Source organism: Pseudoxanthomonas sp. PXM03 (assembly GCF_014852005.1).
Lineage (GTDB): Bacteria > Pseudomonadota > Gammaproteobacteria > Xanthomonadales > Xanthomonadaceae > Pseudoxanthomonas_A.
The window spans coordinates 56,340-262,500 of sequence record NZ_JACVAU010000001.1 but is presented as its reverse complement, the minus strand read 5'-3'; the positions used below and the strand labels follow the sequence as shown (position 1 = coordinate 262,500).

The 206,161-nt window shown below is 67.4% G+C and carries 189 protein-coding genes and 4 pseudogenes (1 of these 193 running past the window's edge); 95 read left to right on the top strand and 98 right to left on the bottom strand.

Going from position 1 to position 206,161, the window contains the following annotated elements; genetic code table 11:
* Positions 1 to 87: 87 nt before the first annotated feature.
* Positions 88 to 1,296: a tyrosine--tRNA ligase gene (gene tyrS, locus IB223_RS01225; RefSeq protein ID WP_192199886.1), complete on the bottom strand. Its 1,209-nt coding sequence runs from the start codon at positions 1,294 to 1,296 to the stop codon at positions 88 to 90.
* A 185-nt stretch (positions 1,297 to 1,481) separates the two neighbouring features.
* On the opposite strand from tyrS, the gene IB223_RS01220 reads away from it, so the two are divergent.
* Both IB223_RS01220 and IB223_RS01215 read left to right on the top strand, forming a co-directional pair.
* Positions 1,482 to 2,936 (top strand): peptidoglycan DD-metalloendopeptidase family protein, encoded by a 1,455-nt coding sequence (locus IB223_RS01220; RefSeq protein WP_192199885.1) that lies wholly within the window; start codon positions 1,482 to 1,484, stop codon positions 2,934 to 2,936.
* 76 nt (positions 2,937 to 3,012) lie between these two features.
* Positions 3,013 to 4,143: an anhydro-N-acetylmuramic acid kinase gene (locus tag IB223_RS01215; RefSeq protein ID WP_192199884.1), complete on the top strand. Its 1,131-nt coding sequence runs from the start codon at positions 3,013 to 3,015 to the stop codon at positions 4,141 to 4,143.
* Here IB223_RS01215 and IB223_RS01210 read toward each other — a convergent pair.
* The 3 genes from IB223_RS01210 to IB223_RS01200 are packed head-to-tail and all read right to left on the bottom strand — an operon-like array spanning position 4,140 to position 6,518.
* The gene (locus IB223_RS01210; RefSeq protein ID WP_192199883.1) at positions 4,140 to 4,367 is read right to left on the bottom strand and encodes a hypothetical protein; all 228 of its coding nucleotides are present in this window, start codon (positions 4,365 to 4,367) and stop codon (positions 4,140 to 4,142) included. The two genes, IB223_RS01215 and IB223_RS01210, sit on opposite strands and share 4 nt — an antisense overlap.
* A 46-nt stretch (positions 4,368 to 4,413) precedes the next feature.
* Entirely contained in the window at positions 4,414 to 5,748 is a 1,335-nt protein-coding gene (locus tag IB223_RS01205) for an MFS transporter (protein WP_343227121.1), read from the bottom strand.
* Positions 5,748 to 6,518 (bottom strand): exodeoxyribonuclease III, encoded by a 771-nt coding sequence (locus tag IB223_RS01200; protein WP_192201191.1) that lies wholly within the window; start codon positions 6,516 to 6,518, stop codon positions 5,748 to 5,750. The genes IB223_RS01205 and IB223_RS01200 overlap by 1 nt, the downstream gene beginning before the upstream one ends.
* 117 nt (positions 6,519 to 6,635) lie before the next feature.
* Between IB223_RS01200 and pyrE the strand changes: the two genes are divergently transcribed.
* Positions 6,636 to 7,307: an orotate phosphoribosyltransferase gene (gene pyrE, locus IB223_RS01195; RefSeq protein WP_192199882.1), complete on the top strand. Its 672-nt coding sequence runs from the start codon at positions 6,636 to 6,638 to the stop codon at positions 7,305 to 7,307.
* Positions 7,308 to 7,324: 17 nt separating this feature from the next.
* The gene (locus tag IB223_RS01190) at positions 7,325 to 8,026 is read left to right on the top strand and encodes a hypothetical protein (protein WP_192199881.1); all 702 of its coding nucleotides are present in this window, start codon (positions 7,325 to 7,327) and stop codon (positions 8,024 to 8,026) included.
* Positions 8,027 to 8,117: 91 nt separating this feature from the next.
* On the opposite strand, the gene IB223_RS01185 is transcribed toward IB223_RS01190, so the two are convergent.
* The 3 genes from IB223_RS01185 to coaBC are packed head-to-tail and all read right to left on the bottom strand — an operon-like array spanning position 8,118 to position 12,153.
* Positions 8,118 to 10,448, bottom strand: a complete 2,331-nt coding sequence (locus IB223_RS01185; protein ID WP_192199880.1) for a phosphomannomutase/phosphoglucomutase — start codon at positions 10,446 to 10,448, stop codon at positions 8,118 to 8,120.
* 14 nt (positions 10,449 to 10,462) lie between these two features.
* Positions 10,463 to 10,927, bottom strand: coding sequence for a dUTP diphosphatase (gene dut / locus IB223_RS01180; RefSeq protein ID WP_192199879.1), 465 nt, complete (start codon positions 10,925 to 10,927; stop codon positions 10,463 to 10,465).
* Positions 10,924 to 12,153, bottom strand: coding sequence for a bifunctional phosphopantothenoylcysteine decarboxylase/phosphopantothenate--cysteine ligase CoaBC (gene coaBC / locus IB223_RS01175; RefSeq protein ID WP_192199878.1), 1,230 nt, complete (start codon positions 12,151 to 12,153; stop codon positions 10,924 to 10,926). Before coaBC ends, dut begins: the two co-directional genes overlap by 4 nt.
* A gap of 96 nt (positions 12,154 to 12,249) precedes the next feature.
* Here coaBC and radC point away from each other — a divergent pair, with 96 nt between their 5' ends.
* The 5 genes from radC (at position 12,250) to IB223_RS01150 (ending at position 16,697) form a co-directional block, all read left to right on the top strand.
* Positions 12,250 to 12,924, top strand: a complete 675-nt coding sequence (gene radC / locus IB223_RS01170; protein ID WP_192199877.1) for a DNA repair protein RadC — start codon at positions 12,250 to 12,252, stop codon at positions 12,922 to 12,924.
* An 87-nt stretch (positions 12,925 to 13,011) separates the two neighbouring features.
* On the top strand, positions 13,012 to 14,700 hold the full coding sequence (gene argS, locus IB223_RS01165; protein ID WP_192199876.1) for an arginine--tRNA ligase: 1,689 nt from the start codon (positions 13,012 to 13,014) through the stop codon (positions 14,698 to 14,700).
* 14 nt (positions 14,701 to 14,714) lie between these two features.
* A complete protein-coding gene (locus tag IB223_RS01160; RefSeq protein WP_192199875.1) occupies positions 14,715 to 15,506 on the top strand; it encodes an SPOR domain-containing protein in 792 nt (263 codons plus the stop codon).
* On the top strand, positions 15,503 to 15,913 hold the full coding sequence (locus IB223_RS01155) for a hypothetical protein (RefSeq protein WP_192199874.1): 411 nt from the start codon (positions 15,503 to 15,505) through the stop codon (positions 15,911 to 15,913). The genes IB223_RS01160 and IB223_RS01155 overlap by 4 nt, the downstream gene beginning before the upstream one ends.
* 34 nt (positions 15,914 to 15,947) lie before the next feature.
* On the top strand, positions 15,948 to 16,697 hold the full coding sequence (locus tag IB223_RS01150; protein ID WP_192199873.1) for an SDR family NAD(P)-dependent oxidoreductase: 750 nt from the start codon (positions 15,948 to 15,950) through the stop codon (positions 16,695 to 16,697).
* A 79-nt stretch (positions 16,698 to 16,776) separates the two neighbouring features.
* Here IB223_RS01150 and speA read toward each other — a convergent pair whose 3' ends face one another.
* The gene (speA, locus tag IB223_RS01145) at positions 16,777 to 18,666 is read right to left on the bottom strand and encodes an arginine decarboxylase (protein ID WP_192199872.1); all 1,890 of its coding nucleotides are present in this window, start codon (positions 18,664 to 18,666) and stop codon (positions 16,777 to 16,779) included.
* Between the two features lie 332 nt (positions 18,667 to 18,998).
* On the opposite strand from speA, the gene speE reads away from it, so the two are divergent.
* Positions 18,999 to 19,856 carry a polyamine aminopropyltransferase gene (gene speE, locus IB223_RS01140; protein ID WP_192199871.1) on the top strand — a complete coding sequence of 286 codons (858 nt, stop codon included), beginning with the start codon at positions 18,999 to 19,001 and terminating at the stop codon, positions 19,854 to 19,856.
* Between the two features lie 66 nt (positions 19,857 to 19,922).
* Here the strand turns inward: speE and IB223_RS01135 are convergent, their stop codons facing one another.
* The gene (locus IB223_RS01135; protein ID WP_192199870.1) at positions 19,923 to 20,381 is read right to left on the bottom strand and encodes a hypothetical protein; all 459 of its coding nucleotides are present in this window, start codon (positions 20,379 to 20,381) and stop codon (positions 19,923 to 19,925) included.
* The gene (locus tag IB223_RS01130) at positions 20,381 to 20,719 is read right to left on the bottom strand and encodes a P-II family nitrogen regulator (protein WP_192199869.1); all 339 of its coding nucleotides are present in this window, start codon (positions 20,717 to 20,719) and stop codon (positions 20,381 to 20,383) included. Before IB223_RS01130 ends, IB223_RS01135 begins: the two co-directional genes overlap by 1 nt.
* Before the next feature lie 187 nt (positions 20,720 to 20,906).
* Between IB223_RS01130 and IB223_RS01125 the strand changes: the two genes are divergently transcribed.
* The 3 genes from IB223_RS01125 (at position 20,907) to IB223_RS01115 (ending at position 24,853) form a co-directional block, all read left to right on the top strand.
* Positions 20,907 to 21,170, top strand: coding sequence for an accessory factor UbiK family protein (locus IB223_RS01125; RefSeq protein ID WP_192199868.1), 264 nt, complete (start codon positions 20,907 to 20,909; stop codon positions 21,168 to 21,170).
* A 10-nt stretch (positions 21,171 to 21,180) separates the two neighbouring features.
* On the top strand, positions 21,181 to 22,686 hold the full coding sequence (locus tag IB223_RS01120) for a YifB family Mg chelatase-like AAA ATPase (RefSeq protein WP_192199867.1): 1,506 nt from the start codon (positions 21,181 to 21,183) through the stop codon (positions 22,684 to 22,686).
* Between the two features lie 106 nt (positions 22,687 to 22,792).
* Complete coding sequence (locus IB223_RS01115) at positions 22,793 to 24,853, top strand: S9 family peptidase (RefSeq protein WP_192199866.1); 2,061 nt, start codon at positions 22,793 to 22,795, stop codon at positions 24,851 to 24,853.
* A gap of 84 nt (positions 24,854 to 24,937) precedes the next feature.
* On the opposite strand, the gene aceA is transcribed toward IB223_RS01115, so the two are convergent.
* Entirely contained in the window at positions 24,938 to 26,272 is a 1,335-nt protein-coding gene (aceA, locus tag IB223_RS01110; RefSeq protein WP_192199865.1) for an isocitrate lyase, read from the bottom strand.
* Between the two features lie 45 nt (positions 26,273 to 26,317).
* Complete coding sequence (gene aceB / locus IB223_RS01105) at positions 26,318 to 27,949, bottom strand: malate synthase A (RefSeq protein WP_192199864.1); 1,632 nt, start codon at positions 27,947 to 27,949, stop codon at positions 26,318 to 26,320.
* A gap of 110 nt (positions 27,950 to 28,059) precedes the next feature.
* Between aceB and IB223_RS01100 the strand changes: the two genes are divergently transcribed.
* The 3 genes from IB223_RS01100 to IB223_RS01090 all read left to right on the top strand — a co-directional run bounded on the left by IB223_RS01100 (position 28,060) and on the right by IB223_RS01090 (position 30,172).
* Positions 28,060 to 29,028: a LysR family transcriptional regulator gene (locus IB223_RS01100; protein ID WP_192199863.1), complete on the top strand. Its 969-nt coding sequence runs from the start codon at positions 28,060 to 28,062 to the stop codon at positions 29,026 to 29,028.
* A gap of 12 nt (positions 29,029 to 29,040) precedes the next feature.
* Positions 29,041 to 29,751: a helix-turn-helix domain-containing protein gene (locus IB223_RS01095; protein ID WP_192199862.1), complete on the top strand. Its 711-nt coding sequence runs from the start codon at positions 29,041 to 29,043 to the stop codon at positions 29,749 to 29,751.
* A gap of 70 nt (positions 29,752 to 29,821) precedes the next feature.
* Positions 29,822 to 30,172: a VOC family protein gene (locus tag IB223_RS01090; protein ID WP_192199861.1), complete on the top strand. Its 351-nt coding sequence runs from the start codon at positions 29,822 to 29,824 to the stop codon at positions 30,170 to 30,172.
* A gap of 1 nt (position 30,173) precedes the next feature.
* Here IB223_RS01090 and IB223_RS01085 read toward each other — a convergent pair whose 3' ends face one another.
* The gene (locus IB223_RS01085) at positions 30,174 to 31,166 is read right to left on the bottom strand and encodes a hypothetical protein (protein ID WP_225590745.1); all 993 of its coding nucleotides are present in this window, start codon (positions 31,164 to 31,166) and stop codon (positions 30,174 to 30,176) included.
* 88 nt (positions 31,167 to 31,254) lie between these two features.
* Positions 31,255 to 31,539 (bottom strand): hypothetical protein, encoded by a 285-nt coding sequence (locus IB223_RS01080; RefSeq protein ID WP_192199859.1) that lies wholly within the window; start codon positions 31,537 to 31,539, stop codon positions 31,255 to 31,257.
* 155 nt (positions 31,540 to 31,694) lie between these two features.
* Here IB223_RS01080 and IB223_RS01075 point away from each other — a divergent pair, with 155 nt between their 5' ends.
* Together IB223_RS01075 and IB223_RS01070 are read left to right on the top strand one after the other, a co-directional pair.
* Positions 31,695 to 32,516, top strand: a complete 822-nt coding sequence (locus IB223_RS01075; protein ID WP_192199858.1) for a CHAD domain-containing protein — start codon at positions 31,695 to 31,697, stop codon at positions 32,514 to 32,516.
* A gap of 236 nt (positions 32,517 to 32,752) precedes the next feature.
* Positions 32,753 to 35,449: an EAL domain-containing protein gene (locus IB223_RS01070; RefSeq protein ID WP_343227120.1), complete on the top strand. Its 2,697-nt coding sequence runs from the start codon at positions 32,753 to 32,755 to the stop codon at positions 35,447 to 35,449.
* A gap of 45 nt (positions 35,450 to 35,494) precedes the next feature.
* Here the strand turns inward: IB223_RS01070 and IB223_RS01065 are convergent, their stop codons facing one another.
* A complete protein-coding gene (locus IB223_RS01065) occupies positions 35,495 to 36,097 on the bottom strand; it encodes an NAD(P)-binding domain-containing protein (protein WP_192199856.1) in 603 nt (200 codons plus the stop codon).
* A gap of 27 nt (positions 36,098 to 36,124) precedes the next feature.
* Complete coding sequence (locus IB223_RS01060; RefSeq protein WP_192199855.1) at positions 36,125 to 36,892, bottom strand: 3-oxoacyl-ACP reductase family protein; 768 nt, start codon at positions 36,890 to 36,892, stop codon at positions 36,125 to 36,127.
* A 116-nt stretch (positions 36,893 to 37,008) separates the two neighbouring features.
* On the opposite strand from IB223_RS01060, the gene IB223_RS01055 reads away from it, so the two are divergent.
* The gene (locus tag IB223_RS01055; RefSeq protein WP_192199854.1) at positions 37,009 to 37,938 is read left to right on the top strand and encodes a LysR family transcriptional regulator; all 930 of its coding nucleotides are present in this window, start codon (positions 37,009 to 37,011) and stop codon (positions 37,936 to 37,938) included.
* 45 nt (positions 37,939 to 37,983) lie between these two features.
* Here IB223_RS01055 and IB223_RS01050 read toward each other — a convergent pair whose 3' ends face one another.
* Positions 37,984 to 39,102, bottom strand: a complete 1,119-nt coding sequence (locus IB223_RS01050) for an alpha/beta hydrolase (protein WP_192199853.1) — start codon at positions 39,100 to 39,102, stop codon at positions 37,984 to 37,986.
* Positions 39,103 to 39,290: 188 nt separating this feature from the next.
* On the opposite strand from IB223_RS01050, the gene IB223_RS01045 reads away from it, so the two are divergent.
* Positions 39,291 to 40,871, top strand: a complete 1,581-nt coding sequence (locus IB223_RS01045) for a hypothetical protein (protein ID WP_192199852.1) — start codon at positions 39,291 to 39,293, stop codon at positions 40,869 to 40,871.
* 27 nt (positions 40,872 to 40,898) lie between these two features.
* Here the strand turns inward: IB223_RS01045 and IB223_RS01040 are convergent, their stop codons facing one another.
* Entirely contained in the window at positions 40,899 to 41,288 is a 390-nt protein-coding gene (locus tag IB223_RS01040; protein WP_192199851.1) for a DUF1801 domain-containing protein, read from the bottom strand.
* A 187-nt stretch (positions 41,289 to 41,475) separates the two neighbouring features.
* On the opposite strand from IB223_RS01040, the gene adhP reads away from it, so the two are divergent.
* On the top strand, positions 41,476 to 42,504 hold the full coding sequence (gene adhP / locus IB223_RS01035; protein WP_192199850.1) for an alcohol dehydrogenase AdhP: 1,029 nt from the start codon (positions 41,476 to 41,478) through the stop codon (positions 42,502 to 42,504).
* Between the two features lie 12 nt (positions 42,505 to 42,516).
* Here adhP and IB223_RS01030 read toward each other — a convergent pair whose 3' ends face one another.
* Positions 42,517 to 42,921: a hypothetical protein gene (locus IB223_RS01030; protein WP_192199849.1), complete on the bottom strand. Its 405-nt coding sequence runs from the start codon at positions 42,919 to 42,921 to the stop codon at positions 42,517 to 42,519.
* 205 nt (positions 42,922 to 43,126) lie between these two features.
* On the opposite strand from IB223_RS01030, the gene IB223_RS01025 reads away from it, so the two are divergent.
* Together IB223_RS01025 and IB223_RS01020 are read left to right on the top strand one after the other, a co-directional pair.
* The gene (locus tag IB223_RS01025) at positions 43,127 to 44,233 is read left to right on the top strand and encodes a histidine kinase (protein ID WP_192199848.1); all 1,107 of its coding nucleotides are present in this window, start codon (positions 43,127 to 43,129) and stop codon (positions 44,231 to 44,233) included.
* Positions 44,230 to 45,009: a LytTR family transcriptional regulator DNA-binding domain-containing protein gene (locus IB223_RS01020; protein WP_192199847.1), complete on the top strand. Its 780-nt coding sequence runs from the start codon at positions 44,230 to 44,232 to the stop codon at positions 45,007 to 45,009. Before IB223_RS01025 ends, IB223_RS01020 begins: the two co-directional genes overlap by 4 nt.
* Here the strand turns inward: IB223_RS01020 and IB223_RS01015 are convergent.
* The 3 genes from IB223_RS01015 to IB223_RS01005 all read right to left on the bottom strand — a co-directional run bounded on the left by IB223_RS01015 (position 44,987) and on the right by IB223_RS01005 (position 47,214).
* The gene (locus IB223_RS01015) at positions 44,987 to 45,238 is read right to left on the bottom strand and encodes a hypothetical protein (RefSeq protein WP_192199846.1); all 252 of its coding nucleotides are present in this window, start codon (positions 45,236 to 45,238) and stop codon (positions 44,987 to 44,989) included. The genes IB223_RS01020 and IB223_RS01015 overlap by 23 nt on opposite strands.
* Before the next feature lie 101 nt (positions 45,239 to 45,339).
* Positions 45,340 to 46,308: a polysaccharide deacetylase family protein gene (locus tag IB223_RS01010; RefSeq protein ID WP_192199845.1), complete on the bottom strand. Its 969-nt coding sequence runs from the start codon at positions 46,306 to 46,308 to the stop codon at positions 45,340 to 45,342.
* Between the two features lie 66 nt (positions 46,309 to 46,374).
* The gene (locus tag IB223_RS01005) at positions 46,375 to 47,214 is read right to left on the bottom strand and encodes an arylamine N-acetyltransferase (protein WP_192199844.1); all 840 of its coding nucleotides are present in this window, start codon (positions 47,212 to 47,214) and stop codon (positions 46,375 to 46,377) included.
* 192 nt (positions 47,215 to 47,406) lie between these two features.
* Here IB223_RS01005 and IB223_RS01000 point away from each other — a divergent pair, with 192 nt between their 5' ends.
* The 4 genes from IB223_RS01000 to IB223_RS00985 all read left to right on the top strand — a co-directional run bounded on the left by IB223_RS01000 (position 47,407) and on the right by IB223_RS00985 (position 50,682).
* Positions 47,407 to 48,432 carry a DUF2272 domain-containing protein gene (locus tag IB223_RS01000; protein WP_192199843.1) on the top strand — a complete coding sequence of 342 codons (1,026 nt, stop codon included), beginning with the start codon at positions 47,407 to 47,409 and terminating at the stop codon, positions 48,430 to 48,432.
* Positions 48,432 to 48,815, top strand: coding sequence for a hypothetical protein (locus IB223_RS00995; protein ID WP_192199842.1), 384 nt, complete (start codon positions 48,432 to 48,434; stop codon positions 48,813 to 48,815). Before IB223_RS01000 ends, IB223_RS00995 begins: the two co-directional genes overlap by 1 nt.
* 263 nt (positions 48,816 to 49,078) lie before the next feature.
* Positions 49,079 to 49,951 (top strand): DUF2167 domain-containing protein, encoded by an 873-nt coding sequence (locus IB223_RS00990; protein WP_192199841.1) that lies wholly within the window; start codon positions 49,079 to 49,081, stop codon positions 49,949 to 49,951.
* Positions 49,948 to 50,682: a hypothetical protein gene (locus tag IB223_RS00985; RefSeq protein WP_192199840.1), complete on the top strand. Its 735-nt coding sequence runs from the start codon at positions 49,948 to 49,950 to the stop codon at positions 50,680 to 50,682. Before IB223_RS00990 ends, IB223_RS00985 begins: the two co-directional genes overlap by 4 nt.
* Here the strand turns inward: IB223_RS00985 and mddA are convergent.
* Positions 50,666 to 51,424 (bottom strand): methanethiol S-methyltransferase, encoded by a 759-nt coding sequence (gene mddA / locus IB223_RS00980; protein WP_192199839.1) that lies wholly within the window; start codon positions 51,422 to 51,424, stop codon positions 50,666 to 50,668. The two genes, IB223_RS00985 and mddA, sit on opposite strands and share 17 nt — an antisense overlap.
* A 188-nt stretch (positions 51,425 to 51,612) precedes the next feature.
* Here mddA and IB223_RS00975 point away from each other — a divergent pair, with 188 nt between their 5' ends.
* Positions 51,613 to 52,665, top strand: a complete 1,053-nt coding sequence (locus IB223_RS00975; RefSeq protein ID WP_305079409.1) for an alpha/beta fold hydrolase — start codon at positions 51,613 to 51,615, stop codon at positions 52,663 to 52,665.
* Between the two features lie 16 nt (positions 52,666 to 52,681).
* Here IB223_RS00975 and IB223_RS00970 read toward each other — a convergent pair whose 3' ends face one another.
* The 3 genes from IB223_RS00970 to IB223_RS00960 form a co-directional block, all read right to left on the bottom strand.
* A complete protein-coding gene (locus IB223_RS00970) occupies positions 52,682 to 53,635 on the bottom strand; it encodes an HPP family protein (protein WP_192199838.1) in 954 nt (317 codons plus the stop codon).
* A gap of 97 nt (positions 53,636 to 53,732) precedes the next feature.
* Positions 53,733 to 54,050, bottom strand: coding sequence for a DUF3817 domain-containing protein (locus IB223_RS00965; protein ID WP_192199837.1), 318 nt, complete (start codon positions 54,048 to 54,050; stop codon positions 53,733 to 53,735).
* A gap of 259 nt (positions 54,051 to 54,309) precedes the next feature.
* The gene (locus IB223_RS00960; protein WP_192199836.1) at positions 54,310 to 54,687 is read right to left on the bottom strand and encodes a hypothetical protein; all 378 of its coding nucleotides are present in this window, start codon (positions 54,685 to 54,687) and stop codon (positions 54,310 to 54,312) included.
* A gap of 164 nt (positions 54,688 to 54,851) precedes the next feature.
* Here IB223_RS00960 and IB223_RS00955 point away from each other — a divergent pair, with 164 nt between their 5' ends.
* Positions 54,852 to 56,873, top strand: coding sequence for a DUF2075 domain-containing protein (locus IB223_RS00955; RefSeq protein WP_192199835.1), 2,022 nt, complete (start codon positions 54,852 to 54,854; stop codon positions 56,871 to 56,873).
* A gap of 254 nt (positions 56,874 to 57,127) precedes the next feature.
* Here IB223_RS00955 and IB223_RS00950 read toward each other — a convergent pair whose 3' ends face one another.
* The 4 genes and pseudogenes from IB223_RS00950 to aceE form a co-directional block, all read right to left on the bottom strand.
* Positions 57,128 to 58,225, bottom strand: coding sequence for a crosslink repair DNA glycosylase YcaQ family protein (locus IB223_RS00950; RefSeq protein ID WP_192199834.1), 1,098 nt, complete (start codon positions 58,223 to 58,225; stop codon positions 57,128 to 57,130).
* A gap of 190 nt (positions 58,226 to 58,415) precedes the next feature.
* Positions 58,416 to 58,694: pseudogene (locus IB223_RS00945) on the bottom strand (addiction module antidote protein); the annotation flags it as partial.
* Position 58,695: 1 nt separating this feature from the next.
* Positions 58,696 to 58,992: a type II toxin-antitoxin system RelE/ParE family toxin gene (locus tag IB223_RS00940; protein ID WP_192199832.1), complete on the bottom strand. Its 297-nt coding sequence runs from the start codon at positions 58,990 to 58,992 to the stop codon at positions 58,696 to 58,698.
* 142 nt (positions 58,993 to 59,134) lie between these two features.
* On the bottom strand, positions 59,135 to 61,828 hold the full coding sequence (gene aceE / locus IB223_RS00935; protein WP_192199831.1) for a pyruvate dehydrogenase (acetyl-transferring), homodimeric type: 2,694 nt from the start codon (positions 61,826 to 61,828) through the stop codon (positions 59,135 to 59,137).
* A gap of 235 nt (positions 61,829 to 62,063) precedes the next feature.
* On the opposite strand from aceE, the gene IB223_RS00930 reads away from it, so the two are divergent.
* The 4 genes from IB223_RS00930 (at position 62,064) to IB223_RS00915 (ending at position 65,382) form a co-directional block, all read left to right on the top strand.
* Positions 62,064 to 64,091: a SpoIIE family protein phosphatase gene (locus IB223_RS00930; protein WP_192199830.1), complete on the top strand. Its 2,028-nt coding sequence runs from the start codon at positions 62,064 to 62,066 to the stop codon at positions 64,089 to 64,091.
* Entirely contained in the window at positions 64,063 to 64,500 is a 438-nt protein-coding gene (locus tag IB223_RS00925) for an ATP-binding protein (protein ID WP_192199829.1), read from the top strand. Before IB223_RS00930 ends, IB223_RS00925 begins: the two co-directional genes overlap by 29 nt.
* Positions 64,497 to 64,886: an STAS domain-containing protein gene (locus IB223_RS00920; protein ID WP_192199828.1), complete on the top strand. Its 390-nt coding sequence runs from the start codon at positions 64,497 to 64,499 to the stop codon at positions 64,884 to 64,886. Before IB223_RS00925 ends, IB223_RS00920 begins: the two co-directional genes overlap by 4 nt.
* A 112-nt stretch (positions 64,887 to 64,998) precedes the next feature.
* Complete coding sequence (locus IB223_RS00915; RefSeq protein WP_192199827.1) at positions 64,999 to 65,382, top strand: STAS domain-containing protein; 384 nt, start codon at positions 64,999 to 65,001, stop codon at positions 65,380 to 65,382.
* A gap of 150 nt (positions 65,383 to 65,532) precedes the next feature.
* On the opposite strand, the gene IB223_RS00910 is transcribed toward IB223_RS00915, so the two are convergent.
* From IB223_RS00910 to IB223_RS00895, 4 genes are all read right to left on the bottom strand, one after another.
* Entirely contained in the window at positions 65,533 to 67,830 is a 2,298-nt protein-coding gene (locus tag IB223_RS00910; protein ID WP_192199826.1) for an NADP-dependent malic enzyme, read from the bottom strand.
* Between the two features lie 115 nt (positions 67,831 to 67,945).
* Positions 67,946 to 69,244, bottom strand: coding sequence for a hypothetical protein (locus tag IB223_RS00905; RefSeq protein WP_192199825.1), 1,299 nt, complete (start codon positions 69,242 to 69,244; stop codon positions 67,946 to 67,948).
* 13 nt (positions 69,245 to 69,257) lie between these two features.
* The gene (locus tag IB223_RS00900; protein ID WP_225590744.1) at positions 69,258 to 72,308 is read right to left on the bottom strand and encodes a TonB-dependent receptor; all 3,051 of its coding nucleotides are present in this window, start codon (positions 72,306 to 72,308) and stop codon (positions 69,258 to 69,260) included.
* A gap of 80 nt (positions 72,309 to 72,388) precedes the next feature.
* Positions 72,389 to 73,744 (bottom strand): dicarboxylate/amino acid:cation symporter, encoded by a 1,356-nt coding sequence (locus IB223_RS00895; protein WP_192199823.1) that lies wholly within the window; start codon positions 73,742 to 73,744, stop codon positions 72,389 to 72,391.
* A 136-nt stretch (positions 73,745 to 73,880) separates the two neighbouring features.
* Between IB223_RS00895 and IB223_RS00890 the strand changes: the two genes are divergently transcribed.
* Together IB223_RS00890 and IB223_RS00885 are read left to right on the top strand one after the other, a co-directional pair.
* Positions 73,881 to 76,523, top strand: coding sequence for a PAS-domain containing protein (locus IB223_RS00890; RefSeq protein ID WP_192201189.1), 2,643 nt, complete (start codon positions 73,881 to 73,883; stop codon positions 76,521 to 76,523).
* Positions 76,524 to 76,545: 22 nt separating this feature from the next.
* The gene (locus IB223_RS00885) at positions 76,546 to 77,460 is read left to right on the top strand and encodes an AEC family transporter (RefSeq protein WP_192199822.1); all 915 of its coding nucleotides are present in this window, start codon (positions 76,546 to 76,548) and stop codon (positions 77,458 to 77,460) included.
* Between the two features lie 3 nt (positions 77,461 to 77,463).
* Here the strand turns inward: IB223_RS00885 and IB223_RS00880 are convergent, their stop codons facing one another.
* Positions 77,464 to 78,108, bottom strand: coding sequence for a response regulator transcription factor (locus IB223_RS00880; RefSeq protein ID WP_192199821.1), 645 nt, complete (start codon positions 78,106 to 78,108; stop codon positions 77,464 to 77,466).
* A gap of 48 nt (positions 78,109 to 78,156) precedes the next feature.
* Complete coding sequence (locus IB223_RS00875; protein ID WP_192199820.1) at positions 78,157 to 79,395, bottom strand: flavohemoglobin expression-modulating QEGLA motif protein; 1,239 nt, start codon at positions 79,393 to 79,395, stop codon at positions 78,157 to 78,159.
* Between the two features lie 101 nt (positions 79,396 to 79,496).
* Between IB223_RS00875 and gltS the strand changes: the two genes are divergently transcribed.
* The gene (gene gltS / locus IB223_RS00870; protein ID WP_192199819.1) at positions 79,497 to 80,699 is read left to right on the top strand and encodes a sodium/glutamate symporter; all 1,203 of its coding nucleotides are present in this window, start codon (positions 79,497 to 79,499) and stop codon (positions 80,697 to 80,699) included.
* A 38-nt stretch (positions 80,700 to 80,737) separates the two neighbouring features.
* Positions 80,738 to 81,025 (top strand): hypothetical protein, encoded by a 288-nt coding sequence (locus IB223_RS00865; protein ID WP_192199818.1) that lies wholly within the window; start codon positions 80,738 to 80,740, stop codon positions 81,023 to 81,025.
* A 34-nt stretch (positions 81,026 to 81,059) separates the two neighbouring features.
* Here IB223_RS00865 and rsgA read toward each other — a convergent pair whose 3' ends face one another.
* Positions 81,060 to 82,184: a ribosome small subunit-dependent GTPase A gene (rsgA, locus tag IB223_RS00860; RefSeq protein WP_192199817.1), complete on the bottom strand. Its 1,125-nt coding sequence runs from the start codon at positions 82,182 to 82,184 to the stop codon at positions 81,060 to 81,062.
* A gap of 103 nt (positions 82,185 to 82,287) precedes the next feature.
* Here rsgA and IB223_RS00855 point away from each other — a divergent pair, with 103 nt between their 5' ends.
* Positions 82,288 to 83,568: a pyridoxal phosphate-dependent aminotransferase gene (locus IB223_RS00855; RefSeq protein WP_192199816.1), complete on the top strand. Its 1,281-nt coding sequence runs from the start codon at positions 82,288 to 82,290 to the stop codon at positions 83,566 to 83,568.
* A gap of 191 nt (positions 83,569 to 83,759) precedes the next feature.
* The gene (locus IB223_RS00850) at positions 83,760 to 84,407 is read left to right on the top strand and encodes an SGNH/GDSL hydrolase family protein (RefSeq protein WP_192199815.1); all 648 of its coding nucleotides are present in this window, start codon (positions 83,760 to 83,762) and stop codon (positions 84,405 to 84,407) included.
* A 512-nt stretch (positions 84,408 to 84,919) separates the two neighbouring features.
* On the opposite strand, the gene IB223_RS00845 is transcribed toward IB223_RS00850, so the two are convergent.
* The gene (locus tag IB223_RS00845; protein ID WP_192199814.1) at positions 84,920 to 85,732 is read right to left on the bottom strand and encodes a polysaccharide deacetylase family protein; all 813 of its coding nucleotides are present in this window, start codon (positions 85,730 to 85,732) and stop codon (positions 84,920 to 84,922) included.
* A gap of 65 nt (positions 85,733 to 85,797) precedes the next feature.
* Between IB223_RS00845 and grxD the strand changes: the two genes are divergently transcribed.
* Positions 85,798 to 86,727 carry a Grx4 family monothiol glutaredoxin gene (grxD, locus tag IB223_RS00840; RefSeq protein ID WP_192199813.1) on the top strand — a complete coding sequence of 310 codons (930 nt, stop codon included), beginning with the start codon at positions 85,798 to 85,800 and terminating at the stop codon, positions 86,725 to 86,727.
* A 172-nt stretch (positions 86,728 to 86,899) separates the two neighbouring features.
* Here the strand turns inward: grxD and IB223_RS00835 are convergent, their stop codons facing one another.
* The 4 genes from IB223_RS00835 to IB223_RS00820 all read right to left on the bottom strand — a co-directional run bounded on the left by IB223_RS00835 (position 86,900) and on the right by IB223_RS00820 (position 89,412).
* Positions 86,900 to 87,439: a DUF924 family protein gene (locus IB223_RS00835; protein ID WP_192199812.1), complete on the bottom strand. Its 540-nt coding sequence runs from the start codon at positions 87,437 to 87,439 to the stop codon at positions 86,900 to 86,902.
* 66 nt (positions 87,440 to 87,505) lie between these two features.
* On the bottom strand, positions 87,506 to 87,874 hold the full coding sequence (locus IB223_RS00830) for a VOC family protein (RefSeq protein ID WP_192199811.1): 369 nt from the start codon (positions 87,872 to 87,874) through the stop codon (positions 87,506 to 87,508).
* A gap of 51 nt (positions 87,875 to 87,925) precedes the next feature.
* Complete coding sequence (locus IB223_RS00825) at positions 87,926 to 88,579, bottom strand: DUF695 domain-containing protein (RefSeq protein WP_192199810.1); 654 nt, start codon at positions 88,577 to 88,579, stop codon at positions 87,926 to 87,928.
* Between the two features lie 56 nt (positions 88,580 to 88,635).
* Entirely contained in the window at positions 88,636 to 89,412 is a 777-nt protein-coding gene (locus IB223_RS00820) for an AMP nucleosidase (protein WP_055937943.1), read from the bottom strand.
* Positions 89,413 to 89,525: 113 nt separating this feature from the next.
* Here IB223_RS00820 and IB223_RS00815 point away from each other — a divergent pair, with 113 nt between their 5' ends.
* Entirely contained in the window at positions 89,526 to 90,947 is a 1,422-nt protein-coding gene (locus tag IB223_RS00815) for an amidohydrolase (protein WP_192199809.1), read from the top strand.
* A 128-nt stretch (positions 90,948 to 91,075) separates the two neighbouring features.
* Positions 91,076 to 92,335 (top strand): amidohydrolase family protein, encoded by a 1,260-nt coding sequence (locus IB223_RS00810; RefSeq protein WP_192199808.1) that lies wholly within the window; start codon positions 91,076 to 91,078, stop codon positions 92,333 to 92,335.
* A gap of 16 nt (positions 92,336 to 92,351) precedes the next feature.
* Here the strand turns inward: IB223_RS00810 and IB223_RS00805 are convergent, their stop codons facing one another.
* Positions 92,352 to 94,034 carry a diguanylate cyclase gene (locus IB223_RS00805; protein ID WP_192199807.1) on the bottom strand — a complete coding sequence of 561 codons (1,683 nt, stop codon included), beginning with the start codon at positions 94,032 to 94,034 and terminating at the stop codon, positions 92,352 to 92,354.
* A 265-nt stretch (positions 94,035 to 94,299) separates the two neighbouring features.
* On the opposite strand from IB223_RS00805, the gene IB223_RS00800 reads away from it, so the two are divergent.
* Genes IB223_RS00800 through IB223_RS00790 form a run of 3 tightly spaced genes read left to right on the top strand, consistent with a single transcriptional unit; the run spans position 94,300 to position 96,373 of the window.
* Positions 94,300 to 95,247, top strand: a complete 948-nt coding sequence (locus IB223_RS00800) for a DegV family protein (RefSeq protein WP_192199806.1) — start codon at positions 94,300 to 94,302, stop codon at positions 95,245 to 95,247.
* Between the two features lie 55 nt (positions 95,248 to 95,302).
* Positions 95,303 to 95,647, top strand: a complete 345-nt coding sequence (locus IB223_RS00795) for a hypothetical protein (RefSeq protein ID WP_192199805.1) — start codon at positions 95,303 to 95,305, stop codon at positions 95,645 to 95,647.
* A gap of 30 nt (positions 95,648 to 95,677) precedes the next feature.
* Entirely contained in the window at positions 95,678 to 96,373 is a 696-nt protein-coding gene (locus IB223_RS00790) for an adenine nucleotide alpha hydrolase (RefSeq protein ID WP_192199804.1), read from the top strand.
* A gap of 139 nt (positions 96,374 to 96,512) precedes the next feature.
* Here IB223_RS00790 and IB223_RS00785 read toward each other — a convergent pair whose 3' ends face one another.
* From IB223_RS00785 to arsH, 5 genes are all read right to left on the bottom strand, one after another.
* Positions 96,513 to 96,848 (bottom strand): putative quinol monooxygenase, encoded by a 336-nt coding sequence (locus tag IB223_RS00785; protein WP_192199803.1) that lies wholly within the window; start codon positions 96,846 to 96,848, stop codon positions 96,513 to 96,515.
* Entirely contained in the window at positions 96,845 to 97,681 is an 837-nt protein-coding gene (fghA, locus tag IB223_RS00780; RefSeq protein WP_192199802.1) for an S-formylglutathione hydrolase, read from the bottom strand. The genes IB223_RS00785 and fghA overlap by 4 nt, the downstream gene beginning before the upstream one ends.
* A gap of 179 nt (positions 97,682 to 97,860) precedes the next feature.
* On the bottom strand, positions 97,861 to 98,970 hold the full coding sequence (locus IB223_RS00775; RefSeq protein WP_192199801.1) for an S-(hydroxymethyl)glutathione dehydrogenase/class III alcohol dehydrogenase: 1,110 nt from the start codon (positions 98,968 to 98,970) through the stop codon (positions 97,861 to 97,863).
* 14 nt (positions 98,971 to 98,984) lie between these two features.
* Entirely contained in the window at positions 98,985 to 99,260 is a 276-nt protein-coding gene (gene frmR, locus IB223_RS00770; RefSeq protein WP_192199800.1) for a formaldehyde-responsive transcriptional repressor FrmR, read from the bottom strand.
* 78 nt (positions 99,261 to 99,338) lie between these two features.
* Positions 99,339 to 100,154: an arsenical resistance protein ArsH gene (gene arsH, locus IB223_RS00765; RefSeq protein ID WP_192199799.1), complete on the bottom strand. Its 816-nt coding sequence runs from the start codon at positions 100,152 to 100,154 to the stop codon at positions 99,339 to 99,341.
* Positions 100,155 to 100,195: 41 nt separating this feature from the next.
* On the opposite strand from arsH, the gene IB223_RS00760 reads away from it, so the two are divergent.
* The 6 genes and pseudogenes from IB223_RS00760 to arsN2 all read left to right on the top strand — a co-directional run bounded on the left by IB223_RS00760 (position 100,196) and on the right by arsN2 (position 104,913).
* Complete coding sequence (locus IB223_RS00760; protein ID WP_192199798.1) at positions 100,196 to 100,531, top strand: winged helix-turn-helix domain-containing protein; 336 nt, start codon at positions 100,196 to 100,198, stop codon at positions 100,529 to 100,531.
* 32 nt (positions 100,532 to 100,563) lie between these two features.
* A pseudogene (gene arsB, locus IB223_RS00755) lies at positions 100,564 to 101,589 on the top strand (ACR3 family arsenite efflux transporter).
* 42 nt (positions 101,590 to 101,631) lie between these two features.
* Positions 101,632 to 102,126, top strand: coding sequence for an arsenate reductase ArsC (locus IB223_RS00750; RefSeq protein ID WP_192199797.1), 495 nt, complete (start codon positions 101,632 to 101,634; stop codon positions 102,124 to 102,126).
* A gap of 44 nt (positions 102,127 to 102,170) precedes the next feature.
* Positions 102,171 to 103,175 carry an ArsJ-associated glyceraldehyde-3-phosphate dehydrogenase gene (locus IB223_RS00745; protein ID WP_192199796.1) on the top strand — a complete coding sequence of 335 codons (1,005 nt, stop codon included), beginning with the start codon at positions 102,171 to 102,173 and terminating at the stop codon, positions 103,173 to 103,175.
* 5 nt (positions 103,176 to 103,180) lie between these two features.
* On the top strand, positions 103,181 to 104,401 hold the full coding sequence (gene arsJ / locus IB223_RS00740; protein WP_192199795.1) for an organoarsenical effux MFS transporter ArsJ: 1,221 nt from the start codon (positions 103,181 to 103,183) through the stop codon (positions 104,399 to 104,401).
* A gap of 80 nt (positions 104,402 to 104,481) precedes the next feature.
* Positions 104,482 to 104,913 (top strand): arsenic resistance N-acetyltransferase ArsN2, encoded by a 432-nt coding sequence (gene arsN2, locus IB223_RS00735; protein ID WP_192199794.1) that lies wholly within the window; start codon positions 104,482 to 104,484, stop codon positions 104,911 to 104,913.
* 38 nt (positions 104,914 to 104,951) lie between these two features.
* On the opposite strand, the gene IB223_RS00730 is transcribed toward arsN2, so the two are convergent.
* Entirely contained in the window at positions 104,952 to 106,316 is a 1,365-nt protein-coding gene (locus IB223_RS00730; protein ID WP_192199793.1) for a glutamate--cysteine ligase, read from the bottom strand.
* Positions 106,317 to 106,485: 169 nt separating this feature from the next.
* On the opposite strand from IB223_RS00730, the gene IB223_RS00725 reads away from it, so the two are divergent.
* The gene (locus IB223_RS00725; protein ID WP_192199792.1) at positions 106,486 to 107,202 is read left to right on the top strand and encodes a VIT family protein; all 717 of its coding nucleotides are present in this window, start codon (positions 106,486 to 106,488) and stop codon (positions 107,200 to 107,202) included.
* Between the two features lie 3 nt (positions 107,203 to 107,205).
* On the opposite strand, the gene yihA is transcribed toward IB223_RS00725, so the two are convergent.
* Positions 107,206 to 107,805 carry a ribosome biogenesis GTP-binding protein YihA/YsxC gene (gene yihA, locus IB223_RS00720; RefSeq protein WP_142123064.1) on the bottom strand — a complete coding sequence of 200 codons (600 nt, stop codon included), beginning with the start codon at positions 107,803 to 107,805 and terminating at the stop codon, positions 107,206 to 107,208.
* A 141-nt stretch (positions 107,806 to 107,946) separates the two neighbouring features.
* Between yihA and IB223_RS00715 the strand changes: the two genes are divergently transcribed.
* From IB223_RS00715 to IB223_RS00700, 4 genes are all read left to right on the top strand, one after another.
* On the top strand, positions 107,947 to 108,729 hold the full coding sequence (locus IB223_RS00715; protein WP_192199791.1) for a c-type cytochrome: 783 nt from the start codon (positions 107,947 to 107,949) through the stop codon (positions 108,727 to 108,729).
* 125 nt (positions 108,730 to 108,854) lie between these two features.
* A complete protein-coding gene (locus IB223_RS00710; protein WP_343227161.1) occupies positions 108,855 to 109,511 on the top strand; it encodes a thiol:disulfide interchange protein DsbA/DsbL in 657 nt (218 codons plus the stop codon).
* Positions 109,512 to 109,607: 96 nt separating this feature from the next.
* Entirely contained in the window at positions 109,608 to 110,435 is an 828-nt protein-coding gene (locus IB223_RS00705; RefSeq protein ID WP_192199789.1) for a thiol:disulfide interchange protein DsbA/DsbL, read from the top strand.
* Between the two features lie 23 nt (positions 110,436 to 110,458).
* Positions 110,459 to 111,229 carry an endonuclease/exonuclease/phosphatase family protein gene (locus IB223_RS00700; RefSeq protein ID WP_192199788.1) on the top strand — a complete coding sequence of 257 codons (771 nt, stop codon included), beginning with the start codon at positions 110,459 to 110,461 and terminating at the stop codon, positions 111,227 to 111,229.
* A gap of 104 nt (positions 111,230 to 111,333) precedes the next feature.
* On the opposite strand, the gene IB223_RS00695 is transcribed toward IB223_RS00700, so the two are convergent.
* Both IB223_RS00695 and IB223_RS00690 read right to left on the bottom strand, forming a co-directional pair.
* On the bottom strand, positions 111,334 to 114,174 hold the full coding sequence (locus tag IB223_RS00695; protein WP_192199787.1) for a TonB-dependent receptor: 2,841 nt from the start codon (positions 114,172 to 114,174) through the stop codon (positions 111,334 to 111,336).
* 214 nt (positions 114,175 to 114,388) lie between these two features.
* Positions 114,389 to 115,186, bottom strand: a complete 798-nt coding sequence (locus IB223_RS00690) for a sulfite exporter TauE/SafE family protein (protein WP_192199786.1) — start codon at positions 115,184 to 115,186, stop codon at positions 114,389 to 114,391.
* Between the two features lie 61 nt (positions 115,187 to 115,247).
* Between IB223_RS00690 and IB223_RS00685 the strand changes: the two genes are divergently transcribed.
* The 3 genes from IB223_RS00685 to IB223_RS00675 all read left to right on the top strand — a co-directional run bounded on the left by IB223_RS00685 (position 115,248) and on the right by IB223_RS00675 (position 119,396).
* Positions 115,248 to 117,209 carry a transglycosylase SLT domain-containing protein gene (locus tag IB223_RS00685; RefSeq protein WP_192199785.1) on the top strand — a complete coding sequence of 654 codons (1,962 nt, stop codon included), beginning with the start codon at positions 115,248 to 115,250 and terminating at the stop codon, positions 117,207 to 117,209.
* 200 nt (positions 117,210 to 117,409) lie between these two features.
* Positions 117,410 to 118,639 carry a multifunctional CCA addition/repair protein gene (locus IB223_RS00680; protein ID WP_192199784.1) on the top strand — a complete coding sequence of 410 codons (1,230 nt, stop codon included), beginning with the start codon at positions 117,410 to 117,412 and terminating at the stop codon, positions 118,637 to 118,639.
* Between the two features lie 91 nt (positions 118,640 to 118,730).
* Positions 118,731 to 119,396 carry a DUF3011 domain-containing protein gene (locus tag IB223_RS00675; RefSeq protein WP_192199783.1) on the top strand — a complete coding sequence of 222 codons (666 nt, stop codon included), beginning with the start codon at positions 118,731 to 118,733 and terminating at the stop codon, positions 119,394 to 119,396.
* 48 nt (positions 119,397 to 119,444) lie between these two features.
* Here the strand turns inward: IB223_RS00675 and IB223_RS00670 are convergent, their stop codons facing one another.
* From IB223_RS00670 to IB223_RS00660, 3 genes are read right to left on the bottom strand one after another with little or no spacing between them, the layout of a single operon-like run.
* A complete protein-coding gene (locus tag IB223_RS00670; protein WP_192199782.1) occupies positions 119,445 to 120,095 on the bottom strand; it encodes an MliC family protein in 651 nt (216 codons plus the stop codon).
* A 59-nt stretch (positions 120,096 to 120,154) separates the two neighbouring features.
* A complete protein-coding gene (locus IB223_RS00665; RefSeq protein WP_192199781.1) occupies positions 120,155 to 121,414 on the bottom strand; it encodes a HAMP domain-containing sensor histidine kinase in 1,260 nt (419 codons plus the stop codon).
* The gene (locus IB223_RS00660) at positions 121,398 to 122,102 is read right to left on the bottom strand and encodes a response regulator transcription factor (RefSeq protein ID WP_192201188.1); all 705 of its coding nucleotides are present in this window, start codon (positions 122,100 to 122,102) and stop codon (positions 121,398 to 121,400) included. Before IB223_RS00660 ends, IB223_RS00665 begins: the two co-directional genes overlap by 17 nt.
* A gap of 136 nt (positions 122,103 to 122,238) precedes the next feature.
* Between IB223_RS00660 and IB223_RS00655 the strand changes: the two genes are divergently transcribed.
* From IB223_RS00655 to IB223_RS00635, 5 genes are all read left to right on the top strand, one after another.
* Positions 122,239 to 123,945, top strand: a complete 1,707-nt coding sequence (locus IB223_RS00655; protein ID WP_192201187.1) for a glycosyltransferase family 39 protein — start codon at positions 122,239 to 122,241, stop codon at positions 123,943 to 123,945.
* Between the two features lie 128 nt (positions 123,946 to 124,073).
* Positions 124,074 to 124,796: a phosphatase PAP2 family protein gene (locus IB223_RS00650; RefSeq protein WP_192199780.1), complete on the top strand. Its 723-nt coding sequence runs from the start codon at positions 124,074 to 124,076 to the stop codon at positions 124,794 to 124,796.
* On the top strand, positions 124,793 to 126,460 hold the full coding sequence (locus IB223_RS00645) for a phosphoethanolamine--lipid A transferase (RefSeq protein ID WP_192199779.1): 1,668 nt from the start codon (positions 124,793 to 124,795) through the stop codon (positions 126,458 to 126,460). Before IB223_RS00650 ends, IB223_RS00645 begins: the two co-directional genes overlap by 4 nt.
* A gap of 22 nt (positions 126,461 to 126,482) precedes the next feature.
* Positions 126,483 to 127,217 carry a glycosyltransferase family 2 protein gene (locus IB223_RS00640; protein ID WP_192199778.1) on the top strand — a complete coding sequence of 245 codons (735 nt, stop codon included), beginning with the start codon at positions 126,483 to 126,485 and terminating at the stop codon, positions 127,215 to 127,217.
* 2 nt (positions 127,218 to 127,219) lie between these two features.
* Positions 127,220 to 127,552, top strand: a complete 333-nt coding sequence (locus IB223_RS00635; RefSeq protein ID WP_192201186.1) for a lipid-A-disaccharide synthase N-terminal domain-containing protein — start codon at positions 127,220 to 127,222, stop codon at positions 127,550 to 127,552.
* Here IB223_RS00635 and IB223_RS00630 read toward each other — a convergent pair whose 3' ends face one another.
* The 6 genes from IB223_RS00630 to IB223_RS00605 all read right to left on the bottom strand — a co-directional run bounded on the left by IB223_RS00630 (position 127,553) and on the right by IB223_RS00605 (position 134,549).
* On the bottom strand, positions 127,553 to 128,632 hold the full coding sequence (locus tag IB223_RS00630) for a PQQ-dependent sugar dehydrogenase (protein ID WP_225590870.1): 1,080 nt from the start codon (positions 128,630 to 128,632) through the stop codon (positions 127,553 to 127,555). It abuts the gene before it with no gap.
* 264 nt (positions 128,633 to 128,896) lie between these two features.
* Positions 128,897 to 129,967 carry a heparan-alpha-glucosaminide N-acetyltransferase domain-containing protein gene (locus IB223_RS00625; protein WP_192199777.1) on the bottom strand — a complete coding sequence of 357 codons (1,071 nt, stop codon included), beginning with the start codon at positions 129,965 to 129,967 and terminating at the stop codon, positions 128,897 to 128,899.
* 10 nt (positions 129,968 to 129,977) lie between these two features.
* Positions 129,978 to 131,123, bottom strand: coding sequence for an N-acetylglucosamine-6-phosphate deacetylase (gene nagA / locus IB223_RS00620; RefSeq protein ID WP_192199776.1), 1,146 nt, complete (start codon positions 131,121 to 131,123; stop codon positions 129,978 to 129,980).
* Positions 131,120 to 132,148: an SIS domain-containing protein gene (locus tag IB223_RS00615; RefSeq protein ID WP_192201184.1), complete on the bottom strand. Its 1,029-nt coding sequence runs from the start codon at positions 132,146 to 132,148 to the stop codon at positions 131,120 to 131,122. The genes nagA and IB223_RS00615 overlap by 4 nt, the downstream gene beginning before the upstream one ends.
* A 5-nt stretch (positions 132,149 to 132,153) precedes the next feature.
* The gene (locus IB223_RS00610) at positions 132,154 to 133,221 is read right to left on the bottom strand and encodes a LacI family DNA-binding transcriptional regulator (RefSeq protein ID WP_192199775.1); all 1,068 of its coding nucleotides are present in this window, start codon (positions 133,219 to 133,221) and stop codon (positions 132,154 to 132,156) included.
* A gap of 11 nt (positions 133,222 to 133,232) precedes the next feature.
* Positions 133,233 to 134,549 (bottom strand): sugar MFS transporter, encoded by a 1,317-nt coding sequence (locus IB223_RS00605; RefSeq protein WP_192199774.1) that lies wholly within the window; start codon positions 134,547 to 134,549, stop codon positions 133,233 to 133,235.
* A 380-nt stretch (positions 134,550 to 134,929) separates the two neighbouring features.
* On the opposite strand from IB223_RS00605, the gene IB223_RS00600 reads away from it, so the two are divergent.
* The 3 genes from IB223_RS00600 to IB223_RS00590 all read left to right on the top strand — a co-directional run bounded on the left by IB223_RS00600 (position 134,930) and on the right by IB223_RS00590 (position 141,277).
* Positions 134,930 to 135,964, top strand: coding sequence for a glucokinase family protein (locus tag IB223_RS00600; RefSeq protein ID WP_343227119.1), 1,035 nt, complete (start codon positions 134,930 to 134,932; stop codon positions 135,962 to 135,964).
* Between the two features lie 145 nt (positions 135,965 to 136,109).
* Entirely contained in the window at positions 136,110 to 138,842 is a 2,733-nt protein-coding gene (locus tag IB223_RS00595) for a TonB-dependent receptor (protein WP_192199773.1), read from the top strand.
* Between the two features lie 98 nt (positions 138,843 to 138,940).
* The gene (locus IB223_RS00590; protein WP_192199772.1) at positions 138,941 to 141,277 is read left to right on the top strand and encodes a family 20 glycosylhydrolase; all 2,337 of its coding nucleotides are present in this window, start codon (positions 138,941 to 138,943) and stop codon (positions 141,275 to 141,277) included.
* 98 nt (positions 141,278 to 141,375) lie between these two features.
* Here the strand turns inward: IB223_RS00590 and IB223_RS00585 are convergent, their stop codons facing one another.
* A complete protein-coding gene (locus IB223_RS00585; RefSeq protein WP_225590869.1) occupies positions 141,376 to 141,705 on the bottom strand; it encodes a VanZ family protein in 330 nt (109 codons plus the stop codon).
* 59 nt (positions 141,706 to 141,764) lie between these two features.
* Positions 141,765 to 142,949 (bottom strand): class I SAM-dependent methyltransferase, encoded by a 1,185-nt coding sequence (locus IB223_RS00580; protein WP_192199770.1) that lies wholly within the window; start codon positions 142,947 to 142,949, stop codon positions 141,765 to 141,767.
* A gap of 119 nt (positions 142,950 to 143,068) precedes the next feature.
* Here IB223_RS00580 and IB223_RS00575 point away from each other — a divergent pair, with 119 nt between their 5' ends.
* Positions 143,069 to 143,899 (top strand): 20S proteasome subunit A/B, encoded by an 831-nt coding sequence (locus tag IB223_RS00575; RefSeq protein WP_192199769.1) that lies wholly within the window; start codon positions 143,069 to 143,071, stop codon positions 143,897 to 143,899.
* Between the two features lie 170 nt (positions 143,900 to 144,069).
* Here the strand turns inward: IB223_RS00575 and IB223_RS00570 are convergent, their stop codons facing one another.
* Both IB223_RS00570 and IB223_RS00565 read right to left on the bottom strand, forming a co-directional pair.
* On the bottom strand, positions 144,070 to 145,011 hold the full coding sequence (locus IB223_RS00570) for an alpha-E domain-containing protein (RefSeq protein WP_192199768.1): 942 nt from the start codon (positions 145,009 to 145,011) through the stop codon (positions 144,070 to 144,072).
* Positions 145,011 to 146,468, bottom strand: coding sequence for a circularly permuted type 2 ATP-grasp protein (locus tag IB223_RS00565; RefSeq protein WP_192199767.1), 1,458 nt, complete (start codon positions 146,466 to 146,468; stop codon positions 145,011 to 145,013). Before IB223_RS00565 ends, IB223_RS00570 begins: the two co-directional genes overlap by 1 nt.
* 184 nt (positions 146,469 to 146,652) lie before the next feature.
* On the opposite strand from IB223_RS00565, the gene IB223_RS00560 reads away from it, so the two are divergent.
* Positions 146,653 to 147,393 carry a pteridine reductase gene (locus IB223_RS00560; protein ID WP_192199766.1) on the top strand — a complete coding sequence of 247 codons (741 nt, stop codon included), beginning with the start codon at positions 146,653 to 146,655 and terminating at the stop codon, positions 147,391 to 147,393.
* On the opposite strand, the gene IB223_RS00555 is transcribed toward IB223_RS00560, so the two are convergent.
* From IB223_RS00555 to tsaD, 4 genes are all read right to left on the bottom strand, one after another.
* A complete protein-coding gene (locus IB223_RS00555) occupies positions 147,334 to 147,858 on the bottom strand; it encodes a hypothetical protein (RefSeq protein WP_192199765.1) in 525 nt (174 codons plus the stop codon). The two genes, IB223_RS00560 and IB223_RS00555, sit on opposite strands and share 60 nt — an antisense overlap.
* Positions 147,855 to 148,346: a 2-amino-4-hydroxy-6-hydroxymethyldihydropteridine diphosphokinase gene (gene folK / locus IB223_RS00550; protein WP_192199764.1), complete on the bottom strand. Its 492-nt coding sequence runs from the start codon at positions 148,344 to 148,346 to the stop codon at positions 147,855 to 147,857. The genes IB223_RS00555 and folK overlap by 4 nt, the downstream gene beginning before the upstream one ends.
* 4 nt (positions 148,347 to 148,350) lie before the next feature.
* Entirely contained in the window at positions 148,351 to 148,710 is a 360-nt protein-coding gene (folB, locus tag IB223_RS00545) for a dihydroneopterin aldolase (protein ID WP_192199763.1), read from the bottom strand.
* A gap of 77 nt (positions 148,711 to 148,787) precedes the next feature.
* Positions 148,788 to 149,825 carry a tRNA (adenosine(37)-N6)-threonylcarbamoyltransferase complex transferase subunit TsaD gene (tsaD, locus tag IB223_RS00540; protein ID WP_192199762.1) on the bottom strand — a complete coding sequence of 346 codons (1,038 nt, stop codon included), beginning with the start codon at positions 149,823 to 149,825 and terminating at the stop codon, positions 148,788 to 148,790.
* A 134-nt stretch (positions 149,826 to 149,959) separates the two neighbouring features.
* Between tsaD and rpsU the strand changes: the two genes are divergently transcribed.
* From rpsU to IB223_RS00520, 4 genes and pseudogenes are all read left to right on the top strand, one after another.
* Positions 149,960 to 150,175 (top strand): 30S ribosomal protein S21, encoded by a 216-nt coding sequence (gene rpsU / locus IB223_RS00535; protein WP_002808376.1) that lies wholly within the window; start codon positions 149,960 to 149,962, stop codon positions 150,173 to 150,175.
* A 109-nt stretch (positions 150,176 to 150,284) separates the two neighbouring features.
* The gene (locus IB223_RS00530; protein WP_192199761.1) at positions 150,285 to 150,731 is read left to right on the top strand and encodes a GatB/YqeY domain-containing protein; all 447 of its coding nucleotides are present in this window, start codon (positions 150,285 to 150,287) and stop codon (positions 150,729 to 150,731) included.
* 59 nt (positions 150,732 to 150,790) lie between these two features.
* Complete coding sequence (locus IB223_RS00525; protein ID WP_192199760.1) at positions 150,791 to 151,285, top strand: GNAT family N-acetyltransferase; 495 nt, start codon at positions 150,791 to 150,793, stop codon at positions 151,283 to 151,285.
* Between the two features lie 85 nt (positions 151,286 to 151,370).
* Positions 151,371 to 152,195, top strand: a pseudogene (locus tag IB223_RS00520) (YihY/virulence factor BrkB family protein); the annotation flags it as partial.
* Positions 152,196 to 152,243: 48 nt separating this feature from the next.
* Here the strand turns inward: IB223_RS00520 and dld are convergent.
* A complete protein-coding gene (gene dld, locus IB223_RS00515) occupies positions 152,244 to 153,944 on the bottom strand; it encodes a D-lactate dehydrogenase (protein WP_192199758.1) in 1,701 nt (566 codons plus the stop codon).
* A 60-nt stretch (positions 153,945 to 154,004) separates the two neighbouring features.
* Here dld and dnaG point away from each other — a divergent pair, with 60 nt between their 5' ends.
* Together dnaG and IB223_RS00505 are read left to right on the top strand one after the other, a co-directional pair.
* On the top strand, positions 154,005 to 155,732 hold the full coding sequence (gene dnaG / locus IB223_RS00510) for a DNA primase (RefSeq protein WP_192199757.1): 1,728 nt from the start codon (positions 154,005 to 154,007) through the stop codon (positions 155,730 to 155,732).
* Between the two features lie 10 nt (positions 155,733 to 155,742).
* The gene (locus IB223_RS00505; RefSeq protein ID WP_192199756.1) at positions 155,743 to 156,234 is read left to right on the top strand and encodes a protein tyrosine phosphatase family protein; all 492 of its coding nucleotides are present in this window, start codon (positions 155,743 to 155,745) and stop codon (positions 156,232 to 156,234) included.
* A 147-nt stretch (positions 156,235 to 156,381) separates the two neighbouring features.
* On the opposite strand, the gene cyoE is transcribed toward IB223_RS00505, so the two are convergent.
* From cyoE to IB223_RS00485, 4 genes are all read right to left on the bottom strand, one after another.
* A complete protein-coding gene (gene cyoE / locus IB223_RS00500) occupies positions 156,382 to 157,320 on the bottom strand; it encodes a heme o synthase (RefSeq protein WP_192199755.1) in 939 nt (312 codons plus the stop codon).
* A 1-nt stretch (position 157,321) separates the two neighbouring features.
* Entirely contained in the window at positions 157,322 to 158,467 is a 1,146-nt protein-coding gene (locus tag IB223_RS00495; protein WP_192199754.1) for a COX15/CtaA family protein, read from the bottom strand.
* 25 nt (positions 158,468 to 158,492) lie between these two features.
* Complete coding sequence (locus tag IB223_RS00490; RefSeq protein ID WP_192199753.1) at positions 158,493 to 159,065, bottom strand: hypothetical protein; 573 nt, start codon at positions 159,063 to 159,065, stop codon at positions 158,493 to 158,495.
* A 239-nt stretch (positions 159,066 to 159,304) separates the two neighbouring features.
* Entirely contained in the window at positions 159,305 to 160,036 is a 732-nt protein-coding gene (locus IB223_RS00485; protein WP_343227118.1) for an SURF1 family protein, read from the bottom strand.
* Positions 160,037 to 160,125: 89 nt separating this feature from the next.
* Between IB223_RS00485 and IB223_RS00480 the strand changes: the two genes are divergently transcribed.
* Positions 160,126 to 160,347: a twin transmembrane helix small protein gene (locus IB223_RS00480; RefSeq protein ID WP_192199751.1), complete on the top strand. Its 222-nt coding sequence runs from the start codon at positions 160,126 to 160,128 to the stop codon at positions 160,345 to 160,347.
* 128 nt (positions 160,348 to 160,475) lie between these two features.
* Here IB223_RS00480 and IB223_RS00475 read toward each other — a convergent pair whose 3' ends face one another.
* The 6 genes from IB223_RS00475 to IB223_RS00455 are packed head-to-tail and all read right to left on the bottom strand — an operon-like array spanning position 160,476 to position 165,200.
* The gene (locus tag IB223_RS00475) at positions 160,476 to 161,354 is read right to left on the bottom strand and encodes a cytochrome c oxidase subunit 3 (protein WP_192199750.1); all 879 of its coding nucleotides are present in this window, start codon (positions 161,352 to 161,354) and stop codon (positions 160,476 to 160,478) included.
* Between the two features lie 28 nt (positions 161,355 to 161,382).
* The gene (locus IB223_RS00470) at positions 161,383 to 161,961 is read right to left on the bottom strand and encodes a cytochrome c oxidase assembly protein (protein WP_192199749.1); all 579 of its coding nucleotides are present in this window, start codon (positions 161,959 to 161,961) and stop codon (positions 161,383 to 161,385) included.
* Positions 161,958 to 162,092 (bottom strand): hypothetical protein, encoded by a 135-nt coding sequence (locus IB223_RS18950; RefSeq protein WP_255431468.1) that lies wholly within the window; start codon positions 162,090 to 162,092, stop codon positions 161,958 to 161,960. The genes IB223_RS00470 and IB223_RS18950 overlap by 4 nt, the downstream gene beginning before the upstream one ends.
* A gap of 19 nt (positions 162,093 to 162,111) precedes the next feature.
* On the bottom strand, positions 162,112 to 163,725 hold the full coding sequence (gene ctaD / locus IB223_RS00465) for a cytochrome c oxidase subunit I (protein WP_192199748.1): 1,614 nt from the start codon (positions 163,723 to 163,725) through the stop codon (positions 162,112 to 162,114).
* Between the two features lie 35 nt (positions 163,726 to 163,760).
* Entirely contained in the window at positions 163,761 to 164,705 is a 945-nt protein-coding gene (gene coxB, locus IB223_RS00460) for a cytochrome c oxidase subunit II (RefSeq protein ID WP_192199747.1), read from the bottom strand.
* A gap of 18 nt (positions 164,706 to 164,723) precedes the next feature.
* Positions 164,724 to 165,200 (bottom strand): DUF2244 domain-containing protein, encoded by a 477-nt coding sequence (locus IB223_RS00455; RefSeq protein WP_192199746.1) that lies wholly within the window; start codon positions 165,198 to 165,200, stop codon positions 164,724 to 164,726.
* A 262-nt stretch (positions 165,201 to 165,462) separates the two neighbouring features.
* On the opposite strand from IB223_RS00455, the gene putA reads away from it, so the two are divergent.
* The 4 genes from putA (at position 165,463) to IB223_RS00435 (ending at position 171,908) form a co-directional block, all read left to right on the top strand.
* Positions 165,463 to 168,678 carry a bifunctional proline dehydrogenase/L-glutamate gamma-semialdehyde dehydrogenase PutA gene (gene putA, locus IB223_RS00450; protein ID WP_192199745.1) on the top strand — a complete coding sequence of 1,072 codons (3,216 nt, stop codon included), beginning with the start codon at positions 165,463 to 165,465 and terminating at the stop codon, positions 168,676 to 168,678.
* A 249-nt stretch (positions 168,679 to 168,927) separates the two neighbouring features.
* A complete protein-coding gene (locus IB223_RS00445; RefSeq protein WP_192199744.1) occupies positions 168,928 to 170,097 on the top strand; it encodes a GGDEF domain-containing protein in 1,170 nt (389 codons plus the stop codon).
* Between the two features lie 58 nt (positions 170,098 to 170,155).
* On the top strand, positions 170,156 to 170,953 hold the full coding sequence (locus tag IB223_RS00440) for a hypothetical protein (protein ID WP_225590742.1): 798 nt from the start codon (positions 170,156 to 170,158) through the stop codon (positions 170,951 to 170,953).
* Positions 170,954 to 170,969: 16 nt separating this feature from the next.
* Complete coding sequence (locus tag IB223_RS00435) at positions 170,970 to 171,908, top strand: SMP-30/gluconolactonase/LRE family protein (RefSeq protein ID WP_192199742.1); 939 nt, start codon at positions 170,970 to 170,972, stop codon at positions 171,906 to 171,908.
* A 72-nt stretch (positions 171,909 to 171,980) separates the two neighbouring features.
* On the opposite strand, the gene IB223_RS00430 is transcribed toward IB223_RS00435, so the two are convergent.
* Positions 171,981 to 173,348 carry an outer membrane protein transport protein gene (locus IB223_RS00430; protein WP_192199741.1) on the bottom strand — a complete coding sequence of 456 codons (1,368 nt, stop codon included), beginning with the start codon at positions 173,346 to 173,348 and terminating at the stop codon, positions 171,981 to 171,983.
* Between the two features lie 225 nt (positions 173,349 to 173,573).
* Here IB223_RS00430 and IB223_RS00425 point away from each other — a divergent pair, with 225 nt between their 5' ends.
* Both IB223_RS00425 and IB223_RS00420 read left to right on the top strand, forming a co-directional pair.
* Positions 173,574 to 174,266 carry a rhomboid family intramembrane serine protease gene (locus IB223_RS00425; RefSeq protein ID WP_192199740.1) on the top strand — a complete coding sequence of 231 codons (693 nt, stop codon included), beginning with the start codon at positions 173,574 to 173,576 and terminating at the stop codon, positions 174,264 to 174,266.
* Between the two features lie 86 nt (positions 174,267 to 174,352).
* Positions 174,353 to 174,673: a DUF1820 family protein gene (locus tag IB223_RS00420; RefSeq protein WP_192199739.1), complete on the top strand. Its 321-nt coding sequence runs from the start codon at positions 174,353 to 174,355 to the stop codon at positions 174,671 to 174,673.
* Here IB223_RS00420 and IB223_RS00415 read toward each other — a convergent pair.
* From IB223_RS00415 to gpmI, 3 genes and pseudogenes are all read right to left on the bottom strand, one after another.
* Positions 174,567 to 176,111 (bottom strand): annotated as a pseudogene (locus tag IB223_RS00415) (S41 family peptidase). The gene IB223_RS00420 and the pseudogene IB223_RS00415 overlap by 107 nt on opposite strands.
* A gap of 116 nt (positions 176,112 to 176,227) precedes the next feature.
* Positions 176,228 to 177,484 (bottom strand): peptidoglycan DD-metalloendopeptidase family protein, encoded by a 1,257-nt coding sequence (locus tag IB223_RS00410; RefSeq protein WP_192199737.1) that lies wholly within the window; start codon positions 177,482 to 177,484, stop codon positions 176,228 to 176,230.
* Positions 177,484 to 179,031, bottom strand: a complete 1,548-nt coding sequence (gpmI, locus tag IB223_RS00405; RefSeq protein ID WP_192201182.1) for a 2,3-bisphosphoglycerate-independent phosphoglycerate mutase — start codon at positions 179,029 to 179,031, stop codon at positions 177,484 to 177,486. Before gpmI ends, IB223_RS00410 begins: the two co-directional genes overlap by 1 nt.
* Before the next feature lie 166 nt (positions 179,032 to 179,197).
* Here gpmI and IB223_RS00400 point away from each other — a divergent pair, with 166 nt between their 5' ends.
* From IB223_RS00400 to IB223_RS00390, 3 genes are all read left to right on the top strand, one after another.
* Positions 179,198 to 179,860, top strand: a complete 663-nt coding sequence (locus tag IB223_RS00400; protein WP_192199736.1) for a hypothetical protein — start codon at positions 179,198 to 179,200, stop codon at positions 179,858 to 179,860.
* Positions 179,861 to 179,942: 82 nt separating this feature from the next.
* Positions 179,943 to 181,646 (top strand): M28 family metallopeptidase, encoded by a 1,704-nt coding sequence (locus IB223_RS00395; protein ID WP_192199735.1) that lies wholly within the window; start codon positions 179,943 to 179,945, stop codon positions 181,644 to 181,646.
* 303 nt (positions 181,647 to 181,949) lie between these two features.
* Positions 181,950 to 182,342: an MAPEG family protein gene (locus tag IB223_RS00390; protein WP_192199734.1), complete on the top strand. Its 393-nt coding sequence runs from the start codon at positions 181,950 to 181,952 to the stop codon at positions 182,340 to 182,342.
* 160 nt (positions 182,343 to 182,502) lie between these two features.
* On the opposite strand, the gene IB223_RS00385 is transcribed toward IB223_RS00390, so the two are convergent.
* Positions 182,503 to 183,231 carry a pseudouridine synthase gene (locus tag IB223_RS00385; protein WP_192199733.1) on the bottom strand — a complete coding sequence of 243 codons (729 nt, stop codon included), beginning with the start codon at positions 183,229 to 183,231 and terminating at the stop codon, positions 182,503 to 182,505.
* An 82-nt stretch (positions 183,232 to 183,313) separates the two neighbouring features.
* Here IB223_RS00385 and IB223_RS00380 point away from each other — a divergent pair, with 82 nt between their 5' ends.
* A complete protein-coding gene (locus IB223_RS00380) occupies positions 183,314 to 186,097 on the top strand; it encodes a pitrilysin family protein (RefSeq protein WP_192199732.1) in 2,784 nt (927 codons plus the stop codon).
* A 789-nt stretch (positions 186,098 to 186,886) separates the two neighbouring features.
* On the opposite strand, the gene IB223_RS00375 is transcribed toward IB223_RS00380, so the two are convergent.
* Positions 186,887 to 187,726, bottom strand: a complete 840-nt coding sequence (locus IB223_RS00375; protein ID WP_225590741.1) for an endonuclease/exonuclease/phosphatase family protein — start codon at positions 187,724 to 187,726, stop codon at positions 186,887 to 186,889.
* A 129-nt stretch (positions 187,727 to 187,855) separates the two neighbouring features.
* Here IB223_RS00375 and IB223_RS00370 point away from each other — a divergent pair, with 129 nt between their 5' ends.
* The gene (locus IB223_RS00370; RefSeq protein WP_192199730.1) at positions 187,856 to 188,224 is read left to right on the top strand and encodes a hypothetical protein; all 369 of its coding nucleotides are present in this window, start codon (positions 187,856 to 187,858) and stop codon (positions 188,222 to 188,224) included.
* Positions 188,225 to 188,245: 21 nt separating this feature from the next.
* Here IB223_RS00370 and IB223_RS00365 read toward each other — a convergent pair whose 3' ends face one another.
* Positions 188,246 to 188,812: a type 1 glutamine amidotransferase domain-containing protein gene (locus IB223_RS00365; RefSeq protein ID WP_192199729.1), complete on the bottom strand. Its 567-nt coding sequence runs from the start codon at positions 188,810 to 188,812 to the stop codon at positions 188,246 to 188,248.
* Between the two features lie 134 nt (positions 188,813 to 188,946).
* On the opposite strand from IB223_RS00365, the gene IB223_RS00360 reads away from it, so the two are divergent.
* Positions 188,947 to 189,345 (top strand): hypothetical protein, encoded by a 399-nt coding sequence (locus IB223_RS00360; RefSeq protein WP_192199728.1) that lies wholly within the window; start codon positions 188,947 to 188,949, stop codon positions 189,343 to 189,345.
* 3 nt (positions 189,346 to 189,348) lie between these two features.
* On the opposite strand, the gene IB223_RS00355 is transcribed toward IB223_RS00360, so the two are convergent.
* The 6 genes from IB223_RS00355 to oleC form a co-directional block, all read right to left on the bottom strand.
* The gene (locus tag IB223_RS00355; protein WP_192199727.1) at positions 189,349 to 189,642 is read right to left on the bottom strand and encodes a hypothetical protein; all 294 of its coding nucleotides are present in this window, start codon (positions 189,640 to 189,642) and stop codon (positions 189,349 to 189,351) included.
* A gap of 25 nt (positions 189,643 to 189,667) precedes the next feature.
* Positions 189,668 to 191,320: a ubiquinone biosynthesis regulatory protein kinase UbiB gene (ubiB, locus tag IB223_RS00350; RefSeq protein WP_192199726.1), complete on the bottom strand. Its 1,653-nt coding sequence runs from the start codon at positions 191,318 to 191,320 to the stop codon at positions 189,668 to 189,670.
* Positions 191,317 to 191,958: an SCP2 sterol-binding domain-containing protein gene (locus IB223_RS00345; RefSeq protein WP_192199725.1), complete on the bottom strand. Its 642-nt coding sequence runs from the start codon at positions 191,956 to 191,958 to the stop codon at positions 191,317 to 191,319. Before IB223_RS00345 ends, ubiB begins: the two co-directional genes overlap by 4 nt.
* A 117-nt stretch (positions 191,959 to 192,075) precedes the next feature.
* Positions 192,076 to 192,234 carry a DUF1328 domain-containing protein gene (locus IB223_RS00340; RefSeq protein ID WP_082563134.1) on the bottom strand — a complete coding sequence of 53 codons (159 nt, stop codon included), beginning with the start codon at positions 192,232 to 192,234 and terminating at the stop codon, positions 192,076 to 192,078.
* A 285-nt stretch (positions 192,235 to 192,519) separates the two neighbouring features.
* Entirely contained in the window at positions 192,520 to 193,521 is a 1,002-nt protein-coding gene (oleD, locus tag IB223_RS00335; protein WP_192199724.1) for a 2-alkyl-3-oxoalkanoate reductase, read from the bottom strand.
* Positions 193,518 to 195,161, bottom strand: a complete 1,644-nt coding sequence (oleC, locus tag IB223_RS00330) for an olefin beta-lactone synthetase (protein WP_192199723.1) — start codon at positions 195,159 to 195,161, stop codon at positions 193,518 to 193,520. Before oleC ends, oleD begins: the two co-directional genes overlap by 4 nt.
* A 93-nt stretch (positions 195,162 to 195,254) precedes the next feature.
* Between oleC and IB223_RS00325 the strand changes: the two genes are divergently transcribed.
* Positions 195,255 to 195,635 (top strand): YkgJ family cysteine cluster protein, encoded by a 381-nt coding sequence (locus tag IB223_RS00325; protein WP_192199722.1) that lies wholly within the window; start codon positions 195,255 to 195,257, stop codon positions 195,633 to 195,635.
* A 199-nt stretch (positions 195,636 to 195,834) separates the two neighbouring features.
* On the opposite strand, the gene IB223_RS00320 is transcribed toward IB223_RS00325, so the two are convergent.
* From IB223_RS00320 to IB223_RS00305, 4 genes are all read right to left on the bottom strand, one after another.
* Positions 195,835 to 196,725, bottom strand: a complete 891-nt coding sequence (locus tag IB223_RS00320) for an alpha/beta fold hydrolase (protein WP_192199721.1) — start codon at positions 196,723 to 196,725, stop codon at positions 195,835 to 195,837.
* A gap of 67 nt (positions 196,726 to 196,792) precedes the next feature.
* The gene (locus IB223_RS00315) at positions 196,793 to 197,809 is read right to left on the bottom strand and encodes a 3-oxoacyl-ACP synthase III (RefSeq protein WP_142122995.1); all 1,017 of its coding nucleotides are present in this window, start codon (positions 197,807 to 197,809) and stop codon (positions 196,793 to 196,795) included.
* 124 nt (positions 197,810 to 197,933) lie between these two features.
* Positions 197,934 to 198,251: a DUF4156 domain-containing protein gene (locus IB223_RS00310; RefSeq protein ID WP_192199720.1), complete on the bottom strand. Its 318-nt coding sequence runs from the start codon at positions 198,249 to 198,251 to the stop codon at positions 197,934 to 197,936.
* Positions 198,252 to 198,357: 106 nt separating this feature from the next.
* Positions 198,358 to 201,219: a pitrilysin family protein gene (locus tag IB223_RS00305; protein ID WP_192199719.1), complete on the bottom strand. Its 2,862-nt coding sequence runs from the start codon at positions 201,217 to 201,219 to the stop codon at positions 198,358 to 198,360.
* Between the two features lie 145 nt (positions 201,220 to 201,364).
* Here IB223_RS00305 and IB223_RS00300 point away from each other — a divergent pair, with 145 nt between their 5' ends.
* The 6 genes from IB223_RS00300 (at position 201,365) to IB223_RS00275 (ending at position 205,439) form a co-directional block, all read left to right on the top strand.
* On the top strand, positions 201,365 to 202,069 hold the full coding sequence (locus IB223_RS00300; protein WP_192199718.1) for an SDR family oxidoreductase: 705 nt from the start codon (positions 201,365 to 201,367) through the stop codon (positions 202,067 to 202,069).
* 400 nt (positions 202,070 to 202,469) lie between these two features.
* Positions 202,470 to 202,847 (top strand): hypothetical protein, encoded by a 378-nt coding sequence (locus tag IB223_RS00295; protein ID WP_192199717.1) that lies wholly within the window; start codon positions 202,470 to 202,472, stop codon positions 202,845 to 202,847.
* 113 nt (positions 202,848 to 202,960) lie between these two features.
* Positions 202,961 to 203,440 carry a tRNA (uridine(34)/cytosine(34)/5-carboxymethylaminomethyluridine(34)-2'-O)-methyltransferase TrmL gene (gene trmL / locus IB223_RS00290; RefSeq protein WP_192199716.1) on the top strand — a complete coding sequence of 160 codons (480 nt, stop codon included), beginning with the start codon at positions 202,961 to 202,963 and terminating at the stop codon, positions 203,438 to 203,440.
* Between the two features lie 19 nt (positions 203,441 to 203,459).
* A complete protein-coding gene (locus IB223_RS00285; protein WP_192199715.1) occupies positions 203,460 to 204,329 on the top strand; it encodes an AraC family transcriptional regulator in 870 nt (289 codons plus the stop codon).
* Positions 204,330 to 204,403: 74 nt separating this feature from the next.
* Positions 204,404 to 204,553, top strand: a complete 150-nt coding sequence (locus IB223_RS00280; protein WP_192199714.1) for a hypothetical protein — start codon at positions 204,404 to 204,406, stop codon at positions 204,551 to 204,553.
* Entirely contained in the window at positions 204,540 to 205,439 is a 900-nt protein-coding gene (locus tag IB223_RS00275; protein WP_192199713.1) for a nuclear transport factor 2 family protein, read from the top strand. The genes IB223_RS00280 and IB223_RS00275 overlap by 14 nt, the downstream gene beginning before the upstream one ends.
* Before the next feature lie 18 nt (positions 205,440 to 205,457).
* On the opposite strand, the gene IB223_RS00270 is transcribed toward IB223_RS00275, so the two are convergent.
* A protein-coding gene (locus IB223_RS00270; RefSeq protein ID WP_192199712.1) for an FAD-dependent oxidoreductase crosses the window boundary here: on the bottom strand, positions 205,458 to 206,161 show its 3' portion. Its footprint extends 562 nt past the window's final position; the window shows 704 of its 1,266 coding nt (coding positions 563-1,266); its start codon lies off the right edge, out of view — the gene reads right to left on this strand; it ends in the stop codon at positions 205,458 to 205,460.

Genomic DNA, 206,161 nt, shown 5'->3' with positions numbered 1-206,161 from the left:
GGGTTCAACTGGCTTTGGGAAGGGGGTGCGCAGAAATTTTCACGCCCCGTGTACCTCTCTTCCATCAGAGCATCCTGACAGGCCGGCTCAACCCACCACCAGGCGGATCCGAGCGAAGTTGCGCTTGCCCACCTGCAATACGCCTTCGAAGCCGGGCGCCAGCTGCAGCGCAGCGTCCTCGACGACTTCGCCTTCCACCTTGACCGCGCGCTCCTTGAGCTTGCGGTTGGCCTCCGAATTGCTGGGCGTGATGCCGGCAGCGGTAAGCAGCGCAGCAATGCGGATGCCTTCTGCCGGCACCACGACGTCCTTGAGCTCCAGCAGTGACGTATCGCCCTGGCCGGTGACGACGGCATGCCAACCTGCAATCGCCTTTTCGGCTTCGCTGGCATCATGGAAGCGGGTGGCCAGCTCACGCGCAAGGCGCAGTTTCACGTCGCGCGGGTTGAGCTCGCCGCCAGCAACGGAATTCTTAAATGCGAGCGCTTCGGTCGCTCCGATCTCGAAGCTCAGCAGCTCGATCCAGCGCCACATCAGGTCGTCGCCGATCTTCATGGTCTTGGTGACGATATCGATGGCCGGCTCGCTGACGCCAATGTAGTTGCCCAGCGACTTGGACATCTTGTTGACGCCATCCAGGCCCTCCAGCAGCGGCATGGTCAGCACGATCTGCGGCGCCTGGCCGTGATGCTCCTGAAGCCCACGCCCCATCAGCAGGTTGAACTTCTGGTCGGTGCCCCCGAGCTCGACATCCGCCTGCAGGGCTACCGAGTCGTAGCCCTGGACCAACGGATACAGGAATTCATGGATGGCGATGGACTGCTGAGCGGCGTAGCGCTTGGCGAAATCGTCGCGCTCCAGCATGCGGGCCACGGTGTGCTGGCCCGCCAGGCGGATCATGTCGGCCGCGCCCATCTTGCCGAACCACTCGGAATTGAAGCGGACCTCGGTCCTCTCCCGATCCAGCACCTTGAACACCTGGTCCTCGTAAGTGCGCGCGTTGGCGAGCACGTCCTCGCGGCTGAGGGGCTTGCGGGTGATGTTCTTGCCGGACGGGTCGCCGATCATCCCGGTGAAGTCACCGATCAGGAAGATCACCTGGTGCCCCAGGTCCTGGAACTGGCGCATCTTGTTCAGCAGGACGGTGTGGCCGAGGTGCAGGTCGGGCGCCGTGGGGTCGAAACCCGCCTTCACGCGCAGGGGCCGCCCCAGCTTCAGGCGGGCTTCCAGGTCTTCGGGCTTGAGGATTTCGTCGGCACCACGGCCGATCACGGCAAGAGCTTCTGCAAGGGACACGGGGAACAGTTCCAGTAGGGGTCGGCCGCGTGAAGGCCAAGTCAGTGAGGTGAAGTTACCGTTAAATGAAAGTAAACAGTGATACCTATCAAAAAAGCCAATTGACTCAATGGTTTGACGCGAAGTCTTCGCGTGTCTATGGTACGCCGATTGGGGCTTTGCCTTGGCCCCGGGATGCAACCTTGATGCAAACTCATGGGGGCGGCAACGGCCGCAAGCAACAGTTCCGGGAGCGCCTGGGGGTGCTTCGCGACACTGCACTTCATCATCAGGTGAAGCGCCATCTGCCGGAAGGGCGATGGACGCGCCGCCACTGGATCCATGCCAGCCTCTTCACCACTATCGGCGTGCTGATGGCGACCATCGTGCCGGGCTTCTCCAGCGCCATCCAGGCGCCGGTATCGGAGCCGCGCAGCACGTTGCTGCTCGATCTGCCCGAATTGTCGGCGGCGCGCATGGCCGGTACGGCCGGCGACAGCTGGCAGGTGGTCCGGGTGAAGCCTGGGCAGACCATGGGGGCGATTTTCGAGGAGCTGGGCATTCCCGCTGCCACCCTGCACCGCATCCTCGAGAATGCCGACGCCAAGAAGGCGCTCACCCGACTGAAACCGGGCACTGAGATCGCCTTCGACCTGCCGGTCAACGGTGGACTGCGCACGCTGCGCTACGACCGGGACCCGAGCCATCGCGTGGAGCTGCTGGTCGGCGCGGACAAGGTCACCGAGCGCGTGATCGCCCGCGAGACGACCACCCGAACGGTGGTACTGAGCGGCAAGGTCGGGCGCTCGCTGAACCGTTCCGCCCGCAAGGCAGGCCTGACCTCTGCCAACGTGAACTCGCTGACGGACGAAATCTTCAAGTACGACATCGACTTCAATTCCGATCTGGGCGCAGAGGACCGTTTCAGCGTCGTGGTCGAACAGACCTGGCGCGAAGGCGAGCTGATCAGCACCGGGCCGGTGCAGGCCGCCACGTTCACGGTGGACGGCAAACTGCATTCGGGCTTCCGCTTCACCCGCCCCGGCGGCAAGCCGGAGTACTTCACCGCCGCCGGCCGGCCGTTGAAGAAGAACTTCATCCGCATGCCGATCCCCTACGCGCGCATGAGCTCCAAGTTCGGCGCGCGTCGCCACCCGGTCCTGGGCACGATGCGGATGCACAAGGGCGTGGACTACGCCGCCTCCAGCGGCACGCCGATCATGGCGGCCGGCGATGGCCGCGTGCAGTTCGCGGGCTGGCAGGGCGGCTATGGACGCACCGTGATCCTCGACCATGGCCGTGGCCACACCACGCTGTACGCGCACATGTCGCGGATGGGGAAGATCAAGCAGGGACAACGCGTCGCGCAGGGCACCGTGATCGGCTATGTCGGCACCACGGGGCTGTCGACCGGCCCGCACCTTCACTACGAATTCCGCATCAACGGCGTGCACCGCAATCCGCTGTCGGTGACGATGCCGCCGCCGGAACCGCTGGGCGGTGCGCAGCTGGCGGCATTCCGCACGTACACGGCCAATGCGCTGACACGCATTCGGACCGTGGAAGACGTCATCTACGCCGACGTGGGCCCGGCCGAAGGAGCAACCAAGCCCGCCACCGTCGCGGCGGCCAAGCCTGCCGGCAAGGGCGGCAAGGGCTGATCCTTCACCCACGCATGGCGGCAATCCGGAAAAGGCGGGACACTGTCCCGCCTTTTTCTTTGCCTGTCGATTCCGCATGACGACCCCCGCTTCCACCGAGCTTTACCTGGGCCTGATCTCCGGCACCAGCGCCGATGGCATCGATGCCGCGCTGGTCCGGTTCGAAGACTCCCCGACGGGGTTGGGTTGCGAACTGGTCCATGGCCGCACGTTCGCCTGGGATCCGGCGTTGCGTGCGCAGTGGGTGGCCCTGGGCCAGGGCGCGGACAACGTGTCGCTGGACGGACTCGGTTCGCTGGACGGCCTTGCCGCGCGCGCATTCGCCGATGCCGCATCCGCACTGCTGGAAGAGGCAGGCGTGCCACGCGGGCGCGTGCGCGCGCTCGGCTCGCATGGCCAGACCATCCGCCATCGCCCGCACGCGGACCCGCCGTTCACCTGGCAGCTCGGGGATGGCAATGTCATCGCCGAACGCAGCGGGATCGACACCGTGGCCGACTTCCGCCGGCGGGACGTGGCGGCGGGCGGGCACGGCGCACCACTGATGCCGGCGTTCCATGCCGCCCTGCTCGGTTCGCTGCAGGAAGACCGGGCCGTACTCAACCTCGGCGGCATCGGCAACTTCACCCTGCTGCCGAGGGTGGGCGACGTGCGCGGTTTCGATACCGGGCCGGCGAATGCGCTCATGGACGCCTGGTGCGAGCGCCATACCGGGCGCGCCTACGACGCGGGCGGCGCCTTCGCGGCGAGCGGACACGTGGACGCCGCTCTGCTGGCTCGCCTGCTGGCGGACCCCTGGTTTGCGCTGGCGCCACCGAAGAGCACGGGGCGGGAACAGTTCCACCTGGACTGGCTGCAGGCGCGCATGGGCGAGGCCACTATCTCGCCGGCCGACGTACAGGCCACCTTGCTGGAACTGACCGCACGCACCGTCGCCGACGCGCTGCAGCTCACCCAGCCGGCCACCCGTCGCGTGCTGGTCTGCGGTGGTGGCGTCCACAACGCGGTGCTGATGGCACGACTGGCCGCCCACCTGCCGCAAGCGGTGGTGGAATCCACCGCTGCGCACGGCCTGGATCCGGATTACGTGGAGGCGATGGGCTTTGCCTGGCTGGCGCGCGAAACGCTGGCAGGCCGGTCGGGCAATCTGCCGGCAGTCACCGGGGCCGTCGGACGCCGCGTGCTGGGCGTGGTGTACCCGGCCTAGAAACCCTTGCCGGGCGGCACATCCTTCAACGCGCTGATCGCATCGGCGAGCGCGTTGACTTCGCGGTCATCCAGGCCGCCGCGCACTTCGGATTCGCAGACGAAGAGGCCCTGTTCCAGCAGGTTGAAGATGGTGTCGTGAATGGCCCAGCCGCGAGCCTGGGACACCCGCCTGATACGTTCGGCGAGGATCGGATCCACGTCCTTCAGCACGATGTCGGTCATTGTCCCGTCCCCTGCATGCCCCCTGGGCAGACTGTAGCGCACGCGCTCAGTCCGGTGCCCCGCCCGCCGACCTGTCGAGGCCACTCGCCGGCTCATGGTCGCCGCCGAACCGGATCCGCGGGGCCAGCCAGAAGAACAGCGCGACCGCCGGGATCGCGACCAGGGCAGTGATCCAGAAGTACACCCCATACCCCGTCTGTTCCACGATACCGCCGGACACCGCGCCCAGCAGCTTGCCCGGCAGCATCACCAGCGACGAGAACAGCGCGTACTGGGTGGCGGTGAAGCGCTGGTTGACCAGCGCGGACAGGAACGCCACCAGCGTGGTGCCCTGGAAGCCCTGCGCGAGGTTCTCGCCGGAAATCACCAGCGTCAGCTTCCACACATCGCCGTCGGCGCCGATCAGCCAGACATACAGCAGGTTGCTGATCGCCCCCAGCACGATGCCCGCCAACAGCGGCCATTTCACGCCCCAACGCGCGACAGCGATACCGGCGATGAATACGCCGACCAGGCCCACCCAGACGCCCCAGATCTTCGATACCGCGCCGATCTCGGTCTTGGTGAAACCCTGGCTGAGGTAGAACGGCGCCATGATGCCGCCGCCCAGCGACTGGTCGGAAATCTTCGCCAGCAGGATGAACGCGAACAGGGCGACGGCCAGCGCAATGCCGAAACGGCGGAAGAAGTCGACGAAGGGCTCCACGACCCCCTCCTGCAGCCCCTCGCTCCACGTCGTCATGCGGATCCGCACCACATCGGGCTCACGCGACAGCAGGACCGCGACCATCGGTATCAGCATGACGGCCGCCATCGCCTGGTAGACCAGCGGCCACGACACTTGATCGGCCAGCATGAGCGCCAGGGCGCCGGTGATGATCAGCGCGATGCGGTATCCCAGCGAATACGTGGCCAGCAGCGCACCCTGCGATTCCTGCGGCGCGATCTCGATGCGGTACGCATCCACGGCGATGTCCAGCGTGGCGCCCGCGAACGCCGTCATCAGCGTGACCCAGATGAAGGGCCCCAGCTGGCCGGGCGTCAGGTGCGCCATCGACAACAGGCCGACGATGACCACGGCCAGCGCAAACAACAGCCAACCACGGCGCTGGCCCAGACGGCCCAGCAGCGGCAGGCGCCAGCGATCCACCAGCGGCGCCCACAGGAACTTCAAGGTGTAGCTCAGGCCGGCGCTCGCGATCAGGGTGATGTTCTTCAGCTCCAGCCCGTTCTCGGTCAGCCAGTACGCCAGCGTGCCGGCCACCAGCAGGAACGGCATGCCCGAGGCAAAGCCGAAGAAGAACATCGTCCACGCCGACGGCTGCGCGAACGCACGCCAGACCGAAGGCTTGCCGGGACGTTCGCTTGCCGTTGTCGTCATCAGGTGTAGTCCACCGTGAAGGGGGCATGGTCGGAGAAGCGCTGTTCGCGGTAGATCGAGCAGGCCTTCAGGCGGTCACGCAGCGAGGGCGTGACGAACTGGTAGTCGATCCGCCACCCCACGTTGTTGGCGCGCGCAGCACCGCGGTTGCTCCACCAGGTGTAGTCCTGGCCTTCCGGGTGCAGTACACGGTAAGCATCCACCCAGCCGCCGTCGTCCGCGCACATGCCGTTCAACCAGTCGCGCTCCGGCGGCAGGCAGCCGGAGTTCTTCTGGTTGCTGGTCCAGTTCCTGATGTCCAGCCGGCTGCGCACGATGTTCCAGTCGCCGCACAGCACATAGTGGCGACCACTGCGGCGCCACTCGTCCAGCACCGGCGCCAGCCAGTCCATCACCTTGAACTTGAAGCCCTGGCGCTCGTCGCCGGACGAGCCGGACGGGATGTAGAACGACACCACGCTCAGGTCGCCGAAGCGTGCTTCGATGTAGCGGCCCTCCTCGTCGAAGTCCGGCCAGCCCAGCGCCGTGCGGACCTCGTCCGGCTCGCGCCTGGCGTAGATCGCCACCCCGCTGTAGCCCTTCTTGGTGCTGGCGTCGCGGAACCACGCCTTGTAGCCGGCAGGCAGGAACTCCGGTCCGGCCAGCTGGTGCTCCTGGGCCTTGGTCTCCTGCACGCACAGCACGTCGGCGTGCTGGTCGGCGAACCAGTCGAAGAATCCCTTGGTGGCCGCGGAGCGCAGGCCGTTGGCATTGAAGCTGATGATGCGCATGTGCACTACGTTCGTCGGAAACCGGGCAAGCGTACCCGAACCGGCGGTTCCGTCGCGCGGCATCGACCGCATGGCGGTTATCCTGTCGCCTGCCCTCTGTTCATCCCGCCACCGCCCATGTCCGATCACGGTTCCCGCTTCCTCCAGCTCGCACTGCACGCGCAGGCCCTGCGGTTCGGCCAGTTCACGCTGAAATCGGGACGTCAGAGTCCGTACTTCTTCAATGCGGGCCGCTTCGACAGCGGCGGCCGCCTGGCCGGGCTGGCGGCCTGCTACGCCGATGCGGCGGAAGAAGCCGGCCTGCAGTTCGACCTGCTGTTCGGTCCCGCCTACAAGGGCATCCCGCTGGCGACCGCACTGGCCTGCGAGTACGCCCGTCGTGGCCGCGACCTGCCGGTGGCGTTCAATCGCAAGGAAGCCAAGGACCACGGCGAAGGCGGCCTGCTGATCGGAGCGCCATTGGAAGACCGCCGCGTGCTGATCGTCGACGACGTGATCACCGCGGGCACCGCGATCCGCGAGGCATTGGGCCTGATCCGCGCGGGCGGCGGCACGCCGGCCGGGATCGTGGTCGCCCTCGACCGGCAGGAGGTGCTGGGCGAACCCGGCACAGGCGGCGCGCGCCGCTCGGCCGCGCAGTCGGTGGCCGAGGAGACCGGCGTACCGGTGGTGGCCGTGGCCAACCTGCATGACCTGCTTGCATTTGCCGGCGAAAGCGCCGACCTTGTCCGCCATCGCGACGACCTGCTGGCCTACCGGGCCCGCTACGGCAGCGCGACCCAGGACTGACGCAGCAGGGGGCTGCCATGACCGTCCGCACTTCCCTGGCGTTGTCGGCCGTATTGCTGGCGCTGGCACCCACCGTGCTCGCGCAGGGCAAGAACAATCCGTCCACGCCCGCCAACAAGAAACTCTTCTGCTGGGAAGAGAAAGGCCAGCGCGTCTGCAGTGATGCGCTGCCCGCCGATGTGGTCAACGTGGCACGCGACGAGATCAGCGCGACCAGCGGACTGCGCACCGGTGGCGTCGGCCGCGCGATGAGCGAAGAGGAACGCGCCCAGGCGGCCATCGCGGCCCAACAGAAGATGATCGACGACGCGGCCTCGGAAATGCGGCGCCGTACCGATGCCGCCATGCTGATGTCCTACCGCAGCGAGGAAGAGTTGCGGCGCGTCTTCAACGAACGCACCGCCATCGTCGACAACAACGTACGCACCGCGCGCTACAACGCGGTCAGCCTGCGCGAAGGCCTTGTCAGCCTGCTGCAGACAGCGGGCGATCAAGAGCTGGCCGGACGTCCGATCCGTGCAGACATGTCGGCCACCATCCACCAGCGCCATGCCGAGCTGCTGCGCACCCGTCGCCTGCAGCAGAGCTTCGAGGCCCAGCGCGCGCAGCTGGACGTCGAGATCGCCGATATCCTGCAGCGCTACCGCAACATGAAGGGCATCACGGCCGAGGCCGCAGAAGAAGCGGCCACCCCGGCCATGCCACCAGCGCGCAACTGATCCGGCAAAGCCTTTCCGGAAGCCCCTCTGGAACGACGACGCCGGGACAAGCCCGGCGCCGTGGTCATGCTGCTCCGAAGCCCGGCAGGCGTCAGAACGTCATCGTCAGTTCCGGTGCAAGCGCCTGCAGGCGGGTGCGGAATTCGGTCTTGATCCGCTCGAGCGCCTCGCGGTTGTCCGCCTCGAAACGCAGCACCAGGATCGGCGTGGTGTTGGACGCACGCACCAGGCCCCAGCCATCGTCCCAGTCGGCGCGCAGGCCATCGATGGTGGACAGGCGCGCGCCCTCGAACTCTGCGCCATCGACGAAGCGCTCGACAATGGCGTGCGGCGTGCCTTCGTCCACCGCCACCTTGATCTCCGGCGTGGACACGCCATCGGGCAACTCGGCCAGCACTTCCGACGGCGTTTCGGCACGGTTGGCCAGGATCTCCAGCAGGCGCGCGGCGGAATACAGCCCGTCATCGAAGCCGTACCAGCGTTCCTGGAAGAAAAAGTGGCCGCTCATCTCGCCGGCCAGCTCGGCACCGGTCTCGCGCATCTTGGCCTTGATCAGCGAATGCCCGGTCTTCCACATCATCGGCGTGCCGCCGTGGCGCAACACCCAGCCCTGCAGCTTTCCGGTGCACTTCACGTCGAAGATGATCAGCGCGCCGGGATTGCGCTCCAGCACATCGGCAGCGAACAGCATCAACAGGCGGTCGGGGAAGATGATGGCACCTTCCTTGGTCACCACGCCCAGGCGGTCGCCGTCACCATCGAACGCCAGACCGATGTCGGCATCGAAGCGCTTCACGGTCTGGATGAGGTCTTCCAGGTTGTGCGGTTCGCTGGGGTCGGGGTGATGGTTGGGGAAGGTGCCGTCCACGTCGCAGTACAGCGGGATGACTTCCGCGCCGATGGCTTCCAGCAGCTGCGGGGCGATGTCGCCCGCCACGCCGTTGCCGGCGTCCACCACGACCTTCAGCGGGCGCTCCAGCTGCACGTCGTCGGCGATGCGCTGGATGTAGTCGGCCGAGACATCGCGCTGCTGCAGGTCGCCGCGCGCGTTGGCCACGAACAGGCGGTTGTCGCGGATGCGTTCGTACAGGTCGGTGATGGCGTCGCCGGACAGCGTCTGCCCGCCGACGACGATCTTGAACCCGTTGTAGTCCGGCGGATTGTGGCTGCCGGTGACCGCCACGCTGCTGCCGGTGCGCAGGTGGTAGGCCGCGAAATAGGCGACCGGGGTGGGCGCCAGGCCGATGTCGATGACGTTCCGGCCGGCCTTGCGCAGGCCTTCGATCAGCCCGCCGACCAGGTCGGGGCCCGAGAGGCGGCCGTCGCGGCCCACCACGATGTCGGTGAGATCCTCGTCGCGCATCACCGAGCCGATGGCGAGGCCGATCAGTTCGGCGACCTCCACGCTCAAGGTCTGCCCGACGATGCCGCGGATGTCGTAGGCGCGGAAGATGCCGGGATCCACCTCCACGGCCTTGGCTTCCGCCTGGGTGTACTCATCCTTGGGCGCGGTACGCGTGCCGCCGGCCGGCGGCGGTGGGGGTTCGCGCAGCAGCGCCTCGCCCAGTGTGGGTTCATCCGTATCGCTCACTTCTGCTCCTTTCTTGCCCAGACCACCCATGCGAATCCCGCCGCGCGCGACCAGCACCGACACCACGGTGAGGCCGGCGAGCAGCGCCGCCACGATCATGGCCGGGATGGCACCCAGCCCCAGCGGACCGGGCTCGCTGACCGGGACCGCCGTCGCCACGCGCAGGCCGGTCTTGCCTACCGCGCGCGCCATGCGCTCCGCGCCATCCTCCAGGCCGCTGTTGCCGCGTTGCGTGATGGAGTAGCTGCCCTGCCGCAGCGCAAGATAGCCACCGCCGGGCAACGCCACTCCATCGAAGGCCTGGGTCAGCTGCGTCAGCGGCAGGCGAACGTAGATGACGCCCTGCGGCGCGGATGCCGCCATGCCAAACGCAGTCTGCTTGCCATCCTTCACCACGCGGGCCGCGACGCCATCGCCCTGCATGCCGTCCTCCAGCAGCGCCAGCTTGCTGAAACCGAAGGTTGCGGCATTCTCGTAGGCCGCCTGCAATGCGCCATCCAGGATCTCGACGTGCTCCACGCCCGCCCAACCGTCCTTCAGGGCGGCCACGGCGGCCGCCGTATCGTTGGCGGCCAGGGCCGCCTTGACCGGCGCGGATGCGAGCCGCTGTTCGAACTGGCGGATATGCGCCGCATGGCTGGCCTGCACCGCCTCGACCGCACGATCGCGGGCCTGCCCGACCTGTTCCAGCAGGCGCGCTTCGCGCCATTGGCGGACACCGCTCCAGGCCAGCAGGGCTGCGAGCAGCGCCAGCAGCACCGCCAGCTTCGGCAGCGCGCCGCGCAGATCGCCCACGGGAATCCGCTTGCGGCTCTCGTTCGTCGTGTTCATCGCTTTGTCCCCTGTCATCGCACGCCGGTGTGGCCGAAACCACCCGTCCCCCGTGCGCTGTCAGCGAAAGTATCCACCACTTGCAGGTGCACGCGCACGATCGGCAGCACCATCACCTGGGCGATGCGGTCGCCGGGCTGGATGGTGAAGGTCTCATGCCCCCGGTTCCACACGCTGATCAGCAGCGGGCCCTGGTAGTCCGCATCGATCAGGCCGGTGCCGTTGCCCAGCACGATGCCGTGGCGATGGCCGAGGCCGGAGCGCGGCAGCACCACCGCGCACAGGTGCGGGTCGCCCAGGTGCAGCGCGATGCCACTCGGCACCAGCGCCGCGTCACCAGGTTCGAGCACCAGGGGCGCGTCCAGCGCCGCACGCAGGTCCATGCCGGCGCTGGCCTCGGTGGCGTAGGCCGGGAGTGGCCATTCGTCGCCGAACCGCGGGTCCAGCAGCTTCACTTCCACGGCACGGGGTGCACTCATGCGTTCAGTCGCTCCACGATCAGGTCGATCAGTTCATCGGCCAGCTGCGTCTTCGGCGCGGAGGCGAAGCTGCGCTCGCCATCCTTCCAGTACGCCGTCATCGCGTTCTGGTCGCTTTCGAAGCCGCCATCGGCAATGCCCACGCGGTTGGCCACGATCATGTCCAGCCGCTTGGCCTCCAGCTTCCTGCGCGCGTACTCGGCGACATTGTTGGTCTCGGCGGCGAAGCCCACCACCAGCTTCAGGGCCTGCGTCTGCGCGGCGACTTCGGCCAGGATGTCGGGCGTTCGCACCAGGTCCAGCGCCAGCGACTCGCTGGACTTCTTGATCTTGTCGGCGGCCGGCTCGCGCGGGGTGTAGTCGGCCACGGCAGCGGCGCCGATGTAGATGTCGGCCGGCAGGGCGGCGAACACCGCTCGGTGCATCTGCGCGGCCGAACGCACGTCCACGCGCGCGACGCCTGCCGGCGTGGCCAACTGCACGGGCCCGGCGATCAGGGTGACGCTGGCGCCACGGCGCGCAGCGCTGGCGGCAACCGCGAACCCCATCTTGCCGCTGCTGCGATTGCCCAGGTAGCGCACGGGATCCAGGTCTTCGTAGGTGGGGCCAGCGCTGACCACCACGTTGAGTCCGGCAAGATCCTGCGGCACCGTGGTGGCGCGGAGGGCGGCGCCGGACAGCGCAGCGACGATCTCCTCCGGCTCGGCCAGCCGGCCCGGACCGGACTCGCCCTCGGCGAGCGGACCATCGTTCGGTCCGACCACCTCTACGCCGCGTTCGCGCAGCGTGGCCAGATTGGCCTGCGTGGCGGGGTGCTGCCACATGCGGTGGTTCATCGCCGGCGCGATCATGATCGGCGCGGTGGTGGCCAGGCACAGCGTGGCCACCAGATCGTCGGCCAGCCCGTGTGCCAGGCGCGCCATCAGGTCGGCCGTGGCCGGCGCGATGATCACCCGATCAGCCCAGCGGGCCAGTTCGATATGGCCCATCGCCTGCTCGGCGGCGCCGTCCCACAGCGTGGTGCGGGTGGGCTGGCCGGACAGCGCCTGGAAGCTCAGCGGCGTCACGAACTGCTGGGCCCCCGCCGTCATCGCGACCTGCACCTCGGCCCCGGCATCACGCAGCCGACGCACCAGCTCCAATGCCTTGTAGGCCGCGATCCCGCCGCCCACACACACCAGGACGTGCTGTCCCGCCAGATCACGCATCTTGTCCGATCCGCTCACGTCGGCCCGTTCCTACGTCCATACAAGCGATTAGCTTACCCGAACGCCCCTCATCACCCGATGCACGCCCGGCGTCCGCCGGCCGATCCTGTCGCCATGCACATCCGCGACTGGCCCCACGACGAACGCCCCCGCGAGAAGCTGCTCGCCCGCGGCCCCACCAGCCTCAGCGACGCCGAACTGCTGGCTATCTTCCTGGGCTCGGGTCTGCGCGGGCGCGATGCCGTCGCCACCGCCCGCGACCTGCTCGCCACCCATGGCCCGCTGCGTGCGCTGCTGGAACGTCCCCCCGCCGAACTGACGGCGCTGCCGGGCCTGGGGCCCGCCCGTGCATGTGCCCTGGCGGCGGCGCTGGAGCTGGGCACCCGCCTGCTGCACGCCGCCCTCGAACGGGGTGACGCCATCAGCGACCCGGAGGCCGCCGGGCGCTACTTCGCCCAGCGGTTGCGCGGCCGGCGACACGAGGTGTTCGCGGCCCTGTTCCTCGATACCCGCCATCGCGTGCTGGCATTCGAGGAGTTGTTCCAGGGTTCGGTGGACAGCGCCGAGGTCCATCCGCGTGAAGTGGCCCGTCGCGCATTGGCGATGAACGCGACCGCCCTGATCGTCGGCCACAACCATCCTTCTGGATGCGCAGAACCCTCGGCCGCCGACCGCGCCGTGACGCAGCGCCTGAAGCAGGCGCTTGCACTGGTGGACGTCCGGTTGCTGGACCACTTCGTCATTGGCGATGGGCCACCCCAATCGATGGCCGCGCGTGGATGGGTGTGAGGACCGCCTTCGCTGAACCATGCCGATCCCACGGGGAGGACCGGAAAACCTAGAATAGGCGGTTCCCACGCACCAAGACGGTTCTCCGTGAAAGCTTCCCTTCGCGCCTTGATCGCCCAGGGCATCGACGCCCTGCGCACCGCCGGCACCCTGCCGGCCGATGCCGCCACACCCGACTTCGTGGTCGAACGTCCCAAGACGCGCGAGCACGGCGATTTCGCCACTAACGCCGCCATGCAGCTGGCCAAGGTGGCGCGCAGCAATCCGCGCGCCATCGCCACGGCCCTGGTGGCGGCGTTGCCGGCCAGCGACGACGTCGTGAAGGTCGAGATCGCCGGCCCCGGCTTCATCAACTTCCACATGAGCCCGGGCGCCTATCAGCGCGAAATGGCCACCGCGCTGGCGCAGGGCGCCGCCTACGGCCGCAACGACAGCGGTGGCGGGCGCACCGTCGGCGTGGAGTACGTGTCAGCCAATCCGACCGGTCCGCTGCATGTCGGCCATGGTCGCGCAGGTGCGATCGGCGACTGCATCGCACGCGTACTGGCTGCCAACGGCTGGAACGCCAAGCGCGAGTTCTACTACAACGACGCCGGCGTGCAGATCGACAACCTGGCCAAGTCCACCCAGGCGCGTGCGCTGGGCAAGTCGCCCGACGGCGAAGGCTGGCCGGAGGATGGCTATCGCGGCGACTACATCGCCGACGTGGCGCAGGCCTATCTCGACGGCGATTCGGTCGAGGTGGAAGGCCACGTCGTCACCGGGGAAAAGGATCCCCAGGACCTCGACGCCATCCGCCGCTTCGCCGTGGCCTATCTGCGGCGCGAGCAGAACCTGGACCTGGCCGCGTTCGGCGTGTCGTTCGACCGCTACTTCCTGGAAAGCTCGCTGTACTCGGACCGGAAAGTGGAGGAGACCGTGAGCAAGCTGATCGCCTCCGGACACACCTACGAGGAAGGCGGTGCGCTGTGGCTCAAGTCGACCGACTTCGGCGACGACAAGGACCGCGTGATGCGCAAGTCCGACGGCACCTACACCTACTTCGTGCCGGACGTGGCCTACCACCTCAGCAAATGGCAGCGCGGCTATGAGCGCGCCATCACTGAGCTGGGCGCCGACCACCACGGCTCGCTGGCGCGCGTGAAAGCCGGCCTGCAGGCCCTTGGCGAAGGCATTCCTGCCGGGTATCCCGAATACGTGCTGCACCAGATGGTCACGGTGATGCGCGGTGGCGAGGAAGTGAAGCTTTCCAAGCGCGCCGGCAGCTACTTCACCCTGCGTGACCTGATCGAGGAAACCAGCGCCGATGCGACGCGCTGGTTCCTGATCGCGCGCAAGCCGGATTCACAGCTGACGTTCGACATTGATCTGGCGCGCCAACAGAGCAACGACAACCCGGTGTTCTACGTGCAGTACGCGCATGCCCGCGTGTGCAGCCTGCTGCGCCAGGCGGGCGAGAAGGGTTACGCCTACGACCAGGCGAACGGGCTGGCTAACCTGGCACGCCTGGACGACGACACGTCGCTGCAGCTGATGGTGGAACTGTCCCGCTATCCCGAGGTGGTGGAAGCGGCCGGCGAATCGCTCGAACCCCATGGGGTCGCGCAATACCTGCGCGAGTTGGCCTATGCTTTCCATACGTGGTACGCCGGCACGCCCGTGCTGACCGACGATGCGCAGGCACGTGATGCGCGGCTGGCGCTGGCACTGGCGGTACGCCAGGCGCTGGCCAATGGACTGGACCTGTTGGGCGTAAGCGCGCCCGAGAAGATGTGAGCGGAGAGCAGTAGATGGCAGCAAGGCGCGGCAAGAGTCAGGCCACACGCAATTCCAGTCAGGCCACGCCCGCGTGGGTCTGGCTGATCCTCGGCCTGCTCATCGGCCTGGCGGTGTATTTCGTCGTGCCGGGGCTGGGCAAGAAGGACGGTGATGGCTTCTTCCGTCCCACGCCCAACCCTGACGCGCAACCCGCCCCCGTCGACAGCGCCGATGTGGAAGCCGTGGTACCCGACGCACCGAGCAACGAGGCACCGGCCACCGCCCCGACGACGGACGATGCCGCCGCGAAGGAAACCCAGTACGACTTTTACACCCTGCTGCCCGGCAAGGAAGTTCAGATGTCCGACGCGGAACTGGCCGCCAGCGCACGCGAGGAAGAAGCACGCAAGGCGCGCGCCGCCCTCAACGGGCAAGCCACGACGCCGGTCGCGGCTGCGCCGGCCGCCGCCGCAGCGACCCAGCCGACACCGATCAACGAAACCGCGCCTGCCCGCCCGGCCGAGACACCGCGCACTGCAGACGCTCCTCCCGCACCCAAGCCTGCCCCCACCGTGGCCAGCGCGGACACCGGCGCGCGCTACATCCTGCAGGCCGGCGCATTCGGCGCGTCGGGCGATGCCGAGGCCACCAAGGCCAAGATCGCCATGCTGGGCCTGAGCGCCCGCGTGGAGTCGGCACAGATCAACGGCAAGACCGTCTACCGCGTGCGCATGGGCCCGTATGGCACGGCGAGCGAACTCGCCGAGGCGAAGCAGAAACTCGCCAGCGGCGGACTGCCTGCGATGGCGGTGAAGGCGCAGTGAGTGCCACGCGGCCGCCGCTGCAGCGCCTGATCGTGGCGACGGCCGCAGCGATGGGGTCGCTGCTTGTCGCCTCGTGGCTGGTCGGCCTTGTCCTGCCCGCACACTGCCAGGAGGTGGTGCAGACACGCTGGGGATTCCTGGCGCCGGTCAGCTACGTCGTGACCGCCCTCTGCATGGGGCTGGGTGGCGCGCTGGCAGGCCATCGCTTCCTGATCGTCGCCGTCGGCCTGACGCTGGCGGTGTGGATCGCGACGCTGTCGGTGCTGGCCGGCATCGCCGGTGCGGCCTCTGACATGTCCTATCCCCTCGGTTTCCTGCTGCGCACGAACGCACTCAGCGCGACGCTGTCCGTGGTCGCCGCCGCGCTCGGCACCTGGCTGGGTGCCCTCTGGTATGCGCGCCGCTGACCGCGAACCGTTTTCCCTCCGCGAAGGAATCCCCATGACCCGTACCGCCCTCATCACCGGTGCCACATCCGGCTTCGGTGCCGCCGCCGTCCGCCGCTTCGCCGCTGCCGGCTGGCGCGTGATCGCCACGGGCCGCCGTGCCGAGCGCCTGCAGGCGCTGGTGGATGAAATCGGTGCCGACAAGGTGCATGCCGCCGCGTTCGACATCCGCGACGAAGCCGCGATGGACGCCGCACTGGCGGCGTTGCCGGCAGGGTTCCGCGACATCGACCTGCTGGTCAACAACGCCGGCCTCGCGCAGGGCACGGCACCCGCGCAGCACGCATTGCTGTCCGACTGGCGCACGATGATCGACACCAACATCACCGCACTGGTCACGCTGACGCACCGCTTGCTGCCGCTGCTGGTCGAACGCAAGGGCGCCATCATCAACATCAGCTCGGTGGCGGGTGTCTATCCGTACCCGGGCGGCAACGCCTATGGCGGCAGCAAGGCGTTCGTCAGCCAGTTCTCGCTGGGCCTGCGCAGCGACCTGCACGGTACCGGCGTACGCGTGACCACCATCGAACCCGGCATGGCCGAAACCGAATTCACCCTGGTGCGCACGCATGGCGACCAGCAGGCGTCGGACAAGCTCTACACCGGCGCCGCGCCGATGACGGCCGACGACATCGCCGAGACCATCTTCTACGTCGCTACGCTGCCGCCGCACCTCAACATAAACCGGCTGGAGATCATGCCGGTGACGCAGTCGGTGGCGGGCTTCCAGGTCGCGCGCGAGTAATTGTTTCGCACTCCCGTGGCGTGCGCCACGCGCACGTCACGGAACATCCGGCATCGCGAGGCCGTACGCACGGCACACGCTACGCCAGCGGCTCGTCCGACAGGTAGGTGTAGCCGGTGAGGCCGGTCTCCAGCGCGTCGGACAGGAGTTTGGATTCGCCGGCTGACAGGCCGGCTTCCTCCACGCGCTGGCGATACACCGCGCGCAGATCGTCCAGCTTGTAGCCCACGTAATCGAGCATCACGTCGGTGGTATCGCCGCGGCGCTGCTGGGTAATCAGGTAACCGGTGCCGGCATCGGCGCTGACTTCCACCGCGTCGGTGTCGCCGAACAGGTTGTGGATGTCGCCGAGGATTTCCTGGTAGGCGCCGACCAGGAAGATGCCCAGCCGGTAGCTCTCGCCGTGCCTCATCGCATGCAGCGGCAGCGAGGAATCCAGGCCTTCGTTCTCGACGTAGGTCTTGACCATGCCATCCGAGTCGCAGGTCATGTCGGCGATGATGCCGCGACGCGTCGGCGCTTCGTCCAGCCGTTCAATGGGCACGATCGGGAACACCTGGTCGATCGCCCAGACATCCGGGATCGATTCGAACACGCTGAAGTTGACGAAGTACTTGTCGACCAGGCGCTCGTTCAACTCATCCAGCAGGTCGCGGTGGCTGCGCTCGTCGCTGCTCAGGCGTGCACGCACGGCATGCGCGATGGCGTAGAACAGGTCGTCGATGCGCGCGCGGTGCACCAGGTCGATCTGGCCCAGCGCATACAGCGACAGGCCTTCGCTATGGTGGTGCTGCGCTTCGTGGAACAGTTCGACGGCCGGGCGCGTGTCCAGTTCACCGTGGATCTCGCGCAGGTGGCGGATCACGGACGGCTCGTCGTCATGCGACGGCGGTACGCGGCCTTCCGGTGCCTGCTCCACTTCCGACACGTTGACCACCAGCACCGCATGGTGCGCGGTCATCGCGCGGCCACACTCCGTGACGATGCGCGGCGGCGTGAGCCCATGCTGTTCGCAGGCTTCGGCCAGCGGCTGCACGATGTTGCTGGCGTACTGGCCGATGCCGTAGTTGATCGAGCAGTAGCTGCGCGAGCGCGTGCCTTCGTAATCGATGCCCAGGCCGCCGCCGACGTCGACGTGGCTGATGGTCGCGCCCAGCTTCGACAATTCGACGAAGTAGCGCGTCGCCTCGCGCATGCCGTTGGCGATGTCGCGCACGTTGCTGATCTGCGAGCCCATGTGGAAATGCAGCAGGCCCAGCGTGTCCTGCAGGCCGGCCTCGCGCAGCTGCTTCCACAGGTCCAGCACCTGGCGCGGGGACAGGCCGAACTTGGCCTTGTCGCCGCCGCTGTTCTGCCACTTGCCGGCGCCCAGCGTGGCCAGGCGCATGCGCACGCCCAGGCCGGGCTTCACGCCCAGCTTGCGCGACTCTTCGATGACCAGCGCCAGCTCGGACGGCTTCTCGATGACGATGAAGGTCTGCAGGCCCAGCTTGCGGCCGATCAGCGCCAGGCGGATGTACTCGCGGTCCTTGTAGCCGTTGCAGACGATCAGGCCGCCCGGGCGCGACAGCGCCAGCACGGCCATCAGCTCGGGCTTGCTGCCGGCTTCCAGGCCGAAGCCTTCGCCCGCGTGCGAGGCCAGCGTGCCAGCGACACCGCGATGCTGATTGACCTTGATCGGGTAGACCGCCGTATAGCCGCCCTTGTATTCCCAGTCGGCCTGCGCCTGCGCGAACGCGGCCTGCAGCTTGCCCAGGCGGTCGCCGAGGATGTCGGGGAAGCGCACCAGCAGGGGCAGCTGGGCACCTTGCGCACGTGCGGCGTCCACGACTTCCGGCAGCGGGATCAGCGGGCCTTGCGCGCCTTTGGGCGACACCACGATGCGGCCGGCGGCGTCCACGTCGAAATACCCTTCGGCCCAGTGCGGGACGGAGTAGGTCTTGCGGGCGTGGTCGGTGGACCAGGACATGGCGTTTTCCAAGGTGAGGCGAGCGGACGCGCATTCTACAGGCTGCGGTCACATGGGTCCGTTACAATGCGCGCCGCGCTCAAGCCCCTCTCCCGTCGGGAGAGGGGTTGGGGGCGCCACCGTAGCTCGTCCAATCCAGTGATTAAGGACGAGCCGCAGCGAGTCATGAAGGCGAACCATCGGCTGTTCACCTCTTTCACTCGCTGTGGCTCGCTCTGTATCAAAAAAGGCGGATGAGCGACGGTGGCACACCCTCATCCGGCGCTGCGCGCCACCTTCTCCCGACGGGAGAAGGGAACAGACTCCATCCTTCATCCGCAGGACATCGCCCCATGACCGCCAACGACACCTGGTTCATCGAACACTTCTCGCACACCGGCTCGGCCATCGGCTTCCGCACCACCGGCAAGCTGGACGAGGTGCAGTCGCCGTTCCAGAAGATCGAGATCTACGACAGCACCGACTGGGGCAAGCTGATGGTGATCGACGGCGCGATGATGCTGACCACGCGCGACAACTTCTTCTACCACGAGATGATCAGCCACCCGGTGCTGTTCACCCATGCGCAGCCGAAGCGCGTGGTGATCATCGGCGGCGGCGACTGCGGCACCCTGCGCGAGGTGCTGAAGCACCCGGGCGTGGAGAAGGCCACGCAATGCGACATCGACGAACAGGTTACGCGGATGGCGGAGAAGTATTTCCCCGAGCTGTGCGAATCGAACGACGACCCGCGCTCCGAGTTGCTGTTCGACGACGGCGTGGCCTACATGGCGAACTGCGAGCCGGGCAGCGTCGATGTGGTCATCGTCGACTCGACCGACCCGGTCGGCCCCGCCGAAGGCTTGTTCAACAAGGCGTTCTTCGAGAGCTGCTTCCGCGCGCTGAAGCCGGATGGCCTGCTGGTGCAACAATCCGAATCGCCGCTGGCACTGCTGGACCTGATCAAGGACATGCGCGCCGAGATGGGCAAGGCAGGCTTCCAGTCGTTCAAGACGCTGCCGTTCCCGCAGCCGTGCTACCCGACCGGCTGGTGGAGCGTCACCGTGGCCAGCAAGCAGGCCGGTTTCGATTTCGCCTTCCGCCAGGCAGACGCGGCGGCCAAGCCGTTCGACACGCTGTACTACACCGCGCACCTGCACACCGGCGTGCTGGTGGCGCCGCCGTTCGTGGCGAAGGCGCTGGGCGAGTAAGAGAGCTCGCTACACAGCCAAAAAAAGCCCCGCTATGCGGGGCTTTTTTGCAATCTTCCCTCGGATTCACCGGCCAAGCAGTGCTTCGATTTCAGGACGTTCCTGGGTGGCGCGATGGAATCCCGTCGGGTAGACCGGCTCATGTGCGTCACCCTTAAGCAAGAAGATACCTTCACGACCAGTGAGATCATCCTGCATCGTGCCGAGTTCGTAGTGCCACATTGACCACAACGGCACCTGCAGCGACGACGCGTTCGTTTCCGTGCGGGCGGACAGCACTTCCTGCACGTGCAAGGTCAGCCGCATCCGATTGTCTGATCCAGGCCCGGTGCGTGCCCGCCGGTCCGTGATTGGACGCCCTTTGCCGTCCACCATGCTGACCGCCTTGATGGTAGCCACCACGACGAGATCGGCCTCACGCACCATCTCGTCGAGTGGCTTTGGCCGGACAGAAGTGGCGGCCACCGTCAAGGCCATGCTGGCAAGCAGTACGCCCGTCGACCACAGCGCAACGGGATTCTTCATTACAGCGCGTCGGCGTCCAGTTCGCCCGTCCGGATCCGCACCACGCGCTCCAGGTCGTACACGAACACCTTGCCGTCGCCGATCTTGCCGGTGCCGGCCGCCTTCACGATGGCCTCGACCACTTGTTCGGCCTGATCGTCGGTCACCGCGACCTCCAGCTTCACCTTCGGCAGGAAATCGACCACGTACTCGGCGCCCCGGTAGAGCTCGGTGTGCCCCTTCTGGCGACCGAAGCCTTTTACTTCCGTGACCGTGATGCCGGCGATGCCGGCGTCCGCCAATGCTTCGCGCACGTCGTCCAGCTTGAACGGCTTGATGATGGCCATGACCATTTTCATGCAGCTTGCTCCCGTGGATGCTGCACGCAGGATAGCGCGGCGCGACCGCGCGCGGTTGCGGCAACGGGTCCTGTCGCGGTTCAATGGCGGCCTCGCCGCCGGACTTTTCCGACAGCGCTGCGCAGCGAACGCCGATGGCCTGCCACCGGCATCGCCCACAAGCTCGGTGCACTGCCGGAGAACTGACATGATCGACCTCAACCACATCGACGACCTCGCCCGCCGCCTCAGCCAGCTGGTGCCGCCCGGCCTGCGTGATTCGCAGGAAGAATTGCAGCAGACCTTCAAGTCCGCGTTGCAGGCCGGCCTGGGGAAGCTTGACCTGGTGACGCGCGAGGAGTTCGACGTGCAGCAGGCGGTGCTGCTGCGCACACGCGAGAAGCTGGAAACACTGGAACGCACCGTGGCCGCGCTGGAAACCCAGTTGGCCGACAAGCCCGCACAGTCCTGACCCCGCCGGCATGAGTCTGGCCCTGGTGAACAGCCGGGCGCGGGCGGGCGTGTCCGCGCCGCCCGTGCGCGTGGAAGTGCATCTGTCCGGCGGCCTGCCGTCCACGCAGATCGTCGGCCTGCCCGAAGCCGCCGTGCGCGAGGCGCGCGACCGCGTACGCGCCGCGATCCTGTGCGCGCAGTTCGAGTTCCCGACACGCAGGATCACCGTGAACCTTGCACCGGCGGATCTGCCCAAGGACGGCGGCCGCTTCGATCTGCCCATCGCACTTGGCATCCTGGCCGCCAGCGGGCAGATCCGCCGCGAAGCGCTGGCGGAATACGAATTCCTCGGTGAGTTGAGCCTGACCGGTGAACTGCGGGCGGTGGACGGCGTGCTTCCGGCAGCGCTCGCCGTGGCTGCGACGGGTCGAATCCTGGTCGTGCCGGAGCCCAGCGGCGCGGAAGCCGCACTCGCGCAACAGGGACGCGCATGCACCGGCCGCACGCTGCTGGAAGTCTGTGCCCTGCTCGAAGGCCGCAAGGTACTGCCCGCCGCAACGGCGCCGCCTCCGCTGCCCAGTTCCATCCCGGACATGACCGATGTGCGCGGACAGGCCCACGCCCGCCGCGCGCTCGAAGTGGCCGCAGCCGGTGGCCACCATCTCCTGCTGATCGGATCACCTGGTTGCGGCAAGACCCTGCTCGCCTCGCGCCTGCCCGGGCTGCTGCCGGTGGCGAGCGATGGCGAGGCCATGGAAAGCGCTGCCATCGCCTCGGTCAGTGGACGCGGGCTGGACCCTGCTCGTTGGCGCCAGCGCCCGTATCGCGCACCGCACCACACCGCGAGTGCGGTCGCACTGGTCGGCGGCGGAGCACAGCCGCGACCGGGCGAGATATCGCTGGCGCACAATGGCGTCCTCTTCATGGACGAGCTTCCCGAGTGGTCGCGGGCGGCGCTTGAAGTCCTGCGGGAGCCGTTGGAATCCGGCACCGTCACCGTGTCGCGGGCGGCGCGCACGGCGGAGTTCCCCGCCCGTTTCCAACTGGTCGCAGCCATGAATCCGTGCCCATGCGGCTGGGCCGGCGACCCCAGCGGGCGTTGCCGCTGTGGCCCGGACCTCATCCGTCGCTACCGCAGCCGGTTGTCGGGGCCGCTGCTCGATCGCATCGACCTGCATGTCCATGTGCCGCGGCTGCCGCCCCACGAACTGAGGCCGGATGCGCCGGACGGCGAATCCACGGCCTCGGTGCAGGCCCGCGTCGTTGCCGCGCGCGCATGCCAACAGGCGCGCGCCGGCTGCGCGAACGCACGCCTGGGCCAGGCCGACACCATGGCGCACTGCCGACTGTCGGCACGGGACCAGGCACTGCTGGAGCGCGCCGTCGAGCGCCTGCAGCTCTCCGCGCGCAGCCTGCATCGCATCCTGCGGGTGGCGCGCACCATCGCCGACCTGGCGGGCAGCGACTCGATCACCACGCCACACCTGACCGAAGCGCTGGGCTACCGGGGCATGGATCGCGGCAATCCCGCATGACCTCCGGCCAAGGCGGGTGAAGGTGGGGTGTGGTCTACTCGAGTCACACATCCGGCTGGCGGACGTCATGTCCGCTATCCCTTCCTTGCCTCCAGGAGTTTCGCCCATGCGTCATGCCGCATTCCGTCTCACGTTGCTGGCCTCGACCGTCGCCGTCGCGCTCGCGGCGCAGGCCGCCCCATCCGCCGCCGACCGCATCGCCGGCACCGAATTGATCGCCCGCGACGCGCTGTTCGGCAATCCCGAGCGCGCCAACGTGCAGATCAGCCCCGATGGCAAGTACCTGAGCTGGGTTGCCGCCGTCGATGGCGTGCTCAACGTGTGGGTAGCCCCGGCGGACAATCCGTCACTGGCCAAGGCCGTCACCCAGGACAAGGCGCGCGGCATCCGCAGCTATTTCTGGTCGTACAACCCCGACACCCTGCTGTATCTGCGTGACAGCGGCGGCGACGAAGACTTCCACCTGTACGCCGTGGACCTGAAGACCGGCCAGGCCAAAGACCTGACACCGTTCCCGAAGACCACCGCCCAGGTATCCGGCGTCAGCCCGAAACATCCCGGCACGATCCTCGTCGGCATGAACGACCGCGATGCGCAGTGGCACGACCTGTACAAGGTCGACCTCGCCACGGGCACACGCACCCTGCTGGAGAAGAACGACGCGCAGATCGCCGGCTACATCGCCGACGCGGACTATGCCCTCAAGTACGCCACGCGCTCGCGCCCGGACGGCGGCGCCGACGTGCTGAAGCGTGATGCCAAGGGCGGCTGGGAGAAGTTCGACGACATCCCGTTCGAGGATGTGCTCACCACCAATCCCGGCGGCCTGACGCTGGACGGCAAGACCCTGTACTTCACCGATTCGCGCGGCCGCAACACCGCCGCGCTGTTCGCCGTGGACGTGGCCAGCGGCAAGCGCACGCTGGTGCTGGAAGATGCACGCGCCGACGTCGGCGGCAGCCTGGCGGACCCGGCGACCGGCAAGGTGCAGGCCGTGTCGGTGGATTACCTCCGCGATGAATGGAAGGTCGTCGACCCTTCGATCCGGGCCGACCTGGAGAAGCTGGAGGCGATCGGCCCGGGCGACGTGTCCGTCAACACGCGCACGCTGGACGACAAGACCTGGATCATCGCGTATTCCGCGGCCGAAGCCCCGCTGGTCTACTACCGCTACGACCGTCCGGCCGGCACGCTGACCAAGCTGTTCTCCGCGCGGCCGAAGCTGGAAGGCAAGCCGCTGGTCCCGCAGTGGCCGGTGGAAATCGCTTCGCGCGACAACAAGACGCTGGTCAGCTACCTGACCCTGCCGCGCAATGCCGACGCGAACAACGACGGCAAGGCCGATGCGCCGGTGCCGCTGGTGCTGCTGGTGCACGGCGGTCCGTGGGCACGCGATTCCTACGGCTACGGCGGCTACAACCAGTGGCTGGCCAACCGCGGCTACGCGGTGCTGTCGGTCAACTTCCGCGGCTCCACCGGCTTCGGCAAGAGCTTCACCAATGCGGGCAACGGCGAGTGGGCCGGCAAGATGCACGACGACCTGATCGACGCCGTGCAGTGGGCCGTCAAGCAGGGCGTCACCACGCCGGAGCAGGTCGCGATCATGGGCGGCAGCTACGGTGGCTACGCCACGCTGGCCGGCCTGACCTTCACGCCGGACGCATTCGCCTGTGGCGTGGACATCGTCGGCCCGTCCAACCTCAATACCCTGCTCAGCACTGTGCCGCCGTATTGGGCCAGCTTCTTCGAGCAGTTGGCCAAGCGCATGGGCGACCCGCGCACCGACGCCGGCAAGGCGTGGCTGACAGAGCGCTCGCCGCTGACCCGCGCCGACCAGATCAAGAAGCCTTTGCTGATCGGCCAGGGCGCGAACGACCCGCGCGTGAAGCAGGACGAGAGCGACCAGATCGTCAAGGCGATGACGGCGAAGAATATCCCGGTGACCTACGTGCTGTTCCCCGACGAAGGCCACGGCTTCGCCCGGCCGGAGAACAACAAGGCGTTCAACGCGGTGACCGAAGGCTTCCTCGCCCAGTGCCTGGGCGGGCGCGCCGAACCGATCGGCAAGGACTTCACCGGTTCGAGTATCAGCGTGCCGACGGGCGCCGCGGGTGTGCCGGGCCTGGCCGATGCGCTGAAGGGACACACGCAGGAAGTGAAGAAGTAGGCGCGCGCTTTCTTCCCGCAACGCTAGAAGAAGAAACGCCGGCGAAAGCCGGCGTTTCCTTTGCTGCATCCTTGCGAGCAGCGATCAGGCCGCCTTTTCCTTCTCGTAGAACTGCTCTTCCTCGGTGGACCCCTTCAGCGCGGTCACGCTGGAGCTGCCGCCCTGGATGACGGTGGTGACGTCGTCGAAGTAGCCGGCGCCGACTTCCTGCTGGTGCGAGACGAAGGTGTAGCCCTTTTCGCGCGCGGCGAACTCGGCCTCCTGCACCTGCTCGACGTAATGCTTCATGCCCTCGCCGCGCGCATAGTCGTGCGCGAACTTGAAGGTGTTGAACCAGTTGATGTGGATGCCGGCCAGGGTGATGAACTGGTACTTGTAGCCCAGCGCCGACAATTCGTCCTGGAAGCGGGCGATCTGCGCGTCGTCCAGGTTCTTCTTCCAGTTGAAGCTGGGCGAGCAGTTGTACGACAGCAGCTTGCCGGGATGCTTCGCGTGCACCGCCTGGGCGAACTCGCGGGCGAAGCCGATGTCCGGCGTGCCGGTCTCGCACCACACCAGGTCGGCGTAGGGCGCGTAGGCGATGCCGCGGCTGATCGCCTGCTCCAGGCCGTTCTTGACCCGGTAGAAACCTTCCGCAGTGCGCTGGCCGGTGACGAAGGGCTGGTCGTTGGCGTCGAAGTCCGAGGTCAGCAGGTTGGCGGCTTCGGCATCGGTGCGGGCCAGCACGATGGTCGGCACGCCCAGCACGTCGGCGGCCAGGCGCGCGGCCTGCAGCTTCTGCACCGCTTCCTGCGTGGGCACCAGGACTTTGCCCCCCATGTGGCCGCACTTCTTCACCGCAGCCAGCTGGTCCTCGAAATGCACGCCCGCGGCGCCGGCCACGATCATGTTCTTCATCAGCTCGTAGGCGTTCAGTACGCCGCCGAAGCCGGCCTCGCCGTCGGCGACGATCGGCAGGAAGAAGTCGATGGCGTCGGCGTCATTCGCCTTGCCGTCGCAGATGTTCTTCCACTGGATCTCGTCGGCGCGCTGGAAGGTATTGTTGATGCGACGGACCATCGTCGGCACCGAGTCGTAGGCGTACAGCGACTGGTCCGGGTACATCGTCTCGGAGGTGTTGCCGTCGGCGGCGACCTGCCAGCCTGACAGGTAGACGGCTTCCAGGCCCGCCTTGGCCTGCTGCATCGCCTGACCGGCGCTGATCGCGCCGAACGCGTTGACGTAGCCCTTCTTCGCTTCGCCGTTGACGAGCTTCCACAGCTTCTCGGCACCGCGCCGGGCCAGCGTGTATTCCGGCTGCAGGCTGCCGCGCAGGCGGACGACATCGGCGGCGGCGTAGTCGCGCTTGATGCCGGTCCAGCGCGGGTTGCTGTCCCAGTCCTTCTGGATGACGTCGATCTGCTGTTGCTTGGTGCTCATGGCGGACTCTCTTTTCGTCGTGGGGCGTCGTGGGTGGGGGCGGGGTCAGTCGATGCGTTCGTACGCGGGCAGGGTCAGGAAGTCGGCCAGGTCGTCTGCACGGCTCAGGGCGTCGAGCAGGGCGATGGCTTCGGAGATGCGCTCGCCGCCGGGCAGCCGGCTGTGGTCGCCCAGCTTCGCGGGCAATGCGGCCAGCGTGCGCTGCAGCAGCGCATAGTCGATCTGGGTGCCATCGCACAGGTGCACGTCGGGCATGTGCAGCCACTGCCAGATCTGCGTGCGCGAGATCTCGGCGGTAGCGGCGTCTTCCATCAGCCAGTGGATCGGCACGCAGCCGTTGCCATCCAGCCACGCGGCCAGGTAGCGCACGCACACTTCCACGTTGCCCTCGAAGCCGGCACGCGTGATGGTGCCGGTGGACGGACGGATCAGGTCGTCGCGGGTGACCGCGACATCCTCGCGCAGCACACCGCGCTGGTTGGTCTGCGGCATGTGCTCGTCGAAGATCGCCTTCGCCACCGGGATCAGCGCCGGGTGCGCCACCCAGGTGCCGTCGTGGCCGGCGGTGACTTCGCGCAGCTTGTCGGCGCGCACGCGGGCCAACGCCTGCTCGTTGGCGGCTTCGTCGTTGTTGATCGGGATCTGCGCGGCCATGCCGCCCATCGCATGCGCGCCGCGCCGGTGGCAGGTCTGGATCAGCAGCTCCGAATAGGCCTTCAGGAACGGCTGCGTCATCGTCACCTGGCCGCGCTCCGGCAGCACCTTGTCGGCGTGGCGGCGGAACGTCTTCAGGTACGAAAAGATGTAGTCCCAGCGGCCGCAGTTCAGGCCGACGATGCGCTCGCGCAGCGCATGCAGGATCTCGTGCATCTCGAACACGGCCGGCAGCGTTTCGATCAGCACGGTGACCTTCATCTGCCCGTGCGGCAGGCCCAGCGCGGCCTCGATGTGCGACAGCGCGGTTTCCCACAGCGCGGCCTCTTCCATGCTCTGCAGCTTGGGCAGGTAGAAGTAAGGGCCGCGGTCGCGGGCCTGCAGCGCGCGGGCGTTGTGCCAGGCGAACACGGCGACGTCGAACAGGCCGCCAGCGATCGGCGCACCGTCGATCAGCACGTGCTTCTCGTCCAGGTGCCAGCCACGCGGCCGGACCAGCAGCACCGCCTGTTCGTCCTGCGGCTTCAGCGCATAGCGCTTGCCGTTCTCGCTGGTGAACTGCAGGTCGCCGCGCACGGCATCGGTCAGCGCGCGCTGGCCGGTCAGCAGGTTCTGCCAGGTCGGCGAGGTGGAATCCTCGAAGTCCGCCATGAACACCCTGGCGCCCGAGTTCAGCGCGTTGATGACCATCTTCGGGTCCACCGGCCCGGTGATTTCCACCCGACGGTCCTGCAACGCGGTCGGCACCGGGGCAACGGTCCAGTCGCCGTCGCGGATCGTGCGCGTATCGGCGCGGAAATCCGGCAGGCCACCGGCATCGAAGAACGCCTGGCGCTCACGGCGGGCCGCCAGCCGGGCCTGACGCTCCGGCTCGATCGCACGGTGCAGCGAGACGAGCAGAGCCAGCACGCCGGGGGTCAGCAGCGCGTCCTGGCCCACCACATTGGCGGTCAGGGCGATGCCGGGGGTGGGTCGGTCGGCGCGGGATTCGCGCGGCGGCAGGGCGAAAGCGGTGGCGGACATGGAGGTCTCCTGGCGTCTTGCTGGAACCGCACAGTGCTCCCCCATCGAATTATTTGACAAAACAGTTTTGTCAATGCATTAAATAAGCACTGCTTATAGTTTGTTAGAACGTGAGCTCTAAAGAAGCGCCAACTCCTCGTTTTCCCTACAAATCCGACCGGCTGAAGCCCCTGCGGGCCTTCTGCCAGACGGTGCGGCTGGGGTCGGTTTCGCGGGCGGCGGAGGCGCTTTTTGTCAGCCAGCCGGCCATCACCCTGCAGTTGCAGGCCCTGGAGCGGGAGCTGGGAGTGACCCTGTTCGAGCGCAGCGGTCGACGGCTGGCACCGAGCCGCGAAGGCCAGCTCCTGTACGAGATGGCCCAACCGCTGGTGGCGGGACTGGACGGCCTGGATGCCAGCTTCCGCGAGAAAGTCAGCGGGCTGGAGGCCGGTGAGCTGAACGTGGCCGCCAACAGTTCCACCATCCTCTACCTGCTGCCGAAGATCGTGGAGCACTTCCGCCAGCAGCATCCCGAGGTGAAGCTGACCCTGCACAACGCCGCCAGCGCCGACGGCACCGACCTGCTGCGCTCGGATGCGGTGGACCTAGCGGTCGGCTCGGTGCTCGACGTGCCGGCGGACCTCAGCTACGCCCCGGTCTACCGCTTCGAACCGATGCTGATCACCCCGCCCGACCATCCGCTGGCGAAGAAGCGCGACCTGCGGCTGGAAGATCTCTCACCGCACGCCCTGATCCTGCCGCCGAAGCGGCTGGTCACCTACCGGCTGGTGGACCTGGTGTTCCAGCAGGCGCGCGTGCCGTACACGGTCGCGCTGGAAGTCGGCGGCTGGGAGGTGATCAAGCAGTACGTCAGCATGGGCATGGGCATCTCGATCATCGCCTCGATCTGCCTGACCGAGGCGGACCGCGACCGGTTGGCCGCGCGCTCGCTGAGCCAGTGGTTCCCGTCGCGGAGTTACGGCGTGGTGGTCCGCAAGGGCAAGTTCCTGTCGCCGCAGGCTCGCGCCTTCATCGAACTGATCCAGCCCCACCTGTTCGAGCGCCGCGATTACGATGAGAGCGGGCATTCCGAACGCTGACGCCACGCCACGATGAGCGGCCGCTATCGACAACACGACTTCGCGCCCGGCCAGTCGCTGCTGTGTCGCTGGGAATACGTGCAGGGAACGGAGGCAAGTCCCGCGCTCGTGCTGCCCGACGCCTGCGTCGACCTGCTTTGGGATGGCGAGCGCTTGAGCATTGCCGGGCCCGACACGCGGGCGCAGTACGCCCAGATCGCGCCGGGTCGCCGGATAAGGGGCCTACGGTTCGCGCCCGGCGCGGCAACGCGCTGGCTGGGTGTTCCGTTGCATGTCCTTGCCGACCAACGTGTGGACCTGCGTGATCTCGTCATCCCGCGCTTGGCGACGCTGGCTGATCGGATGGCGGAGCGCGACGCCGACGCGATGGCATGGCTCACCGACAGGATCCTGGCCGACACGCCGCCTCGTAGCGACGCGATCTCGGCCGTGCATGCACGACTGTCGCGCGCACGGCCCGACACGGTCGCGCAACTGGCGCGCGAACTCGGCATCACCGAGCGCACCCTGCTGCGCCGGTGCGACGAAGCATTCGGCTACGGGCCAAAGCTGCTGGCGCGCATCCTGCGGCTGCAGCGCTTCCTGCGACGGCGGCACCACCCCGCCAACCTCCTGGAGGCCGCACTCGACGCGGGCTACTACGACGCCGCGCAACTGGCCGGCGACACGCGCCGGCTCACCGGCCTCTCGCCCACGCGCCTGCTCGCGCAGGTCCTGGACTGACTGTCCGATTTCGCCAAGACAGACCGCAAGGAGTTCGCCAGACTGGCGGCCTCTTCCACGGACACCCACCATGAGCAACGCCGAACAGCACCATCGGATCGACTACCTCGAATTCACCGTCGCCTCCATCGCGGCCTCGAAAGCCTTCTACGGCGACGCTTTCGGATGGACGTTCCAGGACTATGGCCCGGACTACTGCGAGTTCCGCGATGGCCGGCTGACGGGCGGTTTCGCACACGGCACGCCACAGCCGGGCGGCGCGCTGGTGGTGCTGTACTCGGCGGCACTGGAAGAAAGCCTGGCGAACGTCGAAGCCACGGGCGGAAAGATCACCAAGCCGATCTTCGCCTTCCCCGGTGGTCGCCGCTTCCAGTTCGCCGATCCCGACGGCTACGAGCTTGCCGTCTGGACCACGGCCTGAGTCAGCGCGCCTCGTAGCGCGCCAGCAGCGCGCGATGGCCGGACTGCCACTGCGCCAGTGCGCCGCGCGAAGCACCGTAGGTGCCGTCGATGAAGGCGACCGACAAGGTTTCGGTTGCCTGCTTGACCTGCTCGCTGACCTCGCGCGAATCGAAATAGCGGCGATCCGTGAACACGTTGTGCGTGCCGTGCCGGTAAACGGCCAGCACCTTGTGTGCGCCACCAATGGCGTCGAACACCTTCAGCCGGTCGTCCACGCCGGAACCGAAGCCGGGGATGCGGATGATGTCGTCCGCCGTGGTCACGTGCAGGGTGGGGATGGTGATGCCGGAGAGGATGGGACGGAAATCGTCGTCGCCGTAGAACGGCGGCGCGGAGATCACGATGGCGGCCGTGATGCGCGGGTCGCGCAACTGGATCGCCCTGCCTGCCCGCATCACCCGTGCGCCCGCCGACATCAGGGTCGTGTTGGCGCCGTAGGAATGGCCGGCGGCAACGATGCGCGCGCGATCGACGTGCGCGCCCCATTCGCCGGCCAGCAGCTGGTCGAGGGCGAACCGCTGGTCGCGCACGCGGGCCACGGCTTCGACCTCGCCCGCCGCCTGTTGGAAGCGCGCCACCAGCGTGAAGGGATTGCCCTGCCACAGCGCCCGGTCGCTGCCGACGTGCTGCACATGGATGCTGGCGATGCCATGCCGCGCCCAGTAGTGGCCGAGATACGTGTAGCCGTCGCGCGCGCTGCCGATGCCGTGCGAGAACACCACCAGTGGCACCTTGCCGGTGCGCGCCGCATCCGGCCAGAACAGCTTCACCGGCACGGCGCGACCGCGCTCGGCATCCGTCCATTCCAGGTCGCGCACGCTGTAGCCCGCCTGCGGCCCCTGAATCGCCGCGCGTACCGGCGCATGCGTCGAGGCCACCAGCACGGGGGCCAGCAGCAGGACGGACAACAGGGCCACCCAGCGGTGGCGACGGAGGGTCGCGGCAACGTTCATCGATGGCACTTCAGACAGGAACGGAAGGACGACACGCCGACTGGCGGATGCCGTGATCAGGTCAACGCACGCCGCGCGGAGGCGGCGTCTACTTCTTCTTCGGACGACCGGCCTTGACCGGCGCCAGTGCATCCAGCGCCTTGGTCAGCGCCTGCGGCGACAACCCGGACAGCGCGCGCAGGCCAGCGCGCAGCAGTTCGCTCTTCTTCGCCGGCCGCTGCATCTGCAGCGCGCGCCCCTTCAGTACCGCCACCAGCGCGAAGTCGTCGGCCGGCATGGTGAAGCTGTCGCGCACCAGCTTGGCGGACGCTCCCGCGCCCTCGGAGAGGTCGTCGACAGCACGGGTGTCACGCGCCTTGCGGGACTTGGCCATGGCACATCCTTTAATCGTATAAACGATTTATACCTTTTATGCGACACGCCGCCAAGTGCGGGCGGACCGACGAACGGTGCACGTTCAGGCAGCGCAAGGGGGATGGCGGGCGGCGACGCGGTCGTAGACTGGCCGTCCCCGCCATGGATGCCCCCATGAGCCCCCGCACCACCACACGCACCGGCGAACGCGCCGCCGCGCTCGCGGCCCACGAAGCGCGGGCACTGGTGGCCGCACTCGCCATCGCGCCCGGCGAGCCGGCCGGGGTGCACGAAGCGCGCAAGAGTCTTCGCCGCCTGCGCTCGTTGCTGGCACTGGCGCGCAGCGCGCTCGGCAAGGAAGCGGTGGACCCGGTCGATGACGAGCTCCGTGCGTTGACCAAGAGCCTCTCCGCACTCCGCGACGGGCAGGTGGTGCTCGACACGGCGCAGCGCATGGCGCGCGATGCCGGCACCTCCGATGAAGCCACGAACTGGGAGGCATTGTTGGCGCTGTTGTCGCGGCAGCAGGAACACCGCCTCGCCGAGGCCCTGCGCGACGATCCCGGCTTCGTGCGCCGGCAGGCGCTGGCACACCGGCAGGCGGAACGGCTGCGGCAGTTGCCGTGGCACCGGCTGCATGGCGGCGACCTGCGCAACGCGCTTGCGCGCTCGGTGCAAAGGCAGGAGCGCGCGCAGGCGACTGCGCTGGCCAGCGGACGCGTCGATGACCTGCACGCCTGGCGCCGCAGGTCGCGCCGGCTGCGCATGCAACTGGCCGCCTTCCGCAAACTCCGTGTACGCCGGCAGGTGCACGGGCATCCCCTGGCCGTCGCACCGCGGCACATCGCCGAACTGGTCGATCAACTCGGCCTGCTGCAGGACCTCGCGTTGCTGCAGCAGGCCCTCGTCACGCTGGAACAGTCGCAGGCCCGCGCGATCCCGGTCGCGAAGCGTCGGCGCACGGCCATCCACTCGCCCATTCATCCACTGACGTAATCGGCTTTACTTCCGCTTCCCGTCATCGTCCACGCCCGTCAAGTACGCCCTGCTGGGGCCGATAGTGACCCATACGGTCCCTCCGATCGGCGTATGGGATGCCGAACAAGGCCGGAAACCCTGGAGATCCGGCATTTCCGCACGCGGAATGCTTGGCACGAAGCCTGCATTCCTTCCGTCGATCGATCCCGTCGCAGCTGGACCGCCCTCTCATCACGCAGGATCAAGGCCCGCAGGTGGACTCCCTCCACGCAGCACACTCCGGCGACGCCACGGCGGCACCGGGGACGCCTTCCCGCCGCGTCGGCTTGCCGCCGGTGGCGTGGGCGTCGGCTGTCCTGGTGGTGGGCCTGCTGTGCACGGTGCTCGTCGCCCATCGGGAGTGGCGCGGCCTGCAGGAAAGCGCGGAAGCATCCCGCCGCGCACTGGCGGATGCCGGCACGACACGCCTGCGCGTGCCGCTGGAGCAGGCGGCTTCCACCTTGCGCGCCATGCAGACCGTGTTCCTGTCCAACGACCAGATGGACCAGGCACGCTTCAGCCAGTACCACGCGAGCCTGCGCAGCCCGTTGGCACCCGCCTCCTACACATCGGTCGCGTTCGCGCGCCGCTCGCCCGTAGGACAGCCGTTGGCCGACGAGGTGTCGTATCGGTACGAGTTCGTCACCCCCTACGAAGGCAATGCCGCGCTGGTGGGCTTCGACATGGTCACGCAGCGTGCGAACCTGAATGCCCTGCTGCGCGCGCGCGATACCGACACCGTGGTGATCTCCGCGCCATTCACGCTGCGCCAGACCGTGCCCGCCGGCCAGAATCCTATCGGCATCACGCTGCGCCTGCCGGTGTACTCCGACGGCCCCACGCCCACATCGCCCAACCAGCGGCGCGCGCGCGAGATCGGCGCGCTCGCCATCGGCATGCGCCTGCAGCCGCTGGTCGAAACCGCACTGGCGGGTTCGGTGCTGGAGGGCTTCCGCGTGCGTGTCTACGACGCAACCGCGCAGGCGCATCCGTTCTACGACTCCGGTACACAGGTCGAGACCGGATTGCCGATGCAGGTGCGGCGACTGGATTTCGGTGGCCGGCAATGGCGCATCGAGATGGAACCCCGCCCGCGCCCGATGGATCTCGGCCGGCTCCAGACCATCCTTGCCGGTGGCGGCGTCATCAGCCTGCTGCTGGCCGCGCTGGTGTGGTCGCTGGCTACCACGCGGCGGCGTGCCATGACGCTGGGCGAACAGATGAGCCGGCGCTACCGCGAGAGCGAGCTGCGCTTCCGCGCGCTGAACGAACTGCTGCCCGCACTGGTGCTGCTTGCCGATGCACGCGATGGCCGCATCGTCTACGCCAACCAGGCGGCGCGCCTGCGCCTGGGCGATCCCACCGGCCTGCCGCTGTCGGCCCTGTTCTCCGATCCGCAACTCCAGCACCGCGCCCGCGACGCCGATGCCATCGGCGATGACTGGGGCAATCTGGAAGCGGTGCTGATGAGCCCGGCCGGCGACGCGTTCTGGGCCAGTGCGTCGATCGCGCAGGTGGACATGGACGGCGAGGCGCACCTGCTGATGGTGGCTACCGACATCTCCGAGCAGCGCGAGCTGACCGAACGCCTGAGCTACCAGGCCACGCACGACGCGCTGACGGAACTGTGCAACCGGCGCGAGTTCGAGCGGCGCGTGGAAGAAGCGCTGCACGAACGCAAGGGCCGCGCGACCAGCGATCCCTGCGCGCTGCTCTATATCGATCTGGACCAGTTCAAGCTGATCAACGACATCTCCGGCCACATGGCGGGCGACCAGTTGCTCGCGCAGCTCGCGCTCGCCATGCGCCAGCAGCTGCGCGGCGGCGACGTGCTGGCGCGGCTGGGCGGCGACGAATTCGGCCTGATGGCCTTCCACGTGGATGCCGAGGGCGCACGCGCGCTGGCCGAGCGCCTGCGCGAGTGCATCGAGGCGCTGATGTTCGTCTGGCAGGACCGCACCTACACCGTCAGCGCGAGCATCGGCGTGGTGGTGGTGGACCAGCAGGAGCCCACCCTGAAGGACCTGCTGGCGTGGGCGGACACCGCCTGCTACCTGGCCAAGGAAAACGGCCGCAACCGCGTGCACCTGTACCGCGAGGACAACGAGACCACGCGCCGCCATGGCGAAATGGAATGGGCCAGCCGCCTGCGCTGGGCGGTCGAACAGGACCGCCTGCTGCTCGACTACCAGGAGATCGTGCCGCTGGACGGCAGCGACACCGCGACCAGCATCGAACTGCTGCTGCGGCTGCGCGACGAGGACGGCGGCGTGGTGCCGCCCGGCGCCTTCCTGCCCGCCGCCGAGCGCTACGGGCTGATGCCCGCGATCGACCGCTGGGTGATCCGCAACGCGCTTGCCCACTTCAGCCTGCTGCACGAATCCGGCATGCGCCTGGGCACCTGCGCGATCAACCTGTCCGGCGCCAGCATCGAGGACGAGGGCCTGGCCGACTTCATCCTCGCCCGCATCACCGAATACGCGGTGCCTGCGCACACGCTGTGCTTCGAGATCACCGAAACCGTCGCGGTACGCAACCTGCTGAAGGTCGTCAGCGTGATCGAACGCCTGCGCCGCGCGGGTTGCCGCATCGCGCTGGACGACTTCGGCGCCGGCATGTCCTCCTTCGGTTACCTCAAGAACCTGCCGGTGGACCTGATCAAGATCGACGGCAGCTTCATCCGCGATCTCGAAACCGATCCGATGAGCCGCACCATCGTCAGCGCGATCGCGCAGATCGGCCACCAGCGCGGCCTCAAGGTGGTCGCCGAATGGGTCAGCAGCCCGCGAACGTGCGAAGCACTGCGTGCACTGGGCGTTGACTACGGCCAGGGCTATGCCCTGCACCGCCCGGAACGCGTGCTGTTCCAGCGCGAAGAGCCGCCGCCGCGCCGGCTGGCCCTGGTGCGCTGACATTCCTCTCCATGCGACGACACGACCTGCGCGGCGGGCGTGGGATCAGTCGAACCTGACCAGGTTGTGCACCGGCAGCGGCCCGCCGGGGAACTGCACCAGGCGCGCGCCCACCGCAAGCGCCCCCAGGTCGAGGCCGAAGAAGCCGAGCCGTTCGACCAGCGCGCCGACATCGGCCCGGGCATGCGCATCGTCACCGGAAAGGAACAGCACGTGGCGCCCGCCTTCCGCCTGCGGATCCGCGGACAGCAGCCCCGGCGGCAGATGGTTGAACGCCTTTACCAGGCGCGCGCCGGGAACCATGCCCGCAACCACGTCGCTCGACGTGCGCCCTCCCAGGTCGACGGGCTGGAACAGCGGCGCTTCGATCGGATTGTTGGCATCGATGACGATGCGCCCGTTCCAGTCCGGCAGGTCCGCCAGCGCAGCGGGCAGCTTCGACCAGTTCACCGCGACCAGCACGAGTTCCTGCGACGCAGCCTCCTCGCGCGTGCCGGCGCGGATCGCCGGTCCCAGCTCCTCCACCAGTGCCGCCAGTGATGAGGGGCCGCGGCGGTTGGCGATGATGGCGGGAATGCCGTGCCTGGCGAGGGCGCGCGCGAACGCCGTACCGATGTTGCCTGCGCCGATGATGCCGATGCTCTTCATGGTCTTCTCCTCGTGGTGGCGTGCGGGTCAGGACGTGAAACCGCCGTCGGCGACGATGTCGGCGCCGGTGACGAAGGCTGCGTCCGGGCTGGCGAGGAAGGCGACCACGCTGGCGATCTCGGACGGCTTGCCGTAGCGGCCGATCGCCATGCCGGGGCCGACCAGCTTGGCGACGTCGCCATCGGCGGGGTTCATGTCGGTGTCGGTGGGGCCAGGGTGCACCGTGTTGACGGTGATGCCGCGCGGACCGAGGTCGCGCGCCAGGCTGCGGTTGAATCCGGTCACCGCGCCCTTGGTCAGCGTGTACAGCGATGCCCCGGGGAAAGACGCATAGCGCGTCATCGAACTGCCGATATGCACGACACGACCGCCCTCGCGCATGTGGCGCACGGCTTCCTGGGTGGCGACGAACACGCCGGTCACGTTGACGGCGATCATGCGCTGGTAGTCGTCGAAGGCGATCTGGTCGACCGGTCCACCGCCCACGGCGATGCCGGCGTTGTTGACCAGGATGTCCAACGCGCCGTATGTCTCAACCATCTGGGCGACCGCAGCACGCACGGCGTCCGGGTTGCCGGCGTCGGCCTGGATCGCGAGCGCGCGGCCTCCTGCCGCTTCAATGGCCTGCGCGGTCTCCTCGGCCTGGGCCGGCGAGCCGACGTAGGTGAAGGCGACCTGCGCGCCGTCGGCGGCCAGACGCTTGGCGATGGCCGCGCCGATCGAGCGCGAGCCGCCGGTGACGAGTGCGGTCTTGCCTGCAAGCGGAAGGGAGGGGGTCTGGGTCTGGGTGTTCATGGCGATGCTCCGGTTGGGATGGGACTGCGTGGAGCGAACGATGCGCCCGCATATCCTCCTCCAGAAGCCGGTAATGGCTAGAATGACTTTCAAGCATCACTTGAAGGGTGGTTCCCGTGGAAACCCTCGCCAACCTGGAATCCTTCGTCCGCAGCGCCGAACTGGGAGGCTTTTCCGCCGCCGCCCGCCAGCTGGGGCTCACCCCTGCCGCGGTCAGCCGCAACGTGGCGCTGCTGGAACGGAACCTGGGCGCGCGACTCTTCCATCGCAGCACCCGCAAGCTCACGCTCACCGAGGCCGGTGAACGTTTCCTGCTGGGCGTGCGCGGTCCGCTGGAAGGCCTGCACGCCGCCATCGCCGATGCGGCAGACGATCAGGGCGAACCCGCGGGCGTGCTGAAAGTCAGCGTGGCGCTCGCCTTCGGCATGGACTATCTGCTTCCCTTGCTGCCGGATTTCATGGCGAAGCATCCGCACGTACGCATCGACTGGCAATTCGACAACCGGCAGGTGGATCTGGTCGCGGAAGGCTTCGACGCGGCCATCGGCGGCGGTTTCGACCTTGCCCCCGGCGTGGTGGCACGCCCGCTGGCCCCTGCGCACATCATTGCGGTCGCGTCGCCCGGCTACCTGCAGGGACGCCCGCTGCCCGTCGAACCCGAGGACCTCGCCGGGCTGGACGGCATCGCGATGCGGTCCGCGCGCACCGGCCGCGTACGCACATGGACGATGCGCAATGCGGAGGGCGCGACCCACGCGGCAGAACTCCGTCCGCACCTGCTGTTCAATGATCCCGCCGCGATGACACGCGCGGCCGTGCTGGGACTGGGGGTGTCGATGCTCGCCGTCCCCGATGCGCTGCCCTACCTGGAGCGCGGCGACCTCATCCGGCTCGTGCCGAAGTGGTATGCGGACGCAGGCCCGATCTCGCTCTACTACGCCAGCCGCACGCTGCTGCCGGCGAAGACGCGCGTCTTCGTCGACCACGTGACCGAAGCGTTCCGGCAACAACGGCTGGCGGAACGCTTCGCCGGCAGCCTGGGATAGGCGACCTTCACGCGCCTCCGTTGCCGACCGGCTACGGCAACGTGTTCAACGCGTGCGATCGCCCTCCACCGCCAGCGGCCGCACGTCCTCCAGCAGGCTGACGAGCGTCCTGCCCGGTTCCTCCCACGGGATCATGTGGGCCGAACGCTCGAACCACACGCCCTGCTTGTACGGCGCCCGCACCTTCGCCAACCATGCCGCGGTGGGTTCCGAGGGCGTGGTGTAGTCGTGGCGGCCCATGAACATCACCACCGGGATGGGAAATTCCTTCACACCGGTGAAGTCCACCCGCAGGAATTCGTCCAGCAACCGCCCCAGCGTCAGCACGCTGCCGGCGTTGATCGCGCATCGGGCGGCATCGTCGTAATCCGGCGACAGGCGCGGCCCCTGGAAGAAGTACTTCGATTCATCGCGGTAGGCGGTGAGCCCGCCGTAGAACTGCGGCCACTTGCGCGCGATGATGATGCGCTCGCGGGTGATCGGCGCGTCGCCGGGATACGGCGCGATCGATTCCATCTCGCGCACCGCGTCGGTGTTTCCCCGCGCGCGGGCGGTGCGCAGGCCATAGTCGAAGCTCACCTGCTCGTTGGTGCGTACGTTGATCACCTGGCCGATGCCGACATAGGCATGGAACAGGTCCGGCCGCTGCAGCGCCGCGTGCATCGCCACCACCGTGCCCCAGCTGTGCGCCATCAGCACCAGCTTGCGCTTGTGGTAGCGCGTGCGCAGGTATTCGGCGAGCGCGATCGCATCGTCCACGTAGCGCTGCACATGCAGGGTGTCGGCGACGGCCTCCTGCGGGTTCAACGTCAGCGTCTTCCCCGCACCGCGCTGGTCGTAGTTGACGACGGTGAAGTATTCCTCGAGCGGCCGCTGGAACTGCCACAGCGTGGGAATGACCGGCGACGCCGGACCGCCATGCACGAACAACACCATCGGGTTGTCGCGATCCTGTCCGCGCACGTTCACCCACTGGCGGATGCCGCCGATCTCGACGGCGTAGTCCTCCTGCACACCGGTGGGCGCGACGATACGACCGAGATCGGCGACGATCTCCCGTGCCGGCGCATACGCCGAGCGATCCGGACAGGCATCCTGCGCGCGGGAGGCATGCGCAGCGCACAGGGCGGCGACCATCACCAGCGCGGACACGGTGTTCCTCATCGGCATCTCTCCAGGCATCACGGGGACACGACCAGTTTCATCGCACCTGCACGCACAGGCGTGTGTCGTTGGTCCTGCACGGGTGGCGCGCCGTCACGCTTCCTGCGCGGACGTGGCGTACGCACCGATTTCGCCGACCGCCCGATTGCGCTCTAATGCCCCTGAGAGCAATGGGGGCATGCGTGCGGATGAAGGCGTGGATAGGGGCGGTCTTCCTGGCGGCCGCAAGTCATGGTGTGCTGGCGCAATCCGCCACCTCTGCGGCCGCACACGACGCGCATCACCAGCAACCCCCCTCGGCGTCGGCCTTCAGCAAGCACGGCCCGCCGCCGCGCGAGAAGCGCAAGCAAGGGGTGTCGCCCGGTTACGCGCGCCAGTGGCGTGCGGCGCTGGCGATGGGCGACGAAGGCGACGCAGCGCAGGCCGACCGCACGCTGGCGAAGGTGATGGCGCATCGCGAATTCGCTGCACTGACGGCGGGCGAGCAACGCGCGACCTGGTCCCGCGCCGCCTGGATGGCGATCCGCCAGGACGACTTCGAGCGCGCACGCGAACGGGTGACCCGCGCCATCGGCACCGACCCGAGCGATCCCGACGACCTCTACCTGCTCGCGCAACTCGAAGACCACCGAGGCAACCGGGAAGCTGCCGCACGCCACCTGCGCGACCTCGCGCTCCGCTGGCCCCACATGCTGGACCGCCTGGACACCGGGGCCGTGCTGCGCATCACGCGCCAGGCACCGGATGCGGATCCTGTTCGCGTGCAATTGCTGGAAGCGCTGCTGCATGCGGCGTGGGATGGCAACGGCATGGGCGTTGGCGACCTGTGGTACCTGCTGGCCCTCGACTATCAGGCCCGGGGCGATGCCGATGGCGTGCGCAGGGCCGTGGCCCTCACCACCTCCCCACAGGCGCTGGTGAAGTTCCGTGCAGACCGTCGCTTCGACGCCCTCCTGGATCGCCACGATGCGACGCTGGACATCGCCGCCGCCGCACGACGACGCGTGGATCACCTGCGCCGGCTCGCCACCGAACGACCGCGAAGCCTCGAAGTCCGCATGGAACTGACCTACGCGCAACTGGCGCTGGGCCGGTACGCGGAGGTGGTGTCGCTGGCGGATGAAACCCTGGCGGCGCTGTCGAACGCGCCCGCGGATGCGCTGCCTTTCGATGATCCGGACCATGCGGTGTGGATACTCAACAACCGTGCCATCGCCATGCGCGGGCTCGGCAGGTTGGACGATGCGCAGGCGGACCTGGTCCGCGCCTCGGGCATGAACGAAGCCGGCGGCGCGAATGTCGGCCCGATGCTCAACCTGGGGCAGTTCCTGTGCCAGCGCGGCCGTCCGGACGAGGCACGGGCCATGATCGAACGCGTGGGCGACATGAGCGGTTACGGCCGCATGGTGCAGGCGTCCATCCAGCACTGCGCGGCGGTCCAGCAGAAGGACGCGCTCGTCGCACGCAGCGCGCTCGATTACCTGCGCGACCATCATGAGGACGCCCGCGAGATCTGGATCTGGGCATTGGTGGAGGCAGGCCGCATGGATGACGCCGCGCAGGCGTTGATCGCGGCACTGGACGCACCCGCGTCGCGGGGCGACATGCTGGCCGCGCTGCAGGATTATCTCGAGCCGGCCCCGCTGCCCGCGTTCGAACCCGTGCGGAAACGCTGGCGCGATCTGCTCGCACGTGAAGACGTGCGGCAGGCCGTGGCGAAGGTCGGGCGGATCGAGCACCAACCGGTTTTCAACGTCGGCGGCATCTGATCCGGCCGCGGTGGCGTCACGGCCGCTTCAGACGTGGGCCATCCATTGCCGCAGCACGGCCTGCAGCGCTGACGCACGCGCATCCACGTCCTGCGTGCCGACGAACGAAACCGTTGCGCGGTCGGCGGCCATCCATGTCAGCAGCCCGTCCGGATCGTGGAGGGCGCCGTCGGGCATCGCGCGCTTCGCCGTGCCCAGGTGCAGGACCAGCAGCACGCTGTCCTGCCGGCGCAGCTGCATCGTGGCGAAATGATGCCCCTCCACGTGGAAGCTCGGCGCGTTCCACTTGATGCCTTCGCCGATGCGCGGATCGGCCGCCTGGATCACGGCGCGCAACCGGCGGATCGCGGCGTCCTGCGGATGCTCCAGTTCCCTCAGAAAAGCGTCCACATCGGTCGATGGCGTGCGTGAGGGCATGGGAGTTGCCTTGCTGTCGTCGCTGCGCGGATGGCGCCAGGACGACCGTACAGCGTGTTGCAGCGGATGCCCAGCGGGATTCCTGTCCGACGGGCGGCAGCGGGTGCGCCGGTGGGATTGATCGGAATCAACGTGCTCCTCACGCGACCGGCGTACGGTGAGGCTTCATCGGGCACAGGAGTAGAGAATGGACAGCACCATGAAGGCCGCCGTCGTGCGGGAGTTCGGCAAGCCGCTGGTGATCGAGGAAGTGCCCGTGCCGCGCCCTGCGGCAGGTGACATCCTGGTGAAGATCGAGGCCTGCGGCGTCTGCCACACCGACCTGCATGCGGCCGAAGGCGACTGGCCGGTGAAGCCCAGCCCGCCCTTCATTCCCGGACACGAAGGCGTGGGCCACGTGGTTGCGGTCGGTGCCGGCGTCACCCACGTGAAGGAAGGCGACCGCGTCGGCATCCCGTGGCTGTATTCCGCCTGTGGCTATTGCGAACACTGCCTCGGCGGCTGGGAAACGCTGTGCGAGGCGCAACAGAACACCGGCTATTCGATCAACGGCGGCTTCGCCGAGTACGCATTGGCCAATGCAGGCTATGTCGGCCACCTGCCGAAGAACATCGGCTTCGTCGAGATCGCGCCGATCCTGTGCGCCGGCGTCACCGTGTACAAGGGCCTGAAGGTCACCGACACCAAGCCGGGCGACTGGGTGGTGATCTCCGGCATCGGCGGACTCGGCCACATGGCCGTGCAGTATGCGAAGGCGATGGGACTGAACGTGGCCGCCGTGGATGTGGACGACACCAAGCTCGACCTCGCGCGCCGGCTTGGCGCGACCGTCACGGTCAACGCGAAGACCACCGATCCGGTGGCCTACCTGAAGAAGGAGATCGGCGGCGCGCACGGCGCCCTGGTCACGGCGGTGTCGCCCAGAGCCTTCGAACAGGCCATCGGCATGGTCCGCCGCGGCGGCACCGTGTCGCTCAACGGCCTGCCGCCGGGACAGTTCCCGCTCGACATCTTCGGCATGGTGCTCAACGGCATCACCGTGCGCGGTTCCATCGTCGGCACCCGGCTGGACCTGCAGGAGTCGCTGGACTTCGCCGCGATGGGCAAGGTGGCGGCGACGGTGGCGACCGACCGGCTGGAGAGCATCAACGACATCTTCGCGCGCATGCATGCCGGCACCATCGAAGGCCGCATCGTGCTGGACATGGCCGCCTGAAGCACGCGGCATTCACTCCGCCGGTGGCACCCCGCCGGCGGCGTCCGCCTCGCCTCGCGCGGCGACCGCGGTGCTGGCCTGCCGTGCCACCGGCAAGGGCTGGATGCGCAGGCCGCGATGGCGGCACAGGTCAACCGCCGGATACAGCGCGCGCCGGCCATTGGCGAACTCCACCCGCACGTCGTGCAGGCACTGGTCGCCGGCCACTTGCACCGTCACCGCGCCACCGCCGCCGGCGACGCGCTCGCCCTGCAGCAGTTCATGCCAGGCCGTGCCCCCGGCCGGCGTGGCCGAGACCGATACCAGCCGGTCGTGCGCGCGGTTGATGAGGTCCAGATAGTGCGTGCGTTCGCCTGCGATGGCGGACGTGGCGGAACAGGCAGCGATGACGAGGACTAGGACGGACGAGCGGCGCATGGCGTGATCTCCGAGGGGATGGGCGCCACCGGACATGCGGGGCTCGCGCGCCGGGGCCACGCCATCACGCGCCGCGTCGGCCAGCGCGGCAACGGATCCGGGACGAATCGTCGTGCCGGCGGGGCGAATCGTAGTCCGTGACATTCGCGCCTTCCCGGCCGTCACGGCGGGGCCTACGATGCCCGCACCTTCCGGGAACACGTGCATGAAGATCCGACTCGGCAGCATGGAGGTGCGACTGTCCCGCTACCTGGGTCTCTGGGCGGTCGTGGTCTTCGTGTTCGCTGCGCAGGGCTGCGTCAACGACGCCGTCAACGGCCACCTGTGGTCACCCGGCGACTACCTGCGCTGGTGGTCGATCCAGTGGCTGACCTGGGCGGGACTCGCGCCGCTGGTGTTCCGCCTGGGCGAACGCCATCCCATTCCGTTCCCGCCACGACTGAGCGCGCTGGCGCGGCACGTGGGCTACAGCCTGGCCGTGACCCTGCTGGCGGTGGTCATCGGCGCCCTGGTATCGACGCTGTTCGAACCCAGCAGTTTCGGCACGCAACTCATACAGTTCATCAGCAAGCACTACGCGATCGGCCTGCTCGCCTACTGGACCCTGCTGGCCGTGCAGCAGCTGCTGCATTTCCAGGCCGAGAAGTCGCGGCGCGAGATCGAGGCCACGCGTCTGGCCACCGAGCTGGCGCAGTCGCGGCTGCAGGTGCTGAAGACCCAGCTGCAACCGCACTTCCTCTTCAATACGCTGCACGCCATCATCACCCTGCTCGACGAGGACACACTGTCGGCGGAAGACATGCTGCTGCGGCTGAGCGAACTGCTGCGCGCATTCCTGGAAGACTACGACGGCCAGGAAATCCCGCTGCGGCGCGAACTGGAACTGCTTGAGCTGTATCTCGGTATCCAGCGGCGACGCTTCAAGGACCGCCTGACCACGCGCATCCATGTCGCGCCCGACGTACTGGATGCGGCCGTCCCCAGCCTGGTGCTGCAGCCGATCGTGGAGAACGCGATCCGCTACGGCATTGGCCAGCACGTCGGCGACGACTGCGTCGAGATCGACTGCCGGCGCGAGGGCGACGCGCTGTGCATCGACGTGCGCAACTACAACAGCACGCTGGACGAAGGCGGCCATGCCGGCGGCCACGGCATCGGCCTGTCCAACACGCGGCTGCGCATGCGCGAACTCTACGGCGATGCCGCCAGCCTGCGCCTGGACCTGATCGTGCCGCGCGGCGTGGCCTGCCGCCTGCGCGTCCCCTTCCACGAGATGGACGAGGATCCGTTGCCGGAGCACGTGCCCGCATGAGCCTGACCGCCGTGGTGATCGACGACGAACCCATCGCGCGGCACGCGGTGGTACGGCTGCTGCGCGAAGACCCGGACATCGAGGTGGCGGGCGAATGCGGGGACGGTGTTTCCGCAGTGGCGGCGATCCGCGACCTGTCGCCGGACCTGGTGTTCCTTGACATCCAGATGCCGGCGATCACCGGCCTGGATGTGGTCGCCACCATCGGTGCGGCGCGGATGCCGGCGACGGTGTTCGTGACGGCGTACGAGCAGTTCGCGGTGCGCGCCTTCGAGGCGAATGCGGTGGATTACCTGGTGAAGCCGTTCAGCCGCGACCGCTTCACCGACACGCTGCGCCGCGCGAAGCAGCGGCTGGCCACCGCGCGCGGCGCCGATGCCGACGCCACCGCGCGCATCATGCAGGCGCTGGCGTCGCTGCAGCAGCGCGATGCCTACCTGGAGCGGGTGCCCGTGCGCGAGGACGAGCGCGTGGTGCTGGTCGACGTGGACGACATCGTCTGGATCAAGGCCAGCGGCAACATCGTGCGCCTGCACCTGGCCGACCGCGTGCACGAACTCCGCGAGACCATGGCCGCGCTGGCCGCGCGACTGGACCCGCGCCGCTTCGCCCGCGTGCATCGCTCGGCCATCATCAACATCCGCCGGGTGAAGGACATCCATCCGTGGTTCAACGGGTACCACGTCGTCACCATGGACACCGGCCAGCAGTTGCGCATGAGCCGCTACCAGCACGACGCCTTCCTGAAACTGGCTACCCTGCGTCGCGAGGACTGACCGGCGCATCGCCGTCGATCATGCGCGCTGCCTGCGCCTTCCCCGCCGCCAGCGCGTCATGACAGGTGAAGTAGCTGCGGCTACCGTCCACCCAGGCATCGCTCCACGCACCGCCCTGCGCGGCGCGCACGCGCACCGCGAGCGACCACGGCTGGCGGTCGTCGGGCCGCTCGATCACCACTTCCACCAGATGCCCCCGGCGGTTCGACAGGTCCACCTTCTTCTGCATGCGCGTGTTCCCGGCAAAGTGAAGTTCCGCCCTGCCTGGCCTGCGCTCCGGTCCACCCTGGTCCATCGGGACCAACGCGGAAACCCGGCGCCGTGGGCCAGCTATTCCGATGCCACGCCTGCCAGCGCCAGCACCCAGCCCGGCACCACCGGCTCGCCGGCATAGAAGTCCTTGGGCTTCTTCTCGGCCATCGCCCAGCGGTGCAGCCAGCTGGGACCGAAGCGGCCGTTGTAGCCGTCCTCGCCGCGGGCATACGCGGGGTCGCGCAGCGCTTCTTCCAGCGTCACCACCCGGTAGCCGCGCCGCTGCACGCCGGCCACGAGCTCGGCGTAGGCCACCGCGTTGAGCTCGTTGGCATGCAGCAGCCACACCTGCGGCAGTGCATGGCCCAGCAGCGCCTGCGATTGCCGCTCGTAGTAATCGACCTTGTTGAGCATGTAGGGGATGTAGCCACGCCGCAGGCGCTCCAGCGTGGCGGCGCGCTCCGGCGTATCCGGCTGGCCGTCCAGCACGTTGGCATAGGCGAATGCCCAGACCCATTCGCCGTTGTCCACCGTCACCGGCGCGATGCGGTAGCCGTGTTCGCCGAGGAACGCCGACAGCGTGGCACGGTCTTCCGGCGTGCGCCCCGCGCGCAGATAGGGATGCCGGAACCAGCGCGGCACCTGTCCGCGTTCCGCCAGCAGCGGACGCAGCACGCGCTCGCCGTCCAGGACGTCCCGCTGGAACGCAGGCAGGCCGACCGCATGCAGGTCGAGGTGGCCATGGGTGTGGTTGCCCAGTTCGAAGCCCGCCTCCAGCCAGTCGCGCAGCATCGCCACGCGCGCGGGCTGCACCTGACCATCGATCTCCAGCTTGCCTTCGTTGACGAACCCCACCGCCGGCACGCCGGCCTGCTCCAGCTGCGCCATCAACTGCGCGTGCCGTGCCGGCAATTCGGCTTCCGGCGTCTTGCCCATGCGCTGCCACGGCAGGTCGTCGATGGTGATGGCGATGCGGCGATCAGGTTCGGCGGCATGCGCGCTCAACGCAAGCGCCGACAACAGCAGTACACGCAGGAGGAAGGGCACGCGCGATCCAGGGCAGCCGACGGAGCGGCGAGCTTACCGTCCGCCACGGCCCTGCCGCCAGACGGCTCAGGGCGCGCCGCTGGACTCCGCCCGCAGTCGCGCATCGATGGCGGCATGCAGGCCGGGATGGTCCGGCACGCGGATGCCGATTTCATCCTGCAGCGCCGCGATGACGGCATCGGCATCCGGCAGGCTGCGCCGTTCGCTCGCATGGCCGAGGCGATGGAGCGCGAAGCTGCCGTTGTTGAGCGTCCTGCGCCAGCCCGGCCCGGTGCGTGCGGCACGCAGCTGGCCCAGGAACGGCGAGTCCGGATGCGTGCTGACGTACCAGTTGCCGACGATATAGTCGATCTCGGCCTGGGGTTGCAGGTCGAACACGTACATCGCCCGCCACTCGTCGGCCACCAGCGCGCGCAGGGTATGCAGACCGTCGTGCCGGGTGATGCGGTACGGCTCGTGCGGCGTGGTTTGCACGTCCTCGGTGTCCAGCCGCAGCGGTGCGGTGGGCACCATGCCGCCGAAGCCGACATCGGCGATATGGCGCTGGCCGTCCACGGTGACCAGCACCAGCAGATGGGTGCGCGCGGTCAGTTCGTCCTCCGGCCCACCCATCACCACGCGCGCCGTCAGGCCGCGTGCATCGAACCCCAGGTGTTGCAGCAACGCCAGGAAAACGCGGTTGAGTTCGTAGCAGTAGCCGCCGCGGCCTTCGTGCAGCAGCTTGTGCTGGATGGCCGGCAGGTCGAGCGGCACGGGCAGGTGCAACAGGGTGGACAGGGTTTCGAACGGGAACGTGGCGGTATGCCGCTGCTGCAGTGCGCTCAGGGTTTCCAGCGTGGGCGGCGGCGCCCGGTCATGACCCAGGCGGTGCAGGTACAGCGCGATGTCGGTAAGGGCAGTGGCCATGGCGGACTCCTTGATCGGCAGGCGGCCACTGTGCGACCTCAAGCGCGATTGAGGTCAAGGCGGCGCGCCATCCGCATCATCGATGGAAGCGGTCCGCTGACCATTTCCATACCTTCAGTCCGCGTGACGGCAGCGTGTCCTGCGAATGCGGCATGATGCGTAAGAGGATCACGGACCCCGAAGGATGTGCTGATGCGTGCATGGTTGTTGCTGCCGTTCCTGTTGTTGTCTTCCGGTGCCGCGCTCGCGGCCGATGCCTGCCCGCAGTTGTCGCAACAGACGCCGTCCGACGTCGCCACCCGCATCGCGGCGGTCGCTTGCCGTGAGCACCTGATGTGGTACCGCCCCTTCATCGACCGCAACGGCCGGCTGGCGAACGCGCCGATGATGGAAGCCGAGTCGTCGCTGTTGTCGATCGGCGACGATCGCGCCTGGCAACGCGTCGCGCGCTACTGGCGCGACAGCGGCCTGCTCGGCGCCATCGGCCATCGCCGCGGTGCGACCGACTGCCTGTATGCCTCCGCCACCGGTCCGCAAGCCGAAGCCTGCCGCGGCTTCGTGGTGGACACGCCGTGGTCGGCCGCTTTCATCTCGTGGGTGATGCGCGAAGCCCGGGTGCCGGGCTTCCGCGGCTCCAGCCGCCACTTCACCTATGTGCAGGCGGCGTTCCAGAGCCCATCGACCAACGCCTTCGACGTCATCGACGTGGCGAAGGCCAAACCGGTGGTGGGCGACCTGATCTGCTACGTGCGCCAGTCCGGCCGCCTGTTCGGCCACGAAGGGCTGGTACCGTTGCTGCGCAGCGGCAGCTCGCTCGACATGCATTGCGACATCGTGGTGGCGGTGAACCCGGGCAACGACAACACCGCGTACGCGATCGGCGGCAACGTGCAGCAGGCCGTGACCATGCGGATGCTGCCGCTGAACCGCAACGGCGAATTCTGGGGCGGCCTGCCGCTGCGCATCGGCGACGGCACGCTGTGCGCCCCCGATAACGAAGCGGCCTGCAACATGAACCGTCAGGACTGGGCGGCGATCCTGCGGCTCAAGTCGCCGGAGCAGCTGGCGAAGCTGCCAGGCGCGCTGCCGCCCGTGCAGGATGCGCCCGGCAGTGGATCACCCGAGAAGGCGGACTGCTGCATTCACTGCGTCGTCGGGTCGGGTGTGCCAAGGTGCCCGGCGGAAGCGACCCCGACCACCGACACGGACACGCCCTGATGACCCTGACACGCCACGCCTTCTCCGCGCTCCGTCTCGCTACGCTGTCTGCCGTCATGGTGCTGGCCGCCTGCACCACCACGCCGCCTGCCACCAGCTCCACGCTCGCTGCCGGCCAGCAGGCCACCGTCGACGGCAGCATCGTCAGCGTGGACACCACGCCGTGGACCTACGACGGCAGCGCGGTGGTCAGGATCGCAGGTGCGAATGGCGAGGTGGAGGTGCACCTGCCCGCACGCTGGAACCTGTGCAAGGCCCCGCCACCGGAGGACGTGCAAGCGCTGAAGGCCGGCGACCGCGTGCAGGCCACGGGCACCGTCAGCGAAGACGGCGCGCTGGTGGTCTGCGAACGTGCAGAGCACAGGTTGCGCAGGACAGACTGAGCGCAGCACGCGAACGCGCGACAGCAAAGCAGGCGACAACCTCCACGACTGCGAACCCAGGCTGCAACCTCTTCAAGGAATCGACCGCGGGCCGGTGACCGGGCATGCGTCATACGCGCCGAAAATCTGACATGAAGATGGCCGCCATGGCCCCCTTGCTGCCTGCTACTCTCGCCAACGTATCGCTGCAGCCGGCCGGCGATGCGGCCTGCCGATGAGGCACGGCTGGGGAGTCCGGCATGCCAATGGGGAGGGAACCACCGATGCGTATCCGTTACGCGGCGCTGCTTGCCGCGGTCTTCATGCTTTTCCTGTTTTCCGGCGCGGCCAGCGCACAGGAAAACAGCGCGCCGAATCCGATCGGGGACCTGCCGTGGCAGGTCGGACCGACCATCGGAAAGATCGGCACCCGGGCCACGGTCGACGTGCCCGAGGGCTACGCATTCCTGGATGTCGACGGCACGCGCCGACTCAACCAGTTGCTGGAGAACCCGCCGGACGGCAACGACACCTACACGCTGGCGCCGCATGACCTGTCGTGGATCGGCTTCTTTTCGTTCCGGGAAATGGGCTACGTCAAGGACGACGAAAAGGTGAATGCCGACGACGTACTCGAGAGCGTCCGCGAAGGGACCGAGCACGGCAACGAAGAACGGCGCCAGCGCGGCTGGGAGACCATGCGCATCCTCGGCTGGTCGTTCAAACCGCAGTACGACGACCAGCTCAAGGCGCTGGAGTGGGCCATTCTCGCCGAGACCGAGACCAGCAAGAACAAGATCGTCAACTACAACACCCGCGTGCTGGGCCGACGCGGCGTGATGGAAGTGATCCTGGTGGCGGATCCGGAAACGCTGCAGCCGGCCATCGCGGACTTCAAGCGCCTGATGCCGGGCTACAGCTTCGCCGCAGGCGAGAAATACAGCGAGTTCCGCGCCGGCGACCATGTGGCGGAAGTAGGCCTGGCGGCGTTGATCACCGGCGGTGCGGCGGTGGTGGCGTCGAAGAAGGGCTGGCTGGCCGCTGCCGGCGCCGTGCTGGTCAAGATGTGGAAGCTGCTGTTGATCGGCTTGTTCGGCGCGGCCGCCGCGGTGCGCGGCCTGTTCAAACGCAAGCAGAAGGACACGACGGTCCGGTGAGTGTCAGCAGCGAGTGGCTGCTGGTCGCGGGCATCCTGGCGTTCTACGTCCAGGATTCCGCCCGTCTGGCCTACTTCGACGATGTGGTCGTGTCGGGGGGACGGACATGGCGCGTCGCGGTCGAGGCGGCCACCGAGATGCGCGGCCGTTTCCTCTGGATTCCGTCTCCGCTGCTACCGGTACGCACCACGCTGCACGCGAGCTGGCTCGCACCGGTGGACGGCGCGGTCGCTGACACGGCCGACGACCTGCGCGCCTTCGCGCGCCAGCTGTGGCCGGTCCGCGCGGGATGCGTTGTCGCCGGACTGATCGTGCTGCTGGCCGTTCCGTATCTGTTGCTGACGGGCGCGCCGCCGACCTGGCTGCTCGGTGGCCTGCTGGCCTGGCTGGCGGTGACGCTCGCGATGCTTGCGTGGCTGGCCGTGCGATCGCCCCAGCTCGGTCTCACGCGCCGGCGCCTGGCCACGCTGGCCGCCGAGTGCCTGCTATGCCCGCCGTACGCGGTCAATCTCTACCGGAAGCTGTGCGACCAGCGCGGCTTCCACGGCGATCCCGTTGCCTTTGCAGCGGACAACCTGCCGCCGCTGCAACGGCAACGGTTACTGGACGCCATCGAACGACGCATCGCGCTGTTCGCGCAGTCGTCCGACGAGCAGAAGCTTCTGCGGCTGCAGCAAGCGCACGTCCGGATACGCGGCACGCTGGACGCAGCCATCACGCCAGAGACCTAGAGCTCGGGGCTTTCTCCGCGCGGCGCGTTCCCGGCACCAACATCGGCACGCGCCGGCGGTAGTCCGCGTACTCCGGCAGTGCGGCGACCAGATCGCGCTCCTCCCAGCGGATCGCGAGCAGGATGTAGACCGTCGTCATCACCGCGAACAGCAGGTGCGTCATGGTCATGGTCGGCGTGGCCCAGAAGGTCAGCAGCCACGCCACATACAGTGGATGGCGTACCCAGCGGTACACGGTCGGCGTGCGGAATGGCAGCGGGGTATAGGGCCGTCCGCGGAACTGCAGCCAGACCTGGCGCAGGCCAAAGAGGTCGAAGTGATTCAGCAGGAATGTCGTGTACAGCAGCAGCACCCAGCCCGCCGCAAAGAGCGTGTACAGGGCAGTGCGCGCGGCGGGGTGCTGCACGTTCCAGACCGTGCCACCCAGTGGACTCCACAGCCAGAACAGCAGGATCAGCGCGACGCTCGACAGCAGGGTATAGGTGCTGCGTTCCGCCGATTCCGGTATCAGCCGCGTCCATGCCCGCTTGAAGGCGGGGCGCGCCATCACGCTGTGCTGCACCGCGAACAGGGCGAGCAGACCGAGGTCGATCAGCAGCGCGGTGGCGAATGGCGCGGTGGGCGGGGAATCCATGCCCTTCGGCACCCAGAGGTTGCCGATGAAGCCGATGGCATACAGGAACGTGGCGAAGAACACGGCGTAGCAGGCCACGCCGTAGAGCAGGATCAGGGTGCGTTTCATCTTGGCCTCGTGATGGGCGCGGCGCAGCCGGGGGCCGCTGCAGGCGCGCGGGATGGGATGCGGCAGCGTGGCTGGTCCATGCCGTCCGCGGCAGAGGAACAATGTCCCGACGCACGGCATCGCCCGCGTCGGGCAGGGGAACAATGTCCCGGCTACACTGCGGGCCGGTTCCCTTCCGGGATGGCTGCATGCAGCAGGCGATCCGCTACCTGACCATCGGCGACGGCGCGCGACTGGCGTGGGCGTCGATGGGCAGCGGGCCCGTGCTGGTCAAGGCGGCGAACTGGCTCAGCCATCTGGAATACGACCTGCAGAGCCCCATCTGGCGGCACTGGTACCAGTTCTTCGGCGAGCACTACCGGCTGCTGCGCTATGACGAGCGTGGCTGCGGCATGAGCGCTGGTGATGCGCACCACCTGACCCTGGAGCACTGGCTGGGCGACCTGGAAGCGGTCGTGGACGCGGCGGGCCTGCACGAGCCCTTCGCGCTGATGGGCATCTCGCAGGGAGCGGCGGCCTGCGTGGCCTATGCGGTGAAGCACCCGCAGCGCGTGTCCCGGCTGCTGCTGTACGGGGCGTACGCGCGCGGCCCTTACGAGCGCGGCAATGAAGAGGCGGCGCGGTTGTACCGGGCCATCATCGACATCGCGCGGGTCGGCTGGGCCGACCAGAACCCGGTGTTCCGGCAGGTGTTCACGTCGCGCTTCATTCCCGATGCCACGGAAGCCCAGGTGCACTGGTTCAACGAGCTGGTGCGTACCACGACCACGGCGGAAGCCGCTGCCGCGCTGCTGGAGGCGCGCGCGCGCATCAATGTCACCGCGCTGCTCGACCAGGTCCGCGTCCCCACGCTGGTGCTGCATGCGCGCCAGGACGGTGTGGTGCCGCTGGAGGAAGGGCGGCTGCTGGCGGCCGGCATCCCGGACGCGCGCTTCGTCGAGCTGGAATCGCGCAATCACGTGCTGCTGGAACACGAGCCGGCCTGGCAGCGCTTCCGCCAGGAGGTGCTGGCGTTCCTCGGTGGCGCGCCGCAGGGCGAGGAACGCCTGGCGGAACTGACGCCGCGTGAGCGCGAGATCGTGGCGGGGCTGGTGGCCGGCAGGACCAATGCGCAGATCGCGGCTACGCTGTTCATCAGCGACAAGACCGTGCGCAACGCGCTCACCCGTATCTACGAAAAGCTGGGCGTGCAGTCGCGGACGCAGGCGATGGCGTTGCTGCAGGGGTCGGCGGCGGACTGAGCGGGCATGACGAACGCTAGTCCGCGATCACCCACCGCCCATTGTCCTGCAACACCACTTCGAAGCGCGCCCACTGCCGGAACTCGTCAGGGCTGCTCATCCCCGTGCTCCCCGTCTGCTCGCCCGCGACGACGTGGTACTGCAGCGCCGGGCCTTCGCCTTCCAGCACGTGGCGCACGCTCCACAGGCGGCCGAGTTTGCCGTTGCTGTAGAAGCGGCCGCGGAGGATCGCGTCGGGGTGGGTGATGTTGCGCTCGGCGTGTTGCTTGGCGAGTTCCAGCAGTTCGGTGAGGTTCTCGGTGGTGATGTCGACGTAGGAGTTGAGTTGCTCCATCGCCGCGGAGAAGTCTTCCTGGGTCAGTTCGAACTGGCGTTGCGCGGGCTGGGTGATGCGCGAGGCCTGGCGGCGGCGGTGCAGGTGGGCCGGGTAGCGGCGCCACGGGAACAGGGCGTTGAAGGCGATGGCCATGGAGAGGATCGCCACCACGTTGATCAGCACCGGCATCAACAGGTAGTGGTAGCCGAGTGCATGCACGTCCGGGCCGCCGATCACCGCAGCCAGGGCGGTGGCGCCACCGGGCGGGTGGATGCAGCGCAGGTAGTACATACCCAGCACGGCGAGGCCGACCGCAAGGGCAGCGGTCCAAGCGTGGCCGGGGAACAGTTTCTGGCAGCTCACGCCGATGACGGCGGACAGCAGGTGGCCGCCCACCACGGCCCACGGCTGCGACAGCGCGCCTTGTGGCACGGCGAACAGCAGCACGGCGGAAGCACCCATCGAGGTGACCATCAACGCACCGCCGACGGCGGACGCGGCGTGTTCGGGAAACGTCCAGCGGGTCAGCCCGTACACCGCCAGGATGCCCAGCAGCGCACCGATGCCCGATATCCACTTCTCGCCATGGCTCGTGGTGTTGCGCTCGATGCCCAGCAGCAGGCGCAACTCGGTGAGGCGGGAATGGGGGCTCATGGACGACGGCGACAGGGGTGGGCGCCGAAGTCTATGCGAAGGATGCGGTTTCGTCCGTAACGCCGTAGGGCGGGCCCCGGCCCGCCGCCCAGGGATATCAGGTGCGTGCGCTGAGCAAGCCGATCCGACGGAACCACATCTCCAGCGGCACAGTCACCAGCGGCGGCACGGCGGCGATGAGGGCAAGCAGCGTGGCCCACCACGGCCAGCGCAGGCGAAGCGCAGACAGCACGGTGACGACGACGTAGAACAGGAATGCACCGCCATGCAGCGGCCCGAAGATTTTCACGCCCAGATCGTTGCCAATGGCGCTGTACTTGACCGCCATGCCGATCAGCAGACCGGCCCAGGTGAAGCCTTCGATGAAGGCGGCGACAGCGAACAGGCGCCCGGCGGGCACGAGGGGACGGGACATGCGGGAACTCCAGTGAGGGATGCCGGGTGCGATGGCGGCTGCGGCGCTCGCTGGCTTACGGATTTTAGCGTCTCAAACCGAAGATACGTAGGGCGGGCCTTGGCCCGCCATTGTCACCCTGCGAATCGAATTGGCTAATGAATGTAGTGTGGCGGGCTCGAGCCTGGGAGATGCGGCGTACTCGTGCCCGAGACCTCGACGGGTCCGTTCACGCTGCGGCTTTTTTTGCGGGCAGATGTAGGACACCAGTAGCGCAGGCTCAGATGAAGCAGTTTGGAGACAGGCGCACGTCCCAGCGGCCAGCCGCGGAAGAAAATCTCTCTAGCAGACTCGCAAGAGTCGCTTCAACCCGAAGGGATTCCCGATCGTCAATCGTGGCCAAGCGCAGACACACAAATTCATGGAATGCATGATCCATGTCGCTTGGCCCATCGCCACAATCCTTCCAATGCTTCTGGCAAAGCGCAGGAATCGATACCTGCTCAGCAACAAAGGTCTTTCCCGAATCTAAGGACTCTAGAACTCTTGCTTCCGATGATTGATCAAATCCAGTCAGCAGCACGACTCCATAGGTCTTCCAGTTCCCAGCATCTCGATACATGTACTCAAACACGGAGAAATCGCCACCTTGCACCATGATTACTTCCTGTCGTCAGTTTCTTGCAGGCTGCCCTGGGAATGTCTTAAAAGTTGCGACTATCGACAGCGCTTCATGGACGACAGATAAGAGCCATTGACCGGCCAATCTGTTTGCCGCCCTTGAGCTGATACCCTTGGCAAATCCAACCGCAACCAAACAGCATGGGACACCCGAGCGCAACGAATCCGCCTATCCCTCCACGCCGCTGGCTGTACGGCGCCGGGTTTCGCCAGTTCCTTGATACCGATCCAGACCATATCCTCGGTGAACTGGTTCGTTACACCGGCGCCGACGTTGATCACAATCAGACGAACGCTTGGTTAGAACAGATTCGGCTGCTCAAGATTCTGGAATTGCCAGCCCATCTTGCTGACACAGCAAAACTCTACTTTGAGTACACCATTCCCCGGTTGGGCCGACGCGCTGATGTGATCCTTATCGCGGGGCATGCTCTGTTTGTCATCGAATTCAAAGTCGGCGAGCGGCACTTCACTTCCTCGGCCTTGGACCAAGCGTGGGATTACGCACTGGATCTCAAGCATTTCCATGAATCCAGTCACGGACTCAGCATCGCGCCGCTGGTTGTGGCGACCGAAGCACCTCAGAAATCCATCGAAGTCCAAGGCACCCTTCATGACGATGGTCTTGTACGGCCAGTGTGTGCCAGCGGCGGCAACCTATCCGCGGCGATCGAGCAATGCCTGTCTTTCTTTGACGCCCCTGATATTGATGCACAAGCTTGGGAACAAGGCCGATATTTACCCACGCCATCGATCATCGAAGCCGCCCGTGCGCTCTATGCCGGCCATTCGGTTGATAGCATCTCGCGCAGCGATGCCGGCGCTCAGAATCTGGGCGTGACTTCGCGCGCAGTTGACCAAATCATAGAGCAGGCCCGCACACAGGGACGAAAGGCCATCTGCTTTGTCACGGGCGTCCCCGGCGCAGGAAAAACGCTGGTGGGTCTAGATGTCGCAACCCGGCATATGGATAAGGACGAAGCGACTTACAGCGTATTCCTGTCTGGCAATGGACCACTGGTCGCTGTACTACGGGAGGCGCTGGCAAGAGACAGCGTTGAACGCGCCGCGGCGGCGGGCGAGACCTTGCCCAAAGGCAAGGCTCGGCAGGAAGTATCGGCATTCATTCAGAACGTTCATCACTTCAGGGATGACTGCCTAAGGGATTCAGCAGCGCCACCGGAGCATGTCGTTCTGTTCGACGAGGCACAGCGGGCGTGGACGTTGGAACAGACCGCTTCGTTCATGGCGAGAAAGAAAGGTCTTCCAAACTTTGATAGATCCGAACCTGCCTTCCTTATCTCTTGCCTAGACCGCCATCAAGATTGGGCTGCCGTCATTTGTCTGGTAGGCGGCGGACAGGAGATCAATACCGGTGAAGCGGGCATTCGGGAGTGGTTGGAAGCGATACTGACTCACTTCACTGGGTGGGACGTGCACTTACCGCCACAGCTCAACGAATCCGAGTACGGCAGTCGTGACGTGTTGGAAGAGGTACTTACCCGTCCTGATACGTATCCAAATCCGGCCCTCCATCTCGCTACCTCTATGCGCTCGTTCCGAGCCGAGTCTCTGAGTAAGTTTGTCCGGGAGGTTCTTGACCTTGAGGTCGAAGCAGCTCGCGCTACATTACTCGAGCTGCAGTCCCGCTATCCCATTCTGATTACGCGCGATCTACCCCGTGCCAAGCAATGGCTATGCGATCAGGCGCGCGGAACCGAGCGCTACGGCATTGTGGTTTCGTCACAGGCACAACGCCTTAAGCCGCATGCCATCGATGTTCGAGTAAAGACCGATCCTGTGCGCTGGTTTCTCGATGGCAAGGAAGACGTGCGCTCCTCCTACTACCTAGAGGACGTGTCCACGGAATTTCAGGTGCAGGGCCTAGAGCTTGATTGGACCTGCGTAGTCTGGGATGGGGACCTGCGACACGCAGGCGATGCTTGGTCACACCACGAATTCAAGGGGACTCGCTGGAATCGCATCAATAAACAAGAGCGTCGTACGTACTTAAAGAACGCTTATCGCGTTCTCTTGACGCGGGCCCGGCAAGGCATGGTGATCGTCGTCCCTGAGGGTAGCGTCAATGACCCAACTCGGGCCGCCGACTACTACGATGGCACGTACGATTACTTGCGACTGCTAGGGATTCCACACATCTAGCTAAACGGTTTTTAAGCTGAAGCCAGCGAAGCCCGATGCATGATCGACGGCCGCACAAGGAGCTTTATGTACACCCAAGACTCTCCACGATTGGCCGAAAAACAACGGACACTCCCCACTTACCCGGACTACGCATAGCCAATGCTCACTTTCGACCCTCAGTCTGCTTCCAGTCCTTAGGTTGGGCTAGCTTCATCTTCCCAGCATCTCCTGGCTTCAATGCAAAGACGCTGGATTGATGAAATCAACTCAGCTTACGTGATGCCGAGCCCTAGGAAGATCCGGATGCGTTCCAGTTCCACTTCAAGCGCCAAACGAGATGCGGCATCCCCCGGCCCACGCCCATCAACATACCCAAACTTCGACCGCAACTCCCCATCGACCACACTCAGATTCGCCCACCCGATCACCCGCTCACCCCACAGCACCGGCAGCGCGTAATACCCCAGCTTCCGCTTCGGCGCCGGCGTGTAGGCCTCAAACCGATACGTCCACCCCCAGAACAACTCGAACCGCCGCCGATCCCACACCACCGGATCAAACGGCGTCAGCAGCCGCACTTGATCATCCGGCTTCCAGCGCCGCGAACGCGGATCCTCGTCCGCCGGCCAGTACCAGTCCACCCCATCGACCCGAGCTGTGCCCAGCCGCTGGCGTGTCCGCTTCAGCGTCCCCGCGCGCAAGCCTTCCCACTGCGGCACGCCGCGACGCAGATAGCCAAGCAACTGACCCAGGCTGGCCGCCGGCAACGGCGCGTACTTGCGCACGATGATGTCGAGCAGCGCATCCAGCCTCGCTTCCGCATCGGACATCGCGACCGGCGTTGCGTCACCGACGCGCGGCGCGTAGACCCGCGTACCACCCTCGCGACGCGCCACCCGCAACAGACCGCGGTAGTGCATGCCGTCCAGCAACTGCGTGCTCGCGTTGGACGAACCGCCGAACCAGTTGGTGGTCTTGCCATGCCCGAAGTGCGCATCCACGTCGCGCGGATGCGCCGTGCCGCGCTCGCTGACGAAGGCCAGCACCGCCTGCGCCTGCTTCCAGCGCGCGGGCGTCCATGCCTCGCGTGCCTTGCGCGGGTGCATCAGCTGGTGATGCTCGCGCGGCAGGAAACCGTAGTTGACGAAGAAGTCTTCTTCCAGCGGCAGACGCGGATACCGCCGTTCCAGATCGCCGGCACGGTAGCCGGCGACGCGGTGGCGCAGCGTCAGGTCCTGCGCGCGTGCCGGCGCCCGGATCGGGTCCGCCTGCACGAAGCCCAGCCGCTGGATCGCGCGCGGCAGGGTGGTCGGCTTGAACAGGCTGCGCGCGATGGCGTAGCGACGCAGGTGGTCGAGGGTGAGCTTCATGTCGAAGAGCCACACCGCCGGACGGTGCGCGGCATCGCGTGGTCACGCGTGAGCTGCCATCGCCGGATGCGATGACGGGTACTCATCTCTGCTTGACCTGCGTGGCGCTCCGCCTGCCTGCGCCAGTGGGCGCGTCCGGCGCCACGGCCCGCTTGCCCGCCCTGCGGCTCGGCTTGGCTCCCTTGCTGACCAGCGCAAACCGGTAGCCCATCGCATCGGCCACCTTCAGCACCGTGCCGAAGCTGGGGTTGCCGCTGCTGGACAACGCCTTGTACAGACCCTCGCGCGTAAGTCCGGTATCGCGCGCCAACTGACTCATGTTGCGCGCACGCGCCGCCACACCCAGCGCATGCACCAGGAACGCAGGATCATCGCCGGCCTCCTCGAAGCACGCATCCAGATAGGCGGTGATATCCGCCTCGGTCTTCAGGTACTCCGCCGAATCCCAGGGCGTGGTCTTCAGTGCCATGTCAGTTCTCCAACGCGCTCGCCAACGCCAACGCCGCCTTGATGTCCGCACGCTGCGATGCCTTGTCGCCGCCGCACAACAGCACCACCCACGCGTCACCGTGGCGGGTGAAATAAACGCGGTAACCCGGGCCGCAATCGATCTTCATCTCGCACACCCCGCCGGTCAGCACGCGATGCTGTCCAGGGTTGCCGAAAGCGAGCCGATCGACCCGCGCCTGTATGCGCATCCTCGCCTGCCGGTCGCGCAGTGAAACAAGCCAGTCCTCGAATATCCGCGTCTTCCTGACCTCGATCATGCAGCGTCATCCATGACGTCGACCTGGCCTGGACTGTGAACCATGGTTCACGGCCTGTCAATCGGTCGGCCAACAAAAAAGCGGCCATGGGCCGCTTCTTCGTCCGGTCATCCTCTCCGCGCGCGGAGAGGAACGGCGTGCATCACACGGTGACCGGGTTCGCCTTCTCCACATCGATCTTGTACTGCTTGATCGCGCGGGACACGTCCTTGCCGGTCATCTTGCCTTCCTTCGCCAGGGCGGCGATGGCGGCGTGGGCGATGTAGTAGCGGTCCACTTCGAAGTGGCGGCGCAGGTTGGCGCGGGTGTCGCTGCGGCCGAAGCCGTCCGTTCCCAGCACCGTGTACGACCCCGGCACGAACGCGCGGATCTGGTCGCTGTAGGCGCGCACGTAGTCGGTCGCGGCGATCACCGGACCCTGGCGGCCTTCCAGCAGCTCCGTCACGTACGCCTTGCGCGGCGACTTCGCTTCCGGGTTCAGGCGATTCCAGCGCTCGGCGTCGAAACCGTCACGACGCAGCTCGTTGAAGCTGGGGCACGACCAGATGTCGGCGGTCACGCCGAAATCCTTGTCCAGCAGCTCGGCCGCCGCGATCGCCTCGCGCAGGATGGTGCCGCTGCCCAGCAGCTGCACGCGCAGCTCGCCCTTCTTCGGCTTGCCCGCATCGGTCAGCAGGTACATGCCCTTGATGATGCCCTCGGCCGCGCCTTCCGGCATGTCCGGGTGGGTGTAGTTCTCGTTCATCAGGGTCACGTAGTAGTACTCGTCCACCTGCTCCTGCAGCATCTTCTGCATGCCGTGCTGCAGCACCACCGCCACCTCGAAACCGAAGGTCGGGTCGTAGCTGCGCACGTTCGGGATACTGCCGGCGATGACGTGGCTGAAACCGTCCTCGTGCTGCAGGCCTTCACCGTTGAGCGTCGTGCGGCCCGCGGTGCCGCCCAGCAGGAAGCCGCGCGTGCGCATGTCCGCCGCCTGCCAGGCGATGTCGCCGATGCGCTGGAAGCCGAACATCGAGTAGTAGATGTAGAACGGCAGCATCGGCACGTTGCTGACCGAATAGCTGGTGCCCGCCGCCATCCACGACGACATCGCGCCCGGCTCGCTGATGCCCTGCTGCAGCACCTGGCCGGACTGGTCCTCGCGGTAGTACATCAGCTGGTCGGCATCGACCGGCTTGTACTTCTGGCCGAACGGCGCATAGATGCCGATCTGGCGGAACATGCCTTCCATGCCGAACGTGCGTGCCTCGTCGGCGACGATCGGCACCAGGCGCGGGCCGACCTGCTTGTCGCGCAGCGCGATGTTCAGGCCCTGCACGAACGCCATCGTGGTGGAGATCTCGCGGTCGCCGGTGCTCTTCAGCAGGCGGTCGAACGCTTCCAGCTTCGGCGTCTCGAACGACTCGCTGGCCTTGCGGCGACGCTGCGGCAGGTAGCCGCCGAGCGCGGCGCGGCGCGACTTCAGGTACTGGATTTCCGGCGAGTCCTCGCCCGGATGGTAGAACGGCACCTGCGCCGACTCTTCCAGCTGCTTGTCGCTGACCGGGATGTTGAAGCGGTCGCGGAACGTGCGGATGGCCTCGTCGTCCAGCTTCTTGGTCTGGTGGGTCGGATTGAGCGATTCGCCCGCCGAGCCCATGCCGTAGCCCTTCACCGTCTTGGCCAGGATCACCGTGGGCATGCCCTTGGTGTTCACCGCCTCGTGGTAGGCCGCGTAGACCTTGTGCGGATCGTGGCCGCCGCGGTTGAGGCGCCAGATGTCGTCGTCGGACAGGTTGGCGACCATGGCCGCCGTCTCCGGGTACTTGCCGAAGAAGTTGTCGCGCGTGTACTTGCCGCCGAACGCCTTGCAGTTCTGGTACTCGCCGTCGACGGTTTCCATCATCAGCTTCTTCAGCGCGCCGCTGGTGTCGCGGGCGAGGAGCGGATCCCAGTAGCTGCCCCACAGGAGCTTGATGACGTTCCAGCCGCCACCGCGGAACACGCCTTCCAGCTCCTGGATGATCTTGCCGTTGCCGCGCACCGGGCCGTCCAGGCGCTGCAGGTTGCAGTTGACGACGAAGATCAGGTTGTCGAGGCCTTCACGGCCGGCCAGCGCGATCGCGCCAAGGGTTTCCGGCTCGTCGCTCTCGCCGTCGCCGATGAAGCACCACACCTTGCGGTCGGACTTCTCGATCAGGCCGCGGTGCTCCAGGTACTTCATGAACTGCGCCTGGTAGATCGCCGCCAGCGGGCCCAGGCCCATCGAGACGGTCGGGGTCTGCCAGTAGTCCGGCATCAGCCACGGATGCGGATAGGACGAGATGCCCTGGCCGTCGACTTCCATGCGGAAGTTGTCCAGCTGCTGCTCGCTGATGCGGCCTTCCAGGAACGAACGCGCGTAGATGCCCGGCGCGCTGTGGCCCTGGATGAACAGCAGGTCGCCCGGGTGGTTGTCCGACGGCGCGCGCCAGAAGTGGTTGAAGCCCACGTCATACAGCGTGGCGCCGGAGGCGAAGCTGGCGATGTGGCCGCCCAGGTCGCCGGGCTTGCGGTTGGCGCGCACCACGGTGGCCATCGCGTTCCAGCGGATGATCGAGCGGATGCGCCATTCCAGCGCGGCGTCGCCCGGGCTCTTGGCCTCGTTCTGCGGCGCGATGGTGTTGACGTATTCGGTGGTGGGCGAGAACGGAAGGTAGGCGCCGGCGCGGCGGGTCACTTCGACCATGCCTTCCAGCAACTGGTGAGCACGCAGGGCGCCGTTCTTCTCGATCACCGCCTGCATGGAATCGATCCACTCGCGGGATTCCTGCGGATCCGGATCGCTCTGCAACATCTCGTTCAACCAGTTCATTCCCGCTCCTGTTGCGCCGCGCGTGGGGCACGGCATTGCCGATACTTTTAGAGCCTTGAAGTGTAACGCACGCACCCGCCGCGGGACCTGGCTACGCAGGCGTATGGAGCGGATGCAGCGTATCTGTCCCGGGACAATGACCACACCAAAATCAGACCTTTGCCGTATTGCAATGCAGCAAGCAAAAGTGAGCTTATGATCCGCTTCCGGGGGGAACGCGACGATCAGGGTCGGCATGCGCAACGCAGTGCCCAGCAGTGTCGTGCCAGATGATGTCGCCGGTGCCGCGCACTGGCGCAGCAGCCTGCGCACGCGCATCGCATTGTGGGCCGGCCTGGTCAACGTGGTGCTGCTGCTGTTGCTGGTGCTGGCGACGGCGTGGTTCGCGCGCCGGCTGATCCTGGACGACGCGCGCCGCGACACCCACGCCACCGCGCAGGAAGCCGCACAACGACTGGACAACGCGCTGCACGTGGTGACGATCACCACGCACGGCATCTCGGACCTGGTGGGCAACGCCCAGCTGTCGCCGGACGAACTGACCACCACCCTGCGCGCGATGGTGAACGCCACGCCCGGCTGCGTGGGCGGCCTGCTGATCCTGGAGCCCCGCACGCGCAACGACGCACCGTTCGCACGCTACGTGGCCGGCAATGGCGGCGACCGCGATTTCGTCGCCGACGGGTATCGTTTCCGCGACCAGGGCTGGTACCAGCGCACCGTGGCCTCGCCCGGCGGCTGGTGGTCCGAGCCCTACCTCAACCAGACCGCGGGCGCCGTGTGGATGGTCACCTACAACATGCCGCTGCGCGAACCCGGGCGCGGCGCGCGCACCCGCGGCATGGTCAGCCTGGACCTGCCGCTGGCCAACCTGACCGACCTGGTGGATGCGCTGGCGCACCTGCCGGGATGGCGGGTGACGCTGGTGGCACCGGCCGGCACGCTGGCGTTGAATCCGGAGGTGGGCGTCGAGCGGTTGGAGACCCTGGACGACTACATCCTGCGCGCCGGTCGCACCGACCTGCGCGAAGCCGCACACGCGGTACGCGTTCGCCAGCCCCTGCAGTACGCGCACGTGGATGCCGTCAGCGGCGAGCGGCGCTACACCGTGGTGGAGCCGGTCGGCAGCAGCGGCTGGAACCTGCTGGTCGCGCAGTCCTACGAGCTGATCATGGCCCGCCTGACCGAGGCGCTGTGGATGCTGGCGGCGGTGGGCGCGCTGCTCGCGCTGCTGTGCATGCTGGTGGTGCGCAAGCTGGCGCGCCACATCAGCCAGCCGGTGGAAGGGCTTTCGTCGTCGGCGGCGCGGCTGGCGCAGGGCGACTACAGCATGCCGGTGCCCTTCGTGCGCAGGCGGGACGAAGTCGGCCAGATGGCACGCACGCTGGAACACGCGCGCGGCTCGATCCAGCTGCAGCTTCGCGAGATCGAGGACATGACCGCGGCCCGGCAGAAGCTGGAGAGCGAGCTGTCGATCGCGCGCGAGATCCAGCAGGCCATGCTGCCGCCGGGCCGCGTGATCGACCGCGAACACGCACACCTCGAGGCCTACGCGCGACTGGAGCCGGCCAAGGCCGTGGGCGGCGACTTCTACTGCTTCATCGAAACCGACGCCGACGGCCTGTGGTTCGCCATCGGCGACGTCTCCGACAAGGGCGTGCCGGCGGCGCTGTTCATGGCCCGCACCGTGACCGTGCTGGAAGTGGCCGCCAGCACGCACGCTTCGCCGGAACGCGTGCTCGCCGAGGCGTCGCGCCGGCTGGTGCAGGGCAACGATGCGTGCATGTTCGCCACCGTGCTGTGCGGGCGCGTGGATGTGCGCAGCGGTGCCTGCGTGCTCGCCAGCGCGGGCCACGACGCGCCCCTGCTGCTGCATGCCGATGGACGCCACGAGGAACTGCCGCTGCAGCCCGGGCCGCCGCTGGGCTTCGAAGTGGGCGACACCTTCCCGCTCTGGTCAGGGCAGTTGCCGGCGGGCGCCACCCTGCTCGCGTGGACCGACGGCATCACCGAAGCCTTCGACGCCGGGAACCAGGCCTTCGGTGCAGAACGCATCCCCGGTGCGCTGCTGCCGGGCGCGACCGCACGCGACCAGTGCGAAGGGCTGATCGCACAGGTTCACGCATTTACGGGCGCCGCCCCGCAATCGGACGACATCACCGTGCTGGCCATCCGTCGCCGGCTGGACAGCACCACCACTTCGGCCGAAGCTCCGCCATCACAGGAGACCCCGCATGCAGATGCGATTGTTCATCCCACGTGAGCACGCCCGCGTGGACGACCTCAATGCGTCGCTGGAGGCCGTGCTGGCCAACAACGGCGTCAGCCGCGCGATCCAGTGCGACGTGCGCCTGATCGTGGAGGAGCTGGCCAGCAACGCCATCGAGCATGGTGACCCGACCCGCGTGGGAGCCGAGGAGCACGAACTGTGCGTGGACATCGGCATCCGCGAGCATCTGCTGACGCTCGAGTTCCGCGAGAGTGGCGCCGCGTTCAATCCGCTCGACCAGCCGCCCCCGGATCTCGATGCCGACATCCTCGACCGGCCCACCGGCGGACTGGGCCTGCACCTGGTGCGCCAGGTGGCGGAAGAAGCCGCCTACCAGCGGATCGGCAACTACAACGTGCTGCGCCTGACCCTGCGCATCCCAACCGAGGAGAGCGACGCATGAGCCTCAGCATCGACATCCACCCGACAGGCAAGGGCAGCCAGCGCGTCACGCTCGCTGGCCGGCTGGACACGCACACCTACGAAGACCTGGACGAAGCCCTCGCACCGCTGATGACCCGCCAGCTGCATTCGCTGGTGCTGGACCTGTCCGGGCTGGAGTACATCAGCAGCGCCGGCATCCGTTCGATCTTCAAGGCCCGCAAGACGCTGGCGCCGCATGGCGGCAAGGTGCTGCTGGTCAATCCGCAGCCGCAGATCCAGAAGGTGCTGGACATGATCAAGGCCGTGCCGTTGAACGAGATCTTCTCGTCCACCGCCGAAGCCGATGCCTACCTGGACGTGATGCAGCGCAAGGTGCTGCGCGCCGGTGAAGAGGACGACGATTGAGCGAGCACGCGCCCGGGCCATACGCCCGCCGCGCGATTGATTTACGATCCAGCGTCCCTCCCCTCCCTCCCGGGCTCCCCCACCCGGCATATCCGGATTACCGAGATGCCCGATGACGCTGGAGATTGAGATCTACCCGCCGGTCAACGGCAACCAGTACGTGCTGCTCAGCGGCCGCCTGGACACCGCCAGCCACGCACAGCTCGACGAACAGCTGGCGCCGATGCTGGCTGCACGCCCGCAGGCACTGGTGCTGGACCTGGCCCACCTGGACTACATCAGCAGCGCGGGCGTGCGCAGCATCCTGAAGGCGCGCAAGGCCCTGGCCCCGCATGAAGGCCGCCTGCTGGTGGTGCACCCGCAGGAACAGATCCGCAAGGTCATCGAGATCGTGCAGGCCGTGCCGATGGACGAGATCTTCGAGTCCACCGCCGATGCTGACGCTTATCTCGACGCGTTACAGCGGCGGATCCTGGATGGCGAGGAAGAGGCCTGATTGCCCGTGTAGGAGCGACGTGAGTCGCGACCGCATGCCATCAGACACCTTGGCACCTGATTCATGCGGTCGCGACTCACGTCGCTCCTACATGGCATCCACAGAAAAAACGCCCCATGCGGGGCGTTTTCTTTTCCTCATGCCGGCCGATCAACCCGGCCCGTTGCGCTCGGCTTCGCGCTGCTGGCGGATCTGCGCATCCACGGCGGCGATGGCGGTCATGTTGATGACGCGGCGCGGCGTGGCGCTGGTGGTCAGGATGTGCACCGGCTTGGAGATGCCCATCAGGATCGGGCCGATGGCCACGCCGTCGGTCACCACGCGCACCATGTTGTAGGTGATGTTGGCGGCATCCAGATTCGGCAGCACGAACAGGTTGGCGCGCCCGGTCAGCGTGCTGCCCGGCATGATGCGGTTCCGCAGCACTTCATCCCACGCGGTGTCGCCCTGCATCTCACCATCGACGTTGAGATCCGGCTTGCGCTTGAGCAGCAGCTCGCGCACATGCCGCATCTTCACCGCGCTGGCGGTCTCGTGGCTGCCGAAGTTGGCGTGCGACAGCAGCGCGATGCGCGGCTCGATGCCGAACAGCTTCAGCCGGTACGCCGCCTGCAGCGTGGCCTCGGCGATCTGCTCGGCGGTCGGGTTGTCCTGCACGTGCGTATCCAGGAAGAAGTACGCGCCCTGGTTGTTGATCACGCCGGTCATCGCCGAGGTCGACTGCACGCCCGGGTCCAGCGGGATCACGCTGCGCACGTAGCCGAGCTTCTTGTGGAAGCGGCCGACGATGCCGCTGACCAGCGCATCGGCCTCGCCACGCGCCACCATCACCGCGGCGATCAGGGTCGGGCGCGAGCGCATCAGGTTCTTCGCCGCCGCCGGTGTCACGCCGCGGCGCGCGGTCAGCGCGTGGTAATGCTGCCAGTAGTCGTTGAAGCGCGGATCGTCGTCCTGGTTGGTCAGCTCGAAATCCACGCCCGCGCGCATGCGCAGGCCCAGGCGCTCGATGCGCGCGTCGATCACGTCCGGACGGCCAATCAGGATCGGGAACGCCAGGCCTTCGTCGATCACCGTCTGCACCGCGCGCAGCACGGTCTCCTCTTCGCCTTCGGCGTAGACCACGCGCTTCTTGTCGGCGCGCGCGCGGTCGTAGACCGGCTTCATCATCAGGCTGGTGCGGTAGACGAACTGGCCCAGCTTCTCGCGATAGGCCCACATGTCCGGGATCGGGCGCAGCGCCACGCCGGAGTCCATCGCGGCCTGCGCCACCGCCGCCGCCACTTCCACCAGCAGGCGCGGGTCGAACGGACGCGGGATCAGATACTCGGGGCCGAAGCACGGCACGTCGTCGCCGTACGCGCTGCCCAGGTCGGAGGCTTCGCGCCGCGCCAGGTTGGCGATGGCGTGCACGCAGGCGACCTTCATCGCTTCGTTGATCACCGTCGCGCCGACATCCAGCGCGCCGCGGAAGATATACGGGAAGCAGAGCGCGTTGTTGACCTGGTTCGGGTAGTCGCTGCGGCCGGTGCCGATGATCACGTCCGGGCGCACGGCCCTGGCATCGGCTGGCGAGATCTCGGGATTCGGGTTGGCCAGCGCGAGGATGACCGGCTTGTCGGCCATCGTGGCGACCATCTCCGGCTTGAGGATGCCGCCGGCCGACAGGCCCAGGAAGATGTCCGCGCCGTCGACGATCTCGGCCAGCGTGCGCTTGTCGGTCGGGCGCGCATAACGCGCCTTGTCCGGGTCCAGGTTGGGACGGCCGGTGTAGATGACGCCGTCGCGGTCGAAGGCCAGGATGTTCTCCGGCTTCAGGCCCAGCGCGACCAGCATGTCCAGGCAGGCGATGCCCGCGGCGCCTGCGCCGCTGGTGGCCAGCTTCACGTCGCCGATCTTCTTGCCGATCACTTCCAGCGCATTGACCACCGCCGCGCCGACGATGATCGCGGTGCCGTGCTGGTCGTCATGGAACACCGGGATGCTCATCCGCTCGCGCAACTTGCGCTCGACGATGAAGCACTCCGGTGCCTTGATGTCTTCCAGGTTGATGCCGCCGAACGTCGGCTCGAGCGAGGCGATGATGTCGACCAGCTTGTCCGGATCGGTCTCGTTGATCTCGATGTCGAACACGTCGATGCCGGCAAACTTCTGGAACAGGACGCCCTTGCCTTCCATCACCGGCTTGCCGGCCAGCGGACCGATGTTGCCGAGTCCGAGCACGGCGGTGCCGTTGGTGACCACGGCCACCAGGTTGCCGCGCGCGGTGAGCTCGCTGGCGGTGTTGGGATCCTCGACGATGGCCTCGCAGGCATAGGCCACGCCCGGCGAATACGCCAGCGCCAGGTCCCGCTGGGTGAGCATCGGCTTGGTCGGTGCGACCTTGATCTTGCCGGGCGGGGACAGCCGGTGGTATTCCAGCGCGGCCTGCTTGAAATCGTCGTTCGTCATTGCGGAAACGGTGCCTGTGGTGAAGGCGGGGGAGCGGCAATTCTACCCCTTCCCCGTGATGGCCGGACCCGGCCGATTGCGGCGCTGCGTCACGCGGGGCGCGTGCAGGCGCGCCTCAGGGCGCGATGAAGCGGCAGCCGTCGCGCGCCTGCGACAGGCGGCCGCAGGTCTCGCGGAACGCATCGGCCGGTGGTCGCACGCCGCTGTCGAGCCAGCGCTCGAGCACCTGCAATGCGGTGGCATACGTCGCATCCTGCAGCCGGCTGTGGTCGTGTTCGTCCGTGAGCGCCTGCAGGAGCAGATGGCCGCGACCGGCCGACTCCACGGTGGCCGCGTAAGCGGCTTCTGCTTCGTAGGACACCGTGGGATCGTGGCGCGCGTGCACGGTGACGGTGGGCAGCACGATCAATCCGGAGAGGTCGGCGTCGTAGGCCAATGCGGCGACGGCGGCGGGATCGGCGGCGAAACGCTCGATGCCGGCATTCAGTGCCGTGTCGTCGTGCGAGCCGCGATAGACCGTCTTCGCGTTGTCGAACGGATTGCGTCCGCCGAGGCGCTTCTGCACCACGTCCTGGAAGTGGAACGTGCCCCACGCCAGGTGGGAGACGAGTTGCTTCGCGTCGACGCCGGTGACCGCGAGGATGTCGCGCAGCCGTGCCGCCTGGTCCGGCGAGCGTTTCGCAGGGGCGAGATCGATACCGGTGCAGGCGTTGACGCGTGCGCGCAGATCGTCACGGGTCATGCGCGCATCCGCAGGCAGGCCCTGCCACAGCGGATACTGTGGCTCGTCCTGTGCCGGATGGTTGCGGCAGTAGTACTGGTACACCGCGCGCAGGTCCGCGCGGAAGCCGTACCCGCGCGTGCCGCCGAACAGCATGCCGTTGGTGGCCAGCACGCCGTCGTAGTTGGCGCGACCATTGATGTCGAGCGCGTACAGCTCCGCCGTCTTCGCCGCCACGTTGCCGCCCCACGACTGGCCATGCAGCAGGGTGCGCTCCGGGCGGCCCCAGCGCGCCCGGAACACACGGCGGCTGACGTCCACGTCGGCCGCCGCCATGCGCACGCCATAGCCGCCGCGACGGTAGGTGCTGCCGATCCACGCGTAGCCGGCGCGCACCATCACCGCGAAGCGATCCAGGTCCTCGCCGGAATCCCCCGCTTCCGGTGCGCCGAGCCGCGGACCGCCGTGCGCATGCACGATCAGCCGCCGGTTCCAGGTGCGCGGCATCGCCACGAGCAGCCAGGCCCCGTGCGCATCCTGCGCCTCATGGCAGTCGACCTGCGGACCGACCGAGGCAGGACAGGCGACAGGCGCGAACGCTGCTTCCGCATCGGCCGCCGCCACGCCGTCTGACAGCGCGGTGGCGGCCAGCACGGCGAACGCGGCGGTGATCCAGTGACGGCTCAGGTGCATCGCAACGGCTTCCTCAGAACGAACGGCTGATATTGACGTACCAGTAGCGACCCCACGGATTGTGCAGCGAACCGCGGTAGCCGCCGTCGGCCAGCGCCGGACCCTCGTCGGTCAGGTCGCGCACGCCCAGGCGCACCGCCGTGCCATCGATGAACCGGTATTGGCCGTAGAGATTGTGCGTCAGCCGGTCTTCGACGACCCACGGATCGCCGGAGATGCCGAGCAGCTGCGGTTGTTCGAACGAGCTCATGTACTGCGCCGAGTAGCCCACGCGCCATGCCACCTTGTTCCACGTCAGCGAACCGCTCGCGCGCCACTCCGGCCGGCCGTTCTGCCCGATCAGCCGGGTGGAATCCGGGAGCGGCGTTAGCGGATCGATCGTGCCGGCCGCACGCGCCGCGTACAGCGCGTTGACGATGTCGCCGGGATCGCGGGTGAATTCCAACAGGCGGGTCGCGTTGAGGTTGACCGAGAACGAGCCGAAGCGCGTGCGGCGCAATGACCAGTCCACGCCGAAGTCGAGTCCGCCCGCGGTCTGCGGCTGCAGGTTGATGAAGCGGTCGTTGATGGCGATGACCTGGCCGACCGGATCGATGCCGGTGCCGGCGAAGAAGTCGATGTCCTCCTGCGTGGGCGCGTCGCGCACCACCAGCGGGTTGCTGCCGCCGCCCACGCGCGCCAGGTAGTCCACCGTCAGCGCGGTCTGCGCGCCGAGCAAGCCGACGATCTGTTCCTGCTTGATCTTCCAGCGGTCGACGGTGAAGGTGAAGCTGCCGAACCGCTCGGGAATGAACGCGGGCTGGAACACCACACCGAACGAGGTGTTGGTGCTTTCCTCCGGTTCCAGGTCCGGGTTGCCGGCCACCAGCAGCGACGCTCCGGCGGTGTTCTGCCCGCATGCACTGAACGAGGCGATGCGGCCGGCGCGCAGGTCGGCTTCGCAGCGGATGTGGTCCACGCCGCTGGCCAGGCGCGCGTACTGGGTGGCGTTGGTCTGCTCCAGGTTGGGCGCACGGAAGCCCTCGGAATACGAGCCGCGCAGGCGCAGGCCTTCCACCAGGTCCCAGGCCAGCGCGACCTTGGGCTTGGCCACGGAGCCGAAGTCGGAGTAGTGCTCGTAGCGGCCGGCCAGCTGCATGTCCAGGCGGTGCACCAACGGGATGCCCATGTCCTCCGACACCAGCGGGACCGCGAATTCGACGTACGCCGAGCCCACGTTGCGCGAGCCGCGCGTGTCGGGGTTCGGACTGACGGCTGCCACGTTGCTGGGGTTGGTCTCGCCGGTCACCATGTCGGTGAAGGTATGGGTGCCGTCGAGGTTGGCGTCGCGGTCGTCGCGCTGCGTCTCGCGGCGCGCCTCCGCACCGAAGGCCATGCCGACGTTGCCGGCCGGCAACGCGAACAGGTCGCCGCGGCTCATCTTGAAATCGGCCATGGTCAGCGTGGTGCGTGATTCGCGCACCAGGTCGAACACGATGCCGTCGACGGCCGCCTGCGAACTCGGCGAACAGTCGCCGTAGGTCGGCGTGGACACGCAGCCGCCACTGAACGGGTTGTAGGCATCCGGCGTGGACAGCGCCAGTTGCCGCTGCAGCGCCGTCATGTTGATGTTGGGCGACCGGTCTTCGGCCTCGGCTTCGGAATACAGCAGCGCGGTTTCCCAGTTCCAGCCGTTCCACTCGCCGCGCAGGCCGGCGAGGAAGCGCGCCTGGTAGTTCTCCACGCGCACGCGCTGGAAGCCCGTGTCCACGTAGCGGTAGTTGCTCATCTGCACGGGCAGGCCGGCGGCGGGCACGTTGGTCAGGCCGGGCAGGCGGTTCGGATTCGGCGTGCCATCGGGCAGCGTGGCGGCGCCGAAGGGATTCCAGTAGTTGCTGGCGGGGATCCAGAGGCTGTTGAGGTTCACCACCGGTGGCTGCGTCGCTTCGCTGACCGCGTGGTAGAAGCCGATTTCACCGAAGGCCTCCACGCTGTCGCTGAGCTCGTGATGCCCGGTGAGGAACAGGTTGATGCGCTCCACCGATGGCCGCACCGTGGTGCCGTGGCGCGTGTCGTAGCGCATCTCGCGGTTGGTGGTGTTGAAGTTGTGGTTGCCGCTGGACAGGCACAGGTCATTGCCGAGGCTGACGCCGCAGCCGAAGTCCGACGGCTGGATGCGGAACGCGCCTGCGGTATTCGTCACCGCCGTCCCGTTGGAGCGGATCACCGCACGCGGGCCGACGCTCAGGCGCGCCCACGGCGTGTGCGAGGAGCGGCCGTCGAGCGAGGACAGGCCGGCGAAGTCCGGATAGTCCGCGAACAGTCCGCGTAGATCGTCCGTCTCGGTGAAGTCCTGGTCGGCCGCCATCAGTTCCGAGCGGTCGGTGTAGTTGAGGAACGCCGACACGTTGCCGCGGTCGTAGTTGTGGCCCGCGAACAGGTTGACCTCGAACTCGTGCATGCCGGTGCCTTCGGCACTGCCATAGCGCGTGCTGGCGCTGACACCGTCGAAGTCGGTCTGCAGTACGGTGTTCACCACGCCCGCCACCGCGTCGGCACCGTAGATCGCGGCCGCGCCGTCCAGCAGGATCTCCATGCGGTCCAGGCCCGACACCGGGATCGCGTTGGAATTGAAACTCTGCACGGGCACGGTGCCCGTGTCCGACGTGCCCTGGCTGGTCGGGTGCTGCACCAGCCGGCGGCCGTTGAGCAGCACCAGCGTGTTGCCGACGCCGAGCGAACGCAGGTTCACCGAATTGACGTCGCCGCGCGCCGCGTTGCTTGTCTGCGGATTGTTGGACGTATCGAACAGCACGTCGCCCATCTGCGGGATGGTCCGCATCAGTTCGTCGCCGGAGATCGCGCCTGCGGCGTCGATCTGTTCCGCGCCGACCACCATCACCGGCAACGCATCGGTGGTCGATGCGCCCTGGATGTGCGAACCCACCACGACCACCTTGTCCAGGTTGGTCGCATCGTCGCCCACTGCAGGTGCAGCGGCTGCCTGCGGCGCCGGATCGGCCGCCTGCGACGGCGCCTCCTGGGCCGCAGCCGCGTGGATCACGGCCAACAGGGCCAGGGTCAAACTGCTCCGCAACGGGGCGGAGCGTCGGTTGAAATCGTGCATCTTTCAGTCCCTCCTCTGAAGACGTGGTGTGGCCGGCGTCAGTCGGCCGTGAGTCGTGTCGGATCGCCCGGACCCGCGGCCGGATCCGGCGCGGCGGCAATCGGGGCGGATGGCCCGCCCAGCGCGCGCGCCAGTGCGTCGCGGTCGAGCGCGTTCTCCCAGCGCGCGACCACCAGCGTGGCGACGGCATTGCCGGTGAAGTTGGTCAGCGAGCGGCACTCGCTCATGAAGCGGTCGATGCCGAGGATCAGCGCCATGCCGGCGACCGGGACTTCCGGCACCACCGCCAGCGTGGCGGCCAGCGTGATGAAGCCGGCACCGGTCACACCGGCGGCGCCCTTCGAGCTCAGCATCGCCACCAGCAGCAGCATGATCTGATGGCCCAGGCTCAATTCGGTGTTGGTGGCCTGCGCGATGAACAGTGCGGCCAGCGTCATGTAGATGTTGGTGCCGTCCAGGTTGAACGAGTAACCCGTCGGCACGACCAGCCCGACCACCGACTTCGACGCGCCGGCACGCTCCATCTTCTCCATCAGCGACGGCAGTGCGGATTCGGACGAGGACGTACCCAGCACCAGCAGCAGTTCCGCCTTCAGGTAGCGGATCAGGCGGAAGATCGAGAACCCGCACCACCACGACACCAGGCCGAGGATGACGATCACGAACAGCAGCGAGGTCAGGTAGAACGAGCCGACCAGCCACGCCAGGTTGACCAGCATGCCGACGCCGTACTTGCCGATGGTGAAGGCGATGGCACCGAACGCACCGATCGGCGCCGCACGCATCAGGATGTGCACCAGGCGGAACACCGGGGTGGTCAGCGCCTCCAGCAGGGTCAGCACCGGCCGGCCTTTCTCGCCGACCAGCGCCAGCGACAGGCCGAACAGCACGGCGACGAACAGCACCTGCAGGATGTTGTCGCCGACCAGCGGGCTGACCAGCGTCTTCGGGATGATGTCCATCAAGAAGCCGACCAGCGACAGCTCGTGCGATTTCTGCACGTAGTCCTGCACGGCGGACTGGTCCAGGTCGGCCGGATTGATGTTCATGCCGGCGCCGGGCTGCACCACGTGCGCCACGATCATGCCGATCACCAGCGCCAGCGTGGAGAAGAACAGGAAGTACGCCATCGCCTTGGCGAACACACGGCCCACCGTGCGCAGCTGGGTCATGCCGGCGATGCCGGTGACGATGGTCAGGAAGATCACCGGCGCGATGATCATCTTCACCAGCTTGATGAAGGCATCGCCCAGCGGCTTCATCGATTCGGCGAACGCGGGCTCGAAGTGCCCCAGCAGCGCGCCCAGCACGATGGCCACGACCACCTGGAAGTACAGCTGCCTGTACAGGGGCTGGCGCGGCGGCGGCGTGTAGGGCGTATCGGCCAGGTGCATGGGTCAACTCCGAACGGATGGCGACGCCACCCGGATCGGTGGCCGGCATGTTGTACCCCCGCATCGCCGCCGCACCGATAACCTATTGGTACTAGCCCGCGCTCCGACGGCGGCGCACCCGTAGACTTGCCCCATGCTGCGCGCCCGCCGCCACCGCCGGATCCTGCTGGTACTGCTGTCGATCCTCGGCGGCGCGCTGCTGGTAATGGCGCTGGCCTACCACTGGGCCGGCACGCGCGCGCAGCGGGCGGAGACCGCGCAGCTCGACCGCCAGCTCGACCTGCATGCGCAGGCACTGCAGCAGCGCATCGATCGCTACCGCACGCTGCCGCAGGTGCTGGCGCAGGATCCGGATCTTCGCGATGCGCTCGCCGGGCCGGTGGACGATGTCCGCCGCAACGCATTGAACCAGCGTCTGGAAGACGCCAACAGCGTCACCCGTTCGTCCACGCTCACGCTGATCGACCGTCGCGGCATCGCGGTGGCCGCGAGCAACTGGCGCGAGCCCACCAGCAACGTGGGCGAGGACTACAGCTTCCGGCCCTACGTGAAGCAGGCACTGCGCACCGGGCGGGGCCAGTTCTACGGCATCGGACTGACCACGGGCGAGCCGGGTTACTTCCTGTCGCAGGCGATCAATGGCCCGGACGGCAACGTCGCTGGCCTGGTCGTGATCAAGATCGAACTGGACGCGCTGGAGCAGGAGTGGCTGCAGACGCCGGACATCGTGCTGGTCAGCGACGCGCACGGCGTGATCTTCCTCGCCAGCCGCGACGGATGGCGCTATCGCACGTTGAACGCGCTGAGCGATGCCGACCGTCGCGAACTGGCTGCCACCCGCCAGTATGCGCGGCAGAGGCTCACGCCCCTGCAGTCGCAGGACCTGTCCACGACGGATGCCGGCGCGCGGCGCGTGCAGTTCACCGACCCGGCGCTGGCCGGTGCGGTGCTGTGGCAATCGATGGCGCTGCCGGAGGAAGGCTGGCACCTGCACCTGCTGCACGATGCTTCGGCGATCACCGCCGCAGGCCGCACCGCTGCACTCGCGGCTGGCGGAGGCTGGCTGGCGCTGGCGTTCCTGGCGCTGTTCATGCAGCAGCGCCGACGCACCGCGCTGCTGCAGCAGCGCAGCCGCGACGAGCTGGAAGCCGTGCTGCAGCAGCATGCGCAGGAACTGCGCACCGCGCAGGACGGCATCGTCGAAGCCGCGCGCCAGGCAGATGCCGGCCTCAGCCGCAGCCTGGAACACCTGCCACAGGGCGTGGTCATCATCGATGCCGACCTGCGGCTGGTCGCATGGAACTCCCGCTACATGGACCTGTTCCGCTTCCCGCCCGACCTGATCCATGTCGGCCGCCCGATCGAAGACGTGTTCCGCCACAACGCACGCCGCGGCCTGCTCGGGCCCGGACCGGTTGAAGAGGCGATCCAGCGCCGGCTGGACCATCTGCGCAGCGGCAAGCCGCACATGCGCGAGAGCGAGAAGGACGATGGCGTGGTGCTGGAGATCCGCGGCAACCCGTTGCCGGACGGCGGCTTCGTCACCAGCTACGCCGACATCACCAGCTACAAGAATGCCGCCCGCGAACTGCGCTCGCTGGCCGATGCGCTGGAACGCCGCGTCGAGGAACGCACGCGCGCGCTCGCCGCCGCCACACAGGCGGCGGAGAACGCCAACCGCTACAAGACGCGCTTCGTCGCCTCGGCGGTACACGACCTGCTGCAACCGCTGAACGCCGCGCGCATGTTCGTGTCGGCACTGCGCGGGCGGCTGCACGACGACGAAGCCCGCCGCATCGCCGACCACGTGGACAATGCACTGACCGCACAGGACGCCATCCTCAACAGCCTGCTGGACATCGCCCGGCTGGAATCGGGCACGCTGCCGGCGCGCGTGCGCGACTTCGCCCTGGCGCCGCTGCTGGAAACGCTGGCGCGCGAGTTCGGCATGGTCGCCGGCGAACGCGGCCTGGCGCTTGCGTGCATTCCGACCAGCATCATCGTGCGCAGCGATGAAGCCCTGCTGCGCCGCATCCTGCAGAACTTCCTGTCCAACGCGATCCGCTACACGCCGCGCGGGCGCGTGCTGCTCGGTGTACGTCGGCGCGGCGGACAGGTGCGTATCGAAGTGCACGACCAGGGGCCCGGCATCCCGGAAAGCCTGCAGGCGGAGATCTTCGAAGAGTTCCGCCGCCTCAACGACGGGGTGGTGAACGATCGCGGCGCCGGCCTCGGGCTGGCCATCGTTGAACGCATCGGCCGCGTGCTCGGCCACCGCATCGGCCTGCGGTCGCAGTTGGGGCGGGGCAGCGTGTTCTGGGTGGAACTGCCGCGCGGCGTGGCCAATGCCACGACAGCGCAAGCGTTGCCGATGCTCGATGACATCGACGATGGCTCGCCGTTGCGCGGTCGCCGCGTATGGTGCGTGGACGACGACCCGCGTGTCTGCGAAGCCACACGCGCGCTGCTGCTGCGCTGGGAGTGCGAAGTGGACCTTGCGTCCGGTCCCGACGACGCGATGGCAGCGGCCGTGCCGGACCAGGCACCCGATCTCCTGCTGCTCGACGTGCGACTGGGCGACACCGAGGGGCCGACGCTGTATGCGCGCCTGTGCGAACGCTGGGGCAGCGCGCCGCCGGTGATCCTGGTGACCGCCGAGCGCGACGAGGCACTGCGGGCGCTGGCGCTGGAGCGCGGCTGGGGCTTCCTCGCCAAGCCGGTGAAACCCGCGGCGCTACGCGCACTGATGACCCAACTCCACGTGCGCCGCGCGCGCTGAGGGACCCTCGCATGCCGTGCCGATGCTGACCTACGTCATTCCCGTCCTCGCCATCGTGCTGCTCGGCGCCGCGCTGCGACGGATGCGCCGCGTGCCCGAGGGCCTGTTCCCAGCGATGGAGTGGTTCTCCTTCTACGTCGCCTTCCCCGCGCTGCTGTTCGTTGGCACGGCGCGGCTGGCGCTGTCCGCCACCGACGCGCTCGACCTGTCGCTGGCCGCGCTGCTGCCCACGCTGCTGCTGACCGGCCTCGTGCTGCTCGCGCTGCGGTTCGCCAAGCGCCTGCCCGATCCCAGCCGCTCCTCGGTGGTGCAGGGCGCGGTGCGGCCGAGCAGCTACTTCGGGCTGGCGGTCGCGGCATTGCTGTTCCCACCGGAGACCACCGCGATGGTGATGCTCGCGCTGGCGATCTGCCTGCCGGTGGTCAACGTCATTGCGGTCGTCGCGCTGGCCGCCTGGGGCCATGGCGATGCCAGCGCACGCGGCATCGCCCGGGCGCTGGCGCGCAATCCGATCATCCTGGCCACGCTGGCCGGCCTGCTGTTCAACCTCGGCGGCCTGCCGTTGCCGGTACCGCTGGCGGCGGCGCTCGACATCCTCGCCGACGCGGCACTGGCGCTCGGTCTGCTGTGCGTCGGCGGCGGCCTGCAGTTCAACCGCAACCACGTGCGTCCGCTGCTGCTCGGTGCAACCTCCGCCCTGAAGTTGCTCGCATTGCCGCTGCTCGCCGTGCTGATCTGCCGCTGGCTGGGAGCGAGCGACGCCGTGACCGTGGCGGCCTGCTTCTACGCGGCCCTGCCCACCGCGTCCAACGCGTACATCATGGCCCGGCAGATGGGCGGCGATGCGCCGCTGATGGCGTCGCTGGTGACGTGGCAGACATTGTTCGCCGCGGCCACCGTCCCGCTGGCGATGCAGCTGCCTGCCTGGCTGGCCTGAGCCTCACTCGACTGGCGGCCCTTCCGGCTCCAGCGATTTCACCAGCACCGCCGCCTGCGTACGGCTGTGGCATTCCAGCTTCTTCAGGATCGCGGTGACGTGCACCTTCACGGTGTTTTCCGCCAGGCCCAGCTCGTGCGCGATCTGCTTGTTGAGCAGGCCGTCGGCCAGGCACAGCAGTACGCGGAACTGCTGCGGGGTGATCTGCGCCAGCCGTGCGGCCAGCGCTGCATCCTGTTCCGAACGCTCCACCGTCAGCGGCGGGAACCAGGTGCCCCCATCCAGCACGGCGATCACCGCCTCGCCGATGGTCTCGGCCGGCGACGACTTGGGAATGAAACCGGCCGCGCCGAACTGCTGCGCGCGGCGGATCACGCGCGGGTGTTCGTTCGACGAGATCACCACCACGGGCACCTCGGGATGCTCACCGCGCACATGCAGCAACGCCGAGAAGCCGTGGGCACCGGGCATGCTCAGGTCCAGCAGCACCAGGTCGGTATCCGGCCGCGCGTCCAGCGCCTGGCCCAGGCTGGCGGCACTGGCTGCCTCGGACACCATCGCGCCGGGCAACGCCTCGCGCAGTGCATGGATCACCGCATTGCGGAACAGCGGGTGGTCGTCGGCAACGAGGATGGCAGGCGAACTCATGCCACCAGTGTGCCATCCGCGACCGCCGGCGCGGTTAGCACTTTGTGGCTAGGTGTCGTCCGACAACCGGTCCAGGCGAATGCGGTTGGCGAACAGCGAGAACGCCAGCATGCCCGCAAGGCCATTGGCGCGGCTGACCCAGCTCGGCAGCCAGCGCGGCGGCACCAGCACGCCGGCGTCGAACAGCGGCTCGAACGCGGTCACGTCCTCCAACGTCATCTTGCCGGCGAACAGGCGCCGGCACAGCCGCAGCCGGTCCTGCTGCAGCGAACGACGGAAGAAGGTGTGCACGCCGATCAGGCCACGCAGGTACACCGTGTCCTTGGTGAACGCTGCGCCGCCGGAGGTGGGCACGCCGCGGAACACGCGTTGCGCGGACGAGAAACTCTCCGCCGGGTTCTGCCCCGCGTCGGTGAAGTAGCGGAATACCTCGATGAAGTCCGCGCCGGCCAGCGCCATCGCCACCGCTTCGATACGCAGGCTGATGCGCTTCATCCGCTCGATGTCGATGCTGCCGGTGATCTGCTCGGCGAACGTGGCCAACCCTTCCTGCGTGGCGGTGACCCGCGGCGAGGCCAGCGCCAGGCTGGGCAGCACCGCCTGCTCGCGGCCGTTCAACGCGGTCAGCGAATGCACCAGCGCCTCGTGCTGCAGCAGCTGGCGGCGGTCGTAGTCGCTGAAGGCCGCACCGTGGCGCAGGCGGATGCGGGTGGCGCCCGCAGCGGCCTTGGCGATCAGGTTGCGGTCCAGTTCCACGGTGATGACGCGGCCATCGAAGAAGTCGTCCAGATCCGCCTGCAACTGCAGCTGCAATGCCGTTGCCGACACCGGGATCTGTTCCTCCGGCGCGAGCAGTTCGTGGTCCAGTTCGTTGGCGATGGCGATGAAGTGGCCGGCGGCGTCGCGCGTGGTCGGCCCGTCGCCGGGCAGGCATTCCTCGGGCGTGCCGAACAGCGCGACCGAATGCGTGGTCACCGCAGGCGTCCCCAGCGACTCCAGCAACTGCGCGGCGATGTCCCAGCTGCGAACCGACTCGCGCAGGTAGCATCCCAGCGGATGCGCGGCATCGGCCGCCACCGCGATCGCGGCCAGTTCGCGGCGCGCATCGCCGAAATCGAGCCGCGGGTAAGCGATCACCGGCAGCTGCGGCTGGCCGCGCGCCACGCCGTCGAGGAACGGCGCCTGCACGTCGGCCGGCCAGCTGGCCAGGCTCAGCAGCTTGATGCCGCGCACGGCCTTGACCAGGCGCGCGTCCAGCGCGGCGTGATGGGCGATGTCAGGCTGCATGTGGTCCTCCCGGCCGCCACTGTAGCCCAGCCTGCGCGACAGCCGGCACAACCACGGCCGCTCGACTATGCTCGGCATTCTTCCAACGGTGCGGGGGCAGCGTGCTGGAACTCGATGCGGTGCAGACGCTGGCCTTCGCGGGCCTGGCGCTTTTCCTCGGCTATGCGCTCTGCCGCGTGGTCCCGCTGTTCTCCCGCTACAACCTGCCCCCACCCGTGATCGGCGGCCTCGTGGTGGCGGTGGCGGTGCTGTTCGCGCGCAGCCGCGACGTCACCCTGTTCACGCTGGACACCAGCCTGCAGACGCCGTTGATGATCGCCTTCTTCACCACCATCGGCGTCAACGCCAGCGTGGCGCTGCTGAAGATCAGCGGCCGGCAGGTCGTGGTGTTCCTGCTGCTCGCCACCGCGTTCGCCATCGCGCAGAACCTGCTGGGCATGGCCGTGGCGATGGGCTTCGGCCTGCACCCGCTGTTCGGCGTGCTGGCCGGTTCCACCACGTTGACCGGCGGTCCGGCGACGGGGCTCGCGTTCGCGCCGCTGTTCGAACAGGCGGGCGTGGCCGGCGCGGAATCCATCGCGGTCGCGGCAGCGATGGCGGGCATCCTGTGCGGCGGCCTGATCGGTGGCCCGGTGGCCACCGTGCTGATCCGCCGCCACAAGCTGTACGGCGGCGTGCGCCTGGGCGCGCCGGACGAATCTGCGGCAGAGCCCGCGGGCGCGCGCGATACGCCCGACTTCGCCACGCGCGAGCACGCCGCCCTGAAGAGCATCGTGGTGATCCTGGTGGCGATGTGGCTGGGTGCCGGGGTCAGCAACGGCCTGGAGGCCATCGGCATGACCCTGCCGGCCACCGTCGGCGCGATGATGGTCGGCGCGATGATCCGCTACATCGACGACCGCACTCGCTGGATCGGCCTGCCGGTAGCGACCACCGACCTGGTCGGCAACGTCTGCCTCTCGCTGTTCCTGGCGGTGGCGCTGATGAACCTCAAGCTGTGGGAACTGGCGGGACTGGCCGCGCCACTGCTGGTCAACCTGGCGCTGCAGGTGGCGCTGGTGGCGTTGTTCTGCGGCGTGGTGTTCCGGGTGATGGGCCGTGACTACGACGCCGCCGTGATGGGCGGCGGCTTCATCGGCTTCATGCTCGGCACCACAGCGAATGCCATGGCGGTGATGCGCACGCTGGTGGAGCGCTACGGCATGGCGCCGCGCGCGTTCCTGGTGGCGCCGCTGGTGGGCGCGTTCTTCATCGACTTCAGCAATGCGTTGATCATCACGGGGTTCATCAACCTGTGGGATTGATCAACCATCATCCCCACTATCGCCGGACTTAGAGCTCAATGACATTTCCACGCAAGATTGTCATTCATTCGCTCAGCGGCTTTCGTCCGGAGTTGACAGGGATGGTCCGGGACTGGATTCGGGACGGCGTGCAGTACGTCGGCGTCGTTGGCCACGAGGCGGCGAGGATCGAGGACGCAATTGATGATCTATGCATGGGTGATGGCGCAGAGCCATACTTCATGCTCACCGCCGCGCATGACGACACAGAAACGTTGGAAGACGCTGTTTTTCTCGCTGAGCAGATCTCAACCATTCCGGGCTCGGTGGCCGTCGTTGAGCTCTAACGATTCATCAAATCAATAACGGTAACGGTGGCCGCTAACGCTTCCCGTACTTGTCCGTCAGCCGCTTGTTCAATGCCTTGTTCTGCACTTTGGCATTTGCCTTGTCGGCCAGGCGACTGGCGAGCTTGTCGGCGGCGGCGGCGACTTCGTCGCGCAGCTTGAGGTAGTTGAGGAAGCGGCCTTCGTCCAGTTCTTCGCGCTCGATTGCCGCACGCACCGCGCAGCCGGGCTCGCGGTCGTGCGAGCAGTCGCGGAACTTGCACTGCGCCGCCAGCGCCTCGATGTCGGCGAAACCGCCGTCGGCCAGGTCTTCCTCACCGGTGGGCTTCAGTTCGCGCATGCCGGGCGTATCGATCAGGCACGCACCCGCCGGCAGCGGGATGAGGGCGCGGAAGGTGGTGGTGTGGCGCCCGCGCGAATCGTTTTCGCGTACTTCGCCGGTCTTCATCCGCTCGTCGCCGAGCAGCGTGTTGGTCAGCGTGGACTTGCCCGCGCCCGAGGAGCCGACAAGCACCACGGTGTGGCCGGGCTCCAGCCACGGCACCAGCTGCGCCACGCTCTCGGGGTCCTTCGCGTTGACGGTGAACACGGGGACGCCCTGCGCGGTCAGATCGGCCAGCACCTCGACCGCGTCGTCGGCGTACTCGGTGCGGTCGGCCTTGGTCAGCACCACCACCGGTTGCGCACCGCCGCCGCCGACCAGCAGCAGGTAGCGTTCGATGCGGCGCGGATTGAAGTCCGCATCCAGGCCGCAGACGATGAACACGGTGTCGATGTTCGCCGCGATCACCTGCTGGTGGTAATGCTCGCCGGCCGCGCCGCGCTTGATGCCCGTGTGGCGCGGCAGCAGGGCGACGATGCGCGGGCGCTTGCCCGCCGCATCCTCCAGCAGCACCCAGTCGCCGACGGCGGGCCGTTCATGCGCCGGAAAACGGGGGCGCTGCCACTCCGGCAGCGACTCGGCCTTGACGCCCATGCCGGGCGCATCGGCGACCACGTACCCGGAACGGTGCTGCTCGATCACCCGCGCCGGGGTGGCCTGGGGATGCGCGTCCATCGCGGCCCGCCACGCATCGTCCTCCGGGGCACCCGCATACGGCCATCCGATCGACCGCAGAAGGGTGACGTCGGACACATTCGGAGCGGGGGTTTCGGGCATGGGGCGGATTCTAGACGGGCACTGGAGCGGGAGGGCCGGAGAGGCTAAATATCCGTTAAGCTTGGCCTTTCTTCCCTTCTTTCACCAGCCCTGCGGTCCCGCCATGTCCACTCCGCCCGTCAAACCGCTCGCCACGCGCGAACGCCTGTCCGAAGTCCGCTACGAGATCCGGGGCGAACTGGCACGGCGAGCCCGGGAGCTGGAGGCGCAGGGGCAGAAGCTGATCAAGCTCAACATCGGCAACCCGGGCGCGTTCGGTTTCCGTGCGCCGGAGCATCTGCAGCGCGCGATTGCCGACGACATGGGCCGCACCGATCCGTACACGCACCAGCAGGGCCTGCCCTCGGCGCGCGAGGCCATCGCCTCGGCATACGCCAAGCGCGGCACGCCGGATGCGCACCCGGACCGCGTGTTCGTGGGCAACGGCGTGTCGGAACTGATCGACCTGTCGCTGCGCGCGCTGCTCAATCCGGGCGACGAAGTGCTGGTGCCGTCGCCCGACTATCCGCTGTGGTCGGCCGCCACCATCCTCAATGACGGACGCCCGGTGTACTACCGCTGCGATCCGGAGAACGACTTCCAGCCCGATCCGAACGAGATTGAGCAGCTGGTCAGCTCGCGCACCCGCGCCATCGTGCTGATCAATCCGAACAACCCCACCGGCGCGACGTACTCGCGCGAGCTGCTGGAGCGCATCGTCGCCATCGCGGCCAAGCATCGCCTGCTGCTGATGGTCGATGAGATCTACGACCAGGTGCTGTACGACGGCGCGACCTTCGTGCCGGTGGCGCCACTCGCGGGCGACGTGCCATGCATCACCTTCAGCGGCCTGAGCAAGGTGCACCGCGCCTGCGGCTGGCGCGTGGGTTGGGGCGTGGTCTCCGGCCACGGCGACGTGGTGCGCGACTTCCTGCATGCGATGGACCTGCTCAGTGCGTTGCGCCTGTGCGCGAACGTGCCGGGCCAGTACGCCATCGACGCCGCGGTGAACGGACCCGACACCATCAGCGCGCTGTGCGCCCCCGGCGGCCGCCTGTACGAAACCCGCCGCGCCGTGATCGAAGCCTGCGAAGCCTGCGCGCACCTGGAGCTGGTGAACCCGGCCGGCGCGCTGTATGCGTTCCCGGCGGTGGTCGGCGATGCCGCCAAGGGCTTCGACGACCACGGCTTCGCGCTGGAACTGATGGAAACCGAAGGCGTGCTGGTCGTGCCGGGCTCCAGCTTCAACGTGCCGTACCGCCACCACTTCCGCGTCACCCTGCTGCCGGAAGCGGCGACGATGCGCGAAGTCTTCGCCCGCATCGACCGCGCACTGTCGCGCCGCGCCGAAGCCGCCACCAAGGTGGTCCCGATCAAGGGCAAGTCGCGGCCAGCGGCGGCGTAAGCGCGTTGCCCCTGTAGGAGCGACGTGAGTCGCGACCGCACGCCACGGTCGGGCATTGGTCCCTGTTCGAGCGCGGGCACCGCAACTCCGCTGGCGAAGTCTCGGGTGCTCGACCTCTACCCGGCCGCCCGGATTCACGGTCGCGACTCACGTCGCTCCTACAGGGGATCCGAAGAGCGCATCATTCACCCATGACGACGATCTCCGCCCCGCACACCACCGCCCTCACCACCGAGCTGCGCTATCTCGCGCTCGGCGACTCCTACACCATCGGCGAAGCGGTGAACGAAGCGGGCCGCTGGCCAATGCAGCTGGCGCGCCTGTTGCGGATGGAAGGTGTGCTGGTCGGCGACCCGCGCATCATCGCCACCACCGGCTGGACGACCGACGAACTCGACGCCGCGATCACCGCCGCCGAACCGCTGGGCGAGCATGACTTCGTCACCCTGCTGATCGGCGTCAACAACCAGTACCGCGGCCGCGACGTGGAGGAGTACCGCACGCAGTTCGCCGCACTGCTGTGGCGCGCCATCGGCTTCGCCCGCAACCGGCCGGATCGCGTACTCGTGCTGTCGATTCCCGACTGGGGCGTCACCCCGTTCGCCGCGCAGTCCGGCCGCGATGCCAGGCAGATCGCGCGGGAACTGGACGCCTACAACGCCGCCGCGCGTGAGGTCTGCGCGCAGCGCGGCGTGGCCTTCGTCGACATCACCGCCGTGAGTCGCGCGCGTGGCGCCGAACCAGCGATGCTCGCCGGCGATGGCCTGCACCCTTCCGCCGCGATGTACACCGAATGGACGCGGCTGGCGTTCCCCGTCGCGCATCACCTGCTGGCATAAGCCCCTCTCCCTTCGGGAGAGGGGTTGGGGTGAGGGTCGGAGCATCCGGCAGCTTCCTGCATCGCCGACCCTCACCCGGCGCTGCGCGCCACCTTCTCCCGGAGGGAGAAGGATTCACGCGGTTTCGATCAGAGCCCCTCTCCCCTCGGGAGAGGGGTTGGGGTGCAGGTCGGAGCATCGGGCAGTTTCCTGCATCGCCAACCCCATCCGGCGCCACGCGCCACCTTCTCCCGGAGCGAGAAGGATTCAAGCGGTCTCGATCAGAGCCCCTCTCCCCTCGGGAGAGGGGTTGGGGTGAGGGTCGGATCATCGAGCCGTTTCCTGCATCGCCGACCCTTATCCGGCGCTGCGCGCCACCTTCTTCCGGAGCGAGAAGGATTCAAGCGGTCTCGATCAGAGCCCCTCTCCCATCGGGAGAGGGGTTGGGGTGAGGGTCGGAGCATCGGGCCGTTTCCTGCATCGCCGACCCTTATCCGGCGCTGCGCGCCACCTTCTCCCGAAGGGAGAAGGATTCAAGCGGTGATGCCCAACCCATCATGTGCGGCCGCTGCTTCCGGCAGCACCGTGCGGTAGCCCTGCGCGTCCAGCCACGCCAACAACTGCGCCAGGATCGCCACGTTGTGTCCATGCGCCGCGCCTTCATGCAACAGCACGATGGCGCCCGGCGCGATGTCGCGGGTGATGCGCGCCAGCACCTGCTCCGGCTTGCAATCGACGCCATCGAAGCCGCGCGCATTCCACGCCACGCGCGCCAGTCCGTGACGCTTCAGCGACAGGCCGACGAAGGGATTGGTCATGCCCACCACGCTGCGGAACCAGCGCGGCGTCTGCCCGGTGATGGCCGTAAGCAGCGACTGGCTGCGGCTGATCTCGTCCTCCAGCGCGCCCGGGCCCAGCCGCCAGAAGCGCGTGTCCGGATGGCTGGCGCTGTGGTTGCCGATGCCGTGCCCCCGGTCGCGGATCGCCTGCACCCGATGCGGCTGCGCCAGCGCGCGCTCGCCGACCAGGAAGAACGTGGCCTTCGCGCCATGCCGGTCCAGCAGGTCCAGCATGGCGGGAGTGTCCCCGGACGGGCCATCGTCGATGGTCAGCCACACCACGCGCTCGTCGGTGGGCAGGCACGACAGGGCCGGGCAGAACAGGGTGGCGCGCGGGTACAGCGTGGCCCACACCACCAGCAGGTGCGTCGCCAGCATCGCCGGCACGCCGATGCGCCACCCGTAGGTCCACCACAGCCACGCCACACCCACTTGCGACAGCGCCAGCAGGCCCAATATCAGACCGGGACGGCGTGGCGGACGATGCAGTGTTCCCGGCGTGGTCATGCCCCATGATGCCACGGGGCGTAAAATCCGATTCCCCACGCCCTTCACGCATTCCGGTACCTGCCATGTCCCTTGATCCCGCCCTGCGCTCGCGCATCGAATCCCTCCTGCAATCCAACCGCGTGGTGCTCTTCATGAAGGGCCAGCCGACCATGCCGCAGTGCGGTTTCTCGGCCAAGGCGGTGGGCGCGCTGTCCGCGCTGGGCGTGGACTACGCCCACGTCAACGTGCTGGCCGACCAGGACATCCGCGAGGGCATCAAGGTCTACGGCGACTGGCCGACCATCCCGCAGCTGTACATCGACGGTGAACTGGTCGGCGGCAGCGACATCATCGAACAGATGACCAACTCCGGCGAACTGGCCACGCTGCTGGGCCTGGAAGCCCCCGACCGCACCCCGCCGGCGATCACCATCACCGCCTCGGCCGCCGAGATGCTGCAGAACGCCGTGGCCGACGCCGGCCCGGGCGCTGCGCTGGCGCTGTCGATCAACGCGCAGTTCCAGCCCAACTTCCAGCTGGCGCAGTTCGACGCCAACGCCATCGCCAGCGAATCCAACGGCGTGCGCGTGCAGTTCGACCTGGCCAGCGCGCGCCGCGCCGACGGCATCACCATCGACTGGGTCGACGACATCCGCGGCAAGGGCCTGGCCATCGACAACCCCAATGCACCCAAGCCTGTGCAGGCGCTGTCGCCTATGGACGCCGATGCGAAGGTCCGCGCCAGCGAAGTACTGCTGGTCGACGTGCGCCCGGCCGACGAGCGCGCCATCGCCTCGGTGAAACTGCCCTTCAAGACCTTCGACGGCAACGGCCGCGCCGACCTGGAAGCGCTGCCGAAGGACACGGCGCTCGCCTTCCTGTGCCGCAGTGGCGGTCGCAGCCAGCAGGCGGCGGAAGAGTTCCTCGCACTCGGCTTCACGAACGTCCACAACATCACCGGCGGCATCAACGCCTGGGCCGACGATGTGGACGGCACGATCAGCAAGTACTGAGCCGCGTCTTCGCAGGCACAGAAAAGGCGGGCTTCGGCCCGCCTTTTTCGTGGCAAATGTAGGGGAGCGACCCTGTTGGGTGGGCCCCGGCCCACCACCACGGAAGGTCAAAACCTTGGCAGGGTCATGCTGTCACGCTGCGTCGCGACGGTGGGCCGGGGCCCACCCTACGTCACCCGGCGAACCCGCCCGCCGCCAGGTAGTCACGCTCTTCCTGCGTCGATGTGCGCCCCATCGCCTCGTTGCGGTGCGGGAAGCGGCCGAAACGGGCGATCAGGTCGTAGTGCAGCTGGGCGTACTTGAGGTAGTTCTCGTCACCGATGGCGCGGAACAGGTCCAGCGAGTGCTGCTGGTCCTCCAGCGCTTCGGAATGCTCGTACGGCATGTAGAAGAAGATCTTCAGCGCCGGATCGACCTGCGCGTCAAAGCCCGCCTCGATGGCACGCGCGGCGTAGTGTCGCGCCAGCCCGTCGGTGGCGTAGGAATGCGCGCTCTGCCGGAAGCAGTTGCGCGGGAACTGGTCCAACAGCAGCACCAACGCCAGCGCACCCCCGGCATCGCCCATCCATCCTTCCAGCTCCCGCCGCGCCGCACGGAAGTGCAGCCCGCGGAACCGCTGGTCGAACTCGGCATCGAATGCATCGTCGTTGGCGAACCACTTCTCGTAACCGGCGTTGCGCCAGAAGGTGATGACGTCATTGGATTCGTTCATGCGCTGGCTCGTGTTCGGATCACGGCGATCGGGAAAGCGGACTCGGTCCGGAAGGAGTATCGCGCATCAGCCCGCGATGACATGCCCGATCCGCCAAAGCACGCCGGTGGGATCGATGAGGGTGAAGTCCCGGATGCCCCACGGCCGATCGTCCGGCAGGCTGAGGCGCACGAAGAATTTCTCGACGACACCCGACGCCTCGACGTTCCTGTGCCAGTCGTCCGCATTCGCGACCAGCAGGTGCATCACGAAATTCTCCGCATGCTCGCGTAGGTAGAACTGCGACAGCAGGAAGGCCGTGCTGCCATGGCGGAGATAGGCCAGTTCGTCCGACTCCCTGATCGCCTCGAAGCCCAGCGCTTCGTAGAAGGCGATCGACTCCGCGAGATCCTTCGCGGGGACGAAGGCTTTCATTTCGATCGTGTCGAGGTTCATCCGGCCTGCCCTGCTGTCTGGTTCACGGATAATGCACGACGTTCGACCGGATCAATGGGCCTTCGGAATCCCGGCGAGAATGGCCGCGATCTCCGACCATTCCGGATCGTGCTCGGCGGAGATATCCATGAAGTCGTTCTCCGGCACCAGCGCTTCCATCGCAGCGACATCCGAGGCGTACAGAATCCAGCGCCGTTCTCCCAGCCCGGTGCTTCGCGCTGCATTGAGGAACACGCGCCGGTCCGGATCCCATTCACGGATGTCGTCCTCCAGTCCGTTTAGCGCCTCCAGATCGTCGGCGTAGAGGGGCAAGCCCTTCTCATCCTCTTCGTAGGCGACCACGATCGTGATGCGATGCGGGAACGCGGCCCGCACGTCGGCCGGTGGAAGCGCGGGCATGACGCCCACGAAATGGGGGCGGCTCTTCGTCAGCGAGCGGAGCAGAAGCCACTGCTGATTGTCGCCGCTCCCGGCTTCGGATTGCGTAGAGGCGTTCACCTGTCTTTGCTCCTTGCCCGGTTCCCGGTGCTTGGTTGGGGTCGCCAACGACGCGGGCTCACTCATCGTTGCGGACCCGTCGACAGGGGTGCGGGATTCCATGCCGGTGGTGCTGCCCGCTTTCACGGGAAGCACCCCGCACAGAAGCAATCCCGCCATGACGGCATGCCTGCAAAGGAACATCACGCTGACATCGTCATTCTTCACCACCCTGTTCCTCATTCGCCGATGCGACCTCGTGTCATTGGCGGTGTTCGACGCTGCTACTCATCAAACCGCAAATGCCGCACCGACTTCCCGTTCCGCCGGATCAGCTTCAGCGCCTCGATCCCCACGGTGATGTGGTTCTCCACGAATGACGAGCTGACCTTGGCGTCGCTGGCTTCGGTCTTCACGCCTTCGGGGATCATCGGCTGGTCGCTGACCAGCAGCAGGGCGCCAACGGGGATGCGGTTGGCGAAGCCGGCGGCGAAGACGGTGGCGGTTTCCATGTCGATGGCCATGCAGCGCATCGCGCGCAGGCGTTCCTTGAACGCGACGTCGTGTTCCCAGACGCGGCGGTTAGTGGTGTAGACCGTACCGGTCCAGTAGTCGTGGCCGAGGTCGCGGATCATCGTGGAGACCGCGCGCTGCAGCGCGAACGCCGGCAGCGCGGGCACCTCCGGCAACAGGTAATCGTTGCTGGTGCCTTCGCCGCGGATCGCCGCGATGGGCAGCACCAGGTCGCCCAACTGGTTCTTGCGCTTCAGCCCGCCGCACTTGCCGAGGAACAGCACCGCCTTGGGCATGATGGCCGACAGCAGGTCCATCATGGTGGCGGCGTTGGGGCTGCCCATGCCGAAGTTGATCATGGTGATGCCATCGGCGGTGGCGCTGGCCATCGGCCGGTCCAGGCCCACGATGGGCGCGCCGGTGAGCTGCGAGAACACGTTGAGGTAGCCGCCGAAATTGGTCAGCAGCACGTGCTCGCCGAACTGGTCCAGCGGCACGCCGGTGTAGCGCGGCAGCCAGTTGTCGACGATTTCGCTCTTGTCTTTCATGGGGCTCCTCTTCTTTTTGTTGTTTGCGACGATTCTGGCACGACTGCGACGCGCGCACTTGGCAGAGTGCGCCCGGGCCGGTTAGGTTTCGCTTCTCTTCCAGGGGATACACCATGCGAATGACCTTGTTGGCCGGGCTGGTCCTGGCTGCGTCGGGGAGTGGCGCCCATGCCGCCACGCCCGCCTCCCGTTTCACCCAGGACCCGTACCCCAGCACCTACCGGGCGCTCGGTTCCGGGCCCGTGCTGCTGGCCAACGCCACCGTGCTGACCGGCACCGGCGAGCGCCTGGACGGTGCGGACGTGCTGCTCGCCGACGGCAAGGTGGCGGCGGTCGGCCGCGGCCTGTCGGCACCGGAAGGCGCCACGCGCGTCGACGCGACGGGCAAGTGGGTCACACCCGGCCTGATCGACGTGCATTCGCACCTGGGCGTGTATCCCAGCCCGGGCGTGAAGGCGCACAGCGACGGCAACGAAATGACGGCGCCAGTGACGGCGAACGTGTGGGCCGAGCATTCGATCTGGGCGCAGGACCCGGGCTTCCACACCGCGCTCGCCGGCGGCGTGACGTCGATGCAGATCCTGCCCGGCTCGGCCAACCTGGTCGGCGGCCGCGGCGTGACGCTGAAGAACGTGCCGTCCACCAGCTACCAGGGCATGAAGTTCCCGGGTGCGCCGTGGGGCCTGAAGATGGCCTGCGGGGAGAACCCCAAGCGCGTGTACGGCGGCAAGGCCGGCCCGGCCACGCGCATGGGCAACGTGGCCGGCTACCGCGCGGCCTTCATCGATGCCAGCGAATACCTGAAGAAGAACGCACCCAAGCCGCAGCAGCCGAAGCGGAAGCGCTGGTGGGAACGCGCCAGTGGCGGCGAAGGCACCGACAGCGGTGGCGATGCCGGCGGCAAGCGCGACCTGAAGCTGGACACGCTGGCGGGTGCGATCAACGGCGAGATCCTGGTGCACATCCACTGCTACCGCGCCGATGAAATGACCACGATGCTCGACCTGGCGAAGGAGTTCGGCTTCAAGGTGGCCGCGTTCCACCATGGCGTGGAGGCCTACAAGCTGGCCGACCGCCTGGCGCAGGAGAACGTCTGCGGCGCGCTGTGGGCCGACTGGTGGGGCTTCAAGATGGAGGCCTTCGATGGCATCCAGGAAAACATCGCGCTGGTGGACCGGCCCGCCAACAGCTGCGCCATCGTGCATTCGGATTCGGACGAAGGCATCCAGCGCCTCAACCAGGAAGCCGCCAAGGTGATGGCGAACGCACGCCGCGCCGGCATGGGCGACATCGCGCCGGAGCGCGCGATCCGCTGGGTGACCAGCAACGCAGCGAAGTCGCTGGGCATCGCCGAGCGCACCGGCACGCTGGAGGCCGGCAAGATGGCCGACGTGGTGCTGTGGAACCAGAACCCCTTCAGCGTGTACGCCAAGGCCGAGCAGGTCTACATCGACGGCGCGCGCATCTACGACCGCAACGACCGCAGCAGGCAACCGGTGTCGGACTTCATGCTGGGCCAGGAGGTGATGCCGTGAAGCGCGTCCGTCGTACGTCCCTGCCGTCATCCCAGCGCACGCTGGGATCCATTTGGCTCCTGCCACTTGGACCGAAAGCAGAAGCAGCAGCAAGAACCAAAGCAAAATGGATCCCAGCATTCGCTGGGATGACGGCGAGGGCGGCGGTGCTGACGGCTGCACTGGCGTCTACATCCTTCGCCGCCTTCGCCCAGGACGTCCTGATTCGCAACGCCACCGTGCACACCGCCGGGGCACAGGGCACCCTGAAGAATGCAGATGTACTGGTGCGCAACGGCGTGGTGCAGTCGGTCGGCAATGGCATCGCGGCGCCCGCCGGTGCGACGGTGGTGGATGCCAACGGCCGTCCGCTGACGCCGGCGTTCTTCGGTGGCATCACCGAGATCGGCGTGGAAGAAGTGTCGGGCGAAGCGTCCACGGTCGATGCGGCCGTGACGTTGACCGATCAGCCCATGCGGCCGGAGTTCGACGTGACGCTGGCGTACAACCCGGCATCGGTGGTGATCCCGGTGACGCGCGTGGAGGGCATCGGCTTTACCCTGCTGGCGGCGTCGACGGGCGGTTCCTTCATCGCCGGACAGGGGGGCGTGGTGCGGCTGGACGGCAGCGCCGACCCGGTCGGCCCGCGTGCGCTGTTCGTACGGTTGGGCGCTGGCGCGTCCGACCTGAGCGGCAAGTCGCGCGCGGCGCAATGGATGCTGTTGGACCAGATGGTGGCCGAGGCGCGCGGTCGCGTGCCGGTGGATTCGCCGCATGCGTTGTTGACGCCAGCCGGCCGCGCCACGCTGGCGCGCTATCTCGCCGGCAACGGCCGCATCGTCGTGCAGGTGAACCGTGCGGCGGACATCCGCCAGCTGTTGCGCTGGGCGCAGCGCGAGAACGTGCGCATCGCCATCGCCGGGGGTGCGGAGGCGTGGAAGCTGGCGCCCCAACTCGCGCAGGCGAAGGTGCCGGTGTTCGTGGATGCACTCGCGGACCTGCCGGCCGACTTCGACCAGATCGGCGCCACGCTGGAGAATGCGGCGCGGCTGGATGCAGCGGGCGTGGGCGTCAGTTTCTCCCAGGCCGGCGATGCCTCGCACAACGCGCGCAAGATCCGCCAGCTGGCGGGCAACGCGGTGGCCAACGGATTGCCTTGGGAAGACGGCCTGGCCGGGCTGACCCGGGTGCCGGCGGAGGCATTCGGCGTGGGCGACCGGGTGGGTACGATCGCACCGGGCAAGCTGGCCGACCTGGTGCTGTGGAGCGGCGATCCGCTCGACGTGGTCAACACCGCCGAGCAGGTGTGGCTGGGTGGGCGCGCGATCCCGATGCGCTCGCGCCAGACCGAGCTGCGCGACCGTTACCTGCAGCAGGCCGGCCCGCTGCCGCGGGCGTATTCGAAGTAAGCGACGCCGCGCGGCGTCAGTCCACGGGGGCGCCTTCGGGCGCCTTCGTACTGTGCGACGGCACGGATAGCGCGTCTTCGCCCACCACGCGGTCGCCGCCCGCCCGCTTGGCCGCGTACATGGCATGGTCCGCGCGCGCGATCAGCGAGGTGACCGTATCGCCATCGCGCGCCTGTGCGGCACCGATGCTGGCGGTCACGCCCACGGGGACGCCTTCCACGCTCGCGCAGTCATGGCGGATGCGTTCGCTGACTTCTTCGCCGAACCGGATCGCGGCCGGCAGTTCCACGCCGGCCAGCACCAGGACAAACTCTTCGCCGCCCAGCCGTCCCAACTGGTCGCCGTACTGGAAGCGCTGGCTGACCACGCGCGTCACCGCGCGCAGGCAGGCATCGCCCAGGGCATGCCCGTGGCGGTCGTTGACCTGCTTGAAGTGATCCAGGTCGATGAACAGCAGCGAGACCGGGATGCGTTCGCGCCGCCGCTCGATCAGGGCCCAGTCGAGGCGGTGTTCGATGCCACCCCGGTTGAGCACGCCCGTCAGCCCGTCGCGCTCGGCGTGCGCCTTGGCCCGGTCGCGTTCTCGGCGGAAGGTCAGCATGCGGTCGGCCAGGCCCAGCGCCAGCACCACGGCGGTGAAGGCGAGCACCCAGGGCAGGCCGTATTCCAGCCACGGCTCGGCTCGCTCACCGGCACTGAAGCGCAGCGCACGCGTCATGGTGAACACCAGCAGCGGCACCCACGCGATCAGCACGTAGGCCGCATGCCGCTGGCCACGACGCCAGGCCACCACCAGCGTGACCAGCGCGATGGCATTGGTGAGCAGGAAGAGCGCGTTGGCGATGTCGGGGAACCAGGTCTTGTCGGCGGGCCACGGCAACAGCAACAGCAGCAAGGTCAGGCCGCACCCGTAGGCGCCCACGACGCGCACCAGCCACGCCAGCCGCGGCGCGACCCGGCGCAGGCCAGCGTAGTCCAGCCACAGGTAGACCAGCAGGATGGTGGCGAGCGTGCCCGTGCCCCAGATGCCCTGCGCGCCGAAGCGCGCCAGCAGGGACAACCCCGGCCATGCGTAGGCTTCACCGTACGAGCACAGCGCGTACAGCAACTGGAACAGCATGGCGCCGGCGTACAACAGATAGACGCGCTCGCGCAGCACGGCCCAGAACAGCAGCACCGCCAGCGAAACGCCCAGCACCACGCCGATCGCCGGCAACACCAGCCGCACGTGCCACAGGTCGGCGACGGCATAGGACGGGCCGGACTCCACCGACACATGCAGTGGATAACGCGCGCCCTCGACCTTCACGTACACCGGGCCATCGCCCTGCAAGGGGAACACCAGGGCACGCCGGCTGTACTGCGGATCGAGGTCGGCGCTGAAGATGTCCCGCCGGCGCGGTGTGCCTTCCGCCTGGTCGAGCACGGTCACGCGGGCGGTATAGGGGTGATAGAACACCAGCAGCGGCTCCCGCACGCCCGGCGTGGGTTCCACGCGCCATTCCCCGTTGCCGATCACGCGCACGGTCACGCCCCCGTCGTCGAAGCGGCGTTCCGAGAACAATCCGGCGCGCTGTCCGGCCTGCTGCTCCAGCGTCAGTGGCTGGATGCGATCAATGCGCGCGATGTTCTCCCCTCGCACATCCATCGTTGGCAGCAGGGCCAGAAGCAGCAGTAGAGACCACCACCCCTGTTTCATGTTGCCCCATCGCGTTCGAGGCGAGTGTCGGGCCGGGCCTCTCCACCGGCAAGCCGGAATCTGGTAATTATGTGATGTGAGTCACATAAACTATGGGCACATACCTCAGCCGGTGTCGGACGCAGCCCACGTTTTCCTCCCTGCCGCATGCAGACAAAAGGTGATGCAACTCACACTTCACGCGTTTACGCAACGACTTGCCGGCGGATGTCCGCTAGTTTTGCGGAGATAAGAGCAAATGCGATGGATGCCGGGAGGGGCTGAGATGCGCATTGGAATAGTCGTCGATTCGGCGTGCGATCTGCCGCTGGAATACCTGCAACAACACAACATCGTCATCCTGCCGATCACCGTACGCATCGGCGAAGCCGTGCTTGCCGATCACCGCGACGAGCAGGCCACGCTGAGCTTCCTGCATGCGCACGTGGCCGAACGCGGGCACGAGGCCGAGACCACGCCGTTCACCGTCAACCAGATCCGGGACCTGTTCCTGGGCCAGCTGGTGATCGACTACGACCACGTCTTCTGCATGACGATCACCAAGACGCGCAGCCCGATCCACGAGAACGCGATGCAGGCCAGCTTCGCGATCCTCAACGACTACAAGCCGGTACGCCAGGCCGCGGGGCACAACTCGCCGTTCGCGTTGCGGGTGATCGATACGCAGAACCTGTTCGCCGCGCAGGGCATCACCGCGGTGGAAGCCGTGCGCATGCGCGATGCCGGCGCGAACGTGCAGCAGATCCGCGTGCGGCTGGAGGAACTGGCCAACAACACGCATGGCTACATGATCCCGCGCGACCTGTATTACCTGCGCAACCGCGCCCGCACCAAGGGGGACCGCAGCGTGGGTCTGCTCAGCGCGGCGCTGGGCAGCGCGCTGGACATCAAGCCGGTGCTGTACGGTCATGCCGGCAACACCGAACCGGTGGCGAAGATCAAGGGTTTCGACAATGCGGTCGAACAGATGTTCAAGTTCACCGGCAACCGGGTGATGGCCGGCCTGATGACGCCGACCGTCTGCCTGAGCTACGGCGGCGAACTGTCGGAACTGCGCGCCTTGCCCGGCTACCAGCGCCTGCGCGACATCTGCGAGAACAACAAGGTCGAGGTGTTCGAAAGCGTCATGAGCCTGACCGGCATGGTCAACGTGGGCAAGGGGGCCGTCGTGGCCGCCTTCGCCGCGCCGCCCGCGCCGTTCAAGGCGACATAACGACGGACTAACGCGGCAGGGCTACGCTATGGCCTTGGCTTGAACCGGGGGCGCCATGGCGGTCCGCTACTACATCAGTCTGCCCAATCCCACCCGCGCACGCGGCGGCGATCCGGCTTTCAGTTTCGATGCCCATGGCGCAGATGAATTCGCCGCGCAGCTGCAGCACGCGCTGCGGACCAGCAGCCTGTTCGAGCGGTGGCGTGCACGCCAGGAAGAACCCGATGAAGTCGATCCCGGCCTCGGTGTCACCGACGATGCCGCGACGGTGCGTGGCCAGCAGGACGATCTCAGCATCCTGCTGGTGGCGACCTCGTCCATCCCCGGCCAGGTCCTCAAGCACCGCCTGCGGCTGCTGGCGGGCCATGCGTGGGAACTGCGCGACGTCTCGGCCGCGTAGCGCGCGGCCTTCGCGCGGAGGCACCGCCTCATGACGGCGCGTCGCACGCCTGCACTGTTGGCCTGGAGCGGTGGCAAGGATGCGGCGTGGACGCTGCATGTCCTGCGCCAGCGCGTTGATGTCGAGGTAGTTGGTCTGCTGACCACGGTGACCGAGGATTACGGCCGCGTATCGATGCAGGGCATCCGCCGTAGCGTGCTGCATGCACAGGCACAGGCCACTGGCCTGCCTTTGATCGAAGCGATGATTCCAGCGCGCTGCACCAACGATGATTACGAACGGGCGATGACCGCCGCGTTGGCGCGGGCGACGCAACGCTGGCCCGGCCTGCGCACGATGGCGTTCGGCGACCTGTTCCTGGAGGACATCCGCGCGTACCGCGTGCAGAACCTGGCGAGGATCGGCTGGGACGTACTGACGCCGCTGTTCGGCAGCGATACGGCGACGCTTGCGCGCGAGATGATCGAGAGCGGCCTGCGCGCGCACCTGTGCTGCGTGGACACGCAGCAACTCGATGCTTCCTTCGCCGGGCATGCATTCGATGCCGGGCTGCTCGATACACTGCCGGCGGGCGTGGACCCGTGCGGCGAGAACGGCGAGTTCCACACCTGCGTGTCGGCCGGCCCGATGTTCGACGCACCACTCGCCCTGGCGCAGGGCGACACCGAACTGCGCGACGACCGCTTCGCGTTCACCGACTACGCACTCGCCGACGTGCCCACGTAGGGTGGGCCCTGGCCCACCATCGCGGTGAGCCGATGGTCACGGGACGGTGGGCTTGAGCCCGCCTTACGCCTTCGATGCATCGCGTCTCCGCCGACACGATGTTCGATGCCACCGACTACGCACTGCCGACTCACTCCGGTTACGGCCAGCTGGCCAATGGCACGAGTACCTGCGGTTCGCGTGGTCCCTGCAGCAACTCGGGCAACCGCGCCTCGTAGTCGCGACGGTAGGGTTTGTCCTGCCGCTCGAGGAAGGTGGCCACGTCAGGTTCGGCCCAGCGTTCATAGAGGGTGAACAGCGTCGGGTCATGGGTGTCTCGATGCAGTGCACACGACAGGAACGTGTCCTCCTTCGACATCGCATCGACGATATCGTGCACCGCACGCAGCCATTCGTCGACGCGCTCCGGCTTCACGCGCAGACGGACGTAGAACACCAGCGGTACGGACGGGGTTGCAGCGTGATCGAGGCTCATCGGTGCAGGGCCTTGGCGTGGTACGCGATGTGGTCGCCGATGAAACTGGCGATGAAGTAATAGCTGTGGTCGTAGCCGGGCTGCAGGCGCAGCGTCAGCGGGTGGCCGGCAGCCTCGGCTGCGGCCTGCAGCAGTTCCGGCTTCAGCTGCGTGCGCAGGAACTCGTCCGCATCGCCCTGGTCGACCAGCAGCGGCAGCCGTTCCTGCGCGGCCGCGACAAGTGCGACGGTGTCGTGCGCCTTCCAAGCCGCACGGTCCTCACCAAGATAGGCGGTGAACGCCTTCTCGCCCCACGGCACCTGCGAGGGCGCGACGATCGGCGAGAACGCCGACACGCTGCGGTAGCGGCCGGGATTCTTCAACGCGATCGTCAACGCGCCATGCCCGCCCATCGAATGCCCGCTGATCGCACGCCGATCGCTCGCGGCCGGATCGGCTTCGACCCAGGCCGGGAGTTCGTCGACGATGTAGTCGTACATCCGGTAGTGCGAGGCCCAGGGCGCCTGAGTTGCGTTGACGTAGAAGCCCGCGCCCTTGCCCAGATCGTAGCCCTCGGCGTCCGCCACGTCTTCGCCGCGCGGACTGGTGTCCGGCGCGACGAGGATCAGGCCGTGTTCGGCCGCATAACGCTGCGCACCGGCCTTGGTGATGAAGTTCTGCTCGGTGCAGGTCAGGCCGCTCAGCCAGTAGAGCACCGGGCATGGTCCCTGTTCGGCCTGCGGCGGAAAGTAGACGCCCACCGTCATGTCGCAGCCGAGTACGGCAGAGCGATGGCGGTAGACGTCCTGCCAGCCGCCGAAGCAGGCGCGGTGTTCGATGCGTTCGAGTGTCATGGTGGTTCCCGTGTTCCCTTCTCCCGCCGGGAGAAGGTGGCGCGAAGCGCCGGATGAGGGTTGGACGGAGCGTAACGGGCGAACAGCAGTGGACGTTGCAAGAAGCGCGGCGTTCGATCATCGGGATGTCGCCGCACCCTCACCCCAACCCCTCTCCCGAGGGGAGAGGGGCTGCAACTTCAGTAATGCACCACGCTGCGGATCGACTTGCCTTCATGCATCAGGTCGAAGGCTTCGTTGATGTCATCCAGTGGCATCGTATGCGTGACGAATGGCGCGAGTTCGATGTCGCCCTTCATCGCATCCTCGACCATGCCTGGCAGTTGCGAACGGCCCTTCACGCCGCCGAACGCCGTGCCCATCCATTTGCGGCCGGTCACCAGTTGGAACGGGCGCGTGGAAATCTCCTGGCCGGCACCGGCCACGCCGATGATCACGCTCTGGCCCCAGCCGCGATGCGCGCATTCCAGCGCGGCACGCATCACGTTGACGTTGCCGATGCATTCGAACGAATGATCCACGCCCCAGCCGGTCATCTCGACGATCACCTGCTGGATCGGCTTGTCGAAGTCCTTCGGATTGACGCAGTCGGTGGCGCCGAACTGCCGTGCCATCTCGAACTTGGACGGATTGGTGTCGACAGCGATGATGCGGCCGGCCTTCGCCTGGCGTGCGCCCTGGATCACGGCCAAGCCGATGCCACCCAGACCGAACACGGCCACCGAATCGCCTGCCTGCACCTTGGCGGTGTTGTGCACGGCACCGATGCCGGTGGTCACGCCACAGCCGAGCAGGCAGACGTGTTCCGGATTCGCGTCGGGGTTGATCTTCGCCAGTGATACCTCGGCGACCACCGTGTACTCGCTGAACGTCGAGCAGCCCATGTAGTGGTACAGCGGCTGGCCTTCGTAGGAGAAGCGCGAAGTGCCGTCCGGCATCACGCCCTTGCCCTGGGTGGCGCGCACCGAGGTGCACAGGTTGGTCTTGCCGCTCTTGCAGAACAGGCACTCGCCGCATTCGGCGGTGTAGAGCGGAATGACATGGTCGCCCGGCTTCACGCTGGTGACACCCTCGCCCACCTCGACCACGATGCCGGCGCCTTCATGGCCCAGCACGACCGGGAACAGGCCTTCCGGATCGTCGCCCGACAGCGTGAACGCGTCGGTGTGGCACACGCCGGTATGGGTGATCTTCACCAGCACTTCGCCCTTCTGCGGCGGGGCGACATCGATCTCGACGATCTTCAGCGGTTCGCCTGCGGCGAAGGCGACAGCGGCACGGGATTTCATGGCGGTACTCCTGCTTACTTCAAATAGGAACGGACCAGCGCGACGGCGGCATCGATGCCGGCCTCGCGTTGTTTGGGGGTGGCGGCCGGCTGCGCGAATTCCTCGCGCAAATGGCTTTCCAGGATCTCCGACATCAGCCCATTGACCGCGCCGCGCACCGCAGCGAGTTGCTGCAGCACGGGCGCGCAATCCGCACCCTCCTCCAGCGCGCGCCCAAGCGCATCCAACTGGCCACGGATGCGACGCACACGGGTGAGCGCCTTCTTCTTGTCGGCGGGGGAATGGGGCATGTCGGCTAGCGCCTTGATAGTGGGGGGGAGTATAAGCGACCCGCCCCAGCGCATGAAGCCCCGCTTGTCCGGATATCGCTACGTGGCTGCGCAGCAGGCAGGCCCACAACAGGACTTCGCGGGCGCGGCGGCCCCATCCTGCCTTGAGATGGCAGGCAAGGTCGCAACAGGCGGGGCCCGCTCGACCACCCCGGACGCATCCGTCGCGGCGCGCGATGCCAGATCGCCCTTGCGTTCGCTGTAACGGCTGGTCAGGTAGTCGCTGCGGTCGCGCACCAGCAGGGTGAACTTCATCAGTTCCTCCATCACGTCCACCACGCGGTCGTAGTACGACGAGGGCTTCATGCGGCCTTCGTCATCGAATTCCTGCCAGGCCTTCGGCACGGACGACTGGTTGGGGATGGTGACCATGCGCATCCAGCGGCCAAGCACGCGCAACGCATTGACCACATTGAACGATTGCGAGCCGCCGCACACCTGCATGACCGCGAGCGTGCGGCCCTGCGTGGGGCGCACGCTGCCCTCTGACAGCGGCAGCCAGTCGATCTGGTTCTTGAACACCGCGCTGAGCGTGCCATGGCGTTCCGGGCTGACCCAGACCTGGCCTTCGGACCACTGCGACCACGCACGCAGCCGCTGCACCTCGGCATGGTCCGCGCCCACGCTGTCCAGGATCGGCAGGTCGTGCGGATGGAACACGCGCGTCTCCGCACCGAGTTGCTGCAGAAGCCGCTCCGCCTCCAGGGCCAGCTTCCGACTGAAGGATGACGGGCGCAGCGAGCCGTACAGGATCAGGATGCGCGGCGAGTGCGGAGAACCTCCAATGGCGAGCTTGCCGGCGTCCGGTATGTCGAAGGCGTCGGGCGCGAGCTGCGGCAGCAATGGAACTGTCATGTCGGCTTGTTAAGCTGTGATTGTTCGATTATTCTAGAATTATGGAAATAACAAACGCAACCGTTGCCCTGGCCGCCCTTGGCCAGACCACCCGCCTGGCGGTCTTCCGCCTGCTTGTCGAAGCCGGCCCGACCGGTCGCATGGCAGGGGAGATTGCCGAAGCCCTGGGGCTGCCGGGCGCCACGCTGTCCTTCCATCTGAAGGAACTGGTGGCCGCAGGACTGGTGCAGAGCGAGTCACGCGGGCGGCACGTCTGCTATCGGGCCGATTTCGCGGCGATGAACGGGCTGATCGAATTCCTGACCCGGAACTGCTGCGGTGGCGACACGGCGCAATGCGCGCCTGCCACACCGTGCGGCCCTGAAGGTTGTGCATGACGGCAACCGGCACGCCGCCGCTGTCGCGCCGCATGGGCGGTTTCGAGCGCCACCTCACATGGTGGGTGCTGGGCTGCATCGGCGTGGGCACCGCGCTGGGCTACCTGTTGCCGGGCGCATTCGCCGCGTTGGGGTCGGCGGAAGTCGCCAGGGTGAACCTGCCCGTGGCCGTGCTGATCTGGCTGATGATCATCCCGATGCTGCTGAAGATCGACTTCCGCGCGATGGGCGACGTGAAGCGGCACTGGAAAGGCATCGGCGTCACCGTGTTCGTGAACTGGGCGATCAAGCCGTTCTCGATGGCGGTGCTGGCGTGGCTGTTCGTGCGGCATGTGTTCGCCGACCACCTGCCTGCAGCGCAGATCGATTCGTACGTGGCCGGGCTGATCCTGCTGGCGGCCGCGCCGTGTACCGCCATGGTGTTCGTGTGGAGCCACCTGTGCGATGGCGAGCCGCGCTTCACGCTGAGCTAGGTCGCGTTGAACGACGCGATCATGGTGGTGGCCTTCGCGCCCATCGTCGGCCTGCTGTTGGGCATCTCGTCCATCACCGTGCCGTGGGCGACGCTGATGCTGTCGGTGGCGCTGTACATCGTGGTGCCGGTCATCGCCGCGGCGCTGGTGCGCCACTGGGTACTTGGCCGTGGTGGCGACGCGGCACTGCAGGTGCTGCTCGAGCGGCTGGGGCCGGTGTCGCTGTGCGCGTTGCTGCTCACGCTGGTGCTGCTGTTCGGTTTCCAGGGCCGCCAGATCGTGGACCAGCCCCTGATCATCGCGATGCTCGCGGTCCCCATCGTGATCCAGGTGTATTTCAACGCCGGCGTGTCGTACTGGCTCAACCGCCGGTTGGGCGTGGCGCATTGCGTGGCCGGCCCGTCGGCCCTGATCGGCGCCAGCAATTTCTTCGAGCTTGCCGTGGCCACGGCCGTGGGTGTGTTCGGCGTGCATTCCGGCGCAGCGCTGGCCACGGTGGTCGGCGTGCTGGTGGAAGTGCCGGTGATGTTGTCCGTCGTCCGCATCGTCAACGCGTCGAAGCCCTGGTACGAACGCCGCGCCTGATTCCTTCCTCCCCGCCCACTCCTCTTCCTTCAGGACACGCCCATGGACCGCCCCTATAACCTGCTGTTCCTGTGCACCGGCAATTCCGCCCGCAGCATCATGGCCGAGGCCATGGCCAACCACCTGGGCAAAGGCCGCTTCCATGCCTACAGCGCGGGCAGCCACCCGCGCGGCCGCGTGCATCCGGTCGCGCTGCAGATCCTGCAGGAGGCCGGCTTGCCTACAGCGTCGTTGCGCAGCAAGCCGTGGGACGAATTCGCCGCCGCGGATGCGCCACCGATGGACCTGATCATCACCGTCTGCGACAAGGCCGCTGGCGAAGCGTGTCCCGTCTGGCCAGGCCATCCGGTCACCGCGCATTGGGGCGTCGAAGATCCCGCCGCCGTCGCCGGCTCCCCGGAGCAGGTACGCCAAGCCTTTGCCCACGCCCTGCACCTGTTGCAGCACCGCATCACGCTGTTGCTTGCGCTCAAGCCCGAAGCGCTGGATCGCCTGGCGCTGGAGACGCGGGTACGCGAGATCGGCACCTCGTCCTGAACGCCACATCCACCTGCTATTCCACCTCCATCCAAGAACCTTCCATGAGCATTCGCGTTGGCATCAATGGCTTCGGCCGCATGGGCCGCCTCACCTTGCGTGCGGCCTGGGACAATCCCGGCCTGCAGTTCGTCCAGATCAATGACCCCGCCGGCGATGCCGCCACGCTGGCGCATCTGCTGGAGTTCGATTCGATCCACGGCCGCTGGGACCGCGAGATCCACGCCGACGGCGAGGCGCTGGTGATCAACGGCAAACGCATTCCAGTGACGCGCAACAAGGACATCGCGGCGACCGACTGGTCGGGCTGCGACGTGGTCATCGAATCCTCCGGCAAATTCCGCAAACCTGATGTGCTCCAGCCCTACCTGGATCAGGGTGTGAAGCGCGTAGTGGTGACCGCGCCGGTCAAGTCGCCCGGCGTGCTGGATGTGGTGGTGGGCGTGAACCACCACCGCTTCGATCCCGCGCTGCACCGCATCGTGTCGGCGGCGTCGTGCACGACCAACTGCTTTGCACCGGTGGTCAAGGTGATCCACGAAGGCATCGGCATCCGCCACGGCAGCCTGACCACGATCCACAGCCTGACCAACACGCAGGTGATCGTGGACGCGCCGCACAAGGACCTGCGCCGTGCGCGTGCGTGCGGCAGCAGCCTGATCCCGACCTCGACCGGCTCGGCGACCGCCATCGCCGAAATCTTCCCCGAATTGAAGGGCCGCCTGAACGGCCATGCCGTGCGCGTGCCGCTGACCAATGCCTCGCTGACCGACTGCGTGTTCGAAGTGGAGCGTGCGACGACGGTCGAGGAAGTGAACGCGTTGCTGAAGCGCGCTGCCGAGGGTGAACTGGCCGGTATCCTTGGCTACGAAACGCGGCCGCTGGTGTCGATTGATTACCAGACCGACCCGCGTTCCAGCATCATCGATGCACTGTCCACGATGGTGATCAACGGCACACAGGTGAAGCTGTACGCCTGGTACGACAATGAGTGGGGCTACGTGAACCGTACCGCCGAACTCGTGCAGCTGGTCGGCAAGGCGGGCTGACACCGATGCTCGCACGCCTGTCGGCCGACGTCCGCCAGTACCTGCTGATCACCGGGAACTACTGGGCCTTCACCCTGACCGACGGCGCACTGCGCATGCTGGTGGTGCTGCACTTCCACCAGCTGGGCTACAGCCCGCTGCAGATCGCGATGCTGTTCCTGTTCTACGAGATCTTCGGCGTCATCACCAACCTGGTCGGCGGATGGCTGGGTGCCAGGATCGGGCTCAACCGGACGATGAATATCGGGCTCGCGATGCAGGTCGTTGCGCTGTCGATGTTGCTGGTTCCCTCGGGTTGGCTGACCGTTCCGTGGGTGATGTCGGCGCAGGCGCTGTCCGGCATCGCCAAGGACCTCAACAAGATGAGCGCCAAGAGCAGCATCAAGCTGCTGGTGCCGGGCGACCGGCAAGGCACGCTGTATCGCTGGGTGGCGGCACTCACGGGCTCGAAGAATGCATTGAAGGGAATCGGGTTCTTCCTGGGCGGCGCGCTGCTTGCCACCGTGGGCTTCGCGCCAGCGGTGGCGATCATGGCCGGTGCACTGCTGCTGGTGTGGCTGCTGAGCCTGCTGCTGCTCAAGCGCGACCTGGGCAAGGCCAAGGCCAAGCCGAAATTCCGCGACATCTTCTCGAAGAGTCGCGCCATCAACCTGTTGTCGGCCGCGCGGATGTTCCTGTTCGGTGCGCGCGACGTCTGGTTCGTGGTCGCGTTGCCGGTGTTCCTGGCTTCCACGCTGGGCTGGGATTTCTGGCAGGTGGGCGGATTCCTCGCGGCATGGATCATCGGCTATGGACTGGTGCAGTCGTTCGCACCGCACATTACCGGGCGCGGCACGGGTCGCTTGCCGGATGGGCGCTCGGCCAGCGCATGGGCCGTGCTGCTCGCCATGGTGCCGGCAACGATGGCAGTGCTGCTGGTCTACGGCGTGCCGGCGGCGTGGGTGCTGGTCGTCGGGCTGACGGTCTTCGGCGTGCTGTTCGCGCTGAATTCTGCGCTACACAGCTATCTGATCGTCAGCTATGCCAGCGAAGACGGCGTATCGCTAGATGTCGGCTTCTACTACATGGCCAACGCCATGGGACGCCTGCTGGGCACGGTGCTGTCGGGCTGGGTCTTCCAGCACTGGAGCCTGGCCGCGTGCCTGGCGATCTCCGCCGCGCTGATCGCGCTGGCGGCGGCGGTGTCGGTGGCGCTTCCCCGGTCGGCCGTGCAAGCAAGGGGCTGAGCGGCAAAACGCTTCCGGCCGCCGCATCGGATTCAAGGCATCATCGCCTTCGCGCGCCACACGACACCCCGGAAAACACCATGACCTCGATACGCCCTTCCCACGCCGGCGACATCGCCGCCATCACCGCACTGCTGGAAACGCACGCCTTGCCGACGGCCGACCTTGCCGCCTCGCAGGTGGCCTTCTGGGTGGAGGAAGAGGGTGGCCGTATCGCGGCCGTGATCGGCCTGGAGCAACATGGCGGCACAGGCTTGCTGCGCTCGCTGGCGGTGTCGCCCCTGCACCAGGGCAAGGGCCATGGCCAGCGGCTCGTGCAGTCCCTGGAAACCGAGGCGCGCACGCGCGGCATCACCGGGATCGTGTTGCTGACGCAGACAGCGGACGCCTTTTTCGCGCGCCTGGGCTACGCCGTGGTCGCGCGCGACGCCGTGCCCGATGCCGTGCGCGACAGCGCGGAATTCCAGTCGCTGTGTCCCGCCAGCGCCATCTGCATGCTCAAGCCGCTGTAGTCATCGCGGAGCGGCCTGGTGTCCGGGTGCAGGATGGGTTAGTACGCGAACTCGCGGAACACGCGATCGATGTCGCCGTTCCACTCGCCATGGAACAACGCCAGTTTGCGTTCGGCGGGTGTTTCGTCGGCCTCGACGATCTCCACCAGCGCATCGAGGAAGCCGGCCTCGTCCACGCCCTTGCTGTTGAGGCGTGCGCGACGCTTCAAACCGCCGATGGCGATCTTCACTGCTTCGCTGGCCAGGTCGCGCACGGTGCCGCCGCGGAACGGCAGCTTCAATGCATGCTTCGGCACGCCGTCGCGCAGTACATGACGCTCTTCCAGAGTGAAGTCCTTCACCAGGTCCCACGCCGCATCGAGTGCGGCATCGTCGTACAGCAGGCCCACCCAGAACGCCGGCAGCGCGCAGATGCGGTTCCAGGGACCGCTGTCGGCGCCGCGCATTTCCAGGAACTTCTTCATCCGCACTTCCGGGAACGCGGTGGTCATGTGGTCGGACCAGTCGCGCAGCGTGGGCAGCGCGCCCGGCAGCACCGGGAGTTCGCCCTTGAGGAAATCACGGAAGCTCTGCCCGCTGGCGTCATGGTAGATGCCATCGCGGTAGCTGAAGTACATCGGCACATCGAGCAGGTAGTCGACGTAGCGCTCGTAGCCGAAGCCCTCCTCGAACACGAAGTCGAGCATGCCGGTGCGGTCGCCGTCGGTATCGGTCCAGATGTGCGAGCGGTAACTCTGGTAGCCGTTCGGCTTGCCCTCGGTGAACGGCGAATCCGCGAACAGCGCCGTCGCCACCGGCTGCAGCGCCAGCGACACGCGGAACTTCTTGATCATGTCTGCTTCGGTGGCGTAATCCAGGTTGACCTGCACGGTGCAGGTGCGCGTCATCATGTCCAGGCCCAGCTGGCCGACCTTGGGCATGTACGACTTCATGATCTGGTAGCGGCCCTTGGGCATCCACGGCATCTCGTCGCGGCGCCACTTGGGCTGGAACCCCATGCCGAGGAAGCCGAGCTGGAGTTCGTCGGCGACCTGCTTCACTTCCTTGAGGTGCGTGCCCACTTCCACGCAGGTCTGGTGGAGGGTTTCGACTGCCGCGCCGGACAGTTCCAGCTGGCCGGCCGGCTCGAGCGTGACCGACGCGCCGTCCTTCGTCAGGGCGATGACGCGACCCTTCTCTTCGATCGCTTCCCAGCCGAAACGCGTCAGACCCTTCAGCAGGGCCTCGATGCCGCGCTCGCCGTCGAAGGTCGGCGGACGCAGGTCGTCCAGGCGGAAGCCGAACTTTTCGTGCTCGGTGCCGATGCGCCAATCCGGCGCGGGCTTCTCACCCGAGGCGATGTATTCGACCAACTGCGCGCGATCGGTGATCAGCGTGTCGGCAACGTGGCTGGGGCTGGACAAGGGCAGACTCGCGCGAAGGGAGAGGCCACGACGTGGAGACGAAGCCCCGCTGTCGCAAGGCCGGCACTATAACGTGACCGGATGCACGCCAGCATGGCCATCCAGGCGCCGCAGCATCCCATCCGTGGTGCACATCGACGCGTGTCCGGACGTGGACTACGCTGCATCCATGCCCTCACATCCCCGCTCGCCCCAGGCCCGCCATCGCGAACGTCATCGCACCGATCGCGTGGGCTGGTTGCGCGCCTCTGTGCTGGGCATCAACGACGGCATCGTGTCGGTCGCCGGCCTGGTGGTAGGCGTGGCCGCGAGTGGCGCAGCGCCTTCGACGATCCTGCTGACCGGCGTGGCCGGCACGGTGGCGGGCGCCATGTCGATGGCTGCAGGCGAATACGTCTCCGTGCAGTCGCAGGCCGATACCGAGGAAGCCGATCTCGCGGTGGAGACACGCGAGCTGCGGGATACGCCGGAGAGCGAGTTGCTGGAGCTGGCCCAGATCTATGTGCAGCGCGGCCTGTCGCCCGCGCTTGCGCGCCAGGTGGCGGAACAGCTGACCGCGCACGATGCGCTGGAAGCCCATGCACGCGACGAGCTGGGCATCACCGAGGCCCTGCGTGCCCGTCCGGTGCAGGCGGCGCTCGCGTCGGCGGGTGCGTTCACGGTGGGCGCACTGCTGCCCATCGCGACCACGCTGTTGGCGCCCGCCGGCCAGGTCGGCATGGTGACGACCGTGGCGACCTTGGTGGGGCTGGTGCTGTCGGGGGCGCTGGCGGCCCGGGTCGGCGGCGCACCGATCCTGCGCGGCGCGCTGCGGGTCGGCTTCTGGGGTGCCATGGCGATGGGCGCGGCGGCGCTGGTGGGCCGCCTGTTCCACGTCGCCGTGTGATCCCTAAACGGCCAGCCAGTTCCCCACGATCATCCGTGCCTCGTCCACGCCCTGCTTGGACTCGGCCGAAAAGGTCTGCACGCTGACGGTGTCGCCGAAGGCGGAGAACAGCTCCTTCTTCACCGCCTGCAGTGCGTTGCCCTGCTGGCCACGGCCCAGCTTGTCGGCCTTGGTCAGCAGCGCATGGGCCGGCAGTCCGCGCTGGACGGCGTACCCCAGCATCTGGCGGTCGTAGTCCTTCAGCGGGTGGCGGATGTCCATCACCACCACCAAGCCCTTGAGCGCTTCGCGGGTGCGGAAGTAGCGGTCGATGAAGGCCTGCCAGTGCGCCTGGAGATCCTGCGGCACCTTGGCGTAGCCGTAGCCGGGAAGATCCACCAGATAGCGTTCCGGCTGGACCTGGAAGAACACCAACTGCTGGGTGCGCCCGGGGGTCTTGGAGACCCGCGCCAGGCGGTTGTGGTTGACCAGCGCATTGAGGGCACTGGACTTGCCGGCATTGGAGCGGCCGGCGAAGGCCACCTCGAATCCACCATCTTCCGGCAGCTGGCGCGGGGTGTGGGCGGAAAGCAGGTAGGTGGCGGAATTCAGGGGGTTCGACATGGCACTAGCATGGCATGTGCCGGCCCCGGGGACATGCCGGAAGCCCGTTGAATTGACCGGACAGCCCCGGCGCAGGGATAATTCAACGGTTTCGCGGCTGCATTCTGCGCCGCGTATCGTCTAGGGTTTCGGAGCTTTAGCATGCGCCACGCTCGCGTTATGGGACTTGCCGGACTGGCCGTATTGGCCGTGGGCGCAGTCGCTTTTGCACAGACCACCGTGGTTCCGGTGCCGGACAATGCGCCGGTCGAGACCGCGCCTCTGGACATCAACCTCACCAAGACCACCTGGGGCGATGCCAAGGCCGGCCAGACCAAGGCGGCTGCCTGCGCGGCCTGCCACGGCGCCGACGGCAACCCCAGCGATCCGCAGTACCCGCGCATCGCCGGCCAGAGCGAGCGCTATATCGCGCACCAGCTCGCGCTGTTCGCCTCGGGCGAGCGCAACACCGGCATGGCGGCCGTGATGGCCCCGTTCGCCCAGACCCTCAATGCGCAGGACATGCGCGATGTCGGTGCGTACTTCGCCACCCAGAAGTCGGGTGCCGGCCTGGCCGACGACAGCATCGTCGCCGAGGGTCCCTACAAGGACATGAAGTTCTACGAAGTAGGCCAGCAGCTGTACCGCAACGGCGACGCCGCGCGCGGCGTGCCGGCCTGCATGGCGTGCCACGGCCCCACCGGCGCCGGCAACCCCGGCCCGGCCTACCCGCACATCGGCGGGCAGATGCAGGACTACACCGTGCGTCGCCTGCAGGAATACAAGGCCGGCACCACCACGCTGAAGGACCCGACCCTGCACAACATCATGGCGCAGGTCGCCGCACCGCTGACCGAGCAGGAAATCCAGGCGCTGGCCAGCTACCTGCAGGGCCTGCATGCCCGCGCCGACGACGTGGCCGCCGCCAAGGCCGGCGGCAAGTAATCCCGCACCCGGCCGCGTCGCGCGGCCGCAAGTGCAAGCTCCTGTTCATCGCGCCGGCCCCACCATGGCCGGCGTTTCTTTTTCCGCGACGCCCCGGAGCGGGACGTCCCGTTCCATTCTGGAGAATCCCGATGGTCTCGCGTCTGCTGCCCGTGCTGATCACCCTGCTTGCCTTGCTGCCGGTCGCCACCCTTGCCGCACCGCCCGCATCGCCCCCGCTGGTCGAGGGGCAGGACTATGAAGTGATTCCGGACGGCAAGCCGTTCGCGCCCGCCAAGGGCAAGATCGAGGTCGTGGAGGTGTTCGGCTACACCTGCATCCACTGCGCGCACCTGGAACCCACGCTCGCCGCCTGGAAGAAGAAGCTGCCGCGCGATGTGCAGCTGACGCCGGTCCCGGCGGCCTTCGGTGGCTACTGGATTCCCTATGCACGCGCCTTCTACGCCGCGCAGCAGCTGGGCGTGCAGGAGCGCACCCACCAGGCGGTGTTCGACGCCCTGCACAAGACCGGCAACCTGCCCATCCAGAACGCATCTGCCGAGGAAATCGCCGGGTTCTATGCCAGCCAGGGCGTGGACCGCGCGAAGTTCCTGGCCGCCCTGCGCGGCCCGGTCGTCGACCAGCAACTGGCCAAGGCACAGGACTGGGTGGCCGCCGCTGGCGTGGAAGGCACGCCGACGATCATCGTCAACGGCAAGTACCGCGTCACCGGCGGCGGCAACTACAGCGACAGGCTGAAGATCGCCGACCGGCTCGTCGCCCGCGAACGCGGCCGCAAGTGACGATCCCGTCATGGCGGCCGTTGCGGGCGCCATGCAGAATGTGATGTCCCCGGCCCGGCCGGCACCTTTTTCCTCTGATCCATTGGAGCTCGCGCGATGAAATCCCGTCACGTCCTGATGCTGTCCCTGCTGCTGCCCGTGCTGGCGGCCTGTGGTCCGAAGCCGGCCACCGACACCACGCCGGCCGCCGAGGCGCCCGCCGCACCGGCGACCACGATCGATGCCACCACCGCGCCCGCCACCGACGCGCCGGCAGCTTCCGCCGATGCCGCGACCGCAGCGCCGGCCGACGGTGCCGACAGCACGGCGACCGCCAACACCAACCCCGTCCTGCCGCCGCAGGGTCCGCCGCCGGTCGCCGGCACGGACTACGTAGAGATCCCCAATGGCCAGCCGTACGCGCCGCTCAACGGCCAGATCGAAGTCGTCGAGGTATTCGGCTATGTCTGCCCGGCCTGCGCCCGCTTCGCCCCCGAAGTCTCGGCCTGGAAGAAGAAGCAGCCTGCCGACGTGCGCGTGACCTACGTGCCGGTGGTCTTCGGTCCCGTGTGGGCGCCCTACGGCAAGGCGTTCTACGCGGCCCAGGCCAAGGGCCTGGTCGACAAGACCCATGACGCGGTGTTCAGCGCCATCCACCTGCAGCGCTCGCTGCCGGGCGAAGGCAAGCCGCCGGCGGATCCGGCGCAGATCGCGCAGTGGTATGCCCAGTACGGCGTGGACGCGAAGGAGTTCGTGTCGCTGATGAACAGTTTCGGCACCAACTCGCAGGTCGCCCGCGGCATGCAGTTCGCCAAGAACGCCGGGGCGGAAAGCACCCCCACCATCATCGTCAACGGCAAGTACCGCGTGACCGGCGGCCAGACCTACGCCGACGTGCTGCGCATCGCCGACCACCTGGTCGCGATGGAACGCGCACGCCGCTGAACGCCACGGAAGCCCCCACTTCCATGATCGACGCTCCGGCCACGCGGCGGCTGCGGCTGCTCAGCGCCAACATCCAGGCCGGCTCCAGCACCCGCCGCTACAGCGACTATGTGACCCGCAGCTGGTCGCATGCGCTGCCGGCGGGCAACAAGCGCGGCAGCCTGGACCTGATCGCGCAGCTGGCCGGGGAGCACGACATCGTCGGCCTGCAGGAGGCCGATCCCGGCAGCCTGCGCTCGGGCTTCACCAACCAGACGCATTACCTGGCCGAGCGCGCGGGCTTCGATTACTGGACGCACCAGCCCAACCGCAATGTCGCGCGGGTCGCCGGCAGCGCCAACGGCCTGCTCAGCAAACTTGAACCGGTGGAAGTCACCGACCACAGCCTGCCCGGCCGCATCAGCGGCCGCGGCGTGCTGATGGCGCGCTTCGGCGAGGGTGACGAAGGGCTCACGGTCGCCGTCGCGCACCTGTCGCTGGGCGCCAACTCGCGCCGCTCGCAACTGGCCTTCATCGGCGAACTGCTGTCGGATCATCCGCACGCGGTGCTGATGGGCGACTTCAACTGCGTGCCCGACACGCCGGAAATGCAACTGCTCTACAAGCGCACCCGCCTGCGTCCTCCGGCATTCTGCGTGCCCACGTTCCCCAGTTGGCGCCCGCAGCGCGCCATTGACCACATCCTGGTCAGCGAAGGCCTGCGCACCGACAACGCACGCGCCATGCCCGCCGCGAATTCGGACCATCTTGCGCTGGCGATGGATATCGACGTGCCGGACATCGCGTTGCGCTGACACCTCGCGGTATGCCGGGGCCAAGGATCGCGGCGCCGTCGCGGCACGCCACATGAAGAAGCCGGCAGACGCCGGCTTCTTCGTACTGCAGACAATGCGATGTCTCAGAACCTCAGGTTGGCACGCACGTAGAAGAAGCGACCGCCGGGAATGTCGTAGGTCGAGGCTTCGTAGCCGTTGAGCGAGCACGATGTGCACACCGGCGGATCCTCGTCGAACACGTTGTTGACGCCACCGGTCAGCTGCAGCCCCTTGAACCATTCGAACTCATAGCCCAGTTGGAGGTCGTGGTAAGTCGTGGCGGCCAGCGTGTTGCGGGTCGGCGTGTCGCAGAACTCGGACGGATCCGCCGCCAGGCAGGCCTCCTCCATCTCGGACAGGTGGCGGATGCTCCACGCGGCATTCCAGTTGCCCAGCTTCCAGTCCAGCGTCGCGGTCGACGTCCACTCGGGGATCGCGGTGTCGTTGACGACGATGCCCGGGGCCTGTGGCTGCAACTGGCCACCCGCACCGCGGGCTTCGTAACGGGTCACGATGGTGTTCTGCCAGCTCAACTTGAAGCGGCCGATGGTGCTCTCCGGCAGCGTCCAGAACACGTCCGCATCCCAGCCATCCGTCTTGATCGAGCCGAGATTGATCAGGAAGTTGGCGAAGGTATCGATCTCGCCCGATGCCAGGCGGTTGATGCCGGTGCAGTACTGCGGATCCTGCGTGGTCGCACACAGATCCAGCTGTGTCTGCGCGTCGATGGCCTGGATGGCGCCTTCCAGGTTGTGCCGGTAGTACGTGACTTCAAAGTCCAGCTTGTCCGACCATGCCACGTCTTCCGCGAACGAAGGACTGAACACCAGTCCGGCACTGAAGCTGCGCGCGGTTTCCGGCTGCAGTTCCGGGTTGCCGCCGGTCAGCACCGGTATCTGCGGATCATTCTGCCGTGCGCCCACCGGCACGCCGGGGCATGCGACCGGCGCGACGGACCCGGCCGGTGCGCTTGGCGGTACCAGGCAAGGATCGACCAGCAAGGCATCGAAGCGGCTCTGCGAGCCGTACAGTTCACCGATCGACGGGGCGCGGAAGCCTTCCGCATACGTCGCGCGCAGCACCAGGTCCTCGGCCACCTGCCAGCGCAGGCCATACTTCGGCGTGAACTCGCCACCGAAGGTCGAGTAGTCCGAATAACGGCCAGCCAGGCTCAGGTCGAGTTTGCCCGCGCCATCCTGTTGCGCGTACAGCGGCACGTTCAATTCCACGTACGCTTCATTGACGTCGTACTCGCCGGATGTCGGCAGCGACGGCACGCCGTTGTACTCGCCGGCCACCGTCTGCGGATCCGGGTTGTAGCTGCCTTCGTACTTGCGGTACTCGACGCCTGCTGCGAACTCCACGTCCCCCGCCCACGCCGGGAACAGCGCGCCGCTCAGATTGGCGGTGACCTGGGTCAGCTTCTGTTCGCTGCGGTCGCGGAACAGGGGGCTGATGTAGGCAAGCATCGCGGGCGTGATGGTGTCGAAGCCGAAGATATCCAGCGGCGTGCACCCGTTCGTGGCTGCGCAGACCGCGGGATCGCCCAGGGCCGTGGCGATGTTGCGCGCGTTGTAGCTGCCGCGGTTGGTCTGGTCCGCTTCGTTCTTGCTGAAGGCCGCGTTGACGTCCCAGAAGAACTGGCGCTCGCCACCGAAGGAACCTTCGAGCCCGGCCGCGATGTACTGCGTATCGACCTCCTGCTCGAAAATGCGGGGACCACCTTCCAGCGGGCGGCGTCGGATGGTGCCGATGTTGCCGCCGGGCCCACCCACCAGGTCGAAGCCGAACGGGTTGTAGGGATGGTTGGCCGGTATGACCAGGTCGGCCGTGTAGCTGGTGCCCGCGCCAGGCCCGAGGTCGATCGGCTCCGGCGCGGCCTGGTTGGTGGATTCGCGGCGGTTGTACAGCGCCTTCGCATAGAAGTTCAGCTGCTCGGTGATCGAGAAGCGGTACTGGCCGAACACGCCCATGCGCTTGGATGGGGTGATGAGCAGGTTGTACGGCGCATAGTTGAAGGCATCGCGCCCGAAGTCGAAGCATTGGAATCCGTCTGTGCGCGCAACACCCGAATCGCAGTCCGGCAGGTTGGGCGTGTAGACCGGGTTGGTCTGTCCGGGCTTCACCGACAGGTCGTATTCGTTGCCGTTCGGATCCGTGAAGGCGTAGCGGCCACCGAGGATGCGCGAGCTGCCGCCCTGGATCGGGATCGAAGAGATGTAGCGGTCCGCCGAGCTGACTTCCTTCTGTTCGGTGTAGCTCAGGCTCAGGAACAGGTTGCTGCGCTCGGTGTCGAAGCCCCACGCGAAATCGGCACCGGTGATCTCGCCGTCACCCTTGTCGTACTGGCCGTAGTTGAGCGTGACCTGCCCTCCATCGAAGTTGCGCCGGGTGATGATGTTGACCACGCCGGCGATGGCATCGGAACCGTACAGCGACGACGCGCCGTCTTCGAGCACTTCGATGCGCTCCACCAGCGCCAGTGGAATGGTGTTGAGATCGACTGCCGCGGAAACACCGGAAGCGGAAGACTCGTTGACCCAGCGCATCCCGTCCACCAGCACCAGCACGCGCTTCGGACCCAGGTTGCGCAGGTCCACCTGTGCCGAGCCGGCGCCCACACCATCGCCATTGGGCGAGAAGCCGAAGTTGCCGGAGGAATTGAACTTGGTGTTGAGGGCGGAACCGGAACCGGTGAGTTCCTGCAGGATGTCGCCGATGGAGGTCAGGCCGGAGCGCTCGATGTCTTCGCGTGACAGCGTCTGCACCGGTACGCGGCCCTCCATCTCGGCACGCTTGATGCGGCTGCCGGTCACGGTGATCGTGTCCAGCGTGGTGGCCTCCTGGGCCAGGACGGTGGCGGGCAACGCGAGAAGCACTGCGAGTTGTATGGCCGAAGCCAGTTTGTGGCGGCGTGCGTTCATGGATTCTCTCTCCGGAAGGGATTGGGCCGCACGGCCGATGCCTAAAGCGGCTTGCCCATCGTTGTAAAGAATCGGTAAAACACCCACAACGGAAACAAGTCACCGTTTTGAAGAAGGTAACGGTGATTATCGGGATATAAACAGGTTTACCGCGAGTTTCTACACACGGCCGTCACGATGGTTAACAACTAAATGCGTGTAGAACGCGTCGCGATCAGCCGCTGGCGATGATCGCGATGCCCATCACCACCATGAAGACGGCGAACACACGCTTCAGCGCCTTGCCGCCAATGCGGTGCGCCAGTCGCGTGCCGTAGGGCGCGGCGAGGACGGAGGCGACAGCCACGCCGATGGCGGCCGGAAGATAGATGTAACCCACCGCATGCGCCGGCAATGCACCTGGCGGCGCGTGCAGCGCATAACCCGCGGCACTTGCGAGCCCGATGGCCACGCCGCAGGCACTGGACGTGCCGACCGCGCGCACCGGCTGCACGCCGCGCCACACCAGCAGCGGCACCGTCATGCTGCCGCCCCCGATACCGACCACCGCCGACACTGCCCCGATCGCGGTGCCCGCCACGCTCATGCCGGCACCGCGCGGGGCGGGTACGCCACGGCCTTCAGGGTGCGCGTTGCCGCCGAACAGCATCTGCGCACCTGCGATGAAGCAGTAGCCGGCCACCATCCAGCGCAGCACGTCGTCATCCAGGTACACCGCCAGACCGCTGCCAACCCAACCGCCCAGTAGCAGGCCCGGCACCATCCACGCCACCGTGGGCCACAACACGCTGCCGCGACGATGGTGCGCGTATGCGGACGACGTGGCCGTCAGCACGATGCTCGCCAATGAACTGGCGAGCGCGGCATGCATTGCGGCTTCTTTCGGAATGCCATGCAGCGGGAGTATCCACGCGAGTGCGGCCACCAGCACCAGGCCACCTCCGATGCCGAGCAGACCCGCGAGAATGCCGGCCAGCACGCCCAGCACAGGGAAAATCCAAACACCATCCAAGCATCACCTCGTCATCGCCTGTCTACAGGGAGGTTCAGCCGGCTTGGGTATAGTCGCCGGCATGATCCGCATCCCCCCTGTCATCGTACTCGCTGCCCTCGCGGGCCTGTGCATCGCGCCGGTATCGCGCGCGCAATCGCTCGATACCCAACGTCCTGTCGTCCGCGACGCGCTCGCCGCAGCGGAAGCCGGCCGCCTCGATGGCGCCACGTCATCCGCGCTCGTCCGTCACCCGCTGTACGGCTGGGTCGAGTTCGCCTCGCTGCGTCGCCAGATCGATGCAGTGTCGACACCGCAGGCGCAGGCCTTTCTGAAACGTCACGAAGGCCAGGCCGTGGCCGAACAGTTCCGTTCCCTGTGGCTGGCGGCGTTGGCGCGGCGCCAGGAGTGGCCCACCTTCCTCGCCGCGTGGAAGCCCACTGAAAACCTCTCCCTGCAGTGCTCGCACCTGCAGGCACGCCAGGCCACCGGCCGCACCGATGCCGCGTGGACGCAGCAGGCGCAGGCGATCTGGCGCAAGGGCGCGAAGTCGCTGCCCGATGGTTGCGAGCCGGTCTTCAACGTGCTCGCGAGCCAGGGCGGACTCACTCCCGCGCTGCGCTGGGAACGCATCGAGGCGGCGGCCGCGGAGCGCCAGACCGGCGTGATGCGCTCGGCTGCCCGGGGACTGCCCGCCGAGGAGGGCGCGCTGGCCGCCGACTACGCCGCCTTCATCGACGCCATCCATCCGCGCGCATTGAACTGGCCCAAGACCGAGCGCAGCCGGCGGATGGCCGCACATGGACTGGCCAGACTGGCCCAGAACGATCCCGACACCGCCGAGCGCCTGTTGCCGCAGTACGCCGATGCGTTGGGGATGGGCGAATCCGAACGCGGGCAGGTGCTGTACCAGGTCGCGCTGTGGACGGTCGCCTCCTACGGTCCGGATTCCGCGCGCCGGCTGGGCAACGTGCCCGAGTCCGCCTACGACGAACGCCTGCACGAATGGCGCGTGCGCGAGGCCCTGTCGCGCGGCGATTGGCCGGCCGCGCTGGCTGCGTTGAAGAAGATGCCGCCTGCACAGCGCGCGGATTCGCGCTGGCGTTATTTCGAAGCGCGCATGTCCGAGAAGACGGGTGACCGCGCCAGCGCGCAACGCCTGTTCCGGGAAACCGCCGCCAGCCCCACGTTCCATGGCTTCCTGGCGGCCGACCGCCTGGAGCAGCCCTACGCGCTGTGCGCCTGGATCCCGAATGATCCTGTCGCCGCAAAGCAGATGGTCGCGCGCGATCCGGCCATCGTCCGCGCGATGGAGCTGTGGCAACTGGAGCGGCCCGGCTGGGCGACCGCCGAGTGGAACGAGGCGCTGTCGCGCTTCGACGATACCCAGCGCCGCATCGCGGTGGAGGTGGCGCGCGACAACGGCTGGTTCGACCGTGCCGTGTTCTCGCTCGGCAGGCAGCCGGACGAGCAGCGCCTGTATACGCTTCGCTTCCCGTTGCACCACGACGACACCATCAAGCGCGAAGCGACGAAGCACAACATCGATCCGGCCTGGGTCGCGGCCGAGATCCGCGCCGAGAGCATCTTCAATCCGAAGGCGCGCTCCGGCGCCAACGCCATGGGGCTGATGCAGGTCCTGCCCGGCACGGGCGCCGGTGTTGCCAAGCGATGGAGCATCCCGTATGCGGGCGCGGCGAGCCTGTACGACGCCGACACCAACATCGCCATCGGCACCGCGTACCTGCGCGAGATGGAAGACAAGTATGGCGTCCCCTATGTCGCCATCGCCGCGTACAACGCCGGACCGGCACCGACCGCGCGCTGGCAGGCGCAGCGACCGGGCTTCGACCCCGACGTCTGGATCGAAACAATCAGCTACAAGGAAACCCGCGAGTACGTGGCGCGCGTGCTTGCCTTCAGCGTGATCTACGACTGGCGCCTCAACGGCAACGCCCTGCCAGTGACCGACCGCATGATGGGGCGCGTGCAGGCCAAGCGAAAGGCCTTCACCTGCCCGACGGCGCAGATGCCGAAGAGCTGAAGGCGGATGCGCTCCTTGCAGGAGCGACGTCAGTCGCGACCGCGCCCCCTGCACCCAGAGGTGCGCGGATGCTCCACTGCGAGTCAGGAGCAGTCGCTCTATCAGGCGTCACATCGTTCCGCTTTTCCGGTCGCGGCTCACGTCGCTCCTGCAGAGGTCAACAGCAGACGGCGAACGCACCAATCCGGCATCATGCCGGCATGAAGATCTATCTCGTCGGCGGCGCGGTGCGCGACCGGTTGCTTGGGCTGGCGCCCGGCGACCGCGACTGGGTCGTGGTCGGTGCCACCCAGGCGGCGATGGAAGCGCAGGGATTCAAGGCGGTCGGTCGCGACTTCCCGGTGTTCCTGCACCCCGACACGGGCGAGGAGTACGCGCTCGCGCGCACGGAACGCAAGAGCGGACGGGGCTACCGTGGCTTCGTGGTCGATGCCGATCCCTCCGTGACGCTGGAAGACGATCTGCAGCGGCGCGACTTCACCCTCAATGCCATCGCGCAGGATGCCGACGGAACGCTGATCGACCCGTACGGAGGTGCGCGTGACATCGACGCGCGCGTGCTGCGGCACGTGAGCCTGGCCTTCGTCGAAGATCCCCTGCGCGTGCTGCGTGCGGCGCGGTTCATGGCGCGCTTCGCATCGCTGGGTTTCACCATTGCACCGGAAACAATGGCGCTGATGCGCGAACTGGTCGCCAGTGGCGAGCTCGACGCGCTGGTGCCGGAACGGATGTGGCAGGAACTCCGGCGCGCGCTGGCATCGACGACGCCTTCTGCCTTCCTGTCCACGCTGCGCGCCTGCGGGGCGCTGGCCGTGGTGCTGCCCGAGGTGGATGCGCTGTACGGCGTTCCGCAGCGCGCGGAGTATCACCCGGAAGTGGACACGGGCGTGCACCAGGAGATGGTCAGCGACATGGCTGCGCGGCTCGCGCCCGGTGACGCGTGCATCGGGTTCGCTGCGCTGACCCACGACCTCGGCAAGGCGTTGACGCCGGCCGACATGCTGCCGAAGCACATCGGGCACGAGCACGCAGGTGTCAGGCCCGTGCTCGCCCTGTGCGAGCGCCTGAAGGTGCCAGCCGACTACCGCGAACTGGCGGTGATGGCGTGTCGCGAGCATCTCAACGTGCATCGCCTGGCCGAACTGCGCGATGCCACGGTCGTGGAGCTGCTCACCCGCTGCGATGCCTTCCGTCGTCCCGAGCGCATTCCCTGGTTGGCCACGGTCTGCGAGGCGGACAAACGCGGACGTGGCGACCATGCAGAGGCGGACTATCCGCAGGGCCGGGAACTGGTGCGCCTGCACCAGGCGGCCCGGCAGGTCAGTACCCGCGACGTGGCCTGTGACGGCATGACCGGCCCGCAGATCGGCGACGCCATCCGCGCCGCACGGGTGGCGGCCGTGCAGCAGGCCCGTCGGACGAACGGCTGATCCGCTCGCATCACATTTCACGCATGCCCGGGTATTGTCGCCTTCGCGGCACGGGAGCCGCATCACGCCATCCCACACTCGAGGGTCCGTCATGGAATGCACGCGCACCGTTCTGTACCTCTGCCTGGCCGGCGCCGGTCTGTGGGGCTCCGAAGCCCGGGCCGACGATGACTATGTCACCTGCGAAAGCCGCAACGACCGTTACCAGAGTTGCCCGATCTCCACGTCGGCCTACGTCACCCTGGACCGCCAGTTGTCCAGCACCTCGTGCGTCCAGGGCCGCAGTTGGGACTACAACCGCCGCGAGATCTGGGTGGATGACGGTTGCCGCGCGACCTTCCGCGTGCACACGAGTTCTTCAGGCCACCATGACGGCAACAAGGATGCCAAGGTGGCGGCCGGGGTCCTCATCGGCGCGGCCATCCTCGGCGCCATCGCCGCCAACGCGGACAAGAAGGACAACAAGTACGACGACGACCGTTACCAGGGGCCGCGGCATACGTCGTATGTCCCCGGCTGGATGATCGGCACGTTCGAAGGCTACAACCCGATGTACAACAGCGACGTGACCCTGACCATCGACTCCGATGGCCGCGCAAAAGCCCGTTCCGGTGGCCAGACGGTGAACGGCTGGATCAACGACGGCCGCCTCAACGTCGGCAACACCACGTTCGACATCGACCAGTCCCGCGACGGCCTGGTCACCTCGCAGGTGGGGGACCGGCACAACGAGGTGCGCTACCGCCGCGTTCGCTGAACGTCGGAAGCCCGTAGAGGGAGGACGCTTGGCGTCCTTCCCTCATGGTCACGGGACAGGCCGGCAGCTGAGCTTGTTGCCGAAGAAGTCCACGCTGGCTTCGCCCTGGTGTTCCCAGTACTCGATGCCGCTGCGGCCGTACTTGGCGCCGCTGGCTGCCGGTTGCGGGAACACGATGGCCTGGTCGTTGCCCCAGGTCATCACCGCCGCCGGCGGATCGAGGTCGTTGTAGAAGGTCATCGTGAACGGCTTGCTGTTGTCGTCGCAGCGGTATTCCACCGCCTTCGGTACCACCAGGCCGGGCGCTTGGATCGCCAGCTCGACCAGGCGGGTCCTGTAGGACTCCAGCACGCACAGGCGCGCATCGTCCGCCTTCCAGCATTCGTCGCGCCCCTTCACCCAGCCGCGCTGCACGGCGGGGTCGATGTCCTTGGCTTCCGCGTAGCGCGCGGCAAGCTGACGGTCGAGCGCGGCCAGTTCGGCGTCGGTGCAGACCAGCTTCTCCGCCTCGCTGCCAGCCTTGGCGCAATCGAACGAGGGCGGTGCCAGCACGGGAGTGGTCTCTGGGGCCGCCACGCTCGCGGCAGGAGCCGCCGTGGCGGCGGGCTCCGGGGTGGGCGCTGTAGCGGCAGGCGCGGGAGTTTCGGGCGAACAGGCTGCCAACAGGAACAGAGGGAGGCACAACAGGGGCGACTTCATCGGCGGTCTCCGGCACGGGGTGCGGCGCATGCTAGCGCCGATCGTGTGAAGGCGTGCCGTCAGCGCGAGAGGCGCAGCCGGCTGATCGTGCCGCGCCCCGGCGCCGACTGGATCGACAGCGTCCAGCCCAGGTGTTCGCACAGGCGTGCCAGCAGATCCAGTCCGATGCCGCCGCCTTCGCGACTCCCGCCGCGCGCCAGCTGTGCGTAGATGCGGCTGATGTCTTCCGGAGACATGCCGTGCCCGGGATCCTGCAGGGTGACGGTGGCATCGGCGTCGAGGCGGATGTGGATCTCGCCGCGGTCGCTGTTCTCGATGGCGTTGCGCAGCAGGTTGCCGATGGCCGCCTGGACGATGTGCAGGGGCGCGGACACCGTGCATGGCAGCAGTTCGTCGACCACGATGGAAAGATCCTTGCCCGCCAGCAGGTGGCGGTGGTCGTCGATGATGTCCGGCAGCAGTTCATGCAGCATCACCACTTCGTTGCTGCGCGACAACCGTGCCGGGTCCTTGGCGAGCGTCAGCAGCAGGGCGATCAGGCGCTCCACGTCGCGGGCCGTGCGATGGATGCGTTGCACCTGCTGGCGCGCCGGCGCTGGCAGGCCGGGTTGCTCCAGTGCCAGTTCGCTGGCGCCCGCCATGATGGCGATAGGCGTACGCAGTTCGTGGCTGGCGGTGTCGATGAAGGTGCGCTCGCGCTCGACGAAGTCATCCTGGCGGCGCAGGTAATCGTTCAGGGCGTTGGTGATGACATGCAGCTCGGAACTGGCGCCGTCCGCCACGACCACGCGCTGGCCGGCATGATCGGGAGAAAGCGCACCGATGTCGTTCGCGAGGTCGGACAGGGGACGCAGCGCAGTCCGCACGCCCCGGGCGACCATCACCCCTATGACTACCAGCGCGATGAACGCCAGACCCAGTGATCCCAGGAGCAGGGCGTCCTCGATGGTCTCGATCCCGGTGATGTCGCGCACGACGAAGTAGTCAACGCCCTGCACGCGCTGGACCAGCACCACGTTCTCGCGCCCGCCGAACCAGAAATCATCGTGCACGCCTTGCGGCAGCATCGACAGGCCGGGCGGGGGCTGGCGGCCCGGCACCCTGTAGAGCTGTATCGCGTCGGTGTCACGCCATTCGTGGCCCGGATCTGCGGCCTTCTGCTGGACGTAGTGCACGATCTCCTGCTGGAGCAGCAACTTCCAGACCCAGTCCTCCAGGAAGTCATCCGCGAAGACCAGGATGATGATGGCGGCCAGCAATACCGCGTAACCACCGAGCAGACGCCTGATTTTCGCATGCAGGCTACGGCGCTTTGCCATCGCGTCCCTCCGGATGGGTGACCGCCAGACGGTAGCCGGTGCGGGGCAGGGTCTGGATCAGCTTCACCGGGAACGGGCCATCCACGCTGCGGCGCAATTCGTAGATGTGCGAGCGGAGCATGTCGCCATCCGGCGGGTGGTCGCCCCACAGCGCATGTTCCAGCTGCTGCCGGGTGACGGCGGCAGGGCTGGCCTGCATCAGCGTTTCCAGCAGCTTGCGGCAGGCGGGATACAGATGCAGCACCTGCCCGGCGCGGGTAGCCTCCAGCGTGGCGAGGTCGAGTTTCAGGTCGTGCACTTCGAGCACCTTGCGCCGCTGCCGGCCGTGCATCCGCGCCATCAGCGCCTCGAGCCGCACTTCGAGTTCCGGCAGCGCGAACGGCTTGGTCAGGTAGTCGTCGGCGCCCGCGCGGAAACCGGCGATCTTGTCGGGCAGTTCGTCGCGCGCGGTCAGCATGATGACCGGCACGCTGGAGTCGTGCTCCTCGCGCAGGCGGCGCAGCACTTCCGGGCCCTCCAGGCGCGGCAGCATCCAGTCCAGCACGATGGCGTCGTAGACCTGGGTGCTGGCCAGGTGCAGGCCGGTCACGCCGTCGGGCGCCGCGTCCAGGGTGTGGCCGCGCGCCTCGAAGTAATCGAACAGGTTCGCCACCAGGTTCCGGTTGTCTTCGATGACCAGCAGCCGCATCGGCAAGGTCCGCGCCAGCAGGGGAAGGACCGGCAGCATCGCAGGCCGGACGTCGAAGCGCCGTCGGAATTCCGACGAATCTCCTACGCCCCATCATCCACGATCATGCGCCGCGTTGCAGACCGGCATGCCCCCCATGCGCCCGATGCGCCTTCAACACGCCCCCGGCTGGCAGACGCCGCTGCTGCTCGTGCTGATGGTGTGGGCGCTGCTGGCGGGACTGGGCATGCGCGAACCGATGCCGGCGGACGAACCGCGCTTCGTGCTGGCCGCGCGGACGATGGTGGAGACCGGCCAGTGGCTGTTCCCGCACCGTGGCGTGGAGCTGTACGCCGAGAAGCCTCCGACATTCATGTGGCTGCAGGCCGTCAGCTACCTGCTGGTGCGCAGCTGGCAGGTGGCGTTCCTGCTGCCGTCGCTGCTGGCCGCGCTGCTGACGCTCGGGTTGTCCGGTGACCTGGCGCGCCGCCTGTGGGGCCGGCACGCAATGCCCTACGCCGTCTTCGGCCTGTTCGTCTGCCTGCAGTTCGCTCTGCAGGCCAAGCGTGCGCAGATCGACATGGTGCTGGTGGCCATGACCACGCTGTCGCTGTGGGCGTTGCTGCGCTATCTGCTGGAGAAGCCGAGTCCGTGGCTGCTGGCGCTCGGCACGTTCGCCGCCGGCCTGGGCACGGTGACCAAGGGAGTCGGCTTCCTGCCGCTGCTGGTGTTCCTGCCGTGGCTGTGGGCGCGACGGACGGCATCCCGGGCGCTGCCCGCACCGCGTGGCGTGCACGTGCTTGCAGGCGTGGCGGGATTCCTGCTGGGTGCGGGCACGTGGCTCGTGCCGATGCTGGCGACGGCGCTCTCTTCCCCGGACCCCGCGCTGCAGGGGTATGCGCGCGAAATGCTGTTCAAGCAGACCGGCACGCGCTATGCCAACGCATGGCATCACGTGAAACCGGCGTGGTACTACCTGCAAGCGATGCTGACGCTGTGGCTGCCCGGCGTGCTGCTGGCGCCGTGGCTGCTGCCCGCGTGGTGGCGGCGCGTGCGCCGGCCGGATGCGCGCCACGTCCTGCTGCTGGGTTGGGCGGCGCTGGTGCTGGTGTTCTTCAGCGCCAGCCCGGGCAAGCGCGAGGTCTACATCTTCCCGATGCTGCCGGCGTTGGCGGTGGCGGCGGCACCGCTGCTCCCGGGCCTGTTGCGACGACGCGCGGTGCGCGCAACGCTGTGGTCGTACATGGCCGTGCTGGCATTGGTCGCAGGCATGCTGGGCGCGTGGCTGTCGATGGCGCCACCCGAGCGCCTGCACGCACTGCTCGACGGCCGCGGCATGGACATGGCGACGGTCGCGCAGCTGAGCGGATGGCTGCTGGGATTCGCTGTCGTCGCACTCGCCGCGATAGTCGCCGCGCGACGACATGTGCCGGTGGCGCTGGTCGCCGTGACGGCCGCCCTGTGGACGGCGTATGGCATGGGCTTCATGCCGGCGCTCAGCCCCGACAGTTCGGCCAAGGCGCTGATGCAGCGCGTCGGCGAGCGGATCGGTCCGGATGCCGAACTGGCCATGCTGGGCTGGCGCGAACAGCACCTGCTGCAGGCGGACCGGCCCGTGACCGACTTCGGCTTCAAGCAGCCCTGGGCGGCGCAGTGGCAGCATGCGCACGCGTGGCTGCTGCAAGCGCCGGCGAAGCGCTGGCTTTTCCTGCGCAGGGAAGCCATCGGCCCGTGCCTGGATCCGGCGAAGGTGATCGACATCGGCGCATCCAACCGGCGCGCATGGATTCTTGCACCCGGGGATGCCTGGATCGAAGGCTGCGATGTGCCACCCGACTGGTCGGCGGATGTCGGCGAAGACTGAATCCGAAACAACGCCGCGTGCAGGCGGGAATCATTCGCGCGTGACTTAACGCGTTTCCGACGGCTGTCCGACTGCGCTACGACATCGCGGCCACGAGCATGCGTGCACCTTCCTGCACTCGCATCCGCATGCCCGTTTCATCGCTACCGCGCTCTCCTTCGACGGCAGGTTCCTGGCCGCGCCTCGCGCTGGTTTCCTTACCCCTGCTGCTGATCGCGTGGCTGCTGGCGTGCCGCATCGACCTGCCCTGGGCGGGTTGGCTGTTCCATTGGGAAGGCGATGCGTGGTCGCTGAAGCGCAGCGTGTTGCTGGAAACCGTCCTGCATCGCGGCGGCCGCACCGCGAGCCTGCTGGCTTGGCTTGGCCTGCTGGCCGCCACCCTGGTGCACTGGGCGAAGCCTGCATCGGCCACATGGACGCGCCCTGCCGCCCGCCTGCTGCTGGCACTGCTCGCGTCCACCGCATGCGTGGCCCTGTTGAAGGCGGTCACGCAGGTGGATTGCCCATGGGATCTGGCGGGCTTCGGCGGCCAACGCGCCTACGTGCCGCTGCTGGCACCGCGCCCTATTTCGCTGGGCCACGCCGCCTGTTTTCCCGCCGCGCACGCCGCCAGTGGCTATGCCTGGGTGGCGTCGTACTTTTTCTTCCTGCACGTCGCGCCCCGATGGCGGCATGCAGGGCTCGCGATCGGGCTGCTGGCGGGTGGCGTCTTCGGCCTGGCGCAGCAGCTGCGCGGCGCGCACTTCCTGTCGCATGACGTCGCCAGCCTGGCGGTGTGCTGGACCATCGCCTGTGCCGTCGAGGGAGTCGGCGCGCGACGCGGCCCGGTGACGACGGAGGCATGCGCATGAGCGTTTCGGTGCTCGATCACGCAGGCGCACTCTCTCGTTGGCAACGGTTGCGTGCCGCGCTGGCGGTCCGCCCGCTGGTGGGCACGGAAACACTGATCCTGGCGGCCTGCCTCTACTTCAGCCTGTTCGCGAACGCGGTCTTCTGGCGGGCGGCGTCCCCGCAGCCATGGGCACAGGGAACCTGGACGCTGTCGTTGTTCCTGCTGGTCACCGCAGTGCACGGGATCTGGCTGTCGCTGCTGGTCTGGCGCCGTACCGCGCGCGTGGTGCTGTCATTGCTGGTGGTGGTCGCGGCGCTGGCCGGGCACTACATGGCCGCGTACGGCATCTACATCGACGCCGACATGGTCCGCAACGTCCTGCACACCGATTGGCGCGAGGCCGCCGACCTCGCCGGCCCGGATGCGCTGCTGCCATTGCTGGCGGCGGTGCCTCCGCTATTCGTTGTGTGGCGCGTGCGCCTGCGGCCGCGCGGCGTTGCGCGCGCAATGCTGGCGCGCAGCGTCTTCCTCCTCGGCATGGTCCTGGTCGGGCTGGTCGGCGTGCTGCCTTCCCTGCAACCGCTTACCGCCTTCCTGCGCAACCAGCGCGAAGTGCGCTACCTCGTCACGCCCGCCAACGTACTCGTGTCGCTGGCGAAGGTGGTCAGCGAAGACCCGCCCGGCCGCGCCCATACCCGACTTCCCATCGGCGAGGACGCCGTGCAGTCGCCCGCTGCCACCATGCGGCGGCCACGCCTGCTGGTGCTGGTGGTGGGCGAGACCGCGCGTGCCGCCAACTGGGGCCTCAACGGTTACGCGCGCCAGACCACGCCGGAACTGGCGGCACGCGACGTCCTCAACTTCCCGCACGTCACTGCGTGCGGAAGCAGCACCGAGGTCTCGCTGCCCTGCATGTTCTCGCCGTGGGGACGCGAAAACTACGACGAAAAAGCGATCCGCAGCCACCAGTCGTTGCTGCACGTCCTGCAACGCGCGGGCGTGGCCACGTTGTGGCGCGACAACCAGTCCGGCTGCAAAGGCGTCTGTACCGGACTGCCGGTCGAAGACCTGCATGCACGCAAGGACCCCGCACTCTGCAACGGGACGCGCTGCTTCGACGGCATCCTGCTTGAAGGGCTGGAGGAAAGCGTCGCGCGCAACAAGGGCGACCAGGTGATCGTGCTGCACATGCTGGGCAACCACGGCCCGACCTACTTCGAGCGCTACCCGCCTGCTTTCCGTCGCTTCACGCCTGTCTGCGAGACCTCGGATCTTGGGCGCTGCAGCCGCGCGCAGATCGTCAATGCATACGACAACGCACTCGCCTACACGGACCACGTACTCGCGGGCGCGATCGATCGCCTGTCGACGCTCCCGGGCTACGACACGGCCTTGCTCTATGTCTCAGACCACGGCGAATCGCTGGGCGAGAAGGGCCTTTACCTGCACGGCATGCCCTATGCCATCGCGCCACGCGAGCAACTCGACGTGCCGATGGTCGCGTGGTTCTCGCCCTCGTGGCGGCAATCCACGCACCTGGATCCGCAGTGCCTGCGCGACCGCACGGGCAGGCAGGCCAGCCATGACCAGCTTTTCCACACCGTACTGGGACTCACCGACGTGAAGACATCGCTGTATCAGCCGGACTACGACATTTTCCTGACCTGCAGGAGCGCACGCTGACATGGTCGAGACGAGCACCCCCATGACAAGCCTTTCCGTCGTCATTCCTGTTTTCAACGAGGCCGGCAACATCGGGCCGCTGGTGCGCGAAGTGGTCCAGCACCTCCGTGGCCGCATCGTGTTCGACATCGTCTGCGTGGATGACCAGTCCGAAGACGACACCCGCGACGTGCTCGCGGCGTTGAAGGCCGAGGTGCCGGAGTTGCGCGTGGTGGTGCACCACCGGCGCAGCGGCCAGAGCGCCGCCGTCCGCACCGGCGTGAAGCATGCGCTGTCGCCATGGATCGTCACCCTCGACGGTGACGGCCAGAACGATCCCGGCGACATCCTCAAGCTGCTGGCGGCACGCGAGGCGGGCAATCCGCAGACCCGGCTCTACGCGGGCTGGCGGGTGGATCGCAAGGACACCAGCAGCAAGCGCTGGGCATCGCGCTGGGCCAACCGCATCCGCCAGTGGCTCCTGCATGACGACACGCCCGACACCGGCTGCGGCATCAAGCTGTTCGAGCGTGCGGCGTTCCTCGAGCTTCCCTATTTCGACCACATGCACCGTTACCTGCCCGCGCTCATGCAGCGTGCCGGCTGGCTGACGGTCAGCGTGCCGGTGTCGCACCGGCCACGCGGGTCCGGCCAATCGAAGTACACCAATCTGGGCCGCGCCCTGGTCGGCATTCGCGATCTGATGGGCGTGTCGTGGCTGATCCATCGCAGCCACGTGACCGCCGTCAGCGAGATCCATGCAGGGCGCAAATCGTGAACATGATGGACCAGGAAATCGTCTGGCTGGGTTGGACCGGCCTGCACATGACGCCGTGGAAGCTGATCGGCCTGACCGGCGCCGCCCTGTTCGGCGCGCGCTGGCTGGTCCAGTTCGTCGCATCGCGGCGCGCACGCCGCCCGGTGATCCCGCGCCTGTTCTGGTACATGAGCCTGTGCGGCAGCCTGATGGCGTTGAGCTACTTCCTGTTCTCGTCCAAGCAGGATGCGGTAGGCGTGCTGCAGAACCTGCTGCCCGCCTTCACCGCCGCCTACAGCCTCTACCTGGACATCCATCACCAGCGCCAGCAGCGGGCGCTGGGAAGCACGCCCTGATCAGCTGCGATTGGGCGTCAGCTTCAACAGGCGGCCACCACTGCCGTCTTCCAGCAGCCACAGCGCGCCATCGGGCCCCTGTTCGACCTCGCGAATGCGGCGGCCCATCGGATAGCGACGCGCCTCGCGTGCCTGCGTGCCGTCGAATTCGATCTCGATCAGCGCCTGCGAGGCGAGCCCGCCCATGAAGCCCTTCCCGCGATACCACGGGAACAGATTGCCCGAGTAGATGACGAAGCCCGCCGGCGCGATCACCGGTGTCCACCACGCTTCCGGTGCATTGAACTCCGGGCGTGTCGGGTGATCGGGAATCGGCGTGCCGCCGTAGTGGTCGCCATTGGAAACCACCGGCCAACCGTAGTTGCTTCCGCGCTCGATCAGGTTGAGTTCGTCGCCGCCCGCCGGACCCATCTCGTGGGTCCACAAACGGCCACTGCCGTCGAAGGCGATGCCCAGCAGGTTGCGATGCCCGAGCGTCCACACCTGCGCGGCGATACCGCCCTGCGCGGCGAACGGATTGTCCGGTGGCACGCTGCCATCGTCGTTGAGGCGGATCAGCTTTCCAAGCGACGACTGCAGGTCCTGCGCCGGTGCCATCGCCTGGCGGTCGCTGGAGGTGATCCACAGCTTGCCGTCCGCACCGAACGCCAGCCGATGCCCGTAGTGGGCATCACCGCTGACCTTCGGCAACTGCCGCCACACCACCTGCAGGTTGGACAGGCTGCCGCCGTTGCCGCTGGCATCCAGCACCAGCGTCGCACGCGCCACTGCGGCGCCGCGCGTGCCGCCGCTGCCGGCTTCGGCATAGCTGAGGTAGACCAGCCGGTTGTCGGCGAAACGCGGATGCGGCAGCACGTCACCGAATCCGCCCTGTCCCCCGTACGCGACGGTGGGCACGCCGATGATCTCGCCGACCTGGCCCGTGGCGATATTGGCCAGTCGCAGCCTGCCGGATTTCTCCGTCACCAGCAGGCGGCCATCGGGCAGGAACGTCATCGCCCAGGGCTCGTTGAACGTGGCCACCGGTGTGCTGGTGAAGGGCGGGTCCGGCACCGCCCGCGCCCGCGACAGGCCCGCCATGGTGCGGCCGGTTCCCGATGCGGAGGCATCGGATACCGGCGACGCTACTGGCGCAATGCCTGCGGCCGGTCCGGATGTCGCGGAGCCCGTCCGCGAGGCCACCACGACCTTCACGCCCTGGTCGTCCACCGTTGCCCGCTGGCATGCGGGCAGGCTCAGGCAACAGGCGAGCAGCAACGACATCCTCATGCGGGCGCATCCGGCGGGTGACTGGCTGCCGTTGTACTCCCGCGCGGTGAAGAAAAGCGTGATGGTTCCTGTGCTTCAGACCTTCAGGTACCAGCCCTGGCGGTCCATCAGGCGCACGACCAGCCACCACACGCCGACGAACGCCAGCGCGAACGCCAGCGACGGCACGTAAGGACCGAATCGCGGCGTCATCCATCCGGCGAAGCCGACCTGGTAGATCGGCCCCATCCAGCCCATGCCGAGCAAGATGTAGGTCATGACCGCCGCACCGACGTACGCGGCAATGGCATTGATGCCGAAGCGACGACCCAGCGCCGGCCAGCCATGCCGATCCACCAGCAGATGGCACGCCGCCAGCGCCAGCGTCGCGCAGCCGGCGGTGAACAGCACGTAGGACGATGTCCAGAGCGCCTTGTTCAACGGAAACAACGGCGCCCAGCCCAGGCCGAGCGCGACCGCGAGCACGCCCGCGACCGCAAGTGGCTTCACCGCGCCCGCACGCAACGCCTCGCCCGCGCGCACTCCGAGCAGCGTGGTGGCGATGGCGGGCAATGTGCTGAGCAATCCTTCGGGATCCTGCCCGCGCCCCGTTGCGGGGTCCCACTGGTACAGCCAGTGTCCGGACAGCGCGGTGTCCACCCGGGCGGGAAGATGCTCGAAGGGCGCGTAGCCCCACGGCGCCAGCAGCGCCCAGTAACCGAGCAGCGTGGTCACGACCACCGTCCATTGCAGGCGCGGTTTCAGGTACAGCGCGATCATCCCGCCGGCCGCGAAACAGAGCCCGATCCGCTGCAGCACGCCCCACGGACGGAACTGCGGACGATCCAGCAACCAGAATGCGAGCAGGTGCAGGGCCATTCCCAGCGCGACGATCTTCGTCGCCCGCCACAGCACGGCACGCACCAGCACCTTGCGCTCCACGCCGGCCTCTCTGCGTGGCACGACACCCAGCGCGATCGACACGCCGACGATGAAGAGGAAGAACGGGAACACTATGTCGGTCGGGGTGACGCCATGCCATTCGGCGTGCAGCAAGGGCGCATACACATGCGACCAGTCACCCGGCGTGTTGACCAGCAACATCGCCGCCACGGTCAACCCGCGCAGCGCGTCGACGGAGGCGAACCGGGCCGAGGCGACGCTCATGCGTACCGCGTCACTTCCCGCCGATCCACGTCCCTACCACCTGCAGGCGGGCGTCCAGCGCGACCAGATCGGCCTGATAGCCCGGCGCGATGCGACCGTGCGTGGCGCCCAAGCCAAGGAATTCGGCCGGATAGGTCGACGCCATCCGCAGCGCCTCCTCCAGCGGCAGGCCCAGCAGATGCACGCTGTTTCGCACTGCCGTGATCATGTCCAGCGCCGAGCCCGCCAACGCACCCGCGGCGTTGCGCACCACGCCGTCGATGGCGGTGATGGTTTCGCCGTACAACACGTAGGAGGGATCATCCGCGCCGACCGGTGGCATCGCGTCGGTGACCAGGAACACCTTGCCGCGCGGCTTGGCCGCCAGCGCCACGCGCAAGCTGGCCGGATGCACGTGCACGCCATCGACGATCACTCCGCACCAGCAGCCGTCGTCTTCGAGGGCGGCGCCGACCGCGCCGGGCTCGCGGCCCTGCAGGGGTGACATCGCGTTGTAGAGGTGGGTGAACCCGGATATGCCGGCATCGATGCCGGTGCGGACCTGTTCGTACGTGGCGGCGGTGTGCCCGGCCACCACGATGGCACCGCGCGCCACCATCGCGCGGATGGTGTCCGCAGGCACCTGCTCCGGTGCCAGCGTCAGCAAGGTGACGCCATTGGCCAGCGAGGTGGCCATCGCGACCTCGTCTGCGCCCGGTACGCGGAACTTGCCGGCATCGTGCGTGCCCTTGCGCGCCGGCGCGATGTACGGCCCTTCCAGATGGATGCCGAGGATGCCCGGAACCTGTTGCGCAATGGCATCACGCGTGGCGGCGATGGCGCGCGCCATCACGTCGGCATCGTCGCTGATCAGCGTGGGCAACAGCCCCGTGGTGCCGAAACGACGGTGCGCCTCTGCGATGGTGCGTATCGCCTCGACGCTGGTGTCGTTGTTGAACAGCGTGCCGCCACCGCCATTGACCTGCGCGTCGATGAAGCCGGGCGCCAGCAGTGCACCTCCGAGATCGACCCGCTTCGCTTCCGCCGGCACCGCGTCATTGGCGACGAGGTCGGCGATGCGACCATCCTGCATCAGCACCGCCAGGCCATCGACGACGCCGTCGGGCGTAAGCACGCGTGCATGGCACAGGGCGGTGGCAGGACTCATCGCATTCATACCGTTTCAGTGACCTTGTTCAGATGCGGCGGCACATCGGGATTGTGGCCGCGACGCAGCGCCAGTGCATTGATCGCGCGATAGAAGCTCTGGATGGTCAGCAGCGGCGCGCAGGCCGGATGCGGTGCTTCGACCAGCGGCAGATCGCCCTGCCGCGACGCCACCCACACCTGTGCGCCGCGGCCGCGGAATTCCTGCGCCAGCGCCAGCGTGCCGGCCTCGGTTTCATCGGGCTGGGCGAAACAGAGCACCGGGAAACCCGGTCCCACCAGCGCCATCGGCCCATGCTTCACCTCGGCCGAACTGTAGGCTTCCGCGTGCAGGCCGCAGGTTTCCTTGAACTTCAGGGCGGCTTCCTGCGCGGCGGCCAGGCCCAATCCGCGGCCGAGCACGAACAGGTTGTGTGCACCCACCAGCCCCTCCGCCAACGGCGACCAGTCCGCCTGCCACGCGCGCCGCAACGCTTCCGGCAGCGCCTCCGTCGCCGCATGCAACGGCGCTTCGTCCTTCCAGTACGCGGCCAGCTGCAGGATGGCCGCCAGCGAGCCGAGATAACTCTTGGTCGCCGCGACGCTGCGCTCGGGACCGGCGCGCAGCGGCAGCACGGTATCGGCGAGTTGCGCCAGCGGGGAGTCCTCCACGTTGACCAGCGCCACCACGCGCGCGCCGGACTCCTTCGCCTGCGTCGCGTTGCGCAGCAGATCCGGGCTCTTGCCCGACTGCGAAACCACCACATACAGCGCGCCGTCCAGCCGCTGCTTCGCTTCGTAGACCGAACCCACCGATGGCGAGGCCGATGCGGTCACCACGCCCAGCTGGGTTTCGAACAGGTACTTCGCATAGGTGGCCGCATGGTCGGAACTGCCACGCGCGCAAGTGACGACGAAGGGCGGCGGATTGCGGCGGAGGTCGTCGGCCAGCACCTTCACCGTGGCGGCGTTGCGGGTGTACTGGTCGGCGACGATGTCGGCGGTCTGGGCCGCCTCCTGGTGCATCAGCGTATCGGAGGGTGCGGGCAACGAGATGTCGGTCATGGGGAGGTCGGTTCGGGTCGGTCCGCGCGCGGCCTGACCGGCGCAGTGGAGCCACGCACCACCAGTTGCGGCACGAAGCCCTGGTTGTGCACGGGCGAAGGATTGTCGTCGTAGGCGTCCTGGCGCAGGCCGGCGATCAGCAGGCGTGCGGCCTGTTTCGCGATGTCCTGCGTGGCCTGCTTGGCGGTGGTCAGCGGCGGCCACGACTGCTTGGAAAACGGGCTGTCTTCGAACCCGGCGATGGACAGGTCGTAAGGCACGTTCATGCCGGTGGACTTGGCGGCGGCCAGCACGCCGGCCGCGATCTCGTCGTTGGAACCGAAGATCGCCGTGGGGGGCTCGCGCAGCGCCAGCAACCGGCGTGCACCCCGGAAGCCATCGTCGAAGGTGTAGTCGCCCGGCACCACCAGGTGTTTGTCGAGCTGGATGCCGTAATCCTTCAGCGCCTTCTCGTAGCCGGCATAGCGCTCCGTACTCGACCGGTGCGCCAGGCCGCCCCAGAGGAAACCGATGCGCTGGTGGCCGAGCTGGATCAGGTGTTCGGTGATCTCGTATGCGGCGTCGCGATCATCCACGTAGACGCAGGGCAGGCCATCGTCCGGATCTTCGGTGGCGGCGATGATGCGCACCAGCTTCACCCCGCGCGCGGCGAGCGCCGTCACCAGGTCGGCGCGCTCGGACATCGGTGCGGTCAGCACCAGGCCGGCCAAGCGCGAACGCTGCACGAACTCGACCAGCTCCTCCGCGAGCAACGGCGAGGTGGAATCGACCGGATGGATCTGCAGGCCGAAGCCGGTTTCCTTGCACGCGGCCAGCACGCCGTTCTGCACGCCGATGATGTGGTACGGGTTGGGGTTGTCGTACACCAGCCCGATCACGAACGGCGTGCCGCTGCGCAGGTTGCGCGCGGACTGGTCCGGCTCGTAGTCCAGTTCTGCGATCGCGTGCAGCACGCGCGCGCGGGTGCCCTGCAGCACCGACGGTTCGTTGTTGATGACCCGGGACACGGTCTTCAGCGAGACCTTCGCGCGTTCGGCAACGTCCTTGATGGTGGGTCGGCGCATGGGCGTTTCCGTCATGGAGGCGAGTCCGCCATGATGCCGCGTTCCGGCACGTCCGTCGCCGGCCGCGACCGACCCACCCGGTGTCCGGCCAGTGCGTAGTACAGGATGTACAGGTACCCAGGCACGGCCAGCCCCGCGAACACCGCCTGGAAGTCGTAGTGCTGCTTCAGCACCGCGAACGCCTGCGGCAGGATGGCGCCACCGGCGATGCCCATGATCAGCAGGGCCGATCCGGTCTCGGTATGCCGACCGAGGCCCTTGATCGCCAGCGGGAAGATCGCCGGCCACATCATCGCGTTGGCGAAGCCCAGCGCCGCGACGAAACCCACCGACACATAGCCATGGGTCAGCAGCGCGCCGAGCGCGAACAGCACGCCCAGCGTCGCGGAGATGGCCAGGTAGCGTTCCTGCGACACGAAGCGCGGGATCGCGACCAGTCCGACGAGGTAACCGGCCAGCATCGCGAACAGCGTGTAGGTCGTGAACAGCTTGGTCTGGTCGAGCGGCAGGCCGAAGCCGCGGCCGTACGTGCCTATCGCGTCGCCCGCCAACACCTCCACGCCCACGTAGAGGAACAGGCACAGCACGCCCAGCCACAGGTGCGGGAACTGCGCCAGGCCGCGTTCGCCATCGGCGGCATCCGCCACGGGCGCGGCGTTGGCGTCGGAAGGCTTCACCTCCGGCAGCGGCGAGAACAGGATGCCGATGGCGACCACAACCAGGATGCCGGCCATCACCAGGTACGGCAGATGGATCTTCGCGGCGAATGCATCCAGCAGCACCGCCTTGCCGGCCGCGTCGGCGGCCTCGACCTGCGCAGCGAGGTCGCCCACCCCATGCAGCACCAGCGTGCCGATCACGATGGGCGCCAGGATGCCGGCGATCTTGTTGCAGATGCCCATCAGCGCGATGCGCCTGGCCGCGCTCTCGATGGGGCCGAGGATGCTGACGTACGGGTTCACCGCCGTCTGCAGCAACGCCAATCCGCCGCCGATCACGAACAGGCCGGACAGCGCGCCCGGGTACCAGCGCTGGGTGGAGAACTCGCCGAACATCGCGGCGCCCACTGCCATCACGAACAGGCTGATCGCCAGCCCCTTCTTCATGCCGGTGCGCTTGAGCAACGCCGCCGCCGGCAGGGCGAGGAAGAAGTACGACAGGTAGAACACCATCAGCACGAGGAAGGCATTCACCTCGTCCAGGTCGAACGCGAGCTGCACGAAGGTGATCAGCGGTCCGTTGATCCAGGTGAAGAACCCGATGATGAAGAACAGCAGGCCGACGATGGCCAGCGAGCGAAGCGGGGTGGAGCCGGATGCGATGGTCATGAGAGTCCCCTCGTGCTGGCCGATGAGCGGGTCCGCAACAAACCCGCGACCGGAAACAACGTTGTCAAAGAATCCATCAAAGAGCGACCGTATGGGCAGTCGCGGCGACAGCGCAACCCCTTGTGTGAGCGCCAAGCCTTCGTGCACTGCAGCATGAAGTCCTGCGAGACTTGAAGAAAATTGACCTTCCTTTTCAATGATTAACCGCAAATATGCGGACAATCAAATGCTGAATACGCCAATTGTTTCCGTTTCGCTACACCCAACTGCCCGCCAGACGCCCATTTGATGACAGAGTCTTGACAACGTTGTCAAACACTTTCCACACTCGGGCCATATCGGGATGCGGGAGTCCCGGCCGCGAACATGTGGGGAGACGTGTGGTCGCCATTGCAAATCCAGTACCGGCAGATGCCATCCGCAGGGCGGAAGACGCCTTCATCGCGGCGGATGTCGGTGGCACGCATGTACGCATCGGCCTGGTCCGCGGCAGCGGCGATCCTGGCGCGCCAGTCAGTGTGCTCGAGTACCGCAAGTACGCCTGCGCCGAGTACGCGGGCCTGGGTGACATCGTCGGCGACTTCCTCGCCCGCCTGGCTCCGGCCCGGGTGAGCCGAGCAGTGATCGCCAGTGCCGGCTACGCGCTGGAAGACGGCACCGTCATCACCAACAACCTGCCGTGGCGACTGTCGCCAGTCGAGCTGCGCGCGCAGTTGGGCTTCGACGACGTTCGCCTGGTCAACGATTTCGAAGCCGTGGCGCACGCCGCTGCACAGATGGACGCCAGCGAGGTCCTGCAACTGGCCGGTCCCGCCATCGCGCCGGCGCGGGGACCCACGTTGATCCTCGGCCCGGGCACCGGCCTGGGGGCGGCGGTCTGGATTCCTGCCGGCAAGCGGGCCGTGGTCCTGGCCACCGAAGCCGGCCAGGCCGCGCTGACCGCCGGCAACGCACTGGAAATGGCGCTGCTCACCGAGATGCTGAAAACCCGCACCCACGTGCCGGTCGAACAGGCCCTCTCCGGTCCCGGCCTGATGAACCTGCACGCCGCGCTGTGCGCGGTGCGCGGTGCCGCGCCTTCAGCGTATGCGCGCCCCGGCGACATCACCGCCGCCGCCCTGTCCGGCGAGGACCCGATGGCGCGCGAAAGCCTCGACGTGTTCTGCGGCCTGCTGGGCAGCGTGGTCGGCGACATGGCGCTGCTGTACGGCGTGCAGGGCGGCGTGTACCTCGCCGGCGGCATCCTGCCGAAGATCCGCGATTTCCTGATTCAAAGCAGTTTCGTGCCGCGGTTCCTCAACAAGGGGTCGATGCGCGAGGCTTTGGAACGCATTCCCGTGAAGCTGGTGGAGCACGGGCAGTTGGGCGTCATCGGGGCGGCCAGGTGGTACCTGGATCGCGACGAGGGCCAATGAAGGAAAGCGCCGGCACAGGCGCGAAGCATGAAGGGGCGGGGTGCAGGGGATACGTGCAACGCCAGGCGACATCGAAGTACCAAGCACGGCGGAACAGCGCGAGCGATGGCTGCCGGAACTCTAAAACAATGATGGGAGAGACATCATGAAGTACCGCACCTCGATCCTTTCGGCCTCGATCGCCGCCGGGCTCGCGTTCTCGATGCAAGTCAACGCGCAGGACGCCGCACCGGCCGACACGACGGCGACCGACCTCGACACCGTCGTCGTCACCGGCATCCGCGGCAGCATCGAGAAGGCCCTCGATGCCAAGCGCGACGCCGCCACCCACGTCGAAGTCGTCACCGCCGAAGACATCGGCAAGCTGCCGGCCAAGAACGTGGCCGACACCTTGCGCCAGCTGCCCGGCGTCAACATCGCGTCGTCCAGCGCCAGCGAAGGTGGCTTCGACGAAGCCGACCGCGTCAGCCTGCGCGGCACCAATCCCAGCCTTACCCAGACCCTCGTCAACGGACACGGCATCGGCACCGGCGACTGGTTCGTGCTCAGCCAGGTAGGCAACGTCGGCCGCAGCGTGAGCTACTCGCTGTATCCGTCCGAGATCGTCGACCGCGTGGTGGTGCACAAGACTTCAGAAGCGAAGCTGGTCGAAGGCGGCACCGCCGGCTCGGTCAACATCATCACCCGTCGTCCGCTGCAGTTCGCCGAGCCGCTCACCATCCAGGGCTCCATCGGCGCGGTGCATTCCGACCTGCCGGGCGACACCAAGCCGCAGCTCGATGCACTGCTGAACTGGCGCAACGACGAAGGTACCGCCGGCTTCCTGGTACAGGTCTTCAATGAGGAGCGCAGCCTGCGCCGCGATGGCCAGGAAGTGGTGGGCGGCTACGGCACGATCGCGGAGTTCGAAGCGGACGGTGTCACCCGTACTCCCGTCGCGACCAGCAATCCGGATCTCGTGGGCGTGCTGTATCCCAACCTGATCGGCGCCGCCCTGTTCGAGCAGGTACGCAAGCGTCAGGGCGGCGTGGCGAACATCGAAGCGAAGGTCACCGACAACCTGACCCTGAACGTCAACGCATTCTACTCGCGCCTGAAGGCGGACAACTACAACCGCAACTACATGATGTGGGCCAGTCAGTTCATCAACGCGCGCGCGCCCAGCAGCTACACCATCGAGAACGGCGTGCTGACCAGCGCCACCTACGCGCCGGTCACCGGCGGCACGACCGTCACGCCTTACGGTGTGTACGACATGATCTCCCGCCCGGGTGCCGAATCCACGTCCAAGTACATCGCCTTGGATGCCGAGTGGAATGCCAGCGACGCGCTGAAGTTCGTCTTCCAGCTGGGCTCCACCAAGGGCCGGGGCAGCAGCCCCACGCAGGACGTGCTGGAAACCGGCATCGCCGGGAACGCAGGCGCGAGCTGGAGCATGAATGGCGTCAGCAACCCGATCGACTGGTCGCTGGGCGGCACCAATACCGCCGCGAACCATCTCCCGCAGAGCGGCTGGATCTTCGGCGCGCAGGGCATCGACGTGCTGGACAAGGAAGACTGGGCCTCGGCGGACGGCCAGTTCTTCTTCGACAACGACATCCTGTCCTCGCTGGACTTCGGCTACCGCTACGCCACGCATGAGCGCAGCAACGATTTTTCGCTCGCGCAGGGCCCCAACTGGGCCACCAACTGGACCGACATCGCGGCGTATCCGGCGGCGGGCGGTACGTATCCCGGCGACTTCGGCGTGGGCGGCAACGTGCCGTCGGGCATCTGGTACTACACGCCCGCGCAGCTGGCCGAGATCAACGCCCGCTTCGCCAACCGCAACAATCCGGAGCGCTTCTACTTCTCCGACGTCTACGGCGTGAAGGAAGACATCAACGCGGTGTACGCGCAGTTGAACTTCCGTGGTGACCGCTGGAGCGGCAACGCCGGCCTGCGCCACGTGCGTACGCAGACCGACGTGAACTACAACCAGGCGCTGGCGGTCAACTCCGGCATCCCGGGCGCGATCACCGGCTCGGCGTTCGGCGATTACCTGCCGGTCGTGGTGAACAACGACTACAACGAACTGCTGCCCAGCGTGAACTTCAAGTTCGAACTGACCGACAGCCTGGTGGCGCGCGTGTCAGGCAGCAAGACCATGACCCGTCCGGACTTCTCCGCGCTTGCCGGCTCGCTGACGCTCAACGACCTGACCCACGAAGGCAGCGGTGGCAACCCGAACCTCGACCCGCTGGTGTCGACCAACTTCGACGCTTCGCTGGAATGGTACTTCGCGCCGCGCGCCCTGCTGGCCGCCAGCGTGTTCTCGATGGACCTGGACGGCTACGTCGATTTCGGCAACGTGATCGTGCAATACAAGGACCAGCAGGCCAGCCAGGCCGCGGGCACGGACGTCTACAGCGACTACCTGGTGTCGATCCCGGTCAACTCGAACGGCAAGGCACGCGGCGTGGAGCTGACCTACGAGCAGCCGATCGGGGACAACTTCGGTTTCAACGCCAACTACACCTACGTGGATGGCGAGGCGGATGGCGGCAAGCCGCTCAACGGCACCTCGGAGAACACCTACAACCTGTCGGGCTGGTACGAGAACGATCGTTTCAACGCCCGCATCAACTACAGCTACCGCAGCTCGTTCTATGCCGGCGTCAGCCGCGCCGACAACTTCTACCAGGATGACTTCGCCACCGTGTCGGCTTCGCTGGGCTTCAAGGCCACCGACTGGCTGACGATCAGCCTGGACGGCCTGAACCTCAACGATCCGAAGCTGAAGTACTACACGGAGAACGACGCTGTTCCGGGTTACCTGCCGCACGCCTTCTACAGCAACGGCCGCCAGTACTACCTGAACTTCCGCTTCAAGTTCTAAGCCGCACGATGTAAGGGAACACTCTCCCTCTGCGGGCCCGGATCCGTCCGGGCCCGCTTTTTTTGGGCATGCTGTGCCCATCGCTACCGAGGACACCGATGAACCGACCCATCGCCCATCGCGCCCTGGCCGGGCTGGCCTTCACCCTGTTGGCTCTCGCCGGCTGCACGCCGAAGACCAGCGACGATGGCGGCGTGGCGGCGTCCACGCCGATCACGCCGTCGCTTATTCCGGCGCCTGCCGCACTGCAAACGGGCGAAGGCGCCTTTGCCATCACTGCGGACACACGCCTGGCCGCCAGCGGCGAAGCCGCAACGCGCGTGGCGCAGCAGTTCGCGGCCTACCTGCAGTCGGCGGGAGGGCCTGCACTGGCCTCCACGCAGGACGAGGGCAAGGGCGTGATCCGCTTTGTGCTGGAGTCGGCCGGTGCGGACAAGCAGAACCCGGAAGCCTACTCGCTCGACGTCACGCCCGACGGCGTCACCGTGAAGGCGCGCGATGAGCGCGGCCTGTTCTACGGTGCGGTGACGCTGTGGCAGCTCGCCACCCAGGGCGACAAGGGCGGCGTCACCCTGCCGGCGCTGCAAATCGAGGACGCGCCCCGCTTCGGCTGGCGCGGCTTCATGCTGGACCCGGCGCGCCACTTCCAGAGCGTGGACGAGGTCAAGAAGGTCATCGACGCGATGGCCCTGCACAAGCTCAACACACTGCATTGGCACCTGACCGACGACCAGGGCTGGCGCATCGAGATCAAGCAGTACCCGAAGCTCACCGAAATCGGTGGCTGCCGCATCCCCGCCGGTGATGGCGGCAAGGACCCGAAGACGGGCGAGCCGCGCCCCTACTGCGGCTTCTACACGCAGGACCAGATCCGCGACGTGGTGAAGTACGCCGCCGAACGCCACATCACCGTGGTGCCGGAGATCAACGTGCCGGGCCATGCGACCGCCGCCATTGCTGCGTATCCCGAACTGGGTTCGATCGACACGCCGCTGGTGCCGTCGAACGAATGGGGCGTGTTCCCGAACCTGGTCAACGTCGAAGAAGGCACCATCACCTTCCTCGAGAACGTGCTGGGCGAAGTGGTCACGCTGTTCCCCGGCACCTACGTGCACATCGGCGGCGACGAAGCGGTCAAGGACCAGTGGGAAGCCTCCGCGCGCGAGCAGGCACGCATGCGCGAGGTGGGTGCGAAGACCGAGATGGACCTGCAGGGTTACCTGGTCGGACGTCTGGAGAAGTATCTCGCCACACACGGCAAGCGCCTGATCGGCTGGGACGAGATCCTGGAAGCCAAGCTACCGCCGGAAGCCACCGTCATGTCGTGGCGCGGCATCGAAGGCGGCCTGCAGGCCGCGCGCCAGGGCCATGACGTGGTGATGTCGCCTTCCAACAAGACGTACCTCGACTACCTGCAGACCGCCTCGCCGAACGAGCCCCCGGGCCGTCCTGCGCTGATCACGCTGCAGGATGTCTACGGCTTCGATCCGATCCCGGCGGAACTGGAAGAGAGCCAGCGCCACCATATCCTCGGCATCCAGGCCAACCTGTGGACCGAACACACGCGCACCTTCGCCCGCCTGCAGCACAACGCGTTCCCGCGCCTTGCCGCCGTGGCTGAAACCGGCTGGACGCCGGCGGCGAAGAAGGACTTCGCCAGCTTCACCGCCCGCCTGCCTGCGCAGTTGAAGCGCTACGACGCCATCGGACTGGGCTACGCGAAGACGCCGTTCGAAGCCATGATCGCGGCCGAGGACGATCGCAAGGCCGGCACGGCGAAGATCACGTTGTCGAACCCGCTGGGCTATGCCGTGCGCTACACCACGGACGGCAGCGAACCGAAGGCGACGTCACCGGCCTTCACGACGCCGTTGGATGTGAAGCTTCCCGCCACCGTGCGCGCCGCGGCATTCGCCGACGGCCGTGCGCTGGCACCTGCATCCACGTTCGAACTGACGCCCGCCTCGCTGCTGTCGCGCACCGACGAAGCGATGGCCGTGTGTCCGGATGCCGGACGCCTGCTGCTGCGACTGGAAGACGATGGCCCGGCCGATGGCGAGCGCGCGATCTTCAACGCCACCATCTTCTATCCCTGCTGGCAGTGGAACCAGGCCGATCTCGACGGCATCGCGTCGATCAAGGTGCGCGCGGGCAGAATCCCGTACTACTTCCAGCTGGCACACGACGAACCGCACCGCACGTTCGAGCCGGCGAAGTCGCCGCTGGGCGAACTTGAGATCCTGGGCGGCGGCTGCAAGGGCCGCACGCTGGCGACGGTGGCGTTGCCGGCCGCGCCCAACGCCGATGGTTTCCTCGATCTTGAGACGCCGCTTCCGGCCGGTACGACCGGCAGGCAGGACCTGTGCGTGCGCTTCACCGGCGACACGCGCCCGCAGATGTGGGTCCTGGACCGGATCACGCTGCAGCCCCAGTAACCATCAGGATCCTGTAGGAGGGGCTTCAGCCCCGATGCTTTTCGTCAAATCGATGGGATATCGACCGAAGAGCATCGGGGCTGAAGCCCCTCCTACCATCATCCGCGCAGGCGCAGCAGCAGGTCGCGCAGCGGGGTGGTCATGGTCGCCAGGCCGGCCAGCACGCCCAGCGTGTTCGCCACTGCATCACGCGGATCGGCCATGCGCGTACTGGTCAGCATTCCCTGCGCGAATTCCAGGCCGATGCCCAGCGCGACCAGCAGCAGCGCAACGAGCAGGCAGGCACGGCGCTTGGCGAACAGCTGCACGGCCGACGCGGAAAGCAGTGCGTACGCCAGGAAGTGCTCGACCTTGTCGCCACCTTCCGGCACCGGCGGCAATCCACTCAGATTCACCAGCGACAACACCACCACGGCCGTGACCGCCATCAACCACAGCGGCAGCCACAGCCGCGGACGACGGAACGGCTTGAGCGCGAATGTCCCGCTCACAGGCGCCAGCTCAGGTCGTTGAACAGGAACGCCACGCCGAACTCCACGTCGCGCGAAAAACCCATCACCTGGAATCGCTCCCCCATCTCGCTGGGCAAGGTCAGCCGCTTGGCCTCGTTGCGCAGGCGCAACAACGTGGTTTCGTCCGCGCGCGCTTCGGCTTCGGCCAACCGTTCCTGCAGGCCGTTGCCCAGCAGGAAGTTGGCCTGTGTGGTGTAGCCCGCCATGTCGAAGCCCGCCTGCGTGCCGGCTTCCGCCAGCGCGGTGAAATCCACCGACGCGGTGATGTCCTGCAGGCCCGGCCACAGGTAGGGATCGTTGTGCACCCGATGGCGGTAATACGCACGCAGCGTGCCGTCGTCCCGGTCAGGCTGGTAGAACTCGCGCCGCGTGTAGCCGTAATCGGCGAAGAGCATGGCACCGCGATCCAGGCCTCCCATCACCGCCTGTATCCAGTACGGCAGTTGCGGCAGCAGTTCCGAGCGGTAGCCGTCCGGGAACGGCTGCTCAAGATAGCGCTCGACATGGCGCACGGCGGCGGCGAGCAACGCGTCGGCCGGCCGGTCGGTGCGGACGAAGCGACCTTCGCCGTCCAGCGCCACGCCTTCCTCGAACACTTCGCCATCGCGCAGCGTGAAGCGCGGCGTCGGCAGGGCATCGATCACTTCGTTGGCGAACAGGACGCCATTCCAGGCGTCGGATGGCGGGCCGTCGAGCCATTCGACCAGGTCGAAGACCGGCGGAATCAGGCGCGCTTGCAGGCGCTCGCGCTGACGCTCGCGCAGGTCGGCGCTGGGTTCGAGAATCGCGTACCGTGCAGGCAGGGCATCCAGCGCCAGCAAGCGCTTCAGCGTGATCTCCGCGAAGGCGCCGCTGCCGCCGCCGATCTCCACGAATTCGGCCTCCGGGCCCAGCTGCTGCAACACCGGCGCCACCGCCTGCGCCACGCAGCTGGCGAACAGTGGCCCCAACTCCGGCGACGTCGTGAAGTCACCCGCCTCGCCGAACTTGGTGCTGCCCGCGCTGTAGTAGCCCAACCCGGGCGCGTAGAGGCTGCGCTCCATGAAACGCGAAAACGGCATGCTGCCGCCCCCGGCGGCGATCTCGGCGCGGATCAGTGCGGCCAGGCGTTCGCTGTGCGCCTGTGCCACATCGTCGGGTAGGGGTAGATCAGCCTGCATGGCGCACCTGAAACGGGAAACCACGTCATTGTACGGGCCGATTCACATTGGCACGGCGGCCCTAGCCAACCCCCGGGGCCACGCATAGAATCGTGGTGCACAGCAGCAACGGACACGCCATGACCTATTGCGTCGGCATCGAAGTCAACGAAGGCCTGGTCTTCGCCGCGGATACCCGCACCAGCGCTTCGTTCGACGATGTGCGCGTGTACCGCAAGCTGCACGTGTTCGAATGGCCGGGCGAGCGCGTGTTCGTCATCATGTCGGCCGGCAACCTGGCCACCACCCAGCTCACCCTGTCCAAGCTGCAGCGCGACGTGGATGATCCGCATGCGCCGCGCAGCCTGCGCACGTTCTCGCACCTGTACGAAGTGGCCGAGTACGTGGGCGAGACGCTGGTGACCAGCCAGGCGCGGGTGATCGACGATGCCCAGCAGAGCGGCGTCAACGTGCAGTCCACGCTGATCCTCGGTGGCCAGATCGCCGGCGAGCGGCCCGGCCTGTACATGGTCTATCCATTGGGCAACTGCATCGCCACGTCACCGGAAACGCCGTACCTGCAGATCGGCGAATCCAAGTACGGCAAACCCATCCTCGACCGCATCATCCGGCCCGAGACCTCGCTGGAAGATGCGGCGCGCTGTGCACTGGTTTCGCTGGACTCCACGATCCGCTCCAACCTGTCGGTCGGCATGCCGGTGGACATGGCGCTGCTGCGTACGGGCGACCTGAAGATCAGCCAGAAGGTGCGGCTGGAAGCGGACACGCCGCTGTACGCCGAGATCCACGACACGTGGTCGCGCAAGCTGGAAGCCGCCGTGCACAGCCTGCCGCGGTTTCCCTGGGAGCCGCAGCAGGAACGCGAAGCACCCACCGGCCCGCTGCCATCGATGCCGCCGCGGCGCGCGCCCTCGCGGCAGGATCCCGGCGACGCGCAAGGGCAGCAATAGACCTCAAGCCTCTGTAGGAGCGACGTAAGTCGCGACCGCACGCCCAATCGTCCCGGCACCGCGACCAAGCGAGAGCGCCGGACGACAGGCTGCTGTGCATGATCCAAACGTTGACGAAAGCATCGGCCGTGCGGTCGCGACTTACGTCGCTCCTACAGAAAGCCGCGTCCTCACCCGTGGAAGTAGCCCTCGGCGATGGCCGAATGCAGCGAACTCAGGTGGACCTGGATCTGGTCCATGAAGGGTGCGGGATTGCGTGCCGCGAGTGACACCGGATCGGCATTGCGGGTCATGCCGATCAGGCGGTTGAGATGACGGTCCACGCCGGGGCGTGGGGGCATGGTGGGCAACACGCTCTGCGCGCGCGTCAGGCAGAACTGCACGCTGCGCGGGAACTCGTTGTTCTGCAGCAGGAAGCGCAGCGCCAGCTCGGCGGTGACGCGCTGGCGCACGTGGCGACGGAACATCTGGTAGCCGGCCAGCGAGCGCAGCACGCTCATCCACTGCATGTTCTGGAAGGCCTCGCGATCATCCTCGTTGCGCGGCGTCACCAGGCCCGAGGCGCCGGCATCGATGATGCGGGTGGTCATGTCGGCCTGTTCCAGCGCCGTGCCCAGGCGCAGGAACTGGTAACCGATGTCGCGGCTGACATTCGCACTGAGCAGGCCCGACACCTTCAGGCAGCCATCGATGATGCGATTGAGGAACTCGATGCGGTAACGCCGGCTCAGGCTGCGCTCGCCGTGCGCGCCGATGTACAGGTGCAGGTCGTTGATGGCCTCCCACACGTCCTGCGGCAGGCTGTCGCGGATGCTGCGCAGGATTTCGCGCGCCGAATCCACCGAGGTGCGCAGCGACGACGGATTGCGCTCGTCCAGCAGCAGGAAATGGATCACGTCCACGTCGGCGGCATCATGGCCGGCACCGGGATGGCATTCCTCGAAGTACGACCCGGCGCCGACGGTGTCGATCATCGGCCGCCACGTGAAACGGACGGAGCGCGGCATGTCCAGTTGCAACTGACTGCCCACGCCCACCAGGCGTGCGGTGTTCTCCGCCCGCCGCACATAGCGGCTGAACCAGAACAGGTTGTCGGCGACGCGCGACAGCATCAGGCGGCCTCCTCGTCATGGTCGGACAGATCGACCACCCAGGTGTCCTTCGCGCCGCCGCCCTGCGATGAATTGACCACCAGCGAGCCCTTCACCATCGCCACGCGGGTCAGGCCACCCGTGGTGACGTAGGTGTCCTCGCGCGACAGGACGAAGGGCCTCAGGTCGATGTGGCGGGGTGACGGTCCCTGCTTGGTCACGATCGGCGCGGTGGACAGCGCCAGCGTGGGTTGCGCCATGTAGTTGCGCGGATTCGCCTCGATCAGTGCCTTGAACTTCTCGCGCTGGCGCTTGGTCGAGCGCGGCCCGATCAGCATGCCGTAGCCGCCGGATTCGTTGGCGGGCTTCACCACCAGCTTCTCGATGTTCTCCAGCACGTACTTGCGCTCCTTCGCGTTGTGGCAGAGGTAGCTCGGCACGTTGGGCAGGATGGGATCCTCGTCGAGGTAGTACTTGATCATCTTCGGCACGTACGCGAACACGACCTTGTCGTCGGCCACGCCCGCACCGGGCGCGTTGGCCAGCGCCACCTTGCCCGCGCGCCAGCTGCGGATCAGTCCCGGCACGCCGAGCACGGAGTCGGGATGGAAGACCTCGGGATCGATGAACAGGTCGTCGACGCGGCGGTAGATGACGTCCACGCGCTGCGGGCCATACACCGTGCGCATGTACGTGCAGTCGTCGTCGGCCACGAACAGGTCGTTGCCTTCGACCAGTTCGATGCCCATCGCCTGCGCCAGGTAGGCGTGTTCGAAGTACGCGCTGTTGAACACGCCCGGCGTCAGCAACGCGATCACGGGCGTGTTGCCGGGCCGTGGCGACAGCGCGGCCAGCGTGTCGTACAGCTGGCTGGGGTATTCGTCAACCGGCAGGATCGAGCTGGTCTCGAACAGTTCCGGGAACACGCGCTTGGCCACCATGCGGTTCTCCAGCATGTAGCTGACGCCGGAGGGAATGCGCAGGTTGTCCTCCAGCGCGTACAGCGTGCCGTCGCCGTCGCGCACCAGGTCCGAGCCGCAGATGTGCGCCCACACGCCCAGCGGCGGCGTGATGCCGACGCACTGCTCGCGGAAGTTCACCGAATCCTTCAGCAGCATCGCCGGGAACACCTTGTCCTTGACGATCTGCTGCTTGCCGTAGATGTCGCCGATGAAGAGGTTCAGCGCGCGCATGCGCTGCTTCAGGCCGGCCTCGGTGCGTTGCCACTCGCTGAGCGGGATGATGCGCGGGATCAGGTCGAAAGGCAGCGTGCGGTCGACGTTGCGGCCGTCCGAGTACACGGTGAAGGTGATGCCCTGCACGCGCGCCACCACGTCGGCGGCGAGTTGGCGTTCGGCCAGCTCGCGGCCGGACAGGCCCGCCAGGTACTCCACCAGCCGGCGTGCGGCCGGACGCGGCCGTCCATCGGCCTGGATGAGTTCGTCAAAGGTCGTGGTGCGGTACTTCGCCCAGTCCATTCGCCCTTTCCGTTGTCCCTGGCCGGCGCATCCGGCGAAGGGTGATGCGTCGCAACATGCACGCTAACCGTGCACGTCGTCAAGCTTCCGCAGCAGGGTGGATTCGACTCACATCCGCAGGCGTCGCGTTGCGCCATTCCGGTGCAAAGCAGGGAGAATGTCTGTCCCCGCACCGGAGTCCGCCATGCCCACCTCACGCCGCGTCGTCCTGGTCACCGGTGCCGCCCGCCGCGTGGGAGCGGCGATCGCGCGCCGGTTGCACGCCGATGGCTGGGATCTGGCCCTGCACTATCGCGCCTCGGCCAGCGAAATGCAGGCCCTGATCGCCGAACTGGAAACCGCACGCGCCGGCAGCACGCTGATGCTGCAGGCCGAGCTGGCCGCCTTCGATCGCCTGCCCGAACTGGTCGCGAGGACCGTGGGCCACTACGGTCGTCTGGATGCGCTGGTCAACAACGCATCGGCGTTCTATCCCACGCCGGCCGGCAGTGCCACGCCGGCGCAGTGGGAAGAACTGTTCGCGGTCAATGCACGCGCGCCATTCTTCCTGTCGCAGGCGGCGGCGCCGCACCTGCGCGCCGCACACGGGGCGATCGTCAACATCGCCGACATCTATGCCGATCAACCACGCGCGGACCTGGCGGTGTACGCCGCATCCAAGGCGGCGCTGCTGGCGGTGTCGCGCGGACTGGCTGTATCGCTGGCGCCGGAGGTGCGGGTGAACGCGGTCTCGCCGGGCGCGATCCTGTGGCCGGACGCCGGGATCGATCCTGACGTGCAGACGCGGCTGCTGGCGCAGACGCCGCTGGGTCGCGCCGGGAATCCGGACGACATCGCCGGCATCGTGGCGTGGCTGCTGGGTGACTCAGCGAGCTACATCACCGGGCAGGTCGTCCGCGTGGACGGCGGACGCGCGCTGGGCTAGGCGCGCACTGTCCTCCTGCCAAGCCTTGCGCAGTTCTGCACAGCGCGCACGGAACTCCATCGAGTACACGAATCCCTGGATAAGCGCGTACACATCATCGTGCTGCACCAGGCCGCGCATGGTGCGCTCGGAGCTGTCCAGCACGGCATCCGGAAGGTGGCCGAACTTCGCTCCACTCCACGCTGCCTCCAAGGGATTGAGCACCATATAGGCCAGCCAGCGCCGACGGGAGGCATCGGGGTCCGCGCCCTGCTGGTCCGCATGGATCAACTGATCGAGCAGGCGCATGTTGTCGGGGTCCTGCAGGGCAGCCATGTCGATGTTGATCCAGGCGTCCTTGATGCCGCGGTCGTGCTCCATCCTCGCCGACCGCTTGCTCGCCCGGTGTACGGCGAGTGCGATGAAGGCCGTGACCACGTTATTCACGCCGGCCAGAACCACGTTGAGCCAGTCAGCGGTGATCATGCGAACTCCATGCGGGAAGGACTGGGAGGACTGCCGTGGTCCGGATGCGCGCGCCACAGCGAGGCCAGCGTTCGGCCACTGCGCGGGTCGACCATGTCGGGCGCGATCTCGGTCAGTGGCAGCAGCACGAAGGCGTGCTTCAGCTCCTCGCGCGGCAGGCGCAGGTTGCCCGGCCCCTGCAGGACCAGGTCGTCATAGAAGACGATATCGATGTCGAGCGTGCGGTCCGAGAAGCGCGGTCCGCTGCGGTCCCGGCCATGCGCGTCCTCCAGCGCATGCAGCCAGTCGTTCAGCGCAAGCGGGTCGAGATCGCTTTCCATCACGGCGGCGGCGTTGAGGAAATCCGTGCCGTCGAAACCGACGGAGCGCGTGCGGTAGACCGACGAGAAGCGGACCTCGCCGAAGCGTTCGCATAGCGCGGCGGCGGCGGCACGCAGGTGGCGTTCGGGCTCGATATTGCTGCCCAGGCTCAGGTAAGCGGTTCCCATGACGTCAGGCCGGGCGTGTGCCGCGTTCGATCTGCACGCCGACGTTGCGCGCACCGGTGACCGCACCGGGCTTGCTCAGCTTCAACCGTACCCAGGCCACACCGAATTCGTCGCGGATGATCGCCGCGCACTGTTCCGCGAGGGTCTCGACCAGACCGAAGCTCGCTTCCTCCACGAAGGAGATCAGCCGCTTCGACACCGCCTTGTAGTCCAGCGTGAGTGCGATGTCATCGCGCGCGGCGGGCACGCGGTTGTCGAATGCCATCTCCACGTCCAGCGCCACGGTCTGGCGGATCTCCCGCTCCCAGTCGTAGATGCCGATGACGGTCTCGATGCGCAGGTCTTCGATGAAAACGGTGTCCATGGATGAAAGCCGTGATGGGTGATGGATGATTGATGGGACACAGGCTACGTGGAGTCCCGGCTTTTACCAATCACGAATCACAGATTCCGGATCACGGGCGGCAGCGCCGCCATGTCCCAGCGTGGCACCACCTTCACTTCCGGCGTTTCGTGCTGGCCCGCCTGCAGGCGCAGCGCGCCAGCGAACGCGATCATCGCGCCGTTGTCGGTGCACAGCGACGGACGCGGGAAGCATGCACGGCCACCGCGCTTCGCCGCGATCTCCTGCAGCTTGGCGCGCAGGCGCTTGTTGGCGCCCACGCCCCCGGCGATGACGATGACATCGCTGCCGGCTGCGTCCAGGGCGCGTTCGCACTTGATCGCCAGCGTATCGACCACCGCATCCTCGAAGCCGCGCGCGATGTCGGCGCGGGTCTGTTCCGACTGGTCGCTGTCGCGCCAGGCCAGCAGTACCTGCGTCTTCAGGCCGGAGAAGCTGAAATCCAGGCCCGGGCGGTCGGTCATCGGCCGGGCGAACCTGAACCTGCCAACGGTTCCCTGCTCGGCCAGCGCCGCCAGCTGCGGTCCGCCGGGGTAAGGCAGACCCATCATCTTGGCCGTCTTGTCGAAGGCTTCGCCGGCCGCATCGTCCAGCGTTTCACCCAGCAGGCGATAGCGGCCGATGGCGTCCACCGCCACCAGCTGGGTATGGCCCCCGGAGACCAGCAGAGCCACGAACGGCGGTTCCGGGGGGTCGTCCTCCATCAGGGGCGCCAGCAGATGGCCTTCCATGTGGTGGACGCCGACAGCAGGAACATCCAGCGCCCATGCCAGGGAGCGGGCCACCCCAGCCCCCACCAGCAGCGCACCGACCAGTCCGGGCCCGGCGGTGTAGGCCACTCCGTCCAGGTCGGCGGTGGTCATGCCCGCCTCGGCAAGGGTCTGCCGGATCAAGGGCAGCAGCTTCCGCACATGGTCGCGACTGGCCAGTTCCGGAACCACGCCGCCGTATTCGGCATGCAGGGCGATCTGGCTGTAGACCGTATGGGCGCGCAGGCCCGCCGTGCCGGCCAGGCCGGTTTCGTACACGGCCACGCCGGTTTCGTCGCAGCTGGTTTCGATGCCGAGGACTTTCATGACCGGGATCTGGGGCTCAGGGAGGGAGAGGGCAAGCCGGGCCGGTAGCGGGGTGGGTTGCAGCGCCGGAGGCAGCCGCTATAATACGCGGCTCACCCGGTATGCCCGGGCCGTTTACTTCACCGAGATTACGTATGCCCAGCGTCAAAGTCCGCGAAAACGAGCCGTTTGAGTTTGCGCTGCGTCGCTTCAAGCGCACCTGCGAAAAGGCCGGCGTCCTGGCCGAAACCCGCAAGCGCGAGTTCTACGAGAAGCCGACCCAGGAGCGCAAGCGCAAGGCCGCCGCTGCGGTGAAGCGTCAGCTGCGCCGCAGCTCGCGCGACGTCACCAAGCGCCAGCGCCTGTACTGAGCCGCGTCGCTTCGCAAGAAGCCGGCACGCGCGAGCGTCGCCGGCTTTTTGTGTTTTTGGCGTCCCACGGTCCCCGTGCCACGCCCTCCCCGTTCCCCCGGAGCACACCATGTCCCTGAAACAGCAGCTCACCGATGACATGAAGGCCGCCATGAAGGCCGGCGAGAAGCACCGACTGGGCGTCATCCGCCTGATCAATGCCGCCATCAAGCAGCGCGAAGTGGACGAGCGCATCGAGCTGGACGACGCCGCCGTGCTGGCCGTGCTGGAAAAGATGGTCAAGCAGCGCAAGGACTCGGTCAGCCAGTTCGAGGCCGCCAACCGCGAGGACCTGGCCGCCATCGAGCGCGCCGAACTGACCGTCATCGACACCTACCTGCCGGCCAAGCTCGGCGAAGCCGAGATCCTGGCCGCCATCGAGGCCGCCATCGCCGAGACCGGCGCGACCGGCCCTGCCGACATGGGCAAGCTGATGGGCGTGCTGAAGCCACGTCTCGCCGGCCAGGCCGACATGGGCCAGGTCTCCGCCCTGATCAAGAAGAAGCTCGCGGGCTGAGCCCGCCGCGGGGCGCCAGGCATCCTGGCGCCCTGCCCCATCCGTGGCATCCTCGCGCCATGGATACCCCTGCCATCACCCTGCGCCCGGCCACCCGCGCCGACATCCCGCAGATCCTCGCCTTCATCCGCGGGCTGGCCGAGTACGAAAAACTCGCCCACGAGGCCGTCGCCACGCCCGCCCTGCTCGAAACCCACCTGTTCGGCGAACGTCCCGCCGCTGAAGTCGTGATCGCCGAGGCCGATGGCACGCCCGCCGGTTTCGCGCTGTTCTTCCACTCGTTTTCCACGTTCCTCGGCCAGCCCGGGCTGTACCTCGAGGACCTGTTCGTGTTGCCGCGCTACCGTGGATTCGGTCTCGGCAGGCGGCTGATGGTGCATCTCGCACAGCTGGCCGTCGCACGTGGCTGCGGCCGCTTCGAATGGTCGGTACTGGACTGGAACGAACCCGCGATCCGCCTCTACCGCAGTCTGGGCGCGGTCGGCCTGGACGAATGGACGGTGCAACGCGTCAGTGGCGCCGCCTTGCACGCCCTCGCCGGCGCGGACGCATGAACACCACCGCCACGCAACCCTAACGAACCGCTGACACGGCGTACGCCACCCTCGGCGCATGCCCCGTCGAAACGACCTCGCCACCTTGCGCACGCTGGCACGCGATGCCGGCGAACGCGCCAGCCGCAGCCTGCCCGTCGCGCTGGGCCGGCGCTTCATCGAGACGGACCTGATGACGCAGGCAGCGTCACTGTCGTTCTATGCGCTGCTGTCGCTTGCACCACTGCTGGTCCTGTTGCTCTGGCTGACGGCCTCGCTCTACCCGCCCGCGCAACAGTCACTGCTCGACCAGATTCACCAGCTGGCCGGCCCCAGCGCCGCCACGGTCGCCGAGACGGTGATCCGCAACGCCAGCGACCGGCCGGATGTGGGCTCGCTGGCGGGATGGTGGAGCACGGCGCTGCTGTTTGTCGGCGCCACCGTCGTGTTCGCGCAGTTGCAGGGCGCGCTGAACCTGATATTCCGCACCGATGCGCAGCGCCTCAACGGCCTGCCCGCATGGCTGATGAAACGGGTGTTCTCGCTCGGTGTCGTGCTGGCCATCGGCTTCCTGCTGATCGTGTCCATGATCGCCACCACCGCGCTGCAGGTGGTGTTCGCCCGGCTGCCTTCGCTGCTGCCCATGCTCGGCTACGCCACCACGCTGCTGCTGTACACGCTCGCATTCGCGTTCTTCTACCACTACCTGCCGGACCGGCGCGTCGCATGGCGGCAGGCGTTCCTGGGCGGCGCCATCACTGCGGTGCTGTTCGCTACCGGACGCTACCTGATCGGCCTGTACCTCGCCCAGGCCGCGCCCGGCAGCGCGTACGGTTCGATGGGGGCGCTGGTTCTGCTGCTGGTGTGGATCTACTACGCCAGCGTGGTGTTCTTCATCGGCGCGCTGCTCACGGCGGTCATCGATGAGCGGAGAGTGGGGAGGGACGAGTGAGGAAGGCACGCGGTCGCTCCCTTCCACTCACTCCTTCCATCCGGCGTGCCTGCTGGTCATCCCGATACCGGGATTGAACGTGTTGGTCGGATCCAGTCGCCGGTAGAAATCGGCCAGCGGCGGCTTGGCGCGATAGAGGTGGCCGACGTTGTGTTCGGCCGGATACTCGGCGCCGCGGGCGTCCAGCAGGTCCCACAGGCGGTGCTCGACGGCCAGCGGATCCACGCCCTTCCTCACGATGTAGTCCTGGTGGAATACGTGGCAGAAGAAATGCCCGTAGTACAGCCGCGCCACCATCGTGTCCGCGACGTCCACAGGCAGTGCCTCCACCCAGTCGCGATCATCGCGACGGAGAGCGACATCCAGCGCAACGATGTCCTCCACCTGTGCACGATGCACGGCGCGGTAGCGCACCGCCGCACCCGCCACGGCGAAGCGCAGCAGGAAGGCTTTGCGTCCCTCGTCGGCATCGCAGACGAAGAAACCGCCCGCGCGTGCGGCGAAGAAGTGTTCGAGGAACGCACGCGTGGCCTCCGCATCGCGCGTTGACACCTTGAGCAGCAGGTGATGCTCGAAACGGTCGCGGCAGGCACGCAGGCGCGGCGGCAGATGGTCCGGGAGCAGCGACGTCGCCGCCTGCAGCAGCCGGTCGGTCAGGCCTCCCAGGCCGATGCGTTCGCACCAGCCATCCAGCCGGCTCTTCAGCGCGAAGGCCCCGGGCACCTTGTCGGTGCCAAAGCGTTCGATCAGCAGGAAGGTGTCCTTGCCATAGCGGTCGCCGATGTCGAACGCATCGCGATGAAGGTACTCGCCCGAGATAGGCAGGCGTTCGAAGGCCGTCAGCATGTGTCGGCGCACCGCGGTGAGATCGTCCGGATCGTTGCTGCCGATGTAGAAGACCGACGCGGCCTCCTTCTCGAAGGTGTCCAGGCGCACGGCGAACACGGCCAATCGTCCTGCACAGCCCGACGCTTCATGCAGACGCGAAGGATCGGCGTTGTAGCGGGCCGGGGTGGGCGCATCCACCTGCCGCACGTGCGCGGCATAATGCGGATCGGATGCCGCGCGCGCCGGGTCGTGGATGATGTCGCCTTGGCCGTAATCGCCCACCTGCAGGCGCGACAGGATGTCTTCGGGTGTGTCGCCCAGCGCGATGCCGAGATGGTTGACCAGCTGCAGCCTGCCTTCCGCATCCACCTGCGCGAACAGGGCCAGTTCGGTATAGGCCGGCCCACGCCGCACCAGCGCCCCGCCTGAGTTGTTGCAGACGCCACCCAGCACCGACGCCCCGATGCATGAAGAGCCGATCACCGAATGCGGCTCGCGATCCAGCGGGGCAAGCACCTTCTCCAGTACATCCAGCGTCGCGCCCGGCAGGCAGACCACCTGCCGCCCTTCGTCGATCAGCTGCACGCCGGTCAGGCGCAGGGTGCTGACCAGGACGATGCCGCGATCGTAGTCGTCGCCATCCGGCGTGGAGCCTCCGGTCAGGCCCGTGTTGGCCGCCTGCATCAGCACGATGCGGCCTGCGTCCACCACCGCCTGCAGCACCCGCCACAGTTCCAGCAGCGTGCCGGGGCGCACCGCCGCGAGCACCGGCCCCTCGCCGAAGCGGTAACCGCGCCGGAAACGTCGCGTGGCGCGGGCGCCGGTCAGCACATGGGAAGTCCCGACCGCACTGCGCAACCGGGCCAGCAGGGCGTCATCGGAAGAGGGGTCGGAGGACATGTACCGCATGGTAACGCGCCCCGACGGTGTGCCGGCCCGGCATGGCATCCTATGTGGCCCATGGCCCGCATCCCCGACGCCTTCATCGACGAACTGCTCGCCCGGACGGATATCGTCGAGGTGGTCGGCGCGCGCGTGCCATTGAAGCGACAGGGCAAGGAATACTCCGCGTGCTGCCCGTTCCACGATGAACGTTCGCCGTCGTTCACGGTCTCGCCGACCAAGCAGTTCTACCACTGCTTCGGCTGCGGCGCGCACGGCACCGCGCTGTCGTTCCTGATCAACTACGACCGCCTCGAGTTCCTGGATGCCGTGGAGGAACTGGCGCGCCGCAGCGGCATGGAAGTGCCACGCGAAACGCAGCAGCGCAACGAGAACAACGATACCCGCGATCTGTTCAACGCCCTCGAAGCCGCCGCGCGCTTCTTCCAGCGCAATCTCGACACCAGCGAGAAGGCGAAGACCTATCTCGATGGCCGCGGCGTGGATGCGGCGATCCGCACGCAGTTCATGATCGGCTACGCGCCGGATGGCTACTCCGCGCTGAAGGATGCACTGGGCACCGACGAGCGCCGGATGAAGCTGCTCGACCGCGCCGGCCTGTTCTCGAAGAACGATCGCGGCCACGTCTACGACAAGTTCCGTGACCGGGTGATGTTCCCCATCCACGATCGCCGCGGCCGCGTGATCGCGTTCGGCGGCCGCGTGCTGCAGAAGGACGACGGGCCGAAGTACCTCAACTCGCCGGAGACCGCGCTGTTCCACAAGGGCCGCGAGCTGTACGGCCTGTGGCAGGTGAAGCAGGCCAACCAGAAGATCGCGCGGCTGGTGGTGGTCGAGGGCTACATGGACGTGGTATCGCTGTTCCAGTTCGGCGTGAAGGAAGCCGTCGCCACTCTGGGCACCGCGACCACGCCCGAGCATGCCGAGTTGCTGTTCCGCAATGCGCCGGATGTGTACTTCTGTTTCGACGGCGATGCGGCCGGCCAGCGTGCCGCATGGCGAGCGCTGGAATCGGTGCTGCCGCGCATGAAGGATGGACGGCAGGCGTTCTTCCTGTTCCTGCCCGATGGCGAGGATCCCGACACCATCGTGCGGCAGGAGGGTGCGGCCGGCTTCGACGCACGCCTGCAACAGGCGATGCCGCTGTCGGAATTCTTCTTCGAAGAGATGGGCAAGGACATCAAACTGTCCACGCTCGACGGCAAGGCGCGCCTCGCGGAACGCGCACGGCCGTTGCTGGCGCAGATCCCCGACGGCGCGTTCGGCGACCTGATGCGGCAGCGCCTCACCGAGATCACCGGCGTGGGCGCCGGCAACACGGCACCGACCGCGCCGCTGCCTGCACGCCGTCCTGCGCCTTCACAGGCCGGCCAGAAACCGAGCCTCGTGCGCAGCATGATCGTGCGGCTCCTGCACAAGCCGGCGCTGGCGTTGTCGATCGAATCCACGCATGGCTTCTCGGCGTTGCGGCTGGCAGGCATGGACCTGCTGCTGGAGGTGATCGCGCTGGTGCACGCGCGCCCCGATATCACCACCGGGGCGCTGCTGGAGCACTTCGCCGAGCGCGAGGAGGTCGTCGCGCTGCAGAAACTGGCGATGCAGGAACTGCCCGGCGACGAAGACAACTGGCGTCTCGAAGTCCTCGATGCCGCCGTGCAACTGGAGAAGCAGATGCTGCAGCAGCGTCTGGACGAACTCCAGGCCAAGCAGCGCAGCATGGGTCTGGACGAAGCCGACAAGTACGAACTGCGCACCCTGCTGCAGGCCCGCATCGGCCGCCACTGAGGAGTCCGTGATGACACGTTTCGCGTTTTTTCTGTTCGCCACGCTGCTGTACGGCACCTCGCTCTCCACGCTGGCGGCGGAATTCACCCAGCCCCGTCCCGGCCTGCACACCGGCGGCCAGCCCGCGCTGGATGATCTTGCCCGCTTGCGTGCGGAGGGCGTCCGCACGGTGATCGACCTGCGCGGACCGCAGGAGGAGCGGGGCTACGACGAGGCCGCTGAAGCACGTCGCCTGGGCATGGAATACGTCGCGATGCCCATCGCCGGCAAGGACGACCTCACGCCGGAAAACGCCAAGGCACTGCATGCCCTGCTGAAGCAAAGGGAAGGTGGGGTGCTGCTGCATTGCGCCTCGGGCAATCGCGTCGGCGCCCTGCTCGCGCTCGGCGCTGCCCAGGTGGACGGCGCATCGACGGAGGAAGCCCTCGCCCTGGGTCGCGCGGCGGGATTGAAGTCGCTGGAGCCGGTGGTGGTGGAGCAATTGGCGGAGCCGGAACGCTAAGGCTTTTGTAGGAGCGACGTCAGTCGCGACCGCACGAACGCGGCCACATTGAATCCACATCCCGCTGGATAGCGCAGCGGCACCGCGTACATCGTCAATGCATACTGGCGGACCGCGGTCGCGACTGACGTCGCTCCTACAACGGCATTACCTCGCCGGCACGAACTCGATGCCGGCAGCCGAGGGGGCCGGCTGCAGCAGCGGCATCACCCAGTGGTCCACCAGCAGGAACGCGAACAGCGCCATCAGGTAGACGATCGAGTAGTTAAACACGCGCATGGCGAAGAACTCGTCCGGTGGATCGAGCAGGCGCCACGCGTACCAGAGGAACACCGCGCCCAGCACCAGCGCGCCCCCCAGGTAGAAGAAGCCGCTCATGCCGAATACCACCGGCAACACGGTCACCTCCACCAGCAGCACGGTGTAGAACAGGATCTGCCAGCGCGTGTAGGTCACGCCGTGCGTCACCGGCAGCATCGGCACCAGCGCGCGCGCGTAGTCCTCGCGACGGAAGATCGCCAGTGCCCAGAAATGAGGCGGCGTCCACACGAAGATGATCAGCACCAGCAGCAGCGCGTGCGGCCAATCCCACTCGCCCTGCATGCCGGTCATCGTGGCCCAGCCGAGCAGTGGCGGTGCTGCGCCGGCGATGCCGCCGATGACGATGTTCTGCGGCGTGGCGCGCTTGAGGAACACGGTGTAGATCACCGCGTAGCCGATCAGCGAAGCGAAGGTCAGGATCGCGGTGATCGTGTTGACCCACAGCACCAGGATGGCCATCGACAGCGCGGCAAGCGCGAGCGCGAACACCAGCGCCTGCCACGGCTTCACCTGGCCCTGCACCAGCGGGCGCCATGAGGTGCGCGCCATCTTCGCGTCGATGCGCGCATCCAGCAGCTGGTTGATGGCGGCCGCGCTGGAAGCGGCCAGCCAGATGCCGAGGAAACCCAACCCGCCACGCAACACCTGCGCGCCGTCGGGCAGGCCATCGATGGCGAGGAACATGCCGACGATGGCCGTGAACACGATCAGCGCCACCACGCGCGGCTTGGTCAACGCCCAGTACTGGCGGAACGTCGAGGCCATGTCAGTCGGGCCTGCGCAGGCGCGCGGTCAGCGATACGAGAGTGAACAGCAGCAGCACCGCGCCACCGTTGTGCGCCACCGCGACCGGCAGCGGCAGGTTGAGCTTCACGTTGAGGATGCCCAGTGTGACCTGCGCGGTGATCAGCACCAGCAGCGTCAACGCCCAGCTGCGCATGCCCGGCGTGCGGAACAGGCGCCACGCGAGCGCCAGCACATAGAACGCCACCACGGCCGCCATGATGCGGTGGGTCATCTGGATCGCGATGCGCGAAGCGCCATCCAGCACGCCGCCTTCATAGTCCACGCCGATGCCGCGCCACAGTACGAAGCCCTCGCCGAAATCCGCCGGCGGCCACCACTGGCCGACGCACTTCGGGAAATCCAGTCCGCACGCCAGCGCCGCGTAGTTCGCGCTGACCCAGCCACCGAGCGCGATCTGAATGCCGAGCAGCACCAGGCCGCCGATCAGCCAGCGACGCAGCACGGTCGCGTCGGCCAGCGTGATCGGCCGGTCGGTCGCCCGCCACGCCATCCACACCAGCAACGAGAAGGTGGTCAGTCCGCCGATCAGATGGCCCATCACCACGATGGGCTTGAGCAGCCAGGTCACCGTCCACATGCCCAGCAGCGCCTGGAAGATGATCACCGCCAGCGTCAGCGCGCCCGCGCGTGCCAGGTCGATGTTGGACCAGCGCAGCGCGGCGAGCAGCAGGATCGCTTCGCCGAGGATCGCGAGCGCTGAAGCCGCGCCGTGTTCGCCATGCATGTACAGCGGGATGGCCGCGCCGACCAGGCCGGCGGCGACCAGGATCTGCGCGATGCCCCAGCGCCGGCGGCGTGCAGCAAGCAGTGCGAGCACCAGCACCAGCACGCCCAGCGAGGCGGCGATGTGGCGGTGCACCTGCTCGCGCCATGCCTTGTGCGTCTCGAACGGCCGGATGTCGCTGGCCGCGTGCGAGGCCGCTTCGTTCACCGCGCCCGGCCATGCGGCCCGGCCATAGCAGGTGGGCCAGTCGGGGCAGCTCAGGCCGGCATCGGACAGGCGCACGAAGGCGCCGAACACCACGACGCACAGCGTCAGGGCGACCGCCAGCCAGGCGATTCTATGGAAATGTCGGTAGATCACGGGACGTGCGACAGCGTTCATCATCGTCTGCAGTTCGGGCGAGCGCTCAGATGAGCTTGATCAGTTTCGAGACATCCGTGCGCAGGCCGGCCGGATCGAAGCCCGGGGCATAGCGCAGGATCACGAAACCGTGCGGGTCGATCACGTACACAGGCGTGCCGGCCGGGTCGTCCACCTGCGGCAGCAGGCCACGCAGCGGGTCATCCGAGCGCACCAGGCGCAGCGCGCTGTGCTTCGGCGCCCCGTCCGGGTAGTCGCCGACCCACAGGATGTCGACTTCGTCGGCGTTGTGGCCGAACAGCTGCCACACCTTGTCCAGGTCCTGCGCCAGCTTCAGGCAAGCCTCCGCACACCCCGGTGCCGGCGCGGCGACGATGCGCCAGCGGCGTTCGGCGGGCTTCCAGTCGTAGGCGCTGCCGTCCACGAGCATCGGCGCGATGCTTCGCGCGTCCGCAGGCGGCTGCAACATCAGACCGTGGTTCTTGTGCGTCGCCGGCTGCCAGCCGGAGAAGCGCAGGATGCCCGCACCGAACACGGTGCCGAAGAACAGGGCGAACAGGGCGACGAGCATCCACCGCCCGCGACGCCGCTGGGCGGGATCGAATGGTTTTGGGTCCATGGACGTCATTTTCTCACGCCCGGGCGATCATTGCCGCTATAGCGACGCCGGACACCGCCAACAGACAGCCACGACGCCTTGAATGCCGTTCGTGGTGAGCCTGTCGAACCACGTTTTTCGAGGGCAAGGCAAGGCGATCCTGACTTGTCGATCCAGCGCAGAGAGCGTGGTTCGACAGGCTCACCACGAACGGGGTTGCAGGATCCTGCGCTTCCAGAAAGGGCCTGTCCCGCTCGCGATTAGCGATCCTTTCGCGCCCCCCGCCGGCTGCGCCAGGTCAGCAGCAGCGCGGTGACCAGCACCGCACCGGCCAGCCCGAACCACTGCACCGCGTAGCCGATGTGGCGCTCCGGCGGTAGCGTATTGGGCAGGACGTCGAGGTCGCGGGCATAGCCCAGCGGCAGGTCCGGGTCCAGCTTCAGCAGGCGGGGCGCCAATGCCGGCAGCTGCAGTGCCTGCGCCAATTCCTCACGCTGCAGCGCGATCACCAGCAGACTGCCGTCGGCTTGCACGGCGGGCGGCGCCTGCGCGATGCCTTCCGACGGCGGCGGCACCAGCAGTCCCGACAGGCGTTGCCGGCCGGCCACCGGTGCCACGGCCGGCATCGCGCGGTTTCCCGGCACGGGCAACCAGCCCAGTTCCACCAGCAAGGGGGCAGCGTCGACGGGTTGGAAGACGCGATACGCGCGCACGCCGGGCTGCCGGTCGCGCGTCTGGTTGTCCAGCAGGATCGCCGGTCCTGACAGGAACTCGCCTTCGCCACCGGCCCAGTCGTAGGACTGCGTGCGGCCTGCATCTTCCGCCAGTGCCAGCGGCTGCGGGCGACGCTCCGCAAGTACGCGCGCGGTCTCCGCCAGCATGGCCTCCTTCTGCTCGGCCCGGCCCCACTGCCAGGCGCCCAGGCTGCAGAACAACGACATGGCCAGCACGGCCAGCGTCCAACCGACCGGCAGCGGCATGTGCCGGCTCACGCACTGCGTCCGAATGTCGCACCCACCTTCGGCTCACGCCGGGGGAGCGATAATGCGCGCCTCACCGCCCGGGCCCCGTCGAGGACGCCATGAACGATTCGCTGAAAACCCTGCTGATCATCGCCTTCCTCATCCTCATCGTCTGGAACCTGGGCGCGGGCCTGTACTACATGCTGGTGGACAAGGGCGAAAGCAAGCGCACCGTCAATGCGCTGACCCGTCGCATAGCGCTGTCCGTGGGCCTGATCCTGCTGGTCGTCCTGGCCATCTACATGGGATGGATCACCCCGCATGGGGTCAATCCCGGCTGACGCCGTGAGGCGTGAAACGCGATTCCTGGTTCGCAAAAGCAAAAAAACGACGGGCTTCCGTCGCTTTTTGCTGGATACGGCGTTCGCTATCGCGAATCACGAATCCCGGATCACCTATCCCGTCCCCCTTACAGCACGTAAACGAACAGGAACAGGCCCAGCCACACCACGTCCACGAAGTGCCAGTACCACGCCACGGCCTCGAAGCCGAAGTGGTTGTCCTTGGTGAAGTGGCCCTTGGCGCAGCGGAACCAGATGATCGCCAGCATGATGGTGCCCAGCGTCACGTGCAGGCCGTGGAAGCCGGTCAGCATGAAGAACGTGGAGCCGTAGATGCCCGAGCCCAGCGTCAAGTTCAGTTCCTTGTAGGCGTGGATGTACTCCTCGGCCTGGAAGAACAGGAACACGCAACCCAGCAGCACCGTGGCGCCCAGCCAGATCAGCAGCTGGCTGCGGTTGCCGGCCTTCAGCGCATGGTGCGCGATGGTGATGGTGACGCCCGAGGTCAGCAGGATCAGCGTGTTGAGCAGCGGCAGGCCCCACGCGGGGATGGTCTGGAACTGACCACCCACCTGGCCCGGACCCGCGCTCGGCCACGCGGCCGAGAAGCCTTCCCACAGCAGGCTGTTGGTCATCACGCCGTCGCCTTCGCCACCCAGCCACGGCAACGCCAGCGTGCGGGCATAGAACAGCGCGCCGAAGAACGCGGCGAAGAACATCACTTCCGAGAAGATGAACCACACCATGCCCATGCGGAACGACACGTCCACCTGGCGGTTGTAGTGGCCGCTGACCGATTCGCGGATCACGTCGCCGAACCACATGAACAGCGTGGCGCACAGCATCACCACGCCCGTATAGAAGACCCACATGCCCCAGGCCGCGTCATTGAGCCAGCTGGCCACGCCCACCATGGTGACGAACATGGCGATGGAGCCCACGAACGGCCACTTGGAACTGTGCGGCACGAAGTAGATGTTGGCGTCTGGCGATTGGGCTTGTGCCATGGCGTTGTTTCCGTTGCGTAAGACGTGGTCAGGGTGCCGCGAGCGGCGAGGGCGACGCGTTGCCCGTGCCGATCTGCGCGGTCAGTGCGTCGTTCTTGAAGAAGGTATAGGACAGGGTGATGGTCTTCACTTCCGCCGGCAGGTCCGGGTCCACGATGAAGCGGACCGGCATGTCGCGGCTTTCGCCGGCCTGCAGGGTCTGGGCCGTGAAGCAGAAGCACTCGGTCTTGGTGAAATAGCCCGAGGCGCGGGCCGGCGCCACGGACGGCACCGCGCTGCCGACGACGGCGCGCTCACTGTCGTTGCGGGCGAAATACTTCGCCTCGTACAGCTCGCCGGGTACCACTTCCATGGTCAGCTGTTCCGGCCGGAACGCCCACGGCAGCTTGGAGTTGACGCCACCATCGAACTGCACGGTCACCGTGCGCGCGACCTTGGTCGCCGCCGCTGCGGCCACCTGGCCGGGCCCTTGCTCCAGGCGGATGCCGAATACCTTCTCGCAGGCGATGCGGTATAGCGGCACCAGCGAGAACGTCAGCACGAACACCGCCACCGCCACGCCCACCAGCTTGAACAGCCCGGCCGAGTTGGACTTGGCCGCGCTCATGCGCTCAACACCGCGCGGCCGATGAAGGCCACGAAGATCGCGAACGCGATGCCGCCGATCACCCACGCCGTCCGCAGCACCGCCTTGCGGCGGCGCGCGAGTTCCTCGGGAGTCAGCACGGGGGCGTTCATGGCGCGATGCTCAGCCGTCTCAGTGCGTCACGTCGCCGTGCGCCAGGTCGCCGTCCTTGATGACCGGCGGCGTGGTGAACGTGTGGTGCGGCGCGGGCGACGGCACGGTCCATTCCAGGCCCTTCGCGTTTTCCCACGCACGCGCTTGGGCCTTCTTGCCGCTGCGCAGCGAAGACCACAGGATCGCAGCCATGATGAACGGCGTCAGGAACATGCCGAACGCACCGATCGAGCTGATGAAGTTCCAGTCCGCGAACACCGGGTTGTAATCGGGGATGCGGCGCGGCATGCCGGCCAGGCCCAGGAAGTGCTGCGGGAAGAACAGCAGGTTGACGAACACGATCGTCCACCAGAAATGGAACTTGCCCCAGAACTCGTTGTACATGCGGCCGGTCCACTTCGGCCACCAGTAGTAGGTGGCGGCGATGATGGAGAACAGCGCGCCGGTCACCAGCACGTAGTGGAAGTGCGCCACCACGAAGTAGGTGTCGTGGTACTGGAAGTCCGCCGGCACGATGGCCAGCATCAGGCCGGAGAAGCCGCCGATGGTGAACAGAATCACGAAGCCCACGGCCCACAGCATCGGCGTTTCGAAGCTCAGCGAGCCCTTCCACATCGTGCTGACCCAGTTGAACACCTTCACGCCGGTCGGGATGGCGATCAGCATGGTGGCGAACATGAAGTAGATTTCGCCACCCAGCGGCATGCCCACCGTGAACATGTGGTGCGCCCACACGATGAACGACAGGAACGCGATCGAGGCGGTCGCGTACACCATGGCCTGGTAGCCGAACAGCGGCTTGCGGCTGAAGGTCGGGATGATCTCCGACACCACGCCGAATGCCGGCAGGATCATGATGTAGACCTCGGGGTGACCGAAGAACCAGAAGATGTGCTGGTACATCACCGGGTCGCCGCCGCCGGCCGCGTTGAAGAAGCTGGTGCCGAAGAACTTGTCGGTCAGCAGCATGGTCACCGCGCCCGCCAGCACCGGCATCACCGCGATCAGCAGGAACGCGGTGATCAGCCAGGTCCAGCAGAAGATCGGCATCTTCAGCAGGTCGATGCCCGGTGCGCGCATGTTGAGCACCGTGGCGATGATGTTGATCGCGCCCATGATCGAGCTGACGCCCATCATGTGGATGGCGAAGATGGTCAGCGCCACGTTCGCACCGCCCTGCAGCGACAGCGGCGGGTACAGCGTCCAGCCACCGGCCGGCGCACCGCCCGGCAGGAACAGCGAGCTCAGCAGCAGGGTGAAGGCGAACGGCATGATCCAGAAGGACCAGTTGTTCATGCGCGGCAGCGCCATGTCCGGCGCGCCCACCTGCAGCGGGATCATCCAGTTGGCCAGGCCGACGAATGCCGGCATCACGCCACCGAAGATCATGACCAGCGCATGCACCGTGGTCATCTGGTTGAAGAACTCGGGGCTGACCAGCTGCAGGCCCGGCACCATCAGCTCGGCACGGATCACCACCGACATGCCCGCGCCGATGATGAACATGATGAAGCTGAAGATCAGGTAGAGCGTGCCGATGTCCTTGTGGTTCGTGGAGAAGAACCACCGCTCGATGAAGCTCTGCTGGTGACCGTGGTGATCGTCATGATGATCGACGGCGGTGTTGGCCATGTGCGTAATCTCTTGCAGCTGATGCGGGCGGTCGATCAACCCTGCGCCGACGGCGCGGGGGTCTCGGCGGTGGGGGCGGCTTCAACGGCCGGGGCCGTCGTGGCGTCGGCCGGCGCGGCCTCTTCCACCGGTGCGGCAGGGGCGGGGGCGGCAGCCGGGGCGGGCTTCTTCGAGGCCAGCCACTGCTCGTACTCGGCCTTCGGCACCGCCTTCACGACGATCGGCATGAAGCCGTGGTCCTTGCCGCACAGCTCGGCGCACTGGCCGCGGTAGATGCCCGGTTCCTTGATGTCGGTCCAGGCCTCGTTGACGATGCCCGGGATGGCGTCCTGCTTCCAGCCCAGCGCCGGCACCCACCACGCGTGGATGACGTCGTCGGCGGTGATGACGAAGCGGATCTTGGTATTGGTGGGCAGCACCAGCTGGTTGTCGACGTCCAGCAGATAGTGCGGGTGCGCCTTGATCTCTTCCTGCGTCGTCGCCTTGTTCTGGCGCAGGCGGTCGGACTCGCGGTCAAGGCGGCTGGTGAATTCCACGCCCTCGCCCAGGTATTCGTACTTCCACATCCACTGGTAGCCGGTGACCTTGACGGTCATCTCGGAATCGCGGGTGTCGTACATGGCGATCAGCTTGGCGGTCGCCGGCCAGGCCATGACCACCAAGATCAGCACCGGGATGACGGTCCAGATGATCTCGGCCGTGGTGTTGTGGCTGAACTGTGCCGGCACCGCGCCCTTGGAATGGCGGAACTTGAACATCGCGTAGCCCATCGCACCGAACACGATGATGCCGATGACGATGCAGACCCACAGCGCGATCATGTGCGCGTCATAGGCATGCTGCGACGACGCCGTCACGCCCTTGCCCATGTTCAGCTGCCACGGCTTCGGGTCCGCCGACTGCGCCCAGGCCAGCGCCGGCATTGCCAGCAGCGTGCACGCCGTCATCAACCGCTTCCACATCCCATTCACTTGCGTCATTGCCTAGACCCCAATGCGTCATCGGTTGCGGCCACTCGCGGCCGCCAGTAAATCCTGCAATCTGTCCGCCAGCTCCCGGCGTTCGGCCGGCCCCAGGAAGTTGCCCACCTGGACCTGCCTGCCGCTGGAGGCCAGCGAAATCCTTTCGCCATCCCGCTCGATGCACAGGCGCACCCAGTAGGGATGCGCCCGGAACACCGCCCCTGACACGGAGGTGGTGACCTCCACCGCGTCGGGACCGATGCTGATGTCTTCCCTCCGGTCGCCACTGCGCCACAGCACACGCAGCGCCGTGGCCAGGATGGCCGAATGGAGCAATGCAAAAGCCGGCGCGAAGGCATTGCCTCCCCACCAGCCCAGCATGGCGACGATCCACATCGCGCCCGACAGCGTCACGAACAACATCACGAACTGGCGGCGCGTCAGCGCCCGCGGCGGCCGCAGCCTGAGCTGCGCGCCGTGTCCGTCCCACGATGACGGCACCACTTCGATCATGTCGCCCGCCACACGATCCGGGCTGCGGAAAACCGTTAAATGGTAGCTCCCGCCACACTTTGCGGCAAGTTTCATTGATCCAGGACAAGGTGCTCGGCCCGGCCGCGCGAACCTCATCCGGCATCCGCGGATGCATTCCGCGACCGCCGTCACCGCAGGGCGCAGGAGAACGGGCAACGCCCGCAAGCCGGCAACGGCGGGCATATCCGGGCCGCGCGCACGGGCCTAAACTAGTGGACTGCCTTTGGACTGCCCTGCCGTCATGTCGACACCCTCGCCTGTCCCGTCGCCCGCCGTTCCGCCGGCCGGCCGCATCATTTCCCCCGAAATCCCCGCTCCGCCATCCCCGTTGCGCGCCGCGATCACCGCCGCCTGGCTGCGCGACGAGACCGGACATGTCCGCGAACTGCTGGAGCAGGCGCGCCTGCCGGCCAACGAGCAGATCCAGGCGCAACGGCTTGCGGTGGACCTGGTGAAACGGGTCCGCGCCCGCGCACAGGACCAGGGCGCCATCGAAGCCTTCATGCGCCAGTACGACCTCGGCAGCGACGAAGGCGTGCTGTTGATGTGCGTGGCCGAAGCCCTGCTGCGCATCCCGGACCAGGAGACCGCCGACAAGCTGATCCGCGACAAGCTGGGCGACGCGGACTGGGAGCGGCACCTGGGCCAGAGCGACTCCGTGCTGGTCAACGCCTCCACCTGGGGCCTGATGTTGACCGGCAAGCTGGTCAACCTGAACGACCTGACCCGCGCCGACGTGCCGGGCGCGTTCAAGCGCCTGGTCGGCCGCGTAGGCGAGCCGGTGATCCGGCTGGCCGTGCGCCAGGCCATGCGGATCATGGGCCACCAGTTCGTCATGGGCCGCACCATCGACGAAGCGCTGTCGCGCAGCCGCAAGGGCGAGAACGCCGACTACCGCTACTCCTTCGACATGCTGGGCGAGGGCGCGCTGACCACCCGGGACGCCGCCCGCTACCTGGAGGCCTATCGCCAGGCGATCCATGCGATCGGCCGCACCGGCCCCTTCACCGACGTGTTCGCCGCGCCCAGCATCTCGATCAAGCTGTCTGCCCTGCATCCGCGTTATGAGCACGCCAAGCGCGTCCGCGTGATGCGCGAGCTTGCGCCGGCCATCCTCGAACTGGCGCAACTCGCCAAGTCGTACGGCATCGGCTTCACCATCGACGCCGAAGAGGCCGACCGCCTGGAGCTGTCACTCGACCTGATCGAGGCCACGTTCTCCGATGCCTCGCTCGATGGCTGGGAAGGCTACGGCCTGGCCGTGCAGGCCTACCAGAAGCGCACGCCGTACGTGATCGACTTCCTCGCCGACCTCGCCCGCCGCGTCGGTCGCCGCATGCCGATGCGCCTGGTGAAGGGCGCCTACTGGGATGCCGAGATCAAGCGCGCGCAGATCGATGGCCATCCGGGCTATCCGGTGTTCACGCGCAAGCCGAACACCGACGTGTCCTATCTCGCCAACGCGCGCCGCATGCTCGACCACGGCGATGCGCTGTATCCGATGTTCGCCACCCACAACGCGCAGACCATCGCCGCGATCCGCTTCATCGCCAACGGCCGTCCTTACGAGCACCAGAAGCTGCATGGCATGGGCGACGACCTGTACGCCGAAGTGGTGCCCAAGCACCGGCTGGACACGCCATGCCGCGTGTACGCGCCCGTGGGCTCGCACGAAGACCTGTTGCCGTACCTCGTGCGCCGCCTGCTCGAGAACGGCGCCAACAGCAGCTTCGTCAACCGGATCACCGACGAGAACGTGGCCATCGAGGACCTCGTGCGCGACCCGGTGCAGACGGTGTCCGAGTTCGAGTCCATCCCGCACCCGCGCATCCCGCTGCCGGTCGATCTTTTCCGGAGCCAACCCGCTCCCATCGCCTCTTCTGACAGGAACAACTCCATGGGCGCCAACCTCGCCAACGACAACGACCTGCGCGCGCTGGCCGAGCGCATCAACGCCGCCGTGAAACCGTGGCGCGCCGCGCCGCTGGTGCCGGGCGCGGTCGTGTCCAGCGCGGCACTGCCGGTGACCAATCCCGCCGACCGCCGCCAGACCGTCGGCGAATGGCAGCCGGCCGACGGCGGCACGGTCGAGAAGGCGCTGGGGAACGCCGTCGCCGCACAGCCGGCATGGGACCGCACGCCGGCCGCCAGCCGCGCCGCCATCCTCGAGCATGCCGCAAACCTGCTGGAACAGCGCCTGCCCGACTACATCGCGCTGTGCGTGAAGGAAGCCGGCAAGACCATCCCCGACAGCGTCGCCGAAGTGCGCGAGGCGGTGGACTTCCTGCGCTATTACGCCGCCCAGGCGCGCGCGCAGTTCGGCGCACCGGAACAGCTGCCCGGCCCGACCGGCGAATCCAACCAGCTGCAGCTGCAGGGTCGCGGCGTGTTCGTCTGCATCAGTCCGTGGAATTTCCCGCTGGCGATCTTCCTGGGCCAGGTCAGCGCCGCGCTCGCCGCCGGCAACAGCGTGATCGCCAAGCCGGCCGAACAGACCAACCTGATCGGCCACGCCGCAGTGAAGCTGCTGCATGAAGCCGGCATTCCCGAGGCCGTGCTGCAGTTCCTGCCCGGCGATGGCGCCACCGTCGGCGCCGCGCTGACGAAGGATCCGCGCGTGGCCGGCGTCGCCTTCACCGGCTCCACCGAGACCGCGCGTGCGATCAACCGCGCGCTCGCCGGCCGCGACGCCGGCCCGATCGCCACCCTGATCGCCGAAACCGGCGGCCAGAACGCCTTCATCGCCGACTCCTCCGCACTGCCGGAGCAGCTGGTCAAGGACGCGATGGGTTCGGCCTTCACCTCTGCCGGCCAGCGCTGCTCGGCCGCGCGCGTGCTGTTCGTGCAGGACGACATCGCCGACAAGGTGATGACGATGCTCGCCGGCGCGATGGACGAGCTGAAGGTCGGCGACCCCGGCCTGCTGTCGACCGACGTAGGTCCGGTGATCGACGCTGACGCGCTGAAGATCCTCGACGACCATGCCGTGCGCATGGCGGCCGAAGCACGTGTGATCAAGCAGGCCAACGCCGGTGAAGAAACGGCGCACGGCACCTTCTTCGCGCCGCGCGCGTGGGAACTGACGTCGCTGGACCAGTTGCACAAGGAAATCTTCGGACCGGCCCTGCACGTGGTGCGCTGGAAGGCCGACCAGCTGGATGCGGTGATCGACCAGATCAACGCTACCGGCTACGGCCTGACCCTGGGCGTGCACTCGCGCATCGACGAAACCATCGACCGCATCGCCGCGCGGGTGAAGGTGGGCAACGTGTACGTCAATCGCAACCAGATCGGCGCGGTGGTCGGCGTGCAGCCCTTCGGTGGCCAGGGCCTGTCGGGCACCGGTCCGAAGGCCGGCGGCCCGCATTACCTGCCGCGCTTCGCCACCGAGAAGACCGTCACGGTCAACACCACGGCGGCAGGCGGCAACGCCTCGCTGCTGACGCTCGGCGACTGAGCCCGGGCGCCGCCGCGCATCGGCAGCTCCCACGTGGCATGCACAGCCCCGCTCCGGCGGGGCTTTTCTTTGGGCATGACCCACGGCACTGCTTGCCCGGGCATCGGCCGGCGATGCTGTCCCCACCCCATCCGTCGCTGGACCTTCACCCTGTCTGCGTGAACATCAGCCGATCCCACCTGCCGGATTGATGCACATCCTGCGTTCTAGCGTCGACAAGGAGTTTCACGGCCAGCACGGCCCCCACGCATGACGACCGACTTCTACAACCTGCTGCTCAGCGACTCCGCCCTCGCCGCCGTGCTGCTCGCGCTCTTCTTCTACGTGGGCAGGGTCTCGCGCGGCGTGCGCGGCATCGCCACCTGGGGCGTGGCGCATTTCCTGTATTCCCTCGGCGCCGCGATGCTGGACGGCACCGCGCAGATGCTGGTGCGCGCCGGTGACGCGTCGCTCGCGCAAGCGATTGCCGGCCTGGGTGGCCTGCTGGCCTGCGCCGGCCTTGCTGGCCTGGCCTGGTCGATCATCCAGTTCGTGCAGCAGCGCGCGCTGACAGGGTGGGAACGTGCGCTGCTGCCGCTGTGCATCGGCTTCTCATTGGTCGGCGCGGTGGCGGGCGGCGGCGTTGACGCGCAGGGCGCTGCGATGAGCGCCACCGAAGTCATCGTGCTGGCGGTGATGATCCGGCACCTGCTCGCACTGCGCAGCGCGCCCGACCATGTGCCGGCCAGGCTCATGATCACCGGCTGCTTCGTGTTGCTGTGGCTGTATGGCGGCGACCTGCTCGCCGCACTGACCGGGCGCTATGGCCCCAATCCGGTCTGGGTGAATCTGGACCTGTCGATCTGGTTCATGCTCAATTTCTGCATGCTGATGCTGGCCAGCTTCCGCGCGGCCGAACCGCTGCGTCGTGGCGCGCTGTTCGATCCGCTCACCGGCGCGCTCAATCGCCGCGGCCTGGACAACGAACTGCAGTCGCAGGGCGCCTGGCTCTCGGCCGGGCACGGCCTGGCGGTCATCGCGCTCGACTTGGACCACTTCAAGACGGTCAACGACGACCATGGGCACGAGGCCGGTGATCTGGTCCTGCAGCGTTTCTCGGACGTGGTGCGCGGGTGCATCCGCAGCGACGACCTGTTCGCGCGGCTGGGCGGCGAGGAATTCATGCTGGTACTGCGCGACACCCGGGCCGAGACCGCGCAGGCACTGGCCGAGCGCATCCGCCAGCAGGTGATGGCACTGGAATTCGCGCCGATCGGCACCGGTTTCTGCGTCACGGTGAGCATGGGCGTGTCGTTCACCGCCGACCGTTACGCGCCCTACGACACTCTGGTGCGCCTGGCCGACGAAGCCCTGTACGCCGCCAAGCACAAGGGCCGCAACCGGATCGAGGTACGCTTGCACCCTGCGCAAGCTGCCTAACGTATCAGGGAACAACTTCGCGGCAAGCACGAGAATGGAGGCTTTCCCGGTGATCACCATGTCAACAGCCACTATCCCTCCATGCCTGCTGCACTTCCATATCTTCAAGAATGGCGGGTCAACACTGGACTGGATTCTCCGGCGAAATTTCGGCGACGCATTCCGGGAAGTCCACGGGCCCAATGCCGAGTCCACGCTTGTGGAAGAAGACATTGAACTTATCCTTAAGGAGGATCCTTCATCTATCGCATTCAGCAGTCATCACTTCAGATTTCCGATTGATCGGTTATCGCGGGTTTTTCCAATCGTACTGCTGAGGCATCCGCTGGACAGAATCGCGTCCATTTTCGAACAGGAGCGTCGTGCAGGCCTAGTGGACTCGTACACAGGCTTGGCTGATTGGGTGCATCGCTGCCTGGAAGAACGACCTTACGTGCTGTGTGATACCCAGACATCGTTCCTTGCGCGCGGCGGCGTCTATTACGAGCCGCCCAATGAGATCGACCTGAGTACCGCGAGAACGAGAATCGAAGCGCTCGACTTCGTGGGGGTGGTCGATGAGTACGACGCCAGCATGGTCAGCTTGGAGCACCAGCTCCGTCCGTGGTGGCCAAGTTTCGATGCAAGATATTTCCCCCAGAATCGAAGCGATCGCGATCCTTCCCTAGACGCTCGCCTGGCTATCCTGGAGAAACTCCTTGGCAACGAACTTTTCAGAAGATTGCAGAGGAACAATCTATATGACGCTCGATTGGTCGAATACGCGAGAAGCAAGCTCCACCAGAAGCTTGAGGAGACTGCGGGCGCCCACTCAACCATCGAGGACTTCGCGGCGCGGTGCGCCACCCTTCGCTGAATAGGGAGTGCCTGCTATGCTCAAACTCGTCCCATTGCTTGTTGTACTGTGCTTTCCTACCGCTGCGGCGACCGCGGCCGGTACCTGCCAAGGTTTCCCGGGAACCGCACCGAAGGGCGAACTGACCGCCACGCGCGTGGCGAACGCCACGCTTGGCGATGCGCTCAACCGCCTGTACGAAGGCCCGGTGTGGCGCGACGGCGCGCTGTATCTGTCGGACTTCGTCCACAACGGCCGCTTCCCCTCGCGCATCCGCCGCTTCACCCCGCCGGACCGCTGGGAAACCGTGGTCGAAGACAGCGGCAGCAACGGGCTCGCGCTGGATACGGACGGCCGCCTCATCGCCGCCACCCACGATCGCAAGCAGGTGGCGCGGGTGGACCTGGCCGACGGCACGCGCACGCCGCTGGTGTCGACGTTCGACGGCGCGCCGTTCAATTCCCCGAACGACCTGGTGATGGCCGCCGACGGCACCCTCTACTTCACCGATCCCGACTACCAGCGCAAGGCCGCGCCCGGTGGCCAGCCCCTCACCCGCGTGTATCGCCACCATGAGGGCGTGACAACGGTGGTCGACGACAGCCTGCGCAATCCGAATGGCATCGCGCTGTCGCCGGATGGCGGCACGTTGTACGTGGCAGGCGGAACCGGCGATGGCGACGTGTTGCGCGCCTATCCGTTGCGTGACGGCGTGCCCGGCCCGGGCCGGGACTTGGCGCGCATCACCGGCGGCGACGGCCTGACACTGGATTGCCTGGGCAACATCTATGTCACCGAACACGGCCAACAGCGCGTGCGCGTGTTCTCTCCCGCGGGTGACGTGCTGGCCACGATCCGCGTGGACGCCAACATCACCAATGCCGCGTTCGGCGGCGAAGACCGGCGCACGTTGTTCCTGACCGGCGCCGCGAGCCTGTGGTCGATCGAACTGCCGGTGGCCGGTCTTCCGTATTGATCCGGTGATGCTGGAAGGCAATGAAAAACCCCGCCGAGGCGGGGTTTTTCGTGGTTCGGATCCGTGCAGCGATCAGAACTTGTATTGCATCGCCACACCGAACAGGTCGGCGCCACCCTCGAAGTCGCCCACCAGGCGCGCGCGCGTGCTGTTGGTCAGGTCGACTTCCGGCGTATCGACGATGTCGATCTTGACGTAGCTGGCGCTGAGCTCGAAATGCTCGGACACGTTCCAGGTCATGCCCAGCGAGTACCACATGCGGTCCTGGTCGGGCAGGCGCGGAGTGCGGTGGGGACGGCTGACCGGGGAGTCATCGCGCGCCACGCCGGCGCGGAAGGTGAACTTGTCGCTGAACTTGTATTCGCCGCCGATCGAATAGAACCAGTTCTCGTCCCAGCTGTAGTCCTCGACCGAGTCGGGCTGCGCGGGGTTGTCGAACTCGATGCGGATTTCCTGCAGCGACGACCAGTCGGTGCGGGTGGCTTCGGCCATCACGGTGAAGCGATCGGTGGCGTAGTAGGTGGCGCTGAAGGCATCGATGGCCGGCGTGGTCAGGTCGGCACCGCCGCCGCCGTTGATGAAGACGCCGTTGCCGAGCGCGGCACGCACGTTGGCAGGCACTTCGAACACTGCGTCGCCGTCCAGTTCATGGTCGATCTCGGAGCGGTGCGAGTAACCCAGCGACAGCTTGTCGGTCGGGCGCCAGTTCATGCCGACGATCCAGCCGAGGCCGTTGTCGGTGCCGTTGATGCTGGCGAAACCGTCGTTGCGCTGCGGACCGAATTGCGCCGTCGGGCCCACGCAGGCAGCCGGGCTGCGGCCGCAGATGATGGTGCCGAAGTCGACGGCGTTGGACAGGGTGACGTCGGCGTGCTCGTAGATGAAGCCCGCACCGACCGAGAAGCGGTCGCTCAGCTCGAGCGATGCGGCCAAGGTCAGGTCGATGATCTTCACGTCCGATTCCAGGGCGTGGTAGCGGCCCTTCCAGCCCTCGTCGTAGTCGGTCTTCAGGCCGAACGGCGCGCTGATCATCATGCCCAGCGTCAGGTATTCGAAATCGCCGCTCAGCGGCAGGATGAAGGAAGCGGCCGGCACGGCGGCCACGTCACCGGCGTCGCCACCGTTGCCGCCGGTCAGCGGCTGCTGGAACGGGGTGCCGGTCGCGGCGGTGCCGCTGCCTTCGAATTCGTAGGACAGGTCGATCGCGGTGACGTCGGCCTGCAGGGTGCGCTCGGTGAAGGTGGACATGACGGCCGGGTTGTTGACCACGACCGAGGCGTCGCCCTTGGCGGAGGCCGCACCGGCCATCGCGCGGCCCTGGGCCTTGACGCTGTTTTCCTTCAGCTGGAAGGCGGCGGCGTGCACATCGCCATAGGCGAGCACGCCTGCGATACCGAGCGCCAGCGCCGAAACGCGGGTGATGTTCTTTGCAAATTCCATGAATGATTTCTCCGGAGACGTGGGTAAAAGCGCCTGCGTCGTCCATGGCCGCGGGTGTTGTGGTCCACCCGTTCGGCCTGCCGGAAGCCCCTCCCGACATACGACGCCGTATGCAGTATACCTGCTAACTAAACTCTAACAATCCGTCGTAAGTCATTGCCCCTATTCAGTTTCGCCGCGACGCACCATGGGCAGCCCGGCAGTGAGCGGGTAGAGTGCCGACGCATGTTCGTTTCCCTCCCGTCCCGCCGGAAACCGCCCGTCCGCTGGGCCACGCCGACCCTGTTGGTGCTCCTGTCCGCCGCCTTCTGCTGGGCGTTGACCCTCGGGGAGGCCGCGCAGAGCTACCTGCTGACCCAATGGGGGGCGCTGACCGGCGGCATGGTGGCGCCGGAGGTCTGGCTGGCGTCGTTGCAGCGCGGCACGGTGCTGCGCCTGTTCACCGCGCTGTTCCTGCATGCGGACTGGGCGCACCTGCTGGGCAACCTGGTGTTCCTGCTGATCTTCGGCCTGCCCGCAGAACGGGCGATGGGACCGTGGCGGTTCCTGCTGCTGTTCCTCGTGGGTGGTGCCGTAGCGAACGTCGCCGCCGTGCTCAGCATCGGAACACCCGACCGCGTCATCATCGGCGCCAGCGGTGCGATCTCCGCCGTCATCGGCGCCTACCTGGCCCTGTTCCCCACCGCCAAGCTGGGCGTGGTGCTGCCGCTGGGCCTGTTCCTCGAATTCGTGAAGGCGCCGGCCTCGCTCCTGATCGGCATCTGGGCACTGCTGCAGGTGGTCTTCGCCTACACGGGCCCCGCCTTCGGCACCGTGGCGTGGTCGGCGCACATCGCCGGCTTCCTGTTCGGCGTGGTGTTCGCCCTGTTCGTGCGCGCCGCCATCGCGCGGCGGATGCGCAAGCGGCAAGGGTACTGACGGCAGGAGTGAGCGGAGAGAAGTGAGGAAAGCGTTGCGCAGCCACTCACTCCTCACTTCTCTCCGCTCACTCCTATAATCGCCGCATGAAAACCACGCTCTACAAGGTCACCTTCCACAACCACACCAAGGTCTACGAGCTGTACGCGCGCAAGGTGGCGGCGAGCAGCCTGTGGGGATTCACCGAGGTGGGCGAACTGGTGTTCGACGTGCACGAAGGCCTGGTGGTGGACCCCACCGAAGAACGCCTGCGCGACGAGTTCGGCAACACCAAGGTCCTGCACCTGCCGATGCAGAGCATCATCCGGGTGGAAGAAGTGGAGCGGAAAGGCCAGTCGGCGATCCGTGACGCGGCCACCGGCGAGAAAGTGGTGACGCCGTTCCCGATGCCGGCGAAGCCGCGCTAGGTGCGCTTGTCGCTTCCGATGGAGCGGCATCCGTCGCGATGCAGGCATCCGGCCTCGCGACGGATGTCGCGCCCACGCCCGCCAACGCTCAACGCCGCTGCTGGCTCGAGGGCGCCCGCGCCGTGGCGACCACCTTCTTCAGTTCGACCAGCGCCGCCGTGATCGGCGCATCACCGTCGAGCACGTCACCCGGCGTGTAGCCGGCCGCCCCTTCTTCGTCGCCGCGCAGATGACCGGGCAGCGTGGCCTCGGTGATGTACGGCTGGCCATCCGGCCCGATCGCCGCGCCCGGCTTGCCATCCTGTTCCGGCTTGACCACCACGTCGGGCACGATGCCGCTGGCCTGGATCGATTTGCCGCTGGGCGTGTAGTAGCGCGCAGTCGTCAGCTTGACCGAATCGCCGTTGTCGAGCGGCAGCACCGTCTGCACCGAGCCCTTGCCGAAGGTGCGACTGCCGACCACGCGCGCGCGCTTGTTGTCGCGCAGCGCGCCGGCCAGCACTTCAGAGGCGCTGGCCGAGCCGGCGTCCACCAGCACCACCACGGGCGCGCCGTTCAAGCGGTCGCCCGGCGTGGCATCGAACTTGGAGTCGCTGATCGACATCCGCCCGCGGGTGCTGACGATGTTGCCCTTGTCGAGCAGGTCGTCGGCCACCTGCACTGCCGCCAGCAGTAGTCCACCCGGATTGCTGCGCAGATCCAGCACGAGTCCGCGCAGCTTCCCGTTCTCCTGCAGCCTGTCCACCTGTTTCTGGAAATCGGCGGCGGTGTCGGTCTGGAATGCGCTGATGCGAACGTAGCCGTAGCCCGGCTCCAGCACGCGGCTGCGCACGCTGGTGATGCGGATGGTGTCCCGCACCAGGGTCACGTCGAACGGCTTGGGCGTGCCATCGCGCAGGATCGTCAGCACGATCCGGCTGCCCGGCGCGCCGCGCAGCGGCTCCATGCCGTCTTCGGCGCTGATCGGCTTGCCGTCGATGGCGGTGATGACGTCGCCGGACCTGATGCCCGCCTTCGCGGCGGGCGTGTCGTCGATCGGCGACACCACCAGCAGCGTCCGGTCGGGCTGCTGCTGCAGTTCCACGCCGATGCCTTCGTAGGCGCCGGTGGCCTGTTCGTCGAACGCGTCGGAATCTTCCTTGTCGAAGTAGGTGCTGTGCGGATCCAGGTCCAGCAACAGGCCCCGGATGGCGGACTGCATCAGTTCGCGGTCTTCGACCGGTTCGACATACGCCTCCTTGACCGCATTGAACACGGCCACGTAGCGGCGGATCTCGTCCAGCGGCACCTTCGACGGGGCGTTTTCCGCGGCATCGGGATCGTCGCTGGGCGCGACCACCGGCGGCGTCTCCGGCAGTGGCGCCTGCTGTTGCGCCCACGCCGGCATGCACGCGAACAGGGCGACGGTCAGGGTGGCCAGGGAAAGACGCAGCGGCATGCAGACGCTCCAGGAGGGGCTTGGTGGGACTTCGCGCACGGGCGCGAAGTTCACCGGATTATGCGCGAAGCCACCTGGCCCGTTTGTTCAAGCCGGGTTAGGGCCCGGCGCCCTGTTCATCGCCGCTGCAGCCACGATGCAGGGTCGACCGGCTGGCCGTTGCGGCGCAGTTCGAAGTACAGCGCAGCCTGGCCCTGTCCGCCCGACGTCCCCACACGCGCCACCGCATCACCCCGCTTGACCCGTTCGCCGCTGTCCTTCAGCAGGCTGTCGTTGTGCGCGTACAGGCTCATGTAGCCGTTGCCGTGGTCGAGGATCAGGATCAGGCCGTATCCCGTCATCCATTCCGAAAACACCACGGTGCCGTCCGCCACCGCCGTGACCGGCGTGCCCGAGGGTGCGCCGATCAGCACGCCGGTACTGGCGCGACCATCGGGCATGCGTCCGCCATAGCGCGCCAACAGGCTGCCCGATACCGGCCAGCCCAGACCACCGACTTTCAGCGGAGGTGCGGAGGCCACCGCCGGACGCGGCGCAGGCGGGGTGCGCGTACTGCGTGACGCGGTTCCGGCACTGTCGCGCTTCTGTGCCGCTGCCGCAGCAGCTTCACGGCGCGCGGCGGCACGACGTTCGGCCTCGGCACGCGCGGCGGCGGCGCGCAGGTTGTCCAGCAGGCGTTGCAGCGAACGCGCGTCCTGTCCGAGCGCCTTTTCCTTGGCGGCACGATCCTGGTATCGCTCGTCCAGGTCCGCGACCAGGCTCGCGCGTGTCCTGCGGGCCTTCTCCAGTTGCGAGACCTGCTCGCGCTGCCTTGTCCGCGCCGTGTCCAGTTCGGTGCGGCGAGCCACGATATCGCGCTCCACCTGGTCCAACGCCGCCAGCTCGGTGTTCAAAGTCGCGATGCGCCGCGCCTGGTCCCGCTGCACGTAGCGGTGGTAGGCCAGCAAGCGGTTCGCATCGGCCACGCGATCCTGCGACAGCAGCACCTTCAACGGTGCATCGTCGCCCTGCTGGTAGGCCGCACGCACCAGGGCCGTGAGCTGCCGGCGTTGCGACGCTTGCTGCGCCTGCATGGCATCGCGCTTCTGCTGCAGCGCCTGCAGCGCGGCGGCCTCGCGACGCAGGGCCGCTTCGGTCTCGGACAGCGACCGCGTCGTGCGACCGACCTGCTCGTCCGCATCGCGCAGCTGGCGCGACGCCGTGCCACGCTCGCCTTCCAGCTTGCGGCGCTCCTGCGCGATCGACTTCAGCTCGTTGCGCACGCGCTCCAGCTTGCGCTCGGTTTCGCGTGGATTCTGCGCCGGCGCAACCGCCGCGACGGCCAGGCCGGCGAGCAGGAGCGCGGTGAACGCAGTGCGCGCGCGGCTGTGCATCAGGCGTCGATCAGGCTGCGGCCGCTCATGTCGGCCGGCTGCGCAAGGCCCAGCAGGGCCAGCAGCGTCGGCGCCACGTCGCGCAACGCACCCCCGCTGCGCAACGTCACCGCACGCGGGCCCGCGCTTTCTGGCAACACGAGGACCAGCGGCACCGGGCCGACCGTGTGTGCGGTGTGCGGCTGGCCGGTAGCCGGATCGCGCATCATTTCCAGGTTGCCGTGGTCGGCGGTGATGAGCAGCGCACCACCGGCCTTGCGCACGGCGGCATCCACTTCACCGATGGCCACGTCCACCGCCTGCGCGGCGAGGATCGCGGCATGCAGGTCGCCGCTGTGTCCGACCATGTCGGGATTGGCGATGTTGCAGATGATGGCGTCGAAGCGGCCCGAGCCGATGGCCTCCACCAGCTTCGCGGTCAGCTCGGGGCAACTCATTTCCGGCTGCAGGTCGTAGGTGGCCACTTTCGGGCTGGGGATCAGGATGCGTTCCTCGCCGGCGAACACATCCTCGCGTCCGCCGCTGAAGAAGAACGTCACGTGCGCGTATTTCTCCGTCTCGGCGATGCGCAACTGGGTCAGGCCCGCATCCGCCAGCAGTTCGCCGAAGGTCTGGCGCAGGTCGTCCGGCGCGAACGCCACCGGCGCGGGGAGCTTGGCGTCGTACTCGGTCAGGCAGACGAAGCGGGCCAGCGACGGCTTGCGTGTATCGAAGCCGTCGAACGCGGGCGACACGAACGCCGCCGTCAGCTGGCGCGCGCGGTCGGCGCGGAAGTTCATGAAGACCACGGCATCGCCGTCGGCCATCGGTCGCGCGCCATCGATCACGGTGGGCAGCACGAACTCATCGTTCTCGCCGCGCGCGTATGCGGCTTCCAGCGCGGCCACGCCGCTGGCGGCATGGTGGTCGCTGCGTGCCTCCACCATCGCGTCCCACGCCAGGCGCAGGCGGTCCCAGCGCTTGTCGCGATCCATCGCGTAGTAGCGGCCACTGACCGAGGCGATGTGCGCGTTGCCGAGCTCCGCACACAGGTCCTGCAGCGCGCGCAGACTGGGTTCGGCCGACTTCGGCGGCGTGTCGCGGCCGTCCAGGAAGGCATGCACGGCGACGCGCGGCACGCCCTGGCGCTTGGCGAGGTCCAGCATCGCGAAGATGTGCAGTTCATGGCTGTGCACGCCGCCCGGCGACAGCAGGCCGAACACGTGCAGGGTCTTGCCGTCGGCCTTGGCGGCCTCGCAGGCAGCGACAAGTTCGGCATTGGCGAAGAAGCTGCCGTCCTCGATGGCGGCGTCGATGCGGGTCAGGTCCTGGTAGACGATGCGGCCCGCCCCCAGGTTCATGTGCCCCACTTCCGAATTGCCCATCTGCCCATCGGGCAGGCCCACATGGCGGCCTTCGGTGTGGATCAGCGTGTGCGGGGCGTTCGCCAGCAGGCGGTGCCAGTTCGGCAGCGTGGCCTGCGCCAGCGCGTTGTCGGCGGGATCTTCGCGATGCCCCCAGCCATCCAGGATCAGCAGCACGACGGGCTTGGGACGCTTCACGCGCATGTTGTCTTCAGGCGGGGGGGATGCGGACACGGCAGGATTCCAGTGACTTCAGGCAGGTGACGATTGTAGCGAAGCGTGGTGCCATGGCGTCCCCGATGACGGCCGGGCTAAACCTTTCCCTCCCCGCGCGCATCACAGTCATCAACACCACCCGAAGGATGACCCCATGACCCGTACCCGCACCGTCCTGCTGCTGACCCTGGCCCTGGCTGCCACGCCCGCGCTGGCCCAACAGGAGATCTCCAAGGTGAACGGCAGTGTCACCGCCGAGGCCGGCCAGACCTATGCCGACCTGGACACCGTCAACGGCAGCATCCGCATCGGGGATGGCGCCACCGCCGAGGATGCCAGCACCGTCAACGGCAGCATCAACGTGGGCGACAAAGCACGCGTGGATTCGCTGGAAACCGTGAACGGCTCCGTCCGTGCCGGCAAGGACGTGCAGATCCGCAAGGACGTCGAAACCGTCAACGGCAGCATCTTCATCGACCACGGCGGCGTGATCGGCGGCGACATCGAGACCGTCAATGGCGCCATCGGCCTGGTCGCCACCCAGGTCAGCGGCAGCATCCACACCGTGCGCGGCGACATCACCGTGGGCGTGGGGTCCCATGTGCGCGGCGGCGTGCGCGTACAGAAGCCCACCGGCTTCTTCAACACCGACAGCAAGCGTCCCCCGCGCATCATCATCGGACCGAACGCCGTCGTCGAAGGCGCGCTGGTGTTCGAGCGCCCGGTCACCCTGTACGTGCACAGCAGTGCGAAGACCGGCCCGGTGACCGGCGCCACGGCCACGCCGTACAGCACCGACAGGGCCCCGACCGAGTAAGGACGGCGAACCGCGGCGCATGGCACAGGCCCGGCCTGTCCATTGCCGCTAGAATCGGGATTCCTTTCGTTGAGGAATCCCGATGTCCCGCAAGTTGATGCTCCTGCTTGCCGCTTCCGTCGCACTGACGGCATGCAAGCGCGAAGCCGAGGCCCCGGCCCCCGCGCCCGAAGCCGCCACGCCGCCCGCTGCGGCGCACACCTTTACCGCCGACATCACTGAGGGCGACTTCGCCGACATGGTGAACGCGCTGGCGTCGGACGAGTTCGAAGGCCGCGCGCCCGGCTCGGTCGGCGAAGAGAAGACCACCGCCTACCTCGAAGCGCAGATGAAGCGCATCGGCCTGCAGCCGGGCAACAACGGCAGCTATTTCCAGGACGTGCCGATGGTGGAGACCACCGCCGACGAGGCCGCGACCACGCTGTCGCTGACCACGTCCACCGGCAAGCGCGACCTGAAGTTCGGCACCGACTACGTCATCGGCACCCGTACCGGCGAGACCGAGGTCAAGCTGGACGCCAGCGAGCTGGTGTTCGTCGGCTATGGCGTCGATGCACCAGAGCAGAAGTGGAACGACTACGCCGGCCAGGACTGGACCGGCAAGACCGTGGTGATGTTCGTCAACGATCCCGGCTTCCACGCCAAGGACGAAGCCCTGTTCGGCGGCAACCGCATGACCTACTACGGCCGCTGGACGTACAAGTTCGAGGAAGCCGCGCGCAAGGGCGCCGCCGCCGCGCTGATCGTGCACGACACGCCCGGCGCCAGCTATGGCTGGGACGTGGTGAAGAACTCCTGGGCCGGCCCGCAGTACGACCTGCCCGCCAAGGATGATCCGGAGAAGCGCATCCCGCTGCAGGGCTGGCTGAGCGCGGAAGCCGCGAAGCAGCTGTTCGCCGATGCCGGCGTGGACCTGGACGCGGCCTACGCCAGCGCCGGCAAGCGCGGCTTCAAGCCGGTGCCGCTGAAGGCGCAGCTGTCCGCCTCGCTGAAGAGCAGCATCACCGAGAAGACCTCACGCAACGTCATCGGCGTGCTGCCGGGCAGCAGCAGGCCCGACGAAGCCGTGCTGTACATGGCCCACTGGGACCACCTGGGCAAGCACGAGGGCGAAGAGGGCGACAACATCTACAACGGCGCAGTCGACAACGCCACCGGCGTGGCCGGCATCCTGGAGATCGCCGAAGCGTTCGCTCACCAGGACCCCAAGCCTGCGCGTTCGGTGGTGTTCGTGGCGGTGACGCTGGAGGAATCCGGCCTGCTGGGTTCCAAGTACTACGTCGCGCACCCGACCTTCCCGCTCGACAAGATCGCCGGCGTGATCAACCTCGACGCCATGAGCGTGGGCGGCAAGTCGCGCGACTTCGTGGTGACCGGCAAGGGCAACTCGCAACTGGAAGACATGCTGAAGGTCTACGCCGACCAGCAGGGCCGCGTGCTCGCCGAGGAAGGCAACCCGGCCGGCGGCTACTACTTCCGCAGCGACCACTTCAACTTCGCCAAGGCCGGCGTGCCCGCGCTGTACGCCAAGGGTGGCAACGACCTGCTGGAAGGCGGCGTCGAAGCCGGCAAGGCGGCGAGCGAGGAATACGCCAAGCGCTACCACCAGGCCAGCGACGAAGTGCACGCAGGCTGGAAGCTGGACGGCGTGGTGCAGGACCTGCAGGCGCTGTACGGCGTGGGCAAGGACCTGGCCGTGGCCGACACGTGGCCGAACTGGTACGAAGGCAATCCGTTCAAGGCCGCGCGCGACACGATGATGAAGGCGGAACCGGCGAAGAAGTAAGCCGGCTGCACCAAGCGATACGAAGACGGCGCCGAAAGGCGCCGTTTTTGTTCCTTCTCCCCGCCTGCGGGGAGAAGGTGCCCGTAAGGGCGGATGAGGGGCGAGCGCGGTGATGCTCCGTGCGATGTCTCTCCGCCATCGTCGAACTCGGCAATGCGAGCGCGCAGATCCAAGATGATGCCTCCGTTCGCCCCTCACCCGCCTTCGGCACCCTCTCACCGCTGCGCAGGGAGAGGGCACCCGCCCATGGACGCCCCACTGCCGTACGCACTACCCTGCGGCATCCTCGGAGGGAAACCGCTCATGTCCATCGCCTACTGGTGCATCCTCGTCACCGCGCTGCTGCCGTATCTGTGGGTCTTCATCGCCAAGCGGTCGGGCGAGCGCTACAACAACCGCAACCCGCGCGCCTGGATCGCCAAGCAGGAAGGCAACTACAAGGTGCAGCGCGCCAATGCCGCGCACCTCAACGGCTTCGAGGCGTTCCCGGCCTTCGTCGCCGGCGTGTTGATGGCGCAGCTGGCCGGCGTGCCGGCAGAGACGGTGACGCCGCTGGCGCTGGGCTTCGTTGCCGCACGCGTCCTGCATGGCGTGTTCTACCTGGCGGACAGACAATCGCTGCGCAGCCTGGTCTGGCTGCTGGGTATGCTGTGCGCCGTAGCGCTGATGGTGCTGGCAGCGCTGCGGGTGGCGTGACGCTGCTCTCTGTAGGAGCGACGTAAGTCGCGACCGAACGCCATGAAAGCCGCTGACGTTCCAGGACAAGCAGCCTCGCCGATACGACCGTTCCTTGTCTGACCATCCCGGCATTTCACTTCTGCGGTCGCGACTCACGTCGCTCCTACAGAGAGCACGACTACCGCAGGTCTTCTTCCCACCCGAACAGGGCGAACGCCTTGCGGAACTCCGCATCCAACGGCGCCACCGCTTCGATGCGTTCGCCCGTGACCGGATGCGGGAACGACAGCCGCACCGCGTGCAGCAGCATGCGGTGCACGCCCTGCATGCGGAAGTTCCGGTTGTGGCGGCCATCGCCATGGCTGGTGTCGCCGATCAGGTGATGGAACGCGTGCTTCAGGTGTCGGCGGATCTGGCGGAAGCGGCCTGTCTCCGGCTGGCATCGCAGCAGCGCGTAGCGCGAGGTCTCGAAACCGGCGGACGGCAGCGGCAGCTCGCCCGTCGCCAAGCGCACGAAATGCGTCACCGATGGCTTCTTGTCCGGCTTGCCCGGGCCGCCATCCAGCGGATGGTCGACGATGAAGTCCGGCTCCGGCCAGCCACGGCACACGGCCAGGTAATCCTTCTCCACTTCGCGCGACATCAACACCTTGCCCAGCGTCGATGCGCTGTCGCGGTCGAATGCCACCAGCAGGCAACCGCTGGTGGCGCGGTCCAGCCGGTGGATCAGGAAGATGGGGCGGCCGAACTGCATGCGCAGCCGGTCGGCGACGAAATCCGTTTCCCCACCGGCCAGCTTGCTGTCGTGCGCCATGACACCCGCGGGCTTGTTGACTACCGCGATCTGCGCATCGGCATACAGCACGGGCAATGCGCCATCGCCCGTTTTCGTCTCACCGTAATCCATGAATCTGCGTGCCTTCCAAATCTGCGAAACTCGGGGTTCGCCGCACGCGATGGACGCACGCGGCCCTGATGGAGGATTGTGGATGAAGTCACCCCGTTTCATTGTCGCACTCGGCCTGGCCGTGGCGCTTGCCCTGGGCCAGCCCACGAGCCTCTACGCCGCGCCCGCGTTGCCCAAGGGCATCACCGCCGGCCCCAGCATCGAAGGCATCAGCGAGTACACGCTGTCCAACGGCCTGCGCGTGCTGGTGTTCCCCGATGCCACCAAGCCCACCGTGACCGTCAACCTGGTCTATGGCGTGGGTTCGGTGCACGAGAACTACGGCGAGACCGGCATGGCGCACCTGCTGGAGCACCTGCTGTTCAAGGGCACGCCCACGCAGTCCGACATCAGCGGCGAGATGAAGAAACGCGGCATCGACTTCAACGCCACCACTGGCCTGGACCGCACCAACTACTTCGCTTCGTTCCCGGCCAACACCGACACCCTCGAGTGGGTGTTGAAGATGGAAGCCGACCGCATGGTCAACTCCAATGTCGCGAAGAAGGACCTCGACAGCGAGATGACCGTGGTCCGCAACGAGCTGGAAGCGGGCGAGAACAGCCCCGGTGGCGTGCTGTTCCAGCGCATCCGCTCGACGGCGTTCCTGTGGCACAACTACGGCAACACCACCATCGGCGCACGCAGCGACGTGGAGGGCGTGCCGATCGACAAGCTGCAGGCGTTCTACCGGCAGTGGTACCAGCCCGACAACGCCACCCTCATCCTCGCCGGCCGCGTGGACACCAACGACGCGCTCGCCCGCGTCGCGCGCCATTTCGGCGCACTGAAGAAGCCCACCCGCCCGCTGCCCCGCTTCTACACCCAGGAACCGGCGCAGGATGGCGAGCGCGAAGTCACCGTGCGCCGCGTCGGCAACCTGCGGCTGGTCGCGGCCGCCTACCACGCTCCGGCGGTGGCGCACCCGGACAACGCGCCGCTGAGCGTGCTGGCCAACGTGCTGGGACACACGCCCGGCGGCCGCCTGCACAAGGCGCTGGTGGAAACCAAGCTTGCCGCTGGCAGCGGCGCCAACGGCGAATCCATGCGCGACCCCGGACTGCTGACCGTGGTGGCCGTGGTGCCCAACGACGGCGACGCCGCGAGGACCGAAGCCGAACTGCTGAAGCAGGTCGAGCAGCTCGCCGCCCGCCCGGTCACGCAACAGGAGGTGGACGAGGCGAAGCAGCGCATCGGCAACGCCTACGATCTGTACTTCACCGACGTCAATGCCGTGGGCATGGGCCTGTCCGAGTTCCAGTCCGCCGGTGACTGGCGCCTGCTGTTCACCAGTCGCGACGCCATCGCGAAGGTCACCGCCGACGATGTCAACCGCGTCGCCGCCGCATACCTGAAGTCGAGCAACCGCACGCTGGGCCGTTTCATTCCCACCACCACCCCGGAGCGGGTGGAGATCCCGGCCGCGCCTGCGGTCGCATCGCTGGTGGACGGGTACACCGGCGGTACCGCCGTCAGCGCCGGCGAGCAGTTCGATCCCTCGCCGAAGAACATCGAGGCAAGAACCCAGACCTTCACGCTGGGCGACGGCCTGAAAGTCTCGCTGCTGCCGAAGAAGACCCGTGGCGGCACCGTGATCGTCGATGCCAACTTCCGTTTTGCCGATGAAGCCGCGCTCACCGGCCGCGAAGGTGCCGCCGGCATGGCCGGCGCCATGCTGATGCGCGGCAGCAAGACGATGACGCGCGAGCAGATCGACCAGCGACTTGAACAGCTGAAGACGCAGGGCAGCGTGGGCGGAAGCCTGCAGGGTGCCAGCATCGGCCTGCAGACGCGTCGCGAACACCTGGCCGATGCCCTGGCGCTGGCCGCCGACGTCCTGCGCAATCCGGCGTTCCCTGAAAGCGAGTTCGAGCAGCTGCGCCTGCAGGCACTGACCGGCATGGAAGCCTCGCGGCAGGAGCCGGGGGCGATCGCCGGTCGCGCGCTGGCGGAGTATTTCGACCCGTGGCCGGCCGGCCATCCGCTGCGCAACCGCACGCTGGACGAATCGCTGGCGGAACTGAAGGCGCTGAAGCTGGACGACGTACGCGCGTTCCACCGCGACGTGTACGGCACCGCCAACGGCGAGATCGCCATCGTCGGCGACTTCGACCCCGCCGCCGTGCGCGCGCAGCTGGAGCAGCTGTTCACCGACTGGAAGAGCGGCAAGCCGTACGCGCCCATCGCCACCGGCTACACCGACGTGGCGGCGAAGCAGGCGCGCTTCGAGACGCCGGACAAGCCCAATGCCGTGCTGCTGGCCCGGCACAACCTGTCGCTGAAGGTCACCGATGCGGACTACCCGGCGATGGTGATCGCCAACCGCGTGTTCGGCGGTGGCGCGCTGAAGTCGCGCCTGGGTGATCGCATCCGCCAGCAGGAGGGCCTGAGCTACGGCGTCTCCAGCGGCGTGCGCGCGGACGACAGCCGCACCGGCCAGGACGATGCCGGCAGCTTCAGCATCCAGGCCATCGCGGCGCCGGAGAACATGGCGAAGGTGGAAGCGCTGGTGCGCGAGGAGCTGACGAAACTCGTCAAGGACGGCATCACCGCCGGAGAGCTGAAGGACGCCGTGGCCGGCATGCTGACCGAACGCGAACAGGGCCGCGCGGACGACGGCAGCGTCGCCGGCATGCTGGCCGACCAGCTGTTCTTCGGTCGCACCATGCAGTTCACCGCCGACCTGGATGCGAAGTACGCCGCACTGACGGTGGACCAGGTGAACGCCGCGATCCGCAAGCACTTCAAACCGGAGGCGTTGAGCGTGTTCCTGGCGGGCGACTTCGCCAAGAAGGCCGGCGCGCCGGCGGCGGCGCCCGCGAAGTAATCCGCATGACGTGAGACGGAACGGCCCCGCAAGGGGCCGTTCTCGTTTTCGCGCTCGCAGAAGATCCTTTCCCGCGCAGATGTTCCCCTCTCCCCTGCAGATGCTCCCCTCTCCCCGCGTGCGGGGAGAGGGTGCCGAAGGCGGGGGAGGGGCGAACGAAGAGGCGACGTACAACGCGCCCGTACTGTTGCCAGAGGCGCGGCCGCGACGACACATCCCTCGTGCCCGACCATCGCGCCCGCCCCTCATCCGCCCTCCGGGCACCTTCGCCCCGCAAGCGGGGCGAAGGGAAAAACCTTCATCGCGCGCCTGAACGTCGCGAACGCCTGGCGAGCCCCCTCCGCCTCACACTGAGCCTTGTACACCGGCCTCGGAGCCCGGCGATGGAGCCCGGAGCTCCGTCGATGGGGCTCGGAATGCCAACGATCGAGCTCTCCCATGCCATCGATGGAGCTCGGGGCTCCATCTGTCTCAGATTGAGCTCCATCCGCGAGGCTCGGAAAGCCCTCGATGGCACTCGAAAGGCGATGGGATGGCTTTCGGAGCTCGATCGATGGAGCTCGGGAGCTTCATCTGTCTCACATTGAGCTCCACCCGCGAGGCTCGGAGAGCCATCGATGGCACTCGGAATGCGATGGGATGGCTTTCGGAGCTCGATCGATGGAGCTCGGGAGCTCCATCTGTCTCACATTGAGCGCCATCTGCGAGGCTCGGAACGCCATCGCTGGGATTCGGCGCTCGGTTCTCACATCGAGCCTCGCCTGCGCACCTTCGACAGGCAACGCAGGCTTACGGCAGCCGCAGCGTCGCCAGCAGCGGGAAGTGGTCGGACGGATAGCGTCCGCCCCAGCGCGTGGTGATCGAGGCGATCGATTCCAGCTGCACGCCGCGGACGAAGACCCAGTCGATGCGCTTGTCGGCGTTGCCCGTGAACCCATGGAACGTCGCTTCACTGCCTTCCACCCGCGGCGTGGTGGTCCACGCATCCTGCAGCGTCTGCGCGAGCACGGCGTGCACCTGACTGTCCGGCGCGGTGTTGAAGTCGCCGGTCAGCACCACCGGCACCCCGGCCGGCAACGCGGCCAGGCGGCGCGCGATGGCCTGCGCGCCCTTCAGGCGTGCGGCCTCGTCCTGGTCGCGGTACGGCAGGTGGGTGTTGAACAGGTAGAAGCGCTTGCCGTCGCTGCGCTGCTCGAACAGCGCCCAGGTCACCATGCGCGGATAGAGATGGTTCCAGGTGATGCTGCCCGGCACGTCGGGCGTATCGGACAGCCAGAAGTCGCCGGACTCGACCACCTTCAGGCGGTCCTTCCGGTAGAACACGCCCATGTGCTCGCCGCCGCCATCGGCATTGCGACCGCGACCGAACCACGCGTACGCCGGCAATTCGCGCGCCAAGTACTCGGCCTGCGCCTGCACCAGTTCCTGCAGGCCGATCACGTCGGGCTGCTGCTCGCGCAGCATGCGCACCGCCAGCGGCTTGCGCGTCTCCCAATAGTCCACGCCATCGCTCTCGGCCGGCAGGCGGATGTTGAAGCTCATGATGCGCAGCGGGGCGTCGGCGGCGAGCGCCTGCCACGGCAGCAGGCAGGCCAGCAGGAGGATGAGTAAGCGAGGGATCACGGGCATCTCCGCGAAACGGGCGGCCATTGTCGCGCAGACCGCAGGGCATGAACGTGGCACGAATCCCGTTGTAAGGCCCCTAGGCGGAACGGACGGACTCCGGCACGATGCGGTCAGCCGTTCGAGGACATCGCGATGTCGGTGCTCACCCTGGTGTTCCTGCTGCAGGCGCTCGATTCGCCCCTCGCGCCGCCCGCTGCCCCCACGCATGACGCGACCATCGCGTGCGTGATCGCGCGCCTGAAGCCTTTCGCCAGTCCGTATGGCATCCAACAGGCATGGCCGAAGATGCACTACTGGCCACGCGAGCTCCAGCAATCACTCGGAACACCCCTGTCGGACATGGGCCATGTAGCCGACGGGTATCAGCAGTTCCTGCATGTCGACACGCGAGCACGCGCGGTCTATGTGGTCGAGCAGGGCGGCTTCGCCGGCACCTTCAAGGTGTATGGCCCGTTGCCGCTGCCGCGCTGCGCACCCGCTGCGGAAACGCCGCCGCTCTGAAGGCCGGCGGCGCGCCAGGGATCACGCCGAGCGGCGCTGCCCGCCATGCCTCCCTTCCGCGATCTCCTCCACCAGCTTGGCGCAGAACGTGGGCAGATCCTCCGGTGTGCGGCTGGTGACCAAGCCCTTGTCGACGATGACTTCGTCGTCCTTCCAGTTCGCGCCCGCATTCTCCAGGTCCTTGCGGATGTTGGGCACCGAGGTAACGGTGCGGCCACGCAGCACGTCGGCGTTGGCGAGCACCCACGGGCCGTGGCAGATCGCACCGACTGGTTTGCCGGCTTCGAAGAAGCCGCGGGTGAAGGCCAGTGCCTGGTCGTCCACGCGCAGGGCGTCCGGATTGAACAGCCCCCCGGGAATGACGAGCGCGTCGTAGTCCTTGGCGGAGACTTCGGACAGCACATGATCCACGTCCACCTGGTCGCCCTTGTCGAAGTGCTTGAAGCCCTGGATGCGCCCGCCATCGAGCGAGACGATGTCGACCTGCGCGTGGTGCGACTGCAGTACGCGCATCGGTTCGGTCAACTCGGATTGCTCGAAGCCGTCGGTGGCGAGGATGGCGACGCGTTTTCCCGTCAGGTGGCTCATGGGAAGGCTCCCGTATGAATGAGGTGCCACGGTAGCGTGCGCCACGCGCACGGCATGCGAAGGAATCGTTGCCATCGTGTCAATGCGCGTGATCGATGTGCTCCAATGCCTCATCTGTTCATGGAAGCGCACTCATGCCTCGTCGCATGGTTGTCGTGTTACGCAGCGTGTTGGCATGCGTCGTGTCGCTCTACGCGTTGCCTCTGGTCAACCAGATCGGCGGTGAACTCGCGGCGGCGCTGCGCTTGCCTCCGGGCGGTGACGCGCGGCTGGCCTACGACCTGCTGTGGGTCGTCATGGCCGGCGCGGCCGGCAGCATGCTGATGGTCGGTGTGGCGGCAGTCGCGAAGACCGCGCACGCCTGGGTGTTCCTCGCGTTGTACCTGGCCCTCGGCGTGACCCTGGTCTGGCTCGCGTGGGAAGACTTCCCGCGCTGGTTCACCCTCGCCTGCCTGCTGACCTTTCCCGTGCAGGTGTGGCTGGGCTGGTGGTTGGCGTGGGGACGTCGGCGCGCCACGCGCGCGGATACGTGAGGCTCAGGACTGCGCTTCGTCCACATCCGATGCGTCGACGACAAAGCGGTAGACGCCCTCGTCCGTCTCGACGTGCCAGGGCGAGGTATCGACCTCCAGGCACCGACGGCCATCGCGATCCACGTGCCCGAGCACGTTGCAGGCAATCCATCCATCGCAGGGAAGCGCCTGGTCCGCATAACCAACGACCGGCATCTTCTCGATGCCTCGATGTCGGCGCCCTGACGCCTCGTCGATATGGAACTCGATCCAGCCGGGGAATTCTTCGTCTACGATTCCGGTGACGCTGATACGCAATCGCGCTTGCGCGGAGCGTTCCACCTCAGCGCCGCGGCCACGCCGCCAGCAACGCCCACAACCCGCCGATGCCGGCGATCCACGCGGAAGCGGGCACGTCGAGCAGGCGTGGCCCACCCGCTTCCAGCGCATACAGCACGGCCGCGACGATCAGCAGGCCCACGCCGAGGATCGCGGCGACGACGCGGCGCTGCATGCCCTTCATCGTCTGGGTCAGTTCGGTGAGGTCCTTGGAACGCATCGCCAACTCGTGCCGGCCTTCCACCTGCTGGCTCAGCCATGCATGCACCAGGCGCGGCATGTCCGGCGCGTGGGTCATGATCTCGGGAAGGCGCTTGCGGAACTCCTGCGCGGCGCGTTGCGGGCTGTAGCGCTCCATCAGGATGCGTTCCAGCACCGGCCGCGCCACCGCCCAGATATCGATCTGCGGGTCCAGCTGCCGGCCCACGCCCTCGATGTTGAGCAGGGTCTTCTGCAGCAGGATCAGCTGCGGCTGCAGGGTCAGCTCGTAGCGCTGCGCGGTGCGGAACAGCTTGGCCAGCACCTCGGCCAGCGAAATCTCGCTGAGCGGGCGGGTGAAGTAGGGTTCGCAGACGGCGCGCGCGGCGGCTTCGAGTTCGTCGATGCGGATGTGCGCCGGCATCCATCCCGCCTGCACGTGCAGTTCGGCGATGCGACGGTAGTCGCGGTTGAAGATCGCCATGAAGTTCTCGGCGAGCCAGTACTGATCGTCGCGCGAGAGCTGGCCCATGATGCCGAAATCCAGCGCGATGAAGCGCGGATCGGTCTTCCGCTCCGGATCCACCCAGATGTTGCCGGCGTGCGCGTCGGCGTGGAAGAAGTTGTCGCGGAACACCTGCTGGTAGAACACGCGCACGCCCTTGGCGGCGAGTGCCTTGCGGTCGATGCCCGCGGCATCCAGTGCGGCGATGTCGTCGGACGGGATGCCGCGCACGCGTTCCATCGTCATCGCGCGCTCGGCGGTGTGCGACCAGATCACCTCGGGCACGTACAGGTCGGGCGAGTCCGCCCAGTTGCGCCGCAGCAGACTGGCATTGCCGGCCTCGCGCTGCAGGTCGAGTTCCGCCGCCAGCGTGTTCTCGATCTCGGCGACGATCTCGCGCGGGCGGATCTTGTCGGCGTTCGGATGCGCGCGGTCGACGATGGCCGCGATGCTCTCCAGCAGCGCGATGTCCCCGGCGATCTGCCGGCGGATATCCGGGCGCAGCACCTTCACCACCACCTCGCGCCCACCGGGCAGCGTGGCCGCATGCACCTGCGCGATGGACGCGGAAGCCAGCGGCGTGGTGTCGAAATGCTCGAAGGCCTCGATGATCGGCCGGCCCAGCTCCTGTTCCACCAGCGCACGCGCGACATCGCCATCGAACGGCGCCACGCGGTCCTGCAGCAGGGTGAGTTCTTCGGCGATGTCGGGCGGGATGAGATCGCGGCGGGTGGACAGGATCTGCCCGAACTTGACGAAGATGGGCCCGAGTTCCTGCAGCGCCAGGCGCAGTCGCGCACCCCGCGGCTGTGCGGCGATCTCCGCCGATGCACGCGGCACGAACGGGCGTCCCAGCTTCAGCCAACGCTCGACCGGCGTGCCTTCGAGCAGGTCGTCCAGGCGATAGCGGAGCAGCACGCGGCCGATGCGGCTGGCCCTCAACACCGACTTCATGCGCGGTGCTCCACGCGCGCGGCGAGGCGGCCGATGCGGACGGCCAACCGCTCCACGTCGTCGCGCATGGCATCGACGTCATCATGGAAGGCATTGAGTTCGTCGCGGCCGACCACGTCGCGCGATTCTTCGGTCACGTACTCGGCGGCACTTTCCGCAAGGTTGCCCGCGGCAATGCGGGCCTGTTGCAGACCGGCGCGCACGGCATTCGCCACCTGCACGCCGATCACGTCACCGAACACCCGGGTGAACGGCAGCGACCAGTCTGGATCGAAGCGCGTGGCCAGCGTCTGCAGGCGGCGTGCGAGCTCGGCGTCGCCGGAGACCTTGACCTTGCCGACCGGGGTTGCGTTGTCGCGACGCAGGAAAGGGAGTTGACCGAGCAGTCCGCCGAGCGTGCTGCGCACGGCGAGATCGGCTTCCAGCACTTCACTGGCCGGACCTACCTGCAGGCGGCCACCGCCGACCATGATGTCCATTGCCAGGGGCGGAGCATCGACCACCAGCTGGATGCGGCGGCCTTCAAGAGGACGCAGCGCCGCCGATGTGTCGGGATCAAGCGCGATCGCCTGGTTGAGCGCGGCTTCGAGTGCGCGACCGGCGAGGGGTTTCAGGGCATCGAACGGAGACAGGTCCATGCCGCCATTCTAGCGGCAAAGCCTGCATGCCCTGCCCGCCCGTTGGCCTGCTTCATGCAGGCTCGGGGCGGGCTCGATGGCGTCCTGCCATCCCGGCGGGGAGAGACGGTGGAGAGGTCAGACGCGCTTGCCGCGCAACAGCGAGATGATCGCCAGGATCACGAAGACGACGAACAGTACCCACGCGATGTTGGTGGCGGCACCCGCGATGCCGCTGAAACCCAACACGGCGGCGATGAGGGCGATGACGAAGAAGATGATGGCGTAGCGCAGCATGGAAACTCCTTTGGGCTGTGGCCAGCTATGCAGCCGGTAGTGGCGTGCGCCATGCTGGAACGCGGGGAGTCATCGCCGCGTGATTTCCGCGCGGTGCGATACGGACACGCTTCAGTGTCGTGATTCGGGCGTGAAGGTCAGGCTTTCTGTAGGAGGGGCTTGAGCCCGCGCCTCGACCAACTCGCCGTACACGCGCCGATGAGCGCGCCGCAGCGCGGCAGGAGAGTGATGGGTCTGATGGCTACGGCATCCTTGGTGGAGAGAGGCCGGGGTTGAAGCCCTTTCCTACACCGGATGATCGCGCAGCCAGGCGCGCAGGCGCTCGAATCCTTCTTCCATCGACACGCGCGGTACGTAACCGAAGTCGCGTCGCGCCGGCGCCATGTCGTACCAGTGCGCAGTGCTGAGCTGTTCGGCCAGGAAGCGCGTCATCGGCGGCTCGCCCTTCAACGGCAGCACCGTCCACAGGGTTTCGCACACGGCACCGATGCGATACGCGGTCTTGAAGGACAGGTGCTTCTCGACGCGCGGCGCATGGGCCGACTCCAGCATCGCGTTGAGCAGCTTGCGCATGGGCCATGGCTCGCCGTTGGAGATGAAGTACGCCTTGCCCGCGCAGGCCGCACCGGGTGCCAGGCGGTCGAAGGCGTCGAAGTGGGCCTGCGCGGCGTTGTCGATGTAGGTGGTGTCGACGTGGTTCTCGCCACTGCCGACGATGCGCAGGCGACCGGCGCGGGCACGCGACACGAGGCGCGGCAGGATCTGGTGGTCGCCCGGACCCCAGATCAGGCGCGGGCGCAACGCGACCGTCGCCAGCGATGCATCGTTGGCGGCGAGCACCGCCTTTTCGGCGATCGTCTTCGTGGTGGCATACGGCGCCTTGAAGCCTTCGCCGTAGGGCACGGTGTCGGCGGTGCCGCCTTCCACCGGATGCGTGGCACGGTGGGTCACGCTGGGCGTTGAAGTGTAGACCAGGCGACCGATGCCGTGCGTGCGACACGCCTCGAGCACGTTCTGCGTGCCGACCACATTGGCGTCGTGGTAGCTCTTGTAGCTGCCCCAGGCCCCGGCCTTCGCGGCGTTGTGGAAAACCGCGTCCACGCCATCGGCGGCATGCATCACCGCATGCGCGTCGGCGAGATCGCCCTGCACCTGGCCCACGCCGAGTTCGCGCAGCACCGGGTAGTAGCCACGGTTGAGGCTGATCACCTCGTGCCCGCGTTCGACCAGGCCACGGCACAGCGCCTGGCCAAGGAAACCACCGCCGCCGGTGACCAGGATCTTCATGCGTGGTGTCCTTGTTGCGTGCGTGCCCATGCCGCCAATGTCTCCCGACCGATCTTGGCGTTGTGGCGGATGTCGACGGGGAAGCCGGGGTGCGGCAGGAAGGTGGCGATGCGCGCGGTGTGCGGATGGCGTGCACCGATGGCGCGCAGCTCGGTCGCCATCTGCGTGCGATCGGCGCTGGCGCCGGGCTGCAGTTCGTAGCAGAGCACCGGCGATTGGCGTCCGGGCTCACCCACCCCGACCAGTGCGGTGCGGCGGACCCGCGGATGGATGTTGAAGACGGGTTCGACCTGCTCGGTGTAGAGCGGGCCGTCGGCGGTCTCGACGCGTTGCGTCTTGCGACCGCAGAACCACAGTCGGCCTTCGCCATCGAACCAGCCCACGTCGCCCATGCGGTGCACGGTGCGTTCGGCACCCTCTGGCAGGGTTTCGCGGATCTTCGCCGCGCGCGTGGCGACATCGCGACGGAAATAGGTATCGGTGGCGGTGGGGCCGGCGACGGTGATCTCGCCAACTTGGCCGTCGGGCAGCACCTCGACATCGGTCCAGCGTTCGATCGGCGCGTCGGTGATGCGGATGATGCGGACCTCGTTCGGCGGCACGGCACGACCGACGCAGGTGCCGGCACCGGCTTCCGTGTCCACGCGCGTGGCGTCCAGTTCACGGCCTTCGATGACGGCGACCGGCAGGCATTCGGTGGCCCCGTACGGCGTCCAGAACTGCGCGGTATCCGGCAGCAGCGTACGGATCTTCGCCACGACATCCGGCGGCACCGGTGCGCCGGCCGAGGTCACACGCTGCACGCCCGGCAGTGGCGCGCCATGGTCGGCGAGCACCTTCATCAGCGCCGGCGAGCCGAACAGCTGGGTAACGCCGAAACGCGCGATGGCCGCGTGCAGCTTGTTCGGATCGGCGCTGGCCGGGCGGGTGGGATCCATGTCCGGGATCACCGAGGTCAGCCCGAGCGCGGGGTCGAACAGCGCGAACGGCGGGAACGTTGGCAGATCCACGCCGCCAGGCTGCATGCCGAACGCGTTGCGCAGCAGTTCGATCTGGGCAACGAAATGGCGGTGGCGGTAGACCACGCCCTTCGGCACGCCGGTGGAGCCGCTGGTGAACAGGATGCCCGCGACATCGTCGGGTGCGGTGGCCGCCAGCTGCGGACCGGCGCCGGCACCGCGCGCTTCGATCTTCGCCAGCGTGGTGCCACCCCATGCCCAGCGCGTGCCGACGGTGACGATCTTCTTCGCGGACTTCGCCCAGCCCAGCACGCAGCGCGCGGCCTGCGCCAGCGGGATGCCGATGAAGGCCTGCGGTTCGGCTTCGTCCAGGCACTGCTTCAGCGCGCGCCGGTCGATGCCGGGATCCACCAGCACCGGCACGGCGCCGGCCTTGAACAACGCGAACATCAACAGGAAGAATTCCGGGGTGGGCCGCACCATCACCACGGTGCGGTCGCCGCGACCGATGCCGTACGCACCCAGACCGGCGGCGATGGCGTCGCTGCGCGCGTCCAGCTGGGCATAGGTGAGTTCGCGGGTGTAGCGTCCGGCGGCGTCGGGACAGCGCATGGCCACGCGGTCGGGCTGCTCGCGGGCCAGCCGGGGCAGGCTGGCGGCGATGTTGCACGGATCGGTCATGCCGTCATTGTCGCCGCTGGACGGTACTTGCGTCAGCCGCCCGGGTTGGCAGAATGCGCGTCCCGCCCGCGCCCCGCCGCCAGCCAAGCCCCGATGCATCCCTGCCTGACCTGCGGCGCCTGCTGCGCCCACTTCCGCGTGAGCTTCCACTGGAGCGAAGCGGACCCCGACCAGGGCGGCGTGGTACCGATCGAACTGACCGAACCGCTGCGGGTGCACGAGCGGGTGATGCGCGGCACCTCCCAGAAGCACCCGCATTGCGTGGCGCTGGATGCCGACATCGGCCGCTACAGCCGCTGCACGATCCATGACCGGCGACCGTCGGTGTGCGCGCTGGTGCCGGCGTCGCTGGAGTTCGGCAAGCGCAGCGCACAGTGCGACAAGGCGCGGTTGGCGCATGGGCTGCCGGTGCTGGTAGAGGCGGACTGGACGGGTGTGGTGGAGGCGGAGAAGAATCCATTGCCAGAGCTTTAGTCCTTCTCCCCTTGTGGGAGAAGAGCCTGCCCCGTACTCGATACGGGGTGGCGCGAAGCGCCGGACGAGGGGACGCGAGCGCAGCGAGCCGCTCGGACATCCGGCAAACGAAGCAACGGCAAGAGCGCCCCTCATCCGCCTTCGGCACCTTCTCCCCGCTGGCGCAGGGAGAAGGGATCAGCCACGTGCGGAGAAAGGTTCAACCCAGCGGATGGCGGTCCAGGAAGTCGCGGATCAGCGGCACCAGGATTTCGTGCTTGTCTTCCAGCACGTAGTGGCCGGCGTCGTCGTACGCGTGCACTTCCGCGTTCGGCAGTGCGGCGCGGAAACCGTCGAGGAAGTGCTTGTCGAACACGAAGTCCTTCAAACCCCAGCCCAGGAACGCGGGCCGGTCGGCGAACGACGGCAGCGCCTTGCCGGCGGCGTCCAGCAGCGGCCACGCCTTGTCCTTCGGGCCCAGCGGGATGTCCTGCATGAAGCGGATCGTCGAAATGCGATTGGCCCAGGTGTCGTACGGCGACACGTACGCGCGGCGCACGTCGGCGGGCATGCGGCGTTCGACGCCGATCCACGACGCGCCGGCCGAGAACGCGTTGAAGCCACGGATGATCCACTCGCCGATCGTCCAGTCGCGGCCGAGCCCGATCTGCCACGGCATCGCCTTCGCGGCGGGCATCGGGAACGCGGCGGTATTGGTGACCACCAGGCGCTTCACCTGCGCGGCGTGCGAAAGCGCCCAGCCGAAACCGATCATGCCGCCCCAGTCATGCACGGCCAGCGTCACCGGGCCGGTGATGCCGAGATGGCGCAGCAGCGCGGCGACGTCGTCCACGCGCGACTGCAGCGTGTACTCATAGCGGCTGTCGTCGGGCTTGTCGGACAGGCCCATGCCGATGTGGTCGGGCACGATGCAGCGGTACTTGTCGGACAGGCCGGCCACCAGCGTTCGCCAGTAATAGCTCCACGACGGATTGCCGTGCAGCATCACCACCACCTCGCCATCGCGCGGGCCTTCGTCGAGGTAGTTCATCGACAGGCCCGGGCGGACCTCGAAGCGCTTCGGATGGGAGGGATAGCCGGGAAGGTTCATCGCGCGTCGCCGCCGTCAAAGAAAAGGGCCGGCGAACCGGCCCCTGGAATGCGAATGCCGGGTGGGGTTACCACTCCACCTCGGCCATCGTGCAGTTCAGGCCCGAGCCGATGCCGAGCAGGGCGATGCGGTCGCCCTTCTTCAGCTTGCCCAGTTCCTTCAGCTTGCTCAGCACGATCGGCACGCTGGCCGGGCCGATGTTGCCGTGCTCGGTGAAGATGGTCATGACCTTCTTCGGGTCGATGCCGAACGACTTCACGAACGCCTGCGTGTGCGGGCGGCTGACCTGGTGGATGACGAACTGGTCCAGTTCGTCCACCGCCCAGCCCAGTGCGATCTTGGCCGCGGCGAAGGTCTTGGTGGCCAGCTTCATGCCCTCGATCAGCAGCATGCGGGTGTCGGTGACCATGCGGTCCAGGTTGCCGCGGCAGAGCTTGTTCCACTCGGTCGCCGAGCGGGTCACGCCACCCTTGTAACGCGGGGCATCCGGCGCCAGCTCGCGGCGCGTCATCACCATGGCCACGGCACCGCAGCCCAGGGTCAGGGCCGCCAGCTCGTCACGGAACTGCTGCTCGGTGACGTCCGGAGCGTTGAGGCGCTCGATGGTCTTGTCGTAGACGAGGTTGGCGGTCTCGCCATCGACGACCAGCGCGTAATCGATCTCGCCGCGTTCCAGCATGCGGGCGGCGATGTCCATGCCGTTGATGAAGGCCAGGCACGCATTGGTCACGTCGAAGGTCTGGCAATGGTCGCTGACGCCCAGGTTGCCGCAGACGATGCTGGCCGTGGACGGCTCCAGGTAGTCGCGGCTGACGGAGGTGTTCACCACCAGGCCGATCTTGTCAGCGCCGATGCCGGCGTCGAGCAGGGCCTTCCGTGCCGCCAGCGTGGCTGCGTCGGAGGCCTGCACATCGTCGTCCCACAGGCGGCGGGCATGCACGCCGGCGACGTCGTTCAACACGTCGGTCTTGATGCCCAAGCGGTCGAGCGTGGGCTGGAGGCGGGCGTTGATCTCGTCGGACGTCAGCGTGTGCGGCGCATCGATATGCGCCAGTCCCGCGATGGAGACATTCTTGAAGAGCATCGAGGTTAGCGCCAAGGCTCAGGCAAAGGGGGCCGACAAGGGTACTCACTTCCCGCCTTCACCGCATCTTTACGCAGGATCGCCCTGGGCGCGCGCCATCCTGAACAGTGACGCACGTCACATTTCATCGGCCGCAACGGAACGCGGCGAAACGCTGCTCGCCGTTGGCCGGATCGCCCAGGGGCTGCAGGGTATCGGCCTGCAGGCCGGGGGCCTCGTTGCGGGCCAGGGTTTCCAGTTCATCGCGCACCCTCAGGGCGTTGCGCTCATAGAAGGCCACGCTGTCCTTGACCGATACCGATACCTCGCCGCGCTTCTCGCAGCCGGCGGGAACGGCGCCCGCGCCGACCACGCGGACATCCCGGGCGGTGGGCGCCAGGTGCACCCAGGTGCAGGCGGACAGCAGCACGGTGGAAGCGGCGGCAAGCAGGACGAGTCGCATCGGGATCACCTGGAAAGGGGAGTCGCGGCCATTCTGGCCCACGCGGGATGAATCGCTCCGGGCACGCGCACCGCCCCCCGCGAGGAGGAGCGGTGCCGTTCGGGCCTTACGGCTTCTGTTTGCCGTCGGCATCCAGTTCCACCGCTTCGCCCAGCTGCAGCGCGCGGACCGATTCGCCGACCTTGGACAGGTCACCCACCACCACCCAGGTCAGCGCGGACGGCGACAGGGTGGATGCCGCCCTGGCCACGTCGGCCGCGCCGATCGCTTCGTTGCGGGCCTTGTACTGGACGATGTAGTCGTCCGGCCGACCGTAGCGCTGGTTGGTGGCGATCTGCCCCAGCACTGCGGAGGCGGTTTCGTACGCGCCCGGCAGTTCCAGCGTGTTGGCCGCGCGGATCTTGGCGATTTCCTCCGGCTTGGACGGCGCCTGTCCGGTGGCGAACTGGCTGATCTCCTTCTGCAGCTCCTTCATCGAGTCGGCGGTGCGGTCGCTCTGTACTGCGGCGCTGGCCCACCACGGGCGCTGGCCAAGCGCATTGCGGGCACCGCTGTACGAGCCGTACGCCCAATGCTTGTCCTCGCGCAGGTTCATGTTGAGGCGGGAGCTGAACTGCCCGCCCAGCACGCCGTTGGCGAAGTCGAAGTCGATGGTGCCGGCGTCGCCGGTGGGCGGCACCAGCTGGGCCGCGTAGACGTTGGACTGGATGGCACCCGGCTGGTCGATCAGGAACACGCGCGGCTTGGTGGCGTTGGCCACCTTGGGCACGGCCGCCAGCTTCGGGGCGTTCGGTGCGGCCTTCCAGTCGCCGAGGCGGGCTTCCAGCAACGGCACGATCTGCGCCAGCGTGGTATCGCCGACCACGGTGATGCGGGCCTGGTCCGGCTGCAGCCAGTCACGATGGAATGCGGCCAGATCGTCGCGGGTCAGCGAGGCGATCGATGCCTCCGTGCCCGAGCCGGTGAACGGGATGGCATACGGATGGCCGGCGCCGTACAACAGCGGCGGCAACGTGCGCAGCGCGGCGGTCTGCGGACGCGCCTTCTCCTGCTTGATCCCGGCGATCCAGGTGGCGCGCACGCGCTCGATCTCGGCCGGGGCGAAGGTGGGGCGACGCAGCACATCAGCGAGCAGGTCCAGCGACGGGTCCAGCTTTTCGGTCAGTGCCGACAGGCCCACCGACGCACTGTCCAGGCCAGCGCTCGTGGTCAGTTCCGCACCCAGCGCTTCCTTGCGAGCGGCGAAGTCCAGCGCGCCGTACTCGCCCGCGCCTTCGTCCATCATCTGCAGCGCGAAGCTGGCGGTGCCCAGCTTCTTGCCGACATCGGCGGCGTAACCGCCGGGGAACTCGACGCTGATCTGCACCACCGGCGTTTCATGCCGCTCGGCCAGCGCGACCTGCATGCCGTTGGACAGGGTGGCGCGCTGCACGGCCGGGAATTTCAGGTCCGGGAACGTCGCGGTCTTCGGCACGCCCTGGCTGCGGTCCACGTCGGTCTTCACCGTCTTGAACTTCGGATCGACGTTGGGCGTGGGGGCCGGCTGCGTGGCGGGCGCGGCGAACACGGTTTCCGGCAGGGCCGAGGCGGGCGTCTCGCTGGGCTGCACGAGGATGGTGTGCGAGGCCCCCGTCAGCCATTTCCTGGCCACGGCCTGCACCTCGGCCGGCGTGGCGTTGGCGAGGATGTCCAACTCTTCCTTGTAGCAATCCGGCGTGCCCTGGTAGACGGCGCACGAGGCCAGCACGTCGGACTTGCCGCCGAAACCGCCGATGCGCTCGATGCCGCGCACGAACGCCGCGCGCCCGGAGACCTTGGCACGCTCCAGCTCTTCGGCTGTCGGGCCCTGGGTGACCAGGCGCTTGAGTTCCTCGTCCAAGGCCTGTTCGACCTTGGCCGGCTCCACGCCTTCCTTCACGGTGGACATCAGGAAGAACGTGCTGCTGATCTCGCTGCTCCACTGGAACGCGCTGGCCTGGTCGGCGATCTTGTCGCCGTGCACCAGGCGGGTGTCGAAGCGCGAGGCCGCGCTGCCGCCCAGCACCTGCGCGAACAGGTCCAGCAGGGTGGCGTCCTTCGTGCCCATCTCCGCCACTGGCCAGGCGCGGTAGACGCGCACCTGCGGCACGCGGTCGGGGATCGTCTCGCGGGTGTCGCTGGCGTGCTTCGGGATGTTGGTTTTCATGTCCGCCAGCGTGGCGCTGGCCGGGATGTCGCCGAAGTAACGGGTCACCTTCTCCTTGGCGGTGGCCACGTCGATGTCGCCGGCCAGCACCAGCACGGCGTTGTTGGGGCCGTACCAGCTGCGGAACCAGGTCTTCACGTCAGCCAGCGTGGCGGCGTCCAGATCGGCCATGGAGCCGATGGTCTGCCAGCTGTAGGGATGCCCGGCCGGGTACAGCGCCTCGAACATGCGCGCGAAGATGCGGCGGCCATAGGGCTGGTTCTCGCCCTGGCGCTTCTCGTTCTGCACCACGCCGCGCTGCTCGTCGAGCGCCTTCTGGTCGATCGCGCCCAGCAGGTGGCCCATGCGGTCGGATTCCATCCACAACGCCATGTCCACGGCGGTGGTGGGCACGTTCTGGAAATAGTTGGTGCGGTCCTGGTTGGTGGTGCCGTTCTGGTCGGTGGCGCCGACCAGCTCGAACGGGGTGAAGAACTCGCCGTCATGGTTCTCGCTGCCCTGGAACATCAGGTGCTCGAACAGGTGCGCGAAGCCGGTGCGGCCCGGGGTCTCGTTCTTGCTGCCCACGTGGTACCAGACATTCACCGCCACGATCGGCGCCTTGCGGTCGGTGTGCACGATCACGCGCAGGCCGTTCGGCAGGGTGAACTCTTCATACGGAATCACGACGTCCGCGCCCGCCGGCTTCGCATGCGTCGACGCCGGCGCGTAAGCCAGTCCCCCGAGCGCGGCGGACAGGGCGATGGCGAGCAGGGCGGCGCGGGGCCGGCGGGAAAGGTGCATCGGACACTCCTTTGAATACTGAATGGGCCTGGAGAACCCCCGATGCTAACCGCCGCCCGCGGTCATTACACTAGGCCACAAGCCATGACGAATGGCCCATCCGCCGCCCCGCCGCGGCCCGCCAATCCTGTTGTGCGGAGGTGCCATGGACCGCAAGCACTGCCTGGTAACCGGGGCCAACCGTGGCCTGGGCCTGGAACTTGTCCGGCAGCTGCTGGCCCGCCACTGCCACGTCATCGCGACCTGCCGGCAGCCCGGCAAGGCCACTGCGCTCAACAGCCTGGCGGGCGAGTACCCCGGCCGCCTGCATGTGCTGCCGCTCGACGTTGCCGACGCCCGCAGCCGCAACCAGCTGCTCCACGAGGTATCGCTGGTCACCGATGAAGAACCCCTGCACCTGCTGGTGAACAATGCCGGCGTGTTGCGCGGCGGCGAGCGTTTCGGCCACGTGACCGCTGCCGATCTCGACGCCAGCTTCCATACCAACGCCGCCGGCCCGTTCCTGCTGGTGCAGACGCTGGCCGCGCGCCTGGCCGAAGGCGGGGTGGTGGCCAATATTTCGTCCGAGGTCGGATCGATCGGGCTTCGGCAGGAATTCCGCACCCCGAGCTATGCCATCGGCAAGGCCGCGCAGAACATGGCCACCTCGCTGTTGTCCCAGGCCCTGGCTGCACGCGGCATCACGGTCGTCGCCCTGCATCCGGGTTGGGTCCGCACCGACATGGGGGGCGACAACGCAGCGCTGTCCGTGCAGGAGTCCGCCACAGGGCTGCTTCACGTGATCGACCACCTCGGCGCAGAAGACAGCGGCCGCTTCCTCGACTGGCAGGGTGCTTCGCTGCCTTGGTAAAGCTGAATGCCGGCTGCGCCGGCGCCGGTGGACCGCAACGGTTCCTGGTTGAACGGCATCCAAACCAGAACACACCGCATTGACCGGGATCGGGCCCAAGCGGCGTGTTCGCAGTCACAACGCACACCCAGGCGCGTCCTGTTGCATGCAGGACGGACACCCGGGCGGACATGCACTCGGACACCGGACACGCAGAACAGAAGCCTAAAGCCCTATTGGATCAATAACTTGTGATTGGCACGGTTTCTGCTCTACCCATAACGAGCCTTCCGCTGTCCGACGTCAACCTGACTGAAACCTGAATCAGCTCACCGAAACGAACGGTTTTGCTTGATCCGTCTGTCTAGGTGTACTACCTTACTACCACACCACACAACAACATCACTACAGAGGCATGACAATGAACACCAAGAACCTCCTCCCGCTGACCGCCGCCGCCGTGTTCGCCCTGTGCGCCGGATCCATGGTCGTTTCCGCCACCCACGCCGACAACAACCGCAACACCGCCGAAGCCACCCACATCGTCAACCTGCCCACCGTCACGGTGAAGCCCGATGCGGCCGACCTGGCCCACTACCTGACCTACAAGGACACCAAGATCGTCGATCTGTCCACGGTCACCGTGAAGCCCAGTGCCGAAGACCTGGCCTACTTCGTTGCCCAGCAGGCAGTGCGCGTGGTCGACATGCCGGTGGTCACCGTGCGTCCGTCCGCCGAGGACATGCAGCAGATCGCGGTGCAGGCGGGCGTGCTGGCCGGCCAGCTGGCTTCGCGCTGATACGCAGGCAACACACCACGCTCCACCTGCGTTTTCACGCAAGCCGGCAGCCGCCGGAGTTCCACCGCACCACATGCCCGTGAGGCCATGCAGCGCCGCGTAGAATGCGCGCCATGACCGACACCCTGGACATCGATGTCCTGCTGTACCAGCCGGAAATTCCCCCGAATACCGGCAACGTCATCCGCCTCTGCGCGAACACCGGCGCGCGGCTGCACCTGATCGAACCGCTCGGGTTCGCATTGGAAGACAAGCAGCTCAAGCGCGCCGGCCTGGACTACCACGAATACGCCACGCTGCAGGTCCACGCGTCGCTCGAAGCGGCCCTGCAGCACGTGCGGCCCACGCGCCTGTTCGCACTGAGCACCCGCGGCACCCTCCGTTACGATCAGCCCGCCTATCAGCCCGGCGATGCGTTCCTGTTCGGCCCCGAGACCCGTGGCCTGCCACAGGAGGTACTGGACGGCCTGCCCGAACAGCAGCGCCTGCGCCTGCCGATGCGCCCGCAAAACCGCAGCCTCAACCTGTCCAACACGGTGGCCGTGGTGGTGTTCGAAGCGTGGCGGCAGGCGGGGTTCGGCGGAGGCGCGTGATCGCGCGCAGACTGTCGCCATGACCCGTCCTGCCACGCCGCCGCCATCGCCACCCTTCGAGGTCGCCCGATTGCTGGATACGGCCACGGTATCGGTGCGCGAGGTCTGCTGCCGCGGCGAGTGCCGGCATCGCAGCGGCGAGGAATGTACGAACGCGACCCACCTGGTGTTTCCGTACCGCGGTGTCTACCTGCGCCATGTCGGCAGCGCCCAGACTGTCGCCGACGCCAACCATGTCCTGTTGTTCAACGCCGACGAGGACTACCAGGTCAGCCATCCCGTTGCCGGCGGTGACGCCAACCTGGTGCTGCAGCTGGCCGAACCCCTGCTGCGCGAACTCTCGCCGGTGACGCAGATCCGTAACGGCGGACGCGCCGCGTTCCGCCATCAGGCGTTGCGCATCGACGCGCGCGCGCAGGCGCTGGTCGCCCTGCTGCGGCATGCATTGCGGCAGGGCGGGATAGAGCCGCTGGAAGCGGAAGGCCTGGCGCTCACCCTCGCCTCGCGCAGCCTGGGTCCCCGCACCGCGCACGTCCCCGGCGCCACCCGGGCACGGCAGCGGCTGGTCGATCGCGTCAAGGTGCTGCTCGCCAGCGATCCCGGTCGGCGCTGGACCTTGGCAGACATCGCGGCCGACACCGGCGGTTCTCCCGTCTATCTGACCCAGGCGTTCCGGCAGGTCGAAGAGATGCCGCTGTACCGCTACCAGTTGCACCTGCGGCTGGCGCGCGCACTGGATCTGCTGAAAGGCGACGGCGACCTGTCCATGCTCGCGCAGGACCTCGGTTTCTCCAGCCACAGCCACTTCGCCGCCGCGTTCCGGCAGACCTACGGCCGCACGCCCAGCGCCTTCCGCGCGCTCACCCGCCGACCTGCCGCAACCGGCTAAAGATTCCGACAGCGCCAACGCTGCCCGCATGGTTTCCTGCGCCTGCCCGATCCGGGCTGCCCAAGGAACGTGTCATGACCGAACAGACCTGCGCTGCCTGCGACTACCCGCTGGACGGCGGCGCCATTGAAGTCACCCTTGGCGGCCGTACCGTTGAGGTGTGTTGCGAGGAATGCGCTGCCAGGCTGCGCGAGGCCGGCGCCGACGCCGATGCGGCTGCCTGACGTGCACAAGGCTGCCCTGCTGGTGCTTGCCGTCATGCTGACGGCAGGCACCTGGCCTGTCCTGGCGAAGACCCTCCTTCCTCCGGGGGCGGAAATGCAGCTGCGCGCGATCCATCATCGCCACGTCGCGGCCCATCGCGTGCCGGACCCGGCGTTCCTGCATGCACTTGCCGCGCCGGACCTGCTGGTGATCGACAGCGACGGTCAATGGCTGGACCGGGCCGCATTTCTCGCATCGCTGCCCACCGCATCGCCCTTGGCGGACGTCGCCTACGACGAAGTGCAGGTGCGCATGTTCGGCACGGCCGCAGTGGTGCACGGCACCCTCCTGGGCCATCCGCACACAGGCGATGCACGGCGGGTGCGTTGCACCGATGTCTATGCGTGGCGGGAAGGGCGCTGGACATGGGTGCATGGACAGCGCACGCGCATCGCGAACGCCGTTGCTGCCCCCGCATCGATGCAGGCGCCCCCCTCCGCGCCATCGCGGTGGCGTGGCTCCGATCCCGTCGGCGACGATGCCACCGTGCTGGCAGCCTTGAACGAACAGTACGTGCAGGCTTTCCGCGACGCCGATGCGGGCTGGTACGACGCGCATCTGGCGCCGGACTATCGGGTCGTCTCCGGCGACGGCTCGCTGCAGGACCGTGCCGCCGCCCTGGTCTATTTCGCCAAGCCGGTGTTCGCTGAAAGCATCGCCGCGTTTCCGCTGGACAAGGTGCGGATCAACCGCATCGGGGAGCTCGCCTTGATCCATGCCGAGAACGCCTACACGCTGAAAGACGGCCGCCAGGGCATCAACCGCTATACCGACATCTGGATCAAGCGCGCCGGGCGCTGGTGGTGCGTGGCGGCGCACATCACCGTGCACACTCCACCCGCGTGACCCTGTCCTCGCAGAACGCTACGCGAACCGCGCCAGCCCGTAGGGTGTCAGCGGAATGTCGGTCGCTTCGCCCGCCATCATCTGGTCGAGCAGCCGTCCTGTTACCGGGCCCTGCGTCAAGCCGAGATGGCCATGCCCGGTGGCGACGAAGATGTCCTCGCCCGGCACCCGATCGATGATCGGCAGCGAATCCGGCGTGCATGGCCGATTGCCCGCCCATTCGGATACCGGTTCAGTCGTTATGCCGGGGAACAGCTTGCGCGCCTCGGGGTCGAGCCGGCGGATCAGGTGGTAATGCGGGTCGCGGCCCAGCGCCGTCAGCTCCTTGATGCTGGTCATGCGGATGCCGGACTGCATCGGCGACACCACCATGTAGCGCTCCGCCCACAGCGTGGGCCGACGCACGATGACATCCTTCTGCGGATACATCAGGTGGTAGCCGCGTGCGGGAATCACCGGGATCTTCACCCCGAACGGACGCAGCAGGGTGTTGCTCCAGGCGCCCGCGGCCACCACCACGCGGCCGGCATGCACCGCGCCATGATCGGTGTCGAGGCGATAGCCGCCGTCCTGGCGCAGGATCGCCGAGACGCTGGCGATCAGCGGCGTCGCGCCGCGCGCGCTCAGGTGATTGAAGAGGCGCCGGCAGAAGTCCCCGGGGTCGCGCATCGCCAGCGATTCGCGCTGGAAGACCGCCCGCTGGAAGCCCGTGCCGATGCCGG

Excerpts from the sequence above, each read along its gene's own strand:
- IB223_RS01220 (WP_192199885.1), top strand. The coding sequence starts at position 1,482 with ATGCAAACTCATGGGGGCGGCAACGGCCGCAAGCAACAGTTCCGGGAG.
- IB223_RS01215 (WP_192199884.1), top strand. The coding sequence starts at position 3,013 with ATGACGACCCCCGCTTCCACCGAGCTTTACCTGGGCCTGATCTCCGGC.
- IB223_RS01210 (WP_192199883.1), bottom strand. The coding sequence starts at position 4,367 with ATGACCGACATCGTGCTGAAGGACGTGGATCCGATCCTCGCCGAACGT.
- IB223_RS01205 (WP_343227121.1), bottom strand. The coding sequence starts at position 5,748 with ATGACGACAACGGCAAGCGAACGTCCCGGCAAGCCTTCGGTCTGGCGT.
- IB223_RS01200 (WP_192201191.1), bottom strand. The coding sequence starts at position 6,518 with ATGCGCATCATCAGCTTCAATGCCAACGGCCTGCGCTCCGCGGCCACC.
- pyrE (WP_192199882.1), top strand. The coding sequence starts at position 6,636 with ATGTCCGATCACGGTTCCCGCTTCCTCCAGCTCGCACTGCACGCGCAG.
- IB223_RS01190 (WP_192199881.1), top strand. The coding sequence starts at position 7,325 with ATGACCGTCCGCACTTCCCTGGCGTTGTCGGCCGTATTGCTGGCGCTG.
- IB223_RS01185 (WP_192199880.1), bottom strand. The coding sequence starts at position 10,448 with ATGAACACGACGAACGAGAGCCGCAAGCGGATTCCCGTGGGCGATCTG.
- dut (WP_192199879.1), bottom strand. The coding sequence starts at position 10,927 with ATGAGTGCACCCCGTGCCGTGGAAGTGAAGCTGCTGGACCCGCGGTTC.
- radC (WP_192199877.1), top strand. The coding sequence starts at position 12,250 with ATGCACATCCGCGACTGGCCCCACGACGAACGCCCCCGCGAGAAGCTG.
- IB223_RS01160 (WP_192199875.1), top strand. The coding sequence starts at position 14,715 with ATGGCAGCAAGGCGCGGCAAGAGTCAGGCCACACGCAATTCCAGTCAG.
- IB223_RS01150 (WP_192199873.1), top strand. The coding sequence starts at position 15,948 with ATGACCCGTACCGCCCTCATCACCGGTGCCACATCCGGCTTCGGTGCC.
- speA (WP_192199872.1), bottom strand. The coding sequence starts at position 18,666 with ATGTCCTGGTCCACCGACCACGCCCGCAAGACCTACTCCGTCCCGCAC.
- speE (WP_192199871.1), top strand. The coding sequence starts at position 18,999 with ATGACCGCCAACGACACCTGGTTCATCGAACACTTCTCGCACACCGGC.
- IB223_RS01135 (WP_192199870.1), bottom strand. The coding sequence starts at position 20,381 with ATGAAGAATCCCGTTGCGCTGTGGTCGACGGGCGTACTGCTTGCCAGC.
- IB223_RS01130 (WP_192199869.1), bottom strand. The coding sequence starts at position 20,719 with ATGAAAATGGTCATGGCCATCATCAAGCCGTTCAAGCTGGACGACGTG.
- IB223_RS01125 (WP_192199868.1), top strand. The coding sequence starts at position 20,907 with ATGATCGACCTCAACCACATCGACGACCTCGCCCGCCGCCTCAGCCAG.
- IB223_RS01120 (WP_192199867.1), top strand. The coding sequence starts at position 21,181 with ATGAGTCTGGCCCTGGTGAACAGCCGGGCGCGGGCGGGCGTGTCCGCG.
- IB223_RS01115 (WP_192199866.1), top strand. The coding sequence starts at position 22,793 with ATGCGTCATGCCGCATTCCGTCTCACGTTGCTGGCCTCGACCGTCGCC.
- aceA (WP_192199865.1), bottom strand. The coding sequence starts at position 26,272 with ATGAGCACCAAGCAACAGCAGATCGACGTCATCCAGAAGGACTGGGAC.
- aceB (WP_192199864.1), bottom strand. The coding sequence starts at position 27,949 with ATGTCCGCCACCGCTTTCGCCCTGCCGCCGCGCGAATCCCGCGCCGAC.
- IB223_RS01095 (WP_192199862.1), top strand. The coding sequence starts at position 29,041 with ATGAGCGGCCGCTATCGACAACACGACTTCGCGCCCGGCCAGTCGCTG.
- IB223_RS01090 (WP_192199861.1), top strand. The coding sequence starts at position 29,822 with ATGAGCAACGCCGAACAGCACCATCGGATCGACTACCTCGAATTCACC.
- IB223_RS01085 (WP_225590745.1), bottom strand. The coding sequence starts at position 31,166 with ATGAACGTTGCCGCGACCCTCCGTCGCCACCGCTGGGTGGCCCTGTTG.
- IB223_RS01080 (WP_192199859.1), bottom strand. The coding sequence starts at position 31,539 with ATGGCCAAGTCCCGCAAGGCGCGTGACACCCGTGCTGTCGACGACCTC.
- IB223_RS01075 (WP_192199858.1), top strand. The coding sequence starts at position 31,695 with ATGAGCCCCCGCACCACCACACGCACCGGCGAACGCGCCGCCGCGCTC.
- IB223_RS01065 (WP_192199856.1), bottom strand. The coding sequence starts at position 36,097 with ATGAAGAGCATCGGCATCATCGGCGCAGGCAACATCGGTACGGCGTTC.
- IB223_RS01060 (WP_192199855.1), bottom strand. The coding sequence starts at position 36,892 with ATGAACACCCAGACCCAGACCCCCTCCCTTCCGCTTGCAGGCAAGACC.
- IB223_RS01050 (WP_192199853.1), bottom strand. The coding sequence starts at position 39,102 with ATGAGGAACACCGTGTCCGCGCTGGTGATGGTCGCCGCCCTGTGCGCT.
- IB223_RS01045 (WP_192199852.1), top strand. The coding sequence starts at position 39,291 with ATGAAGGCGTGGATAGGGGCGGTCTTCCTGGCGGCCGCAAGTCATGGT.
- IB223_RS01040 (WP_192199851.1), bottom strand. The coding sequence starts at position 41,288 with ATGCCCTCACGCACGCCATCGACCGATGTGGACGCTTTTCTGAGGGAA.
- adhP (WP_192199850.1), top strand. The coding sequence starts at position 41,476 with ATGGACAGCACCATGAAGGCCGCCGTCGTGCGGGAGTTCGGCAAGCCG.
- IB223_RS01030 (WP_192199849.1), bottom strand. The coding sequence starts at position 42,921 with ATGCGCCGCTCGTCCGTCCTAGTCCTCGTCATCGCTGCCTGTTCCGCC.
- IB223_RS01025 (WP_192199848.1), top strand. The coding sequence starts at position 43,127 with ATGAAGATCCGACTCGGCAGCATGGAGGTGCGACTGTCCCGCTACCTG.
- IB223_RS01020 (WP_192199847.1), top strand. The coding sequence starts at position 44,230 with ATGAGCCTGACCGCCGTGGTGATCGACGACGAACCCATCGCGCGGCAC.
- IB223_RS01015 (WP_192199846.1), bottom strand. The coding sequence starts at position 45,238 with ATGCAGAAGAAGGTGGACCTGTCGAACCGCCGGGGGCATCTGGTGGAA.
- IB223_RS01005 (WP_192199844.1), bottom strand. The coding sequence starts at position 47,214 with ATGGCCACTGCCCTTACCGACATCGCGCTGTACCTGCACCGCCTGGGT.
- IB223_RS01000 (WP_192199843.1), top strand. The coding sequence starts at position 47,407 with ATGCGTGCATGGTTGTTGCTGCCGTTCCTGTTGTTGTCTTCCGGTGCC.
- IB223_RS00995 (WP_192199842.1), top strand. The coding sequence starts at position 48,432 with ATGACCCTGACACGCCACGCCTTCTCCGCGCTCCGTCTCGCTACGCTG.
- IB223_RS00990 (WP_192199841.1), top strand. The coding sequence starts at position 49,079 with ATGCGTATCCGTTACGCGGCGCTGCTTGCCGCGGTCTTCATGCTTTTC.
- mddA (WP_192199839.1), bottom strand. The coding sequence starts at position 51,424 with ATGAAACGCACCCTGATCCTGCTCTACGGCGTGGCCTGCTACGCCGTG.
- IB223_RS00975 (WP_305079409.1), top strand. The coding sequence starts at position 51,613 with ATGCAGCAGGCGATCCGCTACCTGACCATCGGCGACGGCGCGCGACTG.
- IB223_RS00970 (WP_192199838.1), bottom strand. The coding sequence starts at position 53,635 with ATGAGCCCCCATTCCCGCCTCACCGAGTTGCGCCTGCTGCTGGGCATC.
- IB223_RS00965 (WP_192199837.1), bottom strand. The coding sequence starts at position 54,050 with ATGTCCCGTCCCCTCGTGCCCGCCGGGCGCCTGTTCGCTGTCGCCGCC.
- IB223_RS00960 (WP_192199836.1), bottom strand. The coding sequence starts at position 54,687 with ATGGTGCAAGGTGGCGATTTCTCCGTGTTTGAGTACATGTATCGAGAT.
- IB223_RS00955 (WP_192199835.1), top strand. The coding sequence starts at position 54,852 with ATGGGACACCCGAGCGCAACGAATCCGCCTATCCCTCCACGCCGCTGG.
- IB223_RS00950 (WP_192199834.1), bottom strand. The coding sequence starts at position 58,225 with ATGAAGCTCACCCTCGACCACCTGCGTCGCTACGCCATCGCGCGCAGC.
- IB223_RS00940 (WP_192199832.1), bottom strand. The coding sequence starts at position 58,992 with ATGATCGAGGTCAGGAAGACGCGGATATTCGAGGACTGGCTTGTTTCA.
- aceE (WP_192199831.1), bottom strand. The coding sequence starts at position 61,828 with ATGAACTGGTTGAACGAGATGTTGCAGAGCGATCCGGATCCGCAGGAA.
- IB223_RS00930 (WP_192199830.1), top strand. The coding sequence starts at position 62,064 with ATGCGCAACGCAGTGCCCAGCAGTGTCGTGCCAGATGATGTCGCCGGT.
- IB223_RS00925 (WP_192199829.1), top strand. The coding sequence starts at position 64,063 with ATGCAGATGCGATTGTTCATCCCACGTGAGCACGCCCGCGTGGACGAC.
- IB223_RS00920 (WP_192199828.1), top strand. The coding sequence starts at position 64,497 with ATGAGCCTCAGCATCGACATCCACCCGACAGGCAAGGGCAGCCAGCGC.
- IB223_RS00915 (WP_192199827.1), top strand. The coding sequence starts at position 64,999 with ATGACGCTGGAGATTGAGATCTACCCGCCGGTCAACGGCAACCAGTAC.
- IB223_RS00910 (WP_192199826.1), bottom strand. The coding sequence starts at position 67,830 with ATGACGAACGACGATTTCAAGCAGGCCGCGCTGGAATACCACCGGCTG.
- IB223_RS00905 (WP_192199825.1), bottom strand. The coding sequence starts at position 69,244 with ATGCACCTGAGCCGTCACTGGATCACCGCCGCGTTCGCCGTGCTGGCC.
- IB223_RS00895 (WP_192199823.1), bottom strand. The coding sequence starts at position 73,744 with ATGCACCTGGCCGATACGCCCTACACGCCGCCGCCGCGCCAGCCCCTG.
- IB223_RS00885 (WP_192199822.1), top strand. The coding sequence starts at position 76,546 with ATGCTGACCTACGTCATTCCCGTCCTCGCCATCGTGCTGCTCGGCGCC.
- IB223_RS00880 (WP_192199821.1), bottom strand. The coding sequence starts at position 78,108 with ATGAGTTCGCCTGCCATCCTCGTTGCCGACGACCACCCGCTGTTCCGC.
- IB223_RS00875 (WP_192199820.1), bottom strand. The coding sequence starts at position 79,395 with ATGCAGCCTGACATCGCCCATCACGCCGCGCTGGACGCGCGCCTGGTC.
- IB223_RS00865 (WP_192199818.1), top strand. The coding sequence starts at position 80,738 with ATGACATTTCCACGCAAGATTGTCATTCATTCGCTCAGCGGCTTTCGT.
- rsgA (WP_192199817.1), bottom strand. The coding sequence starts at position 82,184 with ATGCCCGAAACCCCCGCTCCGAATGTGTCCGACGTCACCCTTCTGCGG.
- IB223_RS00855 (WP_192199816.1), top strand. The coding sequence starts at position 82,288 with ATGTCCACTCCGCCCGTCAAACCGCTCGCCACGCGCGAACGCCTGTCC.
- IB223_RS00850 (WP_192199815.1), top strand. The coding sequence starts at position 83,760 with ATGACGACGATCTCCGCCCCGCACACCACCGCCCTCACCACCGAGCTG.
- IB223_RS00845 (WP_192199814.1), bottom strand. The coding sequence starts at position 85,732 with ATGACCACGCCGGGAACACTGCATCGTCCGCCACGCCGTCCCGGTCTG.
- grxD (WP_192199813.1), top strand. The coding sequence starts at position 85,798 with ATGTCCCTTGATCCCGCCCTGCGCTCGCGCATCGAATCCCTCCTGCAA.
- IB223_RS00835 (WP_192199812.1), bottom strand. The coding sequence starts at position 87,439 with ATGAACGAATCCAATGACGTCATCACCTTCTGGCGCAACGCCGGTTAC.
- IB223_RS00830 (WP_192199811.1), bottom strand. The coding sequence starts at position 87,874 with ATGAACCTCGACACGATCGAAATGAAAGCCTTCGTCCCCGCGAAGGAT.
- IB223_RS00820 (WP_055937943.1), bottom strand. The coding sequence starts at position 89,412 with ATGAAAGACAAGAGCGAAATCGTCGACAACTGGCTGCCGCGCTACACC.
- IB223_RS00815 (WP_192199809.1), top strand. The coding sequence starts at position 89,526 with ATGCGAATGACCTTGTTGGCCGGGCTGGTCCTGGCTGCGTCGGGGAGT.
- IB223_RS00810 (WP_192199808.1), top strand. The coding sequence starts at position 91,076 with ATGACGGCGAGGGCGGCGGTGCTGACGGCTGCACTGGCGTCTACATCC.
- IB223_RS00805 (WP_192199807.1), bottom strand. The coding sequence starts at position 94,034 with ATGAAACAGGGGTGGTGGTCTCTACTGCTGCTTCTGGCCCTGCTGCCA.
- IB223_RS00800 (WP_192199806.1), top strand. The coding sequence starts at position 94,300 with ATGCGCATTGGAATAGTCGTCGATTCGGCGTGCGATCTGCCGCTGGAA.
- IB223_RS00795 (WP_192199805.1), top strand. The coding sequence starts at position 95,303 with ATGGCGGTCCGCTACTACATCAGTCTGCCCAATCCCACCCGCGCACGC.
- IB223_RS00790 (WP_192199804.1), top strand. The coding sequence starts at position 95,678 with ATGACGGCGCGTCGCACGCCTGCACTGTTGGCCTGGAGCGGTGGCAAG.
- IB223_RS00785 (WP_192199803.1), bottom strand. The coding sequence starts at position 96,848 with ATGAGCCTCGATCACGCTGCAACCCCGTCCGTACCGCTGGTGTTCTAC.
- fghA (WP_192199802.1), bottom strand. The coding sequence starts at position 97,681 with ATGACACTCGAACGCATCGAACACCGCGCCTGCTTCGGCGGCTGGCAG.
- IB223_RS00775 (WP_192199801.1), bottom strand. The coding sequence starts at position 98,970 with ATGAAATCCCGTGCCGCTGTCGCCTTCGCCGCAGGCGAACCGCTGAAG.
- frmR (WP_192199800.1), bottom strand. The coding sequence starts at position 99,260 with ATGCCCCATTCCCCCGCCGACAAGAAGAAGGCGCTCACCCGTGTGCGT.
- arsH (WP_192199799.1), bottom strand. The coding sequence starts at position 100,154 with ATGACAGTTCCATTGCTGCCGCAGCTCGCGCCCGACGCCTTCGACATA.
- IB223_RS00760 (WP_192199798.1), top strand. The coding sequence starts at position 100,196 with ATGGAAATAACAAACGCAACCGTTGCCCTGGCCGCCCTTGGCCAGACC.
- IB223_RS00750 (WP_192199797.1), top strand. The coding sequence starts at position 101,632 with ATGGACCGCCCCTATAACCTGCTGTTCCTGTGCACCGGCAATTCCGCC.
- IB223_RS00745 (WP_192199796.1), top strand. The coding sequence starts at position 102,171 with ATGAGCATTCGCGTTGGCATCAATGGCTTCGGCCGCATGGGCCGCCTC.
- arsJ (WP_192199795.1), top strand. The coding sequence starts at position 103,181 with ATGCTCGCACGCCTGTCGGCCGACGTCCGCCAGTACCTGCTGATCACC.
- arsN2 (WP_192199794.1), top strand. The coding sequence starts at position 104,482 with ATGACCTCGATACGCCCTTCCCACGCCGGCGACATCGCCGCCATCACC.
- IB223_RS00725 (WP_192199792.1), top strand. The coding sequence starts at position 106,486 with ATGCCCTCACATCCCCGCTCGCCCCAGGCCCGCCATCGCGAACGTCAT.
- yihA (WP_142123064.1), bottom strand. The coding sequence starts at position 107,805 with ATGTCGAACCCCCTGAATTCCGCCACCTACCTGCTTTCCGCCCACACC.
- IB223_RS00715 (WP_192199791.1), top strand. The coding sequence starts at position 107,947 with ATGCGCCACGCTCGCGTTATGGGACTTGCCGGACTGGCCGTATTGGCC.
- IB223_RS00705 (WP_192199789.1), top strand. The coding sequence starts at position 109,608 with ATGAAATCCCGTCACGTCCTGATGCTGTCCCTGCTGCTGCCCGTGCTG.
- IB223_RS00700 (WP_192199788.1), top strand. The coding sequence starts at position 110,459 with ATGATCGACGCTCCGGCCACGCGGCGGCTGCGGCTGCTCAGCGCCAAC.
- IB223_RS00695 (WP_192199787.1), bottom strand. The coding sequence starts at position 114,174 with ATGAACGCACGCCGCCACAAACTGGCTTCGGCCATACAACTCGCAGTG.
- IB223_RS00685 (WP_192199785.1), top strand. The coding sequence starts at position 115,248 with ATGATCCGCATCCCCCCTGTCATCGTACTCGCTGCCCTCGCGGGCCTG.
- IB223_RS00680 (WP_192199784.1), top strand. The coding sequence starts at position 117,410 with ATGAAGATCTATCTCGTCGGCGGCGCGGTGCGCGACCGGTTGCTTGGG.
- IB223_RS00675 (WP_192199783.1), top strand. The coding sequence starts at position 118,731 with ATGGAATGCACGCGCACCGTTCTGTACCTCTGCCTGGCCGGCGCCGGT.
- IB223_RS00670 (WP_192199782.1), bottom strand. The coding sequence starts at position 120,095 with ATGAAGTCGCCCCTGTTGTGCCTCCCTCTGTTCCTGTTGGCAGCCTGT.
- IB223_RS00665 (WP_192199781.1), bottom strand. The coding sequence starts at position 121,414 with ATGGCAAAGCGCCGTAGCCTGCATGCGAAAATCAGGCGTCTGCTCGGT.
- IB223_RS00660 (WP_192201188.1), bottom strand. The coding sequence starts at position 122,102 with ATGCGGCTGCTGGTCATCGAAGACAACCGGAACCTGGTGGCGAACCTG.
- IB223_RS00655 (WP_192201187.1), top strand. The coding sequence starts at position 122,239 with ATGCGCCCGATGCGCCTTCAACACGCCCCCGGCTGGCAGACGCCGCTG.
- IB223_RS00650 (WP_192199780.1), top strand. The coding sequence starts at position 124,074 with ATGCCCGTTTCATCGCTACCGCGCTCTCCTTCGACGGCAGGTTCCTGG.
- IB223_RS00645 (WP_192199779.1), top strand. The coding sequence starts at position 124,793 with ATGAGCGTTTCGGTGCTCGATCACGCAGGCGCACTCTCTCGTTGGCAA.
- IB223_RS00640 (WP_192199778.1), top strand. The coding sequence starts at position 126,483 with ATGACAAGCCTTTCCGTCGTCATTCCTGTTTTCAACGAGGCCGGCAAC.
- IB223_RS00635 (WP_192201186.1), top strand. The coding sequence starts at position 127,220 with ATGATGGACCAGGAAATCGTCTGGCTGGGTTGGACCGGCCTGCACATG.
- IB223_RS00630 (WP_225590870.1), bottom strand. The coding sequence starts at position 128,632 with ATGGCGGGCCTGTCGCGGGCGCGGGCGGTGCCGGACCCGCCCTTCACC.
- IB223_RS00625 (WP_192199777.1), bottom strand. The coding sequence starts at position 129,967 with ATGAGCGTCGCCTCGGCCCGGTTCGCCTCCGTCGACGCGCTGCGCGGG.
- nagA (WP_192199776.1), bottom strand. The coding sequence starts at position 131,123 with ATGAATGCGATGAGTCCTGCCACCGCCCTGTGCCATGCACGCGTGCTT.
- IB223_RS00610 (WP_192199775.1), bottom strand. The coding sequence starts at position 133,221 with ATGCGCCGACCCACCATCAAGGACGTTGCCGAACGCGCGAAGGTCTCG.
- IB223_RS00605 (WP_192199774.1), bottom strand. The coding sequence starts at position 134,549 with ATGACCATCGCATCCGGCTCCACCCCGCTTCGCTCGCTGGCCATCGTC.
- IB223_RS00595 (WP_192199773.1), top strand. The coding sequence starts at position 136,110 with ATGAAGTACCGCACCTCGATCCTTTCGGCCTCGATCGCCGCCGGGCTC.
- IB223_RS00590 (WP_192199772.1), top strand. The coding sequence starts at position 138,941 with ATGAACCGACCCATCGCCCATCGCGCCCTGGCCGGGCTGGCCTTCACC.
- IB223_RS00585 (WP_225590869.1), bottom strand. The coding sequence starts at position 141,705 with ATGGCGGTCACGGCCGTGGTGGTGTTGTCGCTGGTGAATCTGAGTGGA.
- IB223_RS00580 (WP_192199770.1), bottom strand. The coding sequence starts at position 142,949 with ATGCAGGCTGATCTACCCCTACCCGACGATGTGGCACAGGCGCACAGC.
- IB223_RS00575 (WP_192199769.1), top strand. The coding sequence starts at position 143,069 with ATGACCTATTGCGTCGGCATCGAAGTCAACGAAGGCCTGGTCTTCGCC.
- IB223_RS00570 (WP_192199768.1), bottom strand. The coding sequence starts at position 145,011 with ATGCTGTCGCGCGTCGCCGACAACCTGTTCTGGTTCAGCCGCTATGTG.
- IB223_RS00565 (WP_192199767.1), bottom strand. The coding sequence starts at position 146,468 with ATGGACTGGGCGAAGTACCGCACCACGACCTTTGACGAACTCATCCAG.
- IB223_RS00560 (WP_192199766.1), top strand. The coding sequence starts at position 146,653 with ATGCCCACCTCACGCCGCGTCGTCCTGGTCACCGGTGCCGCCCGCCGC.
- IB223_RS00555 (WP_192199765.1), bottom strand. The coding sequence starts at position 147,858 with ATGATCACCGCTGACTGGCTCAACGTGGTTCTGGCCGGCGTGAATAAC.
- folK (WP_192199764.1), bottom strand. The coding sequence starts at position 148,346 with ATGGGAACCGCTTACCTGAGCCTGGGCAGCAATATCGAGCCCGAACGC.
- folB (WP_192199763.1), bottom strand. The coding sequence starts at position 148,710 with ATGGACACCGTTTTCATCGAAGACCTGCGCATCGAGACCGTCATCGGC.
- tsaD (WP_192199762.1), bottom strand. The coding sequence starts at position 149,825 with ATGAAAGTCCTCGGCATCGAAACCAGCTGCGACGAAACCGGCGTGGCC.
- rpsU (WP_002808376.1), top strand. The coding sequence starts at position 149,960 with ATGCCCAGCGTCAAAGTCCGCGAAAACGAGCCGTTTGAGTTTGCGCTG.
- IB223_RS00530 (WP_192199761.1), top strand. The coding sequence starts at position 150,285 with ATGTCCCTGAAACAGCAGCTCACCGATGACATGAAGGCCGCCATGAAG.
- IB223_RS00525 (WP_192199760.1), top strand. The coding sequence starts at position 150,791 with ATGGATACCCCTGCCATCACCCTGCGCCCGGCCACCCGCGCCGACATC.
- dld (WP_192199758.1), bottom strand. The coding sequence starts at position 153,944 with ATGTCCTCCGACCCCTCTTCCGATGACGCCCTGCTGGCCCGGTTGCGC.
- dnaG (WP_192199757.1), top strand. The coding sequence starts at position 154,005 with ATGGCCCGCATCCCCGACGCCTTCATCGACGAACTGCTCGCCCGGACG.
- IB223_RS00505 (WP_192199756.1), top strand. The coding sequence starts at position 155,743 with ATGACACGTTTCGCGTTTTTTCTGTTCGCCACGCTGCTGTACGGCACC.
- cyoE (WP_192199755.1), bottom strand. The coding sequence starts at position 157,320 with ATGGCCTCGACGTTCCGCCAGTACTGGGCGTTGACCAAGCCGCGCGTG.
- IB223_RS00495 (WP_192199754.1), bottom strand. The coding sequence starts at position 158,467 with ATGAACGCTGTCGCACGTCCCGTGATCTACCGACATTTCCATAGAATC.
- IB223_RS00490 (WP_192199753.1), bottom strand. The coding sequence starts at position 159,065 with ATGGACCCAAAACCATTCGATCCCGCCCAGCGGCGTCGCGGGCGGTGG.
- IB223_RS00480 (WP_192199751.1), top strand. The coding sequence starts at position 160,126 with ATGAACGATTCGCTGAAAACCCTGCTGATCATCGCCTTCCTCATCCTC.
- IB223_RS00475 (WP_192199750.1), bottom strand. The coding sequence starts at position 161,354 with ATGGCACAAGCCCAATCGCCAGACGCCAACATCTACTTCGTGCCGCAC.
- IB223_RS00470 (WP_192199749.1), bottom strand. The coding sequence starts at position 161,961 with ATGAGCGCGGCCAAGTCCAACTCGGCCGGGCTGTTCAAGCTGGTGGGC.
- IB223_RS18950 (WP_255431468.1), bottom strand. The coding sequence starts at position 162,092 with ATGAACGCCCCCGTGCTGACTCCCGAGGAACTCGCGCGCCGCCGCAAG.
- ctaD (WP_192199748.1), bottom strand. The coding sequence starts at position 163,725 with ATGGCCAACACCGCCGTCGATCATCATGACGATCACCACGGTCACCAG.
- coxB (WP_192199747.1), bottom strand. The coding sequence starts at position 164,705 with ATGACGCAAGTGAATGGGATGTGGAAGCGGTTGATGACGGCGTGCACG.
- IB223_RS00455 (WP_192199746.1), bottom strand. The coding sequence starts at position 165,200 with ATGATCGAAGTGGTGCCGTCATCGTGGGACGGACACGGCGCGCAGCTC.
- putA (WP_192199745.1), top strand. The coding sequence starts at position 165,463 with ATGTCGACACCCTCGCCTGTCCCGTCGCCCGCCGTTCCGCCGGCCGGC.
- IB223_RS00445 (WP_192199744.1), top strand. The coding sequence starts at position 168,928 with ATGACGACCGACTTCTACAACCTGCTGCTCAGCGACTCCGCCCTCGCC.
- IB223_RS00440 (WP_225590742.1), top strand. The coding sequence starts at position 170,156 with ATGTCAACAGCCACTATCCCTCCATGCCTGCTGCACTTCCATATCTTC.
- IB223_RS00435 (WP_192199742.1), top strand. The coding sequence starts at position 170,970 with ATGCTCAAACTCGTCCCATTGCTTGTTGTACTGTGCTTTCCTACCGCT.
- IB223_RS00430 (WP_192199741.1), bottom strand. The coding sequence starts at position 173,348 with ATGGAATTTGCAAAGAACATCACCCGCGTTTCGGCGCTGGCGCTCGGT.
- IB223_RS00425 (WP_192199740.1), top strand. The coding sequence starts at position 173,574 with ATGTTCGTTTCCCTCCCGTCCCGCCGGAAACCGCCCGTCCGCTGGGCC.
- IB223_RS00420 (WP_192199739.1), top strand. The coding sequence starts at position 174,353 with ATGAAAACCACGCTCTACAAGGTCACCTTCCACAACCACACCAAGGTC.
- IB223_RS00410 (WP_192199737.1), bottom strand. The coding sequence starts at position 177,484 with ATGCACAGCCGCGCGCGCACTGCGTTCACCGCGCTCCTGCTCGCCGGC.
- gpmI (WP_192201182.1), bottom strand. The coding sequence starts at position 179,031 with ATGCGCGTGAAGCGTCCCAAGCCCGTCGTGCTGCTGATCCTGGATGGC.
- IB223_RS00400 (WP_192199736.1), top strand. The coding sequence starts at position 179,198 with ATGACCCGTACCCGCACCGTCCTGCTGCTGACCCTGGCCCTGGCTGCC.
- IB223_RS00395 (WP_192199735.1), top strand. The coding sequence starts at position 179,943 with ATGTCCCGCAAGTTGATGCTCCTGCTTGCCGCTTCCGTCGCACTGACG.
- IB223_RS00390 (WP_192199734.1), top strand. The coding sequence starts at position 181,950 with ATGTCCATCGCCTACTGGTGCATCCTCGTCACCGCGCTGCTGCCGTAT.
- IB223_RS00385 (WP_192199733.1), bottom strand. The coding sequence starts at position 183,231 with ATGGATTACGGTGAGACGAAAACGGGCGATGGCGCATTGCCCGTGCTG.
- IB223_RS00380 (WP_192199732.1), top strand. The coding sequence starts at position 183,314 with ATGAAGTCACCCCGTTTCATTGTCGCACTCGGCCTGGCCGTGGCGCTT.
- IB223_RS00375 (WP_225590741.1), bottom strand. The coding sequence starts at position 187,726 with ATGCCCGTGATCCCTCGCTTACTCATCCTCCTGCTGGCCTGCCTGCTG.
- IB223_RS00370 (WP_192199730.1), top strand. The coding sequence starts at position 187,856 with ATGTCGGTGCTCACCCTGGTGTTCCTGCTGCAGGCGCTCGATTCGCCC.
- IB223_RS00365 (WP_192199729.1), bottom strand. The coding sequence starts at position 188,812 with ATGAGCCACCTGACGGGAAAACGCGTCGCCATCCTCGCCACCGACGGC.
- IB223_RS00360 (WP_192199728.1), top strand. The coding sequence starts at position 188,947 with ATGCCTCGTCGCATGGTTGTCGTGTTACGCAGCGTGTTGGCATGCGTC.
- ubiB (WP_192199726.1), bottom strand. The coding sequence starts at position 191,320 with ATGAAGTCGGTGTTGAGGGCCAGCCGCATCGGCCGCGTGCTGCTCCGC.
- IB223_RS00345 (WP_192199725.1), bottom strand. The coding sequence starts at position 191,958 with ATGGACCTGTCTCCGTTCGATGCCCTGAAACCCCTCGCCGGTCGCGCA.
- IB223_RS00340 (WP_082563134.1), bottom strand. The coding sequence starts at position 192,234 with ATGCTGCGCTACGCCATCATCTTCTTCGTCATCGCCCTCATCGCCGCC.
- oleD (WP_192199724.1), bottom strand. The coding sequence starts at position 193,521 with ATGAAGATCCTGGTCACCGGCGGCGGTGGTTTCCTTGGCCAGGCGCTG.
- oleC (WP_192199723.1), bottom strand. The coding sequence starts at position 195,161 with ATGACCGATCCGTGCAACATCGCCGCCAGCCTGCCCCGGCTGGCCCGC.
- IB223_RS00325 (WP_192199722.1), top strand. The coding sequence starts at position 195,255 with ATGCATCCCTGCCTGACCTGCGGCGCCTGCTGCGCCCACTTCCGCGTG.
- IB223_RS00320 (WP_192199721.1), bottom strand. The coding sequence starts at position 196,725 with ATGAACCTTCCCGGCTATCCCTCCCATCCGAAGCGCTTCGAGGTCCGC.
- IB223_RS00315 (WP_142122995.1), bottom strand. The coding sequence starts at position 197,809 with ATGCTCTTCAAGAATGTCTCCATCGCGGGACTGGCGCATATCGATGCG.
- IB223_RS00310 (WP_192199720.1), bottom strand. The coding sequence starts at position 198,251 with ATGCGACTCGTCCTGCTTGCCGCCGCTTCCACCGTGCTGCTGTCCGCC.
- IB223_RS00305 (WP_192199719.1), bottom strand. The coding sequence starts at position 201,219 with ATGCACCTTTCCCGCCGGCCCCGCGCCGCCCTGCTCGCCATCGCCCTG.
- IB223_RS00300 (WP_192199718.1), top strand. The coding sequence starts at position 201,365 with ATGGACCGCAAGCACTGCCTGGTAACCGGGGCCAACCGTGGCCTGGGC.
- IB223_RS00295 (WP_192199717.1), top strand. The coding sequence starts at position 202,470 with ATGAACACCAAGAACCTCCTCCCGCTGACCGCCGCCGCCGTGTTCGCC.
- trmL (WP_192199716.1), top strand. The coding sequence starts at position 202,961 with ATGACCGACACCCTGGACATCGATGTCCTGCTGTACCAGCCGGAAATT.
- IB223_RS00285 (WP_192199715.1), top strand. The coding sequence starts at position 203,460 with ATGACCCGTCCTGCCACGCCGCCGCCATCGCCACCCTTCGAGGTCGCC.
- IB223_RS00280 (WP_192199714.1), top strand. The coding sequence starts at position 204,404 with ATGACCGAACAGACCTGCGCTGCCTGCGACTACCCGCTGGACGGCGGC.
- IB223_RS00275 (WP_192199713.1), top strand. The coding sequence starts at position 204,540 with ATGCGGCTGCCTGACGTGCACAAGGCTGCCCTGCTGGTGCTTGCCGTC.